This window comes from Pseudoduganella sp. SL102, from assembly GCF_027856995.1.
Classification (GTDB): Bacteria; Pseudomonadota; Gammaproteobacteria; order Burkholderiales; family Burkholderiaceae_D; genus Rugamonas; species Rugamonas albidiflava.
Window position 1 is genome coordinate 970,822 of the sequence record NZ_CP115554.1, and the last position, 230,686, is coordinate 1,201,507.

Annotated in this window: 194 protein-coding genes, 1 tRNA gene and 1 pseudogene (2 of these 196 running past the window's edge); 118 read left to right on the forward strand and 78 right to left on the reverse strand. The window is 65.7% G+C overall.

Going from position 1 to position 230,686, the window contains the following annotated elements:
• On the reverse strand, nt 1-492 hold the 5' portion of the coding sequence (locus OU994_RS04125) for an AAA family ATPase (RefSeq protein ID WP_281609732.1). The gene continues 609 nt to the left of window position 1, outside the view; only the first 492 of its 1,101 coding nucleotides appear in the window; it begins with the start codon at nt 490-492; its stop codon lies beyond the left edge, outside the window.
• A gap of 417 nt (nt 493-909) precedes the next feature.
• Here OU994_RS04125 and OU994_RS04130 point away from each other — a divergent pair, with 417 nt between their 5' ends.
• On the forward strand, nt 910-2,019 hold the full coding sequence (locus OU994_RS04130) for a TonB family protein (RefSeq protein WP_281609733.1): 1,110 nt from the start codon (nt 910-912) through the stop codon (nt 2,017-2,019).
• Here OU994_RS04130 and OU994_RS04135 read toward each other — a convergent pair.
• Entirely contained in the window at nt 1,994-2,323 is a 330-nt protein-coding gene (locus OU994_RS04135) for a YnfA family protein (protein ID WP_131148029.1), read from the reverse strand. The two genes, OU994_RS04130 and OU994_RS04135, sit on opposite strands and share 26 nt — an antisense overlap.
• Before the next feature lie 12 nt (nt 2,324-2,335).
• Entirely contained in the window at nt 2,336-4,309 is a 1,974-nt protein-coding gene (locus OU994_RS04140) for a monovalent cation:proton antiporter family protein (RefSeq protein WP_281609734.1), read from the reverse strand.
• A 110-nt stretch (nt 4,310-4,419) separates the two neighbouring features.
• On the opposite strand from OU994_RS04140, the gene OU994_RS04145 reads away from it, so the two are divergent.
• From OU994_RS04145 to OU994_RS04185, 9 genes are all read left to right on the forward strand, one after another.
• Nucleotides 4,420-5,442, forward strand: coding sequence for an SIS domain-containing protein (locus OU994_RS04145; RefSeq protein WP_373922546.1), 1,023 nt, complete (start codon nt 4,420-4,422; stop codon nt 5,440-5,442).
• Entirely contained in the window at nt 5,442-5,981 is a 540-nt protein-coding gene (locus tag OU994_RS04150) for an HAD family hydrolase (RefSeq protein ID WP_281609736.1), read from the forward strand. The genes OU994_RS04145 and OU994_RS04150 overlap by 1 nt, the downstream gene beginning before the upstream one ends.
• A 239-nt stretch (nt 5,982-6,220) precedes the next feature.
• Nucleotides 6,221-6,814, forward strand: coding sequence for an LPS export ABC transporter periplasmic protein LptC (gene lptC / locus OU994_RS04155; protein WP_281609737.1), 594 nt, complete (start codon nt 6,221-6,223; stop codon nt 6,812-6,814).
• A 40-nt stretch (nt 6,815-6,854) separates the two neighbouring features.
• A complete protein-coding gene (lptA, locus tag OU994_RS04160; protein WP_131149361.1) occupies nt 6,855-7,445 on the forward strand; it encodes a lipopolysaccharide transport periplasmic protein LptA in 591 nt (196 codons plus the stop codon).
• A complete protein-coding gene (gene lptB, locus OU994_RS04165; RefSeq protein WP_131148025.1) occupies nt 7,446-8,207 on the forward strand; it encodes an LPS export ABC transporter ATP-binding protein in 762 nt (253 codons plus the stop codon).
• Nucleotides 8,208-8,245: 38 nt separating this feature from the next.
• Nucleotides 8,246-9,721, forward strand: a complete 1,476-nt coding sequence (locus OU994_RS04170; protein ID WP_281609738.1) for an RNA polymerase factor sigma-54 — start codon at nt 8,246-8,248, stop codon at nt 9,719-9,721.
• 140 nt (nt 9,722-9,861) lie between these two features.
• Nucleotides 9,862-10,218 (forward strand): ribosome hibernation-promoting factor, HPF/YfiA family, encoded by a 357-nt coding sequence (gene hpf / locus OU994_RS04175; protein WP_131148023.1) that lies wholly within the window; start codon nt 9,862-9,864, stop codon nt 10,216-10,218.
• A gap of 171 nt (nt 10,219-10,389) precedes the next feature.
• Nucleotides 10,390-11,472, forward strand: coding sequence for an enoyl-CoA hydratase/isomerase family protein (locus tag OU994_RS04180; protein WP_281609739.1), 1,083 nt, complete (start codon nt 10,390-10,392; stop codon nt 11,470-11,472).
• A gap of 7 nt (nt 11,473-11,479) precedes the next feature.
• Nucleotides 11,480-12,496 (forward strand): amidohydrolase family protein, encoded by a 1,017-nt coding sequence (locus OU994_RS04185; RefSeq protein ID WP_281609740.1) that lies wholly within the window; start codon nt 11,480-11,482, stop codon nt 12,494-12,496.
• A gap of 553 nt (nt 12,497-13,049) precedes the next feature.
• Here the strand turns inward: OU994_RS04185 and rapZ are convergent.
• The 6 genes from rapZ to ilvA all read right to left on the reverse strand — a co-directional run bounded on the left by rapZ (nt 13,050) and on the right by ilvA (nt 20,309).
• Entirely contained in the window at nt 13,050-13,913 is an 864-nt protein-coding gene (gene rapZ / locus OU994_RS04190; protein ID WP_131148020.1) for an RNase adapter RapZ, read from the reverse strand.
• Nucleotides 13,914-13,953: 40 nt separating this feature from the next.
• Nucleotides 13,954-15,207 carry a sodium:proton antiporter gene (locus OU994_RS04195; protein WP_281609741.1) on the reverse strand — a complete coding sequence of 418 codons (1,254 nt, stop codon included), beginning with the start codon at nt 15,205-15,207 and terminating at the stop codon, nt 13,954-13,956.
• A 714-nt stretch (nt 15,208-15,921) separates the two neighbouring features.
• Nucleotides 15,922-16,857 (reverse strand): HPr(Ser) kinase/phosphatase, encoded by a 936-nt coding sequence (gene hprK / locus OU994_RS04200; protein ID WP_131148018.1) that lies wholly within the window; start codon nt 16,855-16,857, stop codon nt 15,922-15,924.
• A 35-nt stretch (nt 16,858-16,892) separates the two neighbouring features.
• Complete coding sequence (locus OU994_RS04205; RefSeq protein ID WP_131148017.1) at nt 16,893-17,375, reverse strand: PTS sugar transporter subunit IIA; 483 nt, start codon at nt 17,373-17,375, stop codon at nt 16,893-16,895.
• Between the two features lie 317 nt (nt 17,376-17,692).
• Nucleotides 17,693-18,526, reverse strand: a complete 834-nt coding sequence (gene queF, locus OU994_RS04210) for an NADPH-dependent 7-cyano-7-deazaguanine reductase QueF (protein WP_281609742.1) — start codon at nt 18,524-18,526, stop codon at nt 17,693-17,695.
• 250 nt (nt 18,527-18,776) lie between these two features.
• Nucleotides 18,777-20,309, reverse strand: coding sequence for a threonine ammonia-lyase, biosynthetic (ilvA, locus tag OU994_RS04215; protein WP_281611573.1), 1,533 nt, complete (start codon nt 20,307-20,309; stop codon nt 18,777-18,779).
• A 328-nt stretch (nt 20,310-20,637) separates the two neighbouring features.
• Here ilvA and OU994_RS04220 point away from each other — a divergent pair, with 328 nt between their 5' ends.
• From OU994_RS04220 to OU994_RS04240, 5 genes are all read left to right on the forward strand, one after another.
• Nucleotides 20,638-21,132, forward strand: coding sequence for a YqaA family protein (locus tag OU994_RS04220; protein ID WP_131148015.1), 495 nt, complete (start codon nt 20,638-20,640; stop codon nt 21,130-21,132).
• A 231-nt stretch (nt 21,133-21,363) separates the two neighbouring features.
• Nucleotides 21,364-25,377 (forward strand): FAD/FMN-binding oxidoreductase, encoded by a 4,014-nt coding sequence (locus OU994_RS04225; protein WP_281609743.1) that lies wholly within the window; start codon nt 21,364-21,366, stop codon nt 25,375-25,377.
• Nucleotides 25,378-25,379: 2 nt separating this feature from the next.
• Nucleotides 25,380-25,838, forward strand: a complete 459-nt coding sequence (locus OU994_RS04230; protein ID WP_281609744.1) for an HIT family protein — start codon at nt 25,380-25,382, stop codon at nt 25,836-25,838.
• 51 nt (nt 25,839-25,889) lie between these two features.
• Entirely contained in the window at nt 25,890-26,312 is a 423-nt protein-coding gene (locus OU994_RS04235) for a gamma-butyrobetaine hydroxylase-like domain-containing protein (protein ID WP_131148012.1), read from the forward strand.
• A gap of 400 nt (nt 26,313-26,712) precedes the next feature.
• Nucleotides 26,713-28,449, forward strand: coding sequence for a methyl-accepting chemotaxis protein (locus tag OU994_RS04240; protein WP_281609745.1), 1,737 nt, complete (start codon nt 26,713-26,715; stop codon nt 28,447-28,449).
• Between the two features lie 94 nt (nt 28,450-28,543).
• On the opposite strand, the gene OU994_RS04245 is transcribed toward OU994_RS04240, so the two are convergent.
• Nucleotides 28,544-29,476 (reverse strand): sulfonate ABC transporter substrate-binding protein, encoded by a 933-nt coding sequence (locus OU994_RS04245; protein WP_281609746.1) that lies wholly within the window; start codon nt 29,474-29,476, stop codon nt 28,544-28,546.
• 19 nt (nt 29,477-29,495) lie between these two features.
• Entirely contained in the window at nt 29,496-30,557 is a 1,062-nt protein-coding gene (locus tag OU994_RS04250) for a LacI family DNA-binding transcriptional regulator (protein ID WP_281609747.1), read from the reverse strand.
• 213 nt (nt 30,558-30,770) lie between these two features.
• On the opposite strand from OU994_RS04250, the gene OU994_RS04255 reads away from it, so the two are divergent.
• The gene (locus OU994_RS04255; RefSeq protein WP_281609748.1) at nt 30,771-33,020 is read left to right on the forward strand and encodes a TonB-dependent receptor; all 2,250 of its coding nucleotides are present in this window, start codon (nt 30,771-30,773) and stop codon (nt 33,018-33,020) included.
• Entirely contained in the window at nt 33,020-34,303 is a 1,284-nt protein-coding gene (locus OU994_RS04260) for an LLM class flavin-dependent oxidoreductase (protein WP_281609749.1), read from the forward strand. Before OU994_RS04255 ends, OU994_RS04260 begins: the two co-directional genes overlap by 1 nt.
• Nucleotides 34,304-34,370: 67 nt before the next feature.
• Here the strand turns inward: OU994_RS04260 and OU994_RS04265 are convergent, their stop codons facing one another.
• The gene (locus tag OU994_RS04265) at nt 34,371-34,628 is read right to left on the reverse strand and encodes a hypothetical protein (protein ID WP_281609750.1); all 258 of its coding nucleotides are present in this window, start codon (nt 34,626-34,628) and stop codon (nt 34,371-34,373) included.
• 326 nt (nt 34,629-34,954) lie between these two features.
• Between OU994_RS04265 and ubiE the strand changes: the two genes are divergently transcribed.
• The 9 genes from ubiE to nudB all read left to right on the forward strand — a co-directional run bounded on the left by ubiE (nt 34,955) and on the right by nudB (nt 43,563).
• Complete coding sequence (gene ubiE, locus OU994_RS04270) at nt 34,955-35,689, forward strand: bifunctional demethylmenaquinone methyltransferase/2-methoxy-6-polyprenyl-1,4-benzoquinol methylase UbiE (RefSeq protein WP_281609751.1); 735 nt, start codon at nt 34,955-34,957, stop codon at nt 35,687-35,689.
• Between the two features lie 19 nt (nt 35,690-35,708).
• The gene (locus OU994_RS04275; RefSeq protein ID WP_281609752.1) at nt 35,709-36,668 is read left to right on the forward strand and encodes a Tim44 domain-containing protein; all 960 of its coding nucleotides are present in this window, start codon (nt 35,709-35,711) and stop codon (nt 36,666-36,668) included.
• A gap of 183 nt (nt 36,669-36,851) precedes the next feature.
• Nucleotides 36,852-37,487: an SCP2 domain-containing protein gene (locus tag OU994_RS04280; protein WP_229420570.1), complete on the forward strand. Its 636-nt coding sequence runs from the start codon at nt 36,852-36,854 to the stop codon at nt 37,485-37,487.
• Nucleotides 37,484-39,052 (forward strand): ubiquinone biosynthesis regulatory protein kinase UbiB, encoded by a 1,569-nt coding sequence (ubiB, locus tag OU994_RS04285; RefSeq protein ID WP_281609753.1) that lies wholly within the window; start codon nt 37,484-37,486, stop codon nt 39,050-39,052. Before OU994_RS04280 ends, ubiB begins: the two co-directional genes overlap by 4 nt.
• A complete protein-coding gene (locus OU994_RS04290; protein ID WP_281609754.1) occupies nt 39,053-39,670 on the forward strand; it encodes a methyltransferase in 618 nt (205 codons plus the stop codon). It begins immediately after the preceding gene.
• 466 nt (nt 39,671-40,136) lie between these two features.
• Complete coding sequence (locus OU994_RS04295) at nt 40,137-40,469, forward strand: FmdB family zinc ribbon protein (RefSeq protein WP_281609755.1); 333 nt, start codon at nt 40,137-40,139, stop codon at nt 40,467-40,469.
• Nucleotides 40,470-40,485: 16 nt separating this feature from the next.
• Nucleotides 40,486-41,073 carry a DUF502 domain-containing protein gene (locus tag OU994_RS04300; RefSeq protein WP_131149357.1) on the forward strand — a complete coding sequence of 196 codons (588 nt, stop codon included), beginning with the start codon at nt 40,486-40,488 and terminating at the stop codon, nt 41,071-41,073.
• An 81-nt stretch (nt 41,074-41,154) separates the two neighbouring features.
• Nucleotides 41,155-42,960 carry an aspartate--tRNA ligase gene (gene aspS / locus OU994_RS04305; protein ID WP_281609756.1) on the forward strand — a complete coding sequence of 602 codons (1,806 nt, stop codon included), beginning with the start codon at nt 41,155-41,157 and terminating at the stop codon, nt 42,958-42,960.
• 144 nt (nt 42,961-43,104) lie between these two features.
• Nucleotides 43,105-43,563, forward strand: a complete 459-nt coding sequence (gene nudB, locus OU994_RS04310; protein ID WP_281609757.1) for a dihydroneopterin triphosphate diphosphatase — start codon at nt 43,105-43,107, stop codon at nt 43,561-43,563.
• A 9-nt stretch (nt 43,564-43,572) separates the two neighbouring features.
• On the opposite strand, the gene OU994_RS04315 is transcribed toward nudB, so the two are convergent.
• Nucleotides 43,573-43,995 (reverse strand): PEP-CTERM sorting domain-containing protein, encoded by a 423-nt coding sequence (locus OU994_RS04315; RefSeq protein WP_281609758.1) that lies wholly within the window; start codon nt 43,993-43,995, stop codon nt 43,573-43,575.
• A gap of 281 nt (nt 43,996-44,276) precedes the next feature.
• Here OU994_RS04315 and OU994_RS04320 point away from each other — a divergent pair, with 281 nt between their 5' ends.
• The 10 genes from OU994_RS04320 to OU994_RS04365 all read left to right on the forward strand — a co-directional run bounded on the left by OU994_RS04320 (nt 44,277) and on the right by OU994_RS04365 (nt 55,741).
• Complete coding sequence (locus OU994_RS04320) at nt 44,277-45,086, forward strand: endonuclease/exonuclease/phosphatase family protein (RefSeq protein ID WP_131147999.1); 810 nt, start codon at nt 44,277-44,279, stop codon at nt 45,084-45,086.
• Nucleotides 45,087-45,090: 4 nt separating this feature from the next.
• The gene (gene clsB, locus OU994_RS04325) at nt 45,091-46,260 is read left to right on the forward strand and encodes a cardiolipin synthase ClsB (RefSeq protein WP_281609759.1); all 1,170 of its coding nucleotides are present in this window, start codon (nt 45,091-45,093) and stop codon (nt 46,258-46,260) included.
• Entirely contained in the window at nt 46,260-46,640 is a 381-nt protein-coding gene (locus OU994_RS04330) for an RNA-binding S4 domain-containing protein (protein ID WP_131147997.1), read from the forward strand. The genes clsB and OU994_RS04330 overlap by 1 nt, the downstream gene beginning before the upstream one ends.
• 636 nt (nt 46,641-47,276) lie before the next feature.
• On the forward strand, nt 47,277-47,864 hold the full coding sequence (locus OU994_RS04335; RefSeq protein ID WP_131147996.1) for a TetR/AcrR family transcriptional regulator: 588 nt from the start codon (nt 47,277-47,279) through the stop codon (nt 47,862-47,864).
• Between the two features lie 77 nt (nt 47,865-47,941).
• Nucleotides 47,942-49,732, forward strand: a complete 1,791-nt coding sequence (locus tag OU994_RS04340) for an acyl-CoA dehydrogenase C-terminal domain-containing protein (RefSeq protein ID WP_281609760.1) — start codon at nt 47,942-47,944, stop codon at nt 49,730-49,732.
• Between the two features lie 19 nt (nt 49,733-49,751).
• A complete protein-coding gene (locus tag OU994_RS04345; RefSeq protein ID WP_281609761.1) occupies nt 49,752-52,145 on the forward strand; it encodes a 3-hydroxyacyl-CoA dehydrogenase/enoyl-CoA hydratase family protein in 2,394 nt (797 codons plus the stop codon).
• A gap of 28 nt (nt 52,146-52,173) precedes the next feature.
• Nucleotides 52,174-53,370 (forward strand): acetyl-CoA C-acyltransferase, encoded by a 1,197-nt coding sequence (locus OU994_RS04350; RefSeq protein WP_281609762.1) that lies wholly within the window; start codon nt 52,174-52,176, stop codon nt 53,368-53,370.
• 182 nt (nt 53,371-53,552) lie between these two features.
• Nucleotides 53,553-54,329, forward strand: a complete 777-nt coding sequence (locus OU994_RS04355; protein WP_281609763.1) for an enoyl-CoA hydratase — start codon at nt 53,553-53,555, stop codon at nt 54,327-54,329.
• Nucleotides 54,330-54,455: 126 nt separating this feature from the next.
• Nucleotides 54,456-55,013, forward strand: coding sequence for a sigma-70 family RNA polymerase sigma factor (locus OU994_RS04360; protein WP_281609764.1), 558 nt, complete (start codon nt 54,456-54,458; stop codon nt 55,011-55,013).
• Nucleotides 55,010-55,741 carry an anti-sigma factor domain-containing protein gene (locus OU994_RS04365; RefSeq protein ID WP_281609765.1) on the forward strand — a complete coding sequence of 244 codons (732 nt, stop codon included), beginning with the start codon at nt 55,010-55,012 and terminating at the stop codon, nt 55,739-55,741. Before OU994_RS04360 ends, OU994_RS04365 begins: the two co-directional genes overlap by 4 nt.
• A 16-nt stretch (nt 55,742-55,757) precedes the next feature.
• Here OU994_RS04365 and OU994_RS04370 read toward each other — a convergent pair whose 3' ends face one another.
• Both OU994_RS04370 and OU994_RS04375 read right to left on the reverse strand, forming a co-directional pair.
• A complete protein-coding gene (locus OU994_RS04370; RefSeq protein WP_281609766.1) occupies nt 55,758-57,410 on the reverse strand; it encodes a DUF4394 domain-containing protein in 1,653 nt (550 codons plus the stop codon).
• Between the two features lie 127 nt (nt 57,411-57,537).
• Entirely contained in the window at nt 57,538-58,785 is a 1,248-nt protein-coding gene (locus OU994_RS04375) for an MFS transporter (protein WP_373922547.1), read from the reverse strand.
• Between the two features lie 95 nt (nt 58,786-58,880).
• On the opposite strand from OU994_RS04375, the gene OU994_RS04380 reads away from it, so the two are divergent.
• Nucleotides 58,881-59,798 carry a LysR substrate-binding domain-containing protein gene (locus OU994_RS04380; RefSeq protein ID WP_281609767.1) on the forward strand — a complete coding sequence of 306 codons (918 nt, stop codon included), beginning with the start codon at nt 58,881-58,883 and terminating at the stop codon, nt 59,796-59,798.
• On the opposite strand, the gene OU994_RS04385 is transcribed toward OU994_RS04380, so the two are convergent.
• The 5 genes from OU994_RS04385 to OU994_RS04405 are packed head-to-tail and all read right to left on the reverse strand — an operon-like array spanning nt 59,774 to nt 65,672.
• Nucleotides 59,774-60,430, reverse strand: coding sequence for a hypothetical protein (locus OU994_RS04385; protein ID WP_281609768.1), 657 nt, complete (start codon nt 60,428-60,430; stop codon nt 59,774-59,776). The genes OU994_RS04380 and OU994_RS04385 overlap by 25 nt on opposite strands.
• On the reverse strand, nt 60,427-60,708 hold the full coding sequence (locus tag OU994_RS04390) for a formate dehydrogenase subunit delta (RefSeq protein WP_131147984.1): 282 nt from the start codon (nt 60,706-60,708) through the stop codon (nt 60,427-60,429). The genes OU994_RS04385 and OU994_RS04390 overlap by 4 nt, the downstream gene beginning before the upstream one ends.
• Entirely contained in the window at nt 60,705-63,590 is a 2,886-nt protein-coding gene (gene fdhF / locus OU994_RS04395; protein WP_281609769.1) for a formate dehydrogenase subunit alpha, read from the reverse strand. Before fdhF ends, OU994_RS04390 begins: the two co-directional genes overlap by 4 nt.
• 10 nt (nt 63,591-63,600) lie before the next feature.
• A complete protein-coding gene (locus tag OU994_RS04400; protein WP_281609770.1) occupies nt 63,601-65,151 on the reverse strand; it encodes an NADH-quinone oxidoreductase subunit NuoF in 1,551 nt (516 codons plus the stop codon).
• The gene (locus tag OU994_RS04405) at nt 65,148-65,672 is read right to left on the reverse strand and encodes a formate dehydrogenase subunit gamma (protein WP_281609771.1); all 525 of its coding nucleotides are present in this window, start codon (nt 65,670-65,672) and stop codon (nt 65,148-65,150) included. The genes OU994_RS04400 and OU994_RS04405 overlap by 4 nt, the downstream gene beginning before the upstream one ends.
• Before the next feature lie 114 nt (nt 65,673-65,786).
• On the opposite strand from OU994_RS04405, the gene OU994_RS04410 reads away from it, so the two are divergent.
• The 3 genes from OU994_RS04410 (at nt 65,787) to OU994_RS04420 (ending at nt 69,214) form a co-directional block, all read left to right on the forward strand.
• On the forward strand, nt 65,787-66,851 hold the full coding sequence (locus OU994_RS04410) for a substrate-binding domain-containing protein (protein WP_281609772.1): 1,065 nt from the start codon (nt 65,787-65,789) through the stop codon (nt 66,849-66,851).
• Nucleotides 66,852-67,019: 168 nt separating this feature from the next.
• Nucleotides 67,020-68,267 (forward strand): formyl-CoA transferase, encoded by a 1,248-nt coding sequence (frc, locus tag OU994_RS04415; protein ID WP_281609773.1) that lies wholly within the window; start codon nt 67,020-67,022, stop codon nt 68,265-68,267.
• Nucleotides 68,268-68,281: 14 nt separating this feature from the next.
• Nucleotides 68,282-69,214 (forward strand): histone deacetylase family protein, encoded by a 933-nt coding sequence (locus OU994_RS04420; protein ID WP_281609774.1) that lies wholly within the window; start codon nt 68,282-68,284, stop codon nt 69,212-69,214.
• 398 nt (nt 69,215-69,612) lie between these two features.
• On the opposite strand, the gene OU994_RS04425 is transcribed toward OU994_RS04420, so the two are convergent.
• Nucleotides 69,613-70,539, reverse strand: a complete 927-nt coding sequence (locus OU994_RS04425) for a LysR family transcriptional regulator (protein ID WP_131147977.1) — start codon at nt 70,537-70,539, stop codon at nt 69,613-69,615.
• A gap of 159 nt (nt 70,540-70,698) precedes the next feature.
• Here OU994_RS04425 and OU994_RS04430 point away from each other — a divergent pair, with 159 nt between their 5' ends.
• From OU994_RS04430 to OU994_RS04445, 4 genes are all read left to right on the forward strand, one after another.
• Entirely contained in the window at nt 70,699-71,007 is a 309-nt protein-coding gene (locus tag OU994_RS04430) for a hypothetical protein (RefSeq protein WP_281609775.1), read from the forward strand.
• A gap of 334 nt (nt 71,008-71,341) precedes the next feature.
• Nucleotides 71,342-72,697, forward strand: coding sequence for an oxalate/formate MFS antiporter (gene oxlT, locus OU994_RS04435; protein ID WP_281609776.1), 1,356 nt, complete (start codon nt 71,342-71,344; stop codon nt 72,695-72,697).
• 103 nt (nt 72,698-72,800) lie between these two features.
• Complete coding sequence (locus OU994_RS04440) at nt 72,801-73,568, forward strand: fumarylacetoacetate hydrolase family protein (protein ID WP_131147974.1); 768 nt, start codon at nt 72,801-72,803, stop codon at nt 73,566-73,568.
• 16 nt (nt 73,569-73,584) lie between these two features.
• Entirely contained in the window at nt 73,585-74,601 is a 1,017-nt protein-coding gene (locus tag OU994_RS04445) for a 2-dehydropantoate 2-reductase (RefSeq protein ID WP_281611575.1), read from the forward strand.
• A 67-nt stretch (nt 74,602-74,668) separates the two neighbouring features.
• Here the strand turns inward: OU994_RS04445 and OU994_RS04450 are convergent, their stop codons facing one another.
• Together OU994_RS04450 and OU994_RS04455 are read right to left on the reverse strand one after the other, a co-directional pair.
• Nucleotides 74,669-74,818, reverse strand: coding sequence for a hypothetical protein (locus OU994_RS04450; RefSeq protein WP_165497791.1), 150 nt, complete (start codon nt 74,816-74,818; stop codon nt 74,669-74,671).
• Nucleotides 74,819-75,053: 235 nt separating this feature from the next.
• Nucleotides 75,054-75,662 (reverse strand): Crp/Fnr family transcriptional regulator, encoded by a 609-nt coding sequence (locus tag OU994_RS04455; protein WP_131147973.1) that lies wholly within the window; start codon nt 75,660-75,662, stop codon nt 75,054-75,056.
• Nucleotides 75,663-75,820: 158 nt separating this feature from the next.
• Between OU994_RS04455 and oxc the strand changes: the two genes are divergently transcribed.
• From oxc to OU994_RS04470, 3 genes are all read left to right on the forward strand, one after another.
• Nucleotides 75,821-77,527, forward strand: a complete 1,707-nt coding sequence (gene oxc / locus OU994_RS04460) for an oxalyl-CoA decarboxylase (RefSeq protein WP_281609777.1) — start codon at nt 75,821-75,823, stop codon at nt 77,525-77,527.
• 95 nt (nt 77,528-77,622) lie between these two features.
• Entirely contained in the window at nt 77,623-78,873 is a 1,251-nt protein-coding gene (frc, locus tag OU994_RS04465; protein ID WP_281609778.1) for a formyl-CoA transferase, read from the forward strand.
• 79 nt (nt 78,874-78,952) lie between these two features.
• Entirely contained in the window at nt 78,953-79,399 is a 447-nt protein-coding gene (locus tag OU994_RS04470) for a PAS domain-containing protein (protein ID WP_281609779.1), read from the forward strand.
• Nucleotides 79,400-79,403: 4 nt separating this feature from the next.
• On the opposite strand, the gene OU994_RS04475 is transcribed toward OU994_RS04470, so the two are convergent.
• Complete coding sequence (locus tag OU994_RS04475) at nt 79,404-80,249, reverse strand: class I SAM-dependent methyltransferase (protein WP_281609780.1); 846 nt, start codon at nt 80,247-80,249, stop codon at nt 79,404-79,406.
• A 215-nt stretch (nt 80,250-80,464) separates the two neighbouring features.
• Here OU994_RS04475 and OU994_RS04480 point away from each other — a divergent pair, with 215 nt between their 5' ends.
• The 8 genes from OU994_RS04480 to OU994_RS04515 are packed head-to-tail and all read left to right on the forward strand — an operon-like array spanning nt 80,465 to nt 87,567.
• Nucleotides 80,465-81,229, forward strand: coding sequence for a GntR family transcriptional regulator (locus OU994_RS04480; protein WP_281609781.1), 765 nt, complete (start codon nt 80,465-80,467; stop codon nt 81,227-81,229).
• A 2-nt stretch (nt 81,230-81,231) separates the two neighbouring features.
• The gene (locus tag OU994_RS04485) at nt 81,232-82,956 is read left to right on the forward strand and encodes a fumarate reductase/succinate dehydrogenase flavoprotein subunit (protein WP_281609782.1); all 1,725 of its coding nucleotides are present in this window, start codon (nt 81,232-81,234) and stop codon (nt 82,954-82,956) included.
• A gap of 10 nt (nt 82,957-82,966) precedes the next feature.
• Nucleotides 82,967-83,200 (forward strand): ferredoxin family protein, encoded by a 234-nt coding sequence (locus OU994_RS04490; RefSeq protein ID WP_281609783.1) that lies wholly within the window; start codon nt 82,967-82,969, stop codon nt 83,198-83,200.
• Between the two features lie 18 nt (nt 83,201-83,218).
• Nucleotides 83,219-84,628 carry an ABC transporter substrate-binding protein gene (locus OU994_RS04495; protein ID WP_281609784.1) on the forward strand — a complete coding sequence of 470 codons (1,410 nt, stop codon included), beginning with the start codon at nt 83,219-83,221 and terminating at the stop codon, nt 84,626-84,628.
• 12 nt (nt 84,629-84,640) lie between these two features.
• Nucleotides 84,641-85,435, forward strand: a complete 795-nt coding sequence (locus tag OU994_RS04500) for an ABC transporter permease (protein ID WP_281609785.1) — start codon at nt 84,641-84,643, stop codon at nt 85,433-85,435.
• Nucleotides 85,432-86,307, forward strand: coding sequence for an ABC transporter ATP-binding protein (locus tag OU994_RS04505; RefSeq protein ID WP_281609786.1), 876 nt, complete (start codon nt 85,432-85,434; stop codon nt 86,305-86,307). Before OU994_RS04500 ends, OU994_RS04505 begins: the two co-directional genes overlap by 4 nt.
• 7 nt (nt 86,308-86,314) lie before the next feature.
• A complete protein-coding gene (locus tag OU994_RS04510) occupies nt 86,315-87,271 on the forward strand; it encodes a HEAT repeat domain-containing protein (RefSeq protein ID WP_281609787.1) in 957 nt (318 codons plus the stop codon).
• Entirely contained in the window at nt 87,268-87,567 is a 300-nt protein-coding gene (locus OU994_RS04515) for a DUF971 domain-containing protein (RefSeq protein WP_281609788.1), read from the forward strand. Before OU994_RS04510 ends, OU994_RS04515 begins: the two co-directional genes overlap by 4 nt.
• A gap of 239 nt (nt 87,568-87,806) precedes the next feature.
• Here the strand turns inward: OU994_RS04515 and OU994_RS04520 are convergent, their stop codons facing one another.
• Nucleotides 87,807-89,051: a DUF819 domain-containing protein gene (locus tag OU994_RS04520; RefSeq protein WP_281609789.1), complete on the reverse strand. Its 1,245-nt coding sequence runs from the start codon at nt 89,049-89,051 to the stop codon at nt 87,807-87,809.
• A gap of 150 nt (nt 89,052-89,201) precedes the next feature.
• Between OU994_RS04520 and OU994_RS04525 the strand changes: the two genes are divergently transcribed.
• Nucleotides 89,202-89,687, forward strand: a complete 486-nt coding sequence (locus OU994_RS04525) for a MarR family winged helix-turn-helix transcriptional regulator (protein ID WP_281609790.1) — start codon at nt 89,202-89,204, stop codon at nt 89,685-89,687.
• Between the two features lie 3 nt (nt 89,688-89,690).
• On the opposite strand, the gene OU994_RS04530 is transcribed toward OU994_RS04525, so the two are convergent.
• From OU994_RS04530 to OU994_RS04540, 3 genes are read right to left on the reverse strand one after another with little or no spacing between them, the layout of a single operon-like run.
• Nucleotides 89,691-90,062, reverse strand: a complete 372-nt coding sequence (locus tag OU994_RS04530; RefSeq protein ID WP_281609791.1) for a DUF3325 domain-containing protein — start codon at nt 90,060-90,062, stop codon at nt 89,691-89,693.
• A complete protein-coding gene (locus tag OU994_RS04535) occupies nt 90,059-91,687 on the reverse strand; it encodes a PepSY domain-containing protein (protein WP_281609792.1) in 1,629 nt (542 codons plus the stop codon). Before OU994_RS04535 ends, OU994_RS04530 begins: the two co-directional genes overlap by 4 nt.
• Nucleotides 91,684-92,013, reverse strand: a complete 330-nt coding sequence (locus OU994_RS04540; protein WP_281609793.1) for an iron transporter — start codon at nt 92,011-92,013, stop codon at nt 91,684-91,686. Before OU994_RS04540 ends, OU994_RS04535 begins: the two co-directional genes overlap by 4 nt.
• A 234-nt stretch (nt 92,014-92,247) precedes the next feature.
• On the opposite strand from OU994_RS04540, the gene OU994_RS04545 reads away from it, so the two are divergent.
• On the forward strand, nt 92,248-92,964 hold the full coding sequence (locus OU994_RS04545) for a siderophore-interacting protein (protein WP_281609794.1): 717 nt from the start codon (nt 92,248-92,250) through the stop codon (nt 92,962-92,964).
• On the opposite strand, the gene OU994_RS04550 is transcribed toward OU994_RS04545, so the two are convergent.
• The 6 genes from OU994_RS04550 to OU994_RS31705 all read right to left on the reverse strand — a co-directional run bounded on the left by OU994_RS04550 (nt 92,949) and on the right by OU994_RS31705 (nt 98,972).
• Nucleotides 92,949-93,185 (reverse strand): hypothetical protein, encoded by a 237-nt coding sequence (locus OU994_RS04550; RefSeq protein WP_281609795.1) that lies wholly within the window; start codon nt 93,183-93,185, stop codon nt 92,949-92,951. The genes OU994_RS04545 and OU994_RS04550 overlap by 16 nt on opposite strands.
• 389 nt (nt 93,186-93,574) lie before the next feature.
• Nucleotides 93,575-94,672, reverse strand: a complete 1,098-nt coding sequence (locus tag OU994_RS04555; RefSeq protein WP_281609796.1) for a porin — start codon at nt 94,670-94,672, stop codon at nt 93,575-93,577.
• Between the two features lie 118 nt (nt 94,673-94,790).
• Complete coding sequence (locus tag OU994_RS04560; RefSeq protein WP_281609797.1) at nt 94,791-96,098, reverse strand: gallate dioxygenase; 1,308 nt, start codon at nt 96,096-96,098, stop codon at nt 94,791-94,793.
• A 65-nt stretch (nt 96,099-96,163) separates the two neighbouring features.
• On the reverse strand, nt 96,164-97,495 hold the full coding sequence (locus tag OU994_RS04565; RefSeq protein ID WP_281609798.1) for an MFS transporter: 1,332 nt from the start codon (nt 97,493-97,495) through the stop codon (nt 96,164-96,166).
• Nucleotides 97,496-97,706: 211 nt separating this feature from the next.
• The gene (locus tag OU994_RS31700; RefSeq protein WP_373922607.1) at nt 97,707-98,210 is read right to left on the reverse strand and encodes a LysR substrate-binding domain-containing protein; all 504 of its coding nucleotides are present in this window, start codon (nt 98,208-98,210) and stop codon (nt 97,707-97,709) included.
• A 9-nt stretch (nt 98,211-98,219) separates the two neighbouring features.
• A complete protein-coding gene (locus tag OU994_RS31705) occupies nt 98,220-98,972 on the reverse strand; it encodes a LysR family transcriptional regulator (protein WP_373922549.1) in 753 nt (250 codons plus the stop codon).
• Between the two features lie 95 nt (nt 98,973-99,067).
• On the opposite strand from OU994_RS31705, the gene OU994_RS04575 reads away from it, so the two are divergent.
• The 3 genes from OU994_RS04575 to ligK are packed head-to-tail and all read left to right on the forward strand — an operon-like array spanning nt 99,068 to nt 101,934.
• Nucleotides 99,068-100,183: a 4-oxalomesaconate tautomerase gene (locus OU994_RS04575; protein WP_281609799.1), complete on the forward strand. Its 1,116-nt coding sequence runs from the start codon at nt 99,068-99,070 to the stop codon at nt 100,181-100,183.
• 25 nt (nt 100,184-100,208) lie between these two features.
• Nucleotides 100,209-101,234 carry an amidohydrolase family protein gene (locus OU994_RS04580; RefSeq protein ID WP_281611576.1) on the forward strand — a complete coding sequence of 342 codons (1,026 nt, stop codon included), beginning with the start codon at nt 100,209-100,211 and terminating at the stop codon, nt 101,232-101,234.
• Nucleotides 101,235-101,250: 16 nt separating this feature from the next.
• On the forward strand, nt 101,251-101,934 hold the full coding sequence (ligK, locus tag OU994_RS04585) for a 4-carboxy-4-hydroxy-2-oxoadipate aldolase/oxaloacetate decarboxylase (protein WP_281611577.1): 684 nt from the start codon (nt 101,251-101,253) through the stop codon (nt 101,932-101,934).
• A gap of 197 nt (nt 101,935-102,131) precedes the next feature.
• On the opposite strand, the gene OU994_RS04590 is transcribed toward ligK, so the two are convergent.
• Nucleotides 102,132-102,725, reverse strand: a complete 594-nt coding sequence (locus tag OU994_RS04590) for an O-methyltransferase (protein WP_281609800.1) — start codon at nt 102,723-102,725, stop codon at nt 102,132-102,134.
• 303 nt (nt 102,726-103,028) lie between these two features.
• Here OU994_RS04590 and OU994_RS04595 point away from each other — a divergent pair, with 303 nt between their 5' ends.
• Nucleotides 103,029-104,567, forward strand: a complete 1,539-nt coding sequence (locus tag OU994_RS04595; RefSeq protein ID WP_281609801.1) for a tetratricopeptide repeat protein — start codon at nt 103,029-103,031, stop codon at nt 104,565-104,567.
• A 16-nt stretch (nt 104,568-104,583) separates the two neighbouring features.
• Here OU994_RS04595 and OU994_RS04600 read toward each other — a convergent pair whose 3' ends face one another.
• The 4 genes from OU994_RS04600 to OU994_RS04615 all read right to left on the reverse strand — a co-directional run bounded on the left by OU994_RS04600 (nt 104,584) and on the right by OU994_RS04615 (nt 107,659).
• Nucleotides 104,584-105,354 (reverse strand): SIMPL domain-containing protein, encoded by a 771-nt coding sequence (locus OU994_RS04600; RefSeq protein ID WP_281609802.1) that lies wholly within the window; start codon nt 105,352-105,354, stop codon nt 104,584-104,586.
• Entirely contained in the window at nt 105,351-106,631 is a 1,281-nt protein-coding gene (locus OU994_RS04605; RefSeq protein WP_281609803.1) for a M56 family metallopeptidase, read from the reverse strand. The genes OU994_RS04600 and OU994_RS04605 overlap by 4 nt, the downstream gene beginning before the upstream one ends.
• Nucleotides 106,628-107,011 carry a BlaI/MecI/CopY family transcriptional regulator gene (locus OU994_RS04610; protein ID WP_281609804.1) on the reverse strand — a complete coding sequence of 128 codons (384 nt, stop codon included), beginning with the start codon at nt 107,009-107,011 and terminating at the stop codon, nt 106,628-106,630. Before OU994_RS04610 ends, OU994_RS04605 begins: the two co-directional genes overlap by 4 nt.
• A gap of 162 nt (nt 107,012-107,173) precedes the next feature.
• Nucleotides 107,174-107,659: a response regulator gene (locus OU994_RS04615; protein WP_131147937.1), complete on the reverse strand. Its 486-nt coding sequence runs from the start codon at nt 107,657-107,659 to the stop codon at nt 107,174-107,176.
• A 297-nt stretch (nt 107,660-107,956) separates the two neighbouring features.
• Here OU994_RS04615 and OU994_RS04620 point away from each other — a divergent pair, with 297 nt between their 5' ends.
• Both OU994_RS04620 and OU994_RS04625 read left to right on the forward strand, forming a co-directional pair.
• Nucleotides 107,957-108,499, forward strand: coding sequence for a helix-turn-helix domain-containing protein (locus OU994_RS04620; RefSeq protein WP_131147936.1), 543 nt, complete (start codon nt 107,957-107,959; stop codon nt 108,497-108,499).
• A gap of 410 nt (nt 108,500-108,909) precedes the next feature.
• Nucleotides 108,910-109,605 carry a DUF4142 domain-containing protein gene (locus OU994_RS04625; RefSeq protein ID WP_131147935.1) on the forward strand — a complete coding sequence of 232 codons (696 nt, stop codon included), beginning with the start codon at nt 108,910-108,912 and terminating at the stop codon, nt 109,603-109,605.
• A 121-nt stretch (nt 109,606-109,726) separates the two neighbouring features.
• Here the strand turns inward: OU994_RS04625 and OU994_RS04630 are convergent, their stop codons facing one another.
• Nucleotides 109,727-110,200, reverse strand: a complete 474-nt coding sequence (locus OU994_RS04630) for an OsmC family protein (RefSeq protein WP_281609805.1) — start codon at nt 110,198-110,200, stop codon at nt 109,727-109,729.
• A gap of 126 nt (nt 110,201-110,326) precedes the next feature.
• Between OU994_RS04630 and OU994_RS04635 the strand changes: the two genes are divergently transcribed.
• The 5 genes from OU994_RS04635 (at nt 110,327) to OU994_RS04655 (ending at nt 116,674) form a co-directional block, all read left to right on the forward strand.
• Complete coding sequence (locus tag OU994_RS04635; RefSeq protein WP_281609806.1) at nt 110,327-111,847, forward strand: BCCT family transporter; 1,521 nt, start codon at nt 110,327-110,329, stop codon at nt 111,845-111,847.
• Between the two features lie 42 nt (nt 111,848-111,889).
• Nucleotides 111,890-112,471, forward strand: a complete 582-nt coding sequence (locus OU994_RS04640) for a DNA-3-methyladenine glycosylase I (RefSeq protein ID WP_281609807.1) — start codon at nt 111,890-111,892, stop codon at nt 112,469-112,471.
• 474 nt (nt 112,472-112,945) lie between these two features.
• A complete protein-coding gene (mnmC, locus tag OU994_RS04645) occupies nt 112,946-114,139 on the forward strand; it encodes an FAD-dependent 5-carboxymethylaminomethyl-2-thiouridine(34) oxidoreductase MnmC (protein ID WP_281609808.1) in 1,194 nt (397 codons plus the stop codon).
• 80 nt (nt 114,140-114,219) lie between these two features.
• Nucleotides 114,220-114,921, forward strand: a complete 702-nt coding sequence (locus OU994_RS04650) for a HAMP domain-containing sensor histidine kinase (RefSeq protein WP_307731791.1) — start codon at nt 114,220-114,222, stop codon at nt 114,919-114,921.
• A gap of 10 nt (nt 114,922-114,931) precedes the next feature.
• Nucleotides 114,932-116,674, forward strand: a complete 1,743-nt coding sequence (locus OU994_RS04655) for a tetratricopeptide repeat-containing response regulator (protein ID WP_281609809.1) — start codon at nt 114,932-114,934, stop codon at nt 116,672-116,674.
• A gap of 18 nt (nt 116,675-116,692) precedes the next feature.
• On the opposite strand, the gene OU994_RS04660 is transcribed toward OU994_RS04655, so the two are convergent.
• A complete protein-coding gene (locus tag OU994_RS04660) occupies nt 116,693-117,445 on the reverse strand; it encodes a PhaM family polyhydroxyalkanoate granule multifunctional regulatory protein (protein ID WP_281609810.1) in 753 nt (250 codons plus the stop codon).
• Between the two features lie 97 nt (nt 117,446-117,542).
• Between OU994_RS04660 and OU994_RS04665 the strand changes: the two genes are divergently transcribed.
• The 5 genes from OU994_RS04665 (at nt 117,543) to OU994_RS04685 (ending at nt 124,933) form a co-directional block, all read left to right on the forward strand.
• A complete protein-coding gene (locus OU994_RS04665; RefSeq protein ID WP_281609811.1) occupies nt 117,543-118,673 on the forward strand; it encodes a DUF3108 domain-containing protein in 1,131 nt (376 codons plus the stop codon).
• Between the two features lie 14 nt (nt 118,674-118,687).
• A complete protein-coding gene (locus tag OU994_RS04670) occupies nt 118,688-119,434 on the forward strand; it encodes a DUF3108 domain-containing protein (protein ID WP_281609812.1) in 747 nt (248 codons plus the stop codon).
• 448 nt (nt 119,435-119,882) lie between these two features.
• On the forward strand, nt 119,883-121,256 hold the full coding sequence (locus OU994_RS04675; RefSeq protein ID WP_229420562.1) for a hypothetical protein: 1,374 nt from the start codon (nt 119,883-119,885) through the stop codon (nt 121,254-121,256).
• A 17-nt stretch (nt 121,257-121,273) separates the two neighbouring features.
• Nucleotides 121,274-122,101, forward strand: a complete 828-nt coding sequence (locus OU994_RS04680) for a hypothetical protein (RefSeq protein WP_281609813.1) — start codon at nt 121,274-121,276, stop codon at nt 122,099-122,101.
• Nucleotides 122,102-122,104: 3 nt separating this feature from the next.
• Nucleotides 122,105-124,933 (forward strand): ATP-binding protein, encoded by a 2,829-nt coding sequence (locus OU994_RS04685; RefSeq protein ID WP_281609814.1) that lies wholly within the window; start codon nt 122,105-122,107, stop codon nt 124,931-124,933.
• Between the two features lie 121 nt (nt 124,934-125,054).
• Here the strand turns inward: OU994_RS04685 and OU994_RS04690 are convergent, their stop codons facing one another.
• Nucleotides 125,055-127,211 (reverse strand): TonB-dependent receptor domain-containing protein, encoded by a 2,157-nt coding sequence (locus tag OU994_RS04690; protein ID WP_281609815.1) that lies wholly within the window; start codon nt 127,209-127,211, stop codon nt 125,055-125,057.
• Between the two features lie 199 nt (nt 127,212-127,410).
• Nucleotides 127,411-128,214, reverse strand: a complete 804-nt coding sequence (locus OU994_RS04695; protein WP_281609816.1) for an aminotransferase class IV family protein — start codon at nt 128,212-128,214, stop codon at nt 127,411-127,413.
• Nucleotides 128,215-128,315: 101 nt separating this feature from the next.
• Between OU994_RS04695 and OU994_RS04700 the strand changes: the two genes are divergently transcribed.
• Complete coding sequence (locus OU994_RS04700; protein WP_281609817.1) at nt 128,316-129,254, forward strand: LysR substrate-binding domain-containing protein; 939 nt, start codon at nt 128,316-128,318, stop codon at nt 129,252-129,254.
• On the opposite strand, the gene OU994_RS04705 is transcribed toward OU994_RS04700, so the two are convergent.
• Entirely contained in the window at nt 129,241-129,678 is a 438-nt protein-coding gene (locus tag OU994_RS04705; RefSeq protein ID WP_281609818.1) for a DUF2141 domain-containing protein, read from the reverse strand. The two genes, OU994_RS04700 and OU994_RS04705, sit on opposite strands and share 14 nt — an antisense overlap.
• A gap of 176 nt (nt 129,679-129,854) precedes the next feature.
• On the opposite strand from OU994_RS04705, the gene OU994_RS04710 reads away from it, so the two are divergent.
• Entirely contained in the window at nt 129,855-130,388 is a 534-nt protein-coding gene (locus OU994_RS04710; protein WP_281609819.1) for a sterol desaturase family protein, read from the forward strand.
• Here the strand turns inward: OU994_RS04710 and crtB are convergent.
• The 6 genes from crtB to OU994_RS04740 form a co-directional block, all read right to left on the reverse strand.
• On the reverse strand, nt 130,285-131,277 hold the full coding sequence (gene crtB / locus OU994_RS04715; RefSeq protein WP_281609820.1) for a 15-cis-phytoene synthase CrtB: 993 nt from the start codon (nt 131,275-131,277) through the stop codon (nt 130,285-130,287). The two genes, OU994_RS04710 and crtB, sit on opposite strands and share 104 nt — an antisense overlap.
• The gene (locus OU994_RS04720) at nt 131,274-132,764 is read right to left on the reverse strand and encodes a phytoene desaturase (RefSeq protein WP_281609821.1); all 1,491 of its coding nucleotides are present in this window, start codon (nt 132,762-132,764) and stop codon (nt 131,274-131,276) included. Before OU994_RS04720 ends, crtB begins: the two co-directional genes overlap by 4 nt.
• The gene (crtY, locus tag OU994_RS04725; RefSeq protein WP_281609822.1) at nt 132,761-133,954 is read right to left on the reverse strand and encodes a lycopene beta-cyclase CrtY; all 1,194 of its coding nucleotides are present in this window, start codon (nt 133,952-133,954) and stop codon (nt 132,761-132,763) included. Before crtY ends, OU994_RS04720 begins: the two co-directional genes overlap by 4 nt.
• On the reverse strand, nt 133,951-135,255 hold the full coding sequence (locus tag OU994_RS04730; protein ID WP_281609823.1) for a glycosyltransferase: 1,305 nt from the start codon (nt 135,253-135,255) through the stop codon (nt 133,951-133,953). Before OU994_RS04730 ends, crtY begins: the two co-directional genes overlap by 4 nt.
• Before the next feature lie 19 nt (nt 135,256-135,274).
• Nucleotides 135,275-136,303 carry a polyprenyl synthetase family protein gene (locus tag OU994_RS04735; RefSeq protein WP_281609824.1) on the reverse strand — a complete coding sequence of 343 codons (1,029 nt, stop codon included), beginning with the start codon at nt 136,301-136,303 and terminating at the stop codon, nt 135,275-135,277.
• Nucleotides 136,304-136,487: 184 nt separating this feature from the next.
• Nucleotides 136,488-137,393, reverse strand: a complete 906-nt coding sequence (locus OU994_RS04740) for a flagellin (protein ID WP_281609825.1) — start codon at nt 137,391-137,393, stop codon at nt 136,488-136,490.
• A 174-nt stretch (nt 137,394-137,567) separates the two neighbouring features.
• Between OU994_RS04740 and OU994_RS04745 the strand changes: the two genes are divergently transcribed.
• Nucleotides 137,568-138,101 carry a GbsR/MarR family transcriptional regulator gene (locus OU994_RS04745; protein ID WP_281609826.1) on the forward strand — a complete coding sequence of 178 codons (534 nt, stop codon included), beginning with the start codon at nt 137,568-137,570 and terminating at the stop codon, nt 138,099-138,101.
• Nucleotides 138,102-138,179: 78 nt separating this feature from the next.
• Nucleotides 138,180-139,124 (forward strand): TIGR01777 family oxidoreductase, encoded by a 945-nt coding sequence (locus OU994_RS04750; RefSeq protein ID WP_281609827.1) that lies wholly within the window; start codon nt 138,180-138,182, stop codon nt 139,122-139,124.
• Nucleotides 139,125-139,164: 40 nt separating this feature from the next.
• Here OU994_RS04750 and OU994_RS04755 read toward each other — a convergent pair whose 3' ends face one another.
• Nucleotides 139,165-140,085 carry a hypothetical protein gene (locus OU994_RS04755; protein WP_281609828.1) on the reverse strand — a complete coding sequence of 307 codons (921 nt, stop codon included), beginning with the start codon at nt 140,083-140,085 and terminating at the stop codon, nt 139,165-139,167.
• Nucleotides 140,082-140,606, reverse strand: a complete 525-nt coding sequence (locus tag OU994_RS04760; RefSeq protein WP_281609829.1) for a hypothetical protein — start codon at nt 140,604-140,606, stop codon at nt 140,082-140,084. Before OU994_RS04760 ends, OU994_RS04755 begins: the two co-directional genes overlap by 4 nt.
• 92 nt (nt 140,607-140,698) lie before the next feature.
• Between OU994_RS04760 and OU994_RS04765 the strand changes: the two genes are divergently transcribed.
• Complete coding sequence (locus OU994_RS04765; protein WP_281609830.1) at nt 140,699-140,866, forward strand: hypothetical protein; 168 nt, start codon at nt 140,699-140,701, stop codon at nt 140,864-140,866.
• Nucleotides 140,867-141,203: 337 nt separating this feature from the next.
• Here the strand turns inward: OU994_RS04765 and OU994_RS04770 are convergent, their stop codons facing one another.
• Together OU994_RS04770 and OU994_RS04775 are read right to left on the reverse strand one after the other, a co-directional pair.
• Nucleotides 141,204-145,655 (reverse strand): translocation/assembly module TamB domain-containing protein, encoded by a 4,452-nt coding sequence (locus tag OU994_RS04770; protein ID WP_281609831.1) that lies wholly within the window; start codon nt 145,653-145,655, stop codon nt 141,204-141,206.
• A complete protein-coding gene (locus OU994_RS04775) occupies nt 145,655-147,448 on the reverse strand; it encodes an autotransporter assembly complex family protein (RefSeq protein WP_281609832.1) in 1,794 nt (597 codons plus the stop codon). Before OU994_RS04775 ends, OU994_RS04770 begins: the two co-directional genes overlap by 1 nt.
• 175 nt (nt 147,449-147,623) lie before the next feature.
• Between OU994_RS04775 and queC the strand changes: the two genes are divergently transcribed.
• The gene (gene queC / locus OU994_RS04780) at nt 147,624-148,334 is read left to right on the forward strand and encodes a 7-cyano-7-deazaguanine synthase QueC (RefSeq protein WP_281609833.1); all 711 of its coding nucleotides are present in this window, start codon (nt 147,624-147,626) and stop codon (nt 148,332-148,334) included.
• Between the two features lie 293 nt (nt 148,335-148,627).
• On the opposite strand, the gene OU994_RS04785 is transcribed toward queC, so the two are convergent.
• Together OU994_RS04785 and OU994_RS04790 are read right to left on the reverse strand one after the other, a co-directional pair.
• Complete coding sequence (locus OU994_RS04785) at nt 148,628-149,014, reverse strand: hypothetical protein (protein WP_281609834.1); 387 nt, start codon at nt 149,012-149,014, stop codon at nt 148,628-148,630.
• Between the two features lie 258 nt (nt 149,015-149,272).
• Nucleotides 149,273-150,352, reverse strand: a complete 1,080-nt coding sequence (locus OU994_RS04790) for a porin (RefSeq protein ID WP_281609835.1) — start codon at nt 150,350-150,352, stop codon at nt 149,273-149,275.
• Nucleotides 150,353-150,582: 230 nt separating this feature from the next.
• Here OU994_RS04790 and OU994_RS04795 point away from each other — a divergent pair, with 230 nt between their 5' ends.
• Both OU994_RS04795 and OU994_RS04800 read left to right on the forward strand, forming a co-directional pair.
• Entirely contained in the window at nt 150,583-151,104 is a 522-nt protein-coding gene (locus OU994_RS04795) for a hypothetical protein (protein WP_281611579.1), read from the forward strand.
• Nucleotides 151,105-151,196: 92 nt separating this feature from the next.
• A complete protein-coding gene (locus tag OU994_RS04800; RefSeq protein WP_281609836.1) occupies nt 151,197-152,606 on the forward strand; it encodes a GAF domain-containing sensor histidine kinase in 1,410 nt (469 codons plus the stop codon).
• Between the two features lie 166 nt (nt 152,607-152,772).
• On the opposite strand, the gene OU994_RS04805 is transcribed toward OU994_RS04800, so the two are convergent.
• Both OU994_RS04805 and OU994_RS04810 read right to left on the reverse strand, forming a co-directional pair.
• Nucleotides 152,773-154,272 carry a response regulator gene (locus tag OU994_RS04805; RefSeq protein WP_281609837.1) on the reverse strand — a complete coding sequence of 500 codons (1,500 nt, stop codon included), beginning with the start codon at nt 154,270-154,272 and terminating at the stop codon, nt 152,773-152,775.
• Nucleotides 154,273-154,384: 112 nt separating this feature from the next.
• Entirely contained in the window at nt 154,385-155,281 is an 897-nt protein-coding gene (locus tag OU994_RS04810; RefSeq protein ID WP_307731793.1) for a DNA-formamidopyrimidine glycosylase family protein, read from the reverse strand.
• A gap of 373 nt (nt 155,282-155,654) precedes the next feature.
• Between OU994_RS04810 and OU994_RS04815 the strand changes: the two genes are divergently transcribed.
• Nucleotides 155,655-156,149 carry a DUF3016 domain-containing protein gene (locus OU994_RS04815; RefSeq protein WP_281609838.1) on the forward strand — a complete coding sequence of 165 codons (495 nt, stop codon included), beginning with the start codon at nt 155,655-155,657 and terminating at the stop codon, nt 156,147-156,149.
• 124 nt (nt 156,150-156,273) lie between these two features.
• Here the strand turns inward: OU994_RS04815 and OU994_RS04820 are convergent, their stop codons facing one another.
• On the reverse strand, nt 156,274-156,717 hold the full coding sequence (locus tag OU994_RS04820) for a thioesterase family protein (RefSeq protein WP_131147903.1): 444 nt from the start codon (nt 156,715-156,717) through the stop codon (nt 156,274-156,276).
• A gap of 67 nt (nt 156,718-156,784) precedes the next feature.
• The gene (locus tag OU994_RS04825) at nt 156,785-157,480 is read right to left on the reverse strand and encodes a dienelactone hydrolase family protein (RefSeq protein ID WP_281609839.1); all 696 of its coding nucleotides are present in this window, start codon (nt 157,478-157,480) and stop codon (nt 156,785-156,787) included.
• A 220-nt stretch (nt 157,481-157,700) separates the two neighbouring features.
• Here OU994_RS04825 and OU994_RS04830 point away from each other — a divergent pair, with 220 nt between their 5' ends.
• A complete protein-coding gene (locus OU994_RS04830) occupies nt 157,701-160,577 on the forward strand; it encodes an EAL domain-containing protein (protein WP_281609840.1) in 2,877 nt (958 codons plus the stop codon).
• A 166-nt stretch (nt 160,578-160,743) separates the two neighbouring features.
• On the opposite strand, the gene OU994_RS04835 is transcribed toward OU994_RS04830, so the two are convergent.
• Complete coding sequence (locus OU994_RS04835; RefSeq protein WP_281608087.1) at nt 160,744-161,880, reverse strand: IS481 family transposase; 1,137 nt, start codon at nt 161,878-161,880, stop codon at nt 160,744-160,746.
• Between the two features lie 196 nt (nt 161,881-162,076).
• The gene (locus tag OU994_RS04840; RefSeq protein ID WP_131147900.1) at nt 162,077-163,090 is read right to left on the reverse strand and encodes an alpha/beta fold hydrolase; all 1,014 of its coding nucleotides are present in this window, start codon (nt 163,088-163,090) and stop codon (nt 162,077-162,079) included.
• A 227-nt stretch (nt 163,091-163,317) separates the two neighbouring features.
• Here OU994_RS04840 and OU994_RS04845 point away from each other — a divergent pair, with 227 nt between their 5' ends.
• The 7 genes from OU994_RS04845 to OU994_RS04875 all read left to right on the forward strand — a co-directional run bounded on the left by OU994_RS04845 (nt 163,318) and on the right by OU994_RS04875 (nt 173,972).
• Nucleotides 163,318-165,549: a DEAD/DEAH box helicase gene (locus OU994_RS04845; RefSeq protein ID WP_281609841.1), complete on the forward strand. Its 2,232-nt coding sequence runs from the start codon at nt 163,318-163,320 to the stop codon at nt 165,547-165,549.
• A gap of 192 nt (nt 165,550-165,741) precedes the next feature.
• A complete protein-coding gene (locus OU994_RS04850) occupies nt 165,742-167,550 on the forward strand; it encodes a hypothetical protein (RefSeq protein ID WP_281609842.1) in 1,809 nt (602 codons plus the stop codon).
• 325 nt (nt 167,551-167,875) lie between these two features.
• Nucleotides 167,876-169,465, forward strand: coding sequence for a flavin monoamine oxidase family protein (locus tag OU994_RS04855; protein ID WP_281609843.1), 1,590 nt, complete (start codon nt 167,876-167,878; stop codon nt 169,463-169,465).
• Between the two features lie 14 nt (nt 169,466-169,479).
• Complete coding sequence (locus OU994_RS04860; protein ID WP_281609844.1) at nt 169,480-169,857, forward strand: cytochrome c; 378 nt, start codon at nt 169,480-169,482, stop codon at nt 169,855-169,857.
• 12 nt (nt 169,858-169,869) lie between these two features.
• Entirely contained in the window at nt 169,870-170,364 is a 495-nt protein-coding gene (locus tag OU994_RS04865; protein WP_281609845.1) for a RidA family protein, read from the forward strand.
• A 203-nt stretch (nt 170,365-170,567) separates the two neighbouring features.
• Nucleotides 170,568-173,039, forward strand: coding sequence for a TonB-dependent siderophore receptor (locus OU994_RS04870; protein ID WP_281609846.1), 2,472 nt, complete (start codon nt 170,568-170,570; stop codon nt 173,037-173,039).
• Nucleotides 173,040-173,144: 105 nt separating this feature from the next.
• Complete coding sequence (locus tag OU994_RS04875) at nt 173,145-173,972, forward strand: S9 family peptidase (protein ID WP_281609847.1); 828 nt, start codon at nt 173,145-173,147, stop codon at nt 173,970-173,972.
• A 3-nt stretch (nt 173,973-173,975) separates the two neighbouring features.
• Here OU994_RS04875 and tssK read toward each other — a convergent pair whose 3' ends face one another.
• The gene (tssK, locus tag OU994_RS04880; RefSeq protein WP_307731794.1) at nt 173,976-175,343 is read right to left on the reverse strand and encodes a type VI secretion system baseplate subunit TssK; all 1,368 of its coding nucleotides are present in this window, start codon (nt 175,341-175,343) and stop codon (nt 173,976-173,978) included.
• A gap of 92 nt (nt 175,344-175,435) precedes the next feature.
• Between tssK and tssF the strand changes: the two genes are divergently transcribed.
• The 5 genes from tssF to OU994_RS04905 all read left to right on the forward strand — a co-directional run bounded on the left by tssF (nt 175,436) and on the right by OU994_RS04905 (nt 183,993).
• Nucleotides 175,436-177,238, forward strand: a complete 1,803-nt coding sequence (tssF, locus tag OU994_RS04885) for a type VI secretion system baseplate subunit TssF (protein ID WP_281609849.1) — start codon at nt 175,436-175,438, stop codon at nt 177,236-177,238.
• Nucleotides 177,202-178,218: a type VI secretion system baseplate subunit TssG gene (gene tssG / locus OU994_RS04890; RefSeq protein ID WP_281609850.1), complete on the forward strand. Its 1,017-nt coding sequence runs from the start codon at nt 177,202-177,204 to the stop codon at nt 178,216-178,218. The genes tssF and tssG overlap by 37 nt, the downstream gene beginning before the upstream one ends.
• Nucleotides 178,209-180,998 carry a type VI secretion system Vgr family protein gene (locus OU994_RS04895; RefSeq protein WP_281609851.1) on the forward strand — a complete coding sequence of 930 codons (2,790 nt, stop codon included), beginning with the start codon at nt 178,209-178,211 and terminating at the stop codon, nt 180,996-180,998. Before tssG ends, OU994_RS04895 begins: the two co-directional genes overlap by 10 nt.
• A gap of 15 nt (nt 180,999-181,013) precedes the next feature.
• Entirely contained in the window at nt 181,014-182,969 is a 1,956-nt protein-coding gene (locus OU994_RS04900) for a phospholipase D-like domain-containing protein (RefSeq protein WP_281609852.1), read from the forward strand.
• Nucleotides 182,970-183,066: 97 nt separating this feature from the next.
• Nucleotides 183,067-183,993 (forward strand): DUF6396 domain-containing protein, encoded by a 927-nt coding sequence (locus tag OU994_RS04905; RefSeq protein WP_281609853.1) that lies wholly within the window; start codon nt 183,067-183,069, stop codon nt 183,991-183,993.
• Nucleotides 183,994-184,004: 11 nt separating this feature from the next.
• On the opposite strand, the gene OU994_RS04910 is transcribed toward OU994_RS04905, so the two are convergent.
• Entirely contained in the window at nt 184,005-184,373 is a 369-nt protein-coding gene (locus tag OU994_RS04910; protein WP_281611581.1) for a nucleotide pyrophosphohydrolase, read from the reverse strand.
• 104 nt (nt 184,374-184,477) lie between these two features.
• Nucleotides 184,478-184,930 carry a GNAT family N-acetyltransferase gene (locus OU994_RS04915; protein WP_281609854.1) on the reverse strand — a complete coding sequence of 151 codons (453 nt, stop codon included), beginning with the start codon at nt 184,928-184,930 and terminating at the stop codon, nt 184,478-184,480.
• A 96-nt stretch (nt 184,931-185,026) separates the two neighbouring features.
• Here OU994_RS04915 and pepN point away from each other — a divergent pair, with 96 nt between their 5' ends.
• The 3 genes from pepN to OU994_RS31635 all read left to right on the forward strand — a co-directional run bounded on the left by pepN (nt 185,027) and on the right by OU994_RS31635 (nt 189,934).
• Nucleotides 185,027-187,672, forward strand: a complete 2,646-nt coding sequence (pepN, locus tag OU994_RS04920; protein ID WP_281609855.1) for an aminopeptidase N — start codon at nt 185,027-185,029, stop codon at nt 187,670-187,672.
• Nucleotides 187,673-187,994: 322 nt separating this feature from the next.
• Nucleotides 187,995-189,257, forward strand: a complete 1,263-nt coding sequence (locus OU994_RS04925) for a lamin tail domain-containing protein (RefSeq protein ID WP_281609856.1) — start codon at nt 187,995-187,997, stop codon at nt 189,255-189,257.
• Nucleotides 189,258-189,577: 320 nt separating this feature from the next.
• Entirely contained in the window at nt 189,578-189,934 is a 357-nt protein-coding gene (locus OU994_RS31635; protein WP_307731795.1) for a hypothetical protein, read from the forward strand.
• Nucleotides 189,935-189,966: 32 nt separating this feature from the next.
• Here OU994_RS31635 and uvsE read toward each other — a convergent pair whose 3' ends face one another.
• Nucleotides 189,967-190,854: a UV DNA damage repair endonuclease UvsE gene (gene uvsE, locus OU994_RS04935; RefSeq protein ID WP_281609857.1), complete on the reverse strand. Its 888-nt coding sequence runs from the start codon at nt 190,852-190,854 to the stop codon at nt 189,967-189,969.
• A gap of 140 nt (nt 190,855-190,994) precedes the next feature.
• Between uvsE and OU994_RS04940 the strand changes: the two genes are divergently transcribed.
• Together OU994_RS04940 and OU994_RS04945 are read left to right on the forward strand one after the other, a co-directional pair.
• On the forward strand, nt 190,995-191,204 hold the full coding sequence (locus OU994_RS04940) for a DUF2945 domain-containing protein (protein ID WP_137315932.1): 210 nt from the start codon (nt 190,995-190,997) through the stop codon (nt 191,202-191,204).
• 90 nt (nt 191,205-191,294) lie between these two features.
• On the forward strand, nt 191,295-192,641 hold the full coding sequence (locus tag OU994_RS04945; RefSeq protein WP_281609858.1) for a diguanylate cyclase: 1,347 nt from the start codon (nt 191,295-191,297) through the stop codon (nt 192,639-192,641).
• Here the strand turns inward: OU994_RS04945 and OU994_RS04950 are convergent.
• Genes OU994_RS04950 through OU994_RS04960 form a run of 3 tightly spaced genes read right to left on the reverse strand, consistent with a single transcriptional unit; the run spans nt 192,607 to nt 195,589 of the window.
• A complete protein-coding gene (locus tag OU994_RS04950) occupies nt 192,607-193,884 on the reverse strand; it encodes a glycerate kinase (protein WP_281609859.1) in 1,278 nt (425 codons plus the stop codon). The genes OU994_RS04945 and OU994_RS04950 overlap by 35 nt on opposite strands.
• On the reverse strand, nt 193,881-194,777 hold the full coding sequence (locus OU994_RS04955) for a 2-hydroxy-3-oxopropionate reductase (protein ID WP_281609860.1): 897 nt from the start codon (nt 194,775-194,777) through the stop codon (nt 193,881-193,883). The genes OU994_RS04950 and OU994_RS04955 overlap by 4 nt, the downstream gene beginning before the upstream one ends.
• A gap of 41 nt (nt 194,778-194,818) precedes the next feature.
• Complete coding sequence (locus tag OU994_RS04960) at nt 194,819-195,589, reverse strand: aldolase/citrate lyase family protein (protein WP_281609861.1); 771 nt, start codon at nt 195,587-195,589, stop codon at nt 194,819-194,821.
• 368 nt (nt 195,590-195,957) lie between these two features.
• Here OU994_RS04960 and OU994_RS04965 point away from each other — a divergent pair, with 368 nt between their 5' ends.
• The 6 genes from OU994_RS04965 to OU994_RS04990 all read left to right on the forward strand — a co-directional run bounded on the left by OU994_RS04965 (nt 195,958) and on the right by OU994_RS04990 (nt 204,570).
• Entirely contained in the window at nt 195,958-196,623 is a 666-nt protein-coding gene (locus OU994_RS04965; protein WP_281609862.1) for a response regulator transcription factor, read from the forward strand.
• Complete coding sequence (locus tag OU994_RS04970; RefSeq protein WP_281609863.1) at nt 196,613-198,037, forward strand: ATP-binding protein; 1,425 nt, start codon at nt 196,613-196,615, stop codon at nt 198,035-198,037. Before OU994_RS04965 ends, OU994_RS04970 begins: the two co-directional genes overlap by 11 nt.
• A gap of 85 nt (nt 198,038-198,122) precedes the next feature.
• Nucleotides 198,123-198,560 (forward strand): YgiW/YdeI family stress tolerance OB fold protein, encoded by a 438-nt coding sequence (locus OU994_RS04975; protein WP_281609864.1) that lies wholly within the window; start codon nt 198,123-198,125, stop codon nt 198,558-198,560.
• A 101-nt stretch (nt 198,561-198,661) separates the two neighbouring features.
• Nucleotides 198,662-199,615, forward strand: coding sequence for an MYG1 family protein (locus OU994_RS04980; RefSeq protein ID WP_281609865.1), 954 nt, complete (start codon nt 198,662-198,664; stop codon nt 199,613-199,615).
• A 132-nt stretch (nt 199,616-199,747) separates the two neighbouring features.
• Nucleotides 199,748-201,268, forward strand: coding sequence for a carboxylesterase/lipase family protein (locus tag OU994_RS04985; RefSeq protein WP_281611582.1), 1,521 nt, complete (start codon nt 199,748-199,750; stop codon nt 201,266-201,268).
• Nucleotides 201,269-201,366: 98 nt separating this feature from the next.
• A complete protein-coding gene (locus OU994_RS04990; protein WP_281609866.1) occupies nt 201,367-204,570 on the forward strand; it encodes a DUF3427 domain-containing protein in 3,204 nt (1,067 codons plus the stop codon).
• Nucleotides 204,571-204,598: 28 nt separating this feature from the next.
• Here the strand turns inward: OU994_RS04990 and OU994_RS04995 are convergent, their stop codons facing one another.
• Both OU994_RS04995 and OU994_RS05000 read right to left on the reverse strand, forming a co-directional pair.
• Complete coding sequence (locus OU994_RS04995) at nt 204,599-206,905, reverse strand: bifunctional diguanylate cyclase/phosphodiesterase (RefSeq protein WP_281609867.1); 2,307 nt, start codon at nt 206,903-206,905, stop codon at nt 204,599-204,601.
• Between the two features lie 326 nt (nt 206,906-207,231).
• Entirely contained in the window at nt 207,232-207,771 is a 540-nt protein-coding gene (locus OU994_RS05000; protein WP_281609868.1) for an MmcQ/YjbR family DNA-binding protein, read from the reverse strand.
• Between the two features lie 78 nt (nt 207,772-207,849).
• On the opposite strand from OU994_RS05000, the gene OU994_RS05005 reads away from it, so the two are divergent.
• Nucleotides 207,850-208,053, forward strand: coding sequence for a hypothetical protein (locus OU994_RS05005; protein ID WP_281609869.1), 204 nt, complete (start codon nt 207,850-207,852; stop codon nt 208,051-208,053).
• 184 nt (nt 208,054-208,237) lie between these two features.
• Here the strand turns inward: OU994_RS05005 and OU994_RS05010 are convergent, their stop codons facing one another.
• The 3 genes from OU994_RS05010 to OU994_RS05020 all read right to left on the reverse strand — a co-directional run bounded on the left by OU994_RS05010 (nt 208,238) and on the right by OU994_RS05020 (nt 211,476).
• Nucleotides 208,238-209,632 (reverse strand): beta-propeller fold lactonase family protein, encoded by a 1,395-nt coding sequence (locus OU994_RS05010; protein WP_281609870.1) that lies wholly within the window; start codon nt 209,630-209,632, stop codon nt 208,238-208,240.
• 168 nt (nt 209,633-209,800) lie between these two features.
• Nucleotides 209,801-210,952 (reverse strand): hypothetical protein, encoded by a 1,152-nt coding sequence (locus OU994_RS05015; RefSeq protein ID WP_281609871.1) that lies wholly within the window; start codon nt 210,950-210,952, stop codon nt 209,801-209,803.
• 448 nt (nt 210,953-211,400) lie between these two features.
• Nucleotides 211,401-211,476, reverse strand: a tRNA-Phe gene (locus OU994_RS05020).
• A gap of 157 nt (nt 211,477-211,633) precedes the next feature.
• Between OU994_RS05020 and OU994_RS05025 the strand changes: the two genes are divergently transcribed.
• Nucleotides 211,634-212,368 carry a YoaK family protein gene (locus tag OU994_RS05025; RefSeq protein WP_281609872.1) on the forward strand — a complete coding sequence of 245 codons (735 nt, stop codon included), beginning with the start codon at nt 211,634-211,636 and terminating at the stop codon, nt 212,366-212,368.
• Nucleotides 212,369-212,396: 28 nt separating this feature from the next.
• On the opposite strand, the gene OU994_RS05030 is transcribed toward OU994_RS05025, so the two are convergent.
• Complete coding sequence (locus OU994_RS05030; protein ID WP_281609873.1) at nt 212,397-213,464, reverse strand: hypothetical protein; 1,068 nt, start codon at nt 213,462-213,464, stop codon at nt 212,397-212,399.
• Nucleotides 213,465-213,579: 115 nt separating this feature from the next.
• On the opposite strand from OU994_RS05030, the gene OU994_RS05035 reads away from it, so the two are divergent.
• Nucleotides 213,580-215,550 carry a PAS domain-containing sensor histidine kinase gene (locus OU994_RS05035; RefSeq protein ID WP_281609874.1) on the forward strand — a complete coding sequence of 657 codons (1,971 nt, stop codon included), beginning with the start codon at nt 213,580-213,582 and terminating at the stop codon, nt 215,548-215,550.
• A gap of 192 nt (nt 215,551-215,742) precedes the next feature.
• Here OU994_RS05035 and OU994_RS05040 read toward each other — a convergent pair whose 3' ends face one another.
• Nucleotides 215,743-217,995 (reverse strand): family 1 glycosylhydrolase, encoded by a 2,253-nt coding sequence (locus OU994_RS05040; RefSeq protein ID WP_281609875.1) that lies wholly within the window; start codon nt 217,993-217,995, stop codon nt 215,743-215,745.
• Nucleotides 217,996-218,174: 179 nt separating this feature from the next.
• Between OU994_RS05040 and OU994_RS05045 the strand changes: the two genes are divergently transcribed.
• Nucleotides 218,175-219,284 (forward strand): mechanosensitive ion channel family protein, encoded by a 1,110-nt coding sequence (locus tag OU994_RS05045; protein WP_281609876.1) that lies wholly within the window; start codon nt 218,175-218,177, stop codon nt 219,282-219,284.
• Complete coding sequence (locus OU994_RS05050) at nt 219,281-220,564, forward strand: hypothetical protein (RefSeq protein ID WP_281609877.1); 1,284 nt, start codon at nt 219,281-219,283, stop codon at nt 220,562-220,564. The genes OU994_RS05045 and OU994_RS05050 overlap by 4 nt, the downstream gene beginning before the upstream one ends.
• A 320-nt stretch (nt 220,565-220,884) precedes the next feature.
• Here the strand turns inward: OU994_RS05050 and cphA are convergent, their stop codons facing one another.
• Nucleotides 220,885-223,530 (reverse strand): cyanophycin synthetase, encoded by a 2,646-nt coding sequence (gene cphA / locus OU994_RS05055; RefSeq protein WP_281609878.1) that lies wholly within the window; start codon nt 223,528-223,530, stop codon nt 220,885-220,887.
• Entirely contained in the window at nt 223,527-224,417 is an 891-nt protein-coding gene (locus OU994_RS05060) for a cyanophycinase (protein ID WP_281609879.1), read from the reverse strand. The genes cphA and OU994_RS05060 overlap by 4 nt, the downstream gene beginning before the upstream one ends.
• Nucleotides 224,418-224,820: 403 nt before the next feature.
• Here OU994_RS05060 and OU994_RS05065 point away from each other — a divergent pair, with 403 nt between their 5' ends.
• The 7 genes and pseudogenes from OU994_RS05065 to OU994_RS05095 form a co-directional block, all read left to right on the forward strand.
• Nucleotides 224,821-225,060 carry a hypothetical protein gene (locus OU994_RS05065; RefSeq protein ID WP_131147864.1) on the forward strand — a complete coding sequence of 80 codons (240 nt, stop codon included), beginning with the start codon at nt 224,821-224,823 and terminating at the stop codon, nt 225,058-225,060.
• Between the two features lie 27 nt (nt 225,061-225,087).
• Nucleotides 225,088-225,474, forward strand: coding sequence for a hypothetical protein (locus OU994_RS05070; protein ID WP_281609880.1), 387 nt, complete (start codon nt 225,088-225,090; stop codon nt 225,472-225,474).
• Nucleotides 225,475-225,582: 108 nt separating this feature from the next.
• Nucleotides 225,583-225,984, forward strand: a pseudogene (locus OU994_RS31710) (cysteine peptidase family C39 domain-containing protein); the annotation flags it as partial.
• Between the two features lie 134 nt (nt 225,985-226,118).
• Nucleotides 226,119-227,129 carry an ABC transporter transmembrane domain-containing protein gene (locus OU994_RS05080; RefSeq protein ID WP_373922551.1) on the forward strand — a complete coding sequence of 337 codons (1,011 nt, stop codon included), beginning with the start codon at nt 226,119-226,121 and terminating at the stop codon, nt 227,127-227,129.
• Nucleotides 227,108-227,770 carry an ATP-binding cassette domain-containing protein gene (locus tag OU994_RS05085; protein ID WP_281609882.1) on the forward strand — a complete coding sequence of 221 codons (663 nt, stop codon included), beginning with the start codon at nt 227,108-227,110 and terminating at the stop codon, nt 227,768-227,770. Before OU994_RS05080 ends, OU994_RS05085 begins: the two co-directional genes overlap by 22 nt.
• Complete coding sequence (locus OU994_RS05090; RefSeq protein ID WP_281609883.1) at nt 227,767-230,523, forward strand: NHLP bacteriocin export ABC transporter permease/ATPase subunit; 2,757 nt, start codon at nt 227,767-227,769, stop codon at nt 230,521-230,523. Before OU994_RS05085 ends, OU994_RS05090 begins: the two co-directional genes overlap by 4 nt.
• Before the next feature lie 12 nt (nt 230,524-230,535).
• A protein-coding gene (locus tag OU994_RS05095; protein WP_281609884.1) for a cyclic nucleotide-binding domain-containing protein crosses the window boundary here: on the forward strand, nt 230,536-230,686 show its start. 383 nt of this gene lie beyond the right edge of the window; the window shows 151 of its 534 coding nt (coding positions 1-151); the start codon lies at nt 230,536-230,538; its stop codon lies beyond the right edge, outside the window.

Below are 230,686 nucleotides of genomic sequence, written 5' to 3' on the forward strand. Positions count from 1 at the left end.
ACTGCTGGTGTCGTGGAAATGATAAAGCCGCCAGCTTCGCATTGCTGGAACCACGTGACCGTAAATCTGTGTGCGACGTTTCATGCCATGGACGTACGTCTCGAAATGACCTGAGCCGGGGCGATAATCTCCGTGCATGTTCCACCATAGAGCCTCATGCGAGAACACCAGCCGATTGTCCATCGTTGGCTTCCAACGAAATTTGTAGCCGTTATTGCCGAAATAAAGCTCGGCACAAAGTTCCTCGGTCTGCTTTCGACCGAAACGCAATATTGTGTCGGGGCCGCCAGCCATTGCGACTGCCATTTGCAGCTGCTCGTCGAGAATCTTGCCGATCAAGCGAAAGAAGCCGATAAAATTCGATTTACCGGCTCCATTGGCACCGATGAGCACATTCAACCTTCCAAGCGTGATATCGCAAGCTTCTATTGATTTGTAGCCTTGCAGTACCAACCTCTCCAGTTGATCCCAATTATTGACTTGCTTGATCATTGGTGCCCCGAATAAGGCCTGATTTGTCGATGAGAGGTCGTGCCATCCCCTGGATGCCGATCCTGCGTTCGGATTGTAAAGCAAGCCAGGGTCGATAGGCAGTGGGGACTGAACGTGGCGTTCCTGCCGCTACCCGAGCGGCAAGAACGCAATGACGGCCGTGCCGTCCACCGCCAGCGTGGCGCCGAGCACATCCCAGCGGACCAGCGCAGTGCCGTCGCTTACCAAGATCGCCTACTCCAATACCGTGTCCGCGCCGTCAGGGCCACCCGGATACGGCGCGCGCTCTCGTCCCAATTGGCCATGATATCCAAAGCTATTGATTTGCAAGTAAAAAAGGGTCTTCTGGGCAGGCCCCGCCGGCGCTAATATGGCGTTCGTCGCCAACCGCAGCACCGAGCCATGCACGGAGAATCCATGCGCCAGACCCGCCTCGCCCGCACGTCCCTGTCCTCATCCCTGTTGCTCGTCACCACGGCACTGTGCGCCACGTCCGCACTGGCCGCCACCACGCCGGCCGTCGTGGATTTCCGCACCTGCGCGAAACCGGAGTGGCCGAAGGAGGCCTTGCGCAAGGAACAGCAGGGCAAGGTCACGCTGGCTTACCTGATCGATGAAAGCGGCGCCGTGACCGATTCGAAGATCGTCCAGTCCAGCGGCTTTCCGATGCTGGACATGGCAGCGCGCGACGGCATCATCAAATGCCGCTTCACGCCGTCGACGCGGGAAGGCAAGCCGCAGGCGGCCTGGATGAAGATGCAGTACGTGTGGACGCTGCAGAGGACGGCGACCGACCCGGCGGTATTGGCGGAGCGCTTCGAGGCCGACCGCGAGGCGGCGGAGGCCGGCGATGCCGCGGCCGCTTTCCGGGTGGCGCAACGTTACCTCTCTTCCACGGGCGGCTCCCGCGACCCCGAAAAGGGCACCTGGTGGCTGCGCAAGGCGGCCGATGGCGGCAACGCCGAGGCGACGGAATTGCTGGCGTGGATGCTGTTCCAGGGCATCGACCTGGCGCAGGACAAGGAAGATGCGGTGCGCTGGATCGAACAGGCCGCGGAGCAGGGCAGCGCCAATGCGCAGGCGATCCTGGGCATGCTGCTGCTCAGCGGGAATGGCGTCACGCGCGACGAGGCCGCGGGCGAGGAGTGGCTGGTCAAGGCAGCGCAGCAGGAGTACCCGCAGGCGCAGGCGCAACTTGCGGCGCTGCGCATGCGGCGCGGCAGCGTGGATGCCGACACCATCGCGATGCTCGAGCGTGCGGCGGGGCGCAACGATCCGCTGGCCCGCGTGGTCCTGGCACGCTGCTACCAGCAGGGCACCGGCGTCGGGCAGGACCAGGCCAAGGCCTTCGCACTGTACGCCAGGGCGGCGGCCAGCGGCAACGCCGAAGCGCGGCGCGCGCTGGCGGACCTGTATGACAAGGGCATCGGCCTGCCGGAAGACAGGCTGGCCGCCGCCATGGTGCTCGGGCGTTCCGGCGCAGCGAAGGCTGGCCGCGAGGCTAGCCGCGCGGCTGCAGGGCAATGACGGCCATGCCGCCCAGCGCGAGGGCGGCACCCAGTCCATCCCAGCGGGTCAGCGCGATGCCGTCGACAAACCGCAGCCACAAGAGCGCCACGGCGATGTACATGCCCCCATATGCCGCGTAGGTGCGCCCGGCGGCCGTGGGGTGCAAGGTGAGCAGCCAGGCAAACAGCGCCAGGGAAGCGGCGGCCGGGATCAGCAGCCACGCCGAACGGCCATTCTTCAGCACCAGCCAGGGCAGGTAGCAGCCGGCGATCTCGGCCAGCGCAGTGACGGCGAACAGCAGCGACAGGCGCAGCATCTCCATGCCAGCCGCGCCCTATCCGAGCAGGATGTGTTCGGCGCGCGCCACCGCCTGCGCATTGCCGCGCAGGACCACCACGTCGCCCGCTTCCAGCACCATGTCCGCGCCGGCGTCGAGCCGCTCGCGGCCGCGCCGGATCGCCATCACTTCGGCGCCTTCGACATCGAGTTCGCCCACCGTGCGGCCCACGCAGTTCGACGCATCCGTCAGCGTCACCGTGTGCAGGCGCGCCGTTTCGGCATCGTCGCCGACGTCGCTGATGCCGTGGAAGTAGCCGCGCAGCGAGGCGTAGCGTTCCTCGCGCGCGGCCTGCACGCGGTGCACCCCCTTGCGCAGCGGCACGCCGAGCATGACCAGCGCGTGCGAGGCCAGCATCAGGCTGCCCTCCATCAGTTCCGGCACCACCTCGGCGGCGCCGGCCGCCTTCAGGCGATCGAGGTCGGAGTCGTCGTGGCTGCGCACGATCACCGGCAGCGTGGGCGCCATCTCGTGCACCAGGTGCAGCACCTTCAGCGCCGATGGCGTGCTGGCATAGGTGATCACCAGCGCGCTGGCGCGGTAGATGCCGGCCGCCACCAGGCTTTCGCGCCGCGCCGCATCGCCATACGACACGCTGGCGCCCGCTGAACGGGCTTCCTGCACGCGGGTGGGATCGAGGTCGAGCGCGTGATAGGCAATGCCTTCTTCCTGCAGCAGCGTGGCCAGGCTCTGGCCGCTGCGGCCGAAGCCGGCCACGATCACGTGCTGTTGCGTGGCCATCGTGCGCGCCGCGATCTGGGTGAGGTTCAGCGATTGCATCATCCATTCGTTGCTGGAGAATTTCAGCACCAGCTTGTCCGATTGCTCGATCAGGAACGGCGCGGCCAGCATCGACAGCACCATCGACGCCAGCACCACCTGGATCACGAAGGGATCGACCAGCTCCATGCCGCCGGCCACGTTCAGCAGCACGAAGCCGAATTCGCCGGCCTGCGCCAGGGCCAGGCCGGTGCGCATCGACACGCCGTCGGAAGAGCCGAACAGTTTCGCCAGGCCGGCGATCAGGGCGAACTTCAGCAGCACGGGGAAGACCAGCAGCGCCAGCACGAGCCACCAGTTGTCCAGCACCACGCGCACGTTCAGCAGCATGCCGATGGTGATGAAGAACAGGCCGAGCAGCACGTCGCGGAACGGCTTGATGTCTTCTTCCACCTGGTGCTTGTATTCGGTCTCGGAAATCAGCATGCCGGCCACGAAGGCGCCCAGCGCCATCGACAGGCCGGCGCGCTCGGTGATCCAGGCCGCGCCCAGCGTCACCAGCAGCAGGTTCAGCATGAACAGCTCCTGCGAGCGGCGCTTGACCACCACGGTGAACCAGCCCCGCATCAGCTTCTGGCCGAAGAACAGCAGCAGCACCAGCACCAGCACGGCCTTCAGGGCCGCCCAGCCCAGCGTGACGAGCAAGTTGTCGGGGTCCTTGGCCAGCGCCGGGATCATGATCAGCAGCGGCACCACGGCGATATCCTGGAACAGCAGGATGCCGATGATCTTGCGGCCGTGTTCCGATTCCAGTTCCAGCCGCTCGGTGAGCATCTTGACGACGATGGCGGTGGAGGACATGGCCAGCGCGCCGCCCAGCGCGAAGGCCGCCTGCCAGGAGATGTGGATCGACGGCGGCAGCGCGCGCGCGATCACCCAGCCAAAGGCGATGGTGGCGATGATGGTAAGCCCCACCTGGGCCATGCCCAGCCCGAACACGTCGCTGCGCATCGATTTGAGCTTCGGCAGCGAGAATTCGAGGCCGATCGAGAACATCAGGAAGACCACGCCGAATTCGGCCAGCGCGTGGGTGGCATGGCTTTCCTCGGCCAGCCCCAGCGCGTTCGGGCCGATCAGGATGCCCACGGCCAGGTAGCCGAGCATGGGCGGCAGGTGCAGCATGCGGAAGGCGACCACGCCCAGCACCGCGCTGCCCAGCAGCAGGAGTGTCAGTTCAAGGGGGGAGAACACGGACGTGCTCCGGGAATGGCCGGTGGTGGAAGAGCGAAATGCTACGGTCGGGGGGAGTTTGTAACATCTGGCAAGTTTTTTGCTTTCCCAATTCGGCTATACTTTCGGCCATGAGTGTAACCCATGAAAAAACAATGCTGAAAGCTTTTGATGCAACGACCGCACGCCGCGCGCTGGAGCTGGCGCGCGAAGCCCTGCAAATCGAGGCGGATGCGCTGATCGCGCTGCATGCCCGCCTGGCAACGGATGAGAGCGTTGGGAAAGCCGTCTCGCTGCTGCTGAACTGCAAGGGACGCGTGGTTGTGTCCGGCATCGGCAAGTCCGGCCACATCGGGCGCAAGATCGCCGCCACGCTGGCTTCCACCGGCACCCCGGCGCTGTTCGTGCATCCGGCCGAGGCGGCGCATGGCGACCTGGGCATGGTGACGCCGGACGACGCGTTCATCGCCATCTCGTATTCCGGTGAAAGCAGCGAGCTGATGGCCATCCTGCCGGTGGTCAAGCGCATGGGCGGCACGGTGATCTCGATGACGGGCAAGCCGGAGTCGAGCCTGGCGAAACTGGCGGACGTGCACCTGGACGTTTCCGTGGCGAAGGAAGCCTGCCCGATGAACCTGGCACCGACGGCGTCGACCACCGTCACGCTGGCGCTGGGCGATGCGATCGCCGTGGCGCTGCTGGACCTGCGCGGCTTCAAGGAAGAGGACTTTGCCCGCTCGCATCCGGGCGGCGCGCTGGGCCGCCGCCTGCTGACGCACGTGCGCGATGTCATGCGCCAGGGCGATGCGATCCCCGCCGTGGCGGCCGATACCCGTTTGCCGGATGCGCTGATGCAGATCACGCAGAAGGGCATGGGCATGACGGCCGTGGTCGATGCACAATACCGGCCGGTGGGCGTGTTCACCGACGGCGACCTGCGCCGCATGATCGACAAGGTGCAGGATTTCGGCAAGGTCGTCATCGGCGACGTGATGCATGCCGATCCGCGTACCATCGGGCCGGAAAAACTGGCCGTCGACGCGGTGGCCATCATGGAAGAGTACCGCATCAACCAGATGCTGGTGGTCGACGACGATGGCAAGCTGGTCGGCGCGCTGCACATCCATGACCTGACCCGCGCAAAGGTGATCTGATGAGTATTCCTGTCGACGTGGCCAACCTCGAACGGGCCGCGAAGGTCAAGCTGTTCATTTTCGATGTCGACGGCGTGCTGACCGATGGCGGCCTGCACTACGGTGCCGAGGGGGAGGCGTTCAAGACCTTCAACGTGCAGGATGGCCTGGGCATCAAGCTGCTGCAGGAGTCGGGTGTGCTGACGGGGATCATCAGCGCGCGGCGTTCGCCGCAGGTGGCGGCCCGCGCCAGGGACCTGGCGATCGAGTTCGTGCACCAGGGTGGCCACGACAAGCTCACGCCGTTCAAGGCGCTGCTGGACCAGCTGAACCTTACCGAGGAGCAGGTGGCCTTCATCGGCGACGACGTGGTCGACATCCCGATCCTGTCGCGCGCCGGTTTCGCGGTGGCGGTGCCGAATGCGCGGCCGGAAGTGCTGTCGCGGGTCCATCACGTGACCGAACACCGCGGCGGCCACGGCGCGGTGCGCGAGATCTGCGAATTCGTGATGCGCGCCCAGGGCAGCTACGACCGCGTGATGGCCCAGTTTCTCGGGTGAGAAGTGAGGCAGGGGATACGGGCCCGGGAAGCGCAATGTCGTTCGGGTAAGCCCACCCCAGGTGCAAATTCCGGGGTCAGACCCGGCGGGTCTGACCCCGGCCCTTCGCTGTTGGGGTGAATGCATGCGCTTTCGATGAGTCAGGTACGCTTGATCCAACGGCGGTGGGGCAGAGAAGCAGGCCTTGAAGACGGGCCTGCAAGACGGACATGAAATGACAGGAAGATAACGGAGAAGCCATGCGCAACCAGCGAACCGCACACCGCTACCGGCTGTCGATCGGCATGATACTCGCGCTGCTCGGCGCGCTGGGCTCGTTCTGGCTGCTCGAGCTGATGAACCGGGCCGGCGAGGACATGGCCGCCGGCATCAAGGTCGACGAGCCGGACAACATCGTCGAGCGCTTTTCCTACGTGCGCATGACGGAAACCGGCCAGCCCAGCTACATCGTTTCGGGCGACAGGCTGACGCACCGTCCGTCCGACGACTCGTCGGAGATCGACAATCCGGTGGTGCGCAGCCTGTCGGGCGACAAGCCGCCGATGGATATCCGCGCCCGGCATGCCCGGGTCGACCAGGACAACACACGCGTCACGCTGACGAAGGACGTGGACATCCACCGTGCCGCGTCGCCCACCACGCGCGACATGCACATGGTTACCGAGAAGCTGGTCATCTACCCGGAGGAAGACCGCATGGAAACCGACCTGCCGGTGCGCATGGAAAGCGGCGGCGCCACCGCCACCGGCATCGGCATGCAGGCCAACAATGCCACGCGCCAGGTGCAACTGGGCCGCGGCACCATCGTGTATCCGCCGCGGGCGCGGCAATGAACAAACGAACATCGAGACGAACAGCGTACAGGAATCGAAGATGAAGAAACTCATGATGGCGGCCCTCGTGCTGCTGGGCGCGGCGGGCTATGCCGCCGCCGAGAAGGCCGATTCGTACAAGCCTACCGAGATCAATTACGGCCGCCTCGACGCGGACGACGTCAAGCAGGTGTACACCTTCACCGGCGACGTGACGCTGACGCGCGGCACGCTGCGGATGAAGGCCGACAAGGCCGTGGTCACCTATTCGCCGGAGGGCTACCAGCTGGCCACGCTGACCGGCGGCGGCAAGAAGGTCGCGTTCCGCCAGAAGCGCGACGGCGAGGGCGACCAGTGGATGGAAGGCGAGGCCGACCGCATCGAATACGATGAAAAGGCCGAGCTGGTGAAGATGTATTCGAAGGCCAAGATCCGTCGCCTGGAAGGCAACAAGCCGAGCGACGAGGTGGAGGGCGAATTCATTTCCTACGACAGCCGCCGCGAGTTCTTCAGCGTGCGCAATACCAGCACCGGGGCCGACAAGCCGGGTGCCGGCCGCGGCACGATGGTGATCCAGCCCAAGCGCACCGCGCCGCCGAGCCCGGCGCCTTCCGCCACCCAATCGCCGGCCGCGCCGGCAGCGGGGAATTAAATGGCGCAGGCGCAGGAAAATTGCAGCAGCACGCTGATCGTGCGCGGCCTGCAAAAGAGCTATGGCAAGCGCCAGGTGGTGCATGACGTGTCGTTGCAGGTGGCATGCGGCGAAGTGGTCGGCCTGCTGGGGCCGAACGGTGCCGGCAAGACCACGTCGTTCTACATGATCGTGGGCCTGGTGGCGTCCGATGCCGGCACCATCGACCTCGATGGCACCGACATTTCCACCCTGCCGATCCACAAGCGTGCCACCCTCGGCCTGTCGTACCTGCCGCAGGAGGCGTCGGTGTTCCGCAAGCTGACCGTGGAAGAAAACATCCGTGCCGTGCTGGAGATCCAGAAGGTAAACGGCAAGGCGCTCACCAGGGCGGAGATCGACGAGCGGCTGAACGCGCTGCTGGCCGACCTGCAGATCGAGAAGCTGCGCGAGAACACGGCGCTGTCGCTGTCCGGCGGTGAACGGCGCCGGGTGGAGATCGCCCGCGCGCTGGCAACCAATCCCCGCTTCGTGCTGCTGGACGAGCCGTTTGCCGGCGTCGACCCGATCGCCGTGATCGAGATCCAGCGCATCGTGCGTTTCCTGAAGGAGCGCAGCATCGGCGTATTGATCACGGATCACAACGTGCGGGAAACGCTGGGCATCTGCGACCGGGCGTATATCATCAACCAGGGCAGTGTGCTGGCTTCCGGCCGGCCCGACGACATCATCGCCGACGAGTCCGTACGTCGTGTCTATCTGGGTGAACATTTCCGCATGTGAGCGGCCTTGACCAGACCTCAACCAGCTCCTAATCAGCCATGAAACAGTCCTTGCAACTGCGCACTTCCCAGCACCTCGCGCTGACGCCGCAACTGCAGCAGTCGATCCGGCTGCTGCAATTGTCCACGCTGGAGCTGCACCAGGAACTGGAACAGCTGCTGACCGATAACCCGCTGCTGGAGCGGCTCGACGATCCTCTCGACCGCTCGGTGCGCTTGCTGGCCGATGGCGCGATCAACACGACGCAAGGGGCCGGCGAGGCGCCACCGGAAGGCGGGCCGCCGCAGGATGCGCCCGCCGCGCCGGAACCCGAGCCGTTCGATGGCGGCGAGGGCGTAGGCCTCGATGCCGGCACCGGCGATACCGACTGGAGCAGCGCCGGCAGCGGCAAGGGGCCGGACGACGACGATGCCCGCCCCCAGCTGGAAGCCAGCCACCGCAGCCTGCGCGAGCACCTGATGGAGCAGATGCGCGTGACCGTGCTGGAGGCGCGCGACCGGGGCCTGGTGGAACTGATCATCGATGCGCTCGACGATAACGGCTACCTCGAGGAAAGCCTGGAAGAGATCCACGAGCGCATGCCGGAAGAGCTGGAAATCGAGATCGGAGAATTGCGCACCGCGCTCAACCTGCTGCAGAGCTTCGACCCGCCGGGCATTGGCGCGCGCAACGCTTCCGAGTGCCTGGCGCTGCAGATCCGGCGCATGCCCGGCGTGCCGCTGGTAACGCGGCGCATGGCGCTGTGCATCGTTGAAAAACACTTGCAGTGGTTTGCCCAGCGCGACTTCAACAAGCTCAAGAAGGCGCTCGACTGCGACGACGAAGACCTGCGTGAAGCACAGGCCGTGATCCGCCAATGCAACCCGCATCCGGGCGCCGCCTTCGCGGCCGACGTGTCAGACTACGTGGTACCGGATGTGGTGGTAAAGCGGGGGCGCAACGGCTGGATCGTCACGTTGAACAACGACGTGATGCCCCGCCTGCGTGTCAATGCGCTGTACGCCAGCCTGCTCAAGCAGGGCAAGGGCGAGACGCAGATGAATGCACAGCTGCAAGAAGCAAAGTGGCTGATCAAGAATATGCGCCAGCGCTTCGACACGATCCTCCGCGTGGCCCAGGCCATCGTCGAACGGCAGAAGAACTTTTTCTCGCATGGCGCGGTGGCAATGAGACCCCTTGTGTTGCGTGAAATAGCTGATACACTGGGTCTACACGAGAGTACTATCTCTCGGGTAACAACTCAAAAATATATGCTGACGCCGCATGGCATGTTTGAGTTGAAGTACTTTTTTGGCAGCCACGTTGCAACCGAAGCTGGCGGGGAAGCATCCTCGACTGCGATCCGGGCGCTGATCGTGCAATTCACAGGAGCCGAAGACCCGAAGAACCCTTTATCCGACAGTAAGATTGCGGACATGCTGGGTGAACAAGGCATGGTGATTGCGCGACGCACTGTTGCCAAATATCGCGAAGCATTGAAAATCCCCCCGGTCAGCCTCCGCAAATCGCTATAGCAGTTCGTTGCAAGCGCATTTGCAAACCCCTTTGCAAGCCCTTGCGGCAAATCCTGGTAGTGCTTGGGTTCCTCTGCGCCGCCTTGCCTGTTTTGGCGGATAACGCACGAACCTGTTATATCTTCTTTAGGAGTGTGTGTATGAATCTGACCATCAGTGGACACCATATCGACGTTACCCCTGCCATTCGCGAGTATGTGCAGAACAAGCTGGAACGCGTTAGACGCCATTTCGATCAGCTGATCGATGTAAGTGTGATCCTGAGTGTAGATAATCTCACCGAGAAAGAGAAAAGACAGAAAGCCGAAATTAATCTGCGCATGTCGGGCAAGACCGTATTCGTTGAAAGCGTCGCCCAGGATCTGTATGCGGCCATCGATACGCTGATCGACAAGCTGGACCGCCAGGTCATGAAGCACAAGGATAAAGTGCAGAACCACAACCACGAAACCATCAAGCACCTGAGCGAGGCCGAGATCCCCGCATCGCCCGCATAACGACGGACGCAGGGCGCGGTGGCAGAACTGCTCCAGTTCTGCTACCGCTGCAACCGCTACAACAGAAGGGCGCGCGATGCGCCCTTTGTTACGTCCGGGTCCAAGGTTTACGCCACACACGCCGCATCCATGGCTAGAATGAGGCCAATAACGACAACGATGCGAGACACCATGACCGACCACGTCCATACCAAGGTGCGTAACGGCACCGGCTTCATCACGCTCGACCGGCCCAGGACATTGAACTCGCTGTCACTCGACATGATCCGGGCGATCACCGGCGCGTTGCTGGCCTGGCGCGACGACGATGACATCGCGGCCGTAGTCATCCGCAGCAGCACCGACAAGGCGCTGTGCGCCGGCGGCGACATCCGCTTCTTCCATGCCGCCGGCCGTGCCACTCCGCAGGGCGGCAGCGCCCAGGTCGAGGATTTCTTCACCGAGGAATATGCGCTGAACTACCTGGTGCACTGCTTCCCGAAGCCGTACGTGGCCATGATGGATGGCGTGGTGATGGGCGGCGGCATGGGCATTGCGCAGGGCGGCCCGCAATGCGGCGTGCGCGTGGTAACCGACCGCACCCGGCTGGCGATGCCCGAGGTGAACATCGGGCTGTTCCCGGACGTGGGCGGCAGTTATTTCCTGTCGCGCGCGCCCGGCAAGCTGGGCCTTTATCTCGCGCTGACGGCGCTGGCGATCGGCGCCGCCGATGCGCTGTACTGCGGGCTGGCCGACCATTATGTTCCTGCCGCCGAGCTGCCGCTGCTGGCCGACCTGGTCGGCTCCACGGCGGGTGCCGGGCTGCGCGAAGCGGTCGCCATGTTCGCCCGGCCGCTGCGCGGCGAGGCGGGGCCGTCGGAGCTGCAGGCGCACCGTGCGCTGATCGACGACCATTTCGCGCACCGCTCGGTGGCCGGCATCGTTGCTTCGCTGCGCCGCGACGATCATCCGTTCGCGCAGAACGCACTGGCCGCGATCGCGCGGCGTTCCCCGTTGATGCAGTGCGTGACAGCCGAGATGCTGCGGCGTGGCGCCACGATGGGGATCGCCGATTGCCTGCGCATGGAGCGCAACCTGGTGCGCCGTGCGTTCGAACATGGCGAAGTCATCGAAGGCGTGCGTGCGCTGGCGATCGACAAGGACCATGCGCCCCGCTGGAATCCGCCATCGCTCGAGGAGGTAAGCGATGACACCGTGGCCCGCTTCTTCGAGCCCGCATGGCCCGCATGGGCCCATCCGTTGCGCCACCTGTGAGCCTGCCATGAAACGCCGTGATTTCCTTGCTTTGCCTGCCGCCGCCGCCACTGTGCTTGCGCTGCCCGCATGGGCCCATGATGCACCGGTTGCCGCACCGCAGGCCGTGGCGCCGCCGGCGGACGCTCCGCTGGTGGACCACCACCAGCACCTGTTCAGCCCGGCGATGGCGCGGCTGCTCGATACCGGCGCCGGCGGGCCTTCGGTGATCACGGCGAAGGATCTGGTTGCGCTGCTCGATACCGCCGGCATCCGGCGTGCCGTGCTGCTGTCCGTCGCCTATGTATGGGGAAGCCCGGCGCGCAAGATCGAGGACGAGCTTGCGAAGGTGCGCGCCGAGAACGACTTCAATGGCGCCCAGGCCGCGCTGTATCCTGGCCGGCTGCTGGCTTTCTGCAGCATCAACCCGCTGAAGGACTATGCGCTGGAAGAACTGGAGCGCTGCGCCGCGCTGCCCGACCTGAAGCATGGCTTGAAACTGCATTTCGGGAATTCGGACGTGCAGCTGGAGTTGCCAGAACACGTGGCGCGGCTGCGGCAGGTATTCGCCGCGGCGAATGCGAAAAAAATGGCGATCGCCGTGCACATGCGGGCGTCCATTTCCAAGCGCCGTCCGTACGGCGCCGCGCAGGCGCGCATTTTCCTCGAGCAGCTGTTGCCTGCCGCGCCGGACGTGACGGTGCAGGTCGCGCACCTGGCCGGTACCGGCCCCGGCTACGGCGATCCGCCGTCCGATGAAGCGCTGGGCGTGCTGGCCGACGCCGTGGCAGCGCGCGATCCCCGCACGAAACGCCTGTGGTTCGACGCTGCCACGATGACCAATCCGGAGATCACCCCGCCCCAGCGGGAACAGCTGGCGAAGCGCATCCGGCAGATCGGCACCGAGCGGATCCTGTTCGGCTCGGATGCGGCCGCCGGCAAGAACCTGCGGCCGCGCGAAAGCTGGGCCGCGTTCCGGCAACTGCCGCTATCGGAGGCGGAATTCAAGCGGATCGCGGGGAACGTGGCGCCGTATATGCGGTGATTGTTTTTGTGTGCGCCTGCAAGCGCACACTCCTTCGGGTCGCCTGACTTAGTGCTGTTCTCGGTGGCGAAACAGGGAATTCGCGGAATGTATTCCGCGCCTGTGTAGCGGTGTGCGCTTGCAAGCGCACACTCCTTCGCATCGCCTGACTTAGTGTTGCTCGCGATGGCGAAACAGGGAATTCGCGGAATGTATTCCGCGCCTGTGTAGCGGTGTGCGCTTGCAAGCGCACACTCCTTCGCATCGCCTGACTTAGTGTTGCTCGCGATGGCGAAACAGGGAATTCGCGGAATGTATTCCGCGCCTGTGTAGCGGTGTGCGCTTGCAAGCGCACACTCCTTCGCATCGCCTGACTTAGTGTTGCTCGCGATGGCGAAACAGGGAATTCGCGGAATGTATTCCGCGCCTGTGTAGCGGTGTGCGCTTGCAAGCGCACACTCCTTCGCATCGCCTGACTTAGTGTTGCTCGCGATGGCGAAACAGGGAATTCGCGGAATGTATTCCGCGCCTGTGTAGCGGTGTGCGCTTGCAAGCGCACACTCCTTCGCATCGCCTAATGCTGTTCGCGATGCCGCAGCACCACACGCTCGCTCGCATTGAAATGCCGTGCAAGGCGCTCGGCCATGTAGACGGAGCGGTGCTGGCCGCCGGTGCAGCCGATGGCCACCGTCAGGTAGCTGCGGTTGTCCGTCTTGAATGCGGGCAGCCATTTTTCGATGAACCCGCGGATGTCGCCGAACATTTCCTCGGCGCTCGGCTGTGCATCGAGGAAGGCGATCACGGGCGCGTCGCGGCCGTTCAGCGGGCGCAGCGACAGGTCGTAATACGGGTTGGGAATCGCGCGCACGTCGAATACGAAGTCCGCGTCCTGCGGCACGCCCACCTTGAAGGCGAACGATTCGAAGAACAGTGTCAGCGGCGCATTCTCGCTTTCGACCAGCTCCTTGATCCAGGCGCGCAGCTTGTTGGCGGAAATTTCCGACGTGTCGATCACGTGGCCCAGCTGCTCGATCGCGGACAGGCGCTCGCGCTCCTCGCCGATGCATTCGATCAGCGTGCGGCGCGCGGCCGGATTCTTGCCCGGATGGAGTTCGTGCGACAGCGGGTGGCTGCGGCGGGTTTCCGAGAAGCGGGCCACCAGCGAATGGGTGCTCGCCGTGAGGAACATGATCTTCACGTCGTGCCCCAGTTCGCGCAGCTTGCGCACGTCGCCCGGCAGGCTGGAGAGCGAGGCCGCGCTGCGGGCGTCGACGGCCACGGCCAGCGCCGCGGTGCCATCCTCGGCCAGCGTGGCAACGAGGTTTGCCAGCAGGGCTGGCGGCAGGTTATCTACACAGTAATAGCCGGTGTCTTCGAGGACGTTCAGGGCCACCGATTTGCCCGAGCCGGAAATGCCGGTAATGAGGACGATGCGCATGGGCGCATGATACCTTAAAACGGCAGGGGGACGGACGGTCTCAGCGCCGCCAGAAACGATCGAGCAGCGGCGTCACGCTGGTACCGTGGACAACGATCGACAGCATGATGACAGCGACCGTAATGCTGATCAGGCTGCGCGCCAGCGGCTCCGGCAAGCCATGGGTGATCGCATACATCAGGTAATACAGCGAGCCGATGCCGCGCACGCCGAACCAGGCGATGATGACGCGTGTCCGCGTGCTGCCACGGCCGAGTGTGAGCAGCACGCTGGCGGGGCGCGCCACCGCGAACAGGAACAGCGCGGTGGCCCAGCCGCGCCAGTCGTCGAGCCAGTACACGGCGGCACCGCCCAGCAGCAGGACCAGGGTCAGTTCCGACAGCCGCTCAAGGTGTTCCTTGAACAGCAGCGAATTGGCGGAAATGGTGTCCTGCACGGGTTCGACGCCATTTTCGGTGATGATCGCCTTGCCGCAGCGCGCCGCCAGCGTCAGCTCGGTCTGGCGCAGTGCCACGCCGGCCGCGAACACGGCAAGGAAGCCCCATGCCTGCACCGAGACGGTCAATCCATATGACACGGCGATCAGGCCCAGGCCCATCAGGTCATCCAGCACTTCGTGCTGCGGCCGGTAGCGGCGCAACGCATGGCTCAGCCGCGCGAGGCCGGACCCGCACGCGCAACCGATCGCGATGCCGCCGATGGTGCCCCACAGCAGCTCCATGCCAAGCCAGTGCAGGCCATGCGGTCCCAGGTCATGCAAGCCGAGCAGGCCCAGCCCCAGCATCACGAACGGGAAGGCGCTGCCATCGTTCATGCCGGCCTCGGAGCTGAGCGCAAAGCGCACCGGATCCTTGTCGCCGGCATGGCGCAGCTGCACGTCGCTCGCCAGCACCGGATCGGTGGGCGCCAGTATCGCACCGAGCAAAATGCCGGCGCCGAGCGGCAAGTCCAGCACGTAATACGCGAACAGGGTCATCAGCAAGACCGATATCGCCATCGCCAGCCAGGCCAGGCGAATCGACGGCAGCCAGCGCGGGATCGTCACGGGGACGGGCATCTTGATGCCTGCCGAGAACAGCGAGATCAGCACGGCCACTTCCGTCAGGACTTCGAGCAGCGGCGCTTCCGCGAGCGGATCGAAGGACAGGATGCCCAGGCCGAGCGGCCCCACCACCAGGCCAACGGCGAGGTAGATCATCGCGGACGTGAAAGGGAGATGAGCGATCGGCGTTCCCCACAATCCGCGCGCCAGCATCAGGCAGCCGATCAGGAGGAACCACTGGAAGGTCGGCATGGAGGAGTACCAGGACTGCGAGGCCCGATCTTACCGGCTCACGGCCCAGCGTGGCGCCAGCGACAGTGGAGCAGGAGTGGAGCAGGGGTTTCGCAGAGCACTGCTCTGTGCCTGCGGAACGCTGTGGCCATGCATGGCCACAGCTTCACCGAGCCTGCCCGGTGCTGCGGAACGGTGCTGCCTTGCAAGGCAGCACTCCTTGGCAGCACTGCAATGAGTGGCGACCTCAGTCGCCGCTCATTGCCTGCCGCTGGTGGAGCAGGGGTTTCGCAGAGCACTGCTCTGTGCCTGCGGAACGGTGCACGCTTGCAAGCGTGCACTCCCTGGCAACGTTGCAATGAAGGGGACTTCAGTCCCCGCTCATTGCCTGCCGTTGGTGGAGCAGGAATTCACCGAGCCTGCTCGGTGCTGCGAAACGGTGCTGCCTTGCAAGGCAGCACTCCTTGGCAGCACTGCAATGAGCGGCGACCTCAGTCGCCGCTCATTGCTTGACGCTGGTGGAGCAGGGGTTTCGCAGAGCACTGCTCTGTGCCTGCGGAACGGTGCACGCTTGCAAGCGTGCACTCCCTGGCAACGTTGCAATGAAGGGGACTTCAGTCCCCGCTCATTGCCTGCCGTTGGTGGAGCAGGAATTCACCGAGCCTGCTCGGTGCTGCGAAACGGTGCTGCCTTGCAAGGCAGCACTCCTTGGCAGCACTGCAATGAGCGGCGACCTCAGTCGCCGCTCATTGCTTGACGCTGCCGCTCCATGAACTCCTGCAGCGTATCGATGCCGCGCAATTGCAGGATGGTGTTGCGTACGGCCGCTTCCAGCAGCACCGCGATGTTGCGGCCGGCGGCAACCGGGATCACGACCTTGCGGATCGGCAGGCCCAGCACGTCCTCGGTGGGGAACTGGAAGGGCAGGCGCTCGACTTCTTCCTCGAGGGCCGAGCGGCGCACCAGGTGGACGATCAGCTTCAGGCGCATCTTGCGGCGCACCGCCGTCTCGCCGAAGATCGCCTTGATGTCCAGCAAGCCCAGCCCGCGTACTTCGAGCAGGTTCTGCAGCAGGGGCGGGCAGCGGCCCTCGATCATGTTCGGTGCGATGCGGGAGAATTCGACGGCATCGTCCGCCACCAGGCCATGGCTGCGGGAAATCAGTTCCAGGCCCAGCTCGCTCTTGCCCAGGCCGGAATCGCCGGTGATCAGCACGCCTACGCCGAGCACGTCCATGAATACGCCGTGCATGATGATGCGTTGCGCCAGCTTCTTCGACAGGTACACGCGCAGGAAGTCGATCACCTGGGCGGCCGGCAGCGGCGTGGAAAACAGCGGGATGTTCTTTTCGTCGCAGATCGCCAGGATGTCCGGCGGCGTTTCCAGCCCTTGCGCCACGATCAGCGCGGGCGGCCCGCCGGCGATCAGCTCGCCGATGACATGGGCGCGCGTGAGCGCCTTCAGCCGGTGGTAATAGTTGATTTCCTGGTGGCCGAACACCTGGATGCGGCCCGGGTGGATCGTGTTCAGGTGGCCCACCTGGTCGGCGGCCGAGGCGGCGTCGCCGGAGATCGTGCGTTCGCCGCCGGGAAAGCCGGCGAACCAGCCCAGTTGCAAAGTTTCCCGATTGTCGTCGTACAGGCGTTGAATCGTCAGGGGATTTTGCAGCATGGGCTTTTTTTATTGGGGAAGAGGCCGCGGCCCGTTCAGCCGGCGGCCTGCAAGCTGGGCTGCCAGTTCACGATGCGGCGATGCACGGACTGGGGATCGGGATCGGTGGAGAGCGCTTGACGGAACCCGTCGTCCGAAAACATTTCAGCGATCTCGGACAGGATTTCCAGGTGCTGCTGGGTCACATGATCGGGGATCAGCAGGAAGAACAGCAGGTTCACGGGCTTGCCATCCGGCGACTCGAAGGGAATCGGTTCGGCCAGCCGCACAAAGGCCGCCAGCGGGGACTTCAGGCTCTTCGCGCCCTTGACCCTGCCGTGCGGCACGGCCACGCCATGGCCGAGGCCGGTAGAACCCAGCCGTTCGCGGGCAAACAGGTTGTCCGAAACGGTCGAGCGGGCAATCCCGCAGTTGTTCTCGAAAATCAAGCCTGCTTGCTCGAAAGCGCGCTTCTTGCTGGAAACTTCCAGGTCTAGCTGAACGTTCTCGGGCGAAAGGATTTTACTCAGGTTGTTCATAACGCGACGTAATTGGTGCGGCGCACAAAGGTGGCTGGCGAGCAGAATTATAGGCCTGTTTGTCCGCCGTGTAACCCGAAATTGCTCGGTCCGGCAACGGCGCCTCGTTACCGGCCAGCTTGCCATGCACGCATTGAAAAGTATCTGGAATAGCAAGCAATGCGCGTGGCGCTATTTCCACGTCAAAACAATGTCGAGCGCCGACATTTCACTCGCATGAATCCGCATTCACCGATTATTGCGCGTTTCCGGTGAACGTGCCGCGAGCATCCTGAAGCTGAGCATACTCTCAATATGGATGCTTTGCGCTGTCTCAATTATTGTCTTGCGTTGCGTAAATTCGATGGCCGGCCGCCCTTGGTGAAGTTGCTGCGCCAGGGATTGATGTCGAGGCCGCCACGGCGCGTGTACCGCGCATACACGGTCAGATGCGCAGGCTGGCACTCGCGCAGGATGTCGACGAAGATCCGCTCCACGCACTGTTCATGGAACTCGTTGTGCTCGCGAAAGCCGATCAGGTATTTCAACAGGCTTTCCTGGTCGATCTGCGGGCCGGAATAGCTGATCTGCACGCTGCCCCAGTCGGGCTGTCCGGTCACCAGGCAATTCGACTTGAGCAGGTGCGAGACCAGCACTTCCTCGACCGGCAATTCCTCGAAGTTGGCCGTCAGGATCGATGGCTGCGGCGAGTAGTTGTCCACCTCGATATCCAGGCGGTCCAGCAGCAGGCCCTCCAGCTCGCCCATCTGCAGCTTGCCGAAATCCTCCTGCATCGTCAGCACCACGTGCACGTTCGCGCCGGTGGCGGCGGACAGGTCCTGCTGCAGCAGGTCGCGCAGCGCCTCCGGGCCGCCCAGCCGGGTCTGGTTGAACGAATTCAGGTACAGCTTGAACGATTTCGACTCGATGATGTTCGGCGAATCGGCCGGCACCGTGATCCGCGCCACCGCCACCTGCGGCTTGCCGCGCATGTTCAGCCACGACAGTTCATAGGCGTTCCAGATGTCGACACCGAAGAACGGCAGCGTGCCTGTCAGGCCGAGCTCGTCACGCTTGCCGATGCGCGGGATCGGAAACAGCAGTTCCGGCGCGTAATCGGTGCGGTAAGCGGAGTTCTTGCCGAGGGGAGAATGTTCGGGGGAGTTCGACATGGCGGGCCTTCTGGAACGGGACAGCCTGCCATGGTAGCGTAAAACGGGTACCGGCAACAGGCCCGGTCAGGTTCGGTGGCAGGCTCCATCTCTGGAAACATTTCCCGGAAATTGGTGCCTGTCACCGTTTTTCAGCCACCCAACATCAAGGACGGACCCCGATGCCGCTCAGGTGAGGAGAATTGGCCCTCGAGGCAGCGCTTGAGCCGTTGGTGTCCGACACCAGGCCGACACCGCTGTTCGTCCCTGTTTACAGGAACAGCTTGTAGACCGGGTTCTGCGTTTCGTCCCAGTACCGGTAGCCGAGGGTAGCGAGGAACTTTGCGAATTCATCCATTTCTTCCGACGGCACCTGCAGGCCGATCAGGATGCGGCCCACGTCGCCGCCCTGCGAGCGGTAATGGCACAGCGAGATGTTCCAGTTCGGCGCCATGCTGTCCAGGAAGCGCATCAGCGCGCCCGGGCGCTCGGGGAATTCAAAGCGGTACAGCAACTCATCCCGCGCCAGCGTGCTCTTGCCGCCGACCAGGTGGCGCAGGTGGGACTTGGCCAGTTCGTCGTGCGTCAGGTCCAGCGTGCGGAAATCGTGCTCCTCGAAGCGCCGTGCCAGCGCGCTCGATTCGCCGCGGTCGGCGATCTGGATGCCGACGAACACATGGGCCTGGTCCTGGTCGCTGATCCGGTAGTTGAATTCCGTGACGTTGCGCGGGCCGATCAGTTCGCAGAAGCGCTTGAAGCTGCCGCGCTGTTCGGCCATTGTCACGGCGAACACGGCTTCGCGGAACTCGCCCAGCTCGGCGCGCTCGGCCACGAAGCGCAGCCGGTCGAAGTTCATGTTCGCGCCGGAGGTGACCGTGATCAGCGTTTCATTCCGGATCGGATTCTTGGTCAGCTCGGCGCGCTCGATATACGCCTTGGCACCGGCCACGGCCAGCGCGCCGGACGGTTCCAGGATCGAACGGGTATCCGTGAACACATCCTTGATCGCGGCGCAGATCGCATCCGTATCGACGATGATCACATCGTCCACGTACAGCTGCGCGAGCCGGAAGGTTTCCTCGCCGACCAGGCGCACCGCGGTGCCGTCCGCGAACAGGCCCACGTCCGGCAGGGTCACGCGTTCACCGGCCTTGAGGCTGCGCGCCATCGCATCGGCATCCATCGTTTCCACGCCGATGATCTTGATGTCGGGGCGGATCTGCTTGATGTACGCGGCCACGCCGGAGATCAGGCCGCCGCCGCCGATCGCGATGAAGACCGCATGGATCGGGCCGGAGTGCTGGCGCAGGATTTCCATGCCGATGGTGCCCTGGCCGGCAATCACGTCCGGATCGTCGAACGGGTGCACGAACGTCAGCTTCTGTTCCTTCTCCAGCGTGAGCGCGTACTGGTAGGCATCGGTATAGGACTCGCCGTGCAGCACCACTTCCACGTTGTCGCCGCCGCGCGCCTTGACCGAGTCCACCTTCAGCAGCGGCGTGGTGGTGGGCATCACGATCACGGCGCGGCAGCCCATGCGCGCGGCCGACAGGGCCACGCCTTGCGCGTGGTTGCCGGCGGAAGCGCAGATCACGCCGCGCTTGAGCTGGGTTTCCGACAGGTGCGCCATCTTGTTGTAGGCGCCGCGAATCTTGAAGCTGAATACGTCCTGGATATCCTCGCGCTTGAAGTAAATGCGGTTCTGGCAGCGCTGGGACAGGTTCGGCGCCAGTTCCAGCGGCGTTTCGTGGGCGACGTCGTAGACGCGCGCGGTGAGGATCTTCTTCAGGTAGTCGGTAGTCATGGTCGGCAAACAGTTGAATCCAGGCGGATGGCGGATGCGAATCGCTCAAGACCCGGTTGGCGGTAGCCAGGGAAATGCGCGAGCAGTGCGCGAAGGAGGGCAGGGGTGCGCGGGGATGGTGCGCGCCTGCTCATTCGTGCGGGGTTGACAGGTGTCGGATCATTATAATGGGAAGCTTGCGCTACCCGCCAAATCTTCACCGTGCCTGGTCGAGATGGCCGGCATGTCCGAATCTGCATGAGCGAATTTGCAAGAGTCAACAACATGAACCAGCATGAGCCAACAGCATGAGCCAACCCGCATGCGCCACCCGCATGACTGAAAATGCATGATTGAAAATGCCATTGCCTGGCTGCTGGCCTTCCTGGCCGCGCCGGAAGTGGGGTTGACGTCGGTTTTCATCATCTCCTTTGTTTCCGCGACCCTCGTCCCCCTCGGCTCCGAACCGGCCGTCTTCGCTGTCTGCAAGGCCAATCCCGAACTGTTCTGGCCCGCGATCCTCGTGGCCACCTGCGGCAACACGCTGGGCGGCATCGTCGATTACTGGATGGGGTATTACGCCAAGGCGGCGTTCGCGAAAGAGCGCGAGAGCCGCTGGTTCGCCTGGCTGTCGCACTACGGCGCCAAGACGATGCTGCTATCGTGGGTGCCCGCCATCGGCGATCCGCTGTGCACGCTGGGCGGATGGCTGAAGTTGCCGTTCTGGCCCGCCGTCGGCTACATGGCGATCGGCAAGTTCGCCCGCTACCTGACGATGACGGCGGCGCTGTTGTACATTCCCGATGGTTTCTGGCGTTCGCTGGTCCACATGCTGGGCGGCTGAAAACGCTGCACTTTATTTTGCTCGACCGGAATCGGCGCACTTTTTTGGCATTTTCGCACGCCAAAGCTGCATGGATTTTGACGATCAACGCAGCTGGCCAAATATTATTCTGTCACTTGACGTTCACGTAACCCGGCAAAAAATAGGGGTGTTGGGGCGTGGTGCGCCGCAATAAGCTAAAATGGACCCCTTAGTGACCATCTCCAGCGTCTTCTGTATCCCCCCGCACACATGAACGCACCAGCACAACTCCAGGTATTGCTCGCAGAATCGCCGGACGGCCACGCGCCGACCCGCGTCCGTGAAATCCCCTACAACTACACATCGTTCTCCGACCGCGAGATCGTCATTCGCCTGCTGGGCGAGGAATCGTGGCAGCTGCTGGACGAGCTGCGCAGTGCCCGCCAGACCGGCCGTTCCGCGCGCATGCTGTACGAGGTACTGGGCGATATCTGGGTGGTTCGCCGCAATCCGTACCTGCAGGACGACCTGCTGGACAACCCGAAGCGCCGCCAGGCGCTGATCGACGCGCTGCACCACCGCCTGTCCGAGGTGGACAAGCGGCGCATGGCCATCGATGCCGGGGAATCGGGCGAAGCCGCCGCGAAGCGCGCCACCAGCGTGGAAAAACTGCTGGCCGCCGCCAGCAAGGCCGTGGCCGATTTCGGCGACGAATTCCGCGTCATGTACGACCTGCGCAAGCGCGCGGTCAAGGTGCTGGGCCGCTACACCGCCAAGCACAACATCTGCTTCGACGGCATGAAGCGCGTCTCGCACGTGACCGACGCCACCGACTGGCGCGTTGAATATCCGTTCGTCGTGCTCACGCCGGATGCCGAAGAGGAAATGGCCGGCCTCGTGAAAGGCTGTATCGAGCTGGGCCTGACGATCATCCCGCGCGGCGGCGGCACCGGCTACACCGGCGGCGCCATCCCGCTGACGCCGATGTCGGCCGTGATCAACACGGAAAAACTGCTGCGCATCGACCCGGTGGAAATGAAGGTGCTTCCTGGCCTCGATCGCGATTACGCTACCATCTACACCGAGGCGGGCGTGATCACGAACCAGGTGTCGGTCGCGGCGGAAAAGGCCGGTTTCGTGTTCGCGGTCGATCCCACCTCGGCGCACGCTTCCTGCATCGGCGGCAATATCGCGATGAACGCGGGCGGCAAGAAGGCCGTGCTGTGGGGCACCGCGCTGGACAACCTGGCCTCGTGGCGCATGGTCGACCCGAACGGCGACTGGCTCGACGTCACGCGCCTGGACCATAACCTGTCGAAGATCCACGACACGCCGCTGGCCCGTTTCAAGCTGGAGTGGACGCACCCGAACGCGAAGGGCGAAGCGAAAGGCGCGCCGTTCAAGACCGAGATCCTGGAAATCGCCGGCCGCAAGTTCCGCAAGGAAGGCCTCGGCAAGGACGTGACGGACAAGTTCCTGGCCGGCCTGCCGGGCATCCAGAAGGAAGGCTGCGACGGCCTGATCACGTCGGGGCGCTGGATCCTGCACAAGATGCCGAAGTTCACGCGTACCGTCTGCCTGGAGTTCTTCGGCCAGGCGCGCGATGCGATTCCTTCGATCGTCGAGATCAAGGATTACCTGGATGGCCTGCCGGCCAAGGGCGAGCAGTTCGCCACGCTGCGCCTGGCCGGCCTGGAGCACCTCGACGAGCGCTACCTGCGCGCCGTCGGCTATGCCACCAAGTCGAAGCGCGGCGTGCTGCCGAAGATGGCCCTGTTCGGCGACATCGTCGGCGACAATGAAGACGCCGTGGCGCTGGCCGCGTCGGAAGTCGTTCGCCTGGCCAATACCCGCGTCGGCGAAGGCTTCGTCGCCGTCAGCCCGGAAGCGCGCAAGAAGTTCTGGCTCGACCGCGCCCGCACGGCGGCGATCGCCAAGCACACCAACGCGTTCAAGATCAACGAGGACGTCGTCATCCCGCTGAACCGGATGGGCGAATACACGGACGGCATCGAGCGCATCAACGTCGAGCTGTCGATCAAGAACAAGCTGCAGCTGGCCACCGCGCTGCGCGAATACTTCGAAGCGGGCAACCTGGCGATCGGCAAGAGCGACGACGCGTCCGAGGATGGCGTGGGCGACGCCGAAATGCTGGGCGACCGCCCGCAGCAGGCGCTGGCGCTGCTCGACCAGGTGCAGGAACGCTGGACCTTCATCCTGGCCAACCTGGACAAGCCGCTGGAATCGGCGCGGCTCGAGCTGTACCAGCTCGGCCTGCAGGAACTGAGCGGCGCGTTCGAGGAGCGCCTGCAGCGCCAGCCGGCCGCCACGCTGTTCGACGTGGTGCAGGACCGCACCGTGCGCATCAGCTGGAAGCAGGAAATCCGCGCCGTGCTGCGCCAGATCTTCAACGGCGCCGCCTACAAGCCGATCCTCGACGAGGCGCAGGCGATCCACAAGAGGATCCTGCGTGGCCGCGTGTTCGTGGCGCTGCACATGCACGCCGGCGACGGCAACGTGCACACCAACCTGCCGGTGAACTCGGACCATTACGAGATGCTGCAGGACGCGCACAAGGCCGTGGCCCGCATCATGACGCTGGCGCGTTCGCTGAACGGCGTGATCTCGGGCGAACACGGCATCGGCATCACCAAGCTGGAATTCCTCACCGAGGATGAAATCGGCGAATTCCGCGACTACAAGCTGCGCGTCGACCCGGAAGGCCGCTTCAACAAGGGCAAGCTGCTGAACCTGCCCGGCATGGATGCGGACCTGCGCAACGCGTACACGCCGTCGTTCGGCCTGATGGGCCACGAATCGCTGATCATGCAGCAAAGCGATATCGGCGAGATCGCCAACAGCATCAAGGACTGCCTGCGTTGCGGCAAGTGCAAGCCGGTCTGCAACACGCACATTCCCCGTGCGAACCTGCTGTATTCGCCGCGCGACAAGATCCTGGCGACGTCGTCGCTGATCGAGGCTTTCCTGTACGAGGAACAGACCCGCCGCGGCATCTCGATCCGCCACTGGGAAGAGTTCGAGGACGTGGCCGACCATTGCACCGTGTGCCACAAGTGCGAAACGCCATGCCCGGTGAACATCGACTTCGGCGACGTGTCGATGAACATGCGCAACCTGCTGCGCAAGATGGACAAGCGCTCGTTCAACCCGACCAAGGCGGCGACGATGTTCTTCCTGAACGCGACCGACGCGGGCACCGTCAACGCGGCGCGCCAGGCGATCGTCGGCGTCGGCGCCAAGGCCCAGCGCCTGGGCAACGAGGTGTTCAAGAAGGTGGCGCGCCAGCAGACCAAGGCACCGCCGCCGACCACGGGCAAGCCGCCGATCCGCGAGCAGATCATCCACTTCGTCAACAAGAAGATGCCGGGCAACCTGCCGAAGAAGACCGCGCGCGCGCTGCTGGATATCGAAGACAACAAGATGATCCCGATCATCCGCGATCCGAAGAAGACCAACGCCAACACGGAAGCGGTGTTCTACTTCCCGGGTTGCGGTTCGGAGCGGCTGTTCTCGCAGGTGGGCCTGGCCACCCAGGCCATGCTGTGGGAGGTGGGCGTGCAGACGGTGCTGCCGCCGGGCTACCTGTGCTGCGGCTATCCGCAGCGTGGCGCGGGCGACTACGACAAGGCCGAGAAGATGATGACGGATAACCGTGTCCTCTTCCACCGCATGGCCAATACGCTGAACTACCTGGACATCAAGACCGTGCTGGTCTCGTGCGGCACCTGCTATGACCAGCTGGCCACGTACGAGTTCGAGAAGATCTTCCCTGGCTGCCGCATCATGGACATCCATGAATACCTGCTGGAGAAGGGCGTCAAGCTGGAAGGCGTGACCGGTACCCGCTACATGTACCACGACCCCTGCCATACGCCGATGAAGCTGCAGGACCCGATGAAGACCGTGAATGCCCTCGTGCAAACGCACGATTCGGTGAAGATCGAGAAGAACGACCGCTGCTGCGGCGAATCGGGCACGCTGGCCGTGGCGCGGCCGGACATCTCCACCCAGGTGCGCTTCCGCAAGGAAGAGGAGATGGTCAAGGGCGCGGACAAGCTGCGCGCCGATGGCTTCGACGGCGACGTGAAGATCCTCACGAGCTGCCCGGCCTGCTTCCAGGGCCTGTCGCGCTTCAACGAGGATTCGGGCACCACCGCCGACTACATCGTCGTGGAAATCGCCCGCCACCTGCTGGGCGAGAACTGGATGCCCGACTACGTGAACCGCGCCAACGACGGCGGTATCGAACGCGTGCTGGTGTAAGCATGGGAGCGGCAGCCTGCGACCTGTGCAACCTGCTGGCGGCACCGCCGGCCGGCGCCGTCATCTGGCAGGATGACGCGCTGGCCGTCGTCGCCGTCGACGAGCCGGGCTACCCCGGCTTCACGCGCGTGGTGTGGCATGCGCACGTGAAGGAGATGACCGACCTGTCTCCTTCCGAGCGCGATCGCGTGATGCGCGCCGTGTGGGCCGTGGAAGCGGCGCTGCGCGACGTGCTCGCGCCGCACAAGGTCAACGTGGCCAGCTTCGGCAACATGACCCCGCACGTGCATTGGCACGTCATCCCCCGCTATGCGGACGATGCGCACTTCCCGAATCCCACCTGGGGCGTGCGCCAGCGCGATCCCGCCGCTGCCGCGCTGGCCGTGCGCACCGCGTTGCTGCCCGAGCTGCACGCCACCATCCGCGAGCGCATGGCGCATGATGCCGACGCCGAGGTTTGACGCATCCCGCATGCTGCATCGAACAACTGAACTGACCTGAGCTGATCCACCATGGCCAACCCTACCGCTATTACCCTGCACAACAAGTCGCGCACCCTGGAAATCGCCTTCGACGATGGCGCGTCGTTCAACATCCCCTTCGAGCTGCTGCGCGTGTATTCGCCATCGGCCGAAGTGCAGGGCCACGGCCCCGGCCAGGAAACGCTGCAGGTCGGCAAGCGCGATGTCGGCATCACCGATCTGGAACCGGTCGGCCAGTATGCGCTGAAGCCGATCTTCACGGACGGCCATGCGTCCGGCCTGTACACCTGGCAGTACCTGTATGACCTGGGCGCCAACCTAGACGCGCGCTGGCACGACTACATCGGCCGCCTGCACGCCGCCGGCTTCTTCGGCGATACCGGCCGCGAACCCGGTGCCGTCCTCCACGGCACGGCTGCCCCTTCCCACCACGGCTGCGGCCACCGGCACTGACCCATCCCGCCGGCGGCGTTCTCGCCAGCAAGCTGTTGTAAAAAACTTGGGGACTGTCCCTCCGGAGGGGACTGTCCCCAAGTTTTTTTCCTGCTGCCGCCGCCACTGACTCATCCCTGCCTGCGCCTTCCGCACCGGCAAGCTGTTGTAAGAAACTTGGGGACTGTCCCTCCGGAGGGGACTGTCCCCAACGTGTTCCCGCGTTGTTTTGCAACCAGCTCGGCAGTTGTCCCGAGCATGTCAACGTTGCATGGGAATGCTGTCGAAGCAGATCGTTCTGACAATATTTTGTTGCTGTGCGGCTACTTTTTGATGGATTGCAGCGGTGCGATATTGTGCGCACCAATGTGCGGCATGAGAATAGTGTTCTCTGACCGTTCCGCATTCCCAGGAAGACTTCATGCCCAAACTTACCGTCCGCTTCAGCCTGATGGCTGCGCTGTGCCTGTTTACCGTGATGATCGCGATCGGCGCGGCGCTTGGCGTGTTCATGATCAACCGTTCCAACAGCGCATTGTCGCTGGTGCAGGATATCGCCCTGGAAACGCAGGCGATCAATGACATCTACAAGGATGCCACGCGGGTACGCTCGAGCCTGAACCGTGCGTACTCGGAAGCGCGCGACGGCGGCCAGGTCGAGGGCAATGGCAGCGCCCTCGGCAATGCCACGAATTACCTGGTCCGTACCCGCAAGGCCCTGGCCGACTTCGTCGCCGCGCCGCCATCCGAAGGGACCGATGTGCAACTGCGCAACGACCTCGTCGCGGCATCGGCACGCATGCTCGATACGCTCGACGCGGGCATCGCCGCGCTGAAGGGCAACGACGTCGCCGGCTTCGCCACGATCAACAGCCGTGACCTGACGCCGCGCGGCGCCGAAATTTCCAAGCTGCTGGAAAAATTCCAGAAAGAGAACACCGAACGCGGCGAAGCGCTGATGAAGGAACGCGATGGCGAGTACCGCCTGGTGCTGTGGCTGGTGGCGCTCGGCCTGGCCGGCGCGCTGGCGCTGGTGGTCGCCATGCACATCTTCCTGCGCAACCTCGTCATCGCACCGCTCGAGCGTGCCGTCGAGCTGCTCGATGGCGTGGCGCATGGCGACCTGACCGCCCGCGTCGATGCGCAAGGCAACAACGAGATCGACCGCCTCATGCGCGGTATCGCGACAATGCAGCAAAGCCTGATCGAGATGGTGTCGAACGTGCGCAGCGGCGCGCAGGCGATCGGTACGGCCGCCAGCGAGGTCGCCATGGGCAACCAGGACCTGTCGTCGCGTACCGAAAGCCAGGCCAGCGCGCTGGAAGAAACCGCCGCCACGATGGAAGAGCTGACGAGCACCGTGAAGAGCACCGCCGACAACACGATGCAGGCCCGCGAGCTGGTCGAAGCGACTTCCACGAAGGCCGCCGCGGGCGGTACCGTCATGGGCCAGATGGCGGAAACGATGGCGGCGATCGATGCCTCGTCGCGCAAGGTGGTCGACATCATCGGCGTGATCGACAGCATCGCCTTCCAGACCAATATCCTGGCGCTGAACGCCGCCGTGGAAGCGGCCCGCGCCGGCGAGCAGGGCCGCGGCTTCGCGGTGGTGGCTTCCGAAGTGCGCACGCTGGCCCAGCGCAGCGCCACGGCGGCCAGGGAGATCAAGGCGCTGATCGACGATTCCGTCGACAAGGTGGGCTCCGGCAGCATGCTGGCGAACCAGGCGGCGCAGGCAATGAACGAGATGGTGACCAGCGTCCAGCGCGTGACCGGCATCGTCGTCGATATCGCCGAAGCCAGCCGCGAGCAGAGCAACGGCATCGCGCAAGTGAACCAGTCGATCACGCAGATGGATGAAGTCACGCAGCGCAATGCGGCGCTGGTGGAGGAAGCGGCCGCCGCCACGCAGGCCATGCAGCACGAGACGGAAAACCTGCTGGGCGCCGTCAGCGCCTTCAAGCTGTCGGGCGATGCCGCGCAGGCTCATGTTCCTGCATCGGCGCCGGCACCTGCCCATGCCGCGGCACGGAAACCGGCACCCGTAAAGCCGGCGGTCGCCTTGCCACGCGCACCCGCCGCCGCGAAGGCGCCGCAGCAGCGTGCGCAGAAGCCGCCCGCCAAGGCCCCCGCTGCGGACGAGTGGGAAGAGTTCTAAGCCTGCAGCGCCGGCCGCGCTGCCTTCTTGATGCATGCGCCGGCCGCGCTGCCTTTATGTTCCTGTGCCGCCTTCATGATTCCAGCAGCGCCCCTTACCGGCGCTGCCAGGTCCACGCCTGCGTGGCGATCGTCACCGTCCGCGGAATCAGCTTTTCGCGGTAGAACAGGTCGGCCACCTTCTGCTGGTTGGCCACGATCGAAGCATCCACCGGCACCACGCCCGCTTTCTGCCGCCCCAGCCACGTGGCGATGACATCCGGCGCCACGCCCACCTGGGGCGCCACCAGCGCCACCATTTCCTGCTGGTGCGTAGTAGCCCATTTGCCGGCCAGGGCGATCTGCTCCAGCAACGTGGCCACCGCCTGGGGTGCGCGTTTCACGAAGGCGCGCGAGGCCAGATAAAAGCCGTTGGCCTGCAACAGGCCCGTGTAGTCGGCCACCACGCGCGCGCCATAGGCTTTCTGTGCCGCCGCGAGATACGGATCCCACACCACCCAGGCATCGACGCTGCCGCCATCGAACGCGGCACGCGCTTCGGAAGGGCCGAGGAAGACCGGCTTCACGTCGCGGATCGTCAGCCCGGCCTTGTCCAGCGCTGCCACCAGCAGCAGGTGCGAGCCGGAGCCCCTGGCGAAGGCGATGCGCTTGCCTTTCAGTTGCGCCACCGTGCGGATCGGCGATCCGGGCTTGACGATGATCGCCTCGCTGGTCACCGGCGGCGGCTCGGCACCCACGTAGACGACGTCGATGCCGGCGGCCTGCGCGAAGATCGGCGGCGGCGCACCCGTGGTGCCGAAATCGATGCTGCCCGCGTTCAGCGCCTCGAGCATTTGCGGCCCGGCGGGGCATTCGATCCACTTCACCGTGGTGCCGGCCGGCGCGAATGCCTTCTCGACGGCGCCCTGGCGCTTCAGCATCGCCAGCAGGCCGCCGCCTTTCTGGAAGCCGATCCGGATCGTCTCGGCCCGTGCCGGCAGCGCGGCAAGCAGCAGCACGGCCAGCAGCGCGGTCAACAACTTCTTCATCGTTTCTCCTTGTTTCAGTTCAGGTGCTTTCACGTTCGATCAATGCGCATTCGAGCAGGTTCAGGCGGGCCGGCTTCGGCTCCGCCGGCAGTTCGCCCAGTGCCTGCAGGATGCGCTGGGCGGCGATCTCGCCGATCTCGCGGCCGGGCGGCCGGATCGTCGTCAGGCTGGGCAGCAGCAGCGGCGAGAACGCGTAGTCGCCGAAGCCCATCAGCGCGCAGCGCCGGGGCACCTGCAGGCCCGCGCGCTGCGATGCCAGCAGGGCGCCGGCCGCCAGGTTGTCGTTGGCGAAGATGATCGCGTCCGCCGCCTTGCGTTCCCCTCGGCGGCTGCGTGTCAGTGCTTCCAGCGCCTGGCGCCCCGCGTCGAACGGCGCTTCCTCCGTCGGCGCATAGGTCCACGGCTCCAGGCCATGCTCCTCCAGCGTGGCCGCATAGCCATCGCGGCGGTCCAGTGCCGACAGGTCGCCCGCCACGCTGTTCTGCACGAAGGCGATGCGGCGGTAGCCTTTCGCCAGCAGATGGCGCGCCGCCTGCACGCCCACCTCGCGGTTCGAATAGCCCACCTGGATCGGCTTGCGGCGCGGCGCGTAATCCCATGTCTCGACGACAGGAATGCCGGCCGCCGCCAGCAGCGCCTCGGTGCCGCGCGAGTGGAAACGGCCCACCACGGCCAGCGCCGCCGGCGACCAGCCGAGGAAGGCGCGCACCGCGTTTTCTTCCTGCTCGGCCGAGAAGTAGCTCGAGGCCAGCAGCAGCTGGTAGCCGTGGCGGGTCAGCGTGTCGTTGAAGCCCTGGATGGTGCTGGCGAAGATCGGTCCCGAGATGTTCGGCACCACCATGCCCACCACCCTGTTGTGGGCCGATGACAGGCCGCCCGCGGCCAGGTTCGGCACATAGTTCAACTGGGCGACCGCGGCATCGATCCGCGCCCCCAGCTCCTCCGAGACATAGCCGTTCTTCTTCAGGTAGCGCGATACCGTGATCGAGCCGACGCCGGCCAGCTTGGCGACGTCATGGATCGTGGCGCGCCCGGAACCACGGCGTTTCCTGGCTTGCCCAGGCATATTCTCAAACGACATATCGATGCTCCATTTGATTCTTTGACTTCATTTTTGCCTTCGCCGACACTGCGACGGTATCGGTACCATACAAAAAAGTCTAGCAGTCTTCGCATCGGGCACCAAGCTGGTTTTCCGCAGGTGCAGAATGGTTTTTCGCATATTGGGGATCTCATGAAACGGCAGCAACGCAGTCAGCAACAAACGAACAGGCATCGGAACATACACCTCGGCGTGGCCGCCGGATTGCTGCTCGGCGCGCGGCTTGCCGCTGCTGCGGAAACGGCTCCGGAGCCAACGCCGGCACCGGAGCCGGCCGCGCAAGGCGAAGCGGTGGTGGCCTCGGTCACCGTGACGGCAACGCGCCGCACGGCATCGCTGCAATCGGTACCGCTCGCGGTATCGGTGGTCAGCGGCGAGCAGCTGGAGCTGGCCAACCGCACCAGCATCGACAAGGTGGTGCAGGAGATTCCCAGCGCCGCGTTCCGCCAGCAGGGCGGCAACAAGGACTCGACCCTGTTCGTCCGTGGCATCGGTACCATATCGACCTCGCCGGGCGTCGAACCCACGGTCTCCACCGTGGTCGACGGCGTCGTGTACGCCCGCCCGGGCCAGGCCACGATCGACCTGCTGGACATCGACCGCATCGAAGTGCTGCGCGGCCCGCAAGGCACGCTGTTCGGCAAGAACGCTTCGTCCGGCGTGCTGAACATCGTCAGCCGCACGCCGTCCGAACAGCTGGCCGGCTATGTCGATGCCTCGGCATACACCGGCAATGAAAGGCGTATAAGGGCCGGCGTCAGTGGCGCCTTGCAGCCGGGCGTGCTGCGCGCATCGATCAACGCGGCGTATGCGGATTACGACGGCAATGTGAAGAACGTGCATGCCGGCGGCGGCCGGGTGAACGGCCACGAACGCCGTGGCGTGCGTGGCCGGCTCGACATCACGCCGGATGCGGACACCGATATCTCGCTGATCGCCGATTACCTGAGATCGGAAAGCTCACCCACCGTGGTGGCATACAAGCAGGCCAGCGCGCCGTTTGCCCAGGCACTGCTGCCGGTCGTCGCCAGTGCCGAAAACCGCCAGGTCAGCTTCGACCTGCCCCACGCGATCGACGACACCAACAAGGGTCTTTCGGCGCAGGTGAACTGGCGCCGCAACGGCTACACGCTGACCTCGATCACGGCATGGCGCGCGTGGGACAACACGCAGCACACCACCACCTCGGCGATCGGCAACAGTGCCGAGGTGGCGCGCATCACGGGCGCTTATCCGGCCACGCGCGACATCGGCACGCTGGCGTTCACGCAGGCATCGCAGGAACTGCGCATCGCGTCGCCACGCATCGAGCTGGCTTCCCTGGGCGCGTTCGACTACGTGGCCGGGCTGTTCTACCTGCATGGCAAGGACCGCGAAACCTATCAAAGGATCGTCACCACCAACGCCACCAGCAACGGCGCCACGGCGGCCACCAATAACGGCCGTGCCGACTACGGCATCGAGAGCGACAGCTATTCGGCCTTCGGCGAAGCCACTTTCCACTTCAGCCCGGCATGGCGCGCGATCGCCGGTGCGCGCTGGACGCGCGATGAACTCGCGTATGACCACGTACGCACGTCGACTCAGAACAGCGCCTTCCCGGGCGTGCAGCCTGGTACACGGAGCGCTGGCGACACGGCCTCCAGCGGCTGGTCGGGGCGCCTCGGCCTGCAGCACGATTTCTCGCCGGCGGTGACGGCCTACGGCACCTGGTCGCGCGGCTACAAGGGCCCGGCCTACAACGTGTTCTTCAACATGCTGCCGCGCGATACGCTGGCGCTGGCACCGGAGACATCGAGCTCCTTTGAACTGGGCGTCAAGGCCGCCGCGTTCAACCGCCGGCTCACGGCCAACCTGGCGCTGTTCCACACCGGCTACGCCAACTACCAGGCCAATTTCTATGACACGGTGGCCGGCGCGGTCGTCACGCGCCTCGTCAACGCGGGCGACGTATCCACGCGCGGCGTGGAGCTGGACGTGACGGCGCGCCCCACGGCGCGGCTGACCTTCACTGGTGCATTCGCCTGGACCGATGCGCAGGTGGATGCGTTCAACTGCCCGGCGAACGCCGCCGCGTCGTGCAACCTGGATGGCAAGACGCTGCCGTTCGCGCCGCGCTTCAAGGGCTTCGTGCGCGGCGCGTACCGGGTGCCGCTGGCCAGCAGCCACGAGATCAACCTGAACCTCGACTACAGCTACCAGAGCCGCACGCAGTTCGACCTGTTCCAGTCGCCGGACGCGATCCAGCCGGGCTACGGCATCGTCAACGCGGCGATCGAACTGGCCCAGCCGGCGGCCGGCTGGCGCATCGCCCTGGTCGGCAAGAACCTGGCCGACAAGTCGTATGCGACCAACCTCGTCACCGGTACCGGCACCGTGCACCGCGTGGTACCGCGTGACGACCGCCGCTATGTCGGCGTCACCGCGCGCAAGGAGTTCTGATGGCCGCGCGCAAGCAACTGAGCCTGACGGCTTTCCTGATGCGCCACGGCCACCATGTGGCGGCGTGGCGGCATCCCGATACCGATCTCGTGTCGCCGCCGTTCGAGGTCTATCGCGACGCCGTGCAGCGCGCCGAACGGGCCTGCCTGGACGCTATCTTCCTGGCCGACAGCGTGGCGTTGACGGGGGCGCCGTCGGTCGAGCCGATCACGCTGCTGTCGGCGCTGGCCGCCGTCACCAGCCGCATCGGCCTTGTCGCCACGGCCACCACCACCTACAACGAGCCGTACACGGTGGCGCGCCAGTTCGCCTCGCTCGACAGTATCTCGAACGGCCGCGCGGGCTGGAACCTGGTCACCTCCGACAATGCCGCGGAAGCCGCGAACTTCGGCCGCGAACGCCATGTCGACCATGCCGCGCGCTATGCCCGGGCCCGCGAATTCCATGACGTGGTCGACGGCCTGTGGCAGGGTTGGGAAGAGGGGGCGTTCGTCAACGACAAGGCGGGCGGCCGGCTGCTCGACTCGGCGAAGATCCGCCGGCTGGATTACCGCGGCGAGCACTTTGCCGTGTCCGGACCGCTCAACGTGCCACCCAGCCCGCAGGGCAAGCCGGTGGTGGTGCAGGCCGGCAGTTCGGCAACGGGCCGCGAACTGGCCGCCGCCACGGCCGACGTGGTGTTCACGGCACAGGCGACGCTGGCCGATGCGCAGGCGTTTTACCGTGACATGAAGGGAAGGGTCGAGCGGCACGGCCGTGCGTCGGACAGCCTGCGCATCATGCCGGGAATCTTTGCCGTCGTCGGCGCATCGGAGCAGGAGGCGCAGGACAAGTTCGGCCTGCTGCAGGGTCTGATCGAGCCCAAGGCGGGCCTCGCACTGCTGGGGCGCATGATCGGCAACTTCGACCTGTCGGGCTATCCGCTCGACGGTCCGCTGCCGGACTTGCCGGTCACGCAGGACGGCCAGCGCAGCCGCCAGCAACTGCTCACTGCGATCGCGCAAGGCGAAAATTTATCGATCCGGCAACTGTATGAACGCATCGCCGGCGGCCGCGGCCATTTCACCGTGATCGGCACGGTGGAACAGGTGGCGGACCAGATGCAGGCGTGGTTCGAAGGTGGCGCGGCGGACGGCTTCAACCTGATGCCGCCGACCTTGCCGGGCGGGCTGGATGACGTGCTCGGCCTGGTCGTGCCGGAATTGCAACGGCGGGGCTTGTTCCGCAGCCGCTACGAAGGCACCACGCTGCGCAGCCACCTGGGGCTGCAGCAGAAGAGGTAAGGGCACGGCAGAGCGCGGTACGGCAGGTGTCCTGCTGCGCCGCGGTGCGGCGCCATGTGAAACCGGATCAGTTGACCGCGCCGGCGCGGCGGCGCTGCACGTATTCCTCGTAGCGGCGCTGTTCGCGTTCCCAGATATAACGGAACGCGGCACGGGCGGCCGGCGGCAAGGTACGGATCGCCTCGGCATTGAACGCCATCGGTGCAGGCGGCTTGCCACCCTGGGCGCGGCGCGCCTGCGCATCCGTTGCGTCGATCATCTGGCGGGTCGCCTCATCGATCTCCGGAAAATAAATATCCTTGGGGAGTTGATGTTGAAGCTCCATTGTCTTCCTCCGTATCAGTAGACAGATGCCGTGTCGGAAAGACCGGCTTGCTCACTTAACGCAGCCTTGCCGAAGCTGGTTGACAGATTTTTGAAAAACTGGTGGAAATTGCATATTCGTCAAGGTGTATGGCGATGAAGCACCGTGTATTGGCCTGGCCGATGGCTGCGGATCCGCACTTTCCCACTACGACGGAGCGCCGGGCGGCCCCCGGGCGCTGCCTCCTGGATGACGCTTGTATAATGCCGGGAAATCAACCCGTCCCGCTGTATTGTCCACTGTACTTGTCCACCGTACTGTCCACTGCACTCACCGCACCTACGCAAATGACCAACACCACCCATTTCGGCTACAAGACCGTCAACGAGGATGAGAAAGTAAAGGAAGTCGCCAAGGTCTTCCATTCCGTCGCCGCCAAGTACGATGTGATGAACGACCTGATGTCCGGCGGCCTGCACCGCATCTGGAAGACGTTCACCATTGCCAACGCGGGCGTGCGCCCGGGCATGAAGGTGCTGGACATTGCCGGCGGTACGGGCGACCTGGCCAAGGCCTTCGCGAAGCAGGCAGGGCCGACTGGCGAAGTCTGGCTTACCGATATCAACGAATCGATGCTGCGCGTGGGCCGCGACCGGCTCTTGAACAAGGGTCTCGTCACCCCCACCTTGTTGTGTGATGCGGAAAAGCTGCCGTTTCCCGACAATTATTTCGACCGTGTCAGTGTGGCCTTCGGCTTGCGCAACATGACGCACAAGGACCAGGCGCTGGCGGAAATGCGCCGCGTGCTCAAGCCCGGCGGCAAGCTGCTGGTGCTGGAATTCTCGAAAGTCGCGGAAGCGCTGCAAAAACCGTATGACCTGTATTCGTTCTCGGTGTTGCCATGGCTGGGCAAGCGCATCGCCAACGATTCGGAAAGCTACCGTTACCTTGCCGAATCGATCCGCATGCACCCCGACCAGGAAACGCTGAAGACGATGATGCAGGCGGCAGGACTGGAGCGGGTCCAGTATTACAACCTGACGGCAGGTGTGGCCGCTTTACATACCGGCATCAAACTGTAATCAACTCTAGGACAAAGCCATGAAACTGAAAAAACTCCTGGTTGGCGCCACCCTCGCGCTGGCCGCCATTTCCATGACGGCGGAGCTCGCCGCGCGCCCGATGGGCGGCGGCAAATCGTTCGGCCGCCAGTCGCAGAGCGTGAAGAACATGGCGCCACGCCAGGCGCAGCCGGCCACGCCGCAGCAACAGAACGCGGCGCGTCCCGCCAACCAGGCCACGCCGGCGCCGGCCATGCCGGCCAAGAAGCCGAGCATGTGGAAGGGCATCCTCGGCGGCGCACTGCTGGGCCTGGGCCTGGGCGCGCTGCTGTCGCACCTGGGCATCGGCGGCGCGCTGGCCAGCGCCATCGGCACGATCCTCACGTTCGCGCTGATCGCCGCGGCCATCTTCTTCATCTGGCGCCTGATCAAGGGCAAGTCGCAGGGTAACCGTCCTCAGCCGGCCAGCGCCTACGCCGGCGGTTTCGGCGGCGGCAATGGCGGCTTCGGCAACCCGGCACCGCAGGGTGGCTCGGCCACGCCGGAAATCGGTTCGCGCCTGCAGCCGTCCGGTTTCGACCTGAACAAGGCAGCCCCGGCACAGGCGCCGCACCAGCAATGGGGCGTGCCGGCCGACTTCGACCAGGCCGCGTTCCTGCGCCATGCCAAGAGCAATTTCATCCGCCTGCAGGCCGCCTGGGACAAGAGCGACGTGAACGATATCCGTGAATTCACGACGCCGGAAGTGTTTGCCGAACTGCGCATGCAGATCCAGGAACGCAACGGCAAGGCCGACTACACGGACGTGGTGGAAATCGAAGCCGAACTGCTGGGCATTGAAAACACCGGGACCGAGTATGTTGCCTCGGTGCAGTTCTCCGGCCGCGTCAAGCCGGCCCCGGATGCGCTGCCCGAACCGCTGAACGAAGTGTGGAACCTGGTCAAGCCGGTCAACGGCGATGCCGGCTGGCTGCTGGGCGGTATCCAGCAGGTCGCCTGAGGTTCCTCATCGGGCGTCCTGTATTACGCGTCCTGTATTACGCGTCCTGTATCGAGCATCGCCATCAGCGCTTGATGACCATCGTGCAGGGTTAATCCCCTGCAAACTGGTAAGATCGAAACCGCCCCGGATTTCCTGGGCGGTTTTGTTTTTTTGCGCTCCCTAATTTGCGTCGCTGACCACATGTTCCCATTCCCCAGTGCCTTGCCGACCCTGTCGATGCCGGCCGCCGCCACCATCAACCACCTGCTGGCGCAGGAGCCCTGGGCTCGCGCCGAGCTGAAGCAATACGCGGGCAGGGTGGCCCGCATCGATGCGTCGCCCGTCGAGCTGCGCCTGCGCGTGGCCGCGGACGGTATGGTCGAGGCCGCGACTGCCGGGCAGGCGGCCGCCGTCACGATCCGGATGAAGCTGTCCGACCTGCCGCTGATCGCGCAAAACCGCGAGCGGGCGTTTTCCTATGTGCAGATCGAAGGCGATGCCGAATTCGCCAACGCGATCTCGCGGCTGTCGCAGGCGCTGCGCTGGGAGGCCGAGCACGACCTGGAGAAGCTGGTAGGGCCGGTGGCGGCGGTGCGCATGGTGGCGGGCGCGAAATCGGCGCTGGCATCGCTGAAGAACGGGCACCGCAAGGCAACGGAAAACGTCGCCGAGTACTTTCTCGAGGAAAACCCGGTGCTCGTACGGCCCGTGACAGCCCAGGCTTTCGCCGGCGACGTCACGCGCCTGCGCGACGATGTCGAGCGTTTCGCCAAGCGGCTGGAAAAGCTGGAACAGAAGATCAACAATAAAACCAAGCAAAGCGTCCACCCTCGATGATCCTGAAATTCCTTCGCCTGTTCAAAATCCTGCGCGTGATCGTCAAGTATGGCCTCGACGAAATCGCGATTTCCGGCTTCGACAAGCCCGGCATCAACCGCTTCTTCGACACGGCCTTTTTCTGGCGCGATATCTCGACGGCGCGGGCCATCCGCCTGCGCATGGCGCTGGAAGAGCTGGGCCCCATCTTCGTGAAGCTGGGGCAGGTGCTGTCCACCCGCAGCGACCTGCTGCCTCCCGACCTGATCGCCGAACTGTCCAAGTTGCAGGACCGCGTGCCGCCCTTCGATTCCGACCTGGCGGTGGCGCAGATCGAGCGTTCGCTGGGGGCCCACCCGGACCAGCTGTTCGCCCGTTTCGAGCGCGTGCCGGTGGCTTCGGCGTCGATTGCGCAGGTGCACTTCGGCGCGCTGCCGGACGGCACGCCGATCGCCGTCAAGGTGCTGCGCCCCGGCATGAAGAAATTGATCGACGAAGACGTGGCCCTGATGAACCTGGCCGCCGACATGATCAACCGGCTGTGGAAGGATGCCCACCGCCTGAAGATGAAGGAAGTGGTCGCCGAGTTCGACAAGTACCTGCACGACGAGCTGGACCTGATGCGCGAGGCCGCCAACGCGGCCCAGCTGCGGCGCAACTTCGCCGAGTCGAACCTGCTGATGGTGCCCGAGATGTACTGGGATTACTGCTCCAGCGACGTGATCACGATGGAACGCATGACCGGCATCCCCGTGTCGCAGATCGACCGGCTGGTGGAAGCCGGCGTCGACATGAAAAAGCTCAGCAGCGATGGCGTGGAGATTTTCTTCACGCAAGTGTTCCGCGATGGCTTCTTCCATGCCGACATGCACCCGGGGAATATCCTCGTGTCGATCGACCCGGCCACGTTCGGCCGCTACATCGCGCTGGACTTCGGCATCGTCGGCACGCTGAACGACTACGACAAGGATTACCTGTCGCAGAACTTCCTGGCGTTCTTCCGCCGCGACTACAAGCGGGTGGCCGAGGCCCACATCGAATCGGGCTGGGCGCCCAAGGACACCCGGGTCGACGAGCTGGAGGCGGCCGTGCGGGCGTGTTGCGAACCGATCTTCGACCGGCCGCTGAAGGACATCTCGTTCGGCCAGATTTTGCTACGCTTGTTCCAGACATCGCGCCGTTTCAATGTCGAGGTGCAACCTCAGCTGGTGCTGCTGCAAAAGACGCTGCTCAATATCGAAGGCATGGGCCGCGTGCTGGACCCGGACCTGGATTTGTGGAAGACCGCACGCCCGCACCTGGAGCGCTGGGTATCGGAGCAGGTGGGCTGGCGCGGGCTGGTGGACAAGCTGAAGGCGGAAGCGCCCCGGTATTCGCACATCCTGCCGCAGTTGCCGCGCCTGACGCATCAGGCGCTGACGGCGCTGGGCGAGCGCGACAACAGTACCAACGAGTTGCTGCGGCAACTTGCGGAAGAGCAGCGCCGCACCAACCGTTTACTGAGCTTTTTCGTTTATTTCGTCGGTGCATTCGTGGCTGGGGCCGTCGGCTTCCAGGCCTGGCTGCGCTGGCATGGAGTGATGTGAATGCCTGAATTCGATACGCGCGACCCCCTCGATCCCGGTTTTTGGGATGAACGCTTCGCCCAGCAGTTCATGCCCTGGGACCTGGGCGGCATTCCCGAGCAGCTGCGCCGCCTGGTCGCTTCGCGCGATGCCGCGGCCGATGCGGCGGTCGTGCCGCCCGTCGCCCTGATCCCGGGTGCCGGCTCCGCCTACGAGCTGGACCTGATGTGCGAGGCCGGCTGGGAAGCGCTGGCCATCGATTTCTCGCCCATCGCGGTGGCGCGGGCGAAACAGGTGGTCAAGCGCTGGCCCGAGCGGATCGTGCAGGCCGATTTCTTCGCCTGGCAACCGCCGCAGGCACTGGACGTGATCTACGAACGCGCCTTCCTGTGCGCGCTGCCGCCGGAACACCAGCCGCGCGTGGTGCAGCGCTGGGCCGACCTGCTGCCGCACGACGGCTTGCTGGCCGGCTATTTCTTCTTCGGCGACACGCCCAAGGGCCCGCCGTTCGGCATCGCCCGCGCCGAGTTGGACGCGCTGCTGGCGCCGCATTTCACGCTTGTCGAGGACGAACCCGTCCCCGATTCGCTGCCCGTCTTCGACGGCCAGGAGCGGTGGATGGAGTGGCGGCGCCGCTAGCGCTTCCATAGCTGAGCCCGTGTCAGCGTGCCTGGAAGGAGTGATCCCTTGCAAGGGATCACCGCATTGCAGGCGAGCAGCCGTGCTGCCCGAAGGTGCAGCCCTGCAGGGCTGCACCGTTCTGCAGGCGCAGAGCAGTGCTCTGCGAAACCCCTGCGCCACTCCCTGCAATGGAAGGAGTGATCCCTTGCAAGGGATCACCGCATTGCAGGCGAGCAGCGGTGCTGCCCGAAGGTGCAGCCCTGCAGGGCTGCACCGTTCTGCAGGCGCAGAGCAGTGCTCTGCGAAACCCCTGCGCCACTCCCTGCAATGCCCGCCTGACACGGCCTCGACCATTCCAGGCCACCCTTTTTGAAACATTTCTGCAAAAACGGAGCCTGTCACTGGTTTTGCCTCCGGCAAGTGAGGCTGTGTCCGCAAAAACACTTATAATTCAGGGTTTTTGATGTTTTTTGCGGAGTAACAGATGCCTATCTATGCCTACCGCTGCGAGGAATGTGGCTTTGCCAAGGATGTGCTGCAAAAGATCTCCGATCCGCAGCTCACGGAATGCCCCTCTTGCGGCAAGTCCACCTTCAAGAAGCAGTTGACCGCGGCCGGCTTTCAATTGAAGGGCACCGGCTGGTACGTGACCGATTTCCGTGGCGGCAACAAGCCAGCCACCGGCGTGGCCGGCGGTGTGGCGAAAGCCGACGGTTCGAATGGCGACGGTTCGAAAACGGAATCATCGGCTGCCTCGTCGCCTGCGCCCGCGGCGCCGACCGTGCCGGCGGCAACCGGCACGGGCGACAAGAAATAAGGTGCTGATGAACACGATTCGCAAGTGCTTCCTGACGGGGTTGCTGGTCCTGGTGCCGCTGGCCATCACGGCCTGGGTGTTGAACATCATCATCGGCACGCTGGACCAGTCGCTGCTGTTCGTCCCGGAACGCTGGCAGCCGCGCACGCTGGTGGGCTTCGACATTCCCGGCTTCGGCGCGATCCTGACCATCCTCATCGTGTTCGTCGTCGGCCTGCTGGCCAACAACCTGATCGGCAACTACATCCTGCGGCTGTGGGAGAAGCTGCTGCACCGGATTCCGGTCGTCAGCTCGCTGTACGGCAGCGTGAAGCAGGTGTCGGACACGCTGTTTTCTTCGTCCGGCAACGCCTTCCGCAAGGCCGTGCTGATTCCGTACCCGCACGCGGACTCGTACACGATCGGGTTCCTGACGGGCGCTCCCGGTGGCGACGTCAAAAACCACCTGGTGGGAGACTATGTCTCCGTGTATGTGCCAACGACGCCGAACCCGACTTCCGGTTTCTTCCTGATGATGGCGCGCGAAAACGTGGTGGAGCTCGACATGACCGTCGACGCCGCCCTGAAGTACATCGTATCGATGGGTGTGGTCTCTCCCGAATGAAGCGTCCGAATGATGCGCCCGAATGACCCCATTGCTGTCCAGCTCAACTACAGCTCAAATTAACCTGAACGAGAAATAACCATGTCAATGCGTACTCACTACTGCGGGCTCACCACCGAAGCCCTGCTGGGCCAAACCGTCAGCCTGTGCGGCTGGGTGCACCGTCGCCGCGACCACGGCGGCGTGATCTTCATCGACCTGCGCGACCGCGAAGGCCTGGTGCAGATCGTCTGCAATCCGGAGCAGGCGGACGTCTTCAAGACGGCCGAGTCCGTGCGTAACGAGTACTGCCTGCGCGTCACCGGCATCGTCAAGGATCGCCTGGCCGGTACCGTCAACAACAACCTGAAGTCCGGCAAGATCGAAGTGGTCTGCTCGCAGCTCGAGGTGCTGAACCCGTCCGTGGCCGTGCCGTTCCAGCTGGACGACGACAACCTGTCCGAAACCACCCGCCTGACGCACCGCGTGCTGGACCTGCGCCGCCCGCAGATGCAGAACAACCTGCGCCTGCGCTACAAGGTGACGATGGAAGTGCGCAAGTACCTGGACGAGCTGGGCTTCATCGACATCGAAACGCCGACGCTGACCAAGTCCACCCCGGAAGGCGCGCGCGACTACCTCGTGCCGTCCCGCGTGAACGCAGGCCAGTTCTTCGCGCTGCCGCAATCGCCGCAGCTGTTCAAGCAGCTGCTGATGGTGGCCAACTTCGACCGCTACTACCAGATCACCAAGTGCTTCCGCGACGAAGACCTGCGCGCCGACCGCCAGCCTGAATTCACGCAGATCGACTGCGAAACCTCGTTCCTGAACGAGCAGGAAATCCGCGACCTGTTCGAAGACATGATCCGCAAGGTCTTCAAGAACACGCTGTCGATCGACCTGCCGAACCCGTTCCCGGTGATGGACTTCTCGGAAGCCATGGGCAAGTACGGTTCGGACAAGCCCGATATGCGGGTAAAGCTCGAGTTCACCGAACTGACCGAAGTGATGAAGTCGGTGGACTTCAAGGTGTTCTCCGCCGCCGCCAACCTGCCGAACGGCCGCGTGGTGGGCATGCGCGTGCCGAAGGGCGCCGAGATGCCGCGTTCGGAAATCGACGCGTACACCCAGTTCGTCGCCATCTACGGCGCCAAGGGCCTGGCGTACATCAAGGTCAACGAGAAGGCCAAGGGCCGTGACGGCCTGCAGTCGCCGATCGTGAAGAACATCAACGACGAAGCGCTGGCCAAGATCCTGGAACTGACGGGTGCCGAAGACGGCGACCTGATCTTCTTCGGCGCCGACAAGGCGAAGGTCGTCAACGACGCGATCGGCGCGCTGCGTGTGAAGATCGGCCACAGCGAATTCGGCAAGAAGAACGGCCTGTTCGACGACGTGTGGGCTCCGCTGTGGGTGATCGACTTCCCGATGTTCGAATACGACGAGGAAGACGACCGCTGGACCGCCACGCACCACCCGTTCACCGCGCCGAAGGATGGCCACGAAGACCTGCTGGAAACCAACCCGGGCGCCTGCATCGCCAAGGCCTACGACATGGTGCTGAACGGCTGGGAACTGGGCGGCGGTTCGATCCGTATCCACCGCGAAGACGTGCAGTCGAAAGTGTTCCGCGCGCTGAAGATCGGTCCGGACGAGGCACGCCTGAAGTTCGGCTTCCTGCTCGACGCGCTGCAGTACGGCGCGCCGCCGCACGGTGGCCTGGCGTTCGGCCTGGACCGCATCGTCACGCTGATGACGAAGTCGGACTCGATCCGCGACGTGATCGCCTTCCCGAAAACGCAGCGCGCCCAGGATCTGCTGACGCACGCGCCATCGGAAGTGGACGAGAAGCAGCTGAAAGAGCTGCACATCCGCCTGCGCGCCGCCGAGCCGAAAGTGGCTGGCTAAAAAGTGAAAGGGCGCCTCGGCGCCCTTTTTTCATGCCTGTCGATTCATCGCAATGACCCCAGATGCGAAACCTGGGGTCGGACCCGACGGGTCCGACCCCGGCATTTGCCGTTGGGGCAAGCAAGCGACGCAGCCCTTTAGCGTATGACCAAACCCCCGAAAATCCCCATCTCCGTCCTGGTCGTCATCCACACGGCCGACCTGCAGGTGCTGCTGATCGAGCGCGCCGGTCACCCCGGTTTCTGGCAATCCGTCACCGGCTCGCTGGATGCCGTCGACGAACCGCTGGCGGGCACCGCCACGCGCGAGCTGTTCGAGGAAACCGGCATCGTGGCCGATGGCCAGCACATCGCGCTGCGCGACTGGCATTTATCGAACGTCTACGAGATCTACCCGATCTGGCGCCACCGCTACGCGCCCGGTGTCACCCACAACACCGAGCACGTGTTCAGCGTGGAAGTGCCGCGCGATATCCCCATCATGCTGTCGCCACGCGAGCACACCGCGCACGTGTGGCTGCCCCATCTCGCGGCGGCGGACAAGTGCTTCAGCGCGTCGAACGCCGAAGCCATCCTGCAACTGCCGCGCATGCTGGGGCGCTGACGGCGGATCTCAACGCACGGCTGGCCGGCGCGAGCGCCGCAGCTGGGCGATCAGCAGCGCGACACCGGCCGCGCCCAGCAGGGGCAGGCTGCCGGGTTCGGGCTCGCTTTCCCCCTGGGCCTGCGGACGGTAGGCCAGATCGCCGGCAAGGAATTCGCCGAAGTAGGCGCCGGTCTGGTTGAACAGCGATACCGAACCGGGAGCTGGCGCGCCCTGGTCCGTGCCGGCCATGCCGATCGGCGCATCGGTTTCAAATACCAGGCGGCTGGCGGCCTGCTGGGGCGCGCCGTTGCCGTGGCCCGGTGCGCCGGCAACCGTGGTGCCGGCAGTGGCTGGATGCGTATCCGGCAGCATGGCAAACGCCGGGGTGGATGCTGCCGCCAGCGTGGCCAGCGCAGCGCAAAGCGTCGTGCAGAAAGTTCTGATCGCCATAAAGCCTCCCGTTCGCGTCAGTTAGTATCGGAAACTCGAAGTTCCTCTGTTGAATAGACTATAGGCCATTCCTCTCACCTCGGCAGCAACAAAAGTGCGAATGGCACACAATTGGCGCAGTTGCCATGCAGGAAAACCACGGGACGGAGTAAAGTAGAGAAATTGACGCGGCGCCGGGCCGCGGGGCAGGCCTGCAGGGTGCCGCCGCGGATTCATGCATGAATTCGCCGCCGCACGATTGCCCGGGATGAAAGAGCACGGTTGGCGCTAGAATGGCTTTCATGAAGATCAAAGTCGCCACCTACAATATCCACAAGGGCGTGTCCTACCGCAGCAAGCCGCGGGTGCTCGCACTCAAGCAGGCCATCGCCGCCTTCGATGCCGACCTGATCTTCCTGCAGGAAGTGCAGGGGCAGCACGACCGGATCGCCGCCCGCTTCGGCGAAGAGCGCCACGGGCCCAAGCACTGGCCCGAGCGCAGCCAGCATGAATTCTTCGCGGGCGAATCGCACCAGTCCGTGTATGGCCTGAACGCGCAATACGACCATGGCCACCACGGCAACGCGCTGCTGTCGAAGTACCCGATCGCCAAGTGGACCAATACCGACGTTTCCGACCATGCCTATGAAGCGCGCGGCATCCTGCACTCGATCGTGGAAACGCCCAAGGGCGTGGTGCATTGCTACGTGATCCACCTGGGCCTGTTCGAACGCAGCCGCGTGCGGCAGGTGGAGGCGCTGATCGACGCGGTGAACCTTTCCGCACCCAATAACGAGCCGGTGATCATCGCCGGCGATTTCAATGACTGGCGCAACACGCTGAGCGCCAAACTGCGCAAGGCGCTGGGAGTGGTCGAGGTCTTCGACGAGATCGGTGCCGGCTCCAGCCTGGGCGACCTGGTCCGTACCCTGGCGCGGCGGCAGGCGGCGGTCCGTCCGGCCCGCACCTTCCCATCCGCCTTGCCCTTCTTTCGCCTGGATCGCATCTACGTCCGCGGCTTCGAGGTAGAATCGGCGCAGGTCCTGCATGGTCCGATCTGGGCCAAGCTGTCGGACCATGCACCGCTCGTCGCTACCCTGAAACTGTTATAGCGTTATGCGCCCTGTCGATTTCATCGCCGACAACGAAGTCAAACTCCTGCACTGCGGTACCGAATTCTTCCCTGCCTTGATGGAAGCGATCGATGCCGCGCAGTATGACGTTTACTTCGAGACTTACATCTTCGCGGACGATGAAACAGGGCAAGCCGTGCAGGCCGCGCTGATGCGCGCGGCGAGGAGGGGCGTTACGGTGCGCATGATCACCGACTGGTTCGGCACCGGTGCCGGGCGGGTCAAGCGGATGCACGCGCAATTGCTCGAGGCGGGTGTCGGGCACCGTATCTTCAATCCGTGGTTCAAGCGCGGCATTTCGCGCACCCATCGCAAGATCTGCGTCGTCGACCGCTGCATCGCCTTCGTGGGCGGCATCAATGTCAACGACGACATGTTTTGCGACTACAACCACGCCATCAGCCTGTCCGCGCCACGCTGGGATTTCGCCGTGGCGGTGAAAGGGCCCCTGGTGGCGAATATCCACAAGGAAGCCGTGGCGCAATGGCGGCGCCTGGGCCGGATGCCGCTCACCGAGCGGATCGGCCTGTACCAGGAAACGCGCCGCGCCAACAAGGCCGCCGCGGAAGCCAGCACCACCGTGCATGCCGGCTTCGTGGTGCGTGACAACCTGCGCAACCGCAACACCATCCAGCGCGCCTACCTGAAAGCCATGGGCGCGGCGCGCAAGAGCGTGCTGCTGGCGAACCCGTATTTCGCGCCCGGCCGCAAGTTCCGGCGCGCGCTGTCGCAAACGGCGCAGCGCGGCGTCGAAGTGATCCTGCTGATCGGCGTGGGCGAGCACTGGCTGCAGGATGCGGTGGCGCATTCGTTCTATCCGAAACTGCTGGCCTCCGGCGTGCGGGTAGTGGAGTATCGCAAGACCCAGCTCCATGCCAAGGTGGCCGTGATCGACGATGAATGGGCCACCGTCGGCTCTTCCAACGTGGATGGACTGAGCCTTTTCTTGAACCAGGAAGCGAATGTCGTGATCAAGGATGCCGCCTTCGCCAAGGATTTGCGCAGGCACATCGAGGTGGCCCTGGCCGAAGGCGTGGAAATCCACGCGCACGAATTCCAGCACGTCGGCCGCTTCCGCCGCATCGGCTACGAGATCGCCTACGTGGTGTACCGCACGCTGATGCGCATTTTTGCAGTGGGAAAATACGCTTGATGGATAACGTAAGGATCGACAAATGGCTGTGGGCGGCGCGCTTCTTCAAGACCCGCAACCTGGCCATCGACGCGATCGACAACGGTAAAGTAAAGATCAACGGCGACCGCGTGAAGCCGGCGCGGCTCGTCAAGCTGGGCGAAAAGCTCTACATCAACAACGGTTCCGACGAATGGGACGTGCTGGTGGTCGGCCTCTCGGACCAGCGGCAGGGCGCGCCGATCGCCCGCACCCTGTATGAGGAAAGCGAGGAATCGCTGGCACGGCGCGCCAAGGAAGCGGAACGGCGCAAGCTGTTCCACGAACCGGCGGCCGACCTGAAGGGCCGGCCCACCAAGCGCGACCGGCGTGCCCGGGACCAGATCGACCATGGGGAGTAAGGTTTTCCTTCAGGAAGTTGGAAGCGCTTGGATTCACCCCGAGCGACTTCGTTCGCTGTAGTGGTGAAAACCGGTGGCTTGACAGGGGTTTCGCGGAGCATGCTCCGCGCCTGTCAAGCGGTGACGGCATGCATGCCGTCACTCCTTCCAGGCACCATTTTTTGACTTCGGCCGTTCCGGTGGTGAAAACCGGTGACAGGCACCATTTTTTGGGAAACATCGCCCCAAAAAATGGAGCCAGTCACCCCTGCTAACACTGCCTCGGGTGCGCGAGCAGCCGACATCCACAGCCGCGGATGTGCAGGCAGCCGACATCCAGCGCCTGCGACAAAGTCAGGTGTCTGACACTATTTTCGGGGTGATTTTTCCCGAAAATGGTGTCAGACACCGGTGTGCCGCCCGCCATTCCTCCCAGCGTAAAATCCGCTGTCAACCCCCGCGCGCAAGGCCGGGTGCAAAATAGAACGCCACCTCTAACGATCCCGTTTGACATTTATCCAGCCCTGGATAATAGTACGAGCGTTCGTAATTTTTTTCACACGAAGCAAACCTGCCGGGGGAAAATCGAAGTTCCTTTCTCTCCTGAAGCCGGACGCCAAAGTGAGTAACTTAGCCATCAATACTTCGACAAAATTCATGCGCAAGGGCGAAATGACCCGCGCCGCCATCCTCGACGTGGCGTTGGACCTGGCCAGCCGTGACGGACTGGAAGGCCTGACCATCGGCTTGCTGGCGGACCGGATGAACATGAGTAAATCGGGCGTATTCGCCCACTTTGGCTCGCGTGAAGATTTACAGCTGGAAGTGTTGAAGCTTTACCACCGCCGCTTCGAACAAGAAGTGTTCTACCCCAGCATCAAGGAAGCGCGCGGCTTGCCGCGCCTGCGCATGATGTTCGCGCACTGGGTCAAGCGCGTGTCCGTCGAGATCGCGTCCGGCTGTATTTATATCAGCGGCGCCGTCGAGTACGACGACCGCCCGGGCCCGATCCGCGAAGCGCTGGTAACGATGGTCGGTGCCTGGCAGGGCGCGCTGTTGCGCGCCACGCAGCAGGCGATAGAGTGCGGTCACCTGAAGGCGGATACCGATGCGCAGCAGCTGGTGTACGAGATGTATGGCCTGATCCTGGCCGTGCACCACGATGCCCGCTTCCTGCGCATCCCCGGCGCCGTCGAACGCGCCACGGTCGGCTTCAACCGCCTGGTCGAAAACTATCAGTCTTGAATTTACAGTCATAACACCTGCCGCATCCACAAGGTGCGGCATCAATCACACTTAGCCTACAGTCGCAGGAGATAAACATGGGTCAATACGTCGCGCCAATCCGGGATATGCAATTCGTTCTGCATGAGTTCCTGAAGGTGGAAGAGCAGCTCAAGGAACTGCCGGCCCACGCCGAGACCGATGCCGACATCATCAACGCCGTGCTGGAAGAAGGCGCGAAGTTCACGTCCGAAGTGCTGTTCCCGCTGAACCACTCCGGCGACCGCGAAGGCTGCCACCACGATGCCGAAGCCAAGACCGTCACCACGCCGAAAGGCTACAAGGAAGCGTACAAGCAGTACGTGGAAGGTGGCTGGGCGGCGCTGGCGTGCGATCCCGAATACGGCGGCCAGGGCTTGCCGGTGGTGCTGAACAACTCGTTCTACGAGATGCTGAACTCGTCGAACCAGGCATGGACGATGTACCCGGGCCTGTCGCATGGCGCCTACGAGTGCCTGAAGGAACACGGTACGGACGAGCAGAAGAAGACCTACCTGCCGAAGCTGGTGTCGGGCGAATGGACCGGCACCATGTGCCTGACCGAACCGCATTGCGGCACCGACCTGGGCCTGCTGCGCACCAAGGCGCTGCCGAACGACGACGGTTCCTGGACCATCACCGGCAACAAGATCTTCATCTCGGCCGGCGAGCATGACATGTCGGAAAACATCCTGCACCTGGTGCTGGCCCGCGTGCCGGACGCACCGGAAGGCTCGAAGGGCATCTCGCTGTTCCTGGTCCCGAAATTCCTGCCGGACGGGAATGGCGGCATCGGCGAGCGCAACCCGATCTTCTGCGGCGCCATCGAAGAAAAGATGGGCATCCACGGCAACTCCACCTGCCAGATGAACCTGGACGGCGCCAAGGGCTGGATCATCGGCCAGCCGAACAAGGGCCTGAACGCCATGTTCGTGTTCATGAACGCGGCCCGCCTGGGCGTTGGCATGCAGTCGCTGGGCCTGACCGAAGTGGCTTACCAGAATGCGCTGGTCTATGCAAAAGACCGCCTGCAGATGCGCTCCCTGTCGGGCGTGAAGGCGGCCGACAAGCCGGCCGACCCGATCATCGTGCACCCGGACGTGCGCCGCATGCTGCTGACGGCGAAAGCGTTCGCCGAAGGCGCCCGCGCGCTGACCAGCTATGTCGCGCTGCAGATCGACCGCGAACTGAACCACCCGGACGAGGAAGTGCGCAAGGAAGCCGCCGATGAAGTGGCCCTGCTGACCCCGATCGTGAAAGCCTTCATCACCGACAACGGCTGGATCGCCACCTCGGAAGCGATGCAGGTGTTCGGCGGCCACGGCTACATCGCCGAATGGGGCATGGAGCAATATGTGCGCGACGCGCGCATCAACATGATCTACGAAGGCACGAACACGATTCAGTCGCTCGACCTGTTGGGCCGCAAGATCCTGATGGACAACGGCTCGAAGCTGCGCAAGTTCGGCGAAAAGATCCGCGCCTTCGTCGAAGACAACGGCACCGATGAAGCGATGTCCGAATTCGTTACCCCGCTGGGCGACCTGGGCGAGAAAGTCACCAAGCTGACGATGGAAATCGGCATGAAGGCCTTCCAGAACCAGGATGAAGTGGGCGCCGCCGCCGTGCCTTACCTGCGCGTTGCCGGCCACCTGGTGTTCTCGTACTTCTTCGCGCAGATGGCCAAGATCGCGCTGGAGAAGCAGGATTCGGACGACAAGTTCTACAAGGCCAAGCTGGCCACCGCGCGCTTCTACTTCGGCCGCCTGTACCCGGAAACCGCGATGCTGATCCGCCAGGCACGCTCGGGCGCATCGAACCTGATGGCGCTGGACGCCGACCTGTTCTAACAGACCAAGGACAACAACAATGACCAATTTCACTGTCAAAAAAGTCGCCGTGCTCGGCGCCGGCGTGATGGGCGCGCAGATCGCCGCCCACTGCGTGAACGCCAAGGTGCAGGTCGTGCTGTTCGACCTGCCAGGCAAGGAAGGCACGCCGAAGAACGGCATCGTCCTGAAAGCCATCGAGAACCTGAAAAAACTGTCGCCGGCACCGCTGGGCGACAAGGAAGACGCCGCGCTGATCCAGGTCGCCAACTACGAGGACAACCTGGACCAGTTGGCCGGCTGCGACCTGATCATCGAAGCGATCGCCGAGCGCCTGGACTGGAAGCACGACCTGTACAAGAAAGTGGCCCCGTACATCGGCGCCAACGCGATCTTCGCGTCGAACACGTCCGGCCTGCCGATCCACCAGCTGGCCGAAGGCTTCGATGCGGAACTGAAGGCGCGCTTCTGCGGCGTGCACTTCTTCAACCCGCCGCGCTACATGCACCTGGTGGAACTGATCCCCACCGAAGCGACCCGTCCGGAAATCCTGGACCAGCTGGAAACCTTCCTGACCTCCGTGCTGGGCAAGGGCGTGGTGCGTGCGAAAGACACGCCGAACTTCATCGCCAACCGTGTCGGCATCTTCGGCATGCTGGCCACCATCCACCAGGCCGAGAAATTCGGCCTGTCGGTGGACGTCGTCGACGACCTGACCGGCGCCAAGCTGGGCCGCGCCAAGTCCGGCACCTTCCGCACGGCGGACGTGGTCGGCCTGGACACGATGGGCCACGTGATCAAGACCATGCAGGACAACCTGAAGGACGATCCGTTCGCCAGCGTCTACAAGACGCCCGACATCCTGGCGAAGCTGATCGAGAAGGGTGCGCTGGGCCAGAAGGCCGGCGGCGGCTTCTACAAGAAGGTCGGCAAGGATATCCAGCGCCTGGACTTCGCCACCGGCGAATACGTGGCGGGTGGCGGCAAGGCTGCCGACATCATTGCCCGCATCCTGAAGGAAAAGGATCCGGTCAAGAAATTCAAGGCGCTGCGCGAATCGACCAACCCGCAAGGCCAGTTCCTGTGGGCGATCTTCCGCGACGCGTTCCACTACATCGCCTACCACCTGGACACGATCGCCGACAACGCGCGCGACGTGGACTTCGCCATGCGCTGGGGCTTCGGCTGGAAAGTCGGCCCGTTCGAAACGTGGCAGGCCGCCGGCTGGAAGCAGATCGCCGAGTGGGTGAAGCAGGATATCGAAGAAGGCAAGGCGCTGACGGACGCTCCGCTGCCGGCGTGGGTCTTTGAAGTGGCCGACAAGGGCGTGCATACGCCGGAAGGCTCGTACTCCGCCAAGTCGAACAGCTACGTGCCGCGCTCGAACCTGGCCGTCTATGAACGCCAGGCATTCCGCGCACCGGTACTGGGCAGCGGCGACACCGACCCGTCGAAAGCCGGCACCACCGTGTTCGAAGACAACGACGTGCGCCTGTGGCATTCCGGCGACGACGTGCTGGTGATCTCGCTGAAGACCAAGATGCACGTGATCGGCCAGGGCGTCATCGACGGCCTGAAGCGCGGCCTCGCCGAAGCCGAGAAGAACTTCAAGGGCCTGGTGATCTGGGGTACCGACGCGGCCGAAGGCGGCGCGTTCTCCGCCGGCGCCGACCTGCAATCGGCCCTGCCGGCCTTCATGGCCGGTGGCCCGAAGGCGCTCGATCCGCTGATCAAGGACCTGCAGAACACCTTCATGGCGATGAAGTACTCGAACGTGCCCGTGGTGGCCGCGGTGGCCGGCCTGGCACTGGGCGGCGGCTGCGAGATGGCGCTGCATGCGTCGCGCCGCGTGGCGTCGATCGAGTCGTACATCGGCCTGGTGGAAGTGGGCGTGGGCCTGATCCCGGCCGGCGGCGGCCTGAAGGAAGCGGCGGCACGCGCCGCCAAGGAAGCCAAGGGCAACGACATCCTGCAATTCCTGAAGACGGGCTTCATGAACGCGGCCACCGCGAACGTGTCGAAATCCGCGCTGGAAGCCAAGGCGATGGGTTACCTGAAGGAAGACGACATCATCGTCTTCAACCCGTATGAGCTGCTGCACGTGGCGAAGGTCACCGCGCGCTCGATGTTCGATTCCGGCTACCGCGCACCGCTGCAGCGCCCGGTCACGGTCACCGGCCGCTACGGCTGGGCCACGATCCGCGGCCAGCTGGTCAACATGCGCGATGGCGGCTTCATCTCCGCCCACGACTACAAGCTGGGCGACATGATCGCCGAGATCGTGTCCGGCGGCGACATCGACCAGGGCAGCGTGGTGTCCGAGCAGTGGCTGCTGGACATGGAACGCAAGGCCTTCCTGGAACTGCTGAACAACCCGAAATCGCAGGAACGGATCATGGGCATGCTGCAGACCGGCAAACCGGTGCGCAACTGAACCCCGCGGCTGACATCAAGGAAAAAACATGAGCAAACAACTGCAAGACGCATACATCGTCGCCGCGACCCGCACCCCGATCGGCAAGGCCCCGCGCGGCGTGTTCAACAAGACCCGTCCGGACGACCTGCTGGTGCACGCGATCCGCGGCGCCATGGCCGCCGTGCCGAACCTGGACCCCGCCCTGATCATCGACGCGATCATCGGCTGCTCGTTCCCGGAAGCGGAGCAGGGCTTCAACGTGGCGCGTAACGCCGTGGTGCTGGCCGGCCTGCCGAACACCGTGGGCGGCGTCACCGTCAACCGCTACTGCGCATCGGGCATCACCGCGCTGGCGATGGCGGCCGACCGCATCCGCGTCGGCGAAGCCGACGTGATGATCGCCGGCGGCGTGGAATCGATGTCGATGGTGCCGATGATGGGCCACCACCCCTCAATTAATATGGAGACGTTCAGGGACGAGAACGTGGGCCTGGCCTACGGCATGGGCCTGACCGCCGAGAACGTGGCCAAGCAGTGGAAGATCTCCCGCGAAGACCAGGATGCGTTCGGCCTGGAATCGCACCGCCGCGCCATCGCCGCCCAGCAGGCCGGCCTGTTCAAGGACGAGATCACCGCGGTGGAAGCCATCACCCGCACGCCGGACCTGAAGACCGGCGAGATCAAGGTATCGAAGCGCCTGGTCGAGAACGACGAAGGTCCGCGCGCCGATGCATCGGCCGAAGGCATGGCCAAGCTGAAGCCGGTGTTCGCCGCCAAGGGCTCCGTGACGGCGGCCACGTCGTCGCAGATGTCCGACGGCGCCGGCGCGCTGATCGTGGTCTCCGAGAAGATCCTGCGCGAACACAACCTGACGCCGCTGGCCAAGTTCTCGTCGTTCGCCGTCCGCGGCGTGCCGCCGGAAATCATGGGCATCGGCCCGAAGGTGGCGATTCCGGCAGCGCTGGCCGCCGCCGGCATCACGCAGGACCAGCTGGACTGGATCGAACTGAACGAAGCGTTCGCGGCGCAAGCGCTGGCCGTGATCCGCGACCTGAATCTTGATACGAGCAAGGTGAACCCGATGGGCGGCGCGATCGCGCTGGGCCATCCGCTCGGCGCGACCGGCGCTATCCGCGCCGCGACCGTCGTGCACGCCCTCCGTCGCAACAACCTGAAGTACGGCATGGTCACGATGTGCGTGGGTGCCGGCATGGGCGCCGCGGGCATCATCGAACGCGTGTAAAAATAAACAAGGCGCCGCCGGTGCATCCTTACCCCAACAGCAGAAGCCGGGGTCAGACCCGTCGGGTCTGACCCCAGGTTTCGCAGTGGGGTTTGGTATGAAGCCGGTGGCCCGCTAGCAACAAAAGGGCGCCGTGGATATGATTCCCGGCGCCCTTTATTCATCTGGAAGAAGGAAGAGACATGACGATCGAAGTCAGCAAGGCCAACGGCATCCTCACGCTGGAATTCAACCGCATCGAACGCAAGAACGCGATCACCTCGGCGATGTACCAGTCGCTGGCCGATGCTATCAACGCCGCCCAGGACGACACCGACGTGCGCGCCATCCTCCTGGCCGGCAAGCCGGAAGCCTTCACGGCCGGGAACGACCTGGAAGATTTCATGAAGACGGCGGCTACCTACACCGGCGCTTTCGGCGACCGCCCCGTGTTCCAGTTCATGCGCGCGCTGTCCGGATCGGCCAAGCCGGTGGTCGCCGCCGTCAGCGGCCTGGCTATCGGCATCGGCACTACCCTGCTGATGCACTGCGACCTGGTCTACGCGGCCGACGGCACGAAATTCTCGGTGCCGTTCACGCAGCTGGGCTTGTGCCCGGAATTCGGCTCCTCGCTGCTGATGCCGCTGGCCGGCGGCCACGCGCGCGCCGCCGAGAAGCTGATGCTGGGCGAGCCGTTCACGGCGCAGGAAGCCTACGACATGGGCATCGTCTCGAAGGTGCTGCCCGCCGCCGAGGTGCTGGACCATGCCCGCGCACAGGCCGCGAAACTGGTCGCGTTGCCCGCCGCGTCGATCCGCACCACCAAGCGGCTGATGACTTCTTCGCGCAAGGCGCAGCTGGAAGCCATCATCGCCGAGGAGAGCAAGCTGTTCTTCGAGATGCTGCAGGGCGCCGAGGCGAAGGAAGCGTTTTCGGCGTTCTTCGAGAAGCGCAAGCCGGACTTCACGAAGTTCGCGTAACCAGAGAGCGTGGGCACGCGCGCAACGTCCGTGTGCCCCACCGGTCTCATTCGTGCACCGGTCTCTTCAATATATAATCGCCCACACCGGGCATGGTTTCCGCCCACCACCTGACGACGGAATCCCGTGCCCATCGCCCCCGACCAGTTCGACTACGAAGCCGCCTTGCGCGGCTGCGCGCGCGGCGACCGCCAGTCGCTGCGCATGCTGTACGACCAGGAGGCACCGCGCCTGCTGGGCGTGGCGCTGCGCATCGTGCGCGAGCGCCAGGCGGCGGAGGATGTGCTGCACGACGCCTTCGTCAGCATCTGGACGAAAGCGGGCAGCTTCGATGCCGCCCGTGGCGCGGGCCGCGGCTGGATCTACAGCATCGTGCGGTACCAGGCACTGGATGCGATCCGCAGCGGTGCGCGCGAAGTGCTGGTCGACGACGAGGAAGCGCTGGATAGCATCGACAGCGACGCCACGGCGCACATCGCCGATGCCTTCGAATTGCGGCAAGACCTCGGCCGCCTGGAACACTGCCTGACACAGCTCGATGCGGCCAAGCGCAACAGCATCCTGTATGCGTACGTGGACGGCTGCTCGCACAGTGAAATCGCCGAACGCCTGAAGTCGCCGCTGGGTACCGTCAAGGCATGGATCAAGCGCGGCCTCACGGCGCTGCGGGAGTGCATGGTATGAGCCCGATCCGCGATCCCCACGAAGTCGCCGGCGAATACGTGCTCGGCACCTTGCCGGCCGAACGGCGCCGCGAAGTCGAGCAGGCCTTGCCGGACGATGCCGCGCTGCGTGCCGCCGTCGCCTATTGGGAACAAAGGCTGCTGCCGCTGACGGAACTGGCCGAGCCGGTCGAGCCATCGGCCGCGCTGTGGGCGCGCATCGAGCGCAGTATCGAAGCGTCGACGGCGGCGGCACCGGCGGTACCGGCAACCGCGCCTGTGCGCGGCAAGGCACCCGGAACCGGCTGGTGGAACAAGCTCGATCTGTGGCGCGGCCTGGCCGCCGGCGGCTTCGCGGCCGCGGCGATCATGGCGGTGGTGGTGGGCGTGCGCATGCAGGCGCCGGAAGCGCCGAACTACATGGTGGTGCTGGCCACGCCGCAGAACGCGGCGCCGGGCTGGGTGATCCGCGCCACGGGGCCGAATTCGATCCGCCTCGAACCGCTGGTGAAGACCGCCGTGCCGGCGCAGCGCGCGCTGCAACTGTGGACCAAGGCCGATGGCTGGAGTGGCCCGGTCTCGCTGGGCCTCGTCACGCCGGGCCGGGCGGTCGACGTGCGGCTGGATAAACTGCCGCCGCTGCAGCCGAACCAGCTGTTCGAGATCACGCTGGAACCGGAGCAGGGCTCGCCGATCAGCCGCCCGACGGGACCGATCCTCTACATCGGCCGCGCCGTGAAGGTCATGTAGGCGCGGCCCTGCCTCCTTACTTGATCGCGATGGCGATGTCGCGCAAGCCCGGCAAGCCACTGCCGATCACCGACGTCGCCGGTGTCGCGGCACCGTTGACCGGCGTCGCTGCGCCGGACATCAGGTCGATCCGGTACAGCGTGCTGGGACCCGTGGCCGAGCTGCGCAGTGCCGCCAGGGCCAGGCCGTTCGCGCCACCGGCGATATCCATGCCCACGTCGCCGGCGGCATCCACGCCCAGCCGGCCCACGTCCACCAGCGTGCCGTCGTTCGGCGGCGTCTGCATCGCCAGCACGTCGGTAGCCGTGTCCAGGTCGAACAGGATGGTTGCCGTCGCACCGGCGATGCTGTTGTTATAGGCGGCCGCCGTGACCATGGCCGCGCCGCTCGCGCGGTTGATGGCGCCGTCGGTGGTCGTCGCGCCCGTATCGACATTGATCCGCAGGCTCTGGCCCATGTTGCCGATCACGCGCAGGCGATCCGCCACCGGGTTGAAGTCCACGGCGAACGCGGTGCCGGCGATCGCGGAGTAGGGCGCGGTGGTATCGGCGGTGTCGGCCATCAGCGTGGCTTTCACGGTGGCGACGCCGGTCGCCGGATCGATCGTCACGATGCGCGCGGCCGAAGTGATGCCATACAGCATGCCGTCCTTCGGCCGGATATCGATGCCCAGCAGCGTTTCGCCGCCATTCAGGCCCGATACGGCGACCGTGGTGTCGATCGTGTTCGGCGTGGCCACCTTGAAGGCCACCAGGCGGTTGTCGTCTGTCAGGCCATGCACCACCGGTGCCTGGGCCGGCTTCAGCGCGATGCCGCGGATGTCTTCCGAGCCGCCCACCGCGGCCACCAGCGTGGCAGGGGCCGAGGTTGCCGCCAGGTTGATGCTGTACAGGTTGCGCGCGCCGGCCACGGTGGCCACCATGTAGCCCATGTTGGTGCGCGCATCGATGTCGAAGCCGTTGGCCGCGGCGGCGTCGATGCCCAGCGCGACGGGCGTAGCCAGCGTGCCGTTGTTCGGCGGGTTCTGGATGTACAGCATGTCGGTCACGGTATCGAGCGCGTACAGCGTGGTGGTGCCCGTGCCGGCGAACGAATTCGTATACGCCGATGCGGTGACCTGCGTCGTGGCGGCGCCGCCATTGATCGAGCCATCGGTGGTGGTGGCGCCCGTGTCGACATTGATGCGCAGGCTTTGCCCCATGTTGCCGACCACGCGCAGCCGGTCGGCGACCGGGTTGAAGTCCACGCCGAAGTCGGTGCCGGCCAAAGCCGTGAACGGTTCGGTGGTATCGGCCGCGTCGGCCATCAATGTGGCTTTCAGCGTGGCGGCCCCGCTCGCGGTATCGATGGTGTACAGGCGGCCCGTCGAACCCACGCCATACAGCTTGCCGTCCGTCGGGCGGAAGTCGATGCCGAGCAGGTTTTCGCCGGCCTGCAGGCCGGAGATCGTGGCGGTGGTGCGTACCGTGCCGGGCATGTCGCGGTTGAAGGAAATCAGCTTGTTGCTGGCGGTCAAGACAAAAACGTCGCCCGGCACCACCGGCACGCCCGGCGTGGGCGTGGGCATCGGCGTTCCGGTGTCGTGGTGGCCGCCGCCCCCGCCGCAGGCGGCGATGCCGAACGCGAGCGAAATGGCCAGGGCAAGGGTGGAAAACAGTGGTCGGTTCATGATCGGTCCTCGGTAGTTGTAAGCTCAACAGCTGCCGGGATGGCAATGTTGTGCATGTACTACTCGCCGGAGGACCGATTGGATGCAGCGTATCGAAAATATTTTTTCGGTACCCGCCGGGCCCGCCTCAGGCCGTCGCCACCCGGGGCACCGGCCGCTCTTCCCTGATCGGCAGGTTCACCAGCGCCGCCGCCAGGGCCAGCGCGGCATCGGCCCACCACATCCAGCTGTAGTCGCCCGTCACCGTCACCGCCACGCCGCCCAGCCAGGCGCCGAAGAAGCCGCCCACCTGGTGGCTGAACAGCGTGAGCCCGAACAGCGTGGCGAGGTAGCGCGTGCCGAACAGTTTCGCGGTCAGCCCGGCGGTCGGCGGCACGGTGGCGAGCCACGTCGCGCCCAGCACCGCGGCGAACACGTAGAACGTCAGCGGCACTTTCGGCGCGGCGAGATACAGCAGCACGGCGATGGCGCGCGACGCGTACATCCAGGACAGGATCGTCTTCATCCGCACGCGGTTGCCCAGCGCACCGGCGGCCAGGCTGCCGGCCACGTTGGCCAGGCCGATGATGGCCAGCGATGCCGATGCCACGTTCGCGTCCAGCCCGCACAGGCTCACTTCGCCGGGCATGTGCGTGACGAGAAACGCGATATGGAAGCCGCAGGTGAAGAAGCCGGCATGCAGGCACCAGTAGCTCCGGTCGCGCAGCGCAATCTTCAGCTGTTCGCGCAGCGTGATGCCCGCGGGTGCCCCTGCGGCGCTGGCCGGTGGCCGGGGCTGGCCGCGCAGCCACCATGCCATCGGCGCGGTGGTCAGCGCGATGGCCGCCATCATCCACATCGCGTGCATCCAGCCGAACGCCGACATCACGGCCTGGTTCAGCGGCGCGAACACGAACTGGCCCATGCTGCCGCCTGCGTTGATCACGCCGCCGGCAAACGAACGGCGCTCGGCGGGAATGTGCTTGGCCGTGGCGCCGATCAGGATCGAGAAGCTGCCGGCGCCCGCGCCGGCGGCGCTGAGGACGCCGATCGCGAAGATCAGGCCCCACTCGCTCGTCACCTGCGTGGTCAGCGCGGAGCCGGCGGCGAGCATGACCGCGCCCAGCACGATGACCCGGCCAGGGCCCCAGCGGTCGGCCACGGCGCCGAACACCGGCTGCACCACGCCCCATACCAGCTGGGCGATCGCCAGCGCGAAGCTGATCGTGGCGACGCCCAGCCCCGTATGCGTGTTCAGTGGCGAAAGGAACAGGCCCAGCGAGCCGCGTGTTCCCATCGTCACCATCAGGATCGCAGCCGCCAGCAGCACGAATGCCCAATGGCCGGTGGCTTGCCGGGCGGCGGGCGGAGTATTGGTCCGGATCGAGGTATGCATGAGATTTCCTGTGTCGTAGGGATGGTGCATTATCGGCAGCGGGAAAGGGCGGGACAAATGATAAGATTTCCTCTTTACGATAGAAAATCTCTACCATGACGGTTCCGGTCAAAGCGCTGCTGGCATTCGATGCGGCGATGAAGCACACCAGCTTCGCGCTGGCTGCGGCGGAGCTGCACGTCACGCCCGGCGCGGTGGGGCAGCAGATCCAGAAGCTCGAAGAGTGGCTCGGCGTGCCGCTGTTCGTCCGGTCGACACGCCAGGTGCAACCTACCGCCGAGGCGCGTCACTACTGGAGTACCATCGCGCCCGCGCTGGCCTCCATCCGGCAGGCGAGCGACCAGTTGCGGCTGAAGCAGAGCAATGAAGTGTGGGTGTCGATCCCGCCGACGCTGGCGGCCAAGTGGTTCGCGCCGCGGATGGCTGCGTTCCTGACGCGGCATCCAGGCATCTCGCTGCACCTGTCCGCCACCACCGCGCTGGCCGACCTGGAGCGCGACAGGGTCGACCTGGCGATCCGCCATTTCGACGGCAAGGATCCGTCGCTGCGCGCCGACCTGCTGTGGCCCGATGAAATCCACCTGTACTGTTCGCCGGCCTATGCCGACAGGCTGCGGCTGAGGAAGCCGGAAGACCTGGCGCGCGCCATGCTGCTGCACACCACGTTCCATCCTCACTGGAAGGAGTGGCTGCAACGCTTTTCATCGCTGTCGGGGAAGCAGATCGACGCGATTCCCAGCCAGCACTTCGACCAGGGCATGCTGGCGATCGAAGCGGCCCGGCACGGCCAGGGCGCGGTACTGAGCAGCGCGGTGCTGACCGAGGCGGAACTCCGCGACGGCTCGCTCTGCGAGCCGTTCGCGTGCACACTGCCGCTGCAAAAAGGATATTACGTCGTGCATCACCGGCAGGCGGCGTTGCGTCCGGCCGCCGTGGCGCTCAGGGACTGGCTGCTGGAAGCGGCCGGCCAGCAGGGCGGCGTTCCCCGTCAGGCTGCCGCGCGCCGGCGGTAGTGGCTCAGCGTGGGGCCGGTGCCGCCCAGCTGGTCGATGCTGTCGCCGAACATCCGGGCGGAAGCCGCCAGCACCAGTGCTTCCCCGGCCGCGGGCCGTTCCAGCAAGGCGGGCGTGACATGGGCCAGCACCGGTATTTCCTCGGCCAGCGGCACGCCGTGGTCGGCAAACAGGCCGTCCTCGCCCGAGCCGGCAACGGTGCGGACGCGCCGGCTTTCCCGGTAGGTGCTGAAGCCCCACAGTTGCGCCACGCAGTGCAGTGCCATGGCCATCACTTCGCCACGCGGATAGAGCCCGAGCAGCGTCTCCCGGAACCCGCCGCGCAGGCTGCCGTTCACGCGCGACCACGCGTTGCCATGGATGAGCGCCCCGGCCAGGTCCGCATGGCAGACCAGCACGCCGCCGGGATAGGCGCCGACGAATATCGCGTCCTCGCCCGGATGCAGCGCATTCCACAGCGAGACTTCGCCGGCGTGATTGTAGCCGTCCGCCGCGAGTTCGCGCACGATGCGTGCCGCGCGGTCCGCGTCATTCCCGGCGGGAGTCCCGAAGCTGCCCGGCTGGTCGGTCGCGCACACGATCGACACTTCCCAGCGCATCGCGGCCGCCTCGCGCGCCATCTCCGCGTTCATCCCGCGTCGCCGCCGGTATCGGCATCTTCCGGCACCGACGTATTCACGGCCGGCGCCTCCTGCCCGGCGCGGTGTGCCGCCATGGCATCCAGCACGATGGCGTCGAGGCCTTCGCCCCGCGCGGTATCCATGTGCAGGTAGAGCCGGTTGCGCATGCGCGGCGCCCAGTAGCGCTGGATGTGCTGGGCGATGCCCGTCCGCGCCTCCTCCAGGTCGGGGAAGGAGGCATAGAAGCTGCCGATCTGGTTGGCCATCGTGACCAGGTTGTCGATGTTCATCCGCGCACCTCCGCAAGCGGCTTGCTTGCCCCGTCAGCCCCCAGGCCGGAATCGGCCAGCTCCAGTTGCTCGGTATTGAAGCGCTGGTACTCGCGCTGCCATTCTGACGGCTGCTGCACCGGCATCACCTGCACGGCGGTGACCTTGTATTCCGGGCAGTTGGTGGCCCAGTCGGAGTTCTCCGTGGTGATCACGTTGGCGCCCGATTCCGGGAAGTGGAAGGTGGTGTAGACCACGCCCGGCTGCATGCGCTCGGTGACCAGCGCGCGCAGCACGGTCTCCCCGGCGCGGCTCTGGATGCCCACCCAGTCGTCGTTCTTGATGCCGCGTTCCTGCGCATCGTGCGGGTGGATCTCGAGGTGGTCCTCGTCATGCCAGCGCACGTTTTCCGTGCGCCGCGTCTGGGCGCCCACGTTGTACTGCGACAGGATGCGGCCGGTGGTCAGGATCAGCGGATAGCGGCGCGTGACCTTCTCGCTGGTCGCCACATACTGGGTGATGATGAAGCGGCCCTTGCCGCGCACGAAGGTATCGACGTGCATGGTCGGCGTGCCTTCCGGGGCCGCATCGTTGCAGGGCCACTGGATGCTGCCCAGTTCGTCGAGCCGGCGGTAGCTGACGCCCGTGAAGGTGGGCGTGAGCCGTGCGATCTCGTCCATGATTTCCGACGGATGGCGGTAGTTCATCGGATAGCCCAGCCGGTTCGACAGCGCCATCGTTGCTTCCCAGTCGGCCAGGCCGGCACGCGGCGGCATCACCTTGCGCACGCGGGAGATGCGCCGCTCGGCATTGGTGAACGTGCCATCCTTTTCCAGGAACGACGAACCGGGCAGCAGCACGTGGGCGTACTTGGCCGTCTCGTTCAGGAAGATGTCCTGCACCACGATGCACTCCATGGCCGACAGCGCCGCGGTCACGTGCTGCGTGTTCGGATCGGACTGCACGATATCCTCGCCCTGGCAATACAGGCCCAGGAAACTGCCATCGAGCGCCGCCTCGAACATGTTCGGAATGCGCAGGCCGGGTTCGTCCTGCAGCGGCACTCCCCAGGCCTGCTCGAACAGGCCGCGCACGGTGCTGTCGGAAACGTGCCGGTAGCCGGGCAGCTCGTGCGGGAACGAACCGATGTCGCACGAGCCCTGCACATTGTTCTGGCCGCGCAGCGGATTCACGCCCACCCCTTCGCGCCCCACGTTCCCGGTCGCCATGGCCAGGTTGGCGATCGCCATCACGGCCGTCGAGCCTTGCGCATGCTCCGTCACGCCGAGGCCGTAGTAGATCGCCGCGTTGCCGCCGGTGGCATACAGCCGTGCCGCCGCGCGCACCTGCGCCGCCGGCACGCCGGTCACGCTTTCCATCTCCTCCGGCGAATTGGCCGGCTGCGCCACGAAGTCGCGCCACTGCAGGAAGGCGCGGTCCTCGCAGCGTTCGGAAATGAACTTCTCGGCAAGAAGACCTTCGGCGACGATGACGTGCGCCAGCGACGACAGCAGCGCCACGTTGGTGCCGGGCCGCAGCTGCAGGTGGTAGTCGGCGCGCACATGCGGCGACTTGATCAGGTCGATGCGGCGCGGATCGGCGACGATCAGGCGCGCGCCCTGGCGCAGCCGCTTCTTCATCCGCGAGCCGAACACCGGGTGGCCGTCGGTCGGGTTGGCGCCGATCACCAGCACCACGTCGGTGTGCTCGATCGACTTGAAGCTCTGCGTGCCGGCCGATTCGCCCAGCGTCTGCTTCAGGCCGTAGCCGGTGGGCGAATGGCACACCCTTGCGCACGTATCCACGTTGTTGTTGCCGAAGGCCGCGCGCACCAGCTTCTGCACCAGGTAGCCTTCCTCGTTGGTGCAACGCGACGACACGATGCCGCCGATCGCATCGCGGCCGTGCTTGGCCTGGATGCGGCGGAATTCCGATGCCGCGTGATCCAGTGCTTCGTCCCACGACACTTCGCGCCACGGATCGGTGATCTTTGCCCGGATCATCGGCTTCGTGATGCGGTCCTTGTGCGTGGCATAGCCCCACGCGAAGCGCCCCTTCACGCAAGCATGGCCTTCGTTGGCCTTGCCGTCCTTGGCCGGCACCATGCGCACCACCTCGTTGCCTTTCATCTCCGCGTTCAGCGAGCAACCCACGCCGCAATAGGCGCACGTGGTGGTGATGCTGTGTTCCGCCTGGCCCAGCCAGATCACCGATTTCTCCGTCAGCGTCGCCGTCGGGCAGGCTTCCACGCAGGCGCCGCACGACACGCATTCCGATTCCATGAACGGTTCGTCCTGGCCGGCGGAGACGCGCGAGTCGAAGCCGCGGCCGGAGATCGTCAGCGCGAACGTGCCCTGGGTTTCCTCGCACGCCCGCACGCAACGGTTGCAGACGATGCACTTCGACGAGTCGAACGTGAAGTAGGGGTTCGATTCGTCTTTCTTCAGCTTGAGGTGGTTGTCGCCGTCGTAGCCGTAGCGCACTTCGCGCAAGCCCGTCACGCCGGCCATGTCCTGCAGCTCGCAGGCGCCGTTGGCGGGGCAGGTCAGGCAGTCGAGCGGGTGGTCGGAGATGTACAGCTCCATCACGCCCTTGCGCAGCTGCTGCAATTTGGCCGACTGCGTGCGCACCACCATGCCTTCCTCGGCCGGCGTGGTGCACGAGGCCGGATAACCGCGGCGGCCGTCGATCTCGACGAGGCACAGCCGGCACGAGCCGAACGGTTCCAGGCTGTCGGTGGCGCACAGCTTGGGAATGTTGATGTTGCCCAGCGCGGCGGCGCGCATCACCGAGGTGCCTGCCGGGACGGTTACGCGCTCGCCATCGATCTGCAGCGTGACGTAGTCGGTGAACACGGCGGGCGGGGGCGTGCCCAGGTCGCGGGCCAGGATGGTTTCGATCATCGTGTTCTCCTCAGGCGGCGTGCCGGGACGTATCCGGCTGGCCGAAGTCTTGCGGGAAGTGGTTCAGTGCCGACAGCACCGGGTAGGGCGTCATGCCGCCCATCGCGCACAGCGAGCCGTTCAGCATCGTGTCGCACAGGTCCCGCAACAGATGGATTTGCTGGACAGGCTGGACGCCGGTGCGGATCTTGTCGATCACCTCCACGCCGCGCGTGGAACCGATGCGGCAGGGCGTGCACTTGCCGCACGATTCGATGGCGCAGAATTCCATCGCATAGCGCGCCAGCTTCGCCATGTCGGCGCGGTCGTCGTGCACCACGATGCCGCCGTGCCCCAGCACCGCCCACAGCGCAGCGAACGCTTCGTAGTCGAGCGGCGTATCCCATTGCGATTCCGGCAGGTAGGCGCCGAGCGGGCCGCCCACCTGCACCGCCTTGATGGGGCGGCCCGAAGCGCTGCCGCCGCCATAGCCGTACAGGATCTCGCGCAGCGTCACGCCGAAGGCCAGCTCGATAAGGCCGCCGTGTTTGATGTTGCCGGCCAGTTGCACCGGCAGCGTGCCGCGCGAGCGGCCCATGCCGTAGTCCTGGTAGTACGCGGCGCCCTTGTCGAGGATGACGGGCACCGTGGCCAGCGACAGTACGTTGTTGATGACGGTGGGCTTGCCGAACAGGCCGGCCAGTGCCGGCAGCGGCGGCTTGGCGCGCACGATGCCGCGCTTGCCCTCCACGCTTTCCAGCAGCGCGGTTTCCTCGCCGCAGATGTAGGCGCCGGCGCCCTTGCGCACTTCCAGCTCGAACGTGCGGCCGGAACCCAGTACGTCCCCGCCCAGGTAGCCGTGGTGGCGCGCGATGGCGATGGCGCCCTCCAGCCGGGCGATCGCATGCGGGTACTCGCTGCGCACGTAGATGTAGCCGCGCGTGGCGCCCACGGCGATGCCGGCGATGGTCATGCCTTCGACCAGCACGAACGGATCGCTTTCCATGATGATGCGGTCGGCGAAGGTGCCGGAATCGCCTTCGTCGGCATTGCAGACGATGTATTTTTCCGTGCCCGGCGCCTTCAGCACCGTGTTCCACTTGATCCCCGTGGGGAAGGCGGCGCCGCCGCGGCCGCGCAGGCCGGAGGCGGTCACGGTGGCCACGATCTCCGCCGGCGCCAGTGCCAGTGCGTTGCGCAGGCCGCGGTAACCGTCGTGCGCAAGGTAGTCGGCCAGCGAGCGCGGCTCGGTGATGCCGATGCGGGCGAATGTCAGCCGCTGCTGGCGCGCCAGGTAAGGAATTTCCTCGACCAGCCCGAGGGCGAGCGGGTGGCCGGATGCCCAGCCGGCATCGAACAGGCCGGGGACGTCCGCCGCATCGACAGGGCCGAAGCCGGTGCGCCCTTGCGGCGTTTCCACCTCGACCAGCGTTTCAAGCCACAGCAGGCCGCGGGTGCCGTTGCGCACCACGGCGATGTCGAGCCCGCGCTGCGCCGCTTCGGCCGCGATCAGGGCCGCCACTTCGTCCGCGCCCACCGCCAGCGCGGCCGAATCGCAGGGCACGTAGATGCGCGTGGTCATACCGCCTCCCGGCGCATGGCGGCTGCCACCAGCGCATCGAAGCGCGCCGGGCTTACCCGGGCGAACACGGCTTCGTTGATCGTCAGCGCCGGCGCGCTGGCACATTGGCCCAGGCAGTACACCGGTTCCAGCCCGAAGGCGCCGTCGGCGCTGCGGCCATGCAGGCCGCAGCCCAGCGTGCGCTCGGCATGCTCCAGCAAGCTGTCGCCGCCCATGCTCTGGCAGGCTTCGGCGCGGCAGACCTGCACCACGCAGCGTGGCGGCGGCTCGGTGCGGAAGTAGTGATAGAACGTGATCACGCCATGCACTTCGGCGCGCGACAGGTTGAAGTGCGCGGCGATGGCAGGCACGCGGTCCGGCGGGATGTAGCCGGCACTGTCCTGCAGCCCGTGCAGCATCGGCAGCAGCTGGTCTTGCCGGTCGCCGAGGCGGGCGAACAGCCCGGCGAGGATGCTGTCGACGGCGGCCTGGGTGGCCTGGACGGAAGGGGTAGCGACGGCGGGGTTGGCGACTGCGGGCATGGCGTCTCCTGGTGTGGCCGCTTATGCTCTGGTTTGCATATGCGGACCTTGTTTTATCGTGTAAATTCAGGCTAGCACCCTCCGAAAACACTATCAATAGGAAGGATTTTGCATATGCTCACCGTGGAAATCCGGCCCGACTGGTTCCTGCGCGATGCCCACGGCAGTGCCACCGCGCTGCCTGCGCTGCTGGCGCTGCTGGGCGCCGTCAGCGAGACGGGCAGCATCAGCAAGGCCGCCACCCAGGGCGGCATGTCCTACCGCCACGCCTGGGGGCTGCTGCAGCAGTTCAGCGAACGCTTCGGCGCAGCCCTCGTGCACAAGGTGCGCGGGCAGGGTACCGTGCTGACGCCGCTGGCGGAAAAGCTGATCTGGGCCGACCGCCGCATCGGCGCGCGCCTCACGCCCCTGCTCGACAGCCTGGCGTCGGAGTTGCAGCAGGAGCTCGCCCGGGTGCTGGCCGCCGACACGCGCGGCGTACGTCTGACCGCGTCGCACGGCTTCGCCGTGGCAGCGCTCGTGGCGCAGTTGCGCGAAGGGGGCGGTACGGTGGACATCAGCTACCGCAGCAGCACCGAGGCAGTGGCGGCGCTGGCACGCGGCGAATGCGACCTGGCCGGGTTCCACCTCCCGCTCGGGAAGTTCGAGGGCGCGGCGGCGGCGAATTACCGGCCGTGGCTGAACAACGGGCGCCACGCCTTCCTGCACCTGGCTTTCCGCGAGCTGGGCCTGTTCGTCGCGCCGGGCAACCCGAAGGGCGTTACCGGCCTGGCCGACCTGGCCCGGCCCGACCTGCGCTTCGTCAACCGCCAGCACGGCTCGGGCACTCGCGTGCTGCTGGAGTTGCTGCTGGCCGACCGCGGCATCGACCCGGGCGCCATCCCGGGGCACGACAGCGCCGAATTCACGCACGCGGCAGTGGCGGCCTACGTGGCGAGCGGCATGGCGGACATCAGCTTTGGCGTGGAAACGGCGGCGCGGCGCTTCGGCCTGGGCTTCATTCCCGTGTGCCGCGAGCGCTACTTCCTCGCCTGCGACCGGGCGGCCCTGGCCCAGCCGTTGCTGGCCGGCGTGGCGGCGGCCATGGCGCACGAGCGCTTCCGCGCCGCACTGGCCGACCTGCCGGGCTACGACGGCACGCTGGCCGGTACCGAGGACGACCTGTCCACGCTGTTTTAGGTTTTTGGCAAACGAATTTTTCAAACTTAACCGTGGTCAAGGATCGTTCGGGCGCCAGCCCGCTAAGATGGGTTGCGTCTGATGCCGGACAAAAGCTTGTCCAGGCTCATCAGGCAGCGCAGAATACAAAAAAAATAACACCATCCCAGGCACCCCGAGGAGACCGGCATGAGCAAGGCACTGGAAGGCATACGCATTCTCGACTTCACCCATGTCCAGTCCGGACCCACCTGCACCCAGCTGCTGGCCTGGTTCGGCGCCGACGTCATCAAGATCGAGCGGGCCGGCGAGGGCGATGCCACCCGCGCCCAGCTGCGCGACATTCCCGACGTCGACAGCCTGTACTTCACGATGCTGAACCATAACAAGCGCTCGATGACGCTCGATACCAAGCGGCCGGCCGGCAAGGCGGTGCTGGAAACGCTGATCCGCGATTGCGACGTGCTGGTGGAGAACTTCGCGCCCGGCGCGATGGACCGCATGGGCTTTTCCTGGGAACGCATCAGCGAACTCAATCCGCGCATGATCGTCGCCTCCGTGAAGGGCTTCGGGCCGGGGCCCTACGAGCAGTGCAAGGTGTACGAGAACGTGGCGCAATGCGCCGGCGGCTCGGCCGCCACCACGGGCTTCGACGACGGGCCGCCCGTCGTCACCGGCGCCCAGATCGGCGACAGCGGCAGCGGCCTGCACCTCGCGCTGGGCATCGTCACGGCGCTGTTCCAGCGCACCGCCACGGGGCGCGGCCAGCGCGTGCAGATCGCCATGCAGGATGCGGTGCTGAACCTGTGCCGCGTGAAGCTGCGCGACCAGCAGCGCCTGGAACGCACCGGCGTGATGGAGGAATATCCCCAGTATGCCAACGGCCGCTTCGGCGAGTCGGTGCCGCGCGCCGGTAATGCCTCCGGCGGCGGCCAGCCCGGCTGGATCCTCAAGTGCAAGGGCTGGGAGACCGATCCGAACGCCTACATCTATTTCATCGCCCAGGCGGCCGTGTGGCCGGCGATCTGCCGCGTGATCGGCCGCGAGGGATGGATCGACGATCCGGCCTATGCCACGCCGCGCGCCCGGCTGCCGCACCTGATGCAGATCTTCGCCACCGTCGAGGAATGGACCAAGACGCTGACGAAGTTCGAGGCGATGGAGATCCTGAACCGCGACGACATCCCGTGCGGGCCGATCCTGTCGATGAAGGAACTGGCCGAGGAACCGTCATTGCGCGCCACCGGCACCGTCGTCGAGGTCGACCATCCGGAGCGCGGGCCGTATCTCACCGTCGGCAATCCGATCAAGCTGTCCGACAGCCCCACCACGGTGCGGCGCTCGCCGCTGCTGGGCGAGCACACCGGCGAAGTACTGTCGCAGCTCGGCTACAGCGACGAGCAGATCGCCGCGCTGCGCGCCGAACGCGTGATCTGAACGCGGGGGACGCGATGCGCACGCTGGTGATGTTCCATCCCGATTGCCTGGAGCACCTGCCGGGGCCGGGCCACCCCGAATCGCCGGAACGGCTGCACGTGGTGATGCGGGCGCTGTGGGAGCCGGAATTCGCCGGACTGGCGTGGCGCGAGGCACCGCGCGGCAGCCGCGAACAGCTGTTGCTGGTGCATGACGCGGACTATGTCGATACGGTGGCCGCGCTGGCGCCCCTGGAAGGCACGGCGGTTCTCGACGGTGGGGACACGGTGATGTCGCGCGGCTCGCTCGATGCCGTGATGCGCTGCGTGGGCGCCGCCTGTGCCGGCGTCGATGCCGTGCTGGCGGGGGAGGCGGACAACGTGTTCTGCGCCACCCGCCCGTGCGGCCACCATGCGGAACCGGATCGGGCGATGGGCTTCTGCATCTTCAACCAGGTGGCCATCGCGGCCCGGCATGCGTTGCATGCGCACGGCCTGGCGCGGGTGGCCGTGATCGATTTCGATGTCCACCACGGCAACGGCACGCAGGCCGCCTTCCACGCCGAGCCTCGCCTGTTCTTCGGCTCCAGCCACCAGTCGCCGCTGTATCCCGGCACCGGCGCGGCCAGCGAGCATGGCGGCAGCAACAATATCGTCAACGTGCCGCTGCCGCCGGGCTGCGGCTCGCAGGCGTTCCGCAACAGCGTGGCGATGCGGCTGCTGCCCGCATTGCGCGCGTTCGCGCCGGAACTGATCCTGGTTTCCGCCGGGTTCGACGCGCACCGGCTCGATCCGCTCGCGCAGATGGAGCTGGACGACGAGGACTTCGGCTGGATCACCCGCGAAGTGATGGCCATCGCGGCGGACGTGTGCGGCGGGCGTATCGTCTCCGTGCTCGAAGGCGGCTACAGCGGCGCCGGGCTGGCCGGCGGCTGCGCGGCGCATGTGCGGGCGCTGATGGGGAGATAGCTCCCGCGCGCCTGGCGCGCCTGCCCGCCTGCCCGCCTGATGCTGGACACCCGTCGTCGGGGTGTCGGACACCGGTGTTTGCATGAATGCCGTCAAGGTAAGCCCACCCCAAGGGCAAATACCGGGGTCAGGGAGGAATGCTGGCATGCATGCCAGCATCGTTCCGCAGGCGCGAAGCAGGCTTCGCGAAACCCCTGCTACACCCCGCCGGGGCGGAGCAGGGGTTTCGAGGAGCACTGCTCCTTGCCTGCGTAGCGGTACCGGCATGCATGCCGGTACTCCTCCCTGACCCCAGCCCTTCGCTGTTGGGGTGAATGCATGCGCTTTCAATGTGCCGGATGACGCTTAACTTAACGGCCTTGGTATCCTAGCCACCAAGGCCGGCGCACCGGCAGCCGTCAGCCCGCCGTCGGTATCAGCCGCCCGATCCACTCGGCGCCATCGTCGAGCAGGAATTGCCGGAACGCGCTGGCCACCGGCGGCAGCCGTTTTTCGCGGCGGTGCACCACGTACCAGTTCAGCATCAGCGGGAAGCGCTCGACCGGCAGCACCACCAGGCTGCCCGCCGCCACTTCGCGGCCGATCGTGTGCGCCGACAGGAAGCCCAGGCCGATGCCGGCGATGACGGCCTGCTTGATCGTCTCCGTGCTCTTGATTTCCATCGCCACCTGCAGCTCGGCCAGCCGCGGCCCGAATGCATCCTCCATCGAATGCCAGGTATCGGAGCCCCGTTCGCGGACCACGAACGGGTGCCGCACCAGTTCCCGCAAGGCGATCGGTTCGCGGCCAACTTCCGCCAGCGGATGCTGCGGCGCGGCGACGATCACATAGGGGTGTGGTGCGAATGCGTCGTTCTGCGTGTCGTGCGATGGCGGGCGCACCATCACGGCGAGATCGGTGCGGTTGGCCGCCAGCTGCCCGAGCAGCTCTTCGCGGTTGTGCACGGTCAGGTTCAGCTGCACGCCCGGATGGCGCCGCGCGAACGCCACCATCAACTGGGGGAAGAAGTAGTCGCCGGCGCTGATCACGGCCACGTCCAGGCGGCCACCGGAAATGCCGCGGTGCTGGGCCATCGCCGCCTCGGCATCCTCGAACTGCTGGATGATGGCGCGGCTGAACGGCAGCAGTTCGGCGCCCGCCTGGGTCAGGAAGGTCTTCTTGCCCAGCTGCTCGAACAGCGTGGCGCCCACGTGGCCTTCCAGCGTGCGGATCTGCGTCGACACGGCCGGCTGCGTCAGGTGCAGTTCCTCGGCGGCGCGGGAAAAGCTCAGGTGGCGCGCCACCGTCTCGAAGGTCTTCAGCTGGCGCAGTGTGGCATTCCGCATGGCGCTCCCGGTGTCGTGGCCACCCCATTCACCGCGATTGGGGATGTATTAAGGATCGCTGATGATTATCCCTAAAAACTTTAACTTTTGGTAATCATTCGACGGGCCTAGTATCGGTCAGGTCAGCACCACCCGCACCAACCATCGACGGAGGAGACCATGACGATCACCGGCAGCGCCGCCACGGCGCAGCGAAATGCCTGGAACGCGGCCTTCCATGAACTGGGCTTGCCCTGGTTCTGGGACACCGGCTGCGAATTGCCCGACTGCGGCGCCGAACACGCCTGCGTACGCGACTACCTGGTAAGCCACCACCCCCACCTGCTCACGGTCTACGACGCCGGCTTCCTGGTGGCGGCGATCCTCGCCACCAAGGAGCGCTGCGAGGCGCAATGCCTGGCGGCGGGCGGCGACCTGGCCGCGGCGATGGACTGGCGCGAGCTGCGCCAGCCGCAGATCGGTATCTGAAATCCGCCGGCCGAAGCGTGCGCGATTACCACTACTCGAAACGATTTTTTGATTCTTAACCGCGGTCAAGGATATGCGAAAACCGTTCTTCCACAATCGTCCCATCTGTTGAACTTCAAATAAGGATCGCGGCCACGCGGCGCCAGCCGGAGGCCGCGGTCGACAAAAGGTTCCAGAGTCTTTCGGCAGGACCCAACAGGAGACAAGACCATGAGCAACCCACTGCACCGCAACATCGCCCGCCACCGCCTGCGAAGTTCCAGCTCCCCGCCAGGAGCGACGCCACGAACAGCGGTACCCGAACAGCGCTGAATAATCAGATGGGAGACATTGCATGAAAACCGACGCACCGAAAGCAATCGAAAGGCCAGCATCGTTCCGCTGGATGCAACTGATCATGGGTATCGTCTGCATGGCCATGATCGCCAACCTGCAGTATGGCTGGACCCTGTTCGTCAATCCGCTCGCCGAGGCGCACGGCTGGACCAAGGCATCGATCCAGGTGGCCTTCACGATCTTCATCCTGACCGAGACCTGGCTGGTGCCGGTCGAGGGCTGGGCCGTGGACAAATGGGGGCCTCGTCCCGTGGTGCTGTTCGGTGGCCTGCTGTGCGCCATCGGCTGGGTGATGAACTCGTATGCCGACACCCTGGCCGTGCTGTACATCGCCGCGGCGATCAGCGGCATCGGTGCCGGCGCCGTCTACGGCACCTGCGTGGGCCAGTCACTGAAATGGTTCCCGGACCGCCGCGGCCTGGCCGCGGGCCTGACCGCCGCCGGCTTCGGCGCCGGCTCGGCCGCCACCATCATCCCGATCTCGAACATGATCGCGGAGCGCGGCTACCAGGACACGTTCCTGTACTTCGGCATCGGCCAGGGCGCGATCGTGATCCTGCTGGCGCTGATGATGGTGCGTCCGCCCCACACGGCGAGCAAGGCCATCAAGAAGAAGATCAACCCGAACGTGCTGCAGACAACGGCCGACTTCAAGCCTTCGCAGATGGTGCGTACCCCGGTGTTCTGGGTGATGTACACGATGTTCGTGCTGGTCGCCGCCGGCGGCCTGATGGCCACCGCGCAGATGGGGCCGATCGCAACCGACTTCGAGATCGATGGCGTGAAGTTCAACGTCATGGGCATGGTCCTGCCGGCACTGACCTTCGCCCTGGCGATCGACCGGGTGCTGAACGGGTTGACGCGGCCGTTCTTCGGCTGGGTGTCGGACCAGATCGGCCGGGAGAAGACGATGTTCATCGCCTTCGCGCTGGAATCGGTGGGCATCATCCTGCTGTACTACTTCGGCCGCGATCCGATCATGTTCGTCATCCTGACCGGCCTGGTGTTCTTTGCCTGGGGCGAGATCTACAGCCTGTTCCCCGCCACCACGGCGGACACGTTCGGCACCCGCAACGCCGCCGGCAATGCCGGGTTGATGTACACGGCGAAGGGCACGGCATCGATCTTCGTGCCGATCTCCAGCATCATCACGGCCATGACGGGCAGCTGGGAAGCCGTCTTCTTCGTCGGCTGCGGCATGAACGCGGTGGCCGCCATCATGGCCTGGTGGGTGCTGCGGCCGATGCGCAAGCGCTTCATCGAAGAGTCGTCCGGCACCGTCAGCGTGCAGGATGACGAGAAGCTGATGACCGGCAGCGCCGGCACCACGACCGCATCGCCGCTGCCGAACTGACCGGCAACCCCGCGGCAATGCCGCGGCATCCCCCCGGCAAGTCCGCATGCACCGCGCGTGCATGCGGACTGCCCACGCCCTACTGTTCCTGACGAGGCTCCCCATGATCCAGCACTGGATACGTTTCACGCATCTCGACACCTTGCGCTTCGGCACGCTCGAGGGCGACAAGATCCGCGTTTTCAAGGGCGACATGTTCGATGCGCCGCAGCGCACGGACATCGCCATCCACCTGGCCGAGGTGCAGCTGTGCACGCCCGTCGTGCCGGGCAAGGTGCTGGCGATGTGGAACAATTTCCATGCGCTGGGCAAGAAGCTGGGGCTGCCGCCGCCGGAAGAACCGCTGTACCTGATGAAGCCGCCGACCTCGTACCTGGCGCCGGGCGGCACGATCCGCAAGCCGCGCGGCGATGGCAAGGTGGCCTTCGAAGGCGAGCTGGCGATCGTGATCGGCCGCAGCTGCAGCGGCGTGTCCGTGGAGAACGCGCCCGACCATATCTTCGGCTATACCTGCGCCAACGACGTGACCGTGAGCGAGATCATCGGGCGCGATCCCACGTTCCCGCAGTGGGTGCGCGCCAAGGGCTTCGACACCTTCTGCCCGTTCGGCCCCGTGGTCGCCACCGGGCTCGATCCGGCGATGCTGGTGGTGCGCACTATCCTGAACGGCGAGGTCCGGCAGGACTACCCCGTCAACGACATGGTGTTTTCCGCGGCCGAGCTGGTCAGCCGCGTGTCGCAGGACATGACTTTGGAACCGGGCGACCTGCTGCTGTGCGGCACGTCGGTCGGCGTGGGCTCGATGCGTCCGGGCAGCACCGTCGTGGTGGAGATCGACGGCATCGGCAGGCTCACCAACCGTTTCGAGTAAACCCAGGGAGCAGATGATGAAGATCGCAGTGATCGGAGCGGGAGCAATCGGTGGGCTGGTGGGGGCGCGGCTGGCGCTGGCGGGCGAGGATGTGACGTTCATCGTGCGCGGCGCGAACCTGGAAGCCCTGCGCAACCGGGGCATCAGGCTGATCGAGGCCGACGGGCAGGTGCGGATCGCCGCGCAGGTGCGCGCCACCGACGACTACGAGGCCGCGGGCCCGCAGGACGTGGTCATCGTGGCGCTGAAGGCGCACCAGGTGGCCGACGTGGCGGGCCGCATCGGCGCGCTGTTCGGGCCGGAAACCGTGGTGGTGACCATGCAGAACGGAATTCCGTTCTGGTACTTCCATCGCCACGGCGGCGAATTCGAAGGGCGACCGGTGCTCAGCGTCGACCCCGGCAACCAGCTCGCGCAGGCCATCCCGCCGGCACGCATCCTCGGCTGCGTCGTCTATCCGGCGGCGGAGCTGGTGTCGCCCGGCGTGATCCGCCACATCGAAGGCAGCCGGTTCCCGCTGGGCGAACTCGATGGCAGCACGAGCGAGCGGGCCGGCAGGGTGGGCGCCTGCTTCGAGCATGCGGGCCTGAAGGCACCGGTGCTGGACAATATCCGCGCCGAGATCTGGCTGAAGCTGTGGGGCAACCTCAGCTTCAACCCCATCAGCGCGCTGGCGCATTCCACGCTGGTGGACATTTGCCAGCACCCGCTGGCGCGCGGCCTGGCCGCGAGCATGATGCGCGAGGCCGAAGCGGTGGCGGCCAAGCTGGGCATCGCCTTCCGTGTCACGCTGGACCGCCGTATCGAGGGCGCGGAGAAGATCGGCAAGCACAAGACGTCGATGCTGCAGGACGTCGAGGCCGGGCGGGGACCGGAGATCGACGCGCTGGTGGGCTCTGTGATCGAGCTGGCGCGCATGACGGGCACGCCGACGCCGCACATCGATTCCGCGTACGCGCTGGTGAAGCTGCTGGAGCAGTCGATGGCCGAGGCGCGCAGCGGCGTGCGGCTGCACAAGGCCGTGGCGGCCTGACGGCCACGCGTCGGACGAAAAAAAACCGGGACAGCGCATCGTCCCGGTTTTCGTGATCCCCCGAGCCTTAGAGGCCCCAGGTATAGGCCGCTTCTTCGCGGTCCTGCTGCTGGTCGCTCAGCTTGTCGCGCCATTCCAGCTGGAAGAACTGGGCGATCAGGCCGGCGAGGGAGAAGTCGTTGTTCTGTTGCTTTGCGGTATCAGTGAGGCCGTTCATTTTGCTGCTCCTTGAATGGTTGAAAGCGTGTATGCCTTTGATTATAAAGGCGGTACACCCCCGGTCCAATTGACGGCAGCCATAACGGTCATTCAATGTGTGAATGACTGTCTATGAAAAAGCGCTCAAAAATCAGGCAAATTTATTTAGCGAGTGTCGGTAGGAAACTGTTGTTTTCGTTCGCTGCCAGAGGTAACCGGACAGTGAGCGCAGGCATGGTTTCGGCGCTGCATGCCTAGATCTTGCCCTGGTGCTTCAGCCGGCTCAGCGTCTCGGGCGACAGGTTCAGGTAGTACGCCAGCTCCTTCTTCGGCAGCCGCTCGAACATGTCCGGGAACTTGCGCATGAAGCGGTGCACGCGGCCGGGCGCATCGAGCAGGTGCAGCGTGATCGTGTGGGCCATGATGCCGCTCATCAGGTTCATCACCTCGTACTCGAACGCCTGCTTCACCGTGCTGTGGCTCTGCAGGAAATCCACCCACTGTGACAGCGGCATGCTGGCCACCCGCGCCTTCGTCATGCACACGATGCTGTACGGCGTCGGCGTCTTCAGGCACCAGGCGGCATAGCTGGTTTCGATGTCGCGCTCGGAGGAGAAGCGCAGGATCATTTCCTTCGCCTCGTGGTTGGTGACCAGCCGCTTGAGGATGCCGTCCAGGATGAAGTACTGCTGCATGTCGTACACGCCCTGGTTGAGGAGCAGGTCGCCCTTCTGGTGATTGGTCACCGTCAGGTATGGCTCCAGGGCGGCCATTTCGCTGTCGCGCATTTCCTTGAGAACGATGTTCTGTTTCAGCTGTGCGCGAATGATGTTGCGTTCGGGGTGATTTGCGATGAGCGTCATGTGCAACCGGCCAACATACACGAGATTGTCATCATGCGGTGAATCTTGACCGCGGTCAATGATTCAAATCAGAGCCGCTGGCTATGATGGTTCCAGGGCGAATCGGCTGGCCAGGTCGCCTGAACCGACGGGCACCCCGAAAATAAATGGAGACAACCATGACCCACAATGTATCGGTAGAAGTCACCGACGGCTTCCACCTGGTGATCGATGCGCTGAAACACAACGACATCGATACGATCTTCGGCCTGGTCGGGATACCGATCACCGATCTCGCCCGCCTGGCCCAGGCCGAGGGCATGCGCTTCATCGGCTTCCGGCACGAGCAGAACGCGGGCAACGCGGCCGCCATCGCCGGCTACATGACGAAGAAGCCGGGCATCTGCCTGACCGTCTCGGCACCTGGCTTCCTGAACGGGCTGACGGCGCTGGCCAACGCCACCACCAACTGCTTCCCGATGATCCTGATCTCCGGTTCCAGCGAACGTGAAATCGTCGACCTGCAGCAGGGCGACTACGAGGAGATGGACCAGCTGAACGTGGCGCGCCCGCACTGCAAGGCGGCGTTCCGCGTGCTGAAGGCCGAGGACATCGGCATCGGCATCGCGCGGGCGATCCGCGCCGCCGTCTCCGGCCGTCCCGGCGGCGTGTACCTCGACCTGCCGGCGCAACTGCTGGCGCAAACGATCGAGGCCGGCCACGCCCAGCGTTCGCTGGTGAAGGTGATCGATGCCGCGCCGCGGCAGCTGCCGGCGCCCGAGTCGGTGGAACGCGCGCTGGCACTGCTGAAGGGCGCGAAGAAGCCGCTGATCCTGCTCGGCAAGGGGGCCGCCTATGCGCAGGCCGATGCCGACATCCGCGCCTTCGTCGAGCGCACCGGCATTCCCTACCTGCCGATGTCGATGGCCAAGGGCCTGCTGCCCGACACGCATGCGCAGTCGGCGTCCGCGGCGCGCTCGTTCGTGCTGGCCGAGGCCGATGTGGTGGTGCTGGTCGGCGCGCGCCTGAACTGGCTGCTGGCGCACGGCAAGGGCAAGACCTGGGGCAAGCCGAAGCAGTTCGTGCAGATCGATATCGCGCCGACGGAAATGGACAGCAACGTGGCGATCGCCGCGCCGCTGGTGGGCGACATCGGTTCCTGCGTGGGGGCGCTGCTGGCGGGGCTCGATGGCGCCGGCATCGACAAGCCGGATGAAGAATGGCTTGGCGCGATCGCCCAGCGCAAGGAACAGAACACGGCGAAGATGGCCGCGCTGCTGGACAAAAATCCGGTACCGATGAATTTCCACAGCGCGCTGCGTTCGATCCGCGACGTGCTGAAGGAATACCCGGACATCAACCTGGTCAACGAAGGCGCCAACACGCTCGACTTCGCGCGCAGCATCATCGACCAGTACCAGCCGCGCAAGCGTTTCGATTCCGGCACCTGGGGCATCATGGGCATCGGCATGGGCTTCGCGATCGGCGCGGCGGTCACCAGCGGCAAGCCGGTGGTGGCGGTGGAAGGCGACAGCGCCTTCGGCTTCTCCGGCATGGAGCTGGAAACGATCTGCCGCTACGAGCTGCCGGTCACCACCATCGTGTTCAACAACAATGGCGTGTACCGCGGCACGGACGTGAACCCGACCGGCGGCAAGGACGTGGCGCCCACCGTGTTCGTCAAGAATGCCCGCTACGACAAGATGATCGAGGCGTTCGGCGGCATCGGCTACCACGCCACCACGCCGGAAGAACTGGCGCGGGCACTCTCGGAGGCGATCGCCGCCGGCAAGCCGGCGCTGATCAACGCCGTCATCGACGAAACGGCAGGCACCGAAAGCGGGCGCCTGACGAACCTGAATCCGCAAAGCGCCGCGAAAAAGTAAATCCACACCCGTGATTTTCCACGACGCCGGCATCACCAATGCCGGCGCGGGGCCCCGCTACGACTGAACAAAGACCTCAACAAGGAGACTGCACCATGAGCAAGCCACTGGAAGGCATCAAGATCATCGACTTCACCCACGTCCAGGCCGGCCCCGCCTGCACCCAGATGCTGGCCTGGTTCGGCGCCGACGTGATCAAGGTGGAGCGGCCGGGCGCGGGCGACGTCACCCGTTCGCAGCTGCGCGACATTCCCGGCGTCGATGCGCTGTACTTCACCATGTTGAACAGTAACAAGCGCTCGCTGACGCTCGACACCAAGATGGCCGAAGGCAAGGAGATCCTGACGAAGCTGATCAAGGAATCCGACGTACTGGTGGAGAATTTCGGCCCCGGCGCGCTGGACCGCATGGGCTTCACGTGGGAGCACATCCGCGAGCTGAATCCCGGCATGATCGTGGCGTCGGTGAAGGGCTTCAGCGACGGCCACCATTACGAAGACCTGAAGGTGTATGAGAATGTGGCGCAATGCGCCGGCGGCGCGGCGTCCACCACCGGTTTCGACGACGGCCCGCCGACGGTGAGCGCCGCCGCGCTGGGCGACAGCAACACCGGCATGCACCTGGCCATCGGCATCCTGACGGCGCTGCGTTCGCGCGATGTCACGGGCCGCGGCCAGAAGGTGGCGGTATCGATGCAGGACAGCGTGCTGAACCTGTGCCGCGTGAAGCTGCGCGACCAGCAGCGCCTGGACCGGGTAGGGTACCTGGAAGAATATCCGCAGTACCCGCACGGTTCCTTCTCCGACGTGGTGCCGCGCGGCGGCAATGCGGGCGGCGGCGGCCAGCCGGGCTGGGTGCTGAAGTGCAAGGGCTGGGAAACCGATCCCAACGCGTATATCTACTTCACGATCCAGGGGCATGCGTGGGCGCCGATCTGCCGCGCCATCGGCAAGGAAGAGTGGATCGACGATCCCGCCTACATGACCGCGCAGGCGCGCCAGGACAAGATCTTCGACATCTTCGGCACCATCGAGGAATGGCTGAAGGACAAGACCAAGTTCGAGGCGGTGGACGTGCTGCGCAAGTTCGACATCCCGTGCTCGCCCGTGCTGTCGATGAAGGAACTGGCCAACGATCCGTCGCTGCGCGCCAGCGGCACCATCGCCGAGGTGGACCACAAGGAGCGCGGCAAGTACCTGACCGTGGGCAGCCCGATCAAGTTCTCGGACCTGAAGGTGGAGATCAAGGGCTCGCCACTGCTGGGCGAACATACCGACGAGATCCTCGAGTCGCTCGGCTACAGCCAGAATCAGATCGCGGCGCTCCACGAACAGCGCGTCGTCTGACCCCGGGTCGGATTTTCCAGGTTCTTCCCGTTCGCGCGCCCATTCATGGTGGGCGCGCATTTTTCATTCAGGAGCTCACATGACCACCGAGATCGACTTCGAACAACTGGTACGCGGCATCGGCGACGGCGTCATCGTCTGCGACGCGGCCGGCGCGATCACGTTCTGGAACGATGCCGCCACGCGCATCTTCGGCTTCACGGCGGGCGACGCGCTCGGCCAGTCGCTGGACCTGATCATTCCCGAACGGCAGCGGCAGCGCCACTGGGATGGCTACCACAAGACGGCGGCCACCGGTGAAACGCGCTACGGCAACGACCTGCTGCGCGTGCCCGCGCTGCACAAGGAAGGCAAGCCGCTGTCGATCGCGTTCACCGTCGCCATGCTGTACGACCCCGCCGGCCAGGTGGCATCGGTCATCGCCGTGGTGCGCGACGATACCGCGCGCTGGAGCGAGGAGCGGGCCCTGAAGGCCCGCGTGCGTGAACTGGAAGCGGCGGCGCGCAGCGAGCCGGTGGCTTCCTGACGGATCACGGCGCCGTGGCGGTCACGTCCCAGCACGCCGCCGTGTAGCGCACCGTGTCGCCGTCGACGAACGGCGCGAAGGCCGCCACGGCCTGCGGCACGATCGCCGCGCGGGCAGCGGCATCGAGCCGCGGCAGTGCGCGCCCCACGGGGCCCATCATCGTCGCGTAGCGGGCCAGGTCGCGCTGCGGGAACGCGCACGGTACGTCGCGCGGCGCGATGCGGATGTCCCGCCAGCCGGCACCGGCGAGAAGGCCGCGCACGCGTTCCTCATCGGCAAACGCGAACTGCCCGGGATCGTCCGGCTTGCGGGGTGGCGGCGCCGGCAGTTGCGCGCCCACCGCATGTTCGGCGGCCGTCATGAACGGATTTTCTTCCGCCGTACGCCACGCGAAGAACCGCAGCGTGCCGCCGCTGCGCGCCGCACGCCGCAGGTTCGCGAACGCGGCGCCGGCATCCTCGAAGAACATCACACCGAAGCGCGACACGAGCGCGTCGAAGCTGGCCGGTGCGAACCCATGCTGCTGGGCATCCGCGCAAACGAAGTCGGCCGGCACGCCCCCGGCAGTGGCCTCCGCCCGCGCCACGGCGATCATCGGCGCCGAGATGTCGATGCCGGTGGCCTGCCCCGTGCGGCGCGCCACCGCGAGCGTGGTGCCGCCGGTGCCGCAGCCCACGTCCAGCACCCGCTGGCCGGTGTCGACACCTTCCACCAGCAGGGTCTCGATACCGCGGAACATCCCGTCGAGCAGTTCGCGCAGGTCGACCCAGGCGTTGCCACCGGTGGTGTTCCACAGTTCCTGTTGAGAAACAGGCTGCAGAACAGGCTGAAAAGCGGGGATTGCATCCATCGTGACCTCCTCCATCCAGTGACCCGTCATCATGCCACGCCGGCGCGGCGCTGCGAGCCGGGCCGCGTATCCGCCGCATATCGATATAACTCCACCGCCTGAGGCGCTTCACGCATTAGCAAAACCGAAACGATTCGTTTTCATGCCCGGCACCCGTCGATACCATCCTTGCATCGTCATCACCTGTCATGACAGGCCAAGCAAGGACACCGCACATGACTCTTTTCCGGGCACTCGAATCCTCCGCCGCACCGCTGTACTCGCAAGTGCGCGAACGCCTGCGCGAGCGGATCGTCGACGGCACCTATGAACCGGAAGCCCGCCTGCCCGCCGAAAGCGAGATCAGCGCGATCTTCTCCGTCAGCCGCATCACGGTGCGCCAGGCGCTGGCCGACCTGCAGCACGAAGGCCTGATCGTCAAGGTGCCCGGCAAGGGAACGTTCGTGGCCCAGCCCAAGCCGAGCCAGGACCTGGCGCGGCTGGAAGGCTTCGGCGAGGCCATGTCGCGCCGCGGCCATACCGTCATCAACAGCGTGCTCAGCCACCTGACGGTGCCGGCCGAAGCCCACGTGGCCAGCCAGCTGCACCTGCCGGCCAGCGCCCGGGTCACGGAAATCCGCCGCGTGCGCCATGTCGACGATGCGCCGGTGTCGTATGAAATCACCTACCTGCCGACCCGCATCGGCGACCGGCTGCGCGGCGAGAACCTGGCCGAACGCGACATCTTCCTGATCCTGGAAACGGACTACGGCCTGTCGCTGTCCCATGCCGACATCCAGATCGGCGCCGTCTCGGCCGACACCGCGCTGGCGAGAGCGCTGGACCTGGCGCCGGGCACCGCGCTGCTGCGCATCGAGCGCCTGACATGGACGGTCGACGGCGAGCCCCTCGATTTCGAATACCTGTACGTGCGCGGCGACGCATTCCAGTACACGCTGCGCCTGCCGCGCCGCACCACGACAACCAACCCTGGGAATTGAATATGGAGACAATCGAACAAACCGTCGACGTGCTCGTCATCGGCGGCGGTACCGCCGGACCGATGGCGGCCGTGAAGGCCAAGGAAGCCAATCCCGCGCTGCGCGTGCTGCTGCTGGAGAAAGCCAACGTCAAGCGCAGCGGCGCCATCTCGATGGGCATGGATGGCCTGAACAACGCCGTCGTGCCGGGCTTCGCCACGCCCGAGCAGTACGTCAAGGAGATCACGGTCGCCAACGACGGGATCGTCAACCAGAAAACCGTGATGGCCTACGCGCGGAACAGCTACGCCATGATCGAGGAGCTGGACCGCTGGGGCGTGCGTTTCGAGAAGGATGAAACGGGCGACTATGCGATGCGCAAGGTGCACCACATGGGCACCTACGTGCTGCCGATGCCGGAAGGGCACGACATCAAGAAGGTGCTGTACCGCCGCCTGAAGCGCACCCGCGTGGAAATCACCAACCGGCTGGTGGCCACGCGCCTGCTGCTGGCGGAAGACGGCAGCATCGCCGGCGCCATGGCGTTCGACTGCCGCACGGCGGACTTCCACGTGATCCGCGCGAAGTCCGTCGTGCTGGCCACGGGCGCGGCGGGCAGGCTGGGGTTGCCGGCATCGGGTTACCTGTTCGGCACCTATGAAAACCCGACCAATGCGGGCGATGGCTACAGCATGGCGTACCACGCCGGCGCGGAACTGTCGGGTATCGAGTGCTTCCAGATCAATCCGCTCATCAAGGATTACAACGGCCCGTCGTGCGCCTACGTCACCGGCCCGTTCGGCGGCCATACCACCAATGCGAAGGAAGAGCGCTTCATCGAATGCGATTACTGGAGCGGCCAGATGATGCAGGAGTTCTATAACGAACTTCAAGGCGGCAACGGGCCCGTGTTCCTCAAGCTGAACCACCTGGCCGAGGAAACCATCCAGACCATCGAGACGATCCTGCACACCAACGAACGCCCGAGCCGCGGCCGCTTCCACGAAGGCCGCGGCACCGATTACCGCCAGCAGATGGTGGAGATGCACATTTCCGAGATCGGCCTGTGCAGCGGCCATTCCGCTTCCGGCGTTTGGGTCGACGAACATGCCCGCACCACCGTGGCCGGCCTGCATGCCGCCGGCGACCTGGCCTGCGTGCCGCACAACTACATGCTGGGGGCCTTCGTGTACGGCAAGCTGGCCGGCGAGAGCGCCGCCGCGTACTGCGCTGCGCACGAGCTGCCGGCGGTCGATGCCGCACAGGTGGAGGCGGAACGCCAGCGCGTGTGGGCACCGCTGCACCGCGAGGATGGCCTGCCGCCGAACCAGGTGGAGTACAAGCTGCGGCGCATGGTCAACGACTACCTGCAGCCGCCGAAGGTCACGAAGAAGATGGAGATCGGCCTGCAGCGCTTCGACATGATCCGGCAGGACCTCGACCGCATGCAGGCGCGCAATCCCCATGAACTGATGCGTGCCATGGAAGTGCATGCGATCCGCGACTGCGCCGAGATGGCGGCGCGCGCCTCGCTGTACCGCACCGAAAGCCGCTGGGGCCTGTACCACAACCGCGTGGACTACCCCCAGCGCAACGACCAGGACTGGTTCGTGCACGTGCAGCTGCAAAAGCAGGGTGGCGAAATGGTGTGCTTCAAGCGCGCCATCGAACCGTACATCGTGCCGCTGGAAGACCAGGAAAAAACCGCTTATCAACGCTTGCGGGTTGCCCAACCGCTGGCCGCCTGAAGGAGACGCAATGCCCACCACGATCAACATCACCAGCGTGCCCATCACCGTGGACGCCGACAAGTGCATCGCCCACAAGGGCTGCACCGTCTGCGTGGACGTGTGCCCGCTCGACGTGCTCGCCATCGACCTGTCGAAAGGCACGGCGTACATGAAATTCGACGAATGCTGGTACTGCATGCCTTGCGAGAAGGATTGCCCCACCGGCGCCGTGCATGTCGATATCCCCTATCTGTTGCGATGATCCTTGGAGAAAAATAAAATGAACCTGTCCAGACACCTGATCGGTCTTCCCCTGGCCCTTTCCCTGTCGCTCGCTTTCAGCGGCGCCAGCGCCGAAACGATCCGCGTTGCCATCGGCACGCAGGACACCACGATCAACTGCGCCACCGGCGGCCTGCTGATCCGCGAACTGAACCTGCTGCAGAAGTACCTGCCGAAGGATGGCAAGTACAAGGATGCGAAATACGACATCGTGTGGAAGAACTTCACTTCCGGCGCACCGCTGACGAACGAGATGGTGGCCGGCAAGCTGGACCTCGGCTCGATGGCCGATTTCCCCGGCTCCTTCAATGGCGCCGCGCACCAGAAGGCCGGCAAGAAAAGCATCTTCATCACCGTGCTGTCGGGCAGCACGCTGGGCTCGGGCAACGGTATCGTCGTGCCGAAAGGCTCGGCCGTGCAATCGCTGGCCGAGCTGAAGGGCAAGACGATCTCGGTGCCGTTCGCATCGACGGCCCACGGGATGCTGCTGCGCGCCGTGAAGGCACAGGGCTGGGATCCGGAAAAGGACGTGAACATCACCACGCAGGCGCCGGAAATCGCCGGCTCGGCCCTGCAGAGCAACAAGATCGAAGCGCATGCCGACTTCGTGCCGTTCGCCGAACTGTTCCCGCACCGCGGCTACGCCCGCAAGATCTTCGACGGCTCGCAAGCCAAGTCGCCCACGCTCCACGGCAGCCTGGTGGATTCGGCCTATGCGAAGAAATACCCGGAGATCGTGGTGGCCTACCTGCGCGCCGCGCTGGAGGCGGACCGGCTGATCGCCGCCGAACCGGAAAAATACAGTGACCTGATCGCCAAGGTGACCGGCATCGAGGCCGAGATCAACTACCTGTTCCATGGCCCGGTCGGATTGCAGACGCGCGACTTCACGTGGAAGCCGGAATACCGGCAGGCGGTCGCCACGTCGATCCAGACGCTGCGCCTGCTGAAACGCACCGACAGCGACATCGACGTGAACAGCTTCATCGACGATTCCTACCTGCGCACCGCGTTCAGGCAGTCGAACCTCGACTACGACAAGGCATTGAAGAACTACGCCAAGCTGCCGCTGTCCGCCAAGGATGCGGTGACCGGCAAGCCGATCGCCGACTTCCGCCAGCTCACGCAGATCTGGGTGCAGGGCGAGCCGCTGGTGCGCCACTATGCAAGCGCCGGAACCGCGTTCGCCGAGCTGCGCAAGCTGGAGCAGGGCGGCAAGAAGGTGCGCACCGTGTATGCGCATGACCAGGACACGGGCCTGAAGCTGCTGGCGGCCGATGCGTGGTTCGTCGTCAAGGGCAGGGAGGTGGGGGGCTTCCTGCTGAAGGCCGACGCCGATGCGTGGGCGAAGAAGAACGGCGGCCAGGTCGTGGATTACGACAGGCTCAAAGCCGGCAACGTCATCTGACCGGACGCCATCGTGAACACGACCGCATCCAAAATCCTGCGCGCGATCGTCGGGCTGCTGTCGATCGCCGCCTGCGTGGCAGCCTGGCAATGGGCCGCGTCGCGGCACGCCGACTTCGGCCTGGTCACGTTCCAGAACGTGCCGTCGCCCGTCGACGTGGTGGCGGCGGCGAAGGACCTGGTCGAATCGCCGAAGCTGTCGCAGCACCTGTCCGCCAGCGTGTACCGGGTATTTGCCGGTTTTGCCGGCGCCGCAGTGACCGGCATCCTGCTCGGCCTCGTCGTCGGCCGCTCGCGCTGGGTCGAGGACGTGCTGATGCCGCCACTGGAAGTGCTGCGGCCGATTCCCGCGGTGGCGTGGATTCCGCTGGCGATCCTGATGTTCCCATCGTCGGAGGCATCGATGGTGTTCATCACCTTCATCGGCGCGCTGTTCCCGATCCTGCTGAACACCGTCCACGGCGTGGAAGGCGTCGACCAGCGCCTGGTCGCCTCGGCGCGCAGCCTGGGAGCGGGGCGGTGGAGCATCTTCGCCGAAGTGATCCTGCCGGCGGCCGCGCCCAGTATCGTGACCGGGCTGGCGATCGGCATGGGCACCGCGTGGTTCTGCCTGGTGACGGCGGAGATGATCTCCGGCCAGTTCGGCATCGGCTACTACACGTGGGCGTCGTACACGATCCAGAACTATCCCGAGATCGTGGTGGGCATGCTGTTCATCGGCGCGATCGGCATGGGCAGCAGCGTGCTGGTGAAAAAGATCGGCAACCTGTTCCTGCCCTGGTACCTGATGACGAGGACGAAATCATGAACCGTATTTCAGCAATCGAAGAACGTGCCCTGGAAGACAGTGCACTGGGCGGCATCGAGATCGACCATCTCACCATCCGCCTGGGGCGGGGAAAGCAGGCGTTCGATGCCGTGCAGGACGTGTCACTGCGCATCCGCCCCGGCGAATTCGTCTGCGTGCTGGGGCCGTCGGGCTGCGGCAAGTCCACCCTGCTGGGCGGGCTGGCCGGGCACTGGCAGCCGAGCGGGGGCACCATCCGCGTCGATGGCGACACGGTGTCCGGGCCGCACCCGGACCGCGGCCTGGTATTCCAGCACCACACGCTGTTCCCGTGGAAGAAGGTACTCGACAATGTGGCGTTCGGCCTGAAGATGAAGGGTGTCGGCCGCGCCGAACGGCACCAGCGGGCGCGCGACATGCTGAAACTGGTCGGCCTGGAAGGCTTCGAGGACCGCTACCCGGTGCAGCTCTCGGGTGGCATGCAGCAGCGCGTGGAGATCGCCCGGGTCTTGATCAACGGCCCGCGCGTGATGCTGATGGATGAACCGTTCGGCGCCCTCGACGCGCAGACCCGCCTGAAGATGCAGGAATTGCTGCTGGAGGTGTGGAGCCGCGTGAAGACGACCATCGTCTTCATCACGCACGATATCGACGAAGCGCTGTTCCTGGCCGACCGCATCCTCGTGATGAGTCCCCGCCCGGGCCGCATCATCGACGAGATCCGGCTCGACTTCCCCAGGCCGCGCAGCGCGGACCTGGTGACGTCGCCGGAATTCACCCAATACAAGCGCCATTGCCTGGCGCTGCTGCACCCGCACGCGAACATCGTGCCGCTCGACCGCCTGAGCCCCCTGGGCCCGGCCGGATCGGCACCTCAACATGCACAAGGATAAAAAGACAATGACCGATTACGACGACCCGGAACTGGCGGACATCGCCGCACGGCTGCGCGAGCCGGATGCCACGGTGCGCCGCATCGCGGTACTCGCGCTGGCGGACTTCGATGGCGACGAGCCCCTGCCGCTGCTGGTCTCGGCGCTGGACGACGCCTCGGCCGACGTGCGTGCCGAGGCCGCGCGGGCGCTGGAAGCGTTCGAGACGCCGGACAGCGTGGCCGGCGTGGCCCGTCTGTTGAACGATGAGGACGCCGATGTGCGCGATGCCGCGGCGCAAAGCCTGGCGCAACTGAAGCTGGCCTCGTCGGCCATCGCGCTGTTGCCTTACCTCGCCAGCACCGACAGTTTCGTCCGCGCCGCCGCACTGCGTGCCGTGCGCGAACTGCGCGCGCCGGAAACGGCCGCGCCGGCACTGGCCGCGCTGGACGATGCCGATCCGCTGGTGCGGCGCGAAGCCGTGTCCGTGCTGGGCTGGCTGAAACACCTCGACGCCTTGCCGGCGCTGACGGCACTGGCGACCGGCGATCCGCATGCCGACGTGCGCCGCGCCGCCGTGGGCGCACTGGGCGCCGCCACGGACGATGCCGTGCTCCCGGCGCTGCTGGCCGCCCTGGGCGACGCCGCGTGGCAGGTGCGCGAGGAAGCGGCGGCCACGCTGGGCAAGCTGCGCCTGCAGGGCGCCGCCGCGGCCTTGGTCGGCGCGCTGGACGATCCCTACTGGCAGGTACGCCTGCGCGCCGCCCGCAGCCTGGGCCGGCTGCGCAGCGCCGACGCGCTGCCCGCGCTGATCGCCGCGCTGGCGCACACCATCAGCAACCTGCGCAAGGAAGCCGCGCTGGCGCTGGGCGAGATCGCCTCGCCACTGGCCCTGCCGGCGCTGCGCGAAGCGGCCAACGACCCGGACCCGGAAGTGCGCAAGTCGGCCCGGCTGGCGCTGCAGCAGACGGAGGCCGCGGCATGAGCGTCGACACCATCGATACCATCGAAAACCGCTCGCGCGCCGGCATCCTTGCCGTGCGCTGGGCTGGTGGCAGCGAACACGCCTTCACGCACGCCGAACTGCGCGCCGCCTGCCCCTGCTCCGGATGCCGTGCGCTGCGGCGTGCCGGTGGCACCGTCGAAGCATCGCCGGAAGTACGGCTGACCGTCATCGAACCGGCGGGCAGCAACGCGCTGAACCTCGGCTTCAGCGACGGGCACGCGCGGGGCATCTATCCCTTCGCGCTGCTGGCCGAACTGGCCGCCATCACCTGCTGAGCCCATGTCATGGGGTCAGGCACCGTGACACGAGCTGATCCATCATGACCTGCTGAGGTCGTGTCATGGTGGCATTGCAGGGGGCGACGCAGGGACTTCGTGAAGCGCAGCTTCGCGCCTGCCGAGCGGCGCCGCCATGCAGGGCGGCGCCTTCAATGAGCACCGCTCATTGCCTGCAATGCGGTGATGCCTTGGAAGGCATTCTCCCAGCACCGTGACACGGTCTCAACAATGCCGCGTCAGGTCGCCAGTGCGCGCAGCGCCAGTCCCGTGACATAGGCGCAGTAGGTGCCGAGCGCGTAGCCCAGCACCGCCAGCAGCACGCCGACCGGCGCCAGCGACGGATGGAAGACGCTGGCCACCACCGGCGCGGAAGCGGCGCCGCCGACATTGGCCTGCGATCCCACCGCCATGAAGAACAGCGGGGCGCGGATCAGCTTCGCCACCAGCAGCAGCAGGCCGCCATGCACGCAGATCCAGATCGCGCCGAGCAGGAACAGCCATGGCCGCTCGACCAGGGCGGACAGGTCCATCTGCATGCCGATGGTCGCCACCAGGAAGTACACCATGGCCGAACCGATGGTCGAGGCGCCGGCGCCTTCGAGGTTGCGCGCCCTGGTGAAACTGAGCAGCAGGCCGAGCGTGGTGGCGAAGACCACCATCCAGAAGAAGGCCGACGTGAGGCTGTAGTCCTTCAGGTTCCACTCCGCCGGCAGGCTGCCGATCCATTGCAGCGTGGGGCCGGTCAGCGCGTGCGACAGGCCGGAGACGCCGAGCCCCACGGCCAGCACGATCATCACGTCCGCCAGCGAGGGGATGCGCGCATGCGCGGCCTGGTAGCGTTCGATCCGCGCCTTGACGGCATTGATCGCGGAGACATCGGCGCCGGTCCAGCGGTCGAACGCATCGGCGCGGCCGGCCAGGAACAGCAGCACGGCGGTCCAGATATTGGCGACCAGCACATCGACGGCGACGAACTGGCCGAACACGTTGGCGTCGACCTCGAATACTTCCTTCATCGCCGCCTGGTTGGCGCCGCCGCCGATCCAGGCTCCCGTGATCGTCGTCAGGCCGCGCCAGGTTTCTCCCGCCACGGTTTCCGGATGGATGAAGCGCATCGCTTCGAACGACACGATGGCGCCCAGCATGATGCCGGCGGTCCCGGTCAGGAACATGATCAGCGCCTTGGGGCCCAGCCGCACGATGGCGCCGAAATCGGTGGCGATGCACAGCAGCACCAGCGCGCCGGGCAGCAGGTAGTCCCGCGCCATCGGATACAGCTTCGAATGGCTGCCGTCGATGATGCCGAGCGTATTGAGGATGGCCGGGATCAGGTAGCACAGCAGCAGCGCCGGCACGTAGGTGTAGATTTTTTTCCAGATGCCGTCGGGCCGCGACGAGGTCCAGAAGACGAGGCCGAGGATGGCGGCGAGTATGCCGAGCACGACGGCGTCGTTGGTAACGAGTGGAATGCTGGTCTGCATAAAATGATCATCAGGTTGTCGTGGCTTCGGCGGCGTCCCCGGATAGGGGAGCCGGCAAAGGCGCTGCCGCCGGACGGTGTCCCGCGGGCTACGGCATTCTACAGGCGGCGCGGCGCGGTATACTCGCGGGGCCCACTACTCCCCACGACCATGCCCCCCTCCAGCGACAAGTCCCCCGACAGCGCCAGCGCCGTCTTCGAAGCGATCCATTCGATCATGCACCAGTACCGCGCGCACCAGTACCGCGCGCTGCGCGATGGCCCGGACGGCCTGACGCACCTGGAAGGCAAGGTGCTCGGCTACTTCGCCCGGCATCCCGGCGCCACGCAAAGCGACCTGGTGGCCCACTCCGGGCGCGACAAGGCGCAGCTGGCGCGGCTGGTGCGCACCTTGCGCGAGCAGGGCTTGCTGGAAGCCACCGCGGACGATGCGGACCGCCGCAGCACGCGGCTGCACGTCACCGAGCAGGGCAAGGCGATCGCGCACAGCGTGCAGAAGAGCGGCGAGCAACTGGCGCAGGTGGCTGCGGCGGGTCTCGACGAGGGCGAGCGCCGGCAATTGCTGGCGCTGCTGGAAAAAGTGCGCGCCACGCTCGATGCGCAGGGCGCGCAAATCGCACAGGGCGGTGAGGGCTAACCTTCAGCGCAGCACCAGCGCCAGCACGGCGGTGGCGCAGGCCACGAACGCGGCGCCGGCCGCCGAGTGGCGCGCGTGTTGCGCGGCATAGGTCATCACCGCCACCGAACCCCATGCGGCCACCGACAGCACGCCGCACCACAGTACGATGGCCTGGCCGGCATTGTCCGCCTCGTGCACGGCCAGGCAGCACCACAGCGAGATCGCCAGCGCGGCGCTGCCGCCCAGCTGCAGCATGCGGCGCAGCGATGGCGCCGGCACGCTGCCGCGGCCGTGGATGGCTTCCCAGTGCCGGTCCATGGCCAGGCCCAGGCCGCCGAACCCGGCGACGGCCGCGCCCAGCGCGGCGATGGTGAAGAAGATGGCGGCGCTCATGCGTTGCTCCCGGCAAGTCCAGGCTTGGAATCAGGTCCGCCTGGTGTCGGGGCGGCACGGGCGGCCTTCGGCGCCCTGGCCTTGCCCAGGTAATGGCTGCTGTACAGCAGGAAGGCGCCCAGCAGCAGGGTCACCAGGTCGAAGCCGGCCACCGCCCAGATGCCCCGGGCCATGCTGGTACCGAGGTGGGCGCCGCCCGTGACGCCGTTCAGCAGCGGCAGCAGGGCGAATGCCAGGCCGCCGAGCGCCAGCTGGATTCGCCACATCGGGCGCCCCGGCTTGACCAGCGCGGCGATGGCGGCGATGCCCCACGCCGTGAAGAACCAGCGGATTTCCGCTTCCGGCCGCTGCGCGATGCCCGTCTCGATCAGCCGGTTGGCCCAGAAGTACACGGCCATCGCCAGCGGCAGGCCGGCCACGGCGGCGATGTTCAGGCCATCCACCAGCCGCAGGCTGAAGCCGACTTTCCCGGCATGGGCCTTCAGGTGCTTCGGCCGTTCCTTCACGGCCCACAGCAGCAGGCCGGTGGCCACCATCAGGCAGCCGGCCAGGCCGCAGGTGAAGAACAGCCAGCGCGTGAACGGATCGCCGAAGCGCGCCACGTGCAGGCCGTACATCACGCCGCGGGTATCCTTGGCCGCGCCGCTGTGTTCCGGCGCGGCCGATGCCACGCGGCCGGTCACGCCGTCGAATACGATGGTCGGCACGTCGTAGCTGATGGCGTGGCCGGTCTGCTGCGTGATCGAGACGGTGGCGTTGGCGTCGTTCGGGAAGGCCACCGTCACCCGGCCGACCGGCGCGCCGTTCCACGTGCGCGTGGCCTGTTCGACCATCGGCGCCAGCGGTGCCAGCGGCGCGGGCACGCGGGCCGCCTTGGCGTCCGATGGCGGATTGCCGAACAGTTCGGAGAAGAAGGTCTCCTGCTTGTCCTGGTACACCGCCTGTATGCCCTGCGGGAAGTACATGAACATCAGCGTCAGCAGTCCGGTGTACGTGATCATCAGGTGGTAGGGCAGGGCCAGCACGGCCGAGACGTTGTGGAAGTCCAGCCACGAACGCTGGCCCTTTTTCGGCCGGAACGTGAAGAAGTCCTTGAAGATGCGCTTGTGCGTGACGATGCCCGACAGGATCGCCACCAGCATGAACATGGCGCAGAAGCCGACGATCCAGCGGCCCCAGAGGGGCGACATGTAATGCAGGTCGAAGTGCAGGCGGTACAGGAAATCGCCGCCGCGCGTCTCGCGCGGTGCCGACAGTTCGGCGCCCGTGGCCGGATCGAGCGTCAAGTTCTTCAGGTTGCGCCGGCGGCCGCCGCCTTCGCCCGGCGGCGGCTTGGCGTTGTAGCTCACGCGCAGGCCGGGCTCGCGCTCGGTCGGCAGCGTGATGAACCAGCGCTGCGACTTCGGCGCCTTGTCCTGCAGCGTTTCGACGGCGTTGGTCACCGCCACCGCCTGCGGCACCACCGCGTGCGCCACGCCGTGCAGCTCGGGCTTCATCCACAGCGTGATTTCGTCGCGGAAGTAGCTGGCGGTGCCGGCCGCGAACACCATGAACAGGATCCAGCCCACCAGCAGGCCGGACCAGGTATGCAGCCATGCCATCGACTGGCGGATGCCTTCTTTCATGCGGCCCCCTTCAGCAGCAGGATGGCGGCGGGCACCACGCCGGCGATCGCCAGGCCGGTGACGGCGCGCTGCGCCGTGCGCGCGCCGAAGCACCACATCGCCGCGCAGGGGTAGATCGCCAGCGCCGTCATCGTCGCCGTCAGCGCGGCTTCCACGCGCACGGTCGGCAGGGTCAGCGCCAGCGCCGCCGCCCATGCGCCGGACAGCGCATAGCCGCCTAGGATCGCCGCCAGCGCGCGCACCGCGACGCCGGTGCGGTAGCGCCAGCCGGGGCCGGGTTTTCTGGGTTTGGCGGCTGGCGGCCCCATCGTTGGTTGTGCTTGCATGGCTGGCTTGTGAGGTGGCACGCGGCGCCGGGGCGGCGAATGTCCGGCGGCGATGCGTTAATAAGTGTGAATGCTAATGGGTGTGAATACAAATGAGAACTATTCTCAATTATGGCAAGATTGGACCGAATGTGCAAGGAGGAACATCGCCGCGAAGTTAGTTGACCAAGTCCACCAATCGGGCGCAGAATAGGGGACCTTATCAACTAATTGGAGCGGCGGATGGAAGCAGGCATGGAAACTTCGAGCCGGGTGCGGCGTGTGCGCCACGAATTGAAACGGCGCGATGTGGAGGTGGTCGGCGTGGCGCCGCTCGGCGCGCACTTCGTGGCGGTCACGTTCCGCGGCGACGACCTTGCGGACTTCGTTTCCGCGTCGTTCGACGACCACGTGAAATTCATCTTCGACGATCCGTCCGGCGAGACGGTGCGCCGCGACTACACGCCGCGCCGCCATGACCGCGCCGCGTGCGAGCTGACGATCGAGTTCGCGCTGCATGGCGAGGGCAAGGCGTCGGCCTGGGCGCGCCAGGCCGCCGTCGGCCAGCGCGTCACGATCGGCGGCCCGCGCGGCTCGATGATCATCGCGGCCGACTATGCGTGGCACCTGCTGGCCGGCGACTCGGCCGCGCTGCCGGCAATCCGGCGCCGCATGGAAGAACTGCCTGCAGGCGTGCGCGCGATCGTCGTCGTCGCCGGCGGCGATGACGTGGCCCTCACCACCGCCGCGCAGCTCGACGTGTGGCAAGTGGCCGACGGCGCCGCGCTGGTGGAGGCGATCCGCGCGATCCCGCTACCGGCCGGCGATGCGTTCGTGTGGTTTGGTGGCGAAGCGTCGATTGCCGCGCAGGTGCGCGACGTGGTGCATGGCGAGAAAGGCTTCCCCCGTACCGCCAGCCGGATTTCGGCGTACTGGAAGCAGGGCGCTTCCGACCATCACGAGGATTTGTAAAGTTCCGGCACCGGGCCGGCGGCCGGGAGCCTGGAGCGCGCAGGACGCCCGAAGCGCGGCCCGGCCAGCACGCGTATGGCCACCCCGCGCGGCACGCCGCACTTCAGCATGAATTCGAGCGCGGGCGTGACGCCATCGGCCAGCGATACCTTTACGCCCGTATCGACGCATTGCGCCGTGCGCCAGTCGGCACGGGCCTCGTCGTAGACTGTGTCGTCCATGGCTGCCTCCGTTGTTCCGCTTGCAGCCATCATATCAAGTCCAGGACTTGAAGCGCATACTTCAGAATTTACTTTAACTTTTGGGAGATGGCTGAGTCGCGCATGGACAACGCGGCGGCGGCGCTGGTGGCGAAGGAAACGTTTCTGGTAAATCGGTGACAGGCTCAAATGCCGCTTAGTTAATTCACCCCAAGTGCAAAGATCGGGGTCAGACCCGGCGGGTCTGACCCCAGCCTTTCGCTGTTGGGGGTGAATGCATGCGCTGTCAATGCCGGATGACGCTTAACTTCATGGCATTAGAGCCTGTCACCGTTTCTGTAGCGGGCACGGAAAGACCGGTGTCCGACACCCTGCGGGAGTCCGACACCAGTGCGGCCGACGGGCGGGGCTCAGAACGCGTGCTTGATGCCGGTAATGATGCCGGTCTGCCCCATGCCCGCGCCGACGGAGCCGCCGGCGGAAAGCGCGACGGCGGCCGTGCCGTCGTTGTCCAGCCGGCCGCCGGCGATGTAGACGGCGGTGCGGGTCGACAGCAGGTATGTGGCACGGAGCAGCGCCTGCTTCGTATCGTTGCCGGTGGCGCGGTAATCCAGCTTGCCCACCTGGCCGTCGATCGTCAGCAGCGGCGTCGCGTTGTACGCCGCGCCCAGGTAATACAGCCGGCTCTTCGGCTGCGTCGCCGAGCCTTCGTTCTCGCGCAGCAGCACGCCGCCGCCCACCTTCCAGTCGCTGCCCTTGACGAAGCCGGCGACGTGCAGGCGGCTGTCCGTCTTGTCGCTCGTGTTCAGGCCATTGGCCGCCGTGGGGCTGCCGTGGATCTGGTCATAAGCAGCGACCACCGCCCAGGTGGGACGGTCATAACGCAGCAGCGCCGACCATTCGCGGCAGGCTTGCGCATCGGCGGCCGATTCGCCGGCGCAGTTGGTGCCGGAGGCGCCGCCCGCGGCCGACGTGTCGCGTCCCAGGCTGTAGGTGGCACCCAGCGTGACGCCGTTGAACGTGCCCTTGTAGGCGACCGAATTGTCGCTGCGGCCATTCGGCACTGCCGGATCGAGCGCACCCAGGCCGTATTGCGACGGGCCGAACACGTCGACGTCGAACGACGACACATACAGCATGTTGTAGTTGCGGCCGATCGTCACCTGGCCCCAGCTGCCGGCCAGGCCGACCCAGGCCTGCCGGCCGAACAGCCGGCCACCCTGGTTGATGGTGCCGGAATCGGGCGCGAAGCCGTTTTCCAGCGTGAAGATGGCTTTCAGGCCGCCGCCCAGGTCTTCGGAACCCTTGAAGCCGATACGCGACGGGAACATGCCGCCGCCCAGGCTCGGGCTGCGCGTGACGCCGTTGCCGGCAGCGTCCGCGTTGGTGTAGTGCTCCACGGCGCCGTCGATCAGTCCATAGACTGATACTGAACTCTGCGCCTGCGCCGGCAACGCGGCGGCCATCGTGCAAGCGGCGATGGCGCTGGCGATCAGGGTTTTCTTCATGCTGTCTCCTCGAATGAATCGGATGGTTGTTCGTGCAGGGATGAGCGATACCGCGCCCCGGCCGGAGGAGGGCGGCATCGGATCAGGGGAGCGGGCTCGGCGGCCCGCTTCAGGACAATCAGGGCTTCGGCTTGTTCCAGTCGGCGTCCTTGGCCGCGCCGCCCACCGAGTACAGGGCCTTGGTGTTGCGCGTCTTCTGGAACTCTTCCAGCGTCTCGCCGCGCATCGCCGCGTAGATGTGCAGGTTCGACACGCCGACTGCGGCGCCCAGCTTCTCCAGCAGGAAGAAGATCACGCCGTAGCGGATCATGCCCTGCCAGTCGCGCTGCGAGACCAGCCGGCGTTCGTCATCCGTCAGGCCGGCCTCGTCGTATGTCGCTTCCGGCGCTTCCTTGAAGCGCGCGCGGAATTCCGGCTTGATCAGCTGGTGCAGGTACTTGTTGATGCGGTAGGCGCGCGAACTGGTCTCCAGCGTGAACGGATAGGTACCCTCCAGCTCTTCGGCACCTTTCGTCTGGTGCGCGATGTGCTCGCGGTGCCGTTCGACGGCGCGCCGGTGCAGCGCCGGGTCGACCGGCACCGCATTTTCATAGATCGACACGGCGATGCCGGTCATCGACGGCAGGTAGTACTGGCGGTGCAGGCAGTCGATCTTGCCGGCCATCGCGCCGCGCATGATCATCCACATCACCACTTCGGCGCTTTCCCAGCCGCCCAGGCGGGCGAAGTCGGCGTGCGTCAGGTCCAGCAGCGCTTCCGGATCGGATTCGAACATGTCGAGGAAGCGGCTGTCCCACTCGGTGTTGTTGAAGCCCGCGCGTTCGCCGTGCACCTGGTGCGACAGGCCGCCGGTGGCCACGATTGCCACGTTCAACTCTTCCGGGAAGCTCTCGATGGCGCGGCGCAGCGCCTGGCCCAGCTTGTAGCAGCGGCGGCCGGACGGCACGGGGAATTGCAGCACGCCCACCTGCAGCGGCACGATACTGCCCGGCCATGGGTTCGGACCGGCGCCATCGTGCGGCCACATGATCGACAGCGGCGAGAAGCAGCCATGGTCGAGCGGCTTGTCCTGGAAGAACGACATGTCGAATTCGTCGGCCATCAGCGACTGGCCGATGTGCTGCGCCAGGCCGGTGTGCCCGGCGATGGCGGGCAGGTCGCGCGCGCCGCCGCCTTCGTCGGCCGGCTTGTATTCGTTGCCGATGCCCAGCGCGAACGCCGAGTAATGGTCGAAGAAGAACGACGTCACGTGATCGTTGAAGATCATCAGCAGCACGTCGGGCTTCTTTTCCGCCAGCCATTGCTGCACCGGCTCGTAGGCCTTGAAGATCGGGGCCCAGACGGCGTCGTGCTGCTTGTTCGCGTCCAGCGCGAAGCCGATCGTGGGAGTATGGGAAGACGCGATCGCGCCGATGATGTTAGCCATGATGTGTATTCCGTTGCAGTGGTTCAGGCCACGAGGGGCAGGTCATTCAGGTCAGGGAAATAAGGTCAGGCAAGTGCCTGGCGTTGCTTGCCCAGCGTGGCCGCGATGATCGCGATGGCGGCCAGCGTGGCCGGAATCGCCAGGATCGAGATGACGGCCGAGAAGCCCCAGCCCATCGTCAGCAGCATGCCGCCCAGGAAGGAGCCGGAAATGCTGCCGAAGCGGCCGATGCCCAGCATCCAGCTGACGCCCGTGGCGCGCACCGCGGTCGGATAGCAGGACGGGGCAAAGGCGTTCATGCCGGTCTGGGCGCCGCTCATGCAGAAGCCGGCCAGCAGCACCAGTACCGCGAACAGCGACGATTCCACGCTGGACGATGCCAGCATCAAGATGAAGGCGGCGCCGCCGATGTAGGCGGTGGCGATCACCTTGTTCGGCACCCAGCGGTCCATGAAGTAGCCGACGAACAGCGCGCCCACGGTGCCGCCCAGCTGGAACAGCGCGGTGATGTTGGCGGCGCGCCCGATCGGCAGGCCGGCATCCTTGATCAGCGTGGGCAGCCAGCCGCTCAGCAGGTAGATCACCAGCAGGCCCATGAAGTAGGTGGCCCACAGCGACAGCGTGGTCTTCCGGAACTGGCCGGACAGCAGCGCCTTGGCCGGTGCAGCTTCCTTCACGGCCTGTTCGCTGTTCGTGTAGGTCTCGGCTTGCGGGATATCGCCGCCGCACACACGGCGCAGCGTGCGGGCGATGCGCTCGGCGGGGAACTTCCTCGTCACGAGGAACTGCGTCGATTCCGGCACCAGCCACAGATAGAACGGCAGGCAGGCCAGCGGAATCGCGCCGCCCACCATCAGCACCGTGCGCCAGCCATGGTCGGGCAGGATCGCGGCGGCGCCGAAGCCCACCAGCGCGGAACCCAGGTTGAAGCCGGTGAACATCACCGCCAGCAGCGTGCTGCGCGATTTCTCGGGCAGGTATTCGGACAGCAGCGTGGTCGTCGTCGGCATCGCCGCGCCCAGGCCCAGGCCGGTGAGGAAGCGCAGTACCGATAAGCTGATCACATCGGTGGCGAAGCCGCACAGCAGACTGAACAGGCCGAAGCAGAAAATGGCCGACATCAGCAGCTTCTTGCGGCCGTAGCGGTCCGACAGCGGGCCGACCAGCAGTGCGCCGATGGCCAGGCCGATCGGCGCGGCACTCATCACGACGCCGAACGCCGCTTTCGAAATACCCCATTCCCTGGTGATGGCGGGCGCCAGGAAGCCCATGATGGCCACGTCCATGCCATCGGTCGCCACGATGAGGAAGCACAGCACCAGCAGCAGCCACTGGTAGCCGCTCATGGGGCGGCCGTTGATGGTGGCCCGGACGTCGAGCGATTGTACGGTATTCATTAAGTCTCCAATTGGTAAACACCTGTTTTGGTCGGGCAGCGCGTGTGGCGGCGCGGACCTGCCCGGTAATGCCATCCGTGAATATCAGGCATCACCGCAGGGCAAGTGTACGTTTTGGCGTTCCGGGAAGTATTGCCATTACCTGCCGCAGCGTTGCAATCTGCTTATCGGATTCGGGCGGAGGTGAAGAAATGTAAAGCGCGGGGAAGCGTCAGCGCCAGCGGGCGGCGCAGGCGTCGATCTCGGCCAGCAGTGCGTTGGCGCCGGGCGACAGGTGGGCGCCGCGCCGGGTGATCAGGCCGATGCGGCGTTCGAGTCCGGCCATGTCGTAGGGCAGCACCGCCAGCTGGTCGGTGGTGATTTCATGGTGCAGCTGGTGGGCCGACAGGACTGTCAGCATGTCGCTTTCCACCAGCAGGCCGCGCAGCAGCGCCAGGTCGCCCGTTTCCACCGCCGGCAGCGGCGGGGCCACGCCACGGCCGCAGAAAAACGCTTCCAGCGATTCGCGCAGCGGCGTGCCGGCGCGCGACAGTACCCACGGGTAGCCGGCCAGCTCGGCATCGGTAACGTGGCGTGCACCGTTCGGCGCGGCCAGCGGGTGGCCGCGCCGGGCGATCAGGGCCACGCGGTCTTCGATCAGCACGCGGTCCTCGAACGCGTCGCCGGCACCCTGGCGCAGCGCACCGACGATGAAGTCGACGCGGCCGGACAGCAGCCCGGCCGTCTATTCCTCGTACGGGCTTTCCAGCGAGCGGATGCGCAGCCGCGGATGCTTTTGCAGCACGGCCGCGATCGCGCCCGGCAGCAGTTGCGAACGCGCCAGCGGCAAGGCGCCCACGGTGACCACGCCTTCCACCACGCCGGCCAGCGCGGCGATGTCTTCCGGGATGTGCCGCAGCTCGGCCAGCACGCGTTCGAACCGTTCCACCCAGCGCCGGCCCGCGTCGGTGGGCACCATGCCGTGCGCGGTGCGCAGGAACAGCGGCTGGCCCAGCATGTCTTCCAGCCGCGCGATGGCCTGGCTGACGGCCGATTGCGAGGTGCCCACCGTGTGCGCCACCGTGGGCATGTGGTGCACTTCGGCCAGCAGCACGGCGGCCTGCAGCCGGCGTTCATTCAGCAGCGCCTCGATGCCGCCGACATTGCCGCTGAATTTTCCTCGATCGTTGCTGGCGGCGCCCCGGTCCACGGCCTTTTCCAGCCATTTTTCGCGCAGGCGCACGGCGTCGTCGCGCACGTCGCGTAATTCGGCCTCGATGCGGTCGGCGCGCAGTTTCGCCAGCTGGCCGGCCGCTGTCAGCAGCATGCCGCGGCCCTTGCGCTCGAACAGCAGCACGCCGAGGCTGGCCTCCAGCGCGGTCACGGAGCGTGCTACCGCCGACGAGGCACGGAACAGCGCATCGGAAGAGCGGCGGATGCCGCCGGTGGCGGCAACCACGGAAAAGGCGTGCAGGTGACGCAGGCTGACCAGGGACATCGAAGCGGACCGGAAGAAGGGCGATAAGGGAATTAGAACAAAACGCCGGGCACAACGCAACCACGCGGCAGGCGCCGCCACGGATACTGGCCGGCATGTCAACTCACGTCAACCGTGCCATGGAATACGCTCCCTCCGACCTGCGCGCCGTGCCCTGCATGCTGATGCGGGGCGGCACCTCGCGCGGCCCGTTCTTCGTCGAGGCCGACCTGCCGGCCGATCCGGCACAGCGCGACAAGGTGCTGCTGGCCGCCCTGGGCTCGCCCGATCCGCGCCAGATCGACGGCCTGGGCGGCGCGCATCCGCTGACCAGCAAGGTCGGCATCGTGCGCCGCAGTATCATGCCGGGCGTCGACCTCGACTTCCTGTTCGCCCAGCTGCAGCCGGACAGCGACACGGTGGACGTGACGCCCAATTGCGGCAACATGCTGGCCGCCGTGCTGCCGTTCGCGCTGGAACGGGGCCTGCTGCCCATCGGCGATGGCATGACGGCGGCGCGCATCCTCACCCTGAACACCGGCATGCAATGCGACGTGACGGTGCCCACGCCGGCAGGACGCCTGCAGTACACGGGCACCACGCGCATCGACGGCGTGCCCGGCGGCGCAGCGCCGGTCAGCATCGAGTTCCTCGACACGGCCGGTTCGGTATGCCCGGCGCTGCTGCCGAGCGGCCGCGCGCTCGACCACGTCGCCGTGCCCGGCCTCGGCACCGTCGCGGCAACGCTGATCGACAACGGCATGCCGATGGTGCTGGTGCGCGCCGCCGATTTCGGTATCGCCGGCGACGAAAGCGCGGCTTACCTGAACGGCCACGCGGCGCTGAAGGACAAGCTCGAGGCGCTACGCCTGGCTTGCGGCCCGCTGATGGGCCTGGGCGACGTGAAGGCGAAGAACTACCCGAAGATGTGCCTCGTGGCGCCCCCTGCGGCGGGTGGCACGATTGCCACGCGCTGCTTCATTCCGCACGTCTGCCACGACTCCATCGGTGTGCTGGCAGCGGTCACCGTTGCCACGGCCTGCGTGCTGGACGGCGCGATCACGCAGGGCATCGCCAGCGTGCCGGCCGGCCGCACGAAGGCGGTATCGGTCGAACATCCGACCGGCGAGTTTTCCGTCGAACTGGATGTCGACGGCCAGCAGGTCACCCGCGCGGCACTGCTGCGCACCGCCCGCCCCATCATGCGCGGCGAAGTCTTGATACCTTGTTAAGGATACGAATCAGATGAAAAAGCCACTGATCATCGACTGCCATGGCCACTACACCACGGCGCCCAGGGCGCTGGAGGAATGGCGCAACCGGCAGGTCGCCAACCTGAACACGCCGGAGCTGGGCCCGCGCGTGTCCGACCTGAAGATCTCCGACGACGAGCTGCGCGACACGATCGAAGCCAACCAGCTGCGCCTGATGAAGGAACGGGGATCAAGCCTGACGATCTTCTCGCCGCGCGCCAGCTTCATGGCGCACCATATCGGCGACTTCAATACCAGCGCTACCTGGGCGGCGATCTGCAACGAACTATGCGCCCGCGTGGCGCAACTGTTCCCGGACCATTTCGCGACGGCGGCAATGCTGCCGCAGTCGCCCGGCGTGGATCCGGCCAGCTGCATTCCCGAGCTGGAAAAATGCGTGAAGGAATACGGGGCGGTGGGCCTGAACCTGAACCCCGATCCGTCCGGCGGGCACTGGACGGCGCCGCCGCTGTCCGACCGCCACTGGTACCCCATCTATGAAAAGATGGTGGAATACGACATCCCGGCGATGATCCACGTCTCCACCAGCTGCAACGCGTGCTTCCACACCACGGGCGCGCATTACCTGAACGCCGATACCACGGCCTTCATGCAATGCCTGACGAGCGACCTGTTCAAGGATTTCCCGACCTTGCGATTCCTGATCCCGCACGGCGGCGGCGCGGTGCCGTACCACTGGGGACGCTTCCGCGGCCTGGCGCAGGAAATGAAGAAGCCGCCGCTGGCCGAACACCTGCTGAACAACATTTTCTTCGACACCTGCGTCTATCACCAGCCGGGCATCGACCTGTTGACGAAGGTGATCCCGGTGAAGAACGTGCTGTTCGCTTCCGAGATGATCGGCGCCGTGCGCGGCATCGACCCGGAAACCGGCAACTATTACGACGACACGAAACGCTACATCCAGGCCGCCAATCTCACCGACGAGGAACGCTTCGCGATCTTCGAAGGCAATGCGCGCCGCGTGTTCCCGCGCCTGGATGCGCAACTGACCGCGAAAGGACAATGACATGGCCGCTCCCCTGATCAACCAGCTGGGCATCGTCAAGCGCAACATCGAACGGGCCGACCCGGCCGCCGTCGCCCAACTGGCGACATTCGGCAGCGCCACGGTGCACGAGGCGATGGGCCGCGTCGGCCTGCTGAAACCCTATATGCGCCCCATCTGGCAGGGCGCCGAAGCCACCGGTACCGCCGTCACCGTGCTGCTGCACCCGGGCGACAACTGGATGATGCACGTCGTCGCGGAACAGATCCAGCCGGGCGACATCGTGGTGGCCGCCATCACGGCCGATTGCACGGACGGCTACTTCGGCGACCTGCTGGCCACCAGCTTCCAGGCGCGCGGCGCGAAGGGGCTGGTGATCGACGCCGGCGTGCGCGACGTGAAATTCCTGCGCGAGATGGGCTTCCCCGTGTGGAGCAAGTGCATCAGCGCCAAGGGCTGCATCAAGTCCACCCTGGGCTCCGTCAACATCCCCGTGCTGTGCGCCGGCGCGCTGGTCAATCCGGGCGACGTGATCGTGGCCGATGAAGACGGCGTCGTCGTCGTGCCGGCCGCCGATGCCGCGCGCGTGGCGGACGTGGCGCAAAGGCGCGAAGACCTGGAAGGCGAGAAGCGCGCGAAGCTGGCCAGCGGCGTGCTGGGGCTGGACATGTACCGGATGCGCGAGCCGCTGGCCGCCGCGGGGCTGACGTACATCGACTGAGTTCATGTCGGCGTGACACGGCACCATGACACGAGCCCGGCTGCTCAACCGCTCAGCCTGTGTCAGCGTGGCATTGCAGGGAATTCGTGGTGCACCGCACCGCGCCTGCAATGCGGTGATCCCTTGCAAGGGATCACTCCTTCCAGGCACGCTGACACGAGCTCGGCAATTCCTCTGGCTTCTTTCAGTAGCGCCTGTCATCCCCGCGTGGCGAGGAATTCGCCCTTGCCGACCGGGACCAGGCTGCACGTGAAGCCATCGGCTTTCACGGCGTCGATGAAGGACGCCATCTCGTCGGCATGCGAGACCGCGTTGTCGACCACCAGCATGCCGCGCGGGCGCAGCACGCGGCGAATCTCCGGCCACCAGCCGGCATACTGCGCGCGGTCCGAATCCAGGAATACCAGGTCATAGGCCGCATCGCCGGCCACCCGCAGCACTTCGCCCGCATCGGCGTTCAGCGCATCGATCCGGTCGTCCAGCCCGGCACGCTTGAAGTTTTCCTGCGCCATCGCGTACTTGGTGTCGTGCAGCTCGACCGTCGTCACCTTGCCGCCATCGGCAGCTGCCGCATCGGCCAGCCACAGCGTCGAGTAGCCGTTCGACGTGCCGATTTCCAGGATGTCGCGGGCCCGCGTGGCGCGCACCAGCACGGCCAGGAATTCGCCGGTATCGCGCGTGATGTTCAGCATGCGTTGCGCGCTTGCCGGATCGCCGCGGGCAATGCCGCCATCGTTGGCGGCACCGAATCGTTCGAGTTCATCCAGCAGCAGGGTCAGGTCGGCGTTCATGTCGGCTCCTCGGGGGTGAGCCGCCATGCTGCCAGAATCGGCGCCGAAGCGGCAACGCGCGATGGCTGATGACCTGATCAACCCGATTACCCGCGTATCGCTGTGATGTTGCATCTGGCCGCTGCAATAGCGGCCGGAAGGAATGTGGTGCCGGTATATTTCCCGACCGCCGGCGCCGGTAGTGGCGGGTTGCTCCGCCAGGTGTGCCCCTCTCCACAGAAGCAGGCGTATTCTGCCGTTTGAATGTGACAAGAGTTTGACCTGCGTCAGGTTGCCCGCTTTAATACAGCCATGACTACCGCCATGACGACCGATTCCCTCCTGCGGCAAGCCGTCGCGCACCACCAGCGTGGCGCCTTCGCCGATGCCGAAGCGCTGTATGCGCAAGTCCTGCAACACGATCCCGCCAACTTCGACGCGCTGCACCTGACCGGGGTGCTGGCACGCCAGCGCGGCGATGCGCAGCGTGCGCTGGAGCTGATCGGCCGTGCCATCGCGATCGATGGCACGCGCGCGATCGCCCATTGCAACCTCGGCGCGGCCCAGCAGGATGCCGGGTGCGACGGCGATGCGCTGGCCAGCTATGAGCGGGCGCTGGCGCTGCAGCCGGACTACCCGCTGGCACTGTGCAACCGCGCCAATGCGCTGCGCCGCCTCGGCCGCGTGGACGAAGCGCTGGACGGCTACGCGGCCGCGCTGGCGCTGTCGCCGCGCTATCCGGAAGCGCTGTGCAACCGCGCGCTGGCGCTGCAGGAACTGGGCCGGCACGATGCGGCGCTGGACGGCTTCGCCGCCGCGCTCGCCGCCCGGCCGGCCTATCCGGAAGCGGTCAACGGCGCCGCCGTCTCGCTGCTGGCCACCGGCGATACCGAAGGGGCGCTGCAGGGCTTCGACCGCGCGCTGCAACTGCGCCCCGGCTATGCCGAAGCCTGGTGCGGGCGTGGCGGCCTGCTCCTGTATGCCGGCCAGCCCGAGGCGGCGCTGGACAGCTGGCACCACGCGCTGGCGGCCCGCCCCGGCTACGTTCGCGCGCAGCTCGGGCTGGCGAACACGCTGCGCGCGCTGGGCCGTAACGAAGCGGCCATCATCGCTTACCGGCAGGCCAGGAAGATGGGCGCCGACGCCGCCACGGTCGACTACCTGCTGGCCGCGCTGGGCGCCGGCGCGGCGCCGCCAGCATCGCCGCCGGACTACGTGGCCGCGCTGTTCGACGGCTATGCCCCGCGTTTCGACCGGCACCTGATCGAAGAACTGCGCTACCGCACGCCGGCCCTGCTTGCCGGCCTGTTGCAACGGCACCTGCCCGGCGGCGCGGGCGAAGGCAACGGCTTCGACGTGCTGGACCTGGGTTGCGGCACCGGCCTGTGCGGCCCGCAACTGCGGCCCCTGGCGCGCCACCTGGGCGGCGTCGACCTGTCGCGCGCGATGCTGGCCCGGGCCGGGGAGCTGGGCGTCTACGATGAACTGGCATGCGCCGGCATCGAACCCTACCTGCGGGACAGCGGCCGGCAGTGGGACGTGCTGGCCGCGGCGGACGTGCTGGTGTACATCGGCGACCTGGATGCGCTGTTCGGCGCCGCCCGGCAGGCATTGCGCGCCGGTGGCCGGTTCGCCTTCTCGGTCGAGGTGCTGGACAGCAGCAGAAAGGAGGGCAGTGGAACTGGCAAGGAAGAAGCCGGCTACGCGCTGCGCCCATCCGGCCGCTATGCGCATGCCACCGCCTACCTGCAGCGCCTCGCCGCCCGCCATGGTTTTGCCGTACTGGCACTGGAGCGGTGCACCTTGCGGCAGGACAGCGGCGTGGACGTGGCCGGCCTGCTGGCGGTGCTGGCGCGGGACTGAGCGCCGGCCCGCCTGGTCAGCGCGACGCTTTGCGGGCGGCCGCGGTATCGGCGGAAGGGCCGCCGAGCTTGAACACCGCCGTCACCGACTGCGCGAACGGGATCGCCGGCGGCACCGAATACGCCTTGATGCCCTGTGCCGCCGGCAGCGTGGGCCTGCCTGCGCCCGGCGGTTCCAGCAAGGCCTGGCCCATCTTGTCCAGCGGCGCGCGCGCGATCGCCACGGCCGGGCCCAGCTTGCGGCCGAACGCTTCCGCCAGCAGGGTGCCGTTGGCGCGCGCATCGGCCGCCGCCTGGCCCATCAGCTCGCGGTCGATGCTGTCCTTGTCGGTGCGTTCGAACGAGGCGCTCAGGCTGTCCACGTGGTCGCGTGCCAGCAGCGCCGCCACCAGGCCGGGCAGGCGGCCCAGGTCGCGCACCTGCACCCGGTAGTGGCGCGTCAGCAGATAGGCGCTGGTGCCGCCGTCCGCCGCCGGTTTCGACAGGGCCACGGTTTTCTTCGCCAGTTCCGACCCGTCGATATCGTTCTCGGCCACGCCATGTTCGGCCAGCAGCGCGGCGATGGCGGTCGACAGTTCATCGAGCGAGGCCGCGGCTTGTTCGGCGCTGCCATCCTGCGCGCCGGTGTCGAAGTACAGGGCGGCGATGTCGGGCGCCACCCAAATCTGCGCCTTGCCGGTGGTGGAAACGAAGGGATGGGCGGGCAGGTCGGCGGCACTGGCTGCACTGGCGAACATGGCTGCACAACCGGCGGCCGTCACCAGGATGGGCAGGAGGCGACGCCTCACTTGAGCAGCCACGTGTATTGCATGCGCATCCATGACGCGACCGGCTTGCCGTCCTTCACGCCGGGAACGAACCGGCATTTGCGGATTCCTTCGCGCGCGGCTTCATCCAGTGCCGGGTGGCCGCTGGACTGCTTCACCTCCGCATCGCCCACGGTGCCATCCGTGTCGATCAGGAAGGCCAGCGTCACGGTACCCGTGTGGTGGGCCGCCAGCGACGCTTTCGGCCACACCGGCTTGGCGCAGGTCTTGAAGTCGACGACGGCTCGCTTGTCCGGATTGGTCGTCACCACGTCCGCCTGCGCCGCGCCGGCGAAGAAGGCGCCGGCCAGCGCCAGTGCCGGCAGCACGGCGGCCAGCGCGGTGGCGACGGTGGTCGAAGGATCGCGCCGGGTGGCGGGGCGCAGCAGTCGGGTAACACGCTTCATCAAGTCTCCTCCATCGGCCGCGAGGGCCGGTTCGTGGTGGGCGAACTGGCGTTTTTCCAGTTCGGACAGGGCATGCGCCAGCCGGCGCGGACCACCGGCGTGGCCAGCGGCCAGATCGTCCGCGACCAGTTCGCGTTCGAACCGGATGCGGCGCGACAGCCACCACACGGCGGGGTGGTAGAACAGCAGGGTCTCGGCCAGGTTCTGCAATACATTCACCAGGTAGTCGTGGCGGCGGATATGGGCCATTTCATGTGCCAGCAGCGCGTGCAGCAGGTCCGGCGGCATGCCCGACAGCAGGCTGGCCGGCACCAGCACGACGGGGCGCCAGCAGCCCGCCGCGAGCGGGCTGGCCAGGCCCTGCACGACGCGCAGCCGCACCCGGCGCGCCACGCCCATCGCGCCGGCCAGCCGGTCCAGCCGCGCCTGCCACGATGGATCGTGTGCGCCGGTGCGCACGGCACGGGCGATCCATGCCATGCCGAGTGCCGTACGGGCCAGCAGCGCCATGCAGCATGCCGCCCAGGCCGCGACGATCCAGCCCATGTGCGCCTGCACCAGGCCGGCGAGCCCGCCGGCCTGCGAGTGACCATCCAGCTGGACGACACCACCGCTGCCCGCTGCCGCCGTGGCATCGTGCAGCCGCAGTGCCAGCGTGGCGGCCGGCCACAGCACGCAGGCCAGCAGGCCGGCGCAGGCCACCGCATAGCGCAGCTGCGGCCGGGCGTCGCGCAGCGCGGCCAGCACCAGCGCGGTGACGGTACCGGCAAGCGCGCCCTGCCACAGGAAATGCACGAGGGTCCAGCCCAGCGCATCGACGATGCCGCCAGGCCGCAAGAGCATCGCCGTCATTCTTTTTCCTCCCGGAGCATGCGTTCGATCTCCTCGCGGTCCTTGCGCGAGATGCCGGTTTTCAGCGCGGCCAGCACCAGTGCCTTGGCGGAACCGGCAAAAGCGCGCTGCAACAGGTCTTTCAGCAAATTCGTCTGCAAGGCGTCGCGCGGCTGCGCGGGTGCGTACACATGGGAGCGCTGGCTGTCGTCGCGGATCAGCAGGCCCTTGCCGTGCATCACCTGCATCAGGCGCAGCACGGCGCCATAGCCCAGTTCGGGCCGGCTGTCGCGCAGCGCGTCGTGGACCTGGCGCGCGGTGGCGGCGCCCAGCGGCCACAGCGCCTGCAGCAATTCCAGCTCGGCCGGTGTCGGCTTCGGGTGGTCGGCGGGAGCGGCCATGGCGGTTCCTCGTGATGTTTTTCACACGATAGCCAACATAGACCGACTTGTATACTTATTTTTGCCTCGCTAAACGAGGAGCTGGCGCTAAGAGCTGAGCAGTCGTAGACTTGGATGTCTATGAGGCGGGGCTGGCCGTTGGCATGGAGGTACCAGCGCGCTTCAGTGATCCCGTTGCGGGCCAGCGCCCCGGTCAGCCTGAAGAAATGGGATGTCGGGCGCATCGGCGCAGCGCGCAGGCGCCGGTTCCTGCCGCGGCATCAGGTTCAGGTGCACATGGATGCGCGCGGCCAGCTCGGCCGGCAGGAAGGGCTTGCTGACGAAGTCCACGCCGCCGATCGACAGGCCATGGATGCGCTCTTCCGCCGATTCGGTGCCGCTGACGAAGATGACGGGGATGTCCTGCGTGGCCGGGTTGGCTTTCAGCAGGCGGCAGCAGGTGTAGCCATCCATGTCGGGCATGCGCACATCGAGCAGGATCAGGTCCGGATGCCGGGTCTGTGCCAGGCGGTAACCTTCCTCGCCGTTGAAGGCAACGCACACGCGGTAGGGAAACTCGCTGAGCAGGTCGGCCAGCAAGCGCTGTTCGAAAGCGGAATCATCCACGATCAGGATATTGCGAACGGTGGCGTCGGTCGTCAGGTACATAACATGGGGATTACTGCGACATAAGGTTGGCGATGGCTTCCGGGCTGCATATATTATGCACCGTAATTAAATAGAAAATATCACCGTTCGCGTTGCCGGATCATTTTTTCTCGCATAGCAAACGGCCAGTTGCCTATTCACTGTGCACGAATGGTCATAATGCTGAGCCCAGAGTGAAAAAACACGTTCTTTTATCCCGTCGGTGATTATTCGATAGTTTGTTCGGACCATTTTCAGGGTAAAACAGAGCCTCTGTTGCGCTCGTTCGTTTTTTAATGTGCACAAGTGGGAGGAATAATGAAACATACCGATTTTGGCCAGATGCCCTGTCCGATAGCGCGCAGCCTCGGCAAGGTAGGCGAATGGTGGAGCATTCTCATCCTGCGCGACGCGTTTTACGGGCTCACACGGTTCGACGAGTTTGAGAAAAGCCTGAAGATCGCGCCCAACATGCTGACCCGGCGGCTGGCCGGGCTGGTAGCGGGCGGCCTGATGGAAAAGCGGCAGTACAGTGCCCGGCCGCCGCGCTACGAGTACCTGCTGACCGAAAAGGGTCGCGCGTTCAAGCCTGTCCTGCTGGCATTCGTGGCATGGGGCAATGAACACCTGGCGCCGGAAGGGGCCAGCCTGCTCGTGGTACACCGGGAAACCGGCCAGCCGGCCGAGCAGATCCTGGTCGACAAGCGCAGCGGCGCGACGATCAGCGACGAGGAGTACGTGTTCGCACCCGGCCCGGCGGCGCCGGAAGTCATGCGGGCACGGTTGCGCGAAGTCAGCCAGCGCGTGCCGTTCATCAAGCATGCCGGCGGTAACGGCACCGTCACGCCCGGCGCCAATTAACTGCCCGGCGACGGGCCAATGAAGCCAGCACCGGCCGCTTCGCGCGGCCGGTGCCTTTTTTGCCGGCCTCTCCTGGCTTCCGTGTACTTTCCCGCGCCACGCTCCCTCCCCATTTCCCTCCCCATTTCCCGCCTCATTTCCCGCCTCATTTCCACGCGTCACTCCCTGCGCCGCTTCCCGGCCTCACCCGCTACCCGGTCCAGCGTAATGTGCGTCTCCACCGCACGTTCCGCCGTAATATGCATATCTCATTCGATAAACCGCATAAGGAGCCTGACAGCGGCTTCGCTCCGTGTTTGTCCAGTTTGTTGTCAGAGTTTGTGTTCGAGTTTGTCCGAGTTTTTGTCCGAGTTTCTGTCGCGTATCGTGTCTTACAACCCGAAAATTTCAGACCACCACAGGAGAATGCAATGAACAAGGCAAGGATGTGGAAGAGTTACCTGGGCGTGCCGCTGCTGGCCGTGCTGATGGGCATGGGGTCCGCTTATGCCCAGTCGCTGGCGAAAGCCGACGAAAAGGCACTCAAGGACATGGCGATCGCCAACATGGCCGAGGTGGAAACCGCCAAGATCGCGCTGCAGAAGTCGCAGAATGCCGAAGTGAAGGCGTTCGCCCAGCAAATGGTGGATGACCATACCAAGGGGCTCGATGAAGTGAAGGCCGTGGCCCAGGCCAAGAACGTGACGCTGCCTAGCGAACCGGATGCCAAGCACAAGGCCATGGCGAAGAAACTGCAGGCGATGTCCGGCGAGAAGTTCGACAAGGCTTACCTCGACATGGCCGGCGTGAAGAGCCACAAGGAAGCGCATGCGCTGGTCGTCAAGACCCAGTCGAACGCCAAGGATGCCGACGTGAAAGGCCTGGCGGCGAAGCTGCAGCCCACCATCGACCAGCACATGGGCCATGTGCAGCAACTGGCCTCGTCCATGAAGGACATGAAGACCGGCACCGCGATGGGCGCTTCCGGCAGCGGCAGCACGGGCGGCTCGGCCATGCCGAAGAGCAAGGACAAGGTCGGCACCCAGCAGCAATCCAGCGGCAACACGGACAATCCGGCCAACCCGGCGAATCCGACCACCAATCCGGCGACCGCGCCGGCGAAATGACCTCGCCGGTTTGATCGCGGGCCTTGATCGCGACCCTCGATCGCAAACCATGGAAGCCCGGCGCATGCGCCGGGCTTTTTTATCTTTCCAGACCCGGCTGCTGACGCCGGGGCGCTGCGGATCAGCCCTCCGGCTCGATCGGCGGTTCGATCGTGATCTCGGTCTTCAGCGAGTTCGCGATGTAGCACTTGTCGTGCGCTTCATGGTGCATCGCCGCGATCTCGTCCTCGCCTGGCCAGTCACCGCCGGCGAACACGATCTCGGGGCGCATGGTGATGTTCGTCATCGACATCCGGCCGGCGCCATCCTTCTCCAGCAAACCGACGGGATTGTCGACATAGCTTTCCACGACATGGCCGCGCTTTGCCGCGATCGACAGGAAGAACAGCATGTGGCAGCTGGCCGCGGCGGCGACCAGCGCTTCTTCCGGATCGACATTGTCGGCCACCGACATCGGCAGCGGCACCGACAGCGGCGAGGACGACGCGGGCACGCGCAGGCCGCCGTCGAAGCGCCATTCGTGGCCGCGGCTGTATTTCTGGTCCAGGAACGGCTGGCCGTTGCGCTGCCATTCCAGTCGTGCTTCGAATTGCATGGGTTTCTCCATCCGGTTGTGATGCCGTGAGTGTAGCGCGCCGGCTGGCCAATCGGCCGACATGCTCCGGGGCGGAGCCCTATAATCGCCGGCTGGCCGCCGCAAGGCGCCATCCAAGGAGGTCTCATGCAACTGTTTTTCACGGCAGGGTTCATCCTGCTGATCGTCATCTGGGGCGTGCTCGCGCCCGACACCATGGCTGCGCAATTCGACATGCTGCTGGCCGCCATCACCCGCAACTTCGGCTGGCTGTACCTGTGGCTCGTGCTGGGCCTCGTGCTGTTCGCCCTGTTCCTGGCATTCAGCCGCTACGGCGACCTGAAGCTGGGCGGAGAAGATGAAACGCCGGAGTTTTCAACCAAAAGCTGGTTCTCGATGCTGTTCGCGGCCGGCATGGGCATCGGCCTGGTCTTCTGGGGCGTGGCCGAACCCATTTCGCACTTCAACGTGGCGCCGCCGCCCGGCATCCGGCCCGGCACGCCCGAGGCGGCCAATGCCGCCATGCGCCATGCGCTGTTTCACTGGGGTGTGCATCCGTGGGCGGTGTACAGCATCGTCGCGCTGGCGATCGCCTTCTTCCTGTACCGCCGCGACGGCCGCTCGCTGATCAGCACCGTGACAGATGCGCTGCCGTGGCGCTGGCCGAAACGGCTCGGCGGCCTGTTCAACGCGCTGGCCGTGATCGCCACCGCGTTCGGCGTGGCCGCTTCGCTGGGCATGGGCGCGCTGCAGATCAACAGCGGGCTGACGTCCGTGTTCGGCCTGCCCAACACGCAGGTCACGCAGGTGGCCATCATCGTCGTCGCCACCGCGCTGTTCATCACCTCGGCGGTGAGCGGCGTCGACAAGGGCGTGCGCATCCTGTCCAACGCCAACATGATGCTGGCGGCGCTGCTGGCATTGGCGGTGTTCATGCTCGGGCCGACCGTCATCATCGTCGACACGCTGACCAACACGGTAGGCACCTACCTGTCCGAATTCGTGCGCATGAGCCTGCGCATGACGCCGTTCCGCGACACCAACTGGGTAGGCGGCTGGACCATCTTCTACTGGGCCTGGTGGGTCTCGTGGTCGCCGTTCGTGGGCCTGTTCATCGCCCGCGTGTCGCGCGGGCGCACGATCCGGGAATTCATCATCGGTACCGTGGCGGCACCGTCGCTGGCCGCCTTCCTGTGGTTCTCGATCTTCGGCGGTACCGCGCTGTACATGGAAGTATGGCAGCACGTGCCGCTCTCCGAAGCGGTCAAGGCGGACGTGTCGACCGCGCTGTTCCAGATGTTCCAGGCCCTGCCGGGGGGCGCGGCGATGTCGGTCGTCGCCACCGTGCTGGTGCTGGTGTTCTTCGTCACGTCCGGCGACTCGGCGGTGCTGGTACTGAGCATGATGAGCACCAGCGGCAATCCGCATCCGCCGGCGCGCGTCAAGGTGATCTGGGGCGTGCTGGTCGCGGGCATCGCCCTCAGCCTGCTGCTGGCCGGCGGCCTGAAGGCGGTGCAGACGGCCACCATCGTATTCGCGCTGCCGTTCACGGTCGTCATCGTGCTGATGGCGTGGTCGCTGTGGCGAGCCATCGTCCACGACTGGGACGAGGAACAGCGGCGCGAGCGCGAACTGCGCCGCAAGCTGCGGCAGATGGCGGGGCAGTAAGCTCCACTATACTGGCGGCTTGTCAACTTGCCGCCAGCCGCCATGTCCACCGCCGTCCGCTGCACCTGGGCCAATCCCGCCAATCCCCGCTATATCGCCTACCACGACGATGAGTGGGGCGTGCCGTGCCACGACGAGCGCCGGCTGTTCGAGATGCTGAACCTGGAGGGCGCCCAGGCGGGGCTGTCGTGGGAAACCATCCTGAACAAGCGCGACACCTACCGCGCCGCGTTCGACGGCTGGGATCCGGTGCGGATTGCCGCCTACGGGCCGGACAAGGTGGCCGAACTGCTGGCCAACCCCGGCATCGTGCGTAACCGCCTGAAGGTGGCCGCGGCCATCACGAATGCGCAGGCCTATCTGCGCCTTCGCGAGCAGGGGCAGACACTGGATGGCTACCTGTGGGGCTGGGTGGACGGCAAGCCGATCCGCAACCACATCGGCACTCCGGCCGACCGCATGGCGAAGACGGAACTGTCCGACCGCATCTCGAAGGACCTGGGCAAGCGCGGCTTCAAGTTCGTCGGTTCCACCATCGTGTACGCGTACCTGCAGGGTATCGGCATCGTCAACGACCACGATGCCGGCTGCTTCCGGCAAGCGGAGTGCGCGCGCCTTGGCTGACCGCGTCATCCTCGACCTGGCGTTCGACGCGGGGCGCCTCGCCGCGGCCCGCGCGGCCGGTGGCGCGCTGCACTACATCGCGGTGATGCCGTCCCTGCCGGAAGTGGCGGACACGGAACTCGCCGCGCACTGGCGGGCGGATTTCCTGGTGGCGGTGCCGGGCCTGCACCGGCTGGAGCTCGATGGCGGCCGTACCCTTCTCGACATCGTGCTGGGCGAGGCTGAAGCGGTGCTGCCCGAACTGGATGCGCGGGTCGGCGAATTCATCGTGCCGTCGACGCAGGCACCGTTGCGGGCGCTGGCGCGGCTCGCGGTACCCGGCGCGCGGCTGCAGGCCCCCTGGGCGACGAAGCCTGGCGCCGTGCCCTGCGCGCCGCCGGCTTTTCGTGGGATGCCGAAACCGAACCCCTGCAAGCGCGCTACACGAGCCGCAAGCCGCAGCCGCCGCGGCCCGCGCCGCCGGTGCGCAGCGCCGTGGTCATCGGTGCCGGCGTGGCCGGTGCCGCCGCCTGCGAACGCCTGTGCGCGCGCGGCTGGCAGGTCACGCTGGTCGAGCGGCACGAGGAGCCGGCGCAGGAAGCGTCCGGCAACCGGGCCGGCATCTTCATGCCGCTGCTGTCGCGCGACGACAATATCCCGACGCGCCTGACGCGCGCGGCCTACCTGTACGCGCTGCGCCGCTGGCACGCGCTGGGCGGCATGGCGCCCGATGGCAGCGCGCCGATCCTCGGCCAGCAGTGCGGCGTGCTGCAGCTGGCCCGCGATGCGGAACACGCGGCATTGCAGGAAGAAGTGGCCGGCGCATGGCGCTATCCCGAGGAGTATGTGCGCTGGCTGGATGCAGCGCAGGCATCCGCGCTGCTCGGTTCCGCCACGCCGCATGGCGCCTGGCTGTTTCCACAGGGCGGCTGGGCCAACCCGGCGTCGGTGTGCCGGGCCATGCTGGCCGCGTGTGGCGAGCGCCTGCGGCGCGTGTTCCATGCCGAAGCGCTGGCGCTGGAACGGGCGGGCGAGCGGTGGCTGGTGCGCAGTGCCGCGGGAGCCGTGCTGGCCGAAGGCGCCCACGTGGTCGTGGCCTGCGGCGCCGGTGCGATGCAGTTGCCGCAGACGGCACCGCTGCCGCTGTACACGATGCGCGGGCAGGTTACCCACCTGGACGCCGGCACCTTCGCGGCGCTGCCGCTGGTGGTGTGCCGCGAGGCTTACATGACGCCCGCCTCCGGCGGCATCGCCAGCGTCGGCGCCACGTATGACCGCACGTCGGACCGTGAAGCCGACCGCACGCTGTGGCCATCGAGCCAGGCGGAAAACCTGGCGCGGGCGCGCGAGATCCTCGGTGCCGGACGCGTGCCGGACGACGCGCCGCTGGCCGGCCGGGTGGGCTTGCGCTGCATGGCGCCGGACCGGCTGCCGCTGGTGGGCGCCTTGCCGGACCATGGCGCGGCAAACCAGCCGGAGCGCCTGCGCGACGTGGTGCGCCACCCGGGCCTGTACGGCTTGCTGGGCTATGCCTCGCGCGGGCTGATCTGGGCACCGCTGGCGGCCGAGTTGCTGGCTTGCCAGCTTGACGGACTGGCATCGCCGCTCGAGGCCACGCTGGCCGCCGCCCTCGATCCGGGCCGGTTTTTGCTCAAGGCACGCCGAAAAACTGTCGCAATCGCGCCATAGCGCCGCCGTAAAACCCGGGTAAACCCTGATTTCATGCGGGTTCACGGCTATAATTGCCCTACTGAAACTTTTGCGGGGTAATGATGGAAGATCGTGGCGGCTCGCCCGAGCTGTTCGTGTTTCTGGCTTCCACGGTACACGACATGAAGAATTCGCTCAGCGTGCTGGGCGGAACGCTGGAAAACCTGCTCGGCAAGACGCCGCAGGCGAACCAGGATGCCTCGTACCCGCAAATGGCGCACATGCTGTACCAGACCCGCCGGCTGTCCGACAACCTGATGCAGCTGCTGGCGCTGTACAAGGAAGTGGGCAAGCCCACCTATCCGTTCGAGCCCGTCACGGTGCCACTGGGCGAGCTGGTGCACCAGGTGGCCAGCCAGTCGCGCGTGCTGCTGGACGCCAAGGAGATCCGGCTCGACCTCGACTTCAGCCACGAGCTGCTGTGGACCCTGGATGAAGACCTCGTGATCGGCGTACTGTGCCACGCGATCAACAATGCCGTGCGCTACACGCGCGACCGCATCCGCCTGTCGATCGCCGAACACGACGGCATGCTGGAATTCCGCGTCGAGGATAACGGCATGGGCTTCCCGCCATCGATGCTGGAAGCGGGCGCCGTGGTGGGGCAGGGCGTCAACTTCCTCACCAACAGCAGCGGCCTGGGGCTGTTCTTCGCCAGCGAAGTGGCGAAGATGCACAAGCGGCGCCAGCGCGGTGGCAGCATCCGCCTGGAGAACGGCGGCCCGCTGGGCGGCGGCTGCTTTGTCCTGACCCTGCCCTAGGTCGCCGGCCATGACGAGTACCTACATCACCGCGAGCGGCGCACCGGTTCCCGAGATTTCCGGCGTGGACTGGGGAGAAAAGCGCTACCTGATCGTCGACGATTTCGTCGGCATCCGGCAACTGCTGCGCGAATCGCTGCGCAATATCGGCGCCCGGCACATCGACCAGGCTTCTTCCGGCGGCGAGGCGATGACGCTGCTCGGCCGCACCCATTACGACGTGGTGCTGTGCGACTTCAACCTGGGCGAAGGCAAGAATGGCCAGCAGGTACTGGAAGAAGCGCGCGTGCGCAACCTGATGGTGCCCAGCAGCGTGTGGCTGATGGTATCGGCCGAGAAAAGCGTGGAATCGGTGATGGGCGCGGCCGAGCACCAGCCGGACGCCTACATCATCAAGCCGATCACCGAGGGCGTGCTGCTGACGCGTCTGAACCGCGTGTGGCACAAGAAGCAGGTCTTCCAGCAGATCGATGCCGCCTACATCGACAAGGATTACCTGCGCGCGGCCCGGCTGTGCGACGAGCAGATCGAGCGCCACAAGGTGCACGAGATCGACCTGATGCGCATGAAGGCGGCCCTGCTGCTGAAGGCGGGCGAACCGGAAAAGGCGCGCGTGGTGTATGAGCGGCTGCTCGAGGAGCGCGAGTACAACTGGGCGCGCACGGGCCTGGGCAAGATCCGCCTGGCCAATGGCGACCACGAGGCGGCACGCCAGATGTTCCAGGGCGTGATCGCCGAAAACCGTTTCTATATCGATGCCTACGACCAGCTGGCCGCGTCGCTGGAGCTGCTGGGCCGCCACGAGGATGCCTGCGGCGTGCTGGAAAAGGCCGCCAGGCTGTCGCCGAACTCGGTGCCGCGCCAGCGCAGCCTGGGCAACGCCGCGCTGCGCATCGGCAACGTGCAGCTGGCCGAGCATGCGTTCCGCAAGTGCCTGGTGATCGGCGAATACTCGATCCGGCGCACGGTCGACGCCTACCTGGGCATGGCGCGCGTGTGCGGCATGAAGAACGATACCAAGGAGGCGCTGCGGCTGCTGGCCATCGCGCAGCGCGATTTTCCCGGCGAGGTGGTGCAGCTGCGCAGCAAGGTCACCGAGGGCCTGGTGTACCACGAGAGCGGCGACTACCGCCGGGCGCGCAAGTCCGGCGACCAGCTCGAGGCGATGCTGGAAGCGGAACCGAAGCGCCCGCACACCGCCACCTGCATCGAGATGGCCACGCTGCTGTTCGCGGTCGGCGTCAAGGATGCGCCGGTGGAGCTGCTGTGCCACGTGGTGCGCAACAACCACGACAACGCCGTGCTGCTCGACGACGTGCAGAAGATCTTCGACAAGGCGCGCATGAGCGAGGAGGGCGTGGACCTGATCGCCGCGGCGCGCAAGGAAGCGTCGGAGATGATGAACCAGGGCGCGCTGCTGTGGAAGACCGGCCGGCTCGGCGATGCGGTGGCGTGGATGCGGGCATCGCGCGAACGCCTGCCGGACAATATGCGCATCCTGTTCAACTCGGCGCAGATGCTGATCAACCTGATGCAGCAGCAGGGCTACAGCGAAGAACTGATGGTCGAGGCGAACGGCGTGCTGATGCACGTGGATGCACTGGCGCCCGGGCAGCAGCGTTTCGCGCAGCTGGTCGAACAGCTGCAGGAACTGGTGCCGCGGCGCCGGGATGCCGCCGATGGTGCGAATAGTGCGAATAGTGCGGACAGCGCGGACAGCGCGGCCGAGACGCCGGCCGCGGCCGAAGAATAAGCCGCCGCGGCGCGGGCGCTACTCCTTCTTCGGCACCGTCTTGCGCGCCGGTGCCTTGCGGGCCGTGCCGGCGCTGTCGGGTTTTGCTTCCTGTTCCGACCCGGCTGCCGCTGCCTCCCCCGCACCGGCGGCAGGTGCGCCATCGCTGGCGGCGGCCGGTGCCGGTGCCGGCTTCGCCTCCGGCGTCATCGCGGTGGAGACAGCCTGCTTGAACTGTTCCTGCAGCATGTTCCACCAGATGGCGGGGTTGGCCATCTGTGCGGCCGCCGCCGCGGCGAGGTCGGGCTTCGGTGGCGCATCCTCGGCGGGCTTGCCTTCCGTACTGGCCGCCGGCTTCGGCTGCGCCCTGGCCTCGGGTTTCGCTTCCGGCCGCGGCGCCGGTGGCGGGGCCGGTCTCGGCGTGACCTTGGCGGGCTCGAATTGGTTGAAGAACGCGGCCGCGTAGGGATTCGCGTCGAACAGCGTTTTTTCCGGGCGCCCCGGCTTTTGCTGCATCGAGTCGGCCAGGCTCTGGCCCATCGACTTCAGGGTTGCAATCGTGCCGCGCTGGACTTCCAGCGCCTGGATACTGCTGCGCAGCATCGTGCCATTCAGGTTCAGCCAGGCTTCCACGGCCTTCAGGTCGTTGATCTTCTTGTCCAGCTCATCCAGCGACAGCGTGGGCGATGCAAGGCCGGGAACGCCCATGCTGCCCCACAGCGATTTCACGAAATCCAGGGTGTCCGTCATCACGGCCGCGCCGGGGATGTTGGACATTTGCGGTGTGCTCATGGCATGTCTCCAAAGCTTTGGTGGGTACCTTCGGCGCCTAGCGTAGCAGATTTGACACCATCGCCGGCAAAAAACGGAAGCGTTTACACTAGGGGGCATGACGATCGTTTCCTTTCTTTCCCGCCGGCGCCGCGCGCTGGTGCTGTGCGCGGCCACCGTGGCGCTGCACTACGTGACGATCGGCTGGCTGGCGGCACGCATCGGCACGGCCGATACGCCACGGGAACAGGTGCCGATGAAGGTCAGCGCGCAATTGCGGCCGGCGCTGCCGGCGCGGGTGGCGAGCCCGCCGCGGCAGGCGCCCGTGCCGGCCCCTGCGCCAGCCAGTGCGCGTCCGCCGGTGCCGTCCGCGTCACGGATCGCCGCGCCGGCCGACCCGGTTCCCGAGCCGGTGCCGGAGCCGGTGGCCGGGCCGGTGCCGGCCGTGGTGGCGGCTCCCGTTCCAGTCGATCTCGTGGCACCGCCGGTGCAAGGCGGCGCTGCGCCGCGGCCTGCCGACGTACAATCGGCGGCCGACAGCACGCCGGCCGCGGCGGCCGAACCGATGCCGGGCCGGCGCTTCCGCGTCAATCCGCCGCCCAGCGCGACCTTCGAACTGGAAGTAAACCGGACCGACGCGGATGGCACGAAATGGAGCGGCAGCGCGGACATGCGCTGGCAGACCGACGGCAGCACGTACAAGGTGGGCCTGGACGTCGGCATCAGCGTGCTGGTGGCGCGGGTCGGCCTGCTGGAACTGGCCAGCGAAGGCACGATCGACGATGGCGGCATCGCCCCCGTGAAGATGACGGAAAAGCGCCGCAGCCGCGCGATGACGGCCACGCACTTCGATCACGAGGGCAAGCGCATCACGTTCTCGGCCAGCACGGCCGCGGTGCCGATGGCGGCCGGCGCGCAGGACAAGGCCACCGTGCCATTCCAGCTTGCCGCGATCGGCCGCGGCGACGTCAACCAGTTCGGCAGCGATATCGATATCCAGGTGGGCGAAGACCGCGAAGCCACCGTGTACCGCTTCGTGCTGGTCGGCGAGGAGGAGCTGGATACGAAAATGGGCCGGCTCGTGACGTGGCGCCTGGCGCGCCCGCCTCGGCCCGGCAGCTACAACGCGCGGCTCGATATCTGGCTGGCCCCCGGCCTGGACTGGTATCCCGTGCAGATCCGCAATACGGAACGCAGCGGCGCCGTGACGACGCAGACCGTCACGAAGATCCTGCGCCCTGCAAGCTGACCAAGGAAAAAAATATGAAACACATCCCGTACCGTGCCGCGCTGGCGGCCTGGCTGATCGCAGCGTCGCTCCCGGCGGCCGCCCAGGACGAGCGTCCGGCGGTGAAGTACAAGTTCGACCTGCCGCCATCGGCGGAGCTGAGCTACACGGTCAAGGCCAGCAGCCACGGCATCCCGCTGTCCGGCAACGGCACCATCGGCTGGCAGCAGGGCGGCGGCAAGTACACGCTGGTGACGGAAGCCCGCTCCGGCATGTTCGGCAAGGTGCTCGAATACCGCAGCGAAGGCACGGTCGACGCCTGGGGCCTGGCGCCGGACACCTACTACGAGAAGCGCATCCGCAAGGGTGCCGGCACCACGACCTTCCGGCGCGATGCGAAAACCATCGACCTGGCCGACAGCGACAGCACGGTGCCGATCCACGGCGGCGAACAGGATCGCAGCAGCGCGCCCTGGCAGCTGGCCGCCATCGCCCGCGCCTCGCCGCAGAAATTCGTGCCCGGCTCGGAATGGAAGTTCTACGTGGCCGGCCGGCGCAACGCCGATACCTGGAGTTTCAAGGTGGTGGGCACCGAAACGGTCAAGACCGGCGTCGGCGACGTGAAAGCCGTCCACTTCAGCAAGGCGCCGCCGAAAGGCAAGGGCCAGCAGGTCGACCTGTGGCTGGCGCCGTCGCTGGAATGGTATCCGGTGCGCCTGGTGTTCATGGAAGAAGACGGCGATTCCTTCGAGCAACTACTCGACAAGGTAGTAAAAAAGTAAAAGTTGCTTCAAAAATGGGGACGGACCCTGTTTTTCAGGCAATAACAAGCGGAAAAATGGCCACAGTTGCCGAAGTCCTGGTGTCGGACACTGGCTTTTCGGTGTCGGACACCGGTTTCCAAAAATCGGGACGGACCCTGTTTTTCAGGCAATAACAAGCGGAAAAGTGGCCACAGTCGCCGAAGTCCTGCTGTCGGACACCGGCTATTCGGTGTCGGACACTGGTTTCTGCTGAAAAATCGCCAATTTGCCGACAAAAACCGGTGTCCGACACCTGGCGGTGTCCGATACCAGCGGCACGAACAGGGTCCGTCCCCACTTTCCGGGCAACGATTGCCTTGCCGCCGGCAACGGTTTTGCTAGCCGGAACTGGTATACTCACGTCCCCGCCTGAGTTCGCAAGCCGTTGAAGGTTTAAGCAGCAGGGCGCCCAGAACCCCGGAGCGCGATGAGTAATACCGCACATGCGGCAGCCAGCACAGCCACGGCTGCCGAACACAATTCCATTGAGCACGAACAGGCACTGCAGGCGCATTTCCAGCCGCACGTGTCCGTCGACGAGATCGAGCAAGTCTTCCACCTGAAGCGCGCGCAGCCGCTGCTGCAGGTGTTTACGGCGCTGTTCCACGGCGGTTTCGAGAGCGTGCTGGTGCGCCTGCTGGTGCTGCGCGAGCTGGCCAACGACGCCACTTCGTCGGCGTTTTCGCGCGCCGACATCAACACGCGCCTGGCCTACCTGCTGCCGGAAAGCCTGGAAACGGTGCTGATGCGCCTGCGCACCAACGGCCTGCTGGCCTGGGATGCACAGCAGGGCGTGTACCGCGTGACGCCGATGGCGCGCAACGTGCTCTCCTCGATCGACGCGCTGCTGACCCTGGGCCAGGACCATGACGAAGCGGAAATGGGCTTCCTGCTGTCGCAGGTGGCCGGCGCGCAGGCGGTGGGAGGCGTCACCAGCGAGCAGCTGCAGCACCTGCTGGGCCGCCTGACCGACCTGACCGACGAATTCCGCGACGCCATCGCTTCCGGCTCCGAATTCCGCCTGCGCGAGTCGCAGGCCAAGTGGCACACCGCGTGCGACTGGGTGGAGAAGGGTTCCGAGATCCTGCGCGCCATCACCAGCGACGAAAACGCCGATGCGGCCACGCACCGCGCCGCGCAGGCGATCGGCCGGGCCCAGAGTTCGCTGCTGAACATGCAGGGCATGTTCTCGCGTGCGCTGAACCAGATCGAGCGGCAGCGCGTGCACCTGGGCCAGTCGGGCCTGTCGACGACCGACATCAAGCGCTGGCTGCTGGCGCACCAGGACCTGGCTTCGCTGGCGGAAGACGCCATCGAACAGCCTGTGAAGCCCCTGTTCATCACGCCGGCCGAGATGATCGACGTGGCCGAGACCGAGCTGATGGCCGAGCGCGTGGCCGTCGTCGCCTCCGGCCTGCCGTCCGGCGAGGACGCGCCGCTGACGGTGAACGAAGACCAGGACATGCAGCGCGAGCTCGATGACTGGCTGGCGCGCCTGTCGGATTTCGCCACGCTGAACAATTTCCCCAGCATCGCCGACGAATCGCCGAAGGACATCAACGTGCACGAAGCGTTGCTGCCGGCCAGTTTCGCGGTGGCCTCGTACCGCGCGTCGATGCTGCCGCTGCTGGGCGACGAGGGCGAGGCAAGCCTGCAGGGAGCCACCGCCGCACTGGCGCGCCTGCCGCTGCAGTTCGCGCCCACCGACATGATGGTGCAACTGGATGACATGGAGGTGGCCGCGATGACGCTGGCCCGCCTCTCCCTCGATGTGAACGATGGCGACAAGGCCGCGAGCTGACTTATGCGAGTTACAAAATGAATGACGATTCCCAGATTCTGATCGCCCGCCTGCTGACGCACCAGACGCTGCGCCGCGACGACCGCCTCGTGAAACGCGCGCTGTCGGACGAACAGTTCCGCCAGGAAGTCGACGCGCGCCTGCTCGCCACCGGCCTGAAGCTGCTGGACAATGTCTACGCGGACCACGTCACGCTGGCGCTGCACCGCGCCATCGAACCGAAGATCTTCGGCGCGCGCGACACCTGGCAGAACAATAATTTCGGCCTGGCCCGCGACGGCGTGGCGCTGCTGGTGGTGCTGTGGGCGCTGATCATCCTGCCCAAGCGCGAGCGGCAGGAAACCCACCAGCACGCCGATGACGACCAGAACGACATGTTCGGCAACGACAAGCCGGTGCCGCGCGCCGAAGACACGTCGATCGGCATCCCGTACAAGGCGCTGCTGGCTGACTTCGGCGACAAGCTGGGCAAGAAGACGCGCATGGACATGAACCTGGGCATCCTGTCGAAGCTGGGCTTCATCGAGCGGCGCGGCGACATCCTCGTCGAAGGCCCGCTGCTCGACCTGCTGATGGATACCGACCTGCTGAAGGAACGCATCATCAACGGCGCGCTGGCCGAGGTGTTCAAGCGCGCGCCGGCGCAGGTTGTGCACATCCCGCGCGCCGTGCTCGCCGCCGCCAACGACACCGCCAGCGTGGATGACAGCGCGGCCGATCCCGCCGCCGAAGACGAAGTGGCCGCCGCGATCCGCGACGCCGCCGCTTCTGCCGACATTGACGCCAACAAAGACGCCAACGAGGGCGCCAACGACGGCGCCAACGATACCGAGAACCGGAGCTGACGCATGTTTCACATTAAATCGCTGGAGCTGGTCCACTGGGATTACTGGCAACGCATCAAGAACATTCCGCTGGACGCCAAGATCATCACGATCGCGGGCCAGAACGGCTCGGGCAAGACCACGCTGCTCGATGCGCTGCGCACGCTGTTCGGCCTCGACTGCTCGATGGGCCGCACGTACAAGCACTATGCCCGCCACTCCGGCCAGCAAAGCGCGTGGCTGCGCGCCGTGGTCGACAACCGGGCCCAGGGCCGGCAGCTGTCGAACCGGCCGTTCCGCTCCAGCGGCTTCTTCTCCGAGGATGAAGTCACGCTGTTCTGCCAGATCCAGAAGAACGGCGGCGACTGGAAGCGCCAGTACCTGATGCGGCCGGGGAATGTCGAGATCGAGGAAGTGACCGAGGCGAACGACTGGCTGGGTGTCGAGAACTACCGCAAGCGCCTGGCCAATGCGGGCCTGTCGCCGGCCATGGCCAAGGTGCTGGCGCTGGAGCAGGGCGAGACCGACAAGCTGTGCGAGTACGCGCCGCGCCAGTTGCTGGACCTGGTGTTCCAGGTGTTCGGCGACAAGGAAGTGCTCGACGCCTACGACGAGGCGAAGCGCCACCAGCGCGATACCGAGGAAGAGCTGAAACGCTTCGAGGCGGAGCTGGAGGGATCGCGCGCGAACCTGGAAGGCCTGCGCCTGCGCGTGGCCAACTACCATCAATGGGAAACGCTGCACAAGGAACGCCGCAACCTGCAGGAAGAAGTGCTGCCCACGCTGGAGTACCACGAGGCGCGCGAGAAGGCCAACAACATCGGCCGCCAGCTGCGCGAGGCGAAAAAGCCGCTGGCGCAGGTGGACCAGGTGATCGCCGACAAGCGCCGCGAAGTGGAACGCCAGGCCTTGCTGCTGCAGGAAGCGCAGCAGCAGGAAACGGTACTCGAGCAGGAGTCGACCGTGCTGCAGACGCGCCTGTCGTCGCTGAACGCGAAGCTGAAACCGCTGGACAGCCTGATCGAACAGAAGTCGCGCCTGCAAAAGCTCGCCGCCGAAGCGGGCGCCGACATTGCCGACGTGGCCAAGCAGCTGGAAGAAAAGGAAGCGGAGCTGGCGCGCCTGCGTGCATCGCGCGACGCGGTGTCGTCGCGCATCGCGGCCGACAAGGCCACCATCGCCGCGTTGCAGGGCAAGACGGCGATGCCGGAGCCGGACAACGTGCGGCAGATGCGCCGCGTGCTGCGCGATGCGAACATCCCGCATGCGATGCTGTCCGATATCGTCGAAGTCACCGATCCGAAATGGCAGGGCGCCGTTGAGGGCGTGCTGGGCGGCTATGCCTCGGTGGTGCTGCTGGAGAACGCGTCCGACGCGGCCGCCGCTTACCGCCTGGCCGAGAAGGAGCGCTATCGCCATTTCATCGTGCCCGAATGCGTGAAGGCGCACGAGCCGAAGAACGACAGCCTGCTGTCCGTGGTCCGCTTCACGGCGCGCGCGCCGGAATGGCTGATCGAGCAGCTGTCGCGCATCACCCGCGTGGATTCGGTGGAGCAGGGCGCGAAGCTCGGCAACATCGAGGAATGGATCACGCCCGACGCGTACCACAAGGAACGCCGCGGCGGCCGCTCGCTGTTCGTGGAAGTGTCGCGCTACCGCTTCGGTTCCGCCGGCCGCACGCAGCGCCAGGAAGCCATTGCGCGCAACCTGCCGTCGCTGGAAGCGGAAGAAGACAAGTTCACGCTGCAGATCAGCAAGCTGGCTTCCGAGACCAGCGCGCTGAAGGCCCGCGTGGCCGGTGTCGACGCGGTGAAGGAACTCTCCGCTCGCGCCGATGAATTCGACGAGGCGGTACGCGCCGCCGTGCCGCTGCGTTCCGAACGCCTGGAAGTGGGGTCGCGCCTGGGCGAGCTGCAAGGCCTGATGAAGAACGCGACGGTCGCCCGCACCCGTGCCGACGGCGCGTGGAACGGCGCGCGCATGGCGCTCTCCGAGGCGGAAGCGGGCATGCGCCTGAACTACAAGCGCCAGCTGGATCAGCGCTCCGACCACGCGCGCGCCTTGCTGGCGCTGCGCCGGCAATGGAAGCACCTGCCGGCCGCGTGGCGCCGCCCCGCGCGCCGCCAGGCCGTGGTGGCGCAGCACGTCAACGCGCACCAGGTCGACCTGCGCATCGCCAGCCTGCAGGCCAGCCTGGCACGCGACGACTGGGAACTCGACGCCACCGTCATCGACCAGTACGCGCGGCTCAACGAGCAGCTGTCGTCGCGCAAGAGCGAGACCGAGGAGCGCCGCTACCAGAACAACCGCGCGATCGAAGCCACCGGCAACGCGCGCGGCGCCTACATCGAGCGGCTGCGCTACACGATCAAGCAGTACACCAAGAACATCAAGGAGCTGGGCGAGCTGGCCAAGATCGAGGTCAGCGCCGATCCAGTGAAACTGGAGAACGACGACCTGCTGCTGGCGCAGGCCGGCCTGCACGTGCGCTTCAAGTTCGACGGCAAGGGCGTGATCGGCATGAACGACGGCGAAGCCTCCGGCGGCCAGCAGGTGATGAAATCGCTGGTACTGCTGATTGGCCTGCTGAAGTCCGACGAAGGCTCCGGCGGCTTCGTGTTCATCGACGAACCGTTCGCCCACCTGGACATCCGCAACATCCAGCTGGTCGGCGAGTTCCTGAAGAATACCGACGCCCAGTACCTGATGACGACCCCGCTGACGCACAACACGGACGTTTACGACCCTTCCGAACTCACGCTCATCACGAGCAAGAAAAAGAAGGACACGCAGTGGGCCCAGCCGATCTTCGTCCTCCAACGCAAGAAAGCCGAAGACAAAGCCGCTGCCTGACGCCAATGTTTCCCAGAACCGGGGTCAGACCCCGGTTTCAGGAAATATTTCCAAAAATCGGGGACTGTCCCCGATTTTTTACAACAGTTTTTGTGGCCGGGGCGCTACAGCGTGCGGTCGGCTAGAACCGGAACACCACGCCGCTGTACACCGAGAAGCCGTCGCCCGGATAGAAGTTGGCGGAATCGCGGCCCCTGGCGTTATCGACCGTGTTGGCGGCGGAGGCATAGTGCTTGTCGCCAAGGTTGCGGAAGTCCAGGTAGGCCTTCCATTTTTTGGCCGGATCCTCGTAGCCGAACTTGGCGGCCCAGATCACCGCCGATGGCGCCTTCAGGCTGTTGGCATAGTCGACGTAGTAGCCGGACAGCGCGCGGGTATTCAGGCCGGCATAGAAGCCGCCGGCCCGCTGGAACAGCAGCTCGCCCTGGTAGACGTGGCGCGGCAGGCTCGGCAACTCGTTCCCGCCGTAACGCGGGTCATCCCGATAATGGAAATCGCTGAACGTATAGGCCTGGCGGTAGCTCAGGCGGCTGCCTTCCGCGCTCTTCCACAGCCGGGACGTCAGCGCCGCTTCGATCCCCTGGTGGATGGTCTTGCCGGCGTTCGCATTGGCGATCAGCGCATCGACGCCCTGGCTGGCCTGCCGCACCACCGTGGACAGCAGTTCGCCGCTGATCCAGGAACGGTAAAGGGACAACGTGCCTTCGTGGCTGTCGCCGCCGGCACGCAGCCCGATCTCGGCCGTGGTGGCCTTCTGCGGTTTCAGCGGACGGATATACGGCACACCGGTACTGCCCATCTGCCACGTGACGGGCGGATCGATCGACCGCGAGACGTTCCCGAACACCGCCAGGTCCGGTGTTGCCTGGTACCGTAGCCCGACGCGCGGCGCGACGGCGTGCTCGTTGTAGCGCACGGCGCGGGGGAAGCTCTCGGTCGTCGTCAGGGTCGTGCGGTCGATATGCGCATCGCGGTCCACCTCGATCAGCGACAGGCCGGTCGACAGCGCAAGCTCGTCGCTCAGCTGCAGCTCGTTGGCCAGCGACAGCACGGTGTCGCGCGAGCCCGTGTACACGGTGTACTGGCGCTCGGTCGTGCGAACGGCGGTAGCGAGGTCCTGGTCGTACGCTTTCACATCCCCGTGCAGCAAGCGGGTATCGCTGAAGGCGACCGTGGTGTCGCTGCGCTTGCCGAACAGGGTATCGCCGGTGCGCAGGTAGCGCAGCGACACGCTGCCGTCCGTCGAACGCCAGTCCTGCGGTGTCGTCGAATACCGCCAGCCGTTGTCCAGCGGGTAGTCGTTGTAGGCCAGGCCCAGCTCCAGCTTCGAGCGGGCATCCAGCGTGAAGGTGGTCTTGCTGGTGATGAGCGTGGTGCCGGTTTTCTTGCGTGCGCTGGTGGTCGAATTGTTCTGGCGCGGATCGGCCTCCAGCTGGGCCAGCGTGATCGTGCTGCCGTTGCGCAGCTCCTCGTTGCGATGGCGGACGGTCAGGCGCGTCTCGACACGGTTGCTGAATTCGTGGCCGAGATTGAGGACATACTCGTTGCCGCTGTTCGGGGTATCCCGCTGGAATCCGTCGCGCTCGTTGTAGAAGTACGCCAGGTAATAGTCGGTCTTGTTATCGGCCGATACGCCGCCGGTACCCAGCCCGAACTTGCGGTAGCCATGGCTGCCGGCTTCGGCGCTGACCGACGTGCCGGGCGCCGAGCGGCCGGTGTGCGTGACGAAGTTGATGGCGCCGCCGAGCGACAACGCGGCGTAGGAGAACGCGTTGGCGCCGTTCAGCACCTCGGTGTAATCGAGCCCGTTCAGGGTCAGCAGGTCTTCCTGCGTGCCGCCGGGCCCCGTGATCGGCAAGCCGTCGTACAGGTACTTGATGCCCAGCGAATAGCCCTGGTAGAACGCGTTCAGTCCGGAGCCGCGAATGGAGATCTTGTTGGCGCCATTGCCGCTCGTCGCGGCGGCGAAGACGCCGGGCTGGTAGGCCAGCACGTCTTCCGCATTGGCCGAGCGGCCGCGTTCCACGTCGGCCTGTTTCACGACGCTGGCGGTGCCGGCGATCTGGTCCAGCCGGGCCCTGGCCTTGTCGGAATCGCGCAATGCCTGGCCATTCACGATGACCGTCGCGCCCACCAGCACTTCCGCCGCGCCGGCGGCATTCACGGCTTGCTGCGCGGCCGCGGCACCGCTGGCCAGGCACAAGGCGGTGCCGAGGCCCACGATCGCCGGGTTGCGTTTCTTCCTGGGATACCGCTCGTTCTTCTTGTTTTGCTTCACTTGTCCTGCCCCATGCCAGTTGAATGAATGGCATACGGTACAAGCTTGCAATCTCCATCCCAACCAATAAAAACTGCGTTCTATTGCAGAATTTTTTTCATATCGACAGCCGCCGAATGTCGCAGGAACGAGTCTCCTCGCACTTGCCCCGCCAGATGCCGGCCGGCTCCACGCCTGCACCGCTGCGCCTCGTCCGCGCTCATGGCACCACGAGCGGCTCGAGTGCGTAGGCCCCATGCAGCACCGCCACCAGCGGCGCGGCATCGGGTAACCGGGCCGTCCCGATGCGGTGCACCGCGACACCAGGCGTCCAGGAATTCATCACCGCGGCACCGCGCATGGTTGCGGCCTGCTCGGTCGTGATGGCCTGCGAGCGCTGTGGAATACCCAGCTCGGCCAGGCGCCGCCGCACGATCTGCATCGTGATACCGGACAGCATCGGCGCTTCGGGCCAGACCACCGAGTCGCCATCCCAGAATGCCAGGTTCCAGATACTCGCTTCGCTGAGATGGCCATGCCGGTCCATGAATGCGGCATCGTCATGGCCCTGCCTCGCGGCCTCGCGCAGGTACCAGGTCTTGGCGACTTCGCCGACGTGCTTGATGTGCGGGAGCATGCGTTCATGCCCGAACACGGCCAGGGACAGCGGGCCTGCCGGGCCGGCCGACGGCGCGGCGGTTCGCACCAGCACATGCGGTGCCTGCGCGGCCGCGCTGAATTCTCCCGCGGCGCAGTACACGGTGGCGACCAGCGACACGTCGTCCTCGCCTTCCGGCAGTGCGGCACGCAGCAATGCGCGGATCCGTTCATCGGGCAAGGCCTGCCCGAACAGTTCGTGGGAAGCGTTGCGCAGCCTGTCCAGGTGCAGGTCGAGGCCCCGCACCCGGCCGCCGCGCACCTGCATCGCGGTGAAGTGGGCATAGCCGGCAAAGGCGAGCGGCGCCAGCGCGTCGCGGTCCGCCGGCTCGCCGTCGCGCTGCACGGTGTGGAAAGTGGCTGTCATCGTTCGTTCCTCGTCGTCGTTGGAAGCGCCACTATCGCGAATTGACGGCCGGCTGTGAAACGCGTAGTTTTTGACGGATCATCAAATCCTGCTTGAAGATCATGAAACGAGTATTGCCCGGCACCCGCGCCCTGCGCACGTTCGAGGCGGCGGCGCGCCACCTCAACTTCACCCGCGCGGCCGACGAGGTGGGGCTGAGCGCCGCCGCCGTCAGCCACCAGATCAGGGAAATGGAAGACCAGCTGGACATCGTGCTGTTCGCGCGCACCAGCCGGTCGATGCGGCTGACGCCGGCGGGCGAACGGCTGTACCAGGCCACCAGCGCCGCGCTCGAATCGCTGCACCGCGCAGCCGGCGAGGCACGCCGGCTGCAAGGCGGCGCGGGGCCGCTGCGCCTCACGCTGGGGCCGCGCTTCGCCACCAACTGGCTGCTGCCGCGACTGCCCGCATTCCAGGCCGCGTATCCCGGCGTGCGGCTGTCGTTCGATGTCACGGACGAGCTGCGCGACCTCGACGCCGGCGATGCCGACGCGGCCATCCGCTTTGGCGCCGGCCGCTATCGCGGCACCGAATCGGTGCGGCTGTTCGGCACCGAACTCGTCGCCGTGTGCCACCCATCGCTGGCTGCAGGCGGCGCGCTGCGCGAGCCGCGCGACCTGCAAGGTTTCACGCTCTGCCATGTCGCATGCGAGACGGGGGGACGGGCATGGCCGCGCTGGCGCGACTGGATGGCCGCGGCGGGCATCGCCGGTTTCGAGGACGCCGGCTGCATGACCTTCGAGGACTCGAGCCATGTCGTGCAGGCCGCCATGGACGGCGGCGCCATCGGCCTGGTCGAGCTGCCGATGGTCGCGAGGGAACTGGACGAGGGTAGGCTGGTGCGCCTGTTCGGCGTGGCGGTGCCGGTCACGGACGATTTCGCGTACCACCTGGTTCATCCGGCCGGCGCCGGGCAGGATCCACGCATCGCCGCGCTGCGCGACTGGCTGCAGTCGCAGGTGCGGGCGGCGATGCCGCCGGACACGCTCAGCGCAGCTTGATGTCCACCACCGTCGGATCCTCCTTCACCTCGATCGCCGCATCCTCGAACTTCGGCGGCCCGAACATGACGGCGGGGTCGCGCGACATGCCCCAGCTTTCGTTCGGGATGCCCAGCACGCGGTCGAGTTCACCATTGTCGTTGGCGTCTTCGTAGGCCAGCACGGCGAAGGTGCCCGGCGGGACGTCGGGCACGGTCACCTTTGTCGTACCGGCTGCGGCGGGCACCGAGGCGGTGTACGCGCACTGCTTCAAGTAGCGCTCGCGGTCGCATACCGCGACGCTGACCTTGCCCTTGCCGGCCACGTTTTCCACCTTGATGTCGACAGTGGCCGCGGTGGCCGGAGCGGCATGCAGCAGCATGGCGCAGCCCAGTGCAGCCAGCGGGAGGAAGGCGCGCCGGGCGCGCCCGTTCAGCAACGTCATGTGAAATCCTTTCGTCAATGCGTGATCGTCAATGCTTGGTCGTCAATGCTTGGTCATCAATGCGTGGTCGTTGAAGGTTCATTCATCAGACCCGTTCGAAGGGCCCGTTCGCGGCGCTGCCGCAAGGGCCGTTGTGGTAGTCTCGACAACTCCGAATCCCGAGAATCCACATCCCCATGCTGTTCAATGCGCTCATCGTCGTCGTCACCGTCATCGGGATGGAACTGTTCTCCATCCTTGCGCACAAGTACGTCATGCACGGCTTCGGCTGGGGGTGGCACAAGTCCCACCATGAACCGCGCACGGGCTGGTTCGAGAAGAACGACCTGTACGCGGTATTCTTCGCCGGCATCGCCATCGCCCTGATCTATGCCGGCACGCGCGGCCACCATCCGCTGGAATGGATCGGCGCCGGCATGACGGCCTACGGCTTGCTGTACTTCGTCGCCCACGACGGCCTGGTGCACCAGCGCTGGCCGTTCAAGTACGTGCCGCGCCGCGGCTACCTGAAGCGTCTGTACCAGGCCCACCGCATGCACCACGCGGTGCAGGGCAAGGAAGGCACCGTGTCGTTCGGCTTCCTGTACGCGCCGCCGGTGGATCGGCTCAAGCGGCAGTTGCACGCGCTGCATCAAGGCCGGCCGCAAAGGCGCGCGGCCGCTGCCACAACGCTGCCGGACGAGCCGCCGGTCGCCGGAGAACGGGGCTGAAGCGGGAGCCGAGCGCCAGCGCGCCGCCCTTCGCCAGCAGCCACAGCTTGGTCGCCTTCGACGTGCCCACCCGTTCATCCCAGGCGCGCGCGCCGCGCCGTTTCACCTCGATGCCGATCTGCCGGTACACATAGCGCGCCGTGGCGATCGCCCAGGCCGAGCGCAGCGGCAGTGCCGCGAGGCCGGCGGCTGCCGAGTCGTAATATGGTTCCGCATGGTCGACCAGCCGGGCCGCCACCTTCGCCAACGCGGCGCGATGCCGCGGCAGCGCGATTTCCTCGATGGGAATCCCCGCCTCGCGCAGCCACTGCGCCGGCACGTAGACGCGGGCGACCGCCGCATCGTCGACGATATCGCGGGCGATGTTGGTCAGCTGGAATGCCAGGCCCAGGTCGCAGGCGCGGTCCAGCACCGCTTCGTTCTTCACGCCCATGATCGACGCCATCATCAGGCCCACCACGCCGGCCACGTGGTAGCAATAGCGCAGCGTATCGTCGAGCGATTCGTAGCGCTCGCCGTGCACGTCCATCGCGAAGCCGGCCAGGTGGTCGAAGGCGAAGCGCGGTTCGATCGCGTGGCGCAGCGCCACTTCCTGGAACGCGGCGAACGCCGGATCGTGCATCGTCTCGCGCTGGCAGGCGCGCTGGGTCAGTTCTTCCAGCATGGCCAGCTGCCGCGCCGCTTCCTCGGGCGACGGAGTGGCGTTGCCGAAGCCGAGTTCCTGGCCATCGACCACGTCGTCGCAGTGGCGGCACCACGCGTACAGCATCAGCACGCTGCGCCGCGTGGCCGGGTCGAACAGCCGCGCCGCGGCGGCAAAGCTCTTCGAGCCGACATTGATGGTGTTGGTTGCATGGTCCAGCAATGCGCCATCGTCCCGCGCGCTCATGCCGCCACTCCTTCCAGCATCAGCCCCGCGGTGGCCTTCGCCGAGCCGATCACGCCCGGCACGCCGGCGCCCGGGTGCGTGCCCGCGCCCACCAGGTACAGGTTGGCCAGTTCGGCATCGCGGTTGTGCGGCCGGAACCAGGCGCTTTGCGTGAGGATGGGTTCCAGCGAGAAGGCCGAGCCCACGTGGGCGTTCAGTTCGTCGCGGAAGTCGAGCGGCGTGAAGATGCGGCTGGTGACCAGCTGGCTGCGCAGGCCCGGCATGTAGTGCCGCTCCAGGTAATCGAAGATGCGGTCGCGGTAGCGCGGCCCTTCGACGGTCCAGTCGATCGGCGCGTTGCCCAGGTGCGGCACCGGCGCCAGCACGTAGTGGCTGCCGCAGCCGGGCGGCGCCAGCGAAGGATCGGTGACGCACGGCGCGTGCAGGTACAGCGAGAAATCGTCGGCCAGTTCCGAACCGCCGAAGATCTCCTGGATCAGTTCCTTGTAGCGCGGGCCGAAGCACACGGTATGGTGCTGCAGCTGCGCGTGATGGTGGTTCAGCCCGAAGTACAGCACGAACAGCGAATTGGAGAAGCGTTTCTTCTTCAGTGCCTCGGCATGCGCCGGGCCGCGCGGGTGCTGGCCGAGCAGCGAGGCGTACGTATGCACCACGTCCGCGTTCGATGCCACCGCGTCGGCGGGAAAGAAGCGGCCATCCTCGAGCCGCACGCCGCTGGCGCGCGCGCCGGAGGTTTCGATCTGCGCCACCGGGGCATTCAGCTCGATGCGCCCGCCGATATCCTCGAACAGCTTCACCAATCCATTCACGAGCGCACCCGTGCCGCCGCGCGGGAACCACACGCCCCATTGCCGCTCCAGCGCGTGGATCAGCGTGTAGATCGACGACGTGGCGAACGGATTGCCGCCCACCAGCAGCGAGTGGAATGAGAAGGCCTGGCGCAGGTGCTCGTCCTGGATGAAGCGCGACACCAGGCTGTACACGCTGCGCCAGGCCTGCAGCTTGGCTAGTTGCGGGCCGGCCTGGATCATCGAGCGGAACGACAGGAACGGCACGGCACCCAGCTTGATGTAACCCTCTTCGAAGGTGGCTTTCGAATAAGCCAGGAAGCGCTGGTAGCCCTGTACGTCGGCCGGGTTGCGGGCGTGGATCTGCCGGTCCAGCGCTTCCTGGTCGTTGGCATAGTCGAACTGGCTGCCGTCCTCCCAGCACAGCCGGTAGAACGGCGCCACCGGCAGCATCTCCACGTAGTCGCTCATCTTCCTGCCGGCTGCGGCGAACAGTTCCTCGATGGCGGATGGATCGGTGATCACCGTGGGGCCGGCGTCGAAGACAAAGCCCTGGTCTTCGTACACATAGGCGCGGCCGCCCGGTTTGTCGCGCTTCTCCAGCAGCGTGGTCTGGATGCCGCTGGCCTGCAGGCGGATGGCCAGCGCCAGGCCGCCAAAGCCGGCGCCCACGACCACGGCGGTTTTCGATCGGTTCATGCGGGTGTCCTGATGGTTCGGTTGATGCGGGAATGGATCTGGCTCGGATGGACGCGGAGGGCGGCATCGACCGCCGCGCCGACGGGGACCGGCGGCTTTCCCGTCAACACGCGGGCCATGTCGGCCAGCGTGGGCCGGCCGGCGTAGAACCGGGCGATGAGGCCGGGCGGCAGCGTGTAGAAACGCTGAATCACGCGCCAGCGCCGATCGGGCTCGCCGGCCAGGAACAGCATGCGGTTCAGCAGCCGGAAGAAGCGCTGGCCGCGCCATGCCGCCTGCGCCTCGTGCCGGATCGCCGCGAACAGCGCCGGCGCATCGAAGTCCGGCAACTGCGCGATGCGTTCGGCCAGCCGCACCGCGTGTGGCAGCGAATAGCCGGTGGTGGGGTGGAACAGCCCCGCGCGCAAGCCCGTGCAGGGCTGCCCGGCCAGGTCGTTCCAGTAGCCGTCCACGTCGCCCGCCAGCACGATCGGCAGCGAGCCATGTTCTTCGCGCAGCACTTCGGCGATGCGCCAGCCGTGCGCCGCCGCGTAGGCAGCGATGTTGGCGCGCAGCCGCTCGGGTTCCCAGGCGGCGGTGTCCACGTAATGGGTATCCTCGATCAGCAGACGGTCCGGCCCGAACGGCAAGAGATAGACGAAACGGTAGCCGCCCTGCTGGGCCACGGCGGCATCCATGATCACGGGATGCGCCAGGCCATGCGGCGCGTGCAGCCGCACTTCCTGCCCGAGGAAGGTCTGGTAGCCGAGCGCCAGCCGCGCACTGGTGCGCATGCCGCGGCCGTCGATCACGGCGCGCGCTTGCAGCGTTTCGCCACCGGCCAGGCGCACGGAGGTCGGCGTCACTTCCTCGATCCGCGTACCGAGCCGCAGGGCAGGGCCCAGCGCGGGCTCGATCACGCGGGCGAAATCGGCCGAGGCGATGCTGGCATAACCGCTGTCCAGCGCGCGGGAATAGCCGGGGAAGCGCACGTCGTAGCCGGGCCAGCTCGCGCTGACCAATGGCGCGATCCATGCCCGCTGGGCCGCATCGAGATCGCCATCGTGGAACGACCACGTGTGGTTGCCGCCCAGCGCCTCGCCCTGATCGAGCAGCAGGATGCGCAGTTCGGGGCGGTGGGTGCGCAGGCGCCAGGCCAGCAGGCCGTTGGCCAGGCCGCCGCCGGCCAGGATGATGTCATAGGGGTTCATGCCGAACGCGCCAGCAGCGGATCCGGTACCTGCAGGCCGCCGAAGCCAAGCGAGGTTTCGATGATGTCCACGGCGCGCCGCGTACCGCCGGCCCGCGCCACGTTCGCGGCCAGGGCTTCCAGCCGGGGAGCGAACGAGTCGTCCTCCAGCAGCTGGCGCAATTGCCGGGACAGGTGCGCGGCGCTGGCGAAGCGGGGCGAGGCCAGCAGGCCGATGCCGGCATGGCGCACCCGCGCCGCCGAACCCGGGTGGTCGAACGCGACCGGCAGCGCCAGGATCGGCGTGCGCGCCTCGATCGCATCGAGCACGGTGTTGACGCCGGCATGCGAGATCACGGCATCGGCCCGCGCCAGCGCTTCGCGTTGCGGGGCGAAAGCGCAGACCCAGGTGGCGCCCGCACGTTCCAGTTCACGCACCTGGCGTTCGTCCAGGCCGCCGCAGTGCGCCGCCAGCAGTTGCACGTTCGCGGCGCGGCATGCCTTGGCGATGCGCAGGAACAGGCCGAGGCGGTGGCCCTGCATCGTGCCGAGCGAGGCGAAGACGAAGGGCTTGTCCGGGTCGATCGGCGGCAGCGGTTGCTGCACGACTTCCTTGCGGGCCGCGGACCGGAACGGCCCCACGTGGTGGAAATGGGCGGGCAAGGCCCGGCGCGGGAAGTCATAGCCCTCGACCGTCTGGCTGACCTGCGCCAGCGGCGACAGGCACTCATGCAGGCCGTCGCGGGCCGGCAGGCCGAAGCCGCGCGCATGGCGCTCGATGGTGCGCCGGTGCGGCGTCATCATCCAGTCGTAGACGCGGGTACTGCCTTCGTACATGCGCAGAGATCGTTCATCGGTGCCGTACGCGAACGGCATCACCGGCAGCGGGATGCCGGGCTCGCGGTTGACGGGCAGGGCGCAGGCCACGGACACGAACGGCATGCCGAGCGCTTCGGCCACCAGGCCGCCGGCCGCTTCCATCTGGTCGCACAGCAGCGCGTCCACGCGCTCCGCCTCGAGCGCGGCCGGCAGTTCGCGGCACAGCATGTCCGTGCTGCGCGCCATGTCGTCGATCACGCGGCGCAAGCCCAGCGGGCTGCCCGGGTTGGCGGCTCGGCGCATCACGGCGGCCAGCGTTCCGGGCGGATGGCTGCCGGCCCCCAGCGCACGGAAACCGAGCCGGCTGTCGCCCAGGTGGGCGCCGGCGTCTTCCTGCTGGAAGTACGTGACGCGATGGCCGCGCGCGACCAGCTCCAGCGCCAGCGCGGCCAGCGCGTTGAAGTGGCTGTAGAAGGCCGGTGCCACCACGCCGAAGTGTGCCATCGTGTGCTCCGTGTGCGGGTCAGCCGGCGCGGCTGTCGAACCCGGCCTGCACCGCGCCGTTCATCGTGGACGATGCGTAGCGGTGCGGCAGCGCGTGATCCTCGCCCAGGCGCCATGACTGCGGCGCGTTGGCGGCAAACATGCGCTGCACGAAGCGGCGGGTGCGCTGCGCACCGGCCAGCGCTTCGCCGAGATGGCGCTCCACGTCGCCCAGGTGGGCGGCCAGGCGGCGCTGTGCCTCGTCGGCGCCGAAAGTGTTGAGCAGCGTGGCCTTGCCCAGATCGAGGCCGGTGTCCTTGCCCGTGATGGCGCTGTCGGTGCCGGGCAGGTCCTGGAAATCGTCGCGGATCTGGAAGGCATGGCCGGCGGCCAGCGCAAAGGCGCGCAGCGAGCGGGCCACGCACTCGTCGACTTCGGCCAGCACGGCCGCCATGTCGACGGCGGCGCCCAGCAGCAGGCCGGTCTTGCGTTCGTTGGTGGTGGCGATCGCTTCGGCGGAGCGGCCGGCACCGCCGTGCAGGTCTTCGTACTGGCCTCGAACCAGGCCTTGCGCGCCCACGGTGTCGGCCAGCGTGGCCACCAGCCGGGCCCGGGTGACGGACGGGATGCCCGGGGCCGAGGCCAGGATGCCGAACGCGCGGCTCAGCAGCGCGACCGACGCCAGGATGGCGACATCCTCGCCGAACTGCCGGTGGATGGTCGGCACCCCGCGGCGCAAGGTAGCGTTATCCATGCAGGGCATGTCATCGAGGATCAGCGAGGCGGCATGCACGATCTCGACGGCGCAGGCCACGTCGGTCACGGCCGGCGATGCGCAGTTCAGGTCCGCCGCCACCAGCATCAGCAGCAATGGCCGCATGCGCTTGCCGGAACCCAGCACCGCGGCGCGCATGGCGGCGGCCAGGCGGTCGTTGCGATCGCCTTCCCTGGCCAGCAACTGGCCCAGGCGTTCGTCGAGCGCATGGCGCATCGCGTCGAGTTCCGCGGCGGAATGCTCGTGGCCGGCCTCTTGTTCCGGCCCGGCGAACCGTCTTTTCTGGCTTGTCATGCCCGCTTCCTTCCGTCATGTCCCGATGGGCCATCATAGCGGAAAGACAATAAATGTCAGGCAACAAATTCAATCGTGCGTGCGTCCTGGACAATAGCGGGTCAATAGTGACACATCGCGGCCTCGCCCGACCGCCGCGCCAGCGCCTGTCCAGCGCCGCTTATTCGGCCGCTTATTCGGCCGCTTATTCGATCAGGGACATCACCAGCCGGCTCATGCTGCTGGTCTGCTTCAGCATCGCCGTACCCGATTGCGTCAGCATCTGGCTGGTGGTCATGGCCGCGACTTCGGTGGCGAAGTCGGCATCGGCGATCTGGCCGGCCGCCGCATCGGTATTGAGTTTCGTCTGGGCGAGGTTGTCGTAGGCGGCCTCGAAGCGGTTGCCGAGCGCGCCCAGGCTGGACCGCAGGTCCAGCACGGATTGCTGGGCTTCCACCAGCCTGCCCACCATCAGGTTGGCCGCTTCGGCGGAGAGCAGTTCGGTATCGGGCCCGTCTTGCGGATGGTTGTGCAGGTTGCCGTTGTCGATCGCGTAGTACAGGGCCGTGTTGATGCGGCCCAGCGGGTTGCGGAAGTCGACCGTGACGCTTTCTTCCGTGCTGCTGCCGATCTGGAACGTCACCGGGCCCAACCCGAACGTACCCGGTCCATCCGGACCCGGCGGGGCCACCACGTAGCGGAACAGGTAGGTGCCGGCATAGCGCGATTCGTTCATCACATCCAGCACCTGCTCGCTCAGGCCCACGTATTCGGCGTGCATGGCTTCCCGGTCGGCCTGCGTGAACGAGCCGTCCGCCGCCTGGATCGCCAGGTCGCTCATGCGGGTGAGGAGATTGCCGATCTCGCCCAGCAGCGCGTCGCCGGTCTGCAGCATGGAAGTACTGTTCTGCAGGTTGCGCATCGCGGCCGCCATGCCGCTCGATTGCGTTTTCAGGCGGGTGGCGACTTGCAGGCCTGCCGCATCGTCGCGGGCCGAATTGATGCGCTTGCCCGTTCCCAGGCGGTCCTGGGCGGTGGCCAGGCTTTGAGTGGATTTGCGCAAGCCGTTCAGCGCGGCGTTCGAGGCTGGGTTGGTATGGAGACTGAGCACGATGGATTGTTTTTTTCCGTATTAACAAGACAGGGCGACCGGAACTGCCTGCCGGTTAATAGCGTTAGAAGATGCACTCTAGAAATTTTTGGAGCGGCGAGGCAGGAAGAAACAGCTTGGCATGGATATCAAAATATCCTGTAACTTCTGTATTGACAGAAATTAGGGAATGCCATGGACCTGAGCCCCACCGAACAGAAATACATCCTCCACTGGGGAGAGAAGGGCACCAGATGGGGCGTCAACCGCACGGTGGCGCAGATCCACGCGCTGCTGTTCCTCGCCAGCGAGCCGTTGCACGCGGAGCAGATCGCCGACACATTGGCCGTGGCGCGCTCGAATGTCAGCAACAGCCTGAAGGAGCTGCAGAGCTGGGGGCTGGTCAAGGTGGCGCACGTGATGGGCGACCGGCGCGACCATTTCGTGGCGCTGCAGGACGTGTGGGAAATCTTCCGCGTCATCGTCGAGGAAAGGAAGCGGCGCGAGATCGATCCCACGCTGTCCGTGCTGCGCCAGTGCGCGATCGAGGCGGAAGACGACCGGGGCATGCAGCCGGCCACGCGCGAACGGATGGCGCAGGTGCTCGATTTCCTCGAACTGCTGGCCGGCAGCTACGACGATTACCGGCACCTGCCGCCGGCCACGCTGAAGCGCTTCATCACGATGGGCGGCAAGGTGGCGAAACTGCTGGGAAAGGATGAACGATGAACGCACCGCGACTGACGATCTGCTTCGACGGCGACTGCCCGTTGCGCCCCGGCGGCCCCTGGCTGAAGGAGCCCCGCGATGAACGCTGAGCCACTGCGCTTCGGCAAACCCGGCCAGACCGTGCTCGTCACCGGCGCGACCGGCTTCGTGGGCCGCCAGCTGGTGGCGGCGCTGCTGGCCGACGGGCAGCACGTGATCGCCATGAGCCGCGACACGGCGCGCGCGGCACGCCAGCTGGGCGCCGGCGTGCGCTGCGTGATGACGGACACCGAACTGGCGCCCGCCGAACGGATCGACATCGTGGTCAACCTGGCCGGCGCGCGCATCCTCGGTCCGCGCTGGACCAGGAAGCGCCAGGCGGCGTTGCGCGCCAGCCGCGTGGCGCTGACGCATCGCGTGGTGGACTGGATCGCCGGGGCGCACCACAAGCCGCGGCTGATGCTGTCCGCCTCCGCCATCGGCTACTACGGCGTGCAGCCGCAGGGCGTGCTCGCGCCGCTGGCGGAAGAGAGCCCGCCGCAGCCGGTGTTCATGTCGCAGCTATGCCAGGAATGGGAAGCGGCGGCACGGCGCGCGGCGCAGTCCGGCGTGCAGGTGGCAGCCACGCGGTTCGGCCTGGTGCTGGGCCATGGCGGTGCGTTGCCGGCCATGCTGATGCCGGTGAAGCTGGGCGCCGGCGGCCCGATGGGGGGCGGCAGGCAGGCATTGTCATGGATTCACGTCGACGACTTGCTGCGCGGGCTGGCATGGCTGGCGCAGCGCAGCGAAGCGGGCGACGTGGACGGTGCCTGGAACTTCACCGCGCCACAGTGCGTGACGCAGCGCGAGTTCATCGCCACCGCGGCGCGGCGGCTGCATCGCCCGGCATTCCTGCCGACGCCGGCGTGGCCGGTGCGCCTGCTGCTGGGCGAACAGGCCGACCTGCTGCTGGAAGGGCAGTGCGTGGTGCCGGCCAGGCTGCAGCGCGAAGGCTTCGACTTCCGTTATCCGAAGCTGGAAGCCGCCCTGGCCAGCCTGCTGTAACGGCGCGGCGGGAAGCGGCCAACCGCTTGCGCGGCGATCGTCAGGCGGCGCGCTGCTGCGAGACGGCGACCTGCAGCGTGGCCAGCAGGCTGTTCGCCTTGCCCAGCAATTCGAGCGCGCGTACGTGGCCCAGGTCGCCGGCGCGGCGGTGCCCGTCGCGATAGCGTGCGCACAGGGCCAGGCCGTCGCGCTGGCCCTGCACCGGGTCCGCGGCCGTGGCGATGTCCGCCTTGCCCAGCGTGTCGGCGATCAGGCGGAACAGGGCGGGCGGCATGGCCGGGCCTTTCAGCGCGTCTGCGCTCGACGTGAAGCCGCTTGCCAGGGCGAGTTCATGCATGTAGGCGGCATCGGATTCGATCCGCACCGAACCTCCCGGCACCAGCACGATCAGCGGCGCATACGGCGCTGCTGTCGGCAGCACGTGGTTCGGGTACACCGTGGCGTGCCAGGCGCTCCTGGCCAGCAGCGCGTAATGGCGGTGGTCGCGCACCGGCGTGAAGCGCGCCTGGCGGAATGGCACGATGCCGACCTTGCCGCCGCCGCCGGCGATCGCGTCTGCCGCGACATCGACCAGCAAGGTGCCGAACAGGAATGCATGGTGGAAGTGCGTGCCGCGCAGCGCGCCCCACACATGGCGCAGGCTGCCGCCATGGGCGTGGAAGGCGGCCAGCGCCGCGAAACCGTCGGCGGTGCGGGGCGGCAGGGTGCCGGCGTCGACCCGGCGTATCGCCTCATGTACCGCCTGGGTGATGTGCAGTCCCTGCCCACGTGGGTAGGGCTGGCCCAGCCTGGCGGGCACGCGCGCGGACAGCACCGGGTCGACGCGGGCGCGCAGTTCTTCCAGCAGGGCCCGCAGGCCCGGCAGCGCCGGCAGCAGGAAACGTTCGGTCAGGGTGTGCTGGAGCGGGTCGGCGATGCGGGGCTCGTTGGGCAGCAGGGTATCGGACAGCAGGGGATTCATTCGAGCTCCGGCAGTGGCGGCTGTGCGCGGCGCCAGCGCAGCATGCCGATCGAAAAAGTGGCGAGGTAGCCGGCCAGCAGGCCGAACGCAACGCAGGACAATGGGTGGCGCAGCACCATTTCGCGGGTGATCAGTTGCGGGAGTTCGGACTGGCGGTTCATGTACAGTTCGACGCCGATCTGCAGCACGCGCGCGGCGAACAGCATGCAGACGAGGATGCCGAAGCGTTCGTAGGGCTTGAAGTAGTAGCGCCGGCCGATCGTCTCGAAGCGGGTTTTCTTCAGCGTGAAAAAGCCCAGCCAGGCACCGCCCAGCGCGCCCGCGCCCAGCGACGACAGGGCCAGCACGTCCGCCAGCAGCGAGATTGCCGCCGCCAGCAGCAGCAGCGGGAACAGCACGGCTCCGGTCCAGTGCTTCCACATCAGCGATTCCTGCCGGGCGAAAAATGGCCGCAGGCGCAGGTAGACCCGCCAGATCAGCAGCGGGATCAGGATCAGCAGGGCCAGTGTGGTCAGTTGCATGGAGAGAGATCGTCGGGAAAAGCAAAATTGTAACGCTGCGGCGCGATTCCGGGGGGCGTGGTACGGTGATTGTCCAGACGACAGGAGGAATCATGGACCCATTCATGGAACGTTCGGCCCTGCCGGTCCACGCGCACCGGGCACCGGACCTGCCGGTACCGGTCGACGAACCGATGCCCGATCCGCAGCCGAACCACCCGCATCACCCGGATGCGCCGGTGGAGCAGGACGATCCGGTGCCGGATCGGAATCCGGAGTAGGTTGCGCTGACGGTGCCTGACCTGATGCCGGTTGGTCAAGCGTTACAGGACACATTGCAAGCGCATGCATTCACCCCAACAGCGAAGGGCAGGGGTCAGGAAGGAGTGCTGGCCTGCATGCCAGCACCGTTCCGCAGGCGCGAAGCATGCTTCGCGAAACCCCTGCTGCACCCCGTCGGGGCGTAGTCGGGGTTTCAAGGAGCATCGCTCCTTGCCGACGTAGCGATACTGGCCTGCAAGCCAGTATTCCTCCCTGACCCCGGAACTTGCACCTGGGGTGGGCTTATCTAAGTTAAGCGACATTAGTGCCAGATTCGGTGGCTCCACCACACCCCCTTCAATCGAACGCCCACGTATACAGCACATCCAGCGCGTTGTTCGTGCCGGTCTGGAACTGCAGCGTGATCCGCTGGTTCAGCTTGTAGCGCAGCTTGACCAGCGAGGTGGCGCTGCCGGCGCCCTGCTCGAAGCCCAGGTAGGCGCGCGAGGACAGCTTCTTGCCGACCGTGACCACGGTGTTCTCCAGCCCCGTGGCATTGCCGCTGCCCTGCGAGACGCCCAGTTCGTCCAGCCCGATCTTGTTGGCGAAGCTGCCGCCGCCCTTGCCGCCGAACAGCGCGCCGGCGGCGGTGCCGAGCAGGCCCATCTCGTTGCCCTGCATGTCGTCCATGCCATGCCCCAGGACCAGCCAGGACAGCTTCTCGCTGTCCGGCACGGACGGCGTGGAGACCAGCCGCGCGGTGGGTGCCAGCGCCGTGCCGCGCACTTCGACACCGGCTTCCACGTTGGTGTCGGACAGTTCGGAGCCTTCCGGGCGCTTGCGCACGGCGAGGATGTTCAGGCCGGGGTTGTCGTAGGCGCCCGTGAAGTTGATCACGCCGCGCTCGATCGCCAGCTTCTGGCCGTAGGCGGCATAAGTGCCGCTGGCAACCCGGATGCTGCCATTGATGCGCGGCGCGCGCCGGTCGGCGACCCGCACGTGCACGCCGCCTTCCAGATAGGCGTCGAGGCCCTTGCCCTTCAGGCGGAAATCCTTGCCCAGGTCCGCTTCCAGGTCCACGTTCAGCGGCATCGCCTGCGCGGTTTCCTTGATCGTCGGCTTGGTGCGGCCGAGGATCACCACGTCGTCGCTGATGGTCGGCGAATTCTCGTCGGGCAGTTCGATGTCGGCGCGGTCGGCGCGGAACTTGCCGTTCAGCTGGAAGCGCTTCGCGTCGCGTATCACCTCGCTGGAGCCGGACAGCACCAGCGTGCGGTCCGGGCGGGACAGCGCTTCGAGCTTGTCGGCCGTCAGCTTCAGGTTCATCGTCATTTCATTGCCGGCCAGGCGCGCCCAGCCTTCCGCGTCGGCACGGCCGGTGCGCCCTTCCAAGTGCAGCTTCTGCAAGGTCAGCCGGTCGCCTTCCACGCGCGCCTGCAACTGGCCATTGCGCAGGCGGACGCCCTGGTCGGCCAGGTTGATCACCAGGCCGTTGCCCGATACTTCCCCGTTCAAGGCCGGATTGGCCACGGTGCCGCTGCCGGCGATCGCGGCCTTCAGCGCACCTTCCAGCTCCAGGCCTTCCATGCCGGTCAGCGGCGACATCCAGGCGATCGACGGCACGTCCACGCTGGCCGTCACGGCCAGCGGGCTGTCGCCGGGGATGCGGCCGTCGCGCAGTTGGGCCGTGGCGTCCAGCGCGATACGGCCGGCGCGGGTGCCGACCATGCCGGCCTGCACCTTCAGCGTATTGCCCGAGACATTGACGCCGGCCTGCAATTGCGACAGCCCGAGCGGCAGCGGCGCCGCACCGCCGGCCACGGTGATGTCGCCTTTTTCGCGGAATACGCGCACCGCGCCATTGAGAGCGGGGGCCGAAGGAGTAGCGCCAGCGCCACCGGAAGGCAGCGTCATGTCGAGGCCCCAGTTGGCGCCCAGCGTCAGGTCGCTGACGACGCGGCCGCGCCAGGCATCGGACAGTTGCGCGAGGTACGTGGCCGGCACGCCGGCGGCCGTGCCGCGGCTGCGCCAGCGTGGCCCGTTTTTTTCCAGGTTTTCCACGCGCAGGCTGCCTTCCGGCAGGCCGATCACGGCACTGGATAACGCGATGCGCTCCGGTTTCGCCAGGCCCGCCACGCCGCTGCCTTTCGACGCCGCGATGGTCAGCGGGGCAGGCGCTTGCAGGGTCAGCGCGAAGCGGCCACGGTTCTGCAGCGTGTCGATGGTGCCGCTCCACGTGTCGTTGGCCCAGCCGCCCTTGATGCGCAGCGCCGCGTCGAAGTCCGGATTCGCGGCGGACAGGGCGATGGAGTGCGCCGCGCCGGTGCCGCTCGATTGCAGGCGGGCGCGGTCGATCGAGATCGCCGGCGAGCTGTAGCCGGTCACGTTCACGTCCGCCACCAGCGCATCGACATTGCCGAGCGTGCCGGTGGCCTTGATGGCGCGCACCTGGTGCTGCGTCATCAGCCGCAGCGAGTTGCCTTCGATGCCGAACGACAGCATGGGTTTCTGCATGGTGCCGCCCAGCGTGCCGGTACCGCGCAGCACGCCGCCGAAACCGGCGCCCAGGCTGGAAAGCTGGGGCGCATCGAGTTTCCAGTTCAGCCGGTCCGCCGGGGCGCCGAACGCGCCCCTGGCCTGCAGGCTGTTCGGGCCCAGGCGCAGGTCCACGTCTGCATTGTCCACGTGGCGGTGATCGGCCGTGAGTTTCGCGTGGCCGGTCAGCGGCGCGTCGACCAGCGTCGATGGCGCGAAGTCCAGGTTCATGTTGGCGCGCCAGTCGGCCGCCAGGCGCGCATTGCCGGAGAACGTGGCGTTCAGGTTGCCCGCCGGCGCGGATGCCGCAAAGGCTGCCGGGTTCACGCGCCGCGCACTGCCGGACAGGGTGACTTCCGGCGACTTGTCCTTGCCGGCCAGCGCGAACTGGCCGGAGGCGCGGATCACGCTGTCCAGCGCGCGCACTTTCGCGCCGGTGAGGCCGATGCCGCGCGCCTCGACATCGAAGCTGGTGCGCGGCGCGGCATAGCCGCCGGTGGCAACGCCGCTGCCGGCGACCGAGCCGGCCAGGTCGCCGCGCAGTGCCGCCAGGTCTTTCGCGTCGACCTTCCAGTTCAGTTTCTCGGCCGGCAGGCCGAAGTCGCCGCGTGCCTCGATGGTGTTGCGGCCCATCGCCACGCTGGCGGCAATGTTCGTCAGGTGCCGCGCATCGGCATTCAGCTTGCCGCTGCCGGACAGCTTCTGGCCGGCGAAGGTCGATGGCCGGATCGTGAAGCCGATGGCGGCGTTCGGTTCCGGCACCAGCTTGCCGGCCACGTTGGCCACGGCGTTCAGGTCCGCCTTCGGGAAGTTGCCCAGCGCGGCGGGGTCGAAGCGGTCCACCGTGGCCGCCGCCTTGAAGGCGCGGTCGCCGGCCAGGCTGGCCTGGCCCGTCACGCCGATGCTGCCGCGGCCGGCCTGCAGCCGGGCGCGCTCGATCGTCACCAGCGTGTCCTTCAGGTTCGCATGGGCATCCAGGCGCATGTTCTTTTCGGCCAGCGCCACGTCGAAGGTCTGCACGGTGCCGGTGCCGCTTCCGGTACTTTTCGCCGAGATGTCGCCGGCGATCGCCGTGGCGTTGGCGGCGCCGTGGATGTGGTGCAGGTCGATGCGGTCCGTGTGCAGCCGGATATCGGCCGTTTCGATGCCGCCGTCCGGCCCGGTGCGCTCGACGCGGCCGGCGCCGGTGAAGCGGCCGGCGTTGCCCAGGTCGATCAGCAGGTTGTCCAGCGTGGCCACCGTGAGGTTGCCGCCCAGGCGCGCCGTGACCGCCTTCAGCGGCAGCAGTTGCTGGTCGATCGGGCCGGGCGCGGCCGTGTTGACCAGTTCCAGCACGCCGCTCACCTGCTGCCGCGTGCCGATGTCGGCCTTCACGCGCAGGTCCAGGCTGGCCTTTGGCCACGCCGACTGGAAGCGCGAGGGATCGACGCCGTAGGCGCGGATATCCGCCGCGCGCAGGGGAATCTTCTCGAAGGGCACCAGCGTGACCGTGCCGTCGCCGTTGGCATTCGGCGACGTGCCCTTGATCCCCAGCGTCATCAGCGACAGGTTGCCGGTGGCGGCCACCGCCAGCTGCGCGGAAGGCTGCCCCGGCGCGATGTGCACCTCGGTCAGCGCGGCCTTGGCCTGCAGCTTGAACGGTTTTTGCGCGCCGATCGTGCCATCCGCCGCAACGCGGCCGATCGGCGTGATGGCGCTGGCGCTGGTGAGCTGCCATTGCGTCTTGTCGCCATACAGCCTGGCGCGGATATCGGTGACTTCGTTGCGGGTGCCGGTCAGGCCCACCATGGTCAGCTTCAGCAGCCGCGCGTCATCGACCGAGATGCGGAACGGCGGCGCCAGCGTGGCGGGAACGGTCAGCGGCTCGTCGTCCTCGGCGGTGGTCTGCATCAGCACCGACTGCACGCGCAGCTCGCTGATCTCGATGCCGGACGAGAAGAACTGCAGCGGCGACCAGTCGATGTCGATATTGTCGGCCGTGATGGTGCTGGTCTTGCCCTTGTAGACCACGCGGCCGATGTGCATGTGGTTGTACAGCGAACCGGTAACGCCGGTGATCGTGATCGCGCCGCCGCTTGCCCGGGCCACGCGCTCGGCGATCTGCTGCAGCGTGGTTTCCCGGCCCAGCAGCCAGATCGCGCCGCCCAGCACGACGACGGTGATGCCGGTGCCGATCAGCGTGCGGCGCAGCCAGCGGCGCTCCTTGCGCGGCAGGGGCGCATTGTCGCCATCCTGGCCGGCCGGGGTGTCGGGGGTGTTGGTATCGTCGGCCATCAGAACGTGAATCCCAGTGAGAAGTGCAGGCGCGCCTTGCGCGTCGCGTGGCCGAAGGCCACGTCGACATTGATCGGGCCCACCGGGCTCTTGTAGCGGGCACCGACGCCATAGCCCGATTTCGGATGGATATCCGACAGCGAATCGGCGGCGTTGCCGGCATCGTAGAACACCGCGGCGCCCCAGGTGGGGCGGAACCAGTACTGGTACTCGGCGCTGGCGGTGGCCAGGTAGCGGCCGCCCACGGTGGCGTCGCCTTCCTGCACGCCCAGCTCCTGGTAGGCATAGCCGCGCACCGAATTGTCGCCGCCGGCGCGGAACAGGTAGGTGGCCGGCACGCCTTCCTTGCTGCCCGAGCGCAGCGCGCCGATCTCGCCGCGGAAGATCAGCAGGTTCTTCGGATCGATGGGGCGGTAGGTGATGCCGCGCGCCGTGACGCGGATGAATTTTTCATCGGTGAGGATCGGCAGCAGTGCGCCGCCGGCCGTGGCGTTCAGTACGTAACCCCGGGTGGGGAAGATCAGGTTGTCCAGCTTGCGCCACGTGACGGCATAGGTGATCGGCAGGCTCATCGCATGGGTCGATGACGTTTCCGATGTCGCCCCGGCGACCGTGCGGCTCTCGTTCAGGTACTCGGCCGAGATGCTGCGCTCCAGCAGCGGCGTGCCCCAGGCCCGCTTGGCGTAGACCGAGGCGGTGCGCGTGACTTCGCCTTCGATGTCGTTGCGCTCCAGCGCCGCGCCGAAGCTGTCGTTGTAGCCATCCTCGGTGGTGGGGAAGTAGAAGTCGCCGCGCGCCGTCTGCTTCTTCTGTTCCACCGTCAGCGCGCTTTTCAGGCGCAGGCCCCACACGGCCAGGTCGTCATAGGCGACCGAGGTGCGGCCGCCCGTGTTGGTGGAAAAGCCGACACCCACGCTGGCGTTCTTGCGCTTGTTTTCCACCACGTGCACCAGCAGCGGCACCGGCGGCAGCGTGGCCGGCTGCGGCGCGCCGGCGCTTTGTTCGGCCTGGGCTTCCTGCCGTTCGCCGATCAGGGTGTTCAGGTCCGCTGTCACTTCCACGTACGAAAAGTAGCCGGTGTCCTGCAGCTTCGACTGGAACGCCTGCAATTCCGCTTCGCTGTACAAGTCGCCCGGCTTGATCTTGTTGAGGTTCAGGATAATTTCTTCCGGATAGCGCTTCAGGCCTTCGATCCGGATGGCGCCGAAGCGCATCTCGGGGCCGCTGTCCAGCGCCACGCGCAGCAATGCGCGCTTGGTGTCGGGATCGACGGTGGCCACGCTTTCCGTCATCTGCGCGCGCGGGTAGCGGGTCTGCACCACGGCGCGCAGGATCGCGCGCTTGGCGCCTTCCCAGTCCGCCTGGCGGAATACCTGGCCCTCCGCCAGCGGCCAGCTGGCTTTCAGCGCTTCCTTGTCGAACGGGGATTCCGGATTGGAGGCAAAGCCGTTCAGCACGATTTCAACGGCGCCCACCAGCACCGGATCGCCGGGCGTCACGTCGACGGTCACCTGCGGCGGCGTGCCGCTCTCGTCCAGCCGCACGTTGACGGTGGGCGAATAGTAGCCTTCGGTGGCGAGCAGCGTGTTGGCCTGCGCCGGCGCCGTGCGCACCATGCGGCGCAGCTGCTCGATGTCGGTGCGGGGATTGCCGCGGTACTTCAGGAGATCGAGGTTTTCTTCCAGCAGATCGTCGAGGTCGCCTGGTGCGTTGATCCGGACGTTGTACTGCAGCCCCTCCGCCGCATGGAGCGCCAGCGGCGCCGCCAGCACCACCACGCAGGCCAGCCGCATTACATTTGTGACGAGTTGTGCCAAAATTCGTGATCCCCGGTGGACGATGTGATTGTTATCGGCGCGATGTTACCGGATTGGTAAAAAAGATGGCGTACTAATAAGATTCAGGTTTCGGGTTTGTTGTTCGAGTTTTTTTAAAAGTTTTGTTTCGAGTTGTTTTGACGAGGATGCGATGATGACACGCGATGCCGCCCTGGTGCTGTTCTCCGGCGGACAGGATTCCACCACCTGCCTGGCCTGGGCGCTGGACCGCTACGAACGGGTCGAGACGATCGGCTTCGACTATGGCCAGCGCCACGCGATCGAGCTGGCGATGCGCCCGCAATTGCTGGCGAAGCTGCGCGTGCTGCGGCCCGACTGGGACGCCAGGCTGGGCGAGGACCACATGATCGACCTGGGGCTGATTTCCCAGCTGTCGCACACGGCGATGACGGAGGAGATCGAGATCACCATGCAGGCCAACGGCTTGCCGAATACCTTCGTCCCGGGCCGCAACCTGATGTTCATGATGGTGTCGGCCACGCTGGCCTACCGGCGCGGCATGAACGTGCTGGTGGGCGGCATGTGCGAAACCGATTTCTCCGGCTACCCGGACTGCCGCGACGACACGATGAAGGCGCTGCAGGTGGCGCTGAACCTGGGCATGGACACGCGCAGCAAGGTGGAAACGCCGCTGATGTGGCTGGACAAGGCGCAAACCTGGGAACTGGCCGAAGACCTCGGCGGCCAGCCGCTGGTCGACCTGATCCGCGCCGATACGCATACCTGCTACAAGGGCGAGCGGGGCGCCCTGCACGACTGGGGCTACGGTTGTGGCGAGTGCCCGGCCTGCGCGCTGCGGGCGCGGGGCTACCAGAACTACGTGGCCGGGAAGGCTGCATAAAATGAAAATGGGCCGCGCTTGCGGCCCTTTTCATTTTCTTACTTGCTGCGTTTTTTGGCTTTCTTACACAAGCCGGTCTCAGACGGTAACGCCGCTAAGTTGAGCGTTACCCGATACGTGGAAGCACATGCATTCACCCCAACAGCGAAGGGCTGGGGTCAGGAACGATGCTGGCATGCATGCCAGCATCGTTCCGCAGGCGCGAAGCATGCTTCGCGAAACCCCTGCTTCACCCCGCCGGGTCTGACCCCGGGCTTTGCATTTGGGGTGGACTTATCTAAGCAGCATCAGTTTCAGACGGCCGCTTCCTTCATGGCCGCCGCGCGGCGCTTGTCGCGGCGGCTGAAATACCACACCAGCCCGATGACGATCGCCAGCGGCAGCAGCAGCGGCGACAGCGCGGCGGCGATCGCCACGCCCAGCGCGGCCAGCCCGAACACCACCAGCACTCCCAGCCCGGCAAACAGCAGCCCGACCAGGATCGCCACGCAGACCACCACGATGGCGCCGATCAGCAAGCCGCCACCGGCCAGCAGCACGCCCACCACCCAGCCGAACGGCCCGTCGAATTCCTCGCCATCGACATTCACGTGGAAGTCGTGGCCCCACGGGGAATCGAAGGCATTGCACGCCGCGATGAACAGCAGCACGACGATGGTGACGGCGAGAAGTTTTTTCATGATGTGCTCCAGGGAGTGGCAGTGGCGATGAGTGAACTTTACGCGGCCATCCCTGGAGATGCGGGGTGAAAGCGACGAACGGTTGGATTTGCGGGGTGAACGGGAAAGAAGCGGGGGCCGGTTACTGACACCAGAACCGGTGACAGGCTCCGATTATTTCGAAAGCGATGCGAAACCGGTGAGAGAAACCGGTGACAGGCTCCGAATATTTTCATAATCGGAGCCTGTCACCGGTTTTCTGCAGTGCCGCCGTTCTATCTAGAAACTGTGGCGCAGTCCGAACGAGGTGGCGGAGATGTGCGCGCCGGCCAGCGAATCGGTGAATCCCTTCACGCCGTTGATCGGGAAGTCATACGCCGCGTTGCCGTCGTTATGCAGCCGCGTGTGGTACGCGTACACCGTGGTGCGGGGCGAGAACAGGTACTCGTAGCCGGCGGTCGCATGCACGGCGCCGGTATCGGCCCCGCCGCGCACGAAACCGACGGTGCCGCCGCCATGGCCGTCGCCCGCCTTGCCGATGCTGGCACGCAAGCCATGCCGCCCGGCCTGGTGGCTCAGCGATACGTACAGCGCGTTGCGGGCCAGCCGCCCGGCAGGCAGCTGGTAGGCGAGGCGCTCGGCGACGACGGCCAGCCGCGTGGTGCCGGACAGGTAGCCGATGGCGGCCTTGCTGCCCGTGTCGGCGGTGCCGGGCCCGTGGTATTCATGGTGGCGTTCGTGGGCCAGGGCCAGGTACAGCGGCCCCGCGTCGTGGATCAGCGCCAGCGACAGCAGCGAAGGTTTCGCGCCGCCGGCCGGGCGCTCTTCCGGCAGGCCGTGCGTGGCCCGCAGCGTCCAGCCGCGCCAGCGGGGCGACCACCAGTGCACGCTGTTGGCCTGGCGCCGGTCGAACGAGGCCACGTCGGCGACGTTGTCGGTGGACGCCGCCGCCCCGTTGGCGAGGATGCTCATGTAGCCGGCCGTGGTCGGATAGAACGGGTCCAGCCCCGAGGTAGCGCCGTTGTAGGCCGTGCTCCAGTGGCCGGCGAACACTGTGCCGAACGCACCTTCCAGCCCGACGCGCGTATCGCGCCGGGCGATTTCCCCGGCACCGGTATCGGGCGCCAGCGTACCCTCGATCTGGAACAATGCCTTCAGGCCGCCACCGAGGTCTTCGCTGCCCCTGAAGCCCAGCACCGAGCGGTTGTTGACCATGCGTTCAGCGTGCACGCCCGGCGCCCGGGCCGCTTCCAGCGAAACGTTGAGGCGGCCGTAGACCTGCACCTGCTGGGCATGGGCTAACGGCGCCGTCGCGGCGCAACCGGCAAGGAGGAGGGCGCGCGGCAGGGAGAATGGCAAAGGTGATGGCAAAACGGACGACAAAGGGGACGGCACACGGGACGGCAAAATCGGGGGCAGGGAAGGCGTTCTCATGCCCGCCATTGTCCGGTTGCACCGCACAGGGTGGCATCCCCCATACGAGGCGTCGGGGAGACTCCCATTTTTCCCTCTGAAGCTGCTATAGTACTGGGTATTCATACAGTAATTTGCCGAGAGGACCCATGGAAGATCTGATCGAGGAAACGTTGATGGAACAAGCCGAACAATCGGAACAGCAAGGGCAGCATGACGACCACGAAGAGCCCGAGGATGCGCTGATCCAGGAAGACCGAGTGTGGCAGGGCCAGGGCTGGACCGCCCGCGTCATCAAGAACGAGGACGACGACGGCTGGGCCGTGGCGATGATCAAGGATGGCGAACCGGAGCCGGCGCTGGTCGGGCCATGGACGATGGGCCGCGACAAGAAAAATCCCAAGCCCCTGGATATCTCGGCTTTCCACACGCTGGTCAAGACGGCCAACGAAGTGATCCGCCGCCACGAACAGCAGCTGCATGCGCGGCTGCACAAATCCGTGCGCGTGGTGACGGACGAAGGCGCGGCGATCACCGTCAAGATGGTCATCACGCCGGACGAGGACGAGCCCTATGCCACGCTGACCGCCGTCGACGAATACGGCGACGAACTGGCGTCGGTGCGCACGCGGCCGGACTTCCGCCTGTCCGCCACCAGCGCCACCGAGTGGATCGAAGGCGGCTACCGGAAGCCGTAACGCCAATCTGTTGCATTTTTGTAGTGGCGCTGGCCCTCGGCGTGGGCGCCTGTTATATTTCCTGACTGCATTTATTTACTACGGGAAATTCGATGGAAGATCGCCTCCGCCGTCTCGAAGCCGTCCAGGCCGTGCTGCTGGAAATCGGCCAGCTGTCCACGCGCTGCACCGACATCGTCGGGTTCCTGCGCGCCGTGCACGGTGCGCTGGGCCGCATCATGTATGCGGCCAATTTCTACGTGGCCTTGAACGACCGCGACGGCGCACCGAACGCGGTGCGCTTCGTCTATTACGTCGATGAAGCCGATACGCCGCCCGATCCGGATGAAGTGACGCACCTGGCGTCGCCGGACGAGTCTCCCACCGCGTGGGTGATTCTGAACCGCCGCTGCCTCGTGATGACGGCGGACGAGCATCTCTCCCGCAAGAAGATCGCCGCGTTTGGCGTGGGCACGATCGCTGAGCACTGGATCGGCTGCCCGCTGATGGACCAGAACCAGCAGCCGCTGGGCGCCATCGTCATCCAGAGCTACGACAAGGCGCATACCTACAGCGAGGAAGACCAGGCGCTGTTCGCCCTGATCGCCAGCCAGGTCTCGTCCGCGCTGCAAGGCTTGCAGAGCATGGACCGGCTGGAGCGCGCCGTGCAGGAGCGCACGATGCGCCTCGATTCCGCGAGAGCCGCGCTGGAGCGGCAGAACGAAGCGCTCAACAACGCGCTGACGCAGCTGCAGGATGCGCAGTCGGAACTGGTGCGGCAGGAAAAACTGGCATCGCTGGGGCGCCTGGTCGCCGGCGTGGCGCACGAGATCAACACGCCGCTGGGCATCTGCGTGACCGCCACCTCGCACCTGGTGCAGGAACTGAAACTGACGCGGGAAGACCTGGCCGAGGGCCGGCTGGACGAAGAAGGCCTGGCCATGTTCTTCGATACCGTCGACCAGTCGCTGCGCATCATGACGACCAACACCCAGCGCGCCGCCGCGCTGGTGCGCAGCTTCAAGCAGGTGGCGGTGGACCAGTCGTCGGAAAACATCCGCCACTTCAACCTGGCGAAATACCTGGCCGAAGTGCTGCTGTCGCTGCAGCCGAAGCTGAAGGGCAATCCCGTCAAGGTGCAGGTGGACTGCCCGCCGGATATCCACCTGGACAGCTTCCCGGGCGCGGTGTCGCAGATCGTCACCAACATGATCGAGAATTCGCTGGTGCACGGTTTCGAGGAAGACCAGGCCGGCACCATCCGCATCAGCGGCCGCCTCGATGGCGAGCACGTGCTGCTCGACTACAGCGACGATGGCATGGGCATGGACCAGGGCCTGCTGGGCCAGCTGTTCGATCCGTTCTTCACGACCAAGCGGGGCAGCGGTGGTTCCGGGCTGGGCGCGCACATCCTGTACAACCTGGTCACCGGCCCGCTGGGCGGCACCATCAAGGTCAGCAGTGCGCCGGGCATGGGCTTGCACTACAAGCTGCGTTTTCCGCGGGATCAGCGCAAGCGCTGAAGGGACAGTATCGAAGGGGCAGGAGTTGAAGGTCAGGTGTCTGACACCATTTCCGGCGATTCACCGGAGATGGTGTCAGACAGTGGTTTCAGGATGGCAGCCGTCGTCGGAAATGGTGTCACCCAGCGGTTCCAGGAGGCAGCCCTTCCCGGAAGCGCAGCCGTCGTCAGTCCGGCAGCCGCTCCGTGATCGCCAGCGCTTCGTCCACGTTCTGGATCAACAGCTCGACGAAGCGCGGGTCCAGGTGCTTGCCGGCGACTTCGCGCAGGTAGTCGATCACGCGGTCGACCGGCCAGGCATCCTTGTACACGCGCTTGTGCATCAGGGCGTCGAACACGTCGGCCACGGCCACGATGCGGGCATACAGGTGGATGTCTTCGCCCTTCAAGCCCTGCGGGTAGCCGGTACCGTCGTATTTCTCGTGGTGCTGGTGGGCGATGACGGCGGCCGCCTTCAGGATGGGGCGCTGCGAGCCGTCGAGGATCGAGGCGCCCACGGCCGGGTGCTGCTTCATGATTTCCCACTCTTCCGGGGTGAGCTTGCCGGGTTTCAGCAGCACCGCGTCGGGCGTGGCGATCTTGCCGATATCGTGCATCGGCGCGGCATGCTTCAGCACGGCCGTTTCCTCGTGCGGCAGGCCAGCCGCCGTGGCCAGCAGGTGGCACACCTCGGCCATGCGGCGTACGTGGTTGCCGGCTTCGTTCGAGCGCGATTCGACCACGTCGCCCAGGCGCATGATCAGCTCGGCCTGGGTATCGGTGATTTCCTGGTTCAGCAGGATATTGTCGAAGGCGATCGCCACGTCGCTGCAGAAGATTTCCAGCAGCTTGGTATCGATCTCGGAAATTTCATCCACGCCTTTCAGCACCAGCAGCGACGCCTTGCCGCTGTGGTTCGGGAAGTAGCCGACGTAGGTGTCGCCTTCCAGCCTGGAAATACGGTTGCGTTCGGCTGCTTGCAGCTGGGCGATCAGTTCCGGCGTCAGCAGCGTTTCCTCGCCGATCTGCGCCAGCACTTCGAAATCGCCTTCGCCGGCGATCGCGGTGGCGCCGCGCAGGCGCAGCAGCATGCTGTGCTCCAGCCGCAGGAGCGCGACCACCTGCTGCAGCAGGCCACTGGCGAAATCCTTCAGGTTGCGCTGCTGGAAGATGTGCGTGGAAGCCGCGATCACCCGCTCCAGCCCTTCCCGGTAGTGCACCTGTTGCTGGCGCGCTTCCTCGACTTTCATGATGTCGCGGTAGGCGCGCAGCGCGGCGAACGTGGTCGTGAACAGCTTGGTGCGGTCCAGCTCGGTCTTTTCCTTGTAGTCGTTGATGTCGTAGTCGACAATCACGCGTTCTTCCGGCGCCTGGCCCGGCTGGCCGGTGCGCAGCACGATGCGGGTGAACTGGTTGTCCAGGTCTTGCCGCATCCAGCGCGCCACTTCCAGGCCGCTGTCTTCGCGTTCCATCACCACGTCCAGGAAGACCAGGGCGATGTCCGTTTCGCGGGACAGGATTTCCTTGGCTTCCTGGCCGCTGTAGGCATGCAGGAAGCTCAGGCCGCGGCCATCGAGCCGGAAACGGGCCAGTGTCAGCTTGGTGATGTCATGGATATCGGGCTCGTCGTCGACCAGCAGGATTTTCCAGGGTGGCAGCTTGGGCGATGTTGAAGACAGAAAGGACATGGAGCGCTTCATGATTGGGAACAGGAAACCGGGCATTTTCCAGGCGCGGTCATGCCGATTGTATGCGCCAGTTCCATTATTAACAACAGGAAAGAACTTTTGCGCTACGGCTTTACAACACCGGACCGTACCGTTTCTGGCACCGTTCGCACCAGAAGGTGCGCCGTTTGGTCTTGCCCAGGTGGGCCTTGTGCAATGCAATATTGCAGCGCGCGCAAATCCGCTTGGTGTGGGCGAGCCAGTGCTGTTTCAGCACGAACGCCTTCTTCCACTCGAGGAATTCGAAGCTGTATTGCCGGGCATGCTTCACGAGTTCGCGCAGCTTTGCGGCAGGCAGCGCGCCCACCGTCGAGGCCGGATGAATCTTCAGGCGGAACAGCACTTCATTCTTGATGATGTTGCCGACGCCGGAGAAGATCTCCTGGTCGAGCAGCGCATCGCACACCAGCATGTCGGGCTTCGCCCGCAGTTTCTTCAGCGCGGCCGCCGGTTTCCAGGCATCCGCCATCACATCGGCCTGCCATTCGTACGCCGCGTCGAGGTCGCCCTCGAGCAGCTTGACCGCGCAAGTGTAGAAGTTCAGCTCGCCGCCTTCCTCGAAGGCCAGGCCCAGGCGCTCCGGGCTGTTCTCCTTGCGCTCGTCGATCCGGTAACTGCCGAACATCAGGAAATGGATGCGGATCGTATACAGCGGCAATTCGATCAGGAAGTGCTTGCCCCAGGTGCGCAGCGACAGGATCGGCTGGCCAGGCAATTCATCGAACGGCACGGCCTTGCTGTTGCCATGCGCCGCCGCGATCGTGCGGCCTTCGAACGGCCGCGCCAGTTCTTTGAGGATGACGAGGGAAGGGCCTTCGGGCATGCTGCGCTCCACCTTGAGTTGAAGAACACAGTCTGGCCCGCCCGGCACAAACCAGCCGTTAGCACACGCACAAAAAGCCGCCGAAAAAACCGGTGACAGGCTCCAATTCTTTTGCAACGTTTCCGGAAAAACGGTGACAGTCACCATTTCATTTGCAATGTTTCCGGAAAAATGGCGACTGTGACCGTTTTTCTGTCACCGGCTTTGAAACATTTCCCGAAACCGGGGTCAGCCCCGATTTTGGGAAACAGAAATCCCGGCAACAAAAAAAACCGCACCCGGCGTGAGCCGGGTGCGGCGAAGGATAGCGCCGTGAGCACGACGCATCAGGACTCCGTTTTGCGGGCTTGCCGCCCGCGGGCCTCTGTCTAGAGACATTTCCGGACGGCCACCGTCCGGCAAGATGGGAGCATGGTAGTTGCGATCTGTTACATCATCGTGACAGCGGAAACGATCCTTTCACGTGTTCGGCGTATATTCAAAGGCTGATCACAGGACAAAACCGAGGAAAGGAAACATCATGCGACTGCAACCACGCTCCTGGCTGGCCGCGGCGCTGCTGGCGGCGGCAGGTGCCGCAAGCGCCGGCGTCACCGTCGACTACGTCAAGCCGGATGAATTCATCGACATGCCCCATTCGCTGCACGACCGCGACCGGGTGCTGAAGGAAGTGACGCGGCATTTCAATGACCTGGCCAAGGACTTGCCGGCCGGGCAAAACCTGAAAGTGACCGTGACCGACATCGACCTGGCGGGCCGCGAAGAGCCCCGCCGCTGGGCGACCAACGATATCCGCATCATGCGTGGCGGTGCCGACTGGCCCACCATGAAGCTCAGCTATACGCTGGAGCAGGATGGCCAGGTCCTGCGCAGCGGCGAGGACACATTGAAGAACATGATGTACCAGCAGCGTATCAACCGGTACACCTCCGGCGATCCGCTGCGCTATGAAAAGCAGATGGTGGACGACTGGTTCCAGAAGACGATCCTGGGCAGCCAGGTGAGCCGGAAGTAAGCGCCTGAAACGCGGCGTGAAGAAAACGAACTGGTGAGCTGAAGCGGAAGAGGCTGATACCTCATCTCCCGCGCGCAGCTCTCGCCGGGCAGCCGATGCAGCCGCCCGGCCAGCCGAACGCACCTCAATCGACCCAGTTCACCCGCGGGAATTTCGCGCGGAAATCATCCGGCATCGGCACCACTTCCTTCAACCGGTAGTTGAAGAACACAAAGCCGTACTTGGCCATCGCCACCAGCGTGCCATCGGCCGGGCGGGTGATGCGGAAGATGATGTCGCCGCCGTACTTGTTGAAGTCCATCACGCCCACTTCGAACAGCAGCTGGTCGCGCGCATGGGCTTCGGCGCGGTAGGTGGTGGCCAGGTCGGTCACGATGATCCCGCTGCCATCGCTTTCCGTCTCCCGTACCCCGTACTCGTAGAGGAACCGTGCGCGCGCCTCGGAAATCATCGAGATCATCGAGTCGTTGGACAGGTGGTTGCCGTGGTTGATGTCGGTGACGCGTACCGACATCTGTGTTGAAAAAACGAACTGGTCTTCGGGGAATGCGAGCTTGAGTCTGGCCATGGCTGGAGCGGCGCCCGCGCGGGGCGCCGGGGATTAAAAATCCATTGTAGCGCGCCCGTGCGCGGGCTTACAGGTTCTCGGAAAGGAACAGCAGCGTGTTGCCGCGTGCCTCGACGGACGAGCGCTGGTGATAGCTGCCCCGGTGCGAGCAATTGAAACCGTGTTCCGCTTCCGGGTAGACATGGATTTCCACGTTGTCGCGGTCGCCGAAGCGTTCGGCGATGCTTTTCACGGCATCGGCGGGGATATGGCTGTCCTTGCCGCCGAAGTGCATCAGGAGCGGCACCGTCACGCTGCCGGCCTTGTCCAGCTGGTTCTGGATGCCGCCGCCGTAGTAGGCTACCGCCGCATCGACGTTGCCGGCGGCCGCGGTCAGGTAGGACAGCAAGCCTCCGAAGCAATAGCCGATCGATGCGATTTTCTCGCCGCCGACGATGCCCCGCAGCGCGCGGATCGTGGCGGCCACGTCGGCCACCGCCTGTTGCGTGTCCGTCGCGCCTTTCAATGCCACGGCCTTCTTCCAGTCCGTTTCGTCGTACGTGAGTTCGATGTGGGGGCCCTGGCGCCAGAACAGGTCCGGGGCCAGCACCACGTAGCCGTCCGCCGCGTACTGCTCGGCCACGCTGCGGATATGCGCATTGACGCCGAAGATTTCCTGGATCAGCACGATGCCCGGGCCCTTGCCGCCGCGCGGCAACGCCTGGTAAGCCTGGAACGTGCCGTCGTCACCCTGTATGTCGATCCATCTCGTATCGGTGTCCAATATCTTCTCCCGTATAAGGTTCTACTGCGGTTAACGGCCAGCCGCGGACGGCTGCATGTCATCTGGCTGGTTACATAAGGCTGGCTAGTTACATAAGGCTGGCTATTACATAAGGCTAATAAGTATAAGCCGGCAACATTTTGCCTGGCGCGCTACAGCAGGGCGGGGACTTGGCTGGCAACCATGCTACCCTGACGACCCGTCCAACCTGATTTGCAAGGTGGCCCGAATTCGTGACAGGACTGTTCTTGCGCGGGCCAAGAATGCACGGCAACATGCGCCGGCACTGCTGGCGTTGCTGTGTGGACTCGGCCTGACGGCCTTGCTGTTTGCCGGCATTTGCCGCCTGGAGCAGGACCGCATCGTGCTCACGTTCACGCAACGCGCGCACGTGAGGGTGTTCGCCTTGTCTGAAGGCATCAACAACGTCATCGACAGCCTGCGCAGCGTCAACCAGCTGTATGTCAGCCAGCCATCCGTCTCCCGCGAGGAATTCCGCCGCTTTGTCGAACCGCTGACGGTGCGCTATCCGTTCGTGGTGGGGATCAGCTACCTGCGCTTCGTCGACGATGCCGACCGTCCCGCCATGGAAGCGGCGTTGCGCCAGGTGCTGCCCGGCGCCCGGATCACGCAATTGCGCGGCAATATGCTGATGCCGGCCGCGCGGCGGCCCCGCTACCGGGTCATCGAATATGTGGAACCGTTCGCCGCCAATGCCGCCACGCTGGGCCTGGACACGATGTTTTCCGCGGACGAGGCCAACCGCCAGCGCGCATACGACACCGGCCAGCCGGCAGCCAGCAGCCTGACGCCGCTGGCGCAGTTGCCGGAAACGCTGTCCGGCATGGTCGTGTCGCTGCCCGTCTACCGCTTCGCCGCCCGTCTCGGCAGCGTGGTCGCGCGACGGGCCGCGCTGGCGGCGTACACCTCGGTCGCCATCGACCCCGGCGCCATGGTGGAGCACGTGCTGCAGCCATCCGGCTTGCCGCACACGCCGCAGGCGCGCGGCAAGCGGCTGCAGCGCGTCGGACTGCACGTGTATGCCGACGTGCCCGACATTCCCAGGAACCTGGTCTACTACACGCCGCCGCCGGAACTCGACCAGCGCGCCGTGCCGCCGCCCCTGTCCTGGCTGTATCCGCGCCCGCCCGCACCGCTGAAAGTCTCGATCGACGTGGCCGGCCGGCCCTGGCACGTGGTGGCCGAGATGGATGACGCGGTGGGGCTGTCCGACCATCTCGCTTCGCTGTCGGCACTTGTGCTGGGCCTGGTGATGACGCTGCTGGGCGCGGCCTGGGTGCGCACGCTGGCCACGCGCAACCGCACGATCCGCGACCAGGTGGAAGAGCGCACCGCCCAGCTGGCCGAAGCCAACCGCTCGCTGCTGCTGCGCGACCGGGCCATCGAATCGTCGACCAACACGATCATGATCGTCGAAGCGGGCGCCGGCAATCCGATCGTCTACGTCAACCCCGCGTTCGAGCACCAGACCGGCTACACGCGCGACGAAGTGCTGGGCAAGAGCCCGCGCCTGTTGTACCGCGACGACGTGGGCCAGGCCGGCGCGCAGACGATCCGCGCCGCCGTCCGCGAACAGCGCGACGGCCACGCGGTACTGCGCAATTACCGCAAGGACGGCACGCTGTTCTGGGTGGAGACCTATGTGTCGCCGGTGCGGGACGAGCGTGGCGTGGTGACCCATTTCGTGTCGGTCCACTACGACATCACCGCGATGAAGGCCTATGAAACGGAGCTGCACCACCAGTCCACGCACGATGCGCTGACCGGCTTGCCGAACCGGCAGCTGCTGCACGAACGCCTGCACGAAGCGATCAGCCGGGCCATGCAGGATGGCCACGGCCTGTGGGTCGTGTCGCTGGACCTGGACCGCTTCAAGTTCACCAACAGCCGCGTGGGCCACCGGGGCGGCGACCGCCTGCTGCAGATCGTGGCGGACCGCCTGCAGGAAGCGCTGCCGCCGGGCGGCGCGCTGGCCCGGCTGGGCGGCGACGAATTCGCGCTGACGCTGCTGCCCGACCCGGGCGAGCGCCAGCCCCGTAACGAACAGGTGCAGCGGCTGCTGGTCGCGCTGGCTGCGCCGCTGGTACTGGACGACAAGGAGCAGTTCATATCCGGCAGTGCCGGCGTGGCCGTGTGCCCGGACGACGGCACCGACGCCGCCGTACTGATGGAACGCGCCGACATCGCCATGTTCCGCGCCAAGGAAATGGGCGGCAACAATTACCAGTTCTATACCAGCGCGATGCGCGAACGGCTGGGCGAACGGGTGCAGATGGAAACGGCGATGCGCCGCGCCCTCGATCGCCGCGAATTCGTGCTGTACTACCAGCCGCAGGTCGATATCGCCAGCGGCCGCATCGTGGCGATGGAAGCGCTGGTGCGCTGGCAGCATCCGGAAATGGGCATGGTGGCGCCGGCCCGCTTCATCCCGCTGGCCGAGGAAACCGGCATGATCCTGCCATTGGGCGCGTGGGTGCTGGAAAGCGCCTGCCGGCAGCTGGTCGAATGGCAGCGCGAAGGGCGCGATTACCTGCGGGTGGCCGTCAATGTGTCGGCGCGGCAGATGGCGGAGCAGGATTTCGTGCAGAGCGTGGCGCGCGTGCTCGATGAAACAGGGCTCGATCCCGCCTCGCTGGAACTGGAACTGACGGAAAGCGCCGTGATGAACGACGTGGAGCACGCGATCGATGTGATGCGTGATTTGAAGGCGCTGGGCGTGAAGCTGGCCATCGACGATTTCGGCACCGGCTATTCCAGCCTGGCCCACCTGAAGCGTTTCGCGGTGGACGTGCTGAAGATCGACCAGGCCTTCGTGCGCGACCTGACGGTCGATCCGGACGATGCGGCGATCGTCACCACCATCATCGCGCTGGCCGCGAACCTGAACCTGCAGGTGATTTCGGAAGGGGTGGAAACGCTGGACCAGCTGTCGTTCCTGCGCGAGCACGGCTGCTCGCAGATGCAGGGCTACTACTTCAGCCGGCCGGTACCGGCCACCGCCATCGCCACCGTGCTGGAAGAGAACGAGGCGCAGGTGGTGGCCGGCAATGGCGCGCCGCTGGGCGTGGGCACGTGAATTTGGTTGAAAAAAAGAGGTGCCGCTTACTTCAGGCGCCTAGCCAGCCAGTAATGTCTGCAACTACCCCAAGAACGAACTGCTGGGGTCAGACCCGACGGGTGTATGGTCGGGGGACATAGGTAACACATGTCGGGAGACATGGGTTACACATCATGGACCTATGTTACGACGGATTCTGGAGGTCTATCTCCCGAACTTTATGTTTGCAGAAGAAGACCTCCAGTAGACCGTCGGTGCAAGTTGGACGGATCGCCACAGATTCAGCATGCAGGCCTTCGCCGACGAAGTAGCGGTGATGGCCGTAGGAGAGGTAGCCGTTCTTGTCGACCTTCCTGATCTGGTCATCGGGGAGGTATTCGACAGGTGGCAGGACCGATGGAAAGGACCTGCCGCTACACCGGTACCTGCTAATCGGTGGCTGCTGATTGAGCGATTGGTGAGGTCGTACAGCGTTATAGATCTCGCGCCAAGCATCGAACGCGCTCTGACACTGAGCAAGCGAGCCGTAGCCTCTTCGCCCTATTACCTCAAGTTTCAAGGTTCGATGGAAACGCTCATCCTTACCTTGAGTCTGCGGATGGTTTGGCCTGCTGTGGCCCACAGCAATACCCAGCCGTGCCAGCCATACCTCAAGCTTTGTCAGTCCGATGAGACCTGTGCTGCCCCATGGCGGGCCGTTGTCGGCGGTGAAGCGAGCAGGCATTCCGTAACGCTCAAATGTCGACTGCAATGCCGTGCGCACAGTGGCGTAGCGTTCGTTACCGCAAGCAGCGATACATAGGCTAAATCGCGAGTGGTCATCTAAAATTGTCAGCGGATGACACCGACCCGCAGCTGTGTCTGTCAGTGCAAAGTGTCCTTTGAAGTCCATCTGCCAAAGGTCATTGGGCAACTCATGCTCAAAGCGCTTGAACACGACGCTCTGACTAATCGGCACGCCAAGAACCTGGCACTCATGGCGCTGCAAGATCGCATGAACGGTGCTGTGATGGGGCCGCTTGACCGTATCCGGCAGTAGCGCGCAAAGCTTGCGAGCTCCCCAGTACGGGTACTCAAAATGCAACGCCAGAACTTGCATCTCAAGCTCACCGTCAGCGGTGCAGGGCGAACAATGCGGCTGCCGTGAGCGATCCTGCAGGCCCCCTTCGCCTTCAGCATGATAACGCTCCAACCACTTGTAAGCAGTCTTGCGGCTGATGCCAAATCGGCGGCAAAGCTCAGCGATGTTTGCCGAAGCGCTCAGTACGAGCAGCACGAATTCCAGTCGGGATGACATAGAGGTGGACTCCTTCCAAGGCATTGCACGCTCCCGTTAATGGATGTGCAATGATCATAAAAGGTGTTACCTATGTCTCCCGACAGATGTTACCCATGTGTCCCGACAAAACACCCGACGGGTCTGACCCCGGATCCTGCACTTGGGGTTCGCTTAACTAGGTGGCATTTGTGTCTGACACCGGTTTGCATCGGCCTGCGGCCAGTGGCCCGCTTCGGGTTTACTGCCCCAGCGCCCCCAGCAGCGCCTTGTGGAACCCGGCCGGATCCTCGATCTGCGGCGCATGCCCCATGCCCGGGAACTCGATCAGCTTCGCATTCGGGATGCGCTTGACGGTTTCCTTGCCCAGCACTTTATAGTTGCCGATCTTCGCCTTTACTTCCGGCGGCGCGATGTCGCTGCCGATCGCGGTGGTGTCGCCGTCGCCGTTCATCAGGATGACGGGCACCTTCAGTTGCGGGAACTCGTGCACCACCGGCTGGGTGTAGATCATGTCGTAGATCAACGCCGAGTTCCACGCCACCAGGCGCTGGCCGGAGCCGGCATTCAGCCCGGCCAGCATGTCCACCCACTTTTCATATTCGGGCTTCCAGCGGCCCATGTAGTACGTGTTCTTCTCGTAGGTGCGCACGCCCTCGGCGGTCAGCTTCAGTTCGCGCTCGAACCACTGGTCCACCGTGCGGTATGGCACGCCGAGCTGCTTCCAGTCCTCCAGGCCGATCGGATTCACCATGACCAGGTGCGACACGTTTTGCGGGTACATCAGCGCGAAGCGGGTGGCCAGCATGCCGCCGGTCGAGTGGCCCACCAGCACCACCTTGTCGACATTGGCCTTCTTCAGCAGCTCCATCGTGTTGGCGGCCAGCTGCTGGAAACTGTACTGGTAGTGGGGCGGCTTGGTGGAGGCGCAGAAGCCCACCTGGTCCGGCACCACCACGCGGTAGCCGGCCTGCGACAGCGCGGCGATGGTGCTTTCCCAGGTGGCGCCGCAGAAGTTCTTGCCATGCATGAGCACCGCCGTGCGGCCGTTCGCCTTGCCGGACGGCTTCACGTCCATGTAGGCCATCTGCATCGTCTGGCCCTGGGAATTGAAGCGGAAGTGCTGCACCGGGTAAGGGTAGCGGAAGCCCTGCAGTTCGGGGCCATAGGCGGCGCCCGCGGCGCTGGCGGTACCGGATGCGATGCCGGCGCCAAGTGCCAGCGCCAGGAGGATCGAAGTCGACAGTTTGGGCATGGGTGATTTCCTGCGAAAGGTCTGCGAAAGGTCTGCAAAATAAAGATTGCTCGGAGCCTTGCCCCGTACCTCGGCAGGGGCCGGCAACCGGCCAATATAGCGGAAAAACGGCTGAGCTGACGCCGGTCCGGCGCCTGTCGTGAGACGCCCACTGCGCGGACAGGGTAAACTACGCCCTTTCCTGTCGCATTGGGCGATTCGAACAATAACTTATCGCGAGTGCCGCAATGACTGCCACACCCCTTCTGTTTTCCGACCTGAACCTGTCCGCTCCACTGCTCAAAGTCTTGAGCGACGTAGGCTATGAGGCGCCTTCGCCGATCCAGGCGCAGACGATTCCCCACCTGATGGCCAACCGCGACGTGCTCGGCACGGCGCAAACCGGCACCGGCAAGACCGCCGCGTTCGCGCTGCCGATCCTGTCGCGGCTCGACATCCGCCAGAACACGCCGCAGGCGCTGGTACTGGCACCGACCCGCGAACTGGCGATCCAGGTGGCCGAAGCATTCCAGCGCTATGCCGCCAATATCCCGAATTTCCACGTGCTGCCGATCTACGGCGGGCAAAGCTACGGTCCGCAGCTGTCCGCGCTGCGCCGCGGCGTGCACGTCGTCGTCGGCACGCCGGGGCGCGTGATCGATCACCTGGATAAAGGCTCGCTGGACCTGTCGAAGCTGAAAACGCTGGTGCTCGACGAGGCCGACGAGATGCTGCGCATGGGCTTCATCGACGACGTCGAGCGCATCCTGAAGGAAACGCCGGGGTCGCGCCAGACCGCGCTGTTCTCGGCCACGATGCCTTCGCCGATCCGCCGCATCGCCAACACCTACCTGCGCGACCCGGCCGAAATCACGGTGGCCGCGAAGACCACCACCTCCGAGAACATCACCCAGCGCTACTGGCTGGTGTCCGGCATGCACAAGCTCGACGCGCTGACCCGCATCCTGGAAGCGGAGCCGTTCGACGGCATGATCATCTTCAACCGCACCAAGCTGGGCACCGAGGAACTGGCCGAGCGCCTGTGCGCCCGCGGCTTCTCGGCCGCCGCCATCAACGGCGACATGCAGCAGGCCGCGCGCGAACGCACCATCGGCATGCTCAAGGAAGGCAAGATCGACATCCTCGTCGCAACCGACGTGGCAGCGCGCGGGCTGGACGTGGAACGTATCAGCCATGTCGTCAACTATGACGTGCCGTACGACGCCGAAAGCTACACCCACCGGATCGGCCGCACCGGCCGCGCCGGGCGCAGCGGCGAGGCGATCCTGTTCATCACGCCGCGCGAGCGCACCCTGCTGAAGACGATCGAACGCGCCACGCGCCAGCCGATCAAGCAGATGGAACTGCCCACGCTGCAGGCCGTAAACGACGTGCGCGTCGCGCGCTTCAAGGATCAGATCACGGAAACGCTGGCCGCCGGCGGCCTGGAACAATTCCAGTCGCTGGTCGAGGAATACGAGCGCGAGCACGATGTGCCGGCCAGCGAAATCGCCGCCGCGCTGGCGATGATGGCGCGCGGGAACTCGCCGCTGCTGCTCGACAAGAAGGCCGAGAAGGGCTGGCACGAGGATGGCCGCCCGGCCGCTCCGCAGCGCGAGGAGCGCAGCCCACGCGGTGATCGCGGCGACCGCGGCGACCGCTTCGAGCGGCCCGAACGTGGCGAGCGCCCGGCGTATCCGAAGAAGGAACGCATCGCCCGCGAGCCGGAGCCGGGCATGGCCACGTACCGCATCGAAGTCGGCTATGAGGATGGTGTCAAGCCGGGCAACATCGTGGGCGCGATCGCCAACGAAGGCGGCGTCGACTCCAAGTTCATCGGCCGCATCGAGATCTTCGAGGATTACACGGTGCTCGACATGCCCGCCGACCTGGCACCGGACGTGCTGGATACCCTGACCCAGGTGCGCGTGGCGGGCCGGCCGATGCGCATCCGCCGCGATGGCGAGCCTGCGGCGGCACCGGCCCAGGCTGCCGCCCCGGCAGCGAAACCCGCGCCCAAAGCGAAAGCGGAGCGCGAGGAGCGGCCGGCAGCACCGAAGGCCCCGCGCGAGGAACGGGCAGCCGCGCCGAAAGGCCTGGACGCGGTGGTGGCCGATGCCGTCAGCGAGGACGAAGCCCCGAAGAAAAAGAAACGCGAGCGGGCGCAGGATGGCCTGGCGATGCGCGCCTACCGGATCGAGGTCGGCACGAAGCATGAAGCCACGCCGTCGAACATCGTCGGCGCGATCGCCAATGAAAGCGGTCTGGAGGCGCGCTACATCGGCCGCATCGAGATCTTCGAAGACCACACCGTGCTGGAAATGCCGGACGGGATGCCGGACGAGATCTTCAAGCACCTGGGCAAGGTCTGGGTCGGCGGCCAGCAGCTGAAGATCAGCAAGGCCGATGCGATGCCGCCGCTGTCCGGCAAGCATACCCCGCCGAAAAAGCCGGCCGCCAAGCCAAAAGCGAAGCGCTGAGCCACCGCTTCGGTGCCGCGGCGTGTCCTGTGCACGGCCGCGGTGCCCTGGTTGCACCACAATAAGGCCCGCCGCGGCCGCCGGCAGGCATTTCAGCCCTGAAATGCCTGTGGGCCACCCTCGGGAAGGGCTGGCCCGGTAATTGCATATACATCTGTATTTACTTCTCTTCAGCGGGGAGGACGGATGTTGTTGCATACCTTACTGCGAAACGATTTACTCCAATACGGCACGCCGCGGCGGCGCACGGTCCGCGTCTTGTGGATCGACCCGGCGCGCACGCTGGCCTGGCTGTTCGACATGGACGGCAAAGGCTGCGACGTGGAGCCGGCACGGCTGGCCGACCTGGAAGCCGACCTGGCCTCGGGCCGCGCCCGGCGCCTGGCCGACGACCCATGGCTGGTAGTGGCCGACCAGGAAACCACCAAGCCCAGTCACATCGCACTGCGCGAGCGGGCCTGGACCATCGTCGCGGCACTGACCGCCGACGAACCGGGCATTTACGAATCGCGCCGGCGCGGCCAGATGATCGCCGAGTACACGGCGCGCCATGGCGTGTCGCACCCCACGATCTACCGTTACCTGCGCCGCTACTGGCAGCGCGGGCAGACGCCGAATGCGCTGCTGCCGGATTACTCGAACAGCGGCGCGCGCGGCAAGACACGCTCCTCCACCGCCGGCATCAAGCGCGGGCGCCCGCGCCGCGAAGGCGCGCCGCAGGGCATCAATGTCGACGAGCCGATGCGCCGGGTCTTCCGCGTGGCCGCTGCCACGTACACGGGCCTGCGCTTTTCGCGGCGCGGTGCCTACGAGGCCATGCTGCGCGAGTTCTTCTGCGAACGCCGCGTGATGCCCGAGACGCTGCAGGTGGTGCGGGGTGCCGGCAGCGACGAGGTGCCCAGCTTCGGGCAGTTCAGCTACTGGCTCGACCAGGGCCGCATCCTGCGGCCCGCCCCGCGCCCGCTGCCGCTGGCACCGCATGCGCAGGTGGAAGCCGAAGGACGGCCCGGTGCCGCCTTCCAGATTGCCGCCGTGCGCGCCGACGTGCAGTTGCTGGGTGGTGGCGAACGCCGCCGGCTGGCTGGCCGGCCCGTCATCTATCTGGTCAGCGACATGTTCTCGGGCATGGTCACGGGCTTCCATGTCAGCCTGGAAGCGCCGGCATGGCGCCATGCGCTGATGGCGCTGGCCAACTGCGCAGCCGACAAACCGCGCCAGGCATTGCGCCATGGCCGCGTCATCGCCACGCAGGACTGGCCATGCCGCCACCTGCCTGAGCGGCTGCTGGTGCCCGGTGCGCTGGCCGGCGGCGACGGCGGCCGCGCGCTGCAGGACAATTTCGGCGTGCGCTGCGTGACAGGGATTCCGGCCGAGGTGCCGGCGCGGGCCGCGCTGGAGCGCCGCTTCGCGCTGTTGCGTGCGGACGCGCCGGCCATGGCGCCCGCGCTGTCTTCCGAACTGGGCCCGCTGGACGGCGCACTCGACCTCCAGCAGTTCCGCCGCCTCGTGATCGACGCCATCCTGGAACACAACCTGCAGGGAATAGGTAACGGCAGCGGCAATGGCGTGGGCCCGGCGCCGCTGCAGCTGTGGGACTGGGGCGTGCGCGAACGGGGCGCCGCGCTGAAGCAGTATGCGGAAGACCTGGTGCACTGCGCGCTGCTGCCGCTGCACGATGCGCTGGTGACGGAAGAGGGCATCAGCCTGGGTGGCCAGCTGTACACCTGCGCCAAGGCGGTGGAAGAACGCTGGTTCGAGCGGGCGCGCCAGCGCGGCCGCTGGGTCGTGCGCGTGGCGCATGACGAACATGGCGAATCCACGGGCGACGGCGTCTACCTGCCCGACCCGGCCGCGCCGATGCGCTTCCATCCCTGCCAGCCGGTGCAGCGCGGCATCGCGGCGGCCCAGCCGTTCACCCGCCCGGAAACCCCGATCCGGCGCGCGCCGGCAGCCGGGCAGCACCCCAGCTTCGAACGCATCGTCGCCGGTTTCGTCGGCTGATTTCCTTCACCCTCGTTGTATTTTCAGCGCGCCGCCCGGCGCGCTTTTTTTTCGTGCGCCGCACTGGTGCACCGCGCAATGCCGCAGCGACTTTGATGCCGCACCCTCCGCCAAACAATGTCTGGACGCTGGCAGGGCTGCGATTGACTGCTGCCACCCATGACTGCCGCCGGTGGCGGTCGCCGATGCGTGCGCGCACCGGCCGCCAGGCGCGAAACCACTTCATTCGCCTCGTCAAAAAGAGTGCTTACCAGATAGGCAGTGGCATACCGATTGCTTAGATACCCATGTGCAAGCATGTTCACCTACACAAGAAGGGGCAGCGATGAAACAAGGGTTGATGAAGGCGGCAACGCGGCGCGATTTCCTGTACCGTGCCGCCGCGGTGGGCGGTACCGGGCTGCTGCTCAATGCGATGAATGCCTGGGGCATGGGCATCGCATCGACGATGTCCGGCCCGCCGGCGCTGACCGGCAGCGGCAAGGGCAAATCGGTGGTGATCCTGGGTGCCGGGCTGGCCGGCATGACGGCCGCCTACGAGATGGCCAAGCTGGGCTACCGCGTGCAGGTACTGGAAGCGCGCGGTTTCGCCGGCGGCCGCTGCCAGACCGCGCGCAATGGTTTCGAGCTGACCGAACTGGGTGGCGAAACACAGCGCTGCGCTTTCGAGAAAGGCGAATACATCAACCACGGCCCCTGGCGTATCCCGCTGCACCACCAGTCCACGCTGCATTACACGCGCCTGTTCGAAGTGCCGCTGGAAGTGATGGTCAACGATAACGATCACTCCTTCGTCTACCTGGAAAACGGCGGCCCGCTGTCGAAGCAGCGCCTGCGCCCCGCGCAGATCAAGGCGGACATGCGCGGCCACGTGGCCGAACTGCTGGCCAAGTCGGTGCAGGACCACCAGCTCGACAAGGCGCTCTCCAGCGACGACCAGCGCGCGCTGCTCGACTACCTGAAGCACGAAGGCCACCTGGCGGCGGGCGACCTCAGTTACAAGGGCCGCAGTGGCCGCGGCTTCGCCGTCAATCCGGGCGCCGGCGTGACTCCGGGACCGGGTGCGTTCTCCGACCCGCTGGCCTTCCATGACCTGCTGGCTTCCGGCGTGGGCAAGATCTACAGCGCGGTGCAGGACTACCCGATGCAGAACACGATGTTCCAGCCGGTGGGCGGCATGGACGCGATCGCCAAGGCATTCGAGAAACGCGTGGGCCGCCATATCCGCTACAACGCCGAAGTGCGCAAGATCAGCCACGGCGAGAACAGCGTGACGGTGGCCTTCAAGGATACCAAGTCGGGCAAGGAAAGCGCCGTCACGGCAGATTTCTGCCTGTGCACGATGCCGCTCTCCACGCTGCGCATGGTCGACACCGATTTCTCGGACGGCTTCAAGACCGCCATCAAGTCGGTGGCCTACGCGCCGGTCGGCAAGATCGGCCTGCAGATGAAGCGCCGCTTCTGGGAAGAGGATGACCACATCTACGGTGGCCACGTACTGACCGACATGAAGGGCATCAACACGATCTCGCTGCCGTCGACCAGCTGGCAGAAGAAGAAGGGCGTGGTGCTGGGCTACTACAACTACCAGACCGCGGCGATCGAAGTCAGCGGCCTGACCCCCGCCGAGCGGGCCGAGTTCGCGCTGGCCGCCGGCGAAAAGATCTTCCCGGCCTACCGCGATGCGTTCGACAACGCATTCTCGGTGGCCTGGCACCGAGTGCAGTACAACCTGGGCGGCTGGGCCGAGTGGAACGACGAAAGCCGCAAGAACGCCTATCCGGCGCTGCTGGAAGGCGAAGGGCGCGTGCTGCTGGCGGGTGAACACCTGTCGTACCTGACGGGCTGGCAGGCCGGCGCGATCGAATCGGCGTGGCAGCAAATGGCGCGCATCCATGAAAGGGCGATGGCATGAAGGTAACTGCACTCATGGCATTGGTCGGCTTCACGGCCGCCGCGCCGCTGCACGCGAGCGCCGCCGACGGCAAGGCGGTCTACCAGAAGAACTGCGCGGCCTGCCACATGCCCACCGGCCAGGGCATTCCCGGTGCCTTCCCCGCGCTGGCCGGCAACGCGTTCGTGCAGGGGCCGGCGAAGGACCCCGCGACCGTGCTGCTCAAGGGCCGCGGCGGCATGCCCGATTTTTCGCAGAACCTGACCGACGGCGACATCGCCGCCGTGCTGACCTACGCCCGCTCCAGCTGGGGCAACCAGGCGCCAGGCGTTCCCGAAGGGGATGTCGCGGCGCTGCGTACCGAAATTTCGGCCGGGGTGGTCTCGGCCGGACAGATGTCCAACAAACACTGAAAGAGAGGCTTCATGAAACAGCATATCGCCGCCACCCTGCTGATGGCCGCCGCCGTCGTTACCGCTTCGGCCACGGCGCAGGACATCGTCCGCCACAAGATTCCCGGTTCGGACTTCCCGATCGCGCAGGCGGTCACGATTCCGCCGAACGCCACGATCCACTTCATCAGCGGCCAGGTACCGCCGATGATCGACAAGGCCGCCACCCCCGACACGATCGCCGCCTATGGCGACACGAAGACGCAGACCGTGGGCGTGCTGAAGAAGATCGAGGAAATCCTGAAGGGTATGAACCTGACGATGGGCGACGTGGTGAAGATGCAGGTCTTCCTGGTGGGCGACCCGTCGAAGGGCGGCCGTGGCGACGTCAAGGGCTTCATGGAAGGCTACACGCAATTCTTCGGCGGCCCGCAGCCGAACCTGCCGGCCCGCGCGGTGATGACGGTGGCCGGGCTGAACTCCGCCGGCTGGCTGGTCGAGATCGAGGTCGTCGCCGCCAAAAAATAGTCCGGCTTCATGAGCTGACTTCATGAAATGGGTTCATGAGCTGAGGTCATGAGCTGACTACATGAGCTGACTACATGAGCTGACGCTGCAAGGGCCGTCGAGGTCCGGGGAAACTGCCGGCACGCGCGCCGGCAGGAGGACCCTTTACGCCCGTTTTTCGCTGCACCCGTTTTTCCATCTCCAATAAAAGAAAAGGAATCACCATGCACAAGGCCATCATCACCACGGGCGCCGCCGCCATGCTGCTGCATACCGGATTGTCGCTCGCCGCCGAGCCGGGCGGCGCACCGGAGCCCGAACCGCAAGCGGAAAACGTGGCCGGTGCCGCCGGCGCGCCGGTTTCGATGGGCGCCGTGATCGTTACCGGCACCCGGGCCAGCGGATTGAAAGCGGAAAACAGCGCCTCGCCGATCCAGGTGCTGGACGCGGCCTCGCTGCAGCGCACCGGCCAGCCGGACCTGATCCAGGCCATCGCACAGAACATCCCGTCGTTCACCGCCCAGGCCTTCGGCGGCGATACGGCGAACCTCACGCTGTCGGCGCGGCTGCGCGGGCTGTCGCCGAACAACACGCTGGTGCTGATAAACGGCAAGCGCCGCCACGGCACCGCCAACCTGGCCGTTCTGGGCGGCCCGTACCAGGGTGGCGCGGCCGCCGACCTGAACTACATTCCCGTGGCCGCGATCGACCACATCGAGGTGCTGCAGGATGGCGCCGCCGCGCAATACGGCACCGACGCCATCGCCGGCGTGGTCAACATCATCCTGAAGTCGAACAACCAGGGCCTGTCCGGCAACGTGAACGGTGGCGCCTACGTCGACGGCGGCGGCCACACGGGCGACGGCACCGCCAACATCGGCTTCCGGCTGACGGACAAGGGCTTCCTCAGCCTCACGGGCGAATCGCGCTACCACGGCTACAGCGACCGCGGCAACATCGACCCGCGCGTGACGGCCCCGCAGAACATCGCCAGCATGCCGCTGCTGCAGGCACCCGGCTATCCGCACCTGAACAAGATCGCCGGCGATGCGCAGTATCACCTGAATACGCTGGCGCTGAACGCCGGCTACGACATCGACGACGACACCTCGCTGTACGCTTTCGCCACATGGGGCAAGAAGGAAGCGCGCGCCTACGAGAACTACCGCATGCCGAACCGCCTGCCGGAAGTCTATCCGCTCGGCTTCAGCCCGAAGGAGACGATGAAGGAGATCGACTACGCGTTCACGGCCGGCGCGCGCGGCAAGTTCGGCGGCGCATGGAACTGGGAGCTGTCGACCACGTATGGCCGCGACAAGGCGGAAATCGGCGTGGTCGATTCGGCCAATGTGTCGCTGTACCGCGATACCGGCTTCACGCCGACCGTGTTCCATGCCGGGACCTTCATCGCCAGCCAATGGACCAACAACTTCGACATGTCGACCGAAATGGACATGGGCTGGGCGAAACCGTCGACGTTCGCGCTGGGCCTCGAGCACCGCGTGGACGAATATGAAATCCAGGCCGGCGACGAGTTCTCGCGCTACAAGGAAGGCTCGCAGTCGTACCCCGGCTTCTCGCTGACGGACGCCGGCAAGCATGACCGCAACAACAAGGCGGTCTACGCGAACTTCATCATGTTCCCGATCGCCGGCCTGACGGTCGACCTGGCGGCGCGCTATGAACACTTCTCCGACTTCGGCAATGCCAAGGTAGGCAAGCTGACCAGCCGCTACGATTTCACGCCGACCTTCGCGCTGCGCGGCACCTACTCGAACGGCTTCCGCGCGCCCACGCTGGCCGAGTCGTACTACTCCGCCACCAACGTGGGCCCCACCAGCGCATTCGTGCAGCTGGCGCCGAATTCGGCGGGCGCGAAGCTGGTCGGCATCGACGGCCTGAAGCCGGAAGCGTCGACCAACCTGTCGGCCGGCATCGTGCTGAACCCCGCCAACAACGTGTCGGTCACGCTGGATGCCTACCAGATCAAGATCCGCGACCGCATCGTGGGTTCCGGTTCCGTGTACGGCTCGGGCGGCGCGGTGAACTCGCCGGCGGTGGTGGCGGCGATCCTCGCCAACGGCAACATCCTCGATCCGACGGTCAGCGAAACGGGCATCAACATCTTCACCAACGCCGTCAACACCCGTTCGCGCGGACTGGAACTGGTGGCCACGCTGAACAGCAACTACGGCCAGTACGGCCGCGTGGACTGGTCGCTGGCGGCCAACTGGAACCAGGTGCGCGTCACCAAGATCAACCAGGCACCGGCACAGCTGCAGCCGCAAACGCTGCTGGACCGCACGGCGATCTCGAACCTGGAAACCGCGTCGCCGAAAACCCGCGTCAACATCGGTGCGCTGTGGCGCGCCGGTGCCTGGACCGTCAACCTGCGCGAGGCGATCTACGGCAAGTCCCATACGTGGGATTCGCCGAACGGCGGCACGTACTACAAGAACGAGATCGGCACCACGGCGATCACGGATCTTGAAGTGAGCTACAAGCTGAACCCGAACTGGACGCTGTCGGCCGGTGCCAACAACCTGTTCAACCAGTATCCGGACGAGGTAAATGCGGAGCTGATGGCCGTGTACCGCGCGAACCTGGACAACGCGGGCGTGACGAAGTACCCGTCGTTCTCGCCGTTCGGCATCAATGGCGGCTACTACTACGCGCGCGCCAGCTTCAAGTTCTAAGTTCAAGTTCCAAGGGGGCATGAGGGAGCGTAAAGTAGCAGCAGGAAACTGATGCGGCGGGGCAGGGCGCTATACTGCGCACTGCCCCGTTTTCCATTGGCCGCCATGACTTCTCCGATGACCTTGCAGGACTATCTTGCGCTGGCCGGCCCCGCGCCGGACACGCGCATCGCGTACGGCCCCGCGCCGTCGCAATTCGTCGAGCTGTTCCTGCCTGCCGGTGACGGGCCGTTTCCCGTGGCGGTACTGGTGCACGGCGGCTGCTGGACCGTGCAATACGGCGGCATCACGCAGATGCGCGCCATGGCCGGCGCACTGGCCGCGCAGGGCATCGCCGTGTGGAACGTCGAATACCGCCGGCACGACGAGGAGGGCGGCGGCTATCCCGGGATGTACCAGGACATGGGCCGCGCCGTTGACCTGCTGCACGCCCAGCCGGTACTCGACCTGGAACGCATCGTCATCGTCGGCCATTCCGCGGGCGGGCACCTGGCGCAGTGGGCCGCGTCGCGCCACAAGCTGCCTCGATGGAGTCCGGCCTGGGTAGCCGATCCGCTTCCCATTCCCACGGTGATCAGCCTGGGCGGCCTCGCCGACCTGCGCCTGCAGGCATCGCTGATCCACTCCAGCTGCGAGCGCGAGACGGCGCAACTGGCCGGAGTGCCGAGCCGCGAGCGGCCCGACGTTTTCGCCGACACATCGCCGGCGGAGATGCTCCCGGCCGGGATCCGCACGGTGCTGATCCACGGCGAGCTCGATAGTATTTCGCCGCCCTCGGTCGCCGAAGCCTATGCGCACCGCGCCCGCGCCGCCGGCGATCCCGCCGACGTCATCGTGCTGCCGGGCGCCAGCCATTACGACGAGGTGGCGCCCAGCTCCCCATGCTGGCCACTCGTCGAACGCGCCATCCGCGACCCGCTCGGGTTGCGGTAAGCCCTACGGTGCAATGCCGAACAATTCCATCCGCAAGCCCTTCATGCCGCTCGGCGCATAGATCGCCATCGCCTGCGCCTTCAGCATGTTTTCATACAGGCTGCCTTTGGCGGTGAGCGAGAAGTAGTAGGTGTTCGGCCGCACCGGCACTTCGCCGGGCACCTGCGCCATGTGCACCAGTTCCACGCCCGGCAAGGCCGCGCCGATCATGTGCTCAACGTCGTCCGGCGCGCCGATCTTGAAGCGCACCGGCACGGCCGCCACCAGTTCCAGCGCCGGCATGTCCGCACTGACAGCGAGGCACAGCTCCGTGCGCCGCTCCACGCGCGCAGGATCGAGCACGCCGTGGTGGTGCGTGATCCTGACGGGATCCGGCGTCAGCGGCACCGTGAAGTAGCGCGACGAGATCACGGTGTCGATCAGGTCGCGGATCATCGCGTCGAGCCGGAAGAAGCCGGGGCCGGGATCGTCGTGCTGGTACGACGGCAGGTCGGACAGCGCATATTTCGGCGAGAACGTCATCAAGCCGCCGGCCAGCGCGGTCAGCCTGTCGAACACGTATTCCGGATGGTGCTGGCGATAGCGTGCCACATGCGTCAGGGGCGCCGCCGCCGTGCAGATCACGTTGAGCATCCAGAACGACGCGGCATCGCCGCCGTGGACTTCGAAGGCCTGGCGCCCGTTCAGGCGGTGTCGTTCGTACAGCGCCGCGATCTTGGCGTTCAGCTTGGCCAGCAGCGCATCGAGCATGCCGGGCAGGCCGGCCGCCGTGGCCAGCGTGACCGACGGGGGCATGAAGGTGGGATCGAGTTCGAAGCCGCCGGTGGGGGAGCGCTTGATGCGGACGATGGGGAAGGATACATAGCCCGTGCGTGCCATGGATTCCGGCAGCAGGCAGACTCGTTTCTTCAGGTAGGCCACGTCGAGTGCCAGGCCTCCCGAATAAAGGTCGGCAGTGGTCGCGTCCTCGCGTGCATAGCGCGCTTCGTGGGTCATATTGCCACCATGCATGTTCAACATCGGCAGCGCCGCGAAGTATGTGAACGTGGAATGTTCAGCCGGCAGGCTTGACAGATCTACTGCCTGCGGCGGCGTATCCGACACAGGAGCGTCGTAGATCTCGCCGTCGGGAAACAGCAGCGACAGCGCTTCCGTATGGAGCATATTGTTGGCCAGCTTGTCGGTTTCCCAGACTACCCGCCGAACACCCCACAGGCTTGGGTTGATCGTCATGGCCGTCTGCTGCAGGCGCACTTCGTGATAGCGGTCCTGCTGTTGCATCTGCTGGGGGCCTATTGGAAGGCCTCTCGCCCACAGTAATTTCGAAGGAATACTCATGATTCTCCTTTCGCGTGAAGTGAGCCATAGCATGATGTTTCCATGTGGAATTTCATTGATGGCGCGCAACTTGACTGGTGACAGGTCACCGAATAATGGGGTTCCATCGTTCCAGGACGGGCTCCATGAAAGACTTGCTGATCCATTTCGAACGCAACCTGATGTTCCTGAGACGCTATGGCGCCGAGTTTTCAGCCCGTTTCCCACGCGTCGCCGGCGGCATTCGTATTCCGGCGGACGATCCGCAAGCTGAACGCGTGTTGCAAGGCACGGCATTGCTCGCGGCGCGCATCGACAAGCGACTCGAAGACGGCTACACGCAATTCACGGAGGGACTGCTCGAAGCGCTATATCCGCATGCGTTGCGGCCGTTTCCGTCTTGCGCGGTCGCCTCGTTCGATGTGGGCGCAGCGAACGTGCCGCGGGTGATCCCGCGTGGCACGGAACTGAAAGCAAAGCAGGTGGTGGCAGGTGTGCAATGCCGCTTCCGCACGACAGCGGAACTGTCGCTGGCGCCGGTTGCGATCGTGGCCGCATCGTTCGATCCATTGATCAGGGCACCCGCAGGGACCAGGCTGGCGACAGATGCAACCGCGGCGTTGTCGATCACCATCGCATCGATCTCCGGGCGAATTCCATTGAGGGATCTGCTGCTGGATAAGCTCAGCGTATTCATCGATGGCGATCCTTCGCTGCATGCGGCCCTGCGCGACGCACTGTTCATTCACACGGGCAGCGCCTTCGTCGAAGCGGCCGATGGCCGGTGGCTACCATTGGCGAGTGTGCCGGTAAGCCCGGCTGGCTTCAGCGAAGGCGAGGCACTGATCCCGTTCGGCAAGCGTTCGCATCCGGCATGGCGCGTGCTGGCGGAATACTTTTGCTTCTCCGACAAATTCCGCTTTGTCGATATCGATCTTGCCGCCCTGCGCTCCTTGCTGCCGGCGGGCGCGCATACCGTCACGCTCCATCTCGCGCTGTCGCGCATCCGGCCCGATGGTGCAGCCGCCCGCATACTGCGCACGCTTTTGCCGTCGAACCTCCGGCTGAATTGCGTTCCGGTTGTAAACCTATTCGCGCACCATGCGAGGCCGATCTCGGTTACCGGCACCAAGGCCGACTATCCACTGGTACCGGATGCCACGCAGCCGGATCGATACGAGGTCTATACCGTCGACCGTGTCTGCAAGCAGACCAAGGGAACGGAAGGCGTCGTCGAATTCACGCGCCTGCATGCCCGCCGCAATGGCGCTGTCGCGAAAGGGCATCACTGGGCACTGCGCCACGACGACATCCTGGCCGAGATCAGTCCCGGCTTTGAAAAACGCCTGGCGCTGATCGATGCGGATGCGGACTTCGAAGAGCGCAACACGGTCAGCGTCGATATCACGTGCACCAACCGTGATCTGCCCGTTCAGTTGGGATATGGGCTTCCTGGTGGGGACCTGTCGATGTCCGAGACGCCGGATGGAGGACACGTCTCTTTCGTGACCGCCCCGACTCCGGTGTATCGCTTTGCTTCGGGCGAAGCGCACTGGGACCTGATCGGATGCCTGTCATTGAACCACCACGCCCTGATACCCGATGGCCTGCCGGCGCTGACCGAGTTACTCCAGTTGCACAACCTGCCCCGGTCCGTGGTGGCCGAGCGTCTGATCGCCGGGATCGTTGGCCTCGATCACAAGCAAACAACCGCCTGGATGCCGCATGCCTGCGGCTCGTCGCTGGTGTATGGCATCGAAGTCCACATCACGGTGGAGGAAGAGGCTTTCACCGGCAGCGGCATTCACCTGTTCGCCCAGGTCATGGACCAGTTCCTGGCGCTGTACGTGCAGGTCAACAGCTATGTCGAACTGGTGCTGCTGTCGCAGCGCGACAAAAAGGAGATCCTGCGATGCAAACGACGCAGCGGATACGCAAGCCCGGCCTGATCGGCCGCATTTTCAGCGAACCGTGGCGGTTCGAGTTCATGCCAGCGGTCACGCTGCTGCTGCGCTGGCTCGCCTCGCACCGCATACCGCACGATGACGCGCTCACCCGCGTGCTGCGCTTCGAGAACAGCCTCTCGCTGGCATTCCCGGCTGCCGAAGTGGAAGCGTTGCGTGCCGAAGAAGCGGATGAAGAGATGCGGATCGCGTTGACGCCGGCCTGTTTCGGCTTGCTGGGAACCGCCGGCACCTTGCCCTTCCATGACACGGACCGCTGTGCCCATGCGGCCGCGGAAGGCAATCCGGCGCCACGTGCCTTCTTCGACATCTATTCGACCCGCATGGTTGGGCAGCTATGGCAGGCATGGGCCAAGCCCCGGCTGGAGCTCGCCCCCATTGCCGAGGGCCGCGACGCATCGCAGCGCATGTTGCGAATGCTCGGCGGGAAGTTCGACGTGAAGAGCGAGATCACGCCGTGGTACGCAGGATTGCTGCGCTCGCGCCCGGTTTCTGCAGCGGCGCTCGAACACATCCTTGTTTGGGAACTGGAGCTGCCCGTTGTCGTTGAATCGTATGCCGGGTTCTGGGACGTCATCCCGCCCGAACAGCAATTCATCCTGGGGAGCGAACACTGCATTCTCGGGTCCATCACGCTCGGCCCGGAAGTGTGGCGCGTGGACCGGCGCCTGCGCATCGTCATCGGCCCGCTCACCCGGCCAGATTTCTATCGCCTGCTGCCGGATGGCGCGGGCGCCAGGCTGCTGCATGACCTGCTGGTCCTTGCTACTCCCCAGTCGCAGCTCGAATTCGAGATATGCCTGCTGCCAGGACCGGATTGCATCCAGCCTTGGGTTCTTTCGGACACGCCGGGCGAGATGCGCCGGCTGGGAGAAGACATGTTCCTGGTTGGCGAGGCTGAGTCGCTTGTTGAAATCCGCTATCTGCTGCAACTTGAACCGAGAGGAGTCATTTCATGCCGTTGAATGGTAATGAACTTCCACGCACTGCTGTGATGAGGGTGCTGGAACAGACGGGACGCCTGCTGCGCTCGCATTTCCCTCATAACGACGGGCCGGATGCCGCGCTCGTCGTCAACACGCTATCGGCGCGTGAACAACTGTCGCGCGGCTTCCGCTTCGATGTCGAGCTCCTGTCCGACGATGCCGCGATCCCGTTGAAAGACATGATCGGCAAGATGATGACAGTCTCGCTGGTGCGCGACAACGGTACCGAACGTCACTTCAATGGCTTCATCACCCAGTTCCGCTACCTGAAGACCGACGGCGGGTTCGTTTTCTACCGCGCGGTGCTGGAACCATGGCTGGCGTTCACGAAGCTTCGCAAGAACTGCACGGCGTTCAAAGGCTGCACCGCCCTTGAAATGACGGAGAAGACTTTTGCGCACTACCTCCAGCGCGACTGGCGAGTTTCCATGAACGCTGCGACGCCGACGATCTCGTACCAGGCTCAATACAACGAAACCGACCACAATCATTTGCATCGGCGCTGGGAAGCCGCTGGCTTCTATTACTGGTATGAACACCGCCTGGACGGTCACACGCTATGGCTGTCGGATGACAGCACGCTGGCTGATGCGATCGATGCCTGTGGCACACGGGAAGTCGAACCGGGCATGATGCAGTACTTCGCTCTCGGCGGATCGGCCGAAAGCGATGGCATCAGCCAATGGCAGGCCGTGCGCCGCATGGGATCGGGTGCGACGGCGCTTGCCAGCTTCGACTACAAGAGGCCGGCGCCATTCGTTGCTGGCCGGGGATCGGAAAACCACCAGGGTGAAGACGTACCGCCATACGAGGTGTATGAAAACCTGGGCGAATACGGGTATCCCGATGGGCACGCGGGCGAGGCCCTGGCGCGGCGGCGGATGGAAGAGGCAGATAAGACCACGCAGTATTTCAGGGCAATCGGCAACGATCGCGCAGCGATGCCTGGCCGAAGCTTCGCATTGGCCGAACATCACAGCAGCAAGATGAACTGGCCAGTGCGAAACGTGGCGCTTCGCGATCCGATCGCCAAGCGTGATTACCTGATCACCGCCGTTCGGCACTGGGCCGGCAACAACATCCACTCCGCCAAGCACGAGCCATCGTACTACCGGAATGAATTCACCTGCCTGCGCAGGACAATCCGATGGCGGCCGGGCCGCAATTTCAACAGCCATCCTTGCCCGGCTCCCAGTGTGCAGACCGCCATCGTAGCCGGGCCACCCGGGGAAGAAATCTACACGGATATTTACGGCCGAGTGAAAGTGCAGTTTCACTGGGACCGCGAGAGCAAGAATGATGACAACAGCTCGGCGTGGGTCCGCGTGGCGATGCCGACGGCTGGCGCACAGTTCGGCCAGATCGGCTTGCCGCGTATCGGGCAGGAAGTGGTCGTGCAATTCCTGGGCGAGAACCCGGACCGGCCCATCATTACTGGCGTCGTCTATAACGAGCGCCATAAGGCCCCCTGGGAATTGCCTGGTCAGCGCGCACTGACAGGCATTCGCTCCAAGGAAATCGCCGGCTTCCGGGGCAACCAACTGGTACTCGACGATACAAAGGACCAGATCCAGGCACAACTACGCAGCGATCACCTGCATAGCCAGCTGTCCCTGGGACAAATTCACCGGCTTGAAAGCATTGCGGGACACAAGGAGAAGCGCGGTGATGGTTTTGAACTGCGCACGGATGGCCATGGTGTAGTACGTGCCGCACAAGGTCTGTTGATGACGACCGAAGCACGGACCGGGGCCACGGGTTCCGTGAAAGCCATGGCGGCTACCGAAATGCGTTTGGCCCAGGCGCACTGGCAGCACGATGCGCTGGCGGAGCTCGCACAGCAGCATGACGAGAAAAACACCGGAGCGCAAGCCAGGACTGCCAAAGCTTTGGAAAACCAGAACGGCAGCATTAAAGGTGGCAGTGGCGAACTTCCTGAACTGACAGCACCGCACGTGGTCTTGTCCAGTGCTGCAGGGATCGCTGCCACGGCTACCCGTTCGGTCCATATCGCAAGTGGCGAACATGTGGCGGTTACGAGCGGCGGGAACCTTTCGGTCGCAACGCATGACGGACTATTTGCCAGCGTTCGTCAAGGCCTGCGCTTGTTCGTGCATAAGGTCGGAATGCGGTTGATTGCTGCGTCAGGCGATATCGATATTCAGGCGCTTACGAACAGCATCCATCTCCTGGCCAAGTTGAACATCACTCTGGACGCTGAGCGGATCACGATCACGGCGAAAGAGGAAATCGTGCTGAATGGTGCGGGGAGTTATATGAAGCTCAATGGTGGCGGCATCGAGAAGGGGACCAAAGGGATTATCAGATCGCATGCGTCAAAGCACGAGTTCGTGGGGGCGAAAAACCTCGATATCGCAAATGTGATGCCACTACAGGCGGACTTGAAAGGGAAGGGAATATTCAACCTGGGTAGCCATGCCGCCGCCGGTGGGCGACCGCAAGCCGGGGTCCCATACAAGCTGTACAAGGATGGCTCCGTGGTCGAACAAGGCAAGGCTGATGACGACGGTAACTTCGTCTTCAAGCACGAGATCAATGCAGATGCCAGATACATGGTGGAGCTGCCAAGTGGCGACACTTATGAAATCGACTGCACTGAGGAGCCTGAAGACCATGAGCTGAGTGCGGGCATCGGGCACCACGGCTACCAGTGCGCCGGCCCATCGCTTCTCGAGGAAACCGCATCAATGGAAGAAGACCGTTTGCTGTCAAACCCGGCAATGCGCAACTGGACCTAGGAGGCTGAGATGGGCATGAACGATAACGCCAAGCTCTACAAACAAACTCTCGTGTACCGCAAAGGGCAACCGCCCCAGCAGTGCCTTTCCCAGCCTTGGTGGGTGCGGACCCCTGAGCCTGTTTACCGGCCGATGCACTCGTGTTTTCTCGAACCGATAATCGCGGGGGATCTTATGTTCGACAGCATTGCCGCCGATATCGAATCCGCACAGAGTTCCGTCGATATTATCACTTGGGGTTTCGATCCAGGAATGATACTGGTGAGGGAGGGTTCCGCGCATAAGGGGGAACGTTTTGGCGATCTTTTGAAAAGGGTCGCGTCCCGAGGGAAAGAAGCTGTCAAAGTCAGAATACTTGTGTGGCACGATAACGTTATATCGCAGCGTATGATGAAGAATATCCCGGGTCTCTACGGGCAGCGCTATCCGACCGTAGGCTGTGCCGTGTCGGGATACTACAGCACAGAACATCAGAATTACAACGCAAACTGGTTCGATGAAATTATTAATGGTGCAGTGCCGAACATCGATTTTAGGCTCAGGAATTTGTCTGCTCTGTACCTGCCATCTTCCCTGCAAGGAGAGCCACCAGTTCCAAAAAATGTTATCGGAGGAGTGGCTGCGATTTATGCCACACACCATCAAAAGATGATGTTGATCGACTTTGAACAACCCGAGGTTGCCAAGGGTTATGTCATGGGCCACAACTGTCTAACGGATTTTTGGGACACGATCGACCATCCTTTTCAAAGCCCGCTTCGTGAAAGGTTTTACCGTGAAGAGCCGGCGGCAGCAGCAAGGCGCTATGAGAGCCCCGAGCCGGCTGACTTTCAGGGCTCTGGCATCTACTCGCCTGGATACCGTTATCCGATCACAAGTGCTGAAGAGCGCCGGATGTCACTGGAAGTCCATCTGGACCGGATCAGCTTTATTGCAAAACCTTATCAGGATGTTTCTTGTCGCGTACGCGGTCCCATACTTGCAAACTTGAATCATAATTTCTGCGAAGCATGGTTGGCCTCCAGCCAGCCAAGAGCGTGGGATAAAGACACCCATATGTTATCGATCGATTGGCTTCTGGCCAGTCCAAAAGCTGCTTACCGTACCCTATTTCCTCCCGATTACGACGAAGCTATGGTGAATAGAAGAAAATCAATACCGTCGAAAAGCTTTGTAGTCAAGAATGGAAAGCACAGCGCACAGCTTTTGCGGACTCAACCAGAGCGCGGAGAGAAGAGTGTCAAGGAATGCTACGCGAACCTTACCCGTCAGGCCAGGCACTATATTTTTATTCAAAATCAATACGTTCAATATGAGCCTTGGGCAGAGCATTTGCGGGATTGTGTAAAGCAGATGCGTGAATCAGACTATGGCAGCGAGCTCTATGTCTTCATCCTGACATCAACGCCAGAACGCGACGGAATGGATTTACACACATATGGAGTAGCGGAGAGGATCGGGCAAAGCGCAACCATGACCGTTGAACACGCGGAAGCAGTGGAAAATGCAAAACAAGGGAAGAGAGCAATGCCACTAACTCCAGACCAGTTGAGGAAGCAGGGTATCAATGTCGTAATGGGGTCGCTGTGGACATGTGCCGAGAAGAAAGAGGGATGGCCTTTGCGGGCCGAAGATTACGAAGAAATTTATATTCATGCCAAAGTGGCCATAGTTGATGACGTTGTATTTACATTGGGATCGGCGAATCTGAATATGCGAAGTATGGCAATCGACAGCGAGTTGAATATATTAAGTGATGCACAGGACGTGGCATACAAACTGCGATGTGATTTGTTCAGGCAATGTTCTATTGATGAAGGCCCTCAAGCCAGAAAATCAATGGCTGAGACGCATAAAATATGGTTCAATACGATGAAGCATAACCATGTTATCAAAAGTTCGGGTATGCCTCTGGCTGGGCAAATCGTTCGATTCGATGTCAATCGAAAACCCGGAAAGCCGTTGATCTAGTATGGCTCCGATAGACAGAAAAATTCGTTATTCGGTCGCCATGCTCGTCGCTGGAGTTATGGTGGCTTTTTTAATAATACCCAAAGGATATTCAAGCATGGATAAGTTGCCTGATGGGCTTCGGCATTTTGTAATCCACCATCCATTGCCACGCTGTGCTCTATGGCGAGACAAGATGCCTAAGTCACGTGATCCTGATGCATATCGATCATATATTGAAGCTCGAAATTTATGGCGAAGCAAAATTGAATGGAAACTTACGAAACTAGAAGCTTCGAAAGTGCTTTCTGGTGTGCAAGCTGGGGCAGATGCTGGCGATTGGGGCGCTCGTGCATTGATGGCATATTTTTATCGGGAAGGCTTGGGCCCGCTCTCTAATAACAATGTCTTGCAGCCTGATGCAGACAAGGCTGTAGCGATAACTCGATCTGCAGTCGCCGTGGGGCAGCCTTGGGGATTTTATGACTTGGGCGTGGCTTACGAATATGGCTATGGAGGTGCAAAACAGAGCAATGTAGTTGCTTGGGCGTACTACCTCCGAGCGGCAGAGCTAGGAAGTCCAGATGCACAGATGACGTTAGCCGAGGCTTATGCCCAAGCAGGTAGGCCGAAAGATGAGGAAGCGATGCTAAAATGCGCTTTTGAACAAGGTCATGGCCCGGCCGCGGACAAGCTGGGTCTGCATTTGATGGTGCGTGGAAATTATGCTGAAGGCATAAAAATTTACCATCAGGGCGTAAAATTTGGATGCGAGGACTGCGCGGGAGAACTTAGATTCTTATTTGAGAAGGGGAGCTGGCCATATAATAAAAAACAAAACCAAGAGTTTGCGAATATAGGAATATTTATCGACGTTGAACGTAGTCGACGATATGAATTAATAGAAGCGGCCCTGAAAATTAATCCAGATTTGAAATTTTCAAAGCTGGACGAAATTTTACCTTTGCCGCCGGCAAGGCTCCCCGAATGGAAGGGGTACGAAGCTGGCCTTGAAGAAGAAAATCTCGAATCACCAAGATACTGACCGTCGGAGAATCAATACTCATCATACTTCCGCGCATCGCCCCTCACGACAGCGGCTGGATACTTCTCCCCATTCAGTCGCAGCTTCTCCAGCGCCGCCGCGCGCAAGTCCACTCCAGTAGCATCGGCCAGCTGCACCAGATAAAGCAGCACATCCGCCATCTCATGCCGGATGCCCTCACGCTTGCGCTCATCGAGTTCTTCAGCCGCCCCCGTGCGCAGCCACTGGAAATGCTCGGCCAGTTCGGCGACTTCGACGGTCAGCGCCATGGCCAGGTTCTTCGGTGTATGAAACTGCTGCCAGTCCCGCTCCGCTGCAAACGCGCGGGTCAGGTCGCGCAACTCGGTCAGCGTGTCCTTGGTAAGCGTGTCCTTGGTCAGCGTGTCCTTGGTAAACGCCTCCTTGGTAAACGTGTCCTTGGCCAGCGTGTTGATGGACCCGGAGGGAGAACCGGAACCAGGCCCCGCATCGGAATCGGAAACGCTCACGCCACGACCTTCTGCATGAAGACGGACAAAGGATCTTCCGGATAATCGCCGAAAGCTCCGCGATGCTTGTACCCCATGCGCTCGTACAGCGCCAAAGCCTCCGGCATCGTCGGCCCCGTCTCCAGCATGAATACCGAGCAGCCCTGTGCCCGGGCCTTTTCCTCCAGTGCGGAAATCAGCTTCCGCGCCAGCCCCTGCCCGCGCGCCATGGGCCGCACATACATGCGCTTGATCTCGCCATATTCCGGCGTTACGACGACGGCGGCGCAACCGATCGCCGATCCGCCGGCATCGCGCGCCACGGCGAATTCCACGTTCGGCGCCAACAGCGAAGCGATGTCCAGCGCGTACACATTCTCCGGCGGGTATAGCGAATACAGGTAGGCATCGAGTTCGGCGATCAGCGCGTGCACGTCTGGCTGGTCCGGCGTTTCAAAGGTCACTTGCATGGGCGATTCCGGGGATTGATAACGATCGGGAATGTTATCATTTCGCGCCGCCCGATCGGTGGTCGACTGGGGGCACCTCATCTCACAAGGATAACGATGAAACCGCTTTTAAGGAAAGCCGTCGCCCTGACTCTTGGTTCCTCGCTGCTGATGGCCGCACCGGCCGTGCTGGCCGCCAGCGCACCCCGCGCCGACAAGGAGTGGCTGTCGCAAGCCGATGCCGAAGCCCGTTCCGCGCGCGTGTCGAACGTGGCTTACCAGCTCGACTTCACGCTCACGGGCCAGGAAACCTTCGCCAACACGACCACGCTGAATTTCGATCTCAACGATGCCTCGTCGCCGCTGACGATCGACTTGAACAAGGCCACCGTCAAGTCGCTGACCGTCAATGGCAAGTCCGTCGCGCCGCAATACAACAACTGGTTCATTACCCTGGCCGCGGCCGACCTGAAAAAGGGCCGCAATACCGTCGTCGTCAGCTTCGAGCGCCTGCACAGCACCAACGGCGAGGGCCTGCACCGCATGGTCGATCCGGTCGATGGCCGCGTCTATACCTACTCGCATTTCGAACCCGCGGCGGCGCAGCAGATGTTCGCGCTGTTCGACCAGCCCGACCTGAAGGCCACCTACCAGGTCAACGTCACTGCGCCGGCGGACTGGGTGGTGGTGTCCACCATGCGCGAAGCGAAGGTCGAGGATGCGCAGGGCGGCAAGCGCTGGACCTTCCCCGTGTCGAAGAAGCTGTCGCCGTATAACTTCTCGCTGCATGCCGGCCCGTACAAGATCTGGGAAGACAACAGCGCCAAGTATCCGATGCGCCTGTTCGCGCGCCAGTCCGTGGCCGCGCAGGTGGATCCGAAGGACTGGTTCACGTTCACGAAGCAGGGCCTGGCGTTCTTCGACGATTACTTCGGCATCCCGTACCAGTTCGAGAAATACGACCAGTTGCTGGTGCCGGACTTCCTGTACGGCGCGATGGAAAACGCCGGCGCGGTCACGTTCGCCGAGAACCGCTTCCTCCACAAGGACAAGATGACGACGGACCAGCGCCATTCGCTGGCGTCGGTGATCATGCACGAGATGGCGCACCAGTGGTTCGGCGACCTGGTGACCATGAAATGGTGGAACGGCCTGTGGCTCAACGAGAGCTTTGCGTCGTTCATGGGCACGCTGGGCACCGCGGAGTCCACCGAATTCAAGAACGCATGGCAGTATTTCTACGCGCAAGGCAAGACCGCGGCGTACCGCCAGGACCAGTCGCTGGGCACGCACCCGATCGAGGTGCCGGTGGCCACCAGCGCGAATGCCTTCGACAATATCGACGCGATCACCTATTCGAAGGGCGCCTCCACGCTGAAGCAGCTGCGCCACCTGCTGGGCGAGGAAACCTTCCGCCGCGGCGTGCACAACTACCTCGTCAAGTACCAGTTCCGGAACGCGAAGCTCGACGATTTCATCGGCAGCCTGGGCGAAGCGGCTGGCCGCGACCTGTCGCAATGGACGCAGGACTGGCTGTACCAGCCGGGCGTGAACACCGTCACGGCGAACTACACCTGCAAGGGCGGCAAGATCGATGCCTTCAGCCTGGCGCAGACGGCGCCGGGCGAGCACCCCGTGCTGCGCGAGCAGCGCGTGCAGGTGGCGCTGTTCCGCAACCAGGGCAAGGCGATGACGCTGGACCGCAAGGTCGCCGTCACGTACAAGGGCGCCAGCACCGCCGTGCCGGAATTGCAGGGCGCCGCCTGCCCGGACCTGGTCTACCCGAACTATGAAGACTGGGGCTATGCCAAGGTGAAGCTCGATGCGCGCTCGTTCGGCACCGCGCGTTCGCACGTCAGCAAGGTGGCCGAGCCGCTGCTGCGTGCCATGCTGTGGCAGAGCATGTGGGATGGGGTGCGCGATGGCGAACTGGCGCTCAACGAATTCATGCAGACGGCCCTGAACAACGCGCCGCGCGAAACGGATTATGCGCTGCTGGGCAATGTGCTGACGAACGTTCGCACGGGCCTCGGCTACCTGCAGAAGATGGCGCCGGATGCCGCATATACCACCAGTACCGTGCAGGCGCTGGAGAAGATGGCATGGCAGGGCATCGCCGCGGCGAAGGACGAGAACTTCCGCCGCCGGTGGCTGGCCACGTACGTGGACTTCGCCGGCAGCAAGCCGGCACTGGACCGCCTCGCCGGGCTGCTGCAAAACCGTGGCGTGCCGAAAGGCGTGACCATCAACCAGGATGTGCGGTGGGCGATCGTCAAGCAGCTGTCCGAGCAGGATTATCCGGGTGCGGACAAGCTGCTGGCCGCCGAAGCGGCGCGCGACAAGTCCGACGCCGGCCAGGCCGCCGCGCTGGCGGCACAGGTGGTGCGGCCCGACCCGGCGGTGAAGGCCGACTGGCTGGCGAAGATCGCGGACTTGCAGACCAAGCTGCCGTTCTCGCGCATCCGCACGGCGATGGAAAACCTGTATCCGTCCGCGCAGGCTTCGCTCAACGAGCAAAGCGCCGCGCAGCGGCTGGCGCGGCTGCCGGAGCTGGACAAGAACGCCGGCCCGGTCTACATGCGCAGCTTTGCCGAGTCCATGATCCCGGCCACCTGCACGCCGCAAAGCGTGCAGCGGCTGGCGGACGCGGCCGCGCAGCAGAAAGAGCTGACGGCCGGTACCCGCCGCGCGCTGCTGGAAACGCAGCAGGAAGATGCGCGCTGCGTGGCGATCCGCAAGGCCATGACGGTGCCGCTCGGTTGAGCGTCATGGTCCGTTAATCCCCTGGAAACGCCGGCGCAAGCCGGCGTTTTTACTGATGGGGCCGCAATTCCGGGTTTGACTCGGCTCCCCATGCGGCGTTATATTTTTCTCACCGCGCTCACTTCCGCACGCATTTCACATACGCCTGTCATTTTCCGGTGTCACCATCCCAACGCATGGCGAGCACCGGCAGCCCATCCACCCATGTGGCCGGAATTCGCCAGCACTTCCATCCGCCTGTCCGATCCCTTCCACCACGGGCGGTAATACCGATAAATGCCGCAACTGGCAGCGGAAGGGCTCATCTGAAAAGGGGAAGGCCATGAACATCTACCAGGCAATCTGGGATGCGGACCAGTCCGGCAGCGGCATCAAGCCACTGCTGGCCACGTCTGATGCAGCAGGGCAGGAAGAGCACGGATTCATCCGCGTGCTGACGAAAGCCGAAACGCTGCGCGACCCGAACATCCTGTTCGACCTCGCGCTGCCGCAGCACAAGCGCACCACGTACGACCTGGCCCAGGCACTGTTCGACAACTATGCGCTGGACGAGCAGCATGCCGAGGCGGAAACGCCCGAGGAAAGGGAAGAGATCCACGATCTGCTGGACGCCGTCGTCGACAGCGCGCCGATGCTGGTGGCCCGCCAATATGTGGAGGAGGCCACGGGCACGTCGGTCAGCAGCGCGCGCTGGTATGCGACCTTGCTGGAGATGTGGTTCCGCACCTTCCGTGGCGGTGGCGATCCGGCGCTGTCCGGCTTCGAGCACGTGTTCGTGGGCGAGCAGGAGGGGCCGAAAGTGCAGGGTTACCACTTCTGGTACAAGTACTACCTGGACGATGGGATGGTGCAGCGCGAAGGCAACCGCGCCGCATTCCCGGGCCTGGACGACGACCGCATCGTCTACCTGCGCGGCCAGTACAAGGATGGCCAGGAGCAGTTCGCGGAATCCGTCACCATCTCGTATAAATGGATGGCGCCGGACTACGATGCCAAGGTGCTGCGCCCGCTGACCAAGCCGACCGGCGGCTTCTTCGTCGGTTGCAGCGTCGAGGGGCTGATGGCGCTGGGTACGGTGCGGGCCCACCTCGGCGCCCGCGCGCCCAAGGAGGCGGTGATCAACGGTGCGCGCTATGAGCTGAAGGTGTTCCGCAGCGAGAACAACCAGCACATCCGCACCTTCTATCCCATCTACCTGGGCCCGGCGTCGGACGTCACGCCACCCGACGTTCCGGTTCCCGACCCGGTGGAACCCGGCAAGCTGCGCATCCTCGCCGCGCTCGTCAATCCGCAGGGCGACGACCCGGGCGGCGAGCGTGTCATGCTGGCCAATGGCGGCTCGCAAGCCGTCTCGCTGGCCGGCTTCGTGCTGCGCGACGCCAACCGCAACCGCCTGGCCGTGCCGGATGAATTCGGCACGATCCCGGCACGCGGCGCCGTCACGGTCAGCCTGCCGAAAGGCTCGATCCAGCTGTCGAACAAGGGTGGCGAGATCACGCTGCTGACGCCGAGCGGCAAGGTGGCGCACCGGGTCAGCTATTCGAAGGCGCAGGCCCGGCGGGAAGGGGAAGTGATTTACTTCTGAGCAAGCGAAAAACGGTGACAGGCACCATTTTTGGAATTGTTCGAATCAATTGGTGTCTGTCCCCGATGCCGTTAGTTAAGCGTTACCCGACACATGGAAGCGCTTGCATTCACCCCAAAAGCGAAGGGCTGGGGTCAGACCCGCCGGGGTGACGCAGGGGTTTCGCGAAGCATGCTTCGCGCCTGCGGAACGGTGCTGCATGCATGCCAGCATTCCTTCCTGACCCCGGAATTTGCACTTGGGTTGGGCTTGTTTAGGCGACATTGGTGCCTGTCCCCGGTTTCGGCCGCGCTACAATGCGGCCTTCACCGGAGCCCCCCATGACCTACGAAGAATACCTGGACGAAGTGACGACGCTCATCTTCGAGAAATACGATATCCCCGAGAACGATGCCGTGAAGATCGTGATGGCGGCGCAAGACAAGGAGTTCTTCGTGCCGCACGATAAGAGCGCCAAGCTGCGCAATATCGACCAGGCGCACAAGGATGCCAAGACGCTGTTCGAGGCCGCGGCCGTCAAATCCACGGCCAAACCCGCGGCCAGGACCGTGGCTGGCACGGCGGCCAAGCCTGCGGCCAACGTGGCGGCCAAGCCTGCTTCCAAACCTGCTTCCAGGCCCGCAGCCAGGCCGGCAACCGGCGGCACCCCGAAACCTGCCGTTAAAACCCCGAAGTAACAGCCGGCATTCAGCCGGCATCTAGCCACCCCTCAGCCGGTGGCGGCCCGCCATCCCGCCAGGCCGTTGATCGCTTCTTCCTTCGACTTCGCCTCGATCTCGATCCAGGGCGCGCGCGCATAGGAAGAGGGCATCGTGCTGATCAGGTCCGAGTGCTGCCGGTCGTTGAACGATGTGCGGCCGTTCGAGATGTGCACCAGCTGGTGCTCGGGCACGGCCCAGGTGGCGCGCGCCTTGTCCAGCATCTCGCCCACGCTGGGGTCTTCATAGCTGTCCAGCTTTTCATGCACGATGTGGTGGTGGGCATCGAACACCATCGGCACGCCGGTGCGCAGGCAGATGGCGTGGATCTCGCTGGCGCTGTACGCATATTCGTCGTTTTCCAGCCCGAGGCGGCAGCGGATCGCATCCGGCAGGCGGGCGATGTTCGCCACCAGCGCGTCGTCCCGGTCGGCCTTGCCGCCATGGATTTCCAGCAGCGCCCACGGCGTGCGCGGCTGCGCCAGCAGATCCATGATGTCCGCGTGCATCTGCAGGATCTTCACGCTGTTTTCCACCACGCCGGCCGAATCCGAACTCAGCACCACGAACTGGTCCGGGTGCATCACCAGCCGGATGCCGCGTTCCAGGGCGCGTGCTCCCGTGCGCGCCAGCGTTGCCGCTAACGGCGCCAGCACTTCGCGGCCGATATCCTCGTCCGAAAAAGGGAACAGGGACGACGGCATGCGGTACAGCCGGATGCCCTCCGCCTCGCAGTAGCGCAGCGCGTTGTCCAGGACCTGGATATTGCTGCGGTACAGCTCGTCGAGCAGCTTGCGCTGGCCGTCGAGCGAATGCTCCAGCAGCCGCTTGCGCGTAATGGTGCGGTAGCGTACGGCGGTCGATGCGGTGATGCAGACGAGGCCCAGGTGTGGTGGCATGACCGGAACATCCAGAATGACGAAGTTCCGGATTCTAGCCCGCCCCCCGCGGCGGGTGGCGCCGCACAGCACGTAACGTACGAGAAAGGCGTGACAATCCATGGTCAAATAGCTGTCCTGTTCAAACCGGAGGAATGACGATGGCGGACGACTTCAAGGCGGGCGACAAGGTGCAGTGGCAATCGGCACAGGGCACGGTGCATGGAACGGTGAAGAAGAAACTGACATCCCCTACCGACATCAAAGGCCACCATGTCGCAGCATCGAAAGAAAACCCGGAGTATCTGGTGGTCAGCGATAAAACCGGGGCCGAAGCGGCACACAAGGGCAGTGCCCTGAAAAAAGCCTGAAAAAGTGGCTGCGCGCCCGCTGATTTTGCGACCGGATGTGCGGTTCTTGTGTAAGGTGATGCTTATCCATCACGACGCACGCCACGGAACATGACCAGCGAAGCACCGCTTTACAAAAACCATGCACTGTTGCTCTCGCAGAGCTTTTTCATCAAGGACAACAAGGATGAGCTGCTGCTGCATGCGCACAAGTACGATTTCGACATCGCTTTCTTCAGTGAAGTGAGCGATTTCGCCCAGGCCGTCGAAGCCAGCGGCGACAACAGCCTGTTCGTGATCGATCTCGATGCGCTGCACAACATGCAGGCGGACATGCAGTCGGCCCGCAAGACGCTGCTGCTGGGCGAGCTGCTGGAGCGGCTGCCGGGCGGCCACAGCTACGTCTACCTGCAATCGGCGCGCCAGGGCGGCCGCTTCCTGCTGCAGCAGCGCCTGGTGGACAGCGACTGCCTGGCGTACGCGGAAAAGCCGATCGCCAACGACGTGCTGGTCGACAAGCTGTTCAACCTGTTCGTGCAAAAGAAGCGCGGCGACCTGGTGCGCCTGATCTTCCTCGGCGATGCCACGCACGTGGATGAGGCGGCGCTGCTGGAACAGCGCGTCGAACTGCTGCGCCATGACGACGCCCACACGCTGCACTTGCGCGTCAAGGAACTCCAGCCGGACATGGTGATGATCGCGGACGCGGAATACGAGCGCACCGAGGCGATCGTGCGCGTGTTGAAGAAGAATATCGAGGCCGATCCGGTACGCGAAATCATGATGCTGCAGCGCCGTGTCGACGTGGACTTGACACGCAACGCACTGGCCAGCGGCTTCGACGGCATCATTCCGCTGATCAGCCGCGAGCTGCTGACGGCGCAACTGGTGAACCGCGCCAACAAGATCCGCGTCAGCAAGGACCTGATCGGCAAGGACCGCGCCACCGGCCTGCTGAACAAGGTGGGCCTGCAAAAGAAAACCCAGGAGCTGATCTGCAATGCCGGCCGCGAGGGGCGGTCGCTGGCGCTGGGCGTGGTCGACATCGACAAGTTCAAGACCATCAACGACACCTGGGGCCATTATTTCGGCGACATCGTCATCAAGCGGCTGTCGCTGACGCTGTCGTCGCACGTCGGCGAGCAGGACCTGCTGAGCCGCTTCGGCGGCGAGGAATTCGTCGTCGTGTTCTGGGATTGTTCGCTGGAAGAAGGCGCGCGCAGGCTCGATGCGATGCGGCAGGCGTTCGGCGCGATTCCCTTCGAGGTCACGCCCGGCACGGTGCGCACCTTCTCGTTCAGCGGCGGCGTGGCCGCCTACCCGGAATACAAGACGGGAAACGAGCTGTTCCTGCGTGCCGACGCCATGCTGTACGAAGCGAAGCAGGGCGGGCGCAACCAGATCCGCATCGCGCCCGCGGCTGTCAGCCCTCGATCAGGATCGCCCGGAAGTCATTGACGTTGGTGAGCGTGGGGCCGCATACCACCGAATCGTCCAGCGCCTGGAAGAAGCCGTGGCCGTCGTTGTCGACCAGGCTGTCGCGCGGTCGAATGCCCAGCTGCCGGGCGCGTTCCAGCGTGGCCGGCCCGGCATAGGCGCCGGCGATTTCCTCCTGCCCATCCACGCCGTCCGTATCGCACGCCACCGCGTGCACCCGTTCCAGGCCGTTCAGCGCCACCGCCAGCGATAGCAGGAATTCCACGTTGCGCCCGCCGCGGCCCTTGCCGCGCACCGTCACCGTGGTTTCGCCGCCGGACAGCAGGATGCACGGCGCGGCGAACGGCTGCCCGCGCGCGGCCACCTGGCGCGCGATCCCGGCCAGCACGGTGCCCACTTCGCGCGCTTCGCCTTCGATGCCGTCGCCCAGTATGTGCGCAGTCACGCCCGCTTCGGCGGCCACCGCCGCCGCGGCCTCCAATGCCATCTGCGGCGTGGCGATGAAGCGGATGTCGTGGCCTGCCAGCCGCGGGTCGCCCGGCTTCACCGATTCGCCGCGGCCGCTTTCCAGCACGGCGCGCAGGTGGGCGGGAACTACGATGCCGTAACGGCGCAAGACCGCCAGCGCATCCTCGCAGGTGGTGGCGTCGGCGTAGGTGGGGCCGCTGGCGATGTCCACCGGATCGTCGCCCGGCACGTCGGAGATCAGCAGGGTGAGCACGCGTGCGGGATGGCATGCCGCCGCCAGCCGGCCACCCTTGATGGCGGACAGGTGGCGCCGCACGCAGTTCATTTCACTGATCGTGGCGCCGCTGGCCAGCAAGGCGCTGTTCAGGCGCTGCTTGTCGGCCAGCGTGAGGCCAGGCGCCGGCAGCGGCAGCAAGGCCGAGCCGCCACCGGAGATCAAGCAGATCACCAGGTCGTCGGGCGTCAGGCCAGCGACGAAATCGAGCATGCGCCGCGCTGCGGACAGGCCGGCTTCGTCCGGCACCGGATGGGCCGCCTCCACGATCTCGATGCGCTCGCACGGCACCGCGTAGCCATAGCGCGTGACGACCAGGCCGGCGAGGTCGCCCTGCCAGTGCCGCTCCAGCACGCGCGCCATTTCGGCCGATGCCTTGCCGGCGCCGATCACCAGCGTGCGGCCCGGCGGCGGCGGCGGCAGGTGCGGCGGCAGGCACAGCGCCGGCTGCGCCGCCGCCACCGCCGCATCGAACATCGCACGCAGCAGGGCGCGCGGTTGCGTCAGTGGCGTCCGGGTCATTTTGCTACCGTGTCGCCGATCTGGAAATTGGCCAGCGTTTCCAGCGCGCGCACCAGGGCCGAATGGTCCCAGGCCTTGCCGCCGTGGGCGGCGCAGGCGCTGAACAGCTGTTGCGTGGTGGCGGTATTGGGCAGCGAAAGGCCCAGCTGGCGTGCGCTGGCCAGCGCCAGGTTCAGGTCCTTCTGGTGCAGCTCGATGCGGAAGCCCGGATCGAAGGTGCGCTTGACCATGCGCTCGCCGTGCACTTCCAGCACGCGGGAGGCGGCGAAGCCGCCCATCAGCGCCTCGCGCACCTTGCCGGCGTCGGCACCCATGCGGGCGGCGAACAGCAGCGCTTCGCCCACCGCTTCGATATTGAGCGCCACCACGATCTGGTTGGCCACCTTGGTGGTCTGCCCATCGCCATTGCCGCCGACCAGGGTGATGTTCCGTCCCATCAGTTCGAACAGGGGCCTGACCCTGGAAAACGCTTCGGGCGAGCCGCCCACCATGATCGTCAGGCTGGCGGCGCGGGCCCCCACTTCGCCGCCCGATACGGGTGCATCGAGGTAGTCGCAATCGAGGGCATTGATGCGGGCCGCGAACTGCTTGGTCTCGATCGGCGAGATCGAGCTCATGTCGACCACCACCTTGCCGGCCGAAAGCCCCTCGGCCACGCCGCCCTCGTCGAACAGTACCGAGGCCACGTGCGGCGTGTCGGGCACCATCACGATCACGATCTCGGCATCGCGGGCCACGTCGCGCCCCGAGCCGCGCACCTGTGCGCCCTGGTCCAGCAGTTCGGCCGGGATCGGCTTCACGTCGTGCACGAACAGTTCATGGCCGCCGCGCAGCAGGTGGCCCGCCATCGGCGTGCCCATGATGCCCAGGCCAATGAATCCGATTTTGCTCATGTTTTTTCCTCGTAATGAAATGATTGGTGAAGAGGGATTGGTCAGGCGACGTTCTTGAACCTGGCGGCCAGCTGCTCGGCGCCGCGCGCCAGCAAGCCCGTGTCGCTGCCGACGGCGATGAAGTCCACCCCTTGCTCGATCCAGCGGCGCGCCAGTTTTTCGTCCGACGCCAGGATGCCGGCCGGCGTTCCGGTGGCGCGGATGCGCGCCAGCGCGTCGTCGATCGCCGCCACCACGTCCGGATGGCCGATCTGGCCGATATGGCCCATGCTGGCCGCCAGGTCGCCGGGGCCGATGAAGATGCCGTCCACGCCATCCACTGCGGCAATCGCTTCGATGTTGGCCAGGGCAGCGGGTGTTTCCACCTGCAGGATCACGCACAGCTGTTCTTCACAGGCATGCGGGTAATCCTTGATGCGGCCGAAGTCCGAGGCGCGGGCCGCGGCGGCATAGCCGCGCACGCCCAGCGGCGGATAGCGAGTGGCCGCCACCGCGTTGCGTGCCTCGTCGGCGTTTTCCACGAAAGGAATCAGCAGGGTCTGCGCGCCGATATCGAGCAGCCGCTTGATAACCACCGTGTCGTTCCACGTCGGTCGCACGATCGGATGGGTGGCGCCGCGGGCCACCGCCTGCAATTGCGAATGCACCATCGGCAGCTCGTTCGGCGAGTGTTCGGTATCGATCAGCAGCCAGTCGAAGCCGGCATTGGCCAGCACTTCCACCGTCACGTGGCTCGACAGGCCGGACCACAGGCCCAGTTGCATCCGGCGATCGCGCAGCGCTTGCTTGAAAGGATTCACGGGCACATTCATGTCTTCCTCCATAAAATGTCATATGACGTCATACAACTGGGACGAAAGCCGTCTGTTGCGTGAAGTCATGTATAAGACATAAGATACTTATTAAACAACGGGTAACGTATTTTCATCATCTCTGGGATGGTGCATGCGTGCAAGATAGGCACCACAATACCACGTATTTGTACGACGTCATACAACTTAAACTTTAGATAATTTGATATGGCTCAATACGGCTACAGGCAATTTCTGCCGAATTGTTTCTTTAAGATTCGCTTCACCTCGGCGCTGCACAGTTGCCGGGTCCGGCATACTGCCGACGCGGCCATTCGTAACCCCTGCCGTATTTTTTGCAGTCTCTTCTTTTACGATCCGGTTTCCACATGCGCATCCTCCTGGTCGAAGACGACACTTCTCTTGGCGACACCATCCAGGCCTGGCTGCGGCTGGACCAGCACGCGGTCGACTGGGTGCAGCGCGGCGACTCCGCGCAAACCGCGCTGATGACGCACCGCTACGACTGCGTGCTGCTCGACCGTGGCTTGCCGGGCCTGTCCGGCGACGCACTGCTGGCGCAGCTGCGTGCGGAAGGCAATCACGTGCCGGTCATCCTGATCACCGCCTTCAATGCGCTGGCCGACCGGGTGGAAGGGCTGGACCTGGGCGCCGACGATTACCTCGTCAAGCCGTTCGAGCTGGAAGAAATGTCGGCCCGCATCCGCGCCGCCGTGCGCCGCGGCGCCGGCCAGGTCAGCAACGAACTGGTACACGGCGACATCGCCATCAATCTCGACACGCGCCAGGCCACGCAGGCCGGCCAGCCGGTGGCCCTCACGGCGCGCGAGTACCACGTGCTGTATGCGCTGCTGCTGCGCCGGAACAGCATCGTCACCCGCGCGCAGATCGAGGAAACGCTGTATGGCTGGGGCGATGAGGTGGAAAGCAATGCCGTCGAGGTGTACATCCATAACCTGCGCAAGAAGCTGGGCAGCGACAGCATCGTCACCGTGCGCGGCCTGGGGTACCGGATGAAGAACGATGGCGGCTAGGAGCGAGGGAGAAGCGCCGGTGGCGCGGCGGCCATGGTCGCTGCGGCGCCGCCTGCTGGCTGCCATCGTGGCCGCCAGCACGGTGCTGTGGCTGGCCAGCCTGGGCATCGTGACCGTGATCGCCTGGCAGGAAACCAACGACGTGTTCGACGACGCACTGGAGGAGTCGGGCTACATGCTGATGGCCGCCACCACCGACTGGGACGAGCGGGGCCTGCTGGCGCAGGCCCGCCCTGGCGGCGCGCAGGCCCGCAAGGTGGACATGCAATACCAGGTCGTCGTCGCGGGCCGGGTGATCCAGCGCACGGGCGGTGCCCCGGCACAGCCGTTCGTGGCGGACTTCGATGACGACGACGGCTTTGCCGATGTCGAGGTGCAGGAGCGGCGCTGGCGCGTGTTCGTGGTGCGCGACGCGGCTCGCAATGTCGAAGTGCAGGTCGGACAGAAGCATTCCAAGCGCTTCGACATCCTGGAAGAACTGGCCGACCATCTGCTGCTGCCGGTACTGGGCTTCCTGGCCTTGCTGGCGCTGGCCTGCTGGCTGCTCACGGGCCGCGTCCTGCAGCCGCTGCGCCGCACCGCATCGGCCATCGCCGCCAAGACGCCGGACGACCTGGCACAGGTGCCGCTCGAAGGCCAGCCGAAGGAATTGCTGCCGATCGTGCAGGCGCTGAACGGCGTGCTGGCGCGGCTGGACGCGGCGCTGCAGGCCGAGCGCCGCTTCACGGCGGATGCCGCGCACGAACTGCGCACGCCGCTGGCCGGCCTGCACATGCACGTGCAGCTGCTGCAGCGCCAGCATCCCGACCTCGCCGGTCCGTTCCGCAAGCTGCGCGACGATATCGGCCGCGTCACCGCGCTGGTGGACAGCCTGCTGGCGCTGGCGCGCATGGATCCGCTGTCGCGCGAACAGCTGGTGCGCGAACCGGTGGCGCTGGCGCCCATGCTGGAACGGGTGCGCGCCACCCATGCCGGGCAAGCCGCGCAGCGCGGCATCGCGCTCACGGTGCGCTGTGGCGTCGGGGCAGTGGACGCCAACCCGCAAATGCTGGAGATCGCGGTGCGCAACCTGGTCGACAACGCGCTGCGCTACTGCCCGGACGGCAGCCGGATCGACATCGAAGCGGCCGGCACCCCGGGGCAGGCATGGATCGCCGTGCGCGACGACGGGCCCGGCGTGGCCCCCGCATCGATGGCGCGGCTGGCGGAACGCTTCTTCCGCGTGCTGGGGCAGGGGCAGGCTGGCAGCGGGCTGGGGTTGTCGATCGTGCGGCGGATCGCCGAGCTGCATGGCGGCACGCTGTCATTCGGCCCCGGGCTGGATGGGCGCGGGCTGGGCGCGACGGTGAGCTTCATGGAAGCTGACCACATGGCACCCGGCGGCATGGCACCTGACCACCGCATGGCACCTTAAGATTCCATTCATGTCCGGCCGGTGTAATGCGTCCATGCCCGCCGCAAGTGGCGGATACCAGGCAACCTACATCGGAGGATTTACCATGAAACGCTTCATCCAACTTTCCTGCATCACCGCCGTGCTGGCCGTTTCGGCCGTCGCCATCGCCCAGACTGGCGGCTACACCGGCCCGTCCGCAGCTCCGGCCGCGGCGGCTCCGGCGGCAGCCGCCAAGGCCGCGCCGGGTGGCTACTCCGGCCCGTCGAGCGTTCCGCTGATGAGCGCGAAGGACTTGCTGGCCAACGGCAAGGACGACCAGCAGGTGCGCCTGAAGGGCAAGCTGCTGAGCCATAAGGGCGACGAGGAATATGAGTTCGCCGATGCCAGCGGCAAGATCACCGTGGAGATCGACGACAAGCTGTTCCCTGCGGGCGTGAAGGTCGATCACACGACCGAGGTGGAACTGGTCGGCGAGTTCGACAAGGAAATGATCGGCGAATCCAAGCTGGACGTGGACCAGCTGAAGGTTGCCGGGAAATAAGACACGGCACGCCTGCCCTTGCCCGGCACGGGCAAGGGAGCCGACCCGGTATCATCACCATGAAGGCCGCAATCGCGCGGCTACGCTACCGGAGAGTTTTCATGGTGATCGTCACCCACAACGGCAAATTCCACGCGGACGACGCGTGGGCCGCCGCCGTCCTGTTCGTCCTGTTCCCGGACGCTGAACTGGTCCGCACGCGCGACCCGGCCGTCATCGAGGCGGCCGATTTCGCGGTCGACGTCGGCGGCATCTGGAACCCGGCCGCCGGCCGCTTCGACCATCACCAGAAAGGTTTCGATGGCGCCCGGCAGACCGGCGTGCCGTATGCCAGTGCGGGCCTGGTATGGCGCGAATACGGCGCCCGCTGTGTAAGCGTGCTGGCCGACCTGCACACCGGCCAGCAGCTGCCTAACGATACGGCGCGCGAGATCGCCTACGCCATCGATGCCGACATCGTGCAATACCTCGACCTGTCCGATGTCGGCGCCGCCAAGAACGCGCCGGGCGGTTATGGCCTGTCGGCGGTGATTTCCGGCTTCAATCCCAACTGGCTCGACGAGCAAAGGCTGGGCTACGACGGCGCGGCCGATGTCTACCGGCTCGATCAGTTCCGGCGCGCCATGGCCCTGTTGACGGATATCCTGGTCAACGCCGTCAAGTACCGCGTCGGCGCCTTGCTGGCGGTGGAGCAGGTACGCGATGCCGAAGTGCTGGCCGATGGCCGGCTGCTGTTCCTGCGCAACAGCGCGCTGCCATGGACCCAGGTGGTCCGCAAGGAAATGCCGAAGGTGCTGTTCGTGCTCAGCCACAGCATTGCCGAAAACCGCTACATGCTGCACACCATCCCGGTCAGCCCCGAGAGTTTCGCGGCCCGCGCCGACCTGCCGGCACCATGGGCGGGCCTGCGCGATGCGGAACTGGCCGCGGTCACCGGCGTGGCGGATGCCACGTTCTGCCACAACGGCCGCTTCATCGCTGCCGCCAGGTCGTACGAGGGCGCGTATGCGATGGCGATGCTGGCGCTGCAGGCAGTCGATGCCGGCGAGCGTTAAGCCGCCGTTGGCATATCCGGCAAAATCGACATCGCAACTCGCCGATTTTGTACTATTGTCAAGAGATAAGCCGGGTTAGCATTCCTCACCGCCGCGCGCCCGCGTGCGCGGCACACCTGGAGGAATGACTTGATGCGATTTCGTGCGATCCGGCCGGCCATCGGCTGCCTGGCCATCCTTTGCTGCACCGCCGGGCATGCCGCCCAGCCGGCGGGAACGGTGCAAGTCACCGGCGGCGCGATCGCCGGCTCGCAAGCCGGCGCCATCAAGTCCTGGCTGGGCATTCCCTTCGCGGCGCCACCCGTCGGCAACTTGCGCTGGCGCGCACCGCAACCGGTCGTGCCATGGCAGGGCGTCAGGCAGGCACGCAGCTTTTCGGCGGCCTGCTCCCAGACCGCCGAATGGATCACGCATCCCAAGAGTGAAGACTGCCTTTACCTGAACGTCTTCGCGCCCGACCGGGCGGAGAAGCTGCCGGTACTCGTCTGGCTGCATGGCGGCGGCTTCTACGGCGGTACCGCCGCGCAGCCGCTGTACGACGGCAGCAACCTGGCCAGGCGCGGCGCGGTCGTCGTTACGGTCAACTACCGCCTCGGCATCTTTGGTTTCTTTTCCCACCCTGAACTGACGGCGGAGTCGCCGGACCAGGCGTCCGGCAACCAGGGCATCCTCGACCAGGTCGCCGCCTTGCGCTGGGTGAAGGACAACATCGCGGCCTTCGGCGGCGATCCGGACCGCGTGACGATCATGGGGGAATCGGCGGGCGGCGAGTCGGTGGCGATCCTCGTCGCATCGCCGCTGGCGAAAGGGCTGTTCCAGCGGGCCATTGCGCAGAGCGGCAACGATGGCTTGCCGATGGATGCCGGCGAACACCACCGCTTCGCCAGCAAGGCTGCCGCCGAAGCCAAGGGTCTTGCGTTCGCCAAGGCCGCTGGCGCCGAACGCATGGCAGGCTTGCGCGCCATGAGCGCCGAGGCCCTGCAAAAGCCCTCCTGGCTGCCGCGCACCTTCGTCGACGGACACCTGCTGCGCGAAGACCTGACCACCACCTACCGCCATCGCCGCCAGAACGACGTTCCCCTGCTGGTGGGCTGGAACGCGGAGGAGGGCAAGGACCTGGCGCCGGAAATCCTCGGCACGGACAAATTCACCGCGGCCAGCCATCGCGGCCTGGTGGCCAGCCTGCTGGGCCATGCTCCTTCCGCGGCACTGCTGGCCGCCTATCCCGGCGCCAACGATGCGCAGGCGAAGGCATCGATCGACCAGCTCACCAATGACTGGTGGGGTTGGCGCATGGTGCACTGGTCGGCGTTGCAGGCGAAGCACGGCCGGTCGCCATCGTATGCCTACTACTTCGCCCACCGGCCCGCCGAACCGGCCACGCCGTGCGGCTACGGCTGCGGGGCAGGGCACGGCGCGGAAATCCAGTACGTGTTCGACAACCTTCACCTGGATGCGCGCGCATGGACCGCGGCGGACCGGCAACTGGCCGCGCGGCTGGCCGACACGTGGGTGAGCTTCGCCCGCACCGGGAAACCGGACGGCAAGGGCTTGCCCGACTGGCCGGTGTTCGATGGCGGCAACGCGAGCATCATGCAGATCGGCGGTAGCGGGGCGGTGACGCTGCCGGATTTCTCGCTCTTTACGCGGTGAGGGGAGTGTGCTGGAGACTTGCTGAATGAGGCATTGGAATTCCATAAGGAAATTCTTGCGCAGGATATACTTTTGTCTTTCCTGCTGAAGTCTGCGCGATGGCCAACTTGCTGCCCGACGGTCTCTACGACCAATTGCTCACCGATGAGCTATCGAAACAAATCGCGCAGCATCGTGCCGACCATTTGACGCTGGGTGATCTCGGCGAACAGGCAGCACCGCAAAAGCTGGTCGATGCTTTGTCCGAGCAGATCGGAAAAATTCTGCTGGACTTGCCAGCTGAGCATGCCGATGACGAGGAGGTCGACGTTCGGCGATCACGAGTCGACGCGCAACTGGAACTCATCAACGCGGTACTGGTCAGCCTGCGCCAGCAACTGAACCAACGCTACCCGGACGGCGACCATGCCGACACTGTGCGATTGTTGAGCAGTCCCGCGCGGCGCCTGACATCGGTTCATCGGCAGAGACCAGCGCCTGCGTTGCCGGAGACGGGTGTTGCGGCACCGTGGCTATTCGCGGCATCCAAAACGTCGCCATCGCTGCTGAATGAATTGCGGCACGAACTGAGCAGCAGTGATCGTGTCGATATCCTGATGAGTTTCATTACGGTTTCGGGGATCCGCAAGATCCGCGACATTTTGCAGAGCATTACCGCTGTCGGCGGTAACGGGCAGTCCATGACGCGCCTGCGAGTACTGACAACGACCTACATCGGCGCGACGGAAGCGCAGGCGCTGGATGAACTGGCGCGCCTGCCCGGTTGCGAAGTGCGAGTATCGCTGGATGGGCGACGCACCCGCTTGCATGCCAAGGCATGGATTTTCGAGCGCGACAGCGGCTTTGGCACCGTGTACGTCGGTAGCGCCAACCTTACCCAGGCCGCCATGGCCGGAGGGCTGGAGTGGACCGCCAAATTTACCGAGCGTGGCCAGGGCGAGATGTACACGCAGGCTCGCGCGCATTTCGAAACGCTTTGGCACGATAGCGAATTCGTTGCCTACCACCCCGACAACGAAGGTCATCGTGCCGCGCTCGACCAGGCGATCGCGCGCGAGCGTGGCTACGACAAGGATTTCACTGCGCCGCACGTCTTGAGCTTTTTCGATTTGCAGCCGAAGAATTACCAGCGCGAGATGCTGGAGCAGTTGCAAGCAGAGCGAGAGCATGGCCGCCAGCGCAATCTGGTGGTGGCAGCCACCGGCACCGGGAAAACCGTGGTCGCGGCATTCGATTATCAGCGTACGTGCGCGCAAGCGGGCGGCAGGCCACGCCTGTTGTTCATCGCGCACCGGGTCGAGATATTGCAGCAGGCAATCCGCACCTATCGCGAAGTGCTCAGGGACCCCAGCTTTGGTCAGCAACTGGCGGGCGGCATCAACCTGGACAACCCGGATCACCTGTTTGTAACGATTGATAGCCTGCATTCGCAGGATCTGATCAGCCGATATGGCGCGGACTACTGGCACACGGTGGTGTTCGACGAATGTCACCGTATGGCGGCGGCCAGCTTCGACGCGGTAGCGATGCGCATCAAGCCAATGATCTTGCTAGGCCTGACGGCGACTCCTGAGCGCAGTGACGGGAAGCCCATCCTTCATTATTTCGACTGCCGTCCGGACGGCAGCCCTGCGGTGGAAATGCGCTTGTGGCACGCGCTGGACTTGCAACTGCTGGCGCCATTCGAGTATTTCGCCTGCGATGACGATACCGACCTGCGCGACGTCCCGTGGAACCGGGCCGATGAGAAGAAGGCGCTGAACAATCTATTGACTGGTAACGATTTTCGCGCCCGGCTGATCATGAATGAGTGGCGCCGGCTGTGCGCCGATCCCGGGAAAAGTCGGGCTATTGCTTTCTGCGTGAGCGTGGATCATGCCATGTTCATGACAGAGCAGTTCAATCGTGCTGGCCTGCCAGCGATGTGCGTGACCGGGCAATCGAGCCGCGAAGAACGCGAGGCGGCGCCGGGCAAGCTGGCAAAGGGCGATGTGTGCGTTCTGGTGACGGTCGACCTTTACAACGAAGGCGTCGACCTGCCGATGGTCGATACCTTGCTGCTGTTGCGGCCAACGCAAAGTCCAGTGCTTTTCCTGCAGCAGATCGGCCGGGGATTGCGGCTCTTCAAGGGCAAGGAGAGCTGCCTGGTGCTCGACTTCGTCGGGCAACACCGGAAGGAGTTCAGATTCGATCACTTGCTCGGCCAGCTGACTGGCATGAGCCGGCGCGAGTTGCTGGACGGCGTGGAGCATGGTTTCAGCAGGCTGCCAGCAGGGTGCCATTTGCAACTGCAGAAGCGGACGCGCGACCAGGTGCTGGCCAGTCTGCGTGCCCTCATCAACCACAACTGGCGTCGCCTTGTCAGCGAGCTGCAGGCGTATGCCGGCCTGCATGGTCGTCATCAAATCAGCCTGCCTCGTTTCTTGCATGAGCAAGCACTAAGCGCGGGTGAGGTCTACCGCAGCACCGGCCGGAGTGGCTGGACGGCGCTGCAGCGAGCGGCAGATCTGCTTGCAGGGCCAGAAGGTCCGGAGGAAGAATACTTTGGCCGCCGTTTCAGTGCGCTGTTGCATATCGATGACCCTGAGCACATCGCGTTGATGCAGGCGCTCGCGCGGCCATGCCCGGAAAAACTATTGGAGACGCCCCTCAGTGCGCTGCGAATGCAGATGCTTGCCTATCAGGTCGACGGCACTGCCGATCGTGTCGGCAGTTGGCGTGATTTCCTGGCCCGTCTCCAGCAGAACCTCCACTGTTTAAGCGAACTAGGCGAACTCGCCCAGGTGCTGGAGGCGAACGCACTCCCGCACGGAACGCCGATTCCTGGAATGGAAACCGTGCCGCTCTGCCTGCACGCGCATTATCGGATCAACGAAATCCTCACGGCAGTTGGTTATTTGACTGCGGAGAAGCGGCCGCGTTTTGGTGAAGGCGTGCTGCGCCTCCACGACCGCAAGACCGAACTGCTGTTCGTCACGCTCGACAAGCGTAGCGGCTTTCACGATGCCATTTCCTATCATGACTATGCCCTCAGCCACGAGCTGTTTCATTGGCAGTCCCAGAATAGCTGTAGCCCGGAAAGTGCGAGCGGGCAGCGATACCTGCAGAGCGTTGGTGCACAGCGCAACGGCTGGCAGTTCCAGCTGTTTGTCCGCACTGACAAGGAAAGTGCCTACCTCGCGTGCGGTCCCGTAACGCTGAAAAGCGCCCACGGAACTCGCCCCATGAATATCCAGTGGGAGCTTGAAAAAGCACTGCCTGCGGCAGCATTCGCGCAGTTCAGCATCCTGCGCGCGGCCTGAGGAGGTTGCCGTGGGGGGCGGCGCCCGTTCACCGCCCCGCCTCGTCCGGCACCGCTTCGCCAAGCCGCGCCAGCTCGGCCAGCACGTCGGCCAGCGGCTTCGGCCGGGCGAACAGGAAGCCCTGCATGTGCGGTGCGCCGTTGGCGGTGAGATAGCGTGCCTGCTCCTGCGATTCCACGCCTTCGGCCACCACGCGCAGGCGCAGCTGCGCGGCCATCGCCAGGATCGAGCGCACGATGGCCGTGCCGTCCGCATCGCCCGGCGTTTCGTGGATGAAGCTCTTGTCGATCTTCAGTTCGTACAGCGGCATGCGCTTCAGGTAGGCCAGGTTCGAGTAGCCGGTGCCGAAATCGTCGATGGAGAAGCGCACGCCCATGCCGGCGAGTTCCTGCATGCGAGCGATCGTTCCGTCGCGGTCGCCGACGACGATGCCCTCCGTGACTTCCAGGATCAGCTGGTCCGGCGGCATGCCCGTTTCCGCCAGCTGGCGCTGCACCGTGGCGACGAAGTCGGCCTGCCGGAATTGCGTGGGGCTGACATTGACCGACAGCGGCATCGCATGGCCCAGCGCCGCCAGTTGCTGCCATGCCAGGCAAGCCTGGCGCAGCGCCCATTCGCCGAGCTGGACGATCAGGCCGGTGGTTTCCGCGAGCGGGATGAAGACATCCGGCGGCACCATGCGGCCGTCGGCGCGGCGCCAGCGCATCAGCAGTTCGGCGCCGGCCGGGCGGGCGTCGGCATCGAACTGCAGCTGCAGGTGCATCGACAGCTCGCCGCGCCGGAAGCCGTTCGCCAGGTCGCGTTCGAGCGTCAGCCGCTCTTCCATCTCGGCGCGCATGGTCGACTCGAACAGGGCCACGCCATTGCGGCCGTTGGCCTTGGCACGGTACATCGCCGTATCGGCTTCGCGCAGCAGGTCGTCGGCGCTCTGGCCGGGGCGCAGCAGCGCGATGCCGATGCTGGCCGACGTGCTGTAGTGCTGGCTGTCGATGGCGACCTCGCGGGCGAGCGCCATGCCGATCGCCTGCGCGCGGGCCGTCGCCGCTGCGGCCACGGCGGCGTCGTCGCCGGCGATGCCGGTCAGCAGCACCACGAACTCGTCGCCGCCCAGGCGCGCCGCCATGTCGTCGCCGCGCACCAGGCTGGAAATGACCTGGGCGGTATTGCGGAGAAGGTCGTCCCCGGTGGCGTGGCCGCGCGCGTCGTTCACGTACTTGAAATGATCGAGGTCGATGAACAGCAGTGCGCCGTGGGCACTGCCGGCCTGCGCCAGCCGGGCGTTGAGCTGTTCCATGAGGCGCCGCCGGTTCGGCAAGCCGGTCAGCACATCGTAATAGGCCAGCTGGTGAATCGCGTTGGCGGCTTTCTTGCGCTCGCTGATGTCGCGGCCGACGATCACCCAGTGCGTGTGCGCGCCGGTTTCGTCCCGGAATGGCGAGATGTCCAGCTCGACCCAATGGGCCGCGCCGGACTTCGCATGGATCTGCAGTTCGCTCGACAGGCCTTCGCCGCGTGCCATGTGGCTGGCGATGCGCGCCGCCTCCACGGGATCGGTTTCCGGTCCGGAAAACATCGTCATGCTGCGGCCGAGTACTTCTTCGCGCGTGAAACCGGTGCCGCGCAAGAAGGCATCGTTGGCGAAGATGATGGGCTGGGGCCGGGACGGGTCGGTACTCGCGCGGGCGATGATGACCCTGTCGTTGAGCTGGGCCACGGCGGCGGCGGTGAGCCGCAGTTCCGCGTTTGCCGCGTGCAGGGCATTCTTGCCCTCCTCGAGCGATCCCGCGAACTGTTGCAGGTCGGCCAGCGACTTCGTCACCTTCTGCAGCAGCGTTCCGCAGCACAGGGTGATCATGCTGCCGATGAACAGGAAGTTCAGCGTGGCCAGGATCGTCGCCACGAAGCCTTCCGGTGGAAAACCGGCAAGCTCCGGCCGTGCCAGTCCGGTCAGGCCGAGTGTCAGGATCACGAGGCCGCTGCCGGCCACCGCCACCAGCGCCGGGCGCATGCCCAGCAGCACGACAGCGAACACCGATGGCGCCATCAGGAAGACCTGCGCCACGTATCCCACATTGATCATCAGGCCGATCGAGGCAAAGAACACGATCGCGATGAAGTTCACCACGCGCGCCCGGTAGGACAGCCGCCGCATGCGCCAGAGCGCGCCCAGCCAGGCCAGCGCGACGATATCGACGGCGATCATCGGCCACATGTCATTGCGCACGGCCAGCACGATGCTGGGCACGGCCGTGATGATGCCCAGCACGAGCACGATGGCGATCATGCGGGAGATGATCTCGCTGCGCCAGTGTGCGATATCGCTATCCGGCGTCACGGGATGCCTTCGCTATAAAGATGCAATGATGTATTCATTGCGTTGCCATTTTCTTTGATGAAAAAAATCGCGCCCGACCTGGGCGATGCCCAGGCAGCGCCGATTGCCGCGACTGTGGCGAGCGGTAGCGCCATTGACGCGGCGGCTATTTCGCGCGGCCGGTGGCGCCGTGGCGCGCACTATGCCAGCATAGCCCCGATTTCAACAAAGCAGGCGAAACACTGTTCGCAACAGTGCAGCTGCCGGACCATCTCGTCATTTTTCATCCACGCCGGGCAGCGCGGGCAGGGCACGAGCGCATCGCAATGCGATGGCCCGGAAAGAAGTCAGCGCTTGTGCCGTGCCTTGCCATATGACCATTCGACCAGCTCGGCCAGATACCCGGCAGGAAACTGCTCGACCTTGACGATGGTGATCCAGTGAAAACGCCCCATGTAGCGCGCCGGCTTCACCCCGGGCACGCCGGTCAGCTCGACAAAACGGTCGGGCGAGACACGCATGCTGAACCGCCATTTCTCGGGCTCGCTCGTCTTGAAGTAGGCGAACTTCTTGCCGCCGACATAATAGGTAAGGACGTTGCCCGGTTCGCCGTAAAGCGTTTCGGTCACGCCATCGAATTCCCGGCAAAATGTTCTCAGCTCTTCGACGTTCATGGCGGCAGGAAGGTTCGGGTGATGGATTTCCATCGATGGCAGAGTGTAGTCGAGCTCCAGCAGGCGGCGCCAGCGGTACCTGCGCGATGCGCGATGCCGGCCGGTAAACGGCCGATCTGATGTTTGCCGGGTTACCATGCCGCACGCGTTATCCTCATGCACAGCCGAGCGGATCGCCGAGGGCGGCCTGGCAAGCCCGGGCGACGAACGCATCAGGCAATTCAACAAGGTATTGAGCGAGGAGCTCGAGGAGCTCGGGATCGACGTAGCCGGTGACGAGGCAACCGCAGCATGGAGCTGGACGTGGATATGTTCAGCGAGCTGACGCCGGCCGGCATCGTGCGCATGCTCGACAGCGATATCGCCGACCTGCGCGCGAAAATCGAGGCCATCGACGCCGATCTGCAGTCGCTGGGTGACGTCAACGCTTTGAAAGCCTGGCTGAAGCACCTGCCTAATCCGGGGCCGCAACGGAACGACGATCTGTTCTGGTAGGGTCGCGATTCACCAGGAATCCTCGTCGAGAGCAGAAGGCGTGCCGCGCCACCTGCCGCCAGTGCCCGCAATAGCGTCATCGAAAAACGCCAGCCTGGAGGAGGTTGGCGTTTCGCTTTCGCTGCCCGATCCTGGTAACCCCGGGAGAATCGAACCATCGGCACAAGGATTGCCGAGGCGCCAGTCACCGATGGAACAGGATGATCTGTCCCGGTTGCCCCGGCGTCGCGATGTTGCCGACCTCGGTCAACTGGCCGTCGGCGCCCACCGCATATTGGGTTACCGTGCTTTTGATGTTGTTGGGAACATAGGCATAGGCGCCGGTTGCGTCGAATGCCATCTGCATGGAGTAATCGTCGGGGGCCGCGACGCGGGCAGGGGACAGGGAGGCCAGCCGGCCATTCGCCCCGATGGCGAACTGCTCGATGGTATTGTGACCGCCGTTGGCGTAGGCGTATTTGCCGTTGGGGGTGATCGCCATGAACATGCCGCGCCCTGCGATCGCGACATTGGCCGGGTCCATGGGCGTCAGCATGCCGTCGGCGCCGATCTCGTACTGGCTGATGCTGCCACCGTAGCTATTGACGGTGTAGGCAAATTTGCCGCCTGGGTCCAGCACGATATCGGTCGGCGTGCTGCCGGCAGCGACGCTGGCGGTCGCCGCCGGCACCAGGCGCCCGTCGTCCGAGATGGAGAACTGGTACACCCTGCTCGAATAGCCGTCGCTCGCATAGGCGTATTTGCCGCTGGAATCGATGGCCATGCCATACACCGAATGGACACTCGCAACCTGCGTGCCTGTCGTGAGCGCGGCAAGACCTCCGTCCGCCTCCAGCGGATAGCGATAAATGCTGCCGTCCCACGAATTGAAGGAGTACAGGAACCTGCCGTCCGGCGACAGCCTGGTGCCCTCCGTGGTATCGCCACTGCGTACGGTGGCCATTGGCTGTGACGACAGTTCGCCTGCCGCCCCTATCGTGTGGACGCGCACGGCGTTTGCGCTGCCCATGCTGATGAAGGCATTGGCGGCCTTGCTGTCGATGGTGAGCGAGATGCGCTGGGACGAGATCGGTACAGCGGGCGCGCCGCTGGCGCGCATCTGGCCGTTAGCACCAAAGGTATATTGCGACACCGAGTATTGATACGTCGACAGCGCCGATACCCATTCGACGCTGACCACGTACGCGTAAGCTGTCTTGCACGTGACGGCGATGCTGGTAACGGCCGCGCTGGAGATCGTGCCGCTGCCCTGGCTGATTTCACAGCGCTGGCCTGTCGGCATGCTGCCGATGCTGACCGCGTAGCTGCTCCCCGATGGCAGCTTGTTTGCAAAACTGAACGCGCCATTGCCGGCCAGTTCCAGCGTGGCGCCGCCTTTATCTTGCAGCGTCAGTTTTCCACCGCTATTGAGCCCCGTGACTGTGCCACCGAGGCTGAACGTGGCAATAGGGCTGACTGTGCCATCAGGGCTGGCGCCGGGTGCGGACGAGGCCGGGGACGAGGACCCACCGCCGCAACCGGCGGTGATGAGCATTGCGGCCAGCGGCACGCAGCTGGCGAACGCGAAAGATCGTTTCATGACGGGATTTGCTTTGCAAAAAAACTGGTGGCTGCACGCTGCTGTGCGATCGCGGGCCGCTGACTGGAACTTGAATGAGACCGGCTCGAGACAAGGCGTAGATGGACGGCGAACGGGGCCTTCCCGCCCATCTCAACGCGATACCGGAGCCGAATGTGGCTGGATGTCCTAGTACTGCGGCAAGCGGTGGAAGCCGTATGGCGGCAGGTTGCCGGTCATTGTCCCGAGCGTGCAATATGGCGTTGCCCACAGCGTGCCATCGCGCTTCTCGATGACGGTGCAGGAGTCGCCCGCCCAGACCTTGCGCACCCCGGTCGCCGACAGTACCGGGCCGCCACCCCTGGTCGTCCCGTCACCGAACTGGCCTTCGGAATTGCTGCCGAAGCCCCACAGGGTGCCATCCGCTTGTAGTGCCATCACGTAGGTCGAGCCGGGCGACAGCGCGGCATAGCCCTGTCCCACCAGTACCGGCGTATCGTCGCTTGCTGCCTGGTCACGCTTGGGAGCGTTGCGGCCCCAGGCCCATAGCTCGCCATTTTTCTTGATGCCGTAAGTGGCCTCGTAGGCACTGGCCACCGCCTGGTAGCCGTCGCCGGTTTTTTTCGGGATGAACGGGGTGGGCGACAGATTCTCGTTCCACGACCACAGGCTGCCATCCGGTTTCAGCGCCATCGATTGGCCGGTGGCACCGGTGGCGAGATCGCTGAATCCGGAACCGAACTGATGGGGAACGATCTGCATAGCCATGGATTCAGGCACAGGGCTCGAGCGTGCGCCCCAGGCCCACAAGCTGCCGTCACGCTTGAGCCCCACAACGCGCTCGCCCGCGATGGTATTTGCGCCCTTGACCGCGACGCTTGCATAGCCATTGCCGATCTGGACTGGCGTGGCACTGCCCGCTTGCGGACCTTCGGCAAACACGCCGCCGGTGTTGTAGCCCCAGGCCCACAGACCGCCGTCGGTGCTGATGGCCAGCCCGAACATGGTGCCGGCTTCAATGTCGGTGAAATTCGATCCCAACCGCGTATTGATCGTCACGACATTGTCGGCCGTGCTTTTCTCCCAATCGTTTTCCCATACCCACAGGCTGCCATCCTCTTTCAGCACGGCCAGCTTGCGATTGACCTCGCCAACTTTCGCCACGGGCGTCAGATAGTTCACGGTTGTGCTGATCAGGCTGGAAGTGGCGCTGGCCGAGACGTATAGTTGCAGCGCATGTTCACCGGCCACGCCCGACGGCGTACAGCTGAATACCCGCCGTGTCTGGCTGCCCCCGGCAGCTTCAATGGGGGCAAGGCATCCCGGCAGCTGGAAGTGCATGCCGTCCCTCAGGTCGGTGCCTGTTACCTCGAAATCGGTGGGCCGGGTCAGGATGGCGGTGGCGGGGGTGATGCTGGATATGGTTGGTGCCGGTTGCGGAGGCGGTGCGGGTTGCGGAGGAGGTGCCGGTTGCGGAGGAGGCGGGGGCTGTGGTGCAACTGACCCATTGCCTCCGCCGTCGCTGCCGCCCCCGCAGGCAGCCAGCACAGATAGTGTCAACGTCGTGACCAGGAAGCTGAAGCGTGATGCGGAGAATTTCATATGGTCCAGACATGTGTAAGAGAGGGCATTTTAATTGTTTCAATGCATTAAGAAACTCTCACATTCTCACGCGTGCCGACATCCCCGTCTCGGCAACGGAATATCGGCTGGCGGCAGGAAGTCAGCGCTGCAAAAACAAAAACGCCAACCTGCGAGGGTCGGCGTTTCGATCGTACTGCTGAATTCTTGGTGGCCCGGGGCGGAATCGAACCACCGACACAAGGATTTTCAATCCTCTGCTCTACCAACTGAGCTACCAGGCCAAGGCGCGCAATTATAGCAGCCCTGTTGCGGCTTTGCCTAGCCCCCCGTGCGGGCGCCGTTTCCGCCCCGTTCGGCCGCGCCTTTCAACCACGCATCTCGACTATTGACCCTCTGCCGGGCGCGGGTGTACTTTGGCCTTTTGCCCGGGGAGCCCGGATGCCCATCAATTATGCCCGCCGCCTGACGGGCCGCCAGCGCGAAGCCGGCGGCAACCGCCAGCTCGGCATGGTGCTCGCGTTCGTGGCCGGCGCCGCCAATGCCGGCGGCTACATCGCCGTGCACCAGTACACGTCGCACATGACGGGCATCGTGTCGGCGATGGCGGACGATGTCGCCGGCGGGGCCCTCGGCCTCGCCGCCGCCGGCCTGGGCGCGCTGGTGTCGTTCGTGGCCGGTGCCGCCTGCTGCGCGCTGATCGTCAACTATGCCCGCCGGCGCGCGCTGCACAGCGTGTATGCGCTGCCGCTGCTGCTCGAAGCGTTGCTGCTGCTGTCGTTCGGCGTGCTGGGTACGTGGCTGGCCTCCATCGAGGTGCTGATCGTGCCCGCCACCGTCACGCTGCTGTGCTTCATGATGGGCTTGCAGAACGCCGTGGTCACCAAGCTGTCGAACGCGGAAATCCGCACCACGCACATCACCGGGGTGATGACCGATATCGGTATCGAACTGGGCAAGGCGCTGTATCCGAACCGCGATGGCGCGGCGGCCCCCGTGGCGGCCAACCGGGTGCGCCTGCGGCTGCTCGCCATGCTGGCGCTGTGCTTCTTCGTCGGCGGGATCGCCGGGGCGGTGGGTTTCACGCGGCTCGGCTATGCCGCCACGGTGCCGCTGGCGATGATGCTGGTGGCGCTGGCGATCGTGCCCGTGGTGGACGACCTGCGCCGGTCTTGACGGGGGGCGGATGGCGACTCGGGGCGGCTCAGGGCGGCGGACGCATGCGGCTCTTCACGACGCGGCCGCCGGCGTCGAACAGCACGAGGTATTCCGGCTTGCCGGCGGAACGGCGGTCGTCCGTGCGCGGGTACAGCCACGCTTCGCGGCCGTCGCGGAAGGCGATCGCCGTGCCTGGCCCCAGCAGCGCGCTTACCTGTTCTCGCGGCTGGCCCGATGCCACGCCGGGGACGGCGAGGGCGCCGGGCGGTGGCGGATCGTCCATGTATTCGAACGACAGCAGCGTATCGTCCGGCCAGGCGCGGTCCCAGATCGGCGCATGGTAGCTGCGCTCGAGCAGTACCTGGCAATCGCAGTACGGCAGGTCCGGCGCCCGCACGTGCCCGCCGGTATACAGGAAGCGCAGCGGTGCCGGCGTGGCGCTGCCATGCGCATGCAGCGTCACCGCGAACACGGGGCGCTCCGTGAAGAACAGGTAGCGGCCGTCCGGGTCGTCGCACACCTTGTCCGGGTTCGCCAGCAGGTCGCCCAGCCACGCGAACAGGTGGGCGTTGTTCGACACCAGTCCCGCTTCCATACCGACCCGGCATTCCAGGCGCAGGTCGCCCAGCCGCCGCATGCCTTCCGGCACGCCCGGGCTGCGCACGTCCGCACGCCAGGTCATGCTGGCCGTGCGGCGGTTCGCCACCAGCGCCGCATCCTCGCGCCAGGCCCGCTCATCGCGTTCCAGGGTAAAGCCGTTGTCCGCGCTCACCGGCACCGGAATGCCCAGCGTATCGCCGACCACCTTCAGCTCGATGCCTTCCATGCGCGTCTCGGGCAGCCGTGGCAGCAGGCGAAAGCGCAGCGTGGCGCCCGGGGCCAGTGCCGGCGCCTCGCGCGCGAAGCGGTCCATGCCGCGAAGCATGCGGCGGTAGGACTTGTCGACCGGATCGCGGGTCGCCTTCACGGCAACGCTGGGTACCGGCTGGCCCGCGGACGGCGCTGCGGGCGGGGAGGAGGGCGGGGAAGGAGGCTGGAACGCGGCCGCACCAGCGGCGCCCGAGAACGACAGCAGCAGCACGATGCGCCGGCTGATGTTGGTCAATTGCAACATGGAAGTCCCTGTCCTTGCGGCCTGTCCTGAACAGCCCGATGCTACGCGCAGGCGTCCGGTGCGCTCGCACGGTTGGCGTTACAATCCCGGGACAATAACGTCAGCGAAAGACACGATGAGCGAAAACTCCGCCAGCAGTTCGTCGCTGCCCGTGCCTGCGCCCGCACCTTCGCCCACAAAGCCGGCGCTGCCCGATTTCCAGCAGCGCTACGAACTGCTGGTGGCCAGCATCAGCGATTACGCGATCTACATGCTGGATTCGGAAGGGTATGTCAGCAGCTGGAACGCCGGCGCCGAGCGTTTCAAAGGCTACAAGGCGCATGAAATCATGGGGCAGCACTTCTCCCGTTTCTATACGGAAGAAGACCGTGCCGTCGGCCTGCCCGAACGGGCGCTGAACGCGGCGCGCCATGAAGGCCGCTTCGAAGGCGAAGGCTGGCGCGTGCGCAACGATGGCACGCGCTTCTGGGCCAGCGTCGTCATCGACCCGATCCGCAATGCCGACGGCGTGCTGGTCGGCTTCGCCAAGATCACGCGCGACATCACCGACCGCCGCGCCGCGCAGGAAGCGCTGCGGCAGAGCGAGCAGCACTTCCGCCTGCTCGTGCAGGGCGTGACGGACTACGCGATCTACATGCTGTCGCCGCAGGGTGAGATCACCAACTGGAACGTGGGCGCCGAGCGCATCAAGGGTTATACCCAGGAAGAGGTGCTGGGCAGCCATTTCAGCCGCTTCTTCACCGACGAGGACCGCGCCGCCGGCGTGCCGCAGCGGGCCCTGGAAACGGCGGCGCGGGAAGGCCGCTTCGAAAGCGAAGGCTGGCGCGTGCGCCGCGACGGCACCCGTTTCTTCGCCCATGCCGTGCTGGATGCGATCCATGACGAGCATGGCACGCTGATCGGTTTCGCCAAGATCACGCGCGACGTGACCGAGCAGCGCGCCACGGCCGAATCGCTGGAGCAGACCCGCAATGCGCTGTTCCAGGCGCAGAAGATGGAAGCGATCGGCCAGCTCACCGGCGGCGTCGCGCACGATTTCAATAACCTGCTGGCCGTGCTGTCGTCCGGGGTCGACATCCTGCATGCCCAGAACCCGGGCGCGATCACGCTGCGGGTGCTGGACAGCATGCGCCGGGCGATCGACCGCGGCGCGCTGCTGACGCAGCAATTGCTGTCGTTCGCGCGCCAGCAGCCGCTCTCCACCGCGCTGCACCAGGCCAATGCGCTGATCGGCAGCTTCGAGCAGGTGCTGCGCCGCGCCAGCGGGCCGCAGGTATCGTTCGTGTTCGACCTGGCACCGCGGCTGGCCTGCATCGAAGTCGACGAAGCACGCTTCGAGGCCACGCTGCTGAACCTCGTCGTCAACGCGCGCGATGCGATGCCGGGCGGTGGCACGCTGGCGCTGGAAACCCGCAACGTGCGCCTGCGCGAGAACGAGGTGGGCACGCTGCCGGCCGGCGAATACGTGCGGGTGACGGTGCGCGACAGCGGCACCGGCATGACGCCGGATGTGGTGCAGCGCGCCTTCGAACCCTTCTTCACCACCAAGCCGGTCGGCAAGGGCACCGGCCTGGGTCTGTCGCAAGTGTACGGATTCATTACCCAGTCCGGCGGCGAAGTCCAGATCCGCACCGAACTGGGCAAGGGCACCACGATCAGCCTGTTCCTGCCGGCCCACGAGAATGCGGGCGGGGAGGAGGCGGAAAAGCAGGGGCATGCCGAGCGCGTGCTGATCGTCGAAGACGACCAGCTGGTGATGGCGGTTGCCTGCGACCTGTTTGAAACGATGGGCTACCAGGTGCAGACCGCGCCGGATGGCGTGAGCGCGCTGCGCATGCTGGAGCAGCACGGCGTGGACGTAGGCGTGGATGTGCTGTTCACCGACCTGATGATGCCGAACGGGATGACCGGGCTGGAGCTGGCGCGCACGGTGCGCGAGCGCTGGCCGCGGGTCAAGATCATCATCGCTTCCGGCTATCCGCAGCAGGCCATGCAGGGCGATCCGGCGGACTTGCACGAGTTCGACTTTGTCGGCAAGCCTTACCGGCTGGCCGACCTGGCGCGGCACTTGCGCGCGCCCGGTTGACGCGAACGAGCCGTCAATAAAAAGCGCCCCCTGCAGGGGGCGCTCTTGCCTGTGCGACACTGGTTTTCCGCTCAGCGAGTCAGCAACATCCTGCGAAAACCCGTGTCCGACACCAAAGAAACCGGTGTCCGACACCAAGCCCCACTGCCACTGACCGCATCGAATGCCGCGAACCTGACGCCCTCGGCTGCATCAGCTGCTGCCGTAGTGCGCGGCCTGGGCGGCGCCCACGTGCGTGTCGCCCTGGCGGCGCACTTCTTCCACCGCCTTCAGGTAGCGTTGCAGCGCGTCGTCCAGCGTGGGCATCAGGTTGCCCCGCTCGCTGCCCAGCGCCGAATAGCGCGGCTGCGGCGCCTGGCCTTCCAGCGCGGTGGCCGGTTGCGCGTCGACCAGCGCTTCGTCCAGGCCCGCCAGCGAGCAGACGCGCCGTGCCAGGTCGGCCCACGATACCGCTTCGCCATTCGACAGGTGCCAGATGCCGGACTCGTTGTCGATCAGCAGGTCCAGGCACGTCTGCACCAGGTCCGGCACGTAGGTCGGCGAGACCACCAGGTCGCTTGCCGCCGTGAAGGTGCGGCCTTCCTGCAAGGCTTGCAGGGCCAGCGTGACGAAGTTGTGCTGGTCCCACGGGCCGAAGAAGGCACTGGTGCGCACCATCAGCACATCGGGGTTGACCGCCAGCACGCGGCGCTCCGCTTCGGCCTTGCTCTGGCCGTACACATTCAGCGGCGCGACCGGATCGCTTTCCACGTAGGCGCTGCCTTTCGAGCCGTCGAACACCAGGTCGCTGGAGAAGCTCAGCAGCCGGATCGCGTGGCGTGCGCAGGCATTGGCCAGCACTACCGGCCCGTGGGCGTTCTCGCGCAGGCAGCGGTCCGCTTCCTGCTCGGCGTCGTGCACCCGCACGTAGCCTCCCGCGTTGATGATCGCCCACGGCCGGTGCTGCCGGATCGCCGCGTCGACCGAAGCCGGATCGGCGATATCCATCTCTTGCCGCGTGAGCACCTTGAAGGCCAGGTTGCGCTCTTCGCAGATGCGCGCGAACGCGCTGCCCAGCGTGCCGGTGGCGCCGCTGATCAGGATCGGCTGCACGGGGCGGTTGGCCAGGTTGCGTTCCGCGGGCAGGGCCGCCACGGTGGCGCTGGTGGCCACGGGCGGGCACAGGAAGCGGCCCGGCCGGCGCCACCAGCCCAGCCCCTGCAGCACCGGCGAGGAGGGCGTGCGCCCGCTCGACAGTTCACGCATCAGCCGCGCCAGCGCGGTGGGGCGCGGCTCGGGCGAGCGCCGGTCGTAGGCGCCATTTTCATAGTAGCCGCGGCATTCCGTGACCAGGCAATTCCAGTCGTAGGAACCGAGCAGCGACCACACGGTGACGGCCCGCAGGTCGGCGCCCTTGCGGCGCACGTCGTGCGCGGCATTCCAGACCTCGTGCAGCCAGCGCAGCTGGTCTTCGCGGTTGGCGTCGATGTGCGCTTCGGTCACCGCCATCGGCAGGCCATAGCGCTCCCAGGTTTCTTCCAGCAGCGGGCCGATGCCCGGCGTGGGCGTGGCCAGCGCGCGGGCCGTTTCGATGTCGGCAAATCCGTGCGGCCCCACGTACTGGGCCGGATAGCGCTCGCCGCGGTGATCGAGCCAGCGCTCGCTGGTGATGTAGTAGTTCAGGCCCATCACGTCCGGCGGGCACGGGTTGTCGCGGAACCACAGTACATCCTCGGCGGGGATGCCGCTCTTCAGGAAGTAGTTCCACAGCTCGTGGTCTTCGTCCACCATGCCGCACAGAAGGTCCCAGGCCAGCCAGCGCCGCTCGTTGTAGAAGTCGGCCCATTCGGCCATCTCGGGCGTGCTGTAGGTCTTGCCCAGGTCGTCCGTCTGCACCAGCTTGGCGTTCGGGTTGACCTCGCGGATCGCCCGCATCGACAGCACCACGCCCTTGCACTGGTTGATCAGCGCCTGCAGGAAGGTGAGGTCGTCGCGGCCGTGCGGATACCACACGCCGTACAGGCCGGCAAAGCGCGCCGTGGTGCAGGGTTCGTTGACGGGGGTGTAGTACTCGACCCAGGGGAAGCGGCGCGCCACGGCGCCGGCGAATTCGGCCAGCTTGGGGCCGAACTCGGGATCGACGAGGCTGGTGTGGCGGGGGCCGCTGCCATGGTGCACGAGACCCACGATGGGGTTGACGCCCAGGTCGCGGAGGGCCGGCAGGCGCTCGTCGGCCCATGTCCAGTCGGCCTGCTCCACCCCGTCGGGGGCGGTGAGTTCCCACAATACCGGATAGCGGATGGCGGTGATGCCCAGTGCCGCGAAGCGGTCCAGGTCGCTGATCCGCTGGCCGTGCCCGTTCTGATCCATCTGGCTGAAATATTGATCGCGCACGCGGTTGACCGTACCTTCCAGTCCGCCCCAAAGCTCGATCGCCCGGGTTTGGATTGCGTCATCTTTTTTCATATAGTCGGTGAGCTAGTCGAACGAGCGACAAAGTATGGCGAAAAAATCAAAACGCTGTCGCCGTATTGCCGGGCGTCATTGAACGAGTAGCGAGGCCAATGCAGACCCGCCGGCAAGGCCTTGTGTGCGCGCTGGCACACGGTGCTTCGGTACACTCTCGCGTGCGAAAGGGAGGGTGAATGCGTTACGTTTTGTTGGGCAATCCGATCCAGGAATGGGCGACCGCGCTGGCCGTGGCGTTTGCCGCCGCGGTGCTGCTGCTGGTGGTGCGGACCTTCCTCATTCATCGGCTGGCCCTGGTGGCCGAGCGCACCGAGACCCGGGTGGATGACTGGTTCCTGCGCATGCTGCGCAATACCTACAGCCTGTCCATCGTGATCCTGGCGCTGTACCTCGGCTCGCTGATGCTGGAATTCTCCAAGAAATACGAAGTATCGCTGTGGCGCGTGGCCGTCACGACGATGCTGCTGCAGGCGGCGGTATGGGCCGATACGGGCGTGCGGGTCTGGCGGCGCCGCTACAGGCAGGCCGCCCTCGGCGGCACAGACAGCGCGGCCGGCGTGGCCTCCACGGCAATCATCGACTTCATCCTGCGCATGGTCGTCTGGGTGGTGTTCATGCTGATGATCCTGGATAACCTGGGCTTCAACATCACCACGCTGGTGGCCAGCCTGGGGATCGGCGGGATCGCGGTGGCGCTGGCCGTGCAGAACATCCTGGGTGACCTGCTGGCCTCGCTGTCGATCGTGCTGGACAAGCCCTTCGTGGTGGGCGACTTCATCATCGTCGGCGAATACCTCGGCACCGTCGAATACATCGGGCTGAAGACGACGCGGCTGCGCGGCCTGGGCGGCGACCAGGTCATCTTCGCCAATGGCGACATGCTGAAGTCGCGCATCGCCAACCAGACCCGCATGTTCTCGCGCCGTGTCGCATTTATGATCCGGGTGCGCTACGGTACGTCGCCGGAACAGCTGGCCGCCGTCCCGGCCATGGTGAAGGAAATCATCGAAAAGCAGGAGGAAACCGCCTCGTTCGAGCGGGCGCACCTGCGCAACCTGGCGCCATGGGCGGCGGAATTCGAGGTGGTGTACTGGATCAAGACGGCCGATTATTTCGTGTTCATGGATACCAACCAGGCCGTGCTGCTCGACGTGCTGCGCGGCCTTGCGGAACGCGGCATCGATATCGCCTTCCCCACCCAGATGAACGTGCGGCCCACGGAAGTTTACAGCGGGCAGGTGCAGCCTCTAAACTGGCCAGTTTCGGACAAAGGGGCGGGTGCATGAAAAAACTGGTGGCGGGCGGACTTGCCATGATGATCGCCGGCGGCGCCCTGGCCGCCTCGGTGCAGGAGGTGGCCGAGCGCTATCGCAAGCTGGTACTGGCGGTGGGCCAGCACGATGCCAGCTATGTCGACGCGTACTACGGCCCGCCGGCGCTGCAGGCGCAGGCCGAAAAGGAAAAGCGCAGCCTGGCCGCGATCCGCAAGGATGCGCAGGCGGCGGCGGGCGACCTGGCGGGCAAGAAGGCCGCCAATCCGGACGAGGCGCTGCGCCTGGCCTTCCTGCGCAAGCAGCTGAAGGCGCTGGGGGCCCGCGTCGAGATGCTGGAAGGGAAGAAGTTCGGCTTCGACGAGGAAACGGCCTTGCTGTACGACGCCGTCACGCCGCACCACGACCGCGCCTACTACGAAGCGCTGCTCAGGCAGATCGATGCGCTGGTGCCGGGCGAAGGGCCGCTGCCGCAGCGCGTGCAAGCCTTCCGCGCCCGTTTCGCGATCCCGAAGGACAAGCTGAAACCCGTGTTCGACGCGGCCATCGCCGCCTGCCGCGAACGTACCGCGCCGCACCTGGCGCTGCCGAAGAACGAGAGCTTCGTGATGGAGTTCGTGACCGGCAAGCCATGGTCCGGCTACAACTGGTACAAGGGCGACGCGCACAGCCTGATCCAGATCAACACCGAGTTCCCGATCTATATCGAGCGCGCCGTGGACCTGGGCTGCCACGAAGGCTATCCCGGCCACCACGCCTATAACGCGCTGCTGGAGCAGCACCTGGTGAAGGAGCGCAACTGGGTGGAGTTCAGCGTCTATCCGCTGTATTCGCCGATGTCGCTGATCGCCGAGGGCAGCGCGAACTACGGCATCGAGATGGCGTTCCCCGATGAAGAACGTCTGGCCTTCGAGCGCGACGTGCTGTACCCGCTCGCCGGCCTGGACCCGGCCCTGGCCGGCCAGTACGCGGCACTGCAAAAGCTGCTGGCGAAGCTGTCCTACGCCGACAACGACAATGCCATGCACTACCTGGCGGGGCACTCCACGCGCGAACAGGCCATCGAATGGCTGGTCAACGTGGCGCTGTATCCGCCGGAAAAGGCCGGCCAGCGCGTGCAGTTCTACGACGCGCTGCGCGGCTACGTGATCAACTACAACCTGGGCAGGGACCTGGTGAAGGCCTGGGTCGAGAAGCAGGTCACCGCCACCGATCCGCAACAGGCGCGGGCGCAGCGGTGGGCCGCGTTCAAGCGGCTGCTGTCGTCGCCGATGCTGGCCAGCGATTTGAAGTAAGACTCGGGCTTGCCGGTGCGTCATCCGGTAGCAGCCGGCAGCCGAAAACCGGTGTCTGGCACACACGCCACTTAATCAAGCAAACCCCAGGTGCAAATTCTGGGGTCAGGAAGGAATGCTGGCAGGCATGCCAGCACCGTTCCGCAGGCGCGAAGCATGCTTCGCGAAACCCCTGCGTCACCCCGGCGGGTCTGACCCCTGCCCTTCGCTGTTGGGGTGAACGCATGCGCTTTCAATGTATCGGGAAACGCTTGCTTTAACGGCATTAATGCTTGACACCGGTGTTTCACGGCTAATTCATCATCAAGCTACGCCAGTCATCATCCCCCGGCGGCGGCGAGGGCGATGCTCTCCGCGCTGGCCGGATCGAAGTCCCGCAGCGCTTCCACCAGCTCGGCCACCGAGGTGCCGGTGGCGAACAGCATCACGTCGCCCGGCTGGCAGCGGGTGAGGGCGAGGCGCAGGGCGGCGCCGGAAGCGAGTTCCAGGTGCACGCGGGTGGAGGCGCGGATCGCGCCGGCGGCCATCAGCGCGGCCCGTTCGCCCGGCCGGCGGCCGCGGTGCTCGACCGGCGCTTCGTAGACGATCACCTCATCGAAGACCTCACCGCAAGTCTCGCCGATCTTCTCGAGATCCTCGTCGCGGCGGTCGCCCGGCGCGGTGATCACGGCCACGGTGCGGTGCTGCCGGGTTTCCTGCGAGCTCATGCCGCGGGCGGTCTGCCCCAGCGCCGCGTAGGCCGCCGGGTTGTGCGCGTAGTCGACCAGCACCTTCACGCCGCGCACGTCATACACATTGGTGCGCAGGGGATTGCGCACGTTGTCGGACACGAACGACGCCAGGCCATCGGCGATCTGCGCGATCTGCAGGCCCGCCGCCAGCATGGCCGCGCCGGCTGCCAGCGCGTTGGCGATGTTGTGGCGCGCGCAGCCATCCAGCGCGGACGGCATCTCCTCCGCCCACAGGATACGGTGGCGCCGCGTGCCGTCCGCCAGGATCAGCGCGCCATCCTGCAGGTAGGCGGCGCGGCCGCCGCTTTCCAGGTGCCGCAGCAGCACGGGATTGTCGGCGTCGCAGCTGAAGTACAGGCGTTCCACCTGCTCGTCCAGGTCGGCGGCCATCGCCACGCAATAAGCATCCTGGGCGTTCAGCACCACGGCGCGCGAAGCGGCCTTCGCCACCACGGCCTTCACGCGCGCCAGGTCTTCCATCGTGTTTACGCCGTCCAGGCCCAGGTGGTCCTGCGACACGTTCAGGACCACGGCGACATCGCAGCGGTCGAACGCCAGGCCGCGCTTGAGGATCCCGCCGCGTGCCGTCTCCAGCACGGCGAAGTCCACGTTCGGGTCGGTCAGCACGCTGCGCGCCGACCAGTAGCCGGCGCAGTCGCCCTTGCGGACGCAGTGCCCGTCGATGAACACGCCCTCGGTCGTGGTGCAGCCGGTGCGCAGGCCGGACTGGCGGATGCTGTGCTCCAGCATCAGGGTGGTGGTGGTCTTGCCGTTGGTGCCGGTCACCGCGATCACGGGGATGCGGCCGTCGCCCTTGCCGAACATGCCGTCGACGATCGCCTCGCCGGCGTTGCGCGGCGTGCCGGCGCTCGGGTACTGGTGCATGCGGATGCCTGGCGCCGCGTTGACTTCGATGATGGCGCCGCCCTGTTCTTCCAGCGGCCGGGCGATGTCGCCGCAGACGATGTCCAGCCCCGCCACGTCGAGGCCGATCTTTTGCACGGCGCGCACGCACAGGGCGCGCGTTTCCGGCGGCAGCAGGTCGGTCACGTCCTCGGCGGTGCCGCCGGTGGACAGGTTGGCGTTGCCGCGCAGCTGCACCGGCGTGCCGGCGGGCGGCACGCTGTCGAACGTGAAGCCCTGTTCGGCCAGCAGCGTTTCGGCATGCCCGTCGAGCGGGATCTTCGTGAGGATATTGGTGTGGCCCTCGCCGCGCGCGGGTTTCAGGTTTTCCCGCTCCACCAGCTGGCGCACGGTCGACTTGCCGTCGCCCGTGACTGCCGGCGGGCGGCGCAGCGCGGCAGCGGCCACGCGGCCATCGGCCACCAGCACGCGGTAGTCATGGCCCGTCACGTAGCGTTCGACGATGATGGTGCGGCCATGCGCGCGTGCACGTTCGAACGCCACGGCCAGTTCGTCCGGGGTGTTGCAGCGGGTGGTCACGCCGCGGCCATGGTTGCCGTCGAGCGGCTTCACGGTGACGGTGCAGCCCAGCCGGCGCGCGGCGCGCTGCGCCTGTTCCAGCGTGCGCACCGTCACGCCTTCCGGCACCGGCACGCCGGCATCCTGCAGCAGGGTCTTGGTCAGCTGCTTGTCGCTGGCGATGCCGACCGCGATATGGCCCGTGTCGGCCGTAATCGTGGCCTGCAGCCGTTTCTGGCGCGCGCCCCAGCCCAGCAGGAACAGGTTGGCGGTGTCCGTCAGGCGCAGCACCGGGATGCCGCGCGCCTTCGCCGCGCCGACGATGGCGCCGGTGCTGGTGCCGATCGCGTGCTCTTCCGCCGTTTCGCGCAGCGCCGCCACCGTCTCGGCCAGCGCGAACCCCTCGCCGCGTGCCAGCGCCTTCACCAGCGCCATGGCGGCGTCGAACGCTTCGGTCACCACCGCCTCCAGTTCATAGGCGCATACCACGCGGTACCGGCCATTGCCGGCGTCGTGCGTGCGGCCCGTGTTGACGGTGGTGCCGGCCAGGCACTGCAGGGCCAGCGTCACGTGTTCCACCACGTGCGCCAGGTTGGTCCCCGATTGCAGCGTCTGCACGAAGCCGGCGTACTTGCCGACCGAGCAGCGATGGTCGTACAGCGATGGCAGCAGTTCCAGCAGCCGGGTGGTGAAACCCGGCAGCACATCGGTACGGGCATCCTTCAGGTCGCCGGTATCGACCACCGTCAACAGGCACGGATGGTGCGAATACAGGTTCCGGCCGCGCAGCAGCCGTTGCTCGATGATGTTCATGTTAACGGGTTCCTCTTGGTGAGATTGGTAATGAAATCCTGGATGGGCGCCGGCGCTTCGCGCGTGATGCGATGCAGCCGCGCCGAGGCCTCCGCGCCGGGCAGCAGGTAGCCGGAGCCGGCCGGCAGCACGTGCAGTTGCACGCCGATCAGTTCGGCCGGTTCGCCGTCGCCGATGTCGGCGGCGTTGGTGATCATGTTGCGGCCATCGACGAGGGTGACGCCGCCGTCGCCGATCACTTCGATGCCCACGCCCCGTTCGACCACCAGCGCGGTGTCTTCGTCGATGCCCAGGCCGTACAGGTAAGGGTTTTGCGCGATCAGGCTGAGCAGGCGGTTGATGCGGTGGCGCTGCGAGAAGTGCTGGTCGATCACGATGTGCTGCACGAAGCCGAGCCCGGCGCCGAGGGTGGCGGCGCCTTTTTCCGGCACGTATTCGGCGGAGCCGGAAGCCAGCATGTGGCCGGCCATCGCCGATGCGCCGGCGCTGGTTCCGGCCAGGCACGCGCAGCGGCGCTTGAGCGCTTCGTGCAGGGCCTGGTCGAGTGCCGTGCCGCCGATGGTCGCCATCAGGCGCTTCTGGTCGCCGCCGGTGATCAGGATGCCGTCGGCGTGGGCGATACGCTGCGCCATGGCGGGATCGTTCGCCTCGGCGCGGCTGGCCGTATGCACCGTGTCGCAATGGCTTGCGCCGAGCCGCGCCAGCGCCTCCTGGTAGGGGCGGGCCATCTTTTCCGGCTCTTCGCTGGCGCTGGTCAGCAGTACGAAGCGCCGCTCCTTGCCGCCGCTCAGTTCGACGAAGCGCGCCAGGATCCGCTCGCGGCAATTGCGCTGCTCGTCGCCGCCGATGATCAGCAGGCAGCCATCCTCTGTGGCTGTGGTCGTCATTTGTAGTGTCCTCAGGTATGCCGGCTGTCTTGCCGCACCGCGGCTGTGCACCGGCTGGCGCGGCGCCCTTCGCAGGTGCGATCCTGCGAGGTATTGGTGCAAGTATCCGGGCTCCGGGGGGCGCCGGAACAGTGGTGTTCAACCCGTCGATTTGTAAGATTCGGACGACGCCGGCGAGACATAAATGTCATATAGTCAATTATTTCTTCAGGCACGGCGTGGCCGGCCAGCACCGGTACAATGACAACTTCAGCCTCGCTGCAAGAATCGATTGATATCGAGGTGCCATTGGCACTAAAATAGTTGCAGGTTGTTCATAAAAGTTACAATTAGATAACATTTGATCTGGGGTAGAATCGTGTCCATCATTGCCGCTCAAAATTTTCGTCAGCACATCAACCGCATGAGTACCCTGCAAGCGGAGGTGGCGCCTTATTTCAGCAGCGGCGTCATCGACTATGCCGGCCTGGCGCAACTGGGCAGCCGCAGCGGCTTCGATTTCACCGCCGAGGAAGCACGGCAGGTTCTCTCCGCCAGCGATGACGAACTGTCGGACTTCGAAATGGAAATGGTGTCCGGTGGCGTGATCCAGCCCAGCAGCGTCAAGGGCGCCGGCAACCAGTCGCGGTCTCCCCGCGGTTGATCCGCGCTGTCCGGCGTGGCGCCGGTCATGGCCGAAAAACGCATCTTCCGCCAGGCGGCGCTCGATCGCCTGGCTTCCCCCGAGCAACTCGATCACCTGGTGCCCGTCGCCGACGCGCCGGGCTGGATCGCGCTGTCCATCGGTGCCTTGCTGGCGATGGCCTTGCTGGCATGGGGCCTGGCCGGATCACTGCCCATCACACTGGCCGCGCGCGGCAGCCTTGCCGCTGACGGCCACGCGGTGCTGCGGGTGCCGGCTGCGGCGGCCGGCACCGTCCGCCCCGGCATGGACGTACTGTTGCGGCCTGCCCCCTGGCACGCGGCGCCGTCATGGCCTCCCGCGGCAAGGTCGCACGCGTCGCCACCGCATCCGGCGGCGCACACGATGCCGCCGATTCCCGGGTTGTCCACGTGACGCTACCGCCATCCGGCCACCCCGCCGGCACCCCCGTCGATGCCGACATCGTGCTGTCGCGCCAGCGCCCGATCGCGCTGCTGGTCCCGGCGTGGAAATGAGGGCGGCATGAACGAACGGCACCCGGGCCGCGTGCGCACCCCCACGATCCTGCAGGTGGAGGCGGTCGAGTGCGGTGCCGCCGCGCTGGCGATGGTGCTGGCCCATCACGGCCGCTGGGTGCCGCTGGAGGCGCTGCGCCAGGACTGCGGCGTGTCGCGCAACGGCAGCAAGGCCAGCAACCTGCTGAAGTGCGCGCGCCGCCATGGCCTCGTTGCAAAGGGCTTCAGCAAGGAAGCCGATGCGCTGGCCGCGTTGCCGGTGCCCTCGATCCTCCACTGGAACTTCAATCACTTTCTCGTGTTCGAAGGCGTGCGCGACGGCGTCGCCTGGCTGAACGATCCGGCCATGGGCGCGCGCAGCGTCACCATGGAAGAACTGGCCGAAAGCTTCACGGGCGTGGTACTGGTCTTTGAAAAGGGCCCGGATTTCGCGCCGGCCGGGCGCGCGCCTTCCCTGCTGCGCGAAATGGGCGGCTGGCTGCGCCATTCGCGCAGCGCCCTGGCTTTCGAGCGCTGGCATCGGCCCTGCTCGCAGTACCCGGCGTGCTGCTGCCGCTGTGCGCCAAAGCGTTCGTCGACCAGGTGCTGCTGCGCCAGCAGCAGGGCTGGGTGGCGCCACTGCTGCTGGCGATGGCCGGTACCGTGCTGGCCCGCGCCGCGCTCACCTGGCTGCAGCAACGCTATCTGCTGCGGCTGGAAATGAAGGTGGCGCTGGCGATGTCCAGCCGTTTCCTGGCGCACGTGCTGCGCCTGCCGCTGGCCTTCTTCAGCCAGCGCCATGCCGGCGAAGTGGCCAACCGCCTCGGTGCCGCCGAGCGCATCGCCCGGCTGCTTTCCGGCGAGCTGGCGACCAATGCCTTCAACCTGGTTGCGGTGCTGGTCTATGGCGCCGCGATGCTGGCGCTGGACGTGCCGCTGGGCGCGGCGGCGATCGCGCTGACGGCGCTGAACCTGGCTTGCCTGCGCGTGCTGGCGCGCCGGCGGCAAGACCTGTCGAACCGGCTGATCGGCGAGCAGGGCAAGCTTTCCGCTGCCACCGTCGGCGCGATCGGCGGCATCGAAACGCTGAAGGCGGGCGGCGGCGAGGATGCCGCGTTCGCCCGGTGGGCCGGCTACCAGGCTACCACCCTGCTGGGGCAGCAGGGCGTGGGCCGGCGCACCGTGCTGCTGTCCGTCGTGCCGGGCCTGCTGGGCGGCCTGGCGGCCGTGGCCGTGCTGGCGCTGGGCGGCCTGCGCGTGATGGCGGGCGCGCTGACGATCGGCGACCTCGTCGCCTTCCAGCTGTTGCTGGCCGTTTTCGCCCGGCCGGTGACGCAGCTGGTGGCGCTGGCCGGCGACGTGCAGGCCGCCAGGGGCTTGCTGGCGCGCCTGGCGGACGTGTTCCGCTACCCGGTACCGCCCCGCGCGGGCGCGGCCGATGACGCCGATGCGGAAGAACGGGCGGATGTGGAAGATGCCGCGCAGGCCGCGGCACTGCATGGCCGCCTGGAGTTGCGCGACGTGAGCTTCACTATGGCCCGCTCGATCCGGACGTGGTGCGCGGGCTGTCGCTGACGGTGGAGCCGGGCATGCGCGTGGCGCTGGTAGGGGCGTCCGGCAGCGGCAAGAGCACGGTGGGCCGGCTGTGTTGCGGCCTGCTGCCGCCATCGGCCGGCGAGGTGCTGCTCGACGGCCGCCCGCTGGCCGGCCTGCCGGCACGCGTGGCCGCCGCGGCGGTGGCCTACGTCGACCAGGAAGTCTTCCTGTTCGAAGGTACGCTGCGCGACAACCTGACGCTGTGGGACGCCGCCGTGCCCGCCGCCGCGCTGCACCGGGCACTGGCCGATGCCGCGATCGCGCACGAGGTGGCGCGCCGCCCCGGTGGACTCGGCAGCCGGGTGGCCGAGGGCGGCGCCAACTGGAGCGGCGGCGAACGCCAGCGCATCGAGATCGCCCGCGCGCTGGCCCGCGACCCGGCGCTGCTGGTGCTGGACGAAGCCACCGCGGCACTGGACAGCGTGACCGAACAGGCGATCGACGACGCGCTGCGCCGCCGTGGCGCCGCCTGCGTGATCATCGCGCACCGCCTGTCCACGCTGCGCGACTGCGACGAGATCGTGGTGCTGCGCCACGGCGAAGCGGTCGAGCGGGGCACCCATGCGCAGCTGATGGCGCTGGGCGGCGAATACGCGGCGCTGGTGGGGACGATGCAATGAATAATGATGCCACGAGCAACAATGCGATGAACAACGGTGCCATGGGCAACGCGGCAATCGGCACGCTGATCCTGGATGCGCGCCATCCGCTCGACATCACCGGCCGCGCCGCGCCGCTGCTGGTGCGTTCCGGCGCCGTCAACGTGTTTGCCGTGCCGCCGGGTGGCCGGCGCCGCTTCCTGTTCCGCGTGCCGGCCGGCGCGCTGCTGTGCGGCTTGCCGGCACCGGGCGCCTTGCGCCTGCTCGCGGTCGGCACGCTCGACACGGCGGCGGTGGAGCTGGCATGGCCGGACGTGACGCCGCCGCTGCTGGCCGGCTGGTACGCCACGCTGGGCGAACAGGGCACCGAGACCGTGGACGGATTGCCGGCGCTGCACGGGCGGGCCGTCCAGCGGTTTGCGTGCCAGCTGGAAGACGATGCGGCCCGCCGCGCCGATAGCGTGCGGCACGGCTGGGAACGCGCGCGTGCCCGCTATCGCGCCGCGCTGGGCGGGTTCGCGCGGCTGGTGCTGCGGCCCTCGGCACCATCTCACGACATGTCGCCGGTGCCTGGCGTGGACGACGCGCCGGCCAGCGTCGCGCCCCGGCAGGCCGCCCGCCGCGTATCGCCACCTGCCGGCAATGCCGCGCTTGCCGGCGAATGGCCTGCCGCCTGGGCGGTGCGGCGCATTGCCGCCGAACTGGGCATCGATGCCGGCGCGGTCGACGGCGACGAAGGGGAGAATCGATCTGGCGACAACGCGCGCAATAACGTGGGCAACGACGCGCACGACGGTGCGGACCACGCAGCCGGCAACGAAGCGGGCGATGGCGCTGGCGTGGCCGAGCTGCTGGCGAGCGCCGGCATCCGCCACCGCACCGTGCTGCTGCGCGGCCAGTGGTGGCGCGCCGACAATGGCCCGCTGATCGGCTTCGATGCGGCGCGGCGCCCCTGCGTGCTGCTGCCGTCGCGGCGTGGTTACCGGCTGGCCGATGCCGGCGGCGCGGACCAGGCGGTCGACGAGCACACCATGCTGGCCGCCGAGGCGCTGATGCCATACCGTCCGCTGCCGCCGGGCGCGCTCGACTGGCGCGGCCTGCTGCGCTTCGCCGGGCGGGGCGCCGCGCCCGACGTGGCGCGCCTGCTTGCCGTGGGCGTGGCGGCCGCGGTGCTGGCGCCTCTGGTGCCCGCGGTCATCGCTCTGCTGGTGGAGTCGGTGCTGCCGCGCGGCGCCTGGGCCGAGCACTGGCAGCTTGCCGGCCTGCTGGCGGCGGCGGCCTTCGGTGCCGCCGGTTTCGAGATGTGCAAGGCGCTGCTGGTGCTGCGCTGCGAGGCGCGCGTCGACCTGGCGCTGCAGGCGGCGCTGTTCGACCGGCTGTTGCGGCTGCCGGTGGCATTCTTCCGCCGCCACACCACGGGCGACCTGGCCGACCGCGCGCTGGGCGTGCAGGAGATGCGCGCCAGGCTGACCGTCACCGCCAGCGGCGCGCTGCTGGGCGCCGTGTTCTCGCTGGCCAGCCTGGCCGCGATGCTGTACTGGAGCGTGCCCCTGGCCCTGGCCGGCATCGTGCTCGTGGCTGCCGTGCTGGGGCTGACGGCCGCCTGCGCGCGGCGCCAGCTGCGCCACGAGGGCGAACAGGTGCGCCAGCGCGGCATCGTCGAGGGACTCGTCCTGCAATTCGTGGCCGGCATCGGCAAGCTGCGCGCCGCGGCCGCCGAGCCGCGCGCCCTGGCCGCGTGGGCCCGGCACTACGAAGCGCAGGCACGCCGCCATGGCGCGGCGCGTTCCGCCGCGATGGTGCAGGAAATCGTGCAGGCATGCGTGCCGGCGCTGGCCGCGCTGGTCATCTTCGCCGCGATGGCCTATTTGCCGGCCGGGCAGGATGCCGGCGTGCTGCTGGCGTTCAGCGCCGCGTTCGGCCAGTTCCTCGGCGCGATGACGGGGATGACGCTGGCCGCCACCCAGGCGCTGGGGGTGGTGCCGCTGTACCGCCGGCTGCGCCCATTGCTGGACACGGTGCCGGAAGGCGGCGGCCGCGCCCCCGCGGCACTGCGCGGCGCCATCGAGTTGCGCGACGTGTCGTTCCGTTACGAGGACCATGGCGCGCCGGTGCTGGACCGGGTCTCGCTGTCGATCGCGCCCGGCCAGTTCGTGGCGATCGTCGGTCCGTCCGGCAGCGGCAAGTCGACGCTGCTGCGGCTGATGATGGGCTTCGATGCGCCCACTTCCGGCACCATCGCGTTCGACGGCCAGCCGCTGGCCGGGCTCGACGCGGCGGCATTGCGGCGCCACGTCGGCGTGGTGCTGCAGAATGGCCGCGTGGCGGCTGGCACGGTGTTCGACAATATCGCCAGCGATCGCCACATCAGCCACGACGAAGCGATGGCGGCGGCGCGCCAGGTCGGGCTGGCGGCGGAAATCGAGGCAATGCCGATGGGCTTGCACACGGTGCTGCACGATGGCGGCGGCACCCTGTCCGGCGGCCAGCGCCAGCGCCTGCTGATGGCGCGTGCGCTGGCGCGCCGGCCGGCCCTGCTGCTGCTCGATGAAGCCACCAGCGCGCTGGACAACCAGACCCAGGCCGTGCTGATGGACAGCCTGGCGCAGCTGGCGCTGACCCGCGTGGTGGTGGCGCACCGCCTGTCCACCGTGATCGGCGCCGACCAGATCTTCGTCGTCGACGGCGGCCGCATCGTGCAGCGCGGCAGCTACCAGGAACTGCTCGACCAGCCCGGCCCCTTCGCCGAGCTGGCCAGGCGCCAACTACTTTAACTTAGGAACGCGATGCGCAAGGCCCTGTACATCTTTGGATTGCTGAACGACGCCGACATGGAATTGCTGGCCGCGCTGGGCCGCGTGCGCACCGTGCCGGCCGGCGCCGTGCTGATCGCGCAGGGCCAGCAGCTCGACCGCCTGTACGTGCTGCTGGACGGGC

Bases quoted from the DNA above. Each gene is read 5' to 3' on its own strand.
- OU994_RS04130 (WP_281609733.1), top strand. From the start codon at position 910: ATGCGCCAGACCCGCCTCGCCCGCACGTCCCTGTCCTCATCCCTGTTG.
- OU994_RS04135 (WP_131148029.1), bottom strand. From the start codon at position 2,323: ATGGAGATGCTGCGCCTGTCGCTGCTGTTCGCCGTCACTGCGCTGGCC.
- OU994_RS04145 (WP_373922546.1), top strand. From the start codon at position 4,420: ATGAGTGTAACCCATGAAAAAACAATGCTGAAAGCTTTTGATGCAACG.
- OU994_RS04150 (WP_281609736.1), top strand. From the start codon at position 5,442: ATGAGTATTCCTGTCGACGTGGCCAACCTCGAACGGGCCGCGAAGGTC.
- lptC (WP_281609737.1), top strand. From the start codon at position 6,221: ATGCGCAACCAGCGAACCGCACACCGCTACCGGCTGTCGATCGGCATG.
- lptA (WP_131149361.1), top strand. From the start codon at position 6,855: ATGAAGAAACTCATGATGGCGGCCCTCGTGCTGCTGGGCGCGGCGGGC.
- lptB (WP_131148025.1), top strand. From the start codon at position 7,446: ATGGCGCAGGCGCAGGAAAATTGCAGCAGCACGCTGATCGTGCGCGGC.
- OU994_RS04170 (WP_281609738.1), top strand. From the start codon at position 8,246: ATGAAACAGTCCTTGCAACTGCGCACTTCCCAGCACCTCGCGCTGACG.
- hpf (WP_131148023.1), top strand. From the start codon at position 9,862: ATGAATCTGACCATCAGTGGACACCATATCGACGTTACCCCTGCCATT.
- OU994_RS04180 (WP_281609739.1), top strand. From the start codon at position 10,390: ATGACCGACCACGTCCATACCAAGGTGCGTAACGGCACCGGCTTCATC.
- OU994_RS04185 (WP_281609740.1), top strand. From the start codon at position 11,480: ATGAAACGCCGTGATTTCCTTGCTTTGCCTGCCGCCGCCGCCACTGTG.
- rapZ (WP_131148020.1), bottom strand. From the start codon at position 13,913: ATGCGCATCGTCCTCATTACCGGCATTTCCGGCTCGGGCAAATCGGTG.
- OU994_RS04195 (WP_281609741.1), bottom strand. From the start codon at position 15,207: ATGCCGACCTTCCAGTGGTTCCTCCTGATCGGCTGCCTGATGCTGGCG.
- hprK (WP_131148018.1), bottom strand. From the start codon at position 16,857: ATGCTGCAAAATCCCCTGACGATTCAACGCCTGTACGACGACAATCGG.
- OU994_RS04205 (WP_131148017.1), bottom strand. From the start codon at position 17,375: ATGAACAACCTGAGTAAAATCCTTTCGCCCGAGAACGTTCAGCTAGAC.
- queF (WP_281609742.1), bottom strand. From the start codon at position 18,526: ATGTCGAACTCCCCCGAACATTCTCCCCTCGGCAAGAACTCCGCTTAC.
- ilvA (WP_281611573.1), bottom strand. From the start codon at position 20,309: ATGACTACCGACTACCTGAAGAAGATCCTCACCGCGCGCGTCTACGAC.
- OU994_RS04220 (WP_131148015.1), top strand. From the start codon at position 20,638: ATGATTGAAAATGCCATTGCCTGGCTGCTGGCCTTCCTGGCCGCGCCG.
- OU994_RS04225 (WP_281609743.1), top strand. From the start codon at position 21,364: ATGAACGCACCAGCACAACTCCAGGTATTGCTCGCAGAATCGCCGGAC.
- OU994_RS04230 (WP_281609744.1), top strand. From the start codon at position 25,380: ATGGGAGCGGCAGCCTGCGACCTGTGCAACCTGCTGGCGGCACCGCCG.
- OU994_RS04235 (WP_131148012.1), top strand. From the start codon at position 25,890: ATGGCCAACCCTACCGCTATTACCCTGCACAACAAGTCGCGCACCCTG.
- OU994_RS04240 (WP_281609745.1), top strand. From the start codon at position 26,713: ATGCCCAAACTTACCGTCCGCTTCAGCCTGATGGCTGCGCTGTGCCTG.
- OU994_RS04245 (WP_281609746.1), bottom strand. From the start codon at position 29,476: ATGAAGAAGTTGTTGACCGCGCTGCTGGCCGTGCTGCTGCTTGCCGCG.
- OU994_RS04250 (WP_281609747.1), bottom strand. From the start codon at position 30,557: ATGTCGTTTGAGAATATGCCTGGGCAAGCCAGGAAACGCCGTGGTTCC.
- OU994_RS04260 (WP_281609749.1), top strand. From the start codon at position 33,020: ATGGCCGCGCGCAAGCAACTGAGCCTGACGGCTTTCCTGATGCGCCAC.
- OU994_RS04265 (WP_281609750.1), bottom strand. From the start codon at position 34,628: ATGGAGCTTCAACATCAACTCCCCAAGGATATTTATTTTCCGGAGATC.
- ubiE (WP_281609751.1), top strand. From the start codon at position 34,955: ATGACCAACACCACCCATTTCGGCTACAAGACCGTCAACGAGGATGAG.
- OU994_RS04275 (WP_281609752.1), top strand. From the start codon at position 35,709: ATGAAACTGAAAAAACTCCTGGTTGGCGCCACCCTCGCGCTGGCCGCC.
- OU994_RS04280 (WP_229420570.1), top strand. From the start codon at position 36,852: ATGTTCCCATTCCCCAGTGCCTTGCCGACCCTGTCGATGCCGGCCGCC.
- ubiB (WP_281609753.1), top strand. From the start codon at position 37,484: ATGATCCTGAAATTCCTTCGCCTGTTCAAAATCCTGCGCGTGATCGTC.
- OU994_RS04290 (WP_281609754.1), top strand. From the start codon at position 39,053: ATGCCTGAATTCGATACGCGCGACCCCCTCGATCCCGGTTTTTGGGAT.
- OU994_RS04295 (WP_281609755.1), top strand. From the start codon at position 40,137: ATGCCTATCTATGCCTACCGCTGCGAGGAATGTGGCTTTGCCAAGGAT.
- aspS (WP_281609756.1), top strand. From the start codon at position 41,155: ATGTCAATGCGTACTCACTACTGCGGGCTCACCACCGAAGCCCTGCTG.
- nudB (WP_281609757.1), top strand. From the start codon at position 43,105: ATGACCAAACCCCCGAAAATCCCCATCTCCGTCCTGGTCGTCATCCAC.
- OU994_RS04315 (WP_281609758.1), bottom strand. From the start codon at position 43,995: ATGGCGATCAGAACTTTCTGCACGACGCTTTGCGCTGCGCTGGCCACG.
- OU994_RS04320 (WP_131147999.1), top strand. From the start codon at position 44,277: ATGAAGATCAAAGTCGCCACCTACAATATCCACAAGGGCGTGTCCTAC.
- clsB (WP_281609759.1), top strand. From the start codon at position 45,091: ATGCGCCCTGTCGATTTCATCGCCGACAACGAAGTCAAACTCCTGCAC.
- OU994_RS04330 (WP_131147997.1), top strand. From the start codon at position 46,260: ATGGATAACGTAAGGATCGACAAATGGCTGTGGGCGGCGCGCTTCTTC.
- OU994_RS04335 (WP_131147996.1), top strand. From the start codon at position 47,277: ATGCGCAAGGGCGAAATGACCCGCGCCGCCATCCTCGACGTGGCGTTG.
- OU994_RS04340 (WP_281609760.1), top strand. From the start codon at position 47,942: ATGGGTCAATACGTCGCGCCAATCCGGGATATGCAATTCGTTCTGCAT.
- OU994_RS04345 (WP_281609761.1), top strand. From the start codon at position 49,752: ATGACCAATTTCACTGTCAAAAAAGTCGCCGTGCTCGGCGCCGGCGTG.
- OU994_RS04350 (WP_281609762.1), top strand. From the start codon at position 52,174: ATGAGCAAACAACTGCAAGACGCATACATCGTCGCCGCGACCCGCACC.
- OU994_RS04355 (WP_281609763.1), top strand. From the start codon at position 53,553: ATGACGATCGAAGTCAGCAAGGCCAACGGCATCCTCACGCTGGAATTC.
- OU994_RS04365 (WP_281609765.1), top strand. From the start codon at position 55,010: ATGAGCCCGATCCGCGATCCCCACGAAGTCGCCGGCGAATACGTGCTC.
- OU994_RS04370 (WP_281609766.1), bottom strand. From the start codon at position 57,410: ATGAACCGACCACTGTTTTCCACCCTTGCCCTGGCCATTTCGCTCGCG.
- OU994_RS04375 (WP_373922547.1), bottom strand. From the start codon at position 58,785: ATGCATACCTCGATCCGGACCAATACTCCGCCCGCCGCCCGGCAAGCC.
- OU994_RS04380 (WP_281609767.1), top strand. From the start codon at position 58,881: ATGACGGTTCCGGTCAAAGCGCTGCTGGCATTCGATGCGGCGATGAAG.
- OU994_RS04385 (WP_281609768.1), bottom strand. From the start codon at position 60,430: ATGAACGCGGAGATGGCGCGCGAGGCGGCCGCGATGCGCTGGGAAGTG.
- OU994_RS04390 (WP_131147984.1), bottom strand. From the start codon at position 60,708: ATGAACATCGACAACCTGGTCACGATGGCCAACCAGATCGGCAGCTTC.
- fdhF (WP_281609769.1), bottom strand. From the start codon at position 63,590: ATGATCGAAACCATCCTGGCCCGCGACCTGGGCACGCCCCCGCCCGCC.
- OU994_RS04400 (WP_281609770.1), bottom strand. From the start codon at position 65,151: ATGACCACGCGCATCTACGTGCCCTGCGATTCGGCCGCGCTGGCGGTG.
- OU994_RS04405 (WP_281609771.1), bottom strand. From the start codon at position 65,672: ATGCCCGCAGTCGCCAACCCCGCCGTCGCTACCCCTTCCGTCCAGGCC.
- OU994_RS04410 (WP_281609772.1), top strand. From the start codon at position 65,787: ATGCTCACCGTGGAAATCCGGCCCGACTGGTTCCTGCGCGATGCCCAC.
- frc (WP_281609773.1), top strand. From the start codon at position 67,020: ATGAGCAAGGCACTGGAAGGCATACGCATTCTCGACTTCACCCATGTC.
- OU994_RS04420 (WP_281609774.1), top strand. From the start codon at position 68,282: ATGCGCACGCTGGTGATGTTCCATCCCGATTGCCTGGAGCACCTGCCG.
- OU994_RS04425 (WP_131147977.1), bottom strand. From the start codon at position 70,539: ATGCGGAATGCCACACTGCGCCAGCTGAAGACCTTCGAGACGGTGGCG.
- OU994_RS04430 (WP_281609775.1), top strand. From the start codon at position 70,699: ATGACGATCACCGGCAGCGCCGCCACGGCGCAGCGAAATGCCTGGAAC.
- oxlT (WP_281609776.1), top strand. From the start codon at position 71,342: ATGAAAACCGACGCACCGAAAGCAATCGAAAGGCCAGCATCGTTCCGC.
- OU994_RS04440 (WP_131147974.1), top strand. From the start codon at position 72,801: ATGATCCAGCACTGGATACGTTTCACGCATCTCGACACCTTGCGCTTC.
- OU994_RS04445 (WP_281611575.1), top strand. From the start codon at position 73,585: ATGAAGATCGCAGTGATCGGAGCGGGAGCAATCGGTGGGCTGGTGGGG.
- OU994_RS04450 (WP_165497791.1), bottom strand. From the start codon at position 74,818: ATGAACGGCCTCACTGATACCGCAAAGCAACAGAACAACGACTTCTCC.
- OU994_RS04455 (WP_131147973.1), bottom strand. From the start codon at position 75,662: ATGACGCTCATCGCAAATCACCCCGAACGCAACATCATTCGCGCACAG.
- oxc (WP_281609777.1), top strand. From the start codon at position 75,821: ATGACCCACAATGTATCGGTAGAAGTCACCGACGGCTTCCACCTGGTG.
- frc (WP_281609778.1), top strand. From the start codon at position 77,623: ATGAGCAAGCCACTGGAAGGCATCAAGATCATCGACTTCACCCACGTC.
- OU994_RS04470 (WP_281609779.1), top strand. From the start codon at position 78,953: ATGACCACCGAGATCGACTTCGAACAACTGGTACGCGGCATCGGCGAC.
- OU994_RS04475 (WP_281609780.1), bottom strand. From the start codon at position 80,249: ATGGATGCAATCCCCGCTTTTCAGCCTGTTCTGCAGCCTGTTTCTCAA.
- OU994_RS04480 (WP_281609781.1), top strand. From the start codon at position 80,465: ATGACTCTTTTCCGGGCACTCGAATCCTCCGCCGCACCGCTGTACTCG.
- OU994_RS04485 (WP_281609782.1), top strand. From the start codon at position 81,232: ATGGAGACAATCGAACAAACCGTCGACGTGCTCGTCATCGGCGGCGGT.
- OU994_RS04490 (WP_281609783.1), top strand. From the start codon at position 82,967: ATGCCCACCACGATCAACATCACCAGCGTGCCCATCACCGTGGACGCC.
- OU994_RS04495 (WP_281609784.1), top strand. From the start codon at position 83,219: ATGAACCTGTCCAGACACCTGATCGGTCTTCCCCTGGCCCTTTCCCTG.
- OU994_RS04505 (WP_281609786.1), top strand. From the start codon at position 85,432: ATGAACCGTATTTCAGCAATCGAAGAACGTGCCCTGGAAGACAGTGCA.
- OU994_RS04510 (WP_281609787.1), top strand. From the start codon at position 86,315: ATGACCGATTACGACGACCCGGAACTGGCGGACATCGCCGCACGGCTG.
- OU994_RS04515 (WP_281609788.1), top strand. From the start codon at position 87,268: ATGAGCGTCGACACCATCGATACCATCGAAAACCGCTCGCGCGCCGGC.
- OU994_RS04520 (WP_281609789.1), bottom strand. From the start codon at position 89,051: ATGCAGACCAGCATTCCACTCGTTACCAACGACGCCGTCGTGCTCGGC.
- OU994_RS04525 (WP_281609790.1), top strand. From the start codon at position 89,202: ATGCCCCCCTCCAGCGACAAGTCCCCCGACAGCGCCAGCGCCGTCTTC.
- OU994_RS04530 (WP_281609791.1), bottom strand. From the start codon at position 90,062: ATGAGCGCCGCCATCTTCTTCACCATCGCCGCGCTGGGCGCGGCCGTC.
- OU994_RS04535 (WP_281609792.1), bottom strand. From the start codon at position 91,687: ATGAAAGAAGGCATCCGCCAGTCGATGGCATGGCTGCATACCTGGTCC.
- OU994_RS04540 (WP_281609793.1), bottom strand. From the start codon at position 92,013: ATGCAAGCACAACCAACGATGGGGCCGCCAGCCGCCAAACCCAGAAAA.
- OU994_RS04545 (WP_281609794.1), top strand. From the start codon at position 92,248: ATGGAAACTTCGAGCCGGGTGCGGCGTGTGCGCCACGAATTGAAACGG.
- OU994_RS04550 (WP_281609795.1), bottom strand. From the start codon at position 93,185: ATGGACGACACAGTCTACGACGAGGCCCGTGCCGACTGGCGCACGGCG.
- OU994_RS04555 (WP_281609796.1), bottom strand. From the start codon at position 94,672: ATGAAGAAAACCCTGATCGCCAGCGCCATCGCCGCTTGCACGATGGCC.
- OU994_RS04560 (WP_281609797.1), bottom strand. From the start codon at position 96,098: ATGGCTAACATCATCGGCGCGATCGCGTCTTCCCATACTCCCACGATC.
- OU994_RS04565 (WP_281609798.1), bottom strand. From the start codon at position 97,495: ATGAATACCGTACAATCGCTCGACGTCCGGGCCACCATCAACGGCCGC.
- OU994_RS31705 (WP_373922549.1), bottom strand. From the start codon at position 98,972: ATGTCCCTGGTCAGCCTGCGTCACCTGCACGCCTTTTCCGTGGTTGCC.
- OU994_RS04575 (WP_281609799.1), top strand. From the start codon at position 99,068: ATGTCAACTCACGTCAACCGTGCCATGGAATACGCTCCCTCCGACCTG.
- OU994_RS04590 (WP_281609800.1), bottom strand. From the start codon at position 102,725: ATGAACGCCGACCTGACCCTGCTGCTGGATGAACTCGAACGATTCGGT.
- OU994_RS04595 (WP_281609801.1), top strand. From the start codon at position 103,029: ATGACGACCGATTCCCTCCTGCGGCAAGCCGTCGCGCACCACCAGCGT.
- OU994_RS04605 (WP_281609803.1), bottom strand. From the start codon at position 106,631: ATGACGGCGATGCTCTTGCGGCCTGGCGGCATCGTCGATGCGCTGGGC.
- OU994_RS04610 (WP_281609804.1), bottom strand. From the start codon at position 107,011: ATGGCCGCTCCCGCCGACCACCCGAAGCCGACACCGGCCGAGCTGGAA.
- OU994_RS04615 (WP_131147937.1), bottom strand. From the start codon at position 107,659: ATGTACCTGACGACCGACGCCACCGTTCGCAATATCCTGATCGTGGAT.
- OU994_RS04620 (WP_131147936.1), top strand. From the start codon at position 107,957: ATGAAACATACCGATTTTGGCCAGATGCCCTGTCCGATAGCGCGCAGC.
- OU994_RS04625 (WP_131147935.1), top strand. From the start codon at position 108,910: ATGAACAAGGCAAGGATGTGGAAGAGTTACCTGGGCGTGCCGCTGCTG.
- OU994_RS04630 (WP_281609805.1), bottom strand. From the start codon at position 110,200: ATGCAATTCGAAGCACGACTGGAATGGCAGCGCAACGGCCAGCCGTTC.
- OU994_RS04635 (WP_281609806.1), top strand. From the start codon at position 110,327: ATGCAACTGTTTTTCACGGCAGGGTTCATCCTGCTGATCGTCATCTGG.
- OU994_RS04640 (WP_281609807.1), top strand. From the start codon at position 111,890: ATGTCCACCGCCGTCCGCTGCACCTGGGCCAATCCCGCCAATCCCCGC.
- OU994_RS04650 (WP_307731791.1), top strand. From the start codon at position 114,220: ATGATGGAAGATCGTGGCGGCTCGCCCGAGCTGTTCGTGTTTCTGGCT.
- OU994_RS04655 (WP_281609809.1), top strand. From the start codon at position 114,932: ATGACGAGTACCTACATCACCGCGAGCGGCGCACCGGTTCCCGAGATT.
- OU994_RS04660 (WP_281609810.1), bottom strand. From the start codon at position 117,445: ATGAGCACACCGCAAATGTCCAACATCCCCGGCGCGGCCGTGATGACG.
- OU994_RS04665 (WP_281609811.1), top strand. From the start codon at position 117,543: ATGACGATCGTTTCCTTTCTTTCCCGCCGGCGCCGCGCGCTGGTGCTG.
- OU994_RS04670 (WP_281609812.1), top strand. From the start codon at position 118,688: ATGAAACACATCCCGTACCGTGCCGCGCTGGCGGCCTGGCTGATCGCA.
- OU994_RS04675 (WP_229420562.1), top strand. From the start codon at position 119,883: ATGAGTAATACCGCACATGCGGCAGCCAGCACAGCCACGGCTGCCGAA.
- OU994_RS04680 (WP_281609813.1), top strand. From the start codon at position 121,274: ATGAATGACGATTCCCAGATTCTGATCGCCCGCCTGCTGACGCACCAG.
- OU994_RS04685 (WP_281609814.1), top strand. From the start codon at position 122,105: ATGTTTCACATTAAATCGCTGGAGCTGGTCCACTGGGATTACTGGCAA.
- OU994_RS04695 (WP_281609816.1), bottom strand. From the start codon at position 128,214: ATGACAGCCACTTTCCACACCGTGCAGCGCGACGGCGAGCCGGCGGAC.
- OU994_RS04700 (WP_281609817.1), top strand. From the start codon at position 128,316: ATGAAACGAGTATTGCCCGGCACCCGCGCCCTGCGCACGTTCGAGGCG.
- OU994_RS04705 (WP_281609818.1), bottom strand. From the start codon at position 129,678: ATGACGTTGCTGAACGGGCGCGCCCGGCGCGCCTTCCTCCCGCTGGCT.
- OU994_RS04710 (WP_281609819.1), top strand. From the start codon at position 129,855: ATGCTGTTCAATGCGCTCATCGTCGTCGTCACCGTCATCGGGATGGAA.
- crtB (WP_281609820.1), bottom strand. From the start codon at position 131,277: ATGAGCGCGCGGGACGATGGCGCATTGCTGGACCATGCAACCAACACC.
- OU994_RS04720 (WP_281609821.1), bottom strand. From the start codon at position 132,764: ATGAACCGATCGAAAACCGCCGTGGTCGTGGGCGCCGGCTTTGGCGGC.
- crtY (WP_281609822.1), bottom strand. From the start codon at position 133,954: ATGAACCCCTATGACATCATCCTGGCCGGCGGCGGCCTGGCCAACGGC.
- OU994_RS04730 (WP_281609823.1), bottom strand. From the start codon at position 135,255: ATGGCACACTTCGGCGTGGTGGCACCGGCCTTCTACAGCCACTTCAAC.
- OU994_RS04735 (WP_281609824.1), bottom strand. From the start codon at position 136,303: ATGACAAGCCAGAAAAGACGGTTCGCCGGGCCGGAACAAGAGGCCGGC.
- OU994_RS04745 (WP_281609826.1), top strand. From the start codon at position 137,568: ATGGACCTGAGCCCCACCGAACAGAAATACATCCTCCACTGGGGAGAG.
- OU994_RS04750 (WP_281609827.1), top strand. From the start codon at position 138,180: ATGAACGCTGAGCCACTGCGCTTCGGCAAACCCGGCCAGACCGTGCTC.
- OU994_RS04755 (WP_281609828.1), bottom strand. From the start codon at position 140,085: ATGAATCCCCTGCTGTCCGATACCCTGCTGCCCAACGAGCCCCGCATC.
- OU994_RS04760 (WP_281609829.1), bottom strand. From the start codon at position 140,606: ATGCAACTGACCACACTGGCCCTGCTGATCCTGATCCCGCTGCTGATC.
- OU994_RS04765 (WP_281609830.1), top strand. From the start codon at position 140,699: ATGGACCCATTCATGGAACGTTCGGCCCTGCCGGTCCACGCGCACCGG.
- OU994_RS04770 (WP_281609831.1), bottom strand. From the start codon at position 145,655: ATGGCCGACGATACCAACACCCCCGACACCCCGGCCGGCCAGGATGGC.
- OU994_RS04775 (WP_281609832.1), bottom strand. From the start codon at position 147,448: ATGCGGCTGGCCTGCGTGGTGGTGCTGGCGGCGCCGCTGGCGCTCCAT.
- queC (WP_281609833.1), top strand. From the start codon at position 147,624: ATGATGACACGCGATGCCGCCCTGGTGCTGTTCTCCGGCGGACAGGAT.
- OU994_RS04785 (WP_281609834.1), bottom strand. From the start codon at position 149,014: ATGAAAAAACTTCTCGCCGTCACCATCGTCGTGCTGCTGTTCATCGCG.
- OU994_RS04795 (WP_281611579.1), top strand. From the start codon at position 150,583: ATGGAACAAGCCGAACAATCGGAACAGCAAGGGCAGCATGACGACCAC.
- OU994_RS04800 (WP_281609836.1), top strand. From the start codon at position 151,197: ATGGAAGATCGCCTCCGCCGTCTCGAAGCCGTCCAGGCCGTGCTGCTG.
- OU994_RS04805 (WP_281609837.1), bottom strand. From the start codon at position 154,272: ATGTCCTTTCTGTCTTCAACATCGCCCAAGCTGCCACCCTGGAAAATC.
- OU994_RS04810 (WP_307731793.1), bottom strand. From the start codon at position 155,281: ATGGTGACTGTCACCGTTTTTCCGGAAACGTTGCAAAAGAATTGGAGC.
- OU994_RS04815 (WP_281609838.1), top strand. From the start codon at position 155,655: ATGCGACTGCAACCACGCTCCTGGCTGGCCGCGGCGCTGCTGGCGGCG.
- OU994_RS04820 (WP_131147903.1), bottom strand. From the start codon at position 156,717: ATGGCCAGACTCAAGCTCGCATTCCCCGAAGACCAGTTCGTTTTTTCA.
- OU994_RS04835 (WP_281608087.1), bottom strand. From the start codon at position 161,880: ATGCCTTGGAAGGAGTCCACCTCTATGTCATCCCGACTGGAATTCGTG.
- OU994_RS04840 (WP_131147900.1), bottom strand. From the start codon at position 163,090: ATGCCCAAACTGTCGACTTCGATCCTCCTGGCGCTGGCACTTGGCGCC.
- OU994_RS04845 (WP_281609841.1), top strand. From the start codon at position 163,318: ATGACTGCCACACCCCTTCTGTTTTCCGACCTGAACCTGTCCGCTCCA.
- OU994_RS04855 (WP_281609843.1), top strand. From the start codon at position 167,876: ATGAAACAAGGGTTGATGAAGGCGGCAACGCGGCGCGATTTCCTGTAC.
- OU994_RS04860 (WP_281609844.1), top strand. From the start codon at position 169,480: ATGGCATTGGTCGGCTTCACGGCCGCCGCGCCGCTGCACGCGAGCGCC.
- OU994_RS04865 (WP_281609845.1), top strand. From the start codon at position 169,870: ATGAAACAGCATATCGCCGCCACCCTGCTGATGGCCGCCGCCGTCGTT.
- OU994_RS04870 (WP_281609846.1), top strand. From the start codon at position 170,568: ATGCACAAGGCCATCATCACCACGGGCGCCGCCGCCATGCTGCTGCAT.
- OU994_RS04875 (WP_281609847.1), top strand. From the start codon at position 173,145: ATGACTTCTCCGATGACCTTGCAGGACTATCTTGCGCTGGCCGGCCCC.
- tssK (WP_307731794.1), bottom strand. From the start codon at position 175,343: ATGCTATGGCTCACTTCACGCGAAAGGAGAATCATGAGTATTCCTTCG.
- tssF (WP_281609849.1), top strand. From the start codon at position 175,436: ATGAAAGACTTGCTGATCCATTTCGAACGCAACCTGATGTTCCTGAGA.
- tssG (WP_281609850.1), top strand. From the start codon at position 177,202: ATGCAAACGACGCAGCGGATACGCAAGCCCGGCCTGATCGGCCGCATT.
- OU994_RS04895 (WP_281609851.1), top strand. From the start codon at position 178,209: ATGCCGTTGAATGGTAATGAACTTCCACGCACTGCTGTGATGAGGGTG.
- OU994_RS04900 (WP_281609852.1), top strand. From the start codon at position 181,014: ATGAACGATAACGCCAAGCTCTACAAACAAACTCTCGTGTACCGCAAA.
- OU994_RS04905 (WP_281609853.1), top strand. From the start codon at position 183,067: ATGGATAAGTTGCCTGATGGGCTTCGGCATTTTGTAATCCACCATCCA.
- OU994_RS04915 (WP_281609854.1), bottom strand. From the start codon at position 184,930: ATGCAAGTGACCTTTGAAACGCCGGACCAGCCAGACGTGCACGCGCTG.
- pepN (WP_281609855.1), top strand. From the start codon at position 185,027: ATGAAACCGCTTTTAAGGAAAGCCGTCGCCCTGACTCTTGGTTCCTCG.
- OU994_RS04925 (WP_281609856.1), top strand. From the start codon at position 187,995: ATGAACATCTACCAGGCAATCTGGGATGCGGACCAGTCCGGCAGCGGC.
- OU994_RS31635 (WP_307731795.1), top strand. From the start codon at position 189,578: ATGACCTACGAAGAATACCTGGACGAAGTGACGACGCTCATCTTCGAG.
- uvsE (WP_281609857.1), bottom strand. From the start codon at position 190,854: ATGCCACCACACCTGGGCCTCGTCTGCATCACCGCATCGACCGCCGTA.
- OU994_RS04940 (WP_137315932.1), top strand. From the start codon at position 190,995: ATGGCGGACGACTTCAAGGCGGGCGACAAGGTGCAGTGGCAATCGGCA.
- OU994_RS04945 (WP_281609858.1), top strand. From the start codon at position 191,295: ATGACCAGCGAAGCACCGCTTTACAAAAACCATGCACTGTTGCTCTCG.
- OU994_RS04950 (WP_281609859.1), bottom strand. From the start codon at position 193,884: ATGACCCGGACGCCACTGACGCAACCGCGCGCCCTGCTGCGTGCGATG.
- OU994_RS04955 (WP_281609860.1), bottom strand. From the start codon at position 194,777: ATGAGCAAAATCGGATTCATTGGCCTGGGCATCATGGGCACGCCGATG.
- OU994_RS04960 (WP_281609861.1), bottom strand. From the start codon at position 195,589: ATGAATGTGCCCGTGAATCCTTTCAAGCAAGCGCTGCGCGATCGCCGG.
- OU994_RS04965 (WP_281609862.1), top strand. From the start codon at position 195,958: ATGCGCATCCTCCTGGTCGAAGACGACACTTCTCTTGGCGACACCATC.
- OU994_RS04970 (WP_281609863.1), top strand. From the start codon at position 196,613: ATGGCGGCTAGGAGCGAGGGAGAAGCGCCGGTGGCGCGGCGGCCATGG.
- OU994_RS04975 (WP_281609864.1), top strand. From the start codon at position 198,123: ATGAAACGCTTCATCCAACTTTCCTGCATCACCGCCGTGCTGGCCGTT.
- OU994_RS04980 (WP_281609865.1), top strand. From the start codon at position 198,662: ATGGTGATCGTCACCCACAACGGCAAATTCCACGCGGACGACGCGTGG.
- OU994_RS04985 (WP_281611582.1), top strand. From the start codon at position 199,748: ATGCGATTTCGTGCGATCCGGCCGGCCATCGGCTGCCTGGCCATCCTT.
- OU994_RS04990 (WP_281609866.1), top strand. From the start codon at position 201,367: ATGGCCAACTTGCTGCCCGACGGTCTCTACGACCAATTGCTCACCGAT.
- OU994_RS05000 (WP_281609868.1), bottom strand. From the start codon at position 207,771: ATGCGTTCGTCGCCCGGGCTTGCCAGGCCGCCCTCGGCGATCCGCTCG.
- OU994_RS05005 (WP_281609869.1), top strand. From the start codon at position 207,850: ATGGAGCTGGACGTGGATATGTTCAGCGAGCTGACGCCGGCCGGCATC.
- OU994_RS05010 (WP_281609870.1), bottom strand. From the start codon at position 209,632: ATGAAACGATCTTTCGCGTTCGCCAGCTGCGTGCCGCTGGCCGCAATG.
- OU994_RS05015 (WP_281609871.1), bottom strand. From the start codon at position 210,952: ATGCACTTCCAGCTGCCGGGATGCCTTGCCCCCATTGAAGCTGCCGGG.
- OU994_RS05025 (WP_281609872.1), top strand. From the start codon at position 211,634: ATGCCCATCAATTATGCCCGCCGCCTGACGGGCCGCCAGCGCGAAGCC.
- OU994_RS05030 (WP_281609873.1), bottom strand. From the start codon at position 213,464: ATGTTGCAATTGACCAACATCAGCCGGCGCATCGTGCTGCTGCTGTCG.
- OU994_RS05035 (WP_281609874.1), top strand. From the start codon at position 213,580: ATGAGCGAAAACTCCGCCAGCAGTTCGTCGCTGCCCGTGCCTGCGCCC.
- OU994_RS05040 (WP_281609875.1), bottom strand. From the start codon at position 217,995: ATGAAAAAAGATGACGCAATCCAAACCCGGGCGATCGAGCTTTGGGGC.
- OU994_RS05045 (WP_281609876.1), top strand. From the start codon at position 218,175: ATGCGTTACGTTTTGTTGGGCAATCCGATCCAGGAATGGGCGACCGCG.
- OU994_RS05050 (WP_281609877.1), top strand. From the start codon at position 219,281: ATGAAAAAACTGGTGGCGGGCGGACTTGCCATGATGATCGCCGGCGGC.
- cphA (WP_281609878.1), bottom strand. From the start codon at position 223,530: ATGAACATCATCGAGCAACGGCTGCTGCGCGGCCGGAACCTGTATTCG.
- OU994_RS05060 (WP_281609879.1), bottom strand. From the start codon at position 224,417: ATGACGACCACAGCCACAGAGGATGGCTGCCTGCTGATCATCGGCGGC.
- OU994_RS05065 (WP_131147864.1), top strand. From the start codon at position 224,821: ATGAGTACCCTGCAAGCGGAGGTGGCGCCTTATTTCAGCAGCGGCGTC.
- OU994_RS05070 (WP_281609880.1), top strand. From the start codon at position 225,088: ATGGCCGAAAAACGCATCTTCCGCCAGGCGGCGCTCGATCGCCTGGCT.
- OU994_RS05090 (WP_281609883.1), top strand. From the start codon at position 227,767: ATGAATAATGATGCCACGAGCAACAATGCGATGAACAACGGTGCCATG.